Consider the following 230,686-nt stretch of genomic DNA (forward strand, 5'->3'; position numbering starts at 1 on the left):
CGACGAGGTAGATAGGCTGGGGGTGGAAGTGCAGCAATGCATGGAGCTGACCAGTACTAATCGGTCGAGGGCTTATCCAATAGCAAGTTGTAATTTGCGTGTTTCGTTTCGAATCTAGTTTTCAGAGAACGATCTCTGAAGCATATTCCCTGATAGCTCAGTTGGTAGAGCACTCGACTGTTAATCGAGTTGTCACAGGTTCGAGCCCTGTTCGGGGAGCCATATGGAGAGGTGTCCGAGCTGGCCGAAGGAGCACGATTGGAAATCGTGTAGGCGTCACAAGCGTCTCGAGGGTTCGAATCCCTCTCTCTCCGCCATAATATTAAGGCCCGTTGGTCAAGGGGTTAAGACACCTCCCTTTCACGGAGGTAACAGGGGTTCGAATCCCCTACGGGTCATAATAACTTCAAAAAAAGAAGTTGATTTTTACAACAAGATTATGGTATGATCATAAATGTGTTGTTCGGAGGCTTAGCTCAGCTGGGAGAGCATCTGCCTTACAAGCAGAGGGTCGGGGGTTCGATCCCCTCAGCCTCCACCATATAAACTTTATAACGACGCGGGGTGGAGCAGCCCGGTAGCTCGTCGGGCTCATAACCCGAAGGCCGCAGGTTCAAATCCTGCCCCCGCAATTATACTTTCCTTTGAGAAAGTGATCTGGAACCGTGGTGTAGTTGGCCTAACATGCCTGCCTGTCACGCAGGAGATCGCGGGTTCGAATCCCGTCGGTTCCGCCATTTAATCTTTACATGAGGCAAACTGTTCACTACATCTGCTGTATGGCACTGATGCCCTATATAAAGTGTAAGGAATTAAGATTAGACTTTATTATGGCTCGGTAGCTCAGTCGGTAGAGCAGAGGACTGAAAATCCTCGTGTCGGCGGTTCGATTCCGTCCCGAGCCACCATTTTTAAAATAATTTAATAAGCCGGTGTAGCTCAACTGGTAGAGCAACTGACTTGTAATCAGTAGGTTGGGGGTTCAAGTCCTCTCGCCGGCACCATGTAATCCTGGAGGATTAGCGAAGTGGCCAAACGCATCAGACTGTAAATCTGCTCCCGTACGGGTTCGGTGGTTCGAATCCATCATCCTCCACCAGTTTTTAGGGGCATAGTTTAAAGGTAGAACAACGGTCTCCAAAACCGTTGGTGTGGGTTCAATTCCTGCTGCCCCTGCCAATTAACTTTTTAGAAATTAACCTTTTATGGCGGTCGTGGCGAAGTGGTTAACGCACCGGTTTGTGGATCCGGCATTCGGGGGTTCAATTCCCCTCGATCGCCCCTTTGTTTTTTCATTTTTTATTGGGGATTAGCCAAGCGGTAAGGCAACGGACTTTGACTCCGTCATGCATAGGTTCAAATCCTATATCCCCAGCCATTATGCGGACGTGGCTCAGCGGTAGAGCATCGCCTTGCCAAGGCGAGGGTCGCGGGTTCGATTCCCGTCGTCCGCTCCAAAATATGGCGCCATAGCCAAGTGGTAAGGCACAGCTCTGCAAAAGCTTTATCCCCAGTTCGAATCTGGGTGGCGCCTCCAGCATATGCCGGCGTGGCGGAATGGCAGACGCGCTCGACTCAAAATCGAGTGGGAAACCGTGGAGGTTCGAGTCCTCTCGCCGGTATATTGAATAGCCCTACATGTTGCTTATGCAATGTGTAGGGTTATTTTTATTTTATATAAATTGATTTATGTGCAGTAAGAAAATCTAGAGTAAGAGAAGTTAGACGTTAATAAAGATTGACGTATGATTATATTCAGTATATTGTAGATAATTAAAGTCTTTAATATAGAGGAGTGAAGCAGAGTGACTAATGGAAAAAATCTATCGGATACCGATCTGTTATTTGATCTTTCTGTATGGGAAGAGGCATGGAAGAATCGTCCGAGAAGTTCAAAATATAAGAAGAAAAGCGCATCATTCAATACAGAAGAGGTATTTGAGCGGTGGGCCAGAGATTATCATGCACAGTCGTTCACCGAAGAAGGAAAGCAGCGTTCTGAACGCATTATGGGCTGGATTGAAAACCAGGGTGTGGAATTCGCAGGGTTATCCATTTTGGACATTGGAGCCGCTTCAGGCATATTTACCATTCCTTTTGCAGAAAAGGGGGCAAGTGTGACCGCAGTTGAGCCTTCTGAGTTGCTTGTTTCCCTTATGAAAGAGACGATACCTTCAGCTCTGGAATCCAAAATTGAAATCGTAAACGAACGATATGAGGAAATCTCTATTCAGGATAAAGGCTGGGAGAAGAAATATGATTTTGCATTTGCATCCATGTGTCCGGCGATGTCGGATTGGGAAACGATTGAGCAGGCGATCAAATGTGCCCGGAAGTATGTGTATATAAGTACTATGGCGGGACAGAAGGAACACACACTAATGGATGAACTTAAGGATGTACTGGGGGTAACTTCTTCATACAAGGCCGGTGATATGGGGTATATCCAACAGTTGCTGTATTTGAAGGGGTATTCTTATACGATGATCATTACGAGAGAAGTTAACTCATTTGAAGTACCGGTGGAAGAGATTATCGAGCAGCTGCCAGAATGGCTTAATACGTATGAGTTACCATCGGATGAAGATTCCCTCAGATTGGCTGAGGATTACATTAACGATACGTACAAGGATAGTACGGTGACCTTCTCACGTGGAGGAAGATTTGGTAAGATTCTAATTCAACTTGAACAGCCCAATATGAAAACAGTTCGCACTAAGGATAAGCGATAAATCGCATAAGATTGGCAAGTGTACTAATAATCAGGAATTGAGACGGACAATGTAGTTAACCTCTAAGATGAAACTAGGAAGCATCATACTGCAAAACAAGAAGATACACGTGTCAAACATATGAAGTTAAGATTGCAGAAGTAAAGTTGTAATTGAAGGGAGCAGGTTATGTGCTCCCTCTTTTTTGAAGCCACTAATTCATCAACCGCTTTGAACCAGACCCTCGTTTATTTAGAGATGTTCGAGACAACGAAACAAAACACAGACCTAGTTTTCAGAGAATGATCTCTGAAGCATATTCCCTGATATTTCAGTTGGTAGAGCACTCCACGGTTAATCGAGTTGTCACAGGTCCGAGCCCTAGCCCTGTTCGGGGGGCCATATGGAGAGGTATCCGAGCTGGCCGAAGGAGTGCGACCTACAGTCGTGCTCCTTGTCTAATTTCTGTTCGACACTTCTGCTTTCTGCTTACGCTCCCGATACTGGCCGGGGGTGATTCCTTCCCATTTACGGAATGATCGGATAAAGTTTTGCGGATTGTTGTACCGAAGTCGTGCTGCGATATCTTTAACGGTTAGATCACTTTCATCCAGCCATTTTTTAGCGATGTTAAATCGGTACTTGGTCAGATATTCACTAAATGCACAGCCTGTCTCTTTGCGGAAAACACTACTTAAGTAGTTGGCATTGTAGTGAAGCTTCAAGGCGCATTCCTCAAGCGTCAGATCCTTATCATAATCTTGATGAATCATGGCAATCATCTTCTCAGATATATGCTGATACTGGGCATATTGTCTCGCTTTAAAAACCTGAATGACGGGCAAGATGACTTGATGGTTAAACCACTCCTCAACTTCAGCAGCGTACTGCAAACCATGAAGTTCATGAAACATCGAGCCACGACCTTGGGAGATCTGTCCGAGTCGTATGCCGGATTCCTGAGTCATTTGCAAAATATGCGTGAGTAGCCTCGTAAGAGCCACCTCATACTCCTCCGGTGTAACCTCCATACCAAAGATCACTTCAAGCAGTTGTTTCAGAAGAGCAGAGGCCTGGACTTCGTCCGCACTTTGAATAGCTTGGATCAACGAATATTCCAATGATTCCGGGTAGGTCATGGACCAAGTGGGAGCGTAATGATCTATGTTCTCATATTGAAAAATAATGCCTGTTCCCAGTTTCATCCGATGCCTCAATGCTTCCATGGCTTCTGTATAAGCTTGAGGGATGTGATATAGAGAGCTGTGTGGCTGGCTGAATCCTATACTGACTTGAAGAGTTAGAATCTTATCCATCTGTTGTTGTAACTGGTCTGTTAATACATATAGCTGCTGTGAAAAAATAAACTGATCCTGTTCCACGGTGCCAATCACCGTGACTACTGTATGTTCCAGCACAATGGGAAGCAATTGTTGGTTATGCACAACGGTTTCCTCCAATATATTTTGAATAGCGAATAATAAGAGGTCACGATCACTAGCTCTATATTTTGTATGATTAACAAGATCGGCCTGTAGTGTAATAACAGCAATTTGTTGCCATTCCCGAACCTGATGTGTGTAGCCATATTCATTCAGGGTGTCATGAAGAGTATGAACAGGGATCTTACCCTGGAACAGATTCATCATAAAATGATTGCGAATCTGCAATAGATGCACATTAAGTGTGTTCTCTAATTGGGAGCGAGAGGCAGATAATTGTGAGACCCCTGCTCTGATCTGTTCGAACTCATCAGAAAATGGTGGTGATTGCTGAGCTAATGTGTTTCCTTCTTTGGACAGATGGTTGTCACCAAGTTGGGTTAAAAGTTTACGAATCGGGACATGCATTCGCTTGGAGCCGAGCCAGGCGAGTAATAATGAAAGTAGAAGTAAGAAGATACTGATATACAAGGTGTGCAATCCGATATCGATATATTCTTGTGTCAGAATATTGGTAGGTGAGATTAGCACATAAGTCCATCCCTTTAAGGTAGAAGGGCTATACGTCAGGGAATAATGTGTATCGGCGATCTTAACTTCCCGTTTTTCAAAGCCTGTTGAAAATGTGATGGGTGATATTTTGGTTATGTTGGCTTCCGTATCCCGATCCTGTAATCCAATGGCAGACAACGGTTGTCCAATGTATACAGGATCGGGATGCACCAAGATACGTTGTTCCCGATTCAAAATGATCAGTCCTGCGGCAGCATTGCCTAAGGAGGATTCTCCTAGTGTATTTTGCAAAGAGCATGCAGGGATTCCTGCAATCAGGGCAGCATCGGAAGACGTATTCAGATTCGGAATAGATCTCGCAAGGGCAATATGATAGATACAGCCGGTACCTGGTGAACGCTCATCATTACTGAACACCGATGAAGGGGAGAGTTGCCATCCAGAGGTTAGCGTATCCGATATCAATTCCTTCATGGGAAGACCCAGTGGAAAATCCGTATTACGATATAATCCGGCATGATCAATAAGCCAATTCTGAGATTGATTCACCAGGGTAATATCTAACAAAGGTTCCCATGACCTCATATTCTGAAATTCGCTCTGCAGCTTGTCGGCAAGTAAAGGTCCTTTCCCTTCTAGTGAAGAAGAAGCAGACAGGGAACGGAGGGTTACTGGAGAGCGAACGGCCTGATCAAGCATATAACTGACTGTAGCGAGTTTGTGCTCTACGTTGGATTGCATTTGTTCCAGCAGCTGTCTGTTGGCCTGCGTACGATGCAGCTCAGTTTGGTTTGATGAATAGATAAATGCGGCAATTCCCGTTAACAAAATGGGCAGGGTGCTTAACAGGATTCCGAAGATGATCATTTTATGGAGATAGCTGATTGGTCGCACAGTCTCAGTTCCACCCCTGACATTAGAAATAGTAACACTTTCTATTTTAGTAAACGCTTACATATAGAACAATCTAAATTTTGTTTATTTGGATAAATAAGTAATTTCACAAGAAGGTATAGAAGTAGAGATAAGGGATTGCTGATAGATGATTTTGCCGAAAAGGCTAGAGTAACGGCTTGGAATGACTATCCAATACGTAATCATGAGAAACGAAATTGCAGTGTGAACGTAAATAGAGACATGGACATCATTCTCTCTACAGGTCGATATCGGCTAAAGGGTAGCCTGAGTACGGGTAATAGAAGGTATCTGGAGTGCTATTAAGCTTAGGTGGAACGTTGGTCTTGTATAGGGACAGTCAAAGGTCCAACTAGATCCCCGACCTGAGTCTAGGATGAAAAACCGTCCACGGTCTGTTTTGAAAAGTCGCGGAATCCCCTAGAATAAGGACATAAGGTTAAACAAGAAACACGGAAACAAAAAACAAGAAACAAACGAACAAATGACTCAACACATTAAAAGGAACGAATGGAAAGGGCGGTGAACAACAATTATGAGATTGAATAAGGGAAATGGCTGGGCGATTGTATTGATTGCGCTGGGTGCACTACTCCTCTTCGGAAAGTTAACTCCACTTCTTGGACACTTAATGGGTTATCTGATTCCGGTCCTGATGATTGCACTGGGATACTACGGAGTTAAACGAGGGAATGTGATGCTTGGCTGGATTGTTCTCATCATCGGTATCATCTCACTGATGGGTAAACTGGCATGGTTGATCGGACCGATCATCGCGATCGGGCTAATCATCTTTGGTATCTCAATGCTAAGCAATAACCGCAGTCGTCGTGGTCGGTACTAAGTTTTCACGATTATGAAAAGGAGGGACAGAACATAATGAGTGTATTTCGTCGAATGCGGGATATTACCGTAGCTAATCTGAACGAACATTTGGAGCAAAGTCAGGACCCAGTCAAACTGATTGATCAGTTCCTGGTCTCGACCCGCCAAGACATCGGTGAAGCCGAGAAACTTCGTCATCAATATGCAAGCCATACCAGACAAATGAAACAACAAGCCGATCAGGCAGCAGGTATGGTGAACAAACGGGAAGAACAGGCTTCCATGGCTCTGAAAGCAGGGGAAGAACATCTCGCTAAGCTGGCCTTGCAGGAGAAAATCCTCCACGAGGAAAAAATGGAACAGTACAATGAATTGTATGCACAAAGTTATGCGGCATTACAGGAGTTGGATGAACAGATCGACCAGCTGAAGGTTGAATATCAGAATGTATACAGCAAACGCCAATATTACTACGCTCGTATGCAGACGATTCAGTTACAGCAACGTATGAACCAGAGAGGCAATCACAACGGTCAGAATGTACCCCGTATGTTTAACCGACTGGATGATCAAGTCTCTGATCTCGAATATGAAGCACAAAGTCTCCGCGATATCCGGCGGATGAATCAAGATGGTTCAGGAGTGACTGGCAGCATGTCATCCTCTACGCTGGATAAGGAACTGGAACGCTTAAGACAGAAATTGAACAATGACAGAAAGGAGTAGTCACAATGAATAAATTATACCGCTCGGCGCGTAATCGAAGGCTAACAGGTTTGATCGGCGGCATTTCTGAAAATCTCGGATTGAGTACTACGCTGCTACGTATCATTTTCTTCATCAGTATTTTCGCTACGGGAGGTACATCATTGTTGATCTACTTCATCGCTGCGTTGGTGGTACCAAAGGAATCCAATCACGTTGATCCATATGCTTATGATTCCAACGTAAGAGGATACAAGTAAACGAAAGGAGCAAGCACATGAGCAAATTATACCGCTCAACGCGTGACCGGATGTTAACCGGCTTGTGCGGCGGAATTTCCGAAACCATCGGAATGGATTCCACCCTGCTGCGTATCATCTTTGTTATCAGTATCTTCGTAACTGGCGGCACGTCGTTATTAATATACTTTATTGCAGCACTGGTGGTACCAAAAGAACCGTATCCGCCTTATGATCCATATGGCTACGGTCCGGGCCAAGGCCCTGGTCCTGGCAGAGGATACGACAACTATGATCATCAGCCACCAAGAGGTCCTTTTCAAAATAATCACAACCAGCAAGGTCCTGGTAACTTCGGTCCCGGCCCTGGATTCAACGGCAGACCTCAATCTGGTCCCCGTTCTTATGACAACAACGCCTACGGAGCAGGAGCACCGCAAGAAAGTGAACTTGATTCCATGATGAAAGATATCGAGAAAAAAGCACTGAAAAAAGAAGTTGAAGAGCTTCGCCAAAAATTATCTCGTTACGAGAAGGGAGAAAAGTAAAATGGGAGTATTTAAACGGATTAAGGATATGACGAAAGCATCGGTAAATGATATGTTGGATAAAGTAGAGGACCCGATTGTAATGTTGAACCAGTACTTGCGTGATATGGAGGCTGAGATTCATGAGGCAGAGGTAACTGTTGCCAAACAAATGGCAAATGAGCGCCGCATGAAACAACGTTTGGATGAAGCGGAGCGTACTTCGGTACAACGTGAGTCCCAAGCAGAAGCTGCTCTGTCTAACGGTCAGGAAGAAGTGGCACGCAAATTGTTGGAAGAGAAAATCTACTTTGATCAAAAAATTACGGAGTACAGCGAACTGCATGCACAGTCCGAAGCACAAGCAAAAGATCTGTTGCAACAGTTGCATGATATGAAAGATGAGTTCTACAAAATGCGTAACAAACGTAATGAACTTGTATCCCGTGCACAAATGGCAAAAGCCAAAAAACAAATGTCTTCCATCAACAGCTTGCATTCGATCGAAAGTGGCGGCGCATCACTTGGATTCCACCGCATGGAAGAGAAAATCATGCAGCTGGAAGCTGAAGCTGACGTAGCTCGTGCACCTTATCGCAACACATCATCCACGTACACGAATCCTGTAGATGTGGAAAAACAGTTCAAAGTGGATCAGCAATTACAAGCCCTCAAAAACAAAATGGGCAATGGTTCCAAGAATGAAGCGAACGGAACTTCAAAAGAATAACTGTTCGCTTAGTGGACAATATGATATTCTATAAATCGTGTATAATGTACGGTTGGTAGAGCAAAAGTTAAGCCATACAGGACTTCATTGCCTGGTATGGCTTTTCCGTTGAATAAAGAGAGATTAACTTACAGAGGAGGTGCGGCGGGGATGAATCAAAAGAGTAAATGGCTTGCAGTTGTCATTATGATTATTGGCACAATGATGTTATTGAATGACAATATTAACTTCCTGACCGCTGCCGCACTGATTCTGTTAACGGTTGGAATGCTTCAAGTCCGCAATGGGGATACCCGCAAAGGTCATCGGTATCTTGGCATTGGTGCGGCACTGTTATTGCTGGATAATTTAATGATTGTATTTTTGATTGTACTGGCTTCTTTAGCTTACTTTTATTCGAAAAACAAAAAGATTCATCTGGACGAAGGTGTTATGAAGAAACAGAATTTCATGGCTCGGTACTACTGGGATCAATCATCATGGACGTTACGTAGTATGAGTCTGTGGCATGCCATAGGTGAGGTTAATGCCGATCTATCTCTTTCAATTCCGGAGGAGAAACAAACAATGGTGCTGCTGCAAGGAGTTATGGGTAATGTTCGCCTTACACTACCAGAAGATTATGGTGTGGAGATTGAAGCATCGGTTCTTTTCGGCCGGATTAATCTTCTTGGAGAACAAGATAGCGGCATGATGAACAAATTAGTATGGAGAACGCCTGGATATGAATCCAGTGAACATAAAGCAAAATTTGTCATTTCTTATATTGTTGGCGACCTAAACATCAGTAATCCGTAGTAAAATAGATGAAGAGAAGGAGGAGACCCCGATGAAGACAAAACGACATACCGACATGGTAACCCGAAGTATGGGTGAAGGGATCCTCCTGGTTTTCATTGTGCTCGCAGTTATTTTGTATGTATTGTATACATATGGTTATCTTGCTCCGTTTACAGGCTGGCGTCATCTGATTCAATCGGGTCTGGCCTTATTGCTGCTTCTGATTGGGATTGGTGCGGTCTTTGGGTTCTATCAGAGTTACCGGGTTAAACGCCGGATTGAACTGCTGCGGGAAACACTTCTACTGTGGGAGAAGGGCTCTCTATCACGCACTGTACCTGATCTGGGCGATGATGATGTGGGCCGTTTAAGTGAGCAACTCGGACGAATCGGCAAAAAGTGGGAAGATCAGATATCTTCGCTCCAGCGATTGTCTACTCATAATGCACAGCTTGCTGAACAAGCCAGAATTACGGCTATTGTGGAAGAGCGGCAACGTTTGGCACGGGAACTGCATGATGCGGTATCGCAGCAATTGTTCGCGATATCCATGACAGCAACGGCCGTTGGACGGAAGATGGAGAAGGATTTTGAACGTGCTCAGCGGCAGGTGGCTCTGATTGAGGAAATGGCTTCGGTAGCCCAGTCCGAGATGCGTGCGTTACTGTTACATCTGCGGCCAGTCTATCTGGAGGGGAAACATCTTGAACAAGGTCTGCGTGATCTGGTGATGGAACTGAAAACGAAAGTACCCATGGACATTGTGTTCGAAATGGACGAGGACATTGATCTGATCAAAGGTATCGAGAATCATCTGTTTCGAATCGTTCAGGAGGCTATGTCCAATACGTTACGGCATGCAAAAGCGGAAAAAATGGAGATACGGATCCAGCGCCGTACCGATGCGATCAGGGTATTGATTCGTGATGATGGGCAAGGCTTCGATCTGGATGAGAATAAACAAGCTTCCTACGGTCTGGCTAACATGCGTGAACGTGTTACGGAGATTGGCGGGGCCATACAATTTGTAACAGCGCCTGGTAAGGGAACGCGGATTGAGATTACGATACCTGTGATGAACGATGAAAGCGAGGAAGAACATGTCAATGGAACCGGAAGTCGAAACGGAGACGGAAACGTCGATCAAAGTATTGCTCGTGGATGATCATGAGATGGTACGTATTGGTCTTGCAGCAGTACTGGATACCGAAGATGGAATTGAAGTTGTTGGTGAAGCAGGTAGTGGAGAGGAAGGCATTCGGCTCGCACAGGAATATAAGCCTGATGTTGTTCTGATGGACCTGGTTATGGAAGGCATGGATGGCATTGAGGCTACTCGTCAGGTACTTAAAATGTATCCAGAGTGCAAAGTCATTGTATTGACCAGTTACCTGGATGATGAAAAAATGTATCCTGTCATTGAAGCAGGCGCATTCAGTTATCTGTTGAAAACATCAAGAGCCAATGAAGTGGCAGATGCGATTCGCGCAGCCGCTCGCGGGCAATCCGTTCTGGAGTCACAGGTGGCTTCGAAAATGATGAATCGCTTCCGGCAGCCACAGGCAGCAGCTCCTTTGCATGATGAATTAACGGACCGGGAAATGGATGTGCTCCGGTTGCTCGCCAAAGGTAAATCGAATCAGGACATCGCTGATGATCTAATCATCGGCATTAAGACGGTCAAATTCCATGTTACAAACTTACTGGCAAAATTGGGCGTAGACGACCGTACACAGGCCGCGATCTATGCTTATAAAAATGGACTTGCAGAGTAATAACAAGAACTATATGCAATAACATAATTAAGCCAAAGAACCGTGCATTAATGTGCGGGAAGTAATAGATAAGTGATGATTATATAAATTGAACTAAAGATTTATACAAAACGGAAAGGACAGAAGGAACCTGAAGAAGCGAAGCTAAAAGCTTTCTGAAAGAAAGCTACTTCGGAAGCATAAACTTCGCCTTTATCCCCGGATTTACCCTTTATAAAAAGAATCAAAAAAATCTGGGGATAACAGCGATCGGAAGGTTGTTCTGTCAGCGGAGTGGCGAGTGTAAATATTGTGTAGTTCAATTTATATAGAAATTTATAAATGAAAGCTCCGATCTGCCATGCATGTGGCGGGTGGGGCTTTTTTGTTGTGTGCAGAAGAAGTATAGCTAATGTGGGAAAGGGGCATGCTGTTGATAGATTCATAGAATGAAAGAAAGAAGCGGGGGATTCAAATGTTAAATCGTTGGATGACAGCAGGTATCTTGGCAATAGCTATCATAATTCTTATTGGTGTGACACAGGTATACGCAGAGAAGAACGAATCCAAAGCTGCCCAACTGGAACAGTTAATCTATACTGCTGACAGCGTGATTGATAATGTGGATCGTCTGGTGATTAAATGGCAAGGAGAAGGCAAGGGAAATGCACAAGCGCAGGCCTTATTACTGGCTAGTCACTTAGGGCTTGAACCACCGATGCAGGTACGTCAGACGGGCCACAATGTGTACCGTAGTGAGCTAGTTGTAGGTACAGCTAATGGTGGCGTAGGCATGTTGGTCAATGTCGTCGAGACAGGAGATAACGGTTACTACGCCATCGTACAACTTTCAGGGGATACACAAACGGATCGGAAGGCATTAATAACATTACATGAAGAGGTCGAACAACTGCTTGTAGACTCAGGGATGAAGGCAACCTGGAATATGTCTGTGCAAGGTACAGTAGTTACTGCTACGGAACATGATGCGAGTCAGCAACTGGAACTGATCGAAGAACAGCTGTCCACAAAGGTGGATATCGCCTCCGTCGAACGTTATACAGATGCAGGTACTGCAAGTGTCTCTTATAAGGCGGCTGAGCTGCCCCTATCTATCAAGAGTGGCTCGCATATGTTGAATATGCAACTCGCAGTTCACCAGGTTGGTGATGAGCTCGATAATCGAATTACAGTGGGGTTTCCGGTGATTACGATTGAATACTAAGGGATGGATTTTTCATGAATTGGGACCCAATATTGAGAATCTTTATCAGAAAAATGAGTTTGAAATAGTGCATCCATTCAGTTGATATGCTAAAATGGCATCACATCCAAGAAGGAACTTGCTGGTAATTGACAGTTGTATGTCGTGCATATATAACACCATTACATAGCTCGGGGAGAGCGTGAAGGTTATCTTCCCGGAAGAAAGAGGAGCCCATGGTTGAAAAACAATTGCAAGATGAAGTACAGACACCAGGCGCAGTATTTTTCATTTTTGGAGCAACGGGTGATTTGGCCCGCCGGAAGCTGTTTCCGGCTATCTACAGTCTTTACCGTGAAGGCAAGCTTGCCGAAGACTTTGCGGTTATTGGCGTAGCACGTCGTCCGAGGTCCCCAGACCAATTCCGGGAAGACATCTATGAATCCATTAAAGAGTTTTGCCGTTATCCAGCGGGGGAACCTGATGAGTGGAACGCTTTTGTCGAGCATTTTGAATACAAAGCACTGGATATCAATAATGTGGAAGGATTCAAAGAGCTGCGTGCGCAGACGGAGCATCTGGAATCAAAGTTTAACACGCCGGGGAATCGACTGTTCTATCTGGCACTGGCACCTGAGCTGTTTGGCAGTGTCTCGTACAGTTTGCGGGACGGTGGTATGTTGGAAAGTCAGGGATGGAACCGTTTGGTGATCGAAAAACCATTTGGTTATGATCTGCAATCGGCCGAACATCTGAATGAGCAGATTCGTGAGGTATTCCGTGAAGAGGAAATCTATCGGATTGATCATTATCTGGGCAAGGAAATGGTGCAAAATATCGAAGTGATCCGCTTCGGAAATGCCTTTTTTGAACCGCTCTGGAATAACAAACATATTGCCAACGTTCAGATTACGCTTGGTGAGACGGTAGGCGTGGAAGAACGTGGCGGTTATTATGATCACTCCGGTGCACTGCGTGATATGGGGCAGAACCATATGCTTCAGATGCTGACGATGATTGCGATGGAACCGCCGAGTCGCCTATTCCCGGAGGACATTCGGGATGAGAAGGTGAAGGTACTGCGTTCATTGCGAGCCTTTACTTCGGATGAGGAAGTGAGCAACAACGTTGTGCGGGGGCAGTATGCCGAAGGGGAGTACCGTGGCAAGCAGCTTCCGGGGTATCGCCAGGAAGACAAGGTTGATCCCCAGTCGAATACGGAGACATATTTTGCCGCACGTGTATTCGTGGATAATTTCCGCTGGGCAGGTGTACCATTCTACATTCGGACAGGCAAGCGTCTTCCGGTGAAAACGACTGAGATCGTAGTTGAGTTCAAGTCGATGCCAAACAACGTGTACCTTGGGAAAAAGTATAAATTGGAACCGAATCTGCTGGTCATTCGGGTGAATCCGATGGAAGGCATATATATCAAAATCAATGCCAAGAAACCAGGCTCGGATTCCGAGATTCAGCCACTCGCAATGGATTTCTGTCAGAGCTGCATGATTGGAATTAACTCGCCTGAAGCGTATGAACGTCTGCTGCATGATGCAGCAGAAGGGGATTCTACGTACTTCACCCGTTGGGATGAAGTGGCAACAGCCTGGTCTTTTGTGGATCGGATCGCAGTAGCCTGGGGGCAGAATCAAGGAGAGCTTCATACGTATCCTGCTGGAACTTGGGGACCAGAAGCGACAGATAAGCTGCTGGAGCAGGACGGATTCCACTGGTGGCCGGTGAATGGTCAGGACGAGGACAGCGTGATCTGGCAAGTGAATGGTTAGAGTAAGGGCATTAACAACAGTATTAACAATATACACAACATGACTGAGCCTGGGGAAATCGCAAATTTTGCGGTGTACCCAGGCTTTTTAGTGGGGGAAAAGGTAGGTATCCATCATAAGGAAATAAGTAATTTAAATTAAGTTGTTGACAAAAAGTAAGTATGTAACTTATACTCAACACATGAGTTAAAGAGTTACGCAAATGACAAACTTCATTCGGGCAAACGTTTCGGATAAGTTATCATTCATGAGATAAAATGTAAACCAGTTGAAGGGGTTTGCGTCACAGAGAATCATGAAGAAAAAATGTGCATAATATCTTTAATCTAAGAATACTATTTTGTATATATCGAATGGAGGAAAAAGAAAATGATGTTGGATGTAGGGTTGTTGTTGATTCGTTTGGTGATTGGATTGTCGTTCATGGCGCACGGAGCTCAAAAGCTGTTTGGTTGGTTCGGAGGTTACGGGATCAAGGGTACAGGCGGCTGGTTTGAGTCGATGGGCATGAAGCCCGGTGCATTGGTGGCGCTGCTGGCTGGACTCGCGGAATTCGGCGGCGGATTGCTGCTGGCTCTGGGTCTGCTCACACCGGTAGGTGGCATTCTGATTGCATTGACGATGGTTATTGCAATTGTGAAAGTCCATGGAGCGAACGGATACTGGTCCACACAGAACGGATTCGAATATAATCTCGCGATTCTGGTGATTGGTGTAGCGCTGGCATTGACAGGTGGTGGACAATACGCGCTGGATGCATTGATTTTCTAAAACCGATAAATAATAATGAATGAGGAGTGCCTGGATGCCATGGAAATGGCTGAAGGGTGCTTTTTTTTGCAAGGGAAAAGAGAAGAATCTGCGGTAGTAATCGGTTATTTTCGGTACAGATTATGGTACAATAGGAGAGTTGGGTTAAGAAGCAGATCACGGTATACATGAAAGCACAGATTTAAGGAGGATGAACTCCATTGTAAATGTGTAAAATTAATCTAGTGTGTAAATACCTAGTACGTAAAAACTGATGTACAATCAACCGGCCTCGCCGGATTGCATAAAGATTGAATGATGGACCGGCCATGCCGGATTAACGTGAATGAACGGACGAAAGGGATTAAACCTATGAGCAAAGCTGCAAATGATATTCTTCAACAGGAAGTGGACAAACGCCGGACGTTTGCCATTATCTCTCACCCGGATGCGGGTAAAACTACATTAACCGAGAAACTGTTGCTGTTCGGGGGCGCGATTCGCCTTGCGGGAACGGTAAAAGCTCGGAAAGCAAGCAAACACGCAACAAGTGACTGGATGGAAATTGAGAAACAACGGGGGATCTCGGTTACCTCTTCCGTAATGCAATTTGACTATCTGGATCATCGCGTCAACATTCTGGATACACCGGGTCACCAGGATTTCAGTGAAGATACGTATCGTACACTGACGGCTGCCGATAGCGCGGTAATGTTGATTGACGTGGCAAAAGGTGTCGAGGCACAAACGATCAAGTTGTTCCAGGTATGTGCGAAGCGTGGCATTCCAATCTTTACATTTATCAACAAACTCGACCGTGAGGGTAAAAGCCCATTTGACCTGATGGAAGAACTTGAAAATGTACTGGGTATTCGTTCGGTTCCGATGAACTGGCCTATTGGTACAGGTCGCGAGCTGTGCGGTGTCTATGACCGGATGAAAAATCAGGTGGAATTGTTCCAAGGGGACGATCACTCAACGATTAAAGTACAAAAGGTAGATGGCTACAAAGATCCGATTATCCGTGAGATGGCAGGGGAATATCTGCATGATCAATTGTGTCAGGATCTGGAGTTGCTGGATATTGCGGGCGACCAATTCGACATGGAGAGAGTTCAACGCGGCGAATTGACACCTATTTTCTTCGGTAGTGCGATCAACAATTTCGGCGTACAGACTTTCCTGGAGAACTTCCTGGAACTGGCACCGAAGCCTGAACCACGTCGCAGTACGGCAGGAGAGATTCAGCCAACGAATGAGAAATTCAGCGGTTATGTGTTCAAGATTCAGGCAAACATGAACCCGGCACACCGGGATCGTATTGCGTTCCTGCGTATTGTGTCAGGCAAGTTCCAACGTGGAATGAGTGTGAAGCATACTCGTGTGGGTAAAGATATCAAGCTGTCACAGCCACAGCAATTCCTGGCACAAGACCGGGATATTGTAGAAGAGGCGTATGCCGGCGATATTATCGGTTTATTCGATCCGGGTATTTTCCGGATTGGCGATTCACTGAGCCAAGGCAGCGAAGTTATTTTTGAGGAATTGCCAACGTTCTCTCCAGAGATTTTCGCCAAAGTTACTGTGAAAAATGCATTGAAACATAAACAGTACCAAAAAGGAATTGATCAGTTGACGGAGGAAGGAACCATTCAGGTGTTCCAGACGGCAAGTTTCGACGAGACAATCCTCGGCGTAATTGGTCAACTACAGTTCGAGGTATTTGAATACCGGATGAAAGGCGAGTATGGGGTAGACGTACTGTTACAACGCATGCCTTATCAGTTCGCTCGCTGGATCGTGGACGAGAATCTGGACCCAAGCAAATTCCGGATTAACTCTACGCTTGTCAAAGATAAAAAAGGGAATTATGTGGTGCTCTTCGAAAATGAGTATGCAATGAGAACGGCTATGGATAAAAATCCTACAGCTCAATTCCTGGAGACTGCGCCTTAAGTGAAGACAGAAGTATTTCGTGGGAGTTGTTAAAAAGTTAGTTAGACTTGACAAGTTCATGTGATGAGATAGAGCTTGTTAAAAATAAGATCCCTCCGCCAATTGGCGGAGGGATCTATTGCTATACACCTTACCTGGAGGCGGGTATGATCCAGCCGAATAAGGGAAAGCTTTCTTTTGCAGACAGAACAAACGTAATGATGGTTACCTTACCCTCCACTGCTTCGATTAGCTAAGCGGTTGGACGGGAATGGTGTGCAGATGCTCTTGCGCGATTTGAATCAGTTCTTCCTGCTTGGCAGGTTCTGTGTTCTTCCAGATCATCTCGAAAATGGCGCCAAGTCCAGGTAATGCAGCTTCTGGTCCATCTACTGAACCTTCAATCATCTCCCGGAGCTGATCATCACTCTTGTCATGAACTTTATGAACAATCGCTTCACGCAGGCTTAATGTAATGGGCATCGCAATTCCCTCCTCGTATATTCGGCTGCTCTAATACTGTTCCCTGGGAAGCGCGAGCGCATTCAAGTTTATCGGGCTTTGTGGTATACTACGAAGGATTATTTACGTTAGCATGGGTATCCGTAATGATGCGTCATGCTGAAGTGCAGCGGGAGGTTAAGACCCTAATGGCCAAGAAACAGTATGCCGTAATTGGCATGGGACGGTTCGGATCAAGTGTTGCCAATGCACTGAGTGGCATGGGATTCGACGTGCTGGCAATTGATGCGGACGAGCAACGGACTCAGGAAATGTCCAATGTGGTGACCCATGCGGTATCGGCAGATTCAACAGATGAAGAAGCGCTGCGTGCGCTGGGCATACGGAATTTCGACGTTGTCGTTGTGGCGATTGGTGAAGATATTCAGGCGAGTATTCTGACAACCCTGATATTGAAAGATATGGGTGTACCGGTGCTGATCGTAAAAGCCCAAAATGAGCTTCATGGTAAGGTATTGCAGAAGATTGGGGCAGATAAAGTCATCTATCCTGAGCGGGATATGGGACTACGCGTAGCCCATCATCTGACCTCGCCTAATATACTGGATTACATCGAGTTATCTGAGGATTACAGCATTTTGGAGATGAGAGCCTCCGAGCAAATGATCGGTAAAAACCTGATGGAATTAAACATCCGTGCACGTTTTGGTTGTAACGTGATGGCGATTCGCAGTGGGAATTCGATGAACATCTCGCCGTACGCGGAGGACCGGATCGAAGCTGGAGATGTGCTGATCATTGTGGGTCACAAGGATCATTTGACGAAAATGGAGCTTGCGTATCCGAAGTGATGGATGCAGATGGGAAGGATGGAAAGATGGATATTGTATCACCGCAAAATACACGTGTAAAAGAATGGGCGCAGTTGCTGGAGAAAAAACATCGTACCCGTCAACATAAATATATCATTGAGGGCATTCATCTTGTACAGGAGGCACTACGTGCCAGAGCAGATCTGGAGTGCATCGTGTACGATGGAGAGCAAGGCGTACCTAGCGAACTCGCCGGGCTTGAGAATCCGCTACAGCGTGTGGAGTGGGTTAGTGTATCTCCAGCGGTTATCGCCAAATGTACGGATACGATGACACCGCAGCCTGTATTCGCGATTGTGCGTAAAGGCAGTGAGCCACTGGAAAGCCTAATTACCGGAGCGCGCGGGCTTGTTGTGGTGCTGGACGGAGTGCAAGACCCAGGTAATGTGGGGACAATCATCCGTAGTGCGGACGCAGCGGGAGCAGCGGGTGTGGTACTTGGCGCGGGCTGTGCTGATGTGTATAACCCAAAGACGATTCGCTCGACGATGGGGTCATTGTTTCATTTGCCCATTGTGGAGGGCCAGTTGGAATCCTTGCTTCCCGAAGCGAAGGCTGCGGGCGTGAAGCTGGTTAGTACTTCTTTGCAGTCAGAGCATTCATGTTATAGTTATGATTTTACGCAGTCGGTATGGCTTGTCATTGGTAACGAAGGCAAAGGCATCTCGGGTGCTACGGCACGTTTGGTAGATGATGCGATTACGATCCCGATGCAGGGACAGGCAGAGTCGCTCAACGCGGCGATGGCGGCAACGATTTTGCTGTTTGAGGCGATGAGACAGCGGATGTTTAACTAACTAATAATTTTCCTTTCCAATTTAAAATTAACTGTCCTTAACTAAAATTAACTTTCCCCAAACCACCAAAGGCTGGAACATGGTTGCCGCTTTTCCCAACCATTTGTCCAGTCTTTTTGTCTTTCTCTTTGAAGCACCACAGCAGGGATTTTCCATTCAAATCCCGAATAGGTGATATAGTTTGTATTTCTTAAGCTGATGGGCAGGTGTATAAATTGGAAATGAATAATGGAAAAGGAAAAACTCACCTTAGGGAATTTATGACTTGGGCTGGGGAAAAGGGCTGGGACATAATGACTAAATCCGGTTCGCAGCTACATTTAAACAACGGCATTACTTCAAGATATAAAGGACTTCCAGATGAATATTTGGAATTTCTAAATGTAGTTGAAAAATGCGTTGCACCGGATGAGCAAACCTGGTTTATTTGTGATGCTGAGTTCAACAATAGCACGGAGACCGCATTCCAATGGAATGAATTTGAAATGCTTAGTTTGGAGGCAGCAGAGGGTGATTCTATTTGGCAGTCAGAGATAACGGCTTGGTGGGATTATCACTTGCCGATCGTAATGTCTGTGGAGGATGGATATTCCTTCTATGCCATTGACTTAACAACCGACAGTGGAGCTATTGTCCGTGGATGTGAGCCTGAATTTGAAGAGGTTGAAAAGGTATCCGATTCGTTTGGAGAATTTCTGGCATGGATGATGTTGAATTCAGATTAGCGTAGCTAGGAAAGGTTGATGCTTAGTGATGGAAGGAAAATAGGTGAAGTCATCACTTTCGTAAACGAGGCCGGGGTAAGGCGTGTTTCCCTAATGCTGATTGCCCTTGTAATAATGTATTTGGACCTTGGTGAAATCTCAATTTGTATTATAGAAAAGATGTGTTTATCTTATGAAACGATATAAGAATTCTTAATTTATGATATAAAAATGGTTTATATAGCGTGATCTTAGTCTTATTTAAGTGTGTTCCAAGCATAGTCTCTATATATAAAATAATTATTTACTGTTCGTTCTAGAAATGATATGCTAACAGCAAGTTAGATCTAACTACTTTTTTTTACACATTAAAGAATGATCATTCTCAAAACTAAAATTACACTAATCTAAAGAATATAAGGGAGAGAATATGATGAAATACACAGTAATTACAGGAGCAAGTTCAGGAATTGGATATGAAACAGCATTGGCATTTGCAGCACGGGGTAAAAACTTGATCTTGGTAGCTAGAAGATTGGATAAGTTGGAAGACCTTAAATCGACTATTCAGGGTATCGATCCTAAAGTAAATGTTATCGTTCACACAAGCGACCTGTCTGTTACCGCAGAGGCGTACGAACTGTATAACGATTTGAAAGAATATGAGATTGAGACTTGGATTAACAATGCCGGGCTTGGAGAAGGCTCGTTCATTGCTGATCAGAATTTGGATAAAGTGGAGACCATGCTGCGTGTTAACATCGAATCTTTGACCATTCTATCTACACTGTATGTGCGAGATTATGCGAATGTGGAAGGCACTCAATTGATCAACGTCTCATCCGCACTCGGATATGCTATTGCTGTAGGCAGTGTTGCTTATTCTGCATCGAAATACTACGTTAGTGCCTTCACAGAAGGTCTTGCCAAAGAACTGGAACTGAAAGGTGCAAAACTTAAAGCGAAGGTGCTTGCACCAGCGATCACTGAAACAGAATTTGTGCAAAAATCAATAGATGCTGAAGGATTTGATTACAAAGCAAACATGTCTAAGTACCACACTGCTAAAGAAATGGCAGGCTTCATGATCGATCTGTATGATCACAATGAAGTGGTTGTAGGAATTGTAGACCAGAACTATGAGTTCCAACTGACAGGTGCGATCTACCCGGTGATTTCAGAATTGAATTAATAGAATAGAATCTAGAGGATTCATCTACAAAATCTCAAATAAGAAGAGGAGTACAACCCATTGGAAAAGATATGGAGTAAAACAAAGATTGGCAACATGGAATTGCCTCATCGACTAGCGATGGCACCTATGACACGCAGTCGAGCACAAGAAGAAGGTACACCTGGAGAGTTGGCGGCACTTTATTATGCTCAGCGCGCAACGATGGGACTTCTGATTACGGAAGGAACGCAACCTTCCGATGATGGACAGGGATACTTGTGGTCACCTGGCATCTACACCGATAAGCATATTGATGGATGGAAAAAGGTAACGGATGCGGTGCATGAAGCTGGCGGATATGTATACATCCAATTAATGCATGCGGGTCGCATGTCACATCCGGACAATACCCCGCATCATCGTCAACCGGTTGCTCCATCAGCAATCGCACCGGGTGTAGAAATGTTTACGGCTACAGGGATGCAGGATATCCCCGTTCCCCGGGAATTGAGTCAGGAGGATATTCAAACGACCATTGCCGATTTCCGAAAAGCAGCAGCGGCAGCGATCGAAGCAGGGGCGGATGGCGTCGAGATTCATGGGGCCAACGGATACTTGATCAATCAATTCTTGGGAGAAAATTCAAATACACGGACAGATGAGTATGGCGGGTCAATTGAAAATCGTGCTCGCTTTGCGATTGAAGTAACCAAAGCCATCGTGGAGGAAATAGGCGCAGAACGAACAGGCTTCCGTATCTCACCAGGGACACCGCTGGGTGGAATTCAAGATGGCGAACAAGGTCCTGAACTCTATCGCTATCTTGTAGAAGAAGTGGCTCAATTGGATTTGGCTTACCTTCATGTTATGCATCTTGGAGATGAACAACTGCTCCAAGACATTCGTTCGATCTGGCAAAATCCATTGTTGGTCAATCGGGCTGGAAGAACGTTGGATGATCTCGGTGTGGATTTAGATCGTGGTCTCGCTGAGGTAGTACCTGTAGGTGTATGGTCCTTAGCTAATCCAGATTTGGTGGAACGACTTCAACAAGGTGCGCCACTCAATGAAGCAGATCCGACAACCTTCTTTGGATTGGGAAGTAAAGGCTACACGGATTATCCTACGTTGGGAGAATTAAAGTCGCAAGAGGGGCTACACTAGCACAAACCATGGAGCATGGCGTACAACTGAACATTGCGCGCCATGTTCCTAGTCTATAAGCAAAGGAAGAGGATAAATGATGAGAGCGGCTCAAATAAAGAAATACTCCAAAAAAATCCAAGTGGAAGTCAATAATATTGAGATACCTCAAATTCAGAGCCATGAGGTTCTTGTCAAAGTGAAAGCTGCGGGTGTAAATCCGCTGGATATCTTGAATATGAATGGTAGTGTTCGGATGATTGCCGACTATAAGTTACCTCTAACTTTAGGGAATGAACTATCGGGTGTCATTGAAGCCGTCGGTGATGATGTTTTGAAATTTAAAGTGGGTGATAAGGTTTATACCAGGTTGCCACTAAATAAAATTGGTGCTTTTGCTGAATATGCGGCTGTACATGAGGATGCTTTATCCATGATGCCTGAAAATCTGTCTTTTATCGAAGCTGCTGCAGTACCCCTTACTGCCTTGACCGCGTATCAAGCATTGCATGATGTGCTCCGAGCGGAACCGAATAAAAAGTTGTTTATACCTGGCGGAACCGGGGGATTCGGTGCGATGGCTATCCCAATTGCCAAGTCTATGGGATTAACGGTGATTACAAGTGGCAGTGAACGGGGCAGAGCACGTAGTTTATCTATTGGAGCAGATCAATTCATTAATTATAAGACTGAGCGTTATGCTGATATCCTGTCCGATATCGATTATGTGATCGACACTTTGGGTGCGGACGAAATGAAAGCTGAACTGAGTATTTTGAAACCACAGGGGAAATTAGTCTCTTTGAAGGCAGGACCCAATTATCGCTTTGCAGTGGACAGTCAATTCCCGTTGTGGAAAAGAGCATTGTTTGGTCTCGTAGGTGCACGCCTGGATTCTTTAGCGCGTAAGAATCAAAATGTATATCGTTTTTTATTCGTGCACTCCAGTGGAGTTCAATTGCAAGAGATTACAGCTTTTATAGAAAAAGAAGACATTAAACCTTCGATCGATTCTACGTATACGTTTGATGACATTGAAAAGGCATTGATCAAAGTATCCACGGGTCACTCTCAGGGCAAAGTCATTGTTACCTTTTAAAGGCTCGTTAAGATCATGCTCATGCTATTTAATGTTCGTTTTCTGAACAGGAGGGAAACCAATGGCGAGAAGCAAAGAGTTCGAAGAGTCTGTTGTACTGGATAAAGCGATGAGACTTTTTTGGGAACAAGGTTATGAGAAGACGTCTATGACGGATCTGGTTAATCATATGGGAATTCATCGTAAAAGCTTGTATGACACATTTGGCGACAAACATACCTTGTTTCTAAAGTCAGTAGATCTGTATGATCACAAAATCAGCTCCGCTCTTGCAGCAGGCGTAAAGCGTTCTAAAACGGCAACGGAAGCACTTCAGTTTATATTTCTTTCTTTAATTCATGGAGAGGAATCTCCAGCATCAGGCTGCTTCATTGTTAATTCGACGGTAGAATTGGCGGCACGTGATAAAGACATGAACCACCGATCAACGGAGATGTTTGCAAATACGGAGAAACTAATCAAGGACATTATGGTGTGGGGACAGCAAGAAGGTGAATTCACAACGGAGTACAACGCCGAGGTATTGGCGGAATATCTGCATAACGTAAGCATTGGGTTAAGGGGGATGGCCAAGACTTCGATGACCAAGGAAAAACTGCTTCGTATAGCGATGCTATCCATGGATCTCATACTAAGGTAGTCTATTTTTTTTACTATTATAGAATGTTCATTCTAATTTATGTTCCAGATGAAACATATTTTATAGAAAAGAGAGGCAGGTCACGATATGAGAAAGACAGTTCTAATCACAGGGGTATCGGGTGGGATCGGTAAAGAGTTAGCTGATCGGTTTGCCAAAGGTGGACATCATATTGTGCTGGTAGCACGAAGCGAGGGTAAAATACAGGATCTAGCTCAGGAGTATCAGAAAAAGTATGGTATTCAGGCAACGGTTATTGTCAAAGATGTAGCGGCACCTGGGGTACCACAGGAGATTTATCATGAGCTGAAGGAAAAGGGCATTGTTGTTGACTATCTTGTCAACAATGCAGGTTTCGGTCTGTTCGGGACGTTTATGGAAACGGATCTGGAACAAGAAGTTAATATGATTGACGTAAATATCAAGGCTTTAACCGTCATGACAAAGCTATTCTTGCCGGATATGATCCAACGTGGGCACGGCGGTGTGATGAATGTGGCCTCGTTGGTAGGTTTTTTCCCTGGACCGATGATGTCGGTATATTATGCAACAAAGGCATACGTGCTATCGTTCACTGAGGCTTTGGAGAATGAAGTAAGCGGAACTGGCGTTACGGTAACGGCACTGTGCCCAGGCCTGACATCCACTGGATTTGTTGAACGTTCGGGTATGGGTGTCTCGAAGATGCTGCAAGGCCCAATCATGGAAGCGGGACAGGTGGCCGAGGAAGGGTATCAAGGCTTCTTGCGTGGCAAGACTTTAATTATGCCTGGTGCTCGAAATCGATTCATCGCGTTTATGCCGCGGTTGTTGCCGCGTAAGATGATGACCCGCATGATTAGATCCTCACAGGACAAGACAGGACATTAAACATTTATAGAGGATAAATCAAGTCTTCCTCAAGTCGATCGTTACACGTTGTCCTTCATCTTGTCTTTTACGACAAACATATACAAAAACAGGAGGGAAGCTGAAGGGCACAAATTGAATTTTCTCCATCTCAAATAACTCAGCTAATTGTTTCCTCATATGAAGGGAGTACTGGTATAAAACTAACGTGCCTCCAGGTCGGAGCGCTGTATGGATCTGTGACAGGATGTTTTGTCTCATTTCTCTGGAAAAATTAAAAAAGGGCAGTCCGCAAACGATGCTATCCAACTGATGCACATGTTCTTGGTTGATCCTTTTTAAAAGATAGGATGCATTGGAATGGAACATGAATTCAGGATATGTTTTCTTCAGATTACTTCTCATTTTGGTGTCTCTTTCAAATAAAAACACGGTTGCCGATTTCGGTAATTGTGATCTTATGAGCCGGGTGATGGCCCCTGTTCCTGGCCCCAGCTCAGCAATGGTTCTTACCTCATCCCATCGTACAGACTGGACAATTTTCTTAGCCAAATATTTGGAGCTGGGGAGGACACTGCCTACTCGTTTGGGGTTTCTCAGAAATCCTTGCAGGAAAAGAAGTGGTTCGGATGTTTTCATCGCGGTATCCTCCATTATCAATGCTATTGATGTTTCACTGGATGTTAGAAGGCAAGCTTAGTTGGAATATAAATACGTTACGCGTATGTTTTAGTGTTAAAGTCCCCTGATGTAAATCCGCAATGTTTCTCGCAATAGAAAGTCCCAGACCAGATCCTGATTGAATACCTTCGCTATTCCTCGAATAATCCACCTTATAAAAGCGATCAAACAGTCTGTTTTTTTGTTCTATCGTTAGTGGTATGCCTTTATTCTCTACTTCAATGGTAACGTGATTATGCTGCACACTCATTCGAACATGAATCGTGCCCGGTTTAAAGGAATACTTGAGTGCATTCATGAGGAGATTGTCGATGGCTCTAGCGATCTTATCACTATCCAGGGAAACCATGATTGGAGCATTACCGAGTGTTTTTTCAATACGAATCCCATGCTCCTGAGCTAAAGGTTCGAATTCAAACAACAATTGGTCCAATAGCTGACAGAGGTCAACATTTTTTAAATCCAATTGGGTGTTCACTTCGTTAAGACGCGTATATTCAAATAAATCATCGAGTAACTTCTTCAAATGCGTTGCTTTGTTATAGGTATTTTGGATGAAACGATCATACTCTGCTTTGTCTTGAAATGATTCTGATTTGAGAAGCTCAATATAGCCAATTATGCTGGTAAGCGGTGTACGCAGATCATGTGAGATGCCAGTGATCATGTCCATCTTGGATTGCTCTAATTCACGTTCTTTAGCAATCTGTTGCTTTAACTGTTCTGTCATGTGATTGATGTTGGAAGCAACGCGTCCAAGTTCATCTTGTCGATTAACGGGCACCCTATAATTCAGATTTCCTTCAGATATGATTTGAAGCCCTTGCTCTAATGTAATGAGATCTCTCACAATTTTTCGTGTGGAAAACAAAAAAATTAACGTGAAAATTACGATGAAGATTGGTGTTAGAACGTAAGGGAAAATGTAAAGAAGCGAAGGCCAATTAAATCTTTCACTAATTTTTGCGGCACCTATGATTAACATATTATTGACACCCACAGAGCCAACAAACGAAATCAATAAACTGATCAACATTTGATATAGGATGTTAATCTGTATCTTTTTTTTAAACTGTGGTAATCGTTTAATCAATTTTATATCCCACTCCCCATACCGTTTTAATGTACTGAGGTTCCCGCGGATTTACTTCCAATTTCTCTCGCAGATTACGAATGTGGACCATCACCGTATTATCCGAATACCCGTAAGGTTCTTTCCATACGGTTTCGTAAATTTTCTCGGAACTAAATACTTGTCCAGGATGGCTGGCAAGCAGCACCAGAATGGAAAACTCTAATGGTGTAAGCGAAATGTCATTATCTTTGAGCTTCACAGAATGTTTACTCGTATCAATGACAAGGTCCTTGATCAAGATAAGTGAATTGGATTCTGGTTTCCCGATCAGGGTTTGACGTCGTAACTGAGCTTTAACGCGAGCCAGCAATTCTAGCGGATTAAACGGTTTGACCATGTAATCGTCAGCCCCGGTAGTCAGGCCCGTAATTTTATCAATGTCTTCTTCCTTGGCGGATAACATAATGATGGGAGTGGTTGATACTTCTCTTATTTTGAAGCAGGCTTTGATTCCGTTCATGATGGGCATCATGACATCCAGTATTACGAGTTGGACCGATGTTGTTTTGATAATATTTAATGCTTCTTCACCATTGGCTGCTTCAATGACCTGATATCCTTCGTTACGTAAATAGACATGAATGACATCCCGGATATCGGGTTCATCATCAACAACGAGAACGGTATTCATAATTCAACACTCCTTAAAAATTAGGATAACATCAGTGTATACGATAGCTTAAGATGTTTAAATTGTTTCCTTTTTGCGACAGACATAAACGAACGCAGGCGGGATATTCAAAGGCACGAATTCTATTTTTTCGATGATAAAGTGTTCGGATAATGTTTTTTTCATTTGAAGTGAATATTGAAAGGCGATGAATAACCCTCCAGGTTTGAGTGCCTTATGGATCTGGTCTACCAACGTATTTCTTAATTCAGGCTCAAAGTTGAAAAACGGCAACCCGCTAAAAATGTAATCCAGTTGCTTAACGCCCTCTTGATTCATGGATTCTACCAATCGAGCGGCGTCTGGATAACAGGAGAACTCCGGGTATGCCGTCTGAAGATTATTTCTCATCGTTTCGTTCATCTCAAACAATAGGACTTTGGTGGAATCCTGTACTTGTTGATGAATATAACGAGTGATCGGACCTGTACCCGATCCAAGCTCGGCGACTGCTTTTGCCTCTAGCCAAGAGGCTTGCTTCACCATTTTGCTGGCGAGAAACCGGGAGCTGGGTATGATACTGCCAACATGTTTAGGGCTTTGCAGAAAACTTTTCAAAAATAAAACAGGTTCATTGGAATTCATAGGGGTTCCTCCATAATGTGATGGTATGTTATTCAAACCAGTTAGAAATGTAATAAACGAAGCGTAGATAGTATGGGGCCGCCGAAGTAAATTCCCGCTGTAAAATACGTTATGGTCCATAACAATGCACTGGAATAGGAGATAAGAGCAAATTTTCTATACTGCACGCCGCTCAGTCCAATGACCAAGGGGAGAACATATCTCACGATTGGAATGAACAAACCGATACACATCGCCCAATTGCCACTCTTATTCAGAATCAATTCAGCCTTGATGAAGTGTTTATGATGTTGAAATCTGTGTTTTATCTTGGGGCCAAATAACTTCCCAGCAAAATAAGCAAAGGTAATGGCCGTTAATAGTCCTGATAAAATACAGAAGTATGTGATCCATGAATTGATAACTCCTGTGTGACTCAAAATGGCACCGCTGATAATCGTGATTTCATTTGGAATTGGAATCCCGAAAGGCCCTAATGAGAAGGCAAAATAAAAAATCAGATAACCATACTGATGAAGTAGCTCTAAGATCGTATTACTGATCATTGTTTTGCCTCCTCTCTTGTTGATATTGCAATCATAATGAAAAGAACTAAGGAATTAATGAGCATAAATCTGAAGAAAATCTAAAGAATACATAAGCAAAGCCAAACAACTACGTGCAAGAGAAAAAAGCCTTGCCAACGTACTGGCAAGACTTGAATAGGTGGATATACTCAGGAGCGGTGATCAATTGGCACAGTCATAACCATAATGTTGTTCGCGTGATTCAATGTTAACGTGCCACCTTGCAGCTTAATCATATTTCTGGCGATATGAAGGTCCATTGCAGTTCTGGCGTAGATCTCTGATGCAGTGCGGGATGAGCTATGCAGTTGTGTGCGATCCATAGGTATGCCGTATTCATCAAGTATCATGGGAAGAGAGTCGGGCATGCTGAATTAGATCATTCATTCGTTTTCGAAGTTGAGAGGCATCTGTATATGTTTCTTGTACAATCCGGCTATATTCTTCCTGATTGGGAACTGATTTGCTTTTTAACAACTCTACGTTTCGAATGATCCCTTCCAGGGGGGTGTAAAGTTCATTCGATATACCTTCGATCCATTCCTTTTTGACGGTCTCGTACTCATGTTCCTCGATCATCTGCTTTTGTAATTGCTCCACCATGGAATGAAGTTGAGACGAAAATGTTCTTAATTCAACATGTTGCAGTGGAGGCACTCGATAGCTCAAGTCTCCTCCCGAGATGATGCGTATGGCGTGGTCCAAAATGGCAATTTCCTTAACGATGCGATGAGTCAGAATGAAAAAAGATATCACATAAAACGTAGTAAATAGGATAAGAACAAGGTATGCCAGATGCAGTTGCAATAGATACAGCTCGGCTAGATGATGAACTGCGGCAAGCGGTAGCAAGCATATGAAGGTCATGAGAAAGGCAATCAGAAGACTGAAAACAGAACTGATAAGGATATGGAAACGAATACTATGTTTGCGATAAAACGAGGGGAAATCTGTCAATGTTCATCTCACTCCAATCGAGTCGATTTAACACGGGATGAGAGAGCATGCAGGGTTGTTCCAGCCAAGCGGAAACAAAGTTCTCCCACTAGTATCCCACCTGCAATATCTACAACGACATGTTGTTTCACCAGTACGGTAGACATCATAATAAGAATGGAAAGGGTGGAAGTCATCGCCCATATCGCTCGTCCAAATACACGTGTTCCTCTAAGGATCAGATAACTGGTTAGCACATGAATACTCGGAAAACAGTTGTAGGGTTGATCGTTAGAGTAGATGTAATCAACCATCGTGAAGAGAAATCCTTTCTCCCCCTGGATGTTAGGGCGCTCAATCGCTGTCTGGAACAGAGCGAAGAAGAGGTACGAGATCACCAGACCACTGCATAGTGCAATGAGCGTTTGAAAATAGGTTTGCTTGTCCTTAAAAGCAAGTGCTATTAATGCACCTGTAATGAATGGGTACCATAATACATAAGGAATGATAAAGGCCGGGACAAAAGGGATCATGGAATCCAGGGGCGTTGCAAGACTGTAGACATGATTTCCAGCCCGATTTAGCACTCCGTAGAAGATATTTAAGATTGGAACGGCTGCAAGCCAAAGCAGGGAAAGCCAGGCTGATTTAGTAGATGACGAATTGGAAAGCTTCAAATGCTCAACTCCTATACGGATTTATCAATGTACCCATAGTAGAGGTAAACTCTGAAGAACTTGAGAGGGATTTTCTAAAGAATTTCTGAATATCAGGTAAAGTTTGTCTCGAAATAGAGTGGTATGAACAGATGGCATAAAGAAGAGCCGAGACATCATAATGACGACTCAGCTCTTGGGTAGGAGGTAGAACCAGTTGAATTTTATACCAGCAACAAAAAACAAAACAATCCATCCCCATAGAAACAACAAACGTAGAGGTCGTGGAATCAGGAGATATTCTGAGTACAATTTGCTGAAAAATTTCATTACAGTTGTGACCACCCCTGCTAAGTTACTCCCTTACATTCGCTTTCGAAAGAAAAAGAAATAAGCCGATATAATAACCGAAATTCCAATAAGTCTATATGTTGTGACGTAGATATCAGAGTTAGTTCTGCCCATTACAAAAACGACGATCACAACAAATACGATTAAAAGACCAAAAGTGATCTTATAACTCAGACGAGAAACCTCCTCCAGTTATATCAAAATTAGGTATATTATATCATGTTATACGCCAGAGGATTTTCTTTGTAACAGATTTAACCAAACCATTACTCATTCAGGACAACGAGATACTAACCGAATAAGATCAAGCGTAAGCAGGGGAAGTGCCATGCCTGAAGGATATGCTAAGTACCTTGCATGCCACTCCGGCGAGTATTTTTCCTTGTATCGGCGTAATCCTTCGAATCCGTACCAGTACCCACCGTACCGGAAGACCAGACGGGCTAGTTTTTCTTCACGATGAGAGTTTTGATTCTCACCAACGCTGGAGAGCGGAGACATGCCGAGATTAAAGTAAGAATACCCCTGTTCTTTGGCCCATTCAATCAATCGTACAAATAGCACATCCATCGTACCGTTCGGTGTATCATTCAGATGGCGCATCAGATCAATGGAGATGACTTGATGATGACTATAGGATGGGGCCAACGTTGCAAATGCTAGTATACGGCCTTGCGCATTACGAAGCAGTGTTAAGGGGGAGCGCTGAATATAGGCTTCGCTGAACCATCCCAATGAATACGTTTTTTCCTTACGATCGCCGAGCCACTCGTCCGAAATTTGACGCAATTCAGATAGTAATTCTGAAGAATATGGCGGGGATAATACTTCAAAGATCTGTCCTTCGCGATCTGATTTATTTAAGGCTGTGCGTAAGTTTTGATTACTTTTCCCACGTAGAGTAAATGTATCTAGAGGTACCAAAGCTTCTTCGCCTAATTTGAAAAATTTGTAGCCATTCTCATGATAAATCGACAGGTATTCAGGTGTAGCCTGATAAAAAACGACGGTCAATGCATAATTATTCGCATAACTCTGAAATTCTTGAATCGCAGCACCAACAAGGTTTTTATTGCCGATTGGATCACCAAGTACAATGAGTTTCTGACGTACTTGAGCGTAGGGAATCAGAACCTGATCATTTTGGGCCCAGTAAAAATGTTTGTCACCCAGATAGAGGAGATGAGTTAATAGATTACCGTCTTCTGTGGCAATGAATTGAGTGAGTTTATCCATATCTTCTTCATCAGGGCCCACTTCTGTATAGCGAGACGGACGCAATGTAAAGACAAAAGCCATCACAATCAAAGCACCCATTAATCCACTAAGCGCTGTTAACATATAGTCGTGAGGATGTGACACCCATTGTTGCGGACGCATGGGCAGGTGTTGCAGAATAGCCGGATGCAGCTGTGAACCTATAATGTAATACGACAACGATGAGATTAGAGCAAGAAACGTCCAGATCCAGATGCTTCGTGCAGATATACGAATACTCTCACGATTAAATCGTGTAGGGGATATCCACAGAATGAACGCCACGGTTAATAATATAAGTGCTTCTTCGTAATCAAATCCTTTGGCAAATGTGAAAATAGCTCCTGCTAACAACAATGCTCCAGTCCACAAGTAAGCTCGGCGAATACGCATGGATATCCCCCAGGATATGACGATAAGCATGATACCGATAGTTACTGACAATTGTTCAGATAAGCGCATCATGGATAAAGATAACAGATGTTCCATGAAGCGTAACCGATCTATAAGGCCTGGAGAAACCGCGGAGATGAGTAGAAGGACCCCGCTAGCGAATACTAGCTTGCCAAGTATCCACGCACCCAGATCACTAAGCAAACTGAAACGTGAAGGCCAATTCCAGCATCTGACCCATATATTACGTGAAGCATTGAAACAGTTCTTCGTAATATCCTGCCATTGCTGTCGACTTGGACGCATCTCAAGCCCGGCCAATACCAGACCGATGAGCCAAGGAATGACAAAGTAAAACATGCGGAATAACAACAAAATCATTAGTGCACGTGAAGGCTCAACACCTAAAGTTTGCAGACCAAGCAAGGCGATCAGATCAAAAGCGCCAATGCCGCCTGGAGCCATACTAATGATCCCGGCAATAGCTGCCACAACGTATACCCCAAATACCGGAGCGAACGGTAAGGGATGCAGATCAGAAAAAGCAAACAACCAAAATAATGTTCCTGCACAAGCCCATTCGAGAACAGAGGAACCCAGAGAAGCGATAATGACGGTCCATGGTAATCTGCCATTTCCCTTGTTAAACCATTTGGCGAATAGGGAAGAACGTTGCATGAGTAAGAAAAACGGTAAGTATAATGCAACTCCCCATACGCCTAGCCGAAGCCAAGGATGCTGTTCAAATAGAAGTTCTACAGGCAAAATACCGATTAGTGCAAGACCGCCAAGCAAGGATAGACCAACCAATAAAATAGGCGATAAAAAAAGTATGGCAGCACCCATCGTTTTCATGGGAATCCCGCTTTTCTTATAAAGAAACGCACGTAATCCTACACCAGTAAGACCTGCGAACCCAACCATATTATTGAATGTATTAGCGATCCAGCCGTATCGATACGTGGTTATCCAATGAATATTGAGCTTAAACTGTTTGCGAATTAGAAAATCATACGTACTCATCACAGATACGGCTATAAACGAAGCAATGGTCAATTGAATGATGACATGAACGGGCTTCATATGTATTTCATGAATAATGCTAGCTATATTAATACGCTGAATCTCATGTCTTCCATATACATAGATGATGACGAGAATCGTTACAGGGATTAGAGCCCTAATGATTTTGGATTGATAACAAGCTTTTAGAAACTGAAATAACTTAAGGTTTTGAAGCAAATCTTTCATTGTGTCCTGGACTCCACCTTTATGTGAAAATAGAATTTTAACGTTATTGGGCATGGGTCACGGGTATTTTACGTGCTTCCTGCCGTACAGGAATCATATTGAAAAAAACTAAGGATTTCATAAGTATATTTCTAAAGAAAATCTGAAGAAATAAATCGAACGAAATAATGCTGGCATGCCAATATATAGTGTAAGGAAGAGGGGGATAGATAATGAGTGAGCAAGATGAGTACATAGAACTTATAACGTTAATACGGGCGGGGCATGAAGAAGCTTATGGAGAATTATATGAGAAAACAGTGACGAGGATATATCAAACTGTGCGATTTCTCATCAAGGACAAGTCTGATGCGGAGGATGTAGTACAGGAGATTTACATTCAGGCGTATCGATCATTGGCGCGATATGATGCGGAGCGTGCTTTTCGTCCCTGGTTGATGGGGGTGACGATGCGACAGGTTCAGAGTTATCGACGCAAAAGATTGATGCAGTTTCGGTTTAGCAAGCGGATCGAGAAATCTGACGTTGGTATGGAATATGATTTTTCCACTGATCTGGTCAACAAACTGGCAAATCGTCCTCTGCTGGAACAGGTGCACCGTTTGCCGTACAAGCTGCAGCAGTTGGTCACACTTCATTATTTGAATGAATACACGCAAGAGGAGATTGCTGGCATATTGGAGATTCCACTTGGAACCGTAAAATCGCGTATACATGCGGCGCTGGCGAAGTTGAGACAGAAAGAGAAGATGAATCCAAGATTGCGTGGAAAGGTGGAGGATCTGCATGAAACTCGATGAACAGTTGCGAACAGCCTACCAGGAAGAGACCAAAGACTGGTCCGTTCCTGCGAGAATTAAACATAAAATGATGGATGGTATTCGAAATGATTCACACATCAGAAGAAATCGAAAAAAATGGCTGGTCACTGGGCTATTAGTTGTTGTGCTCGTTATTCCCACCGGAGCCTACGCAGGATACACCTATCTCGCAGACGGAATATATGGTTCGCAGGAGAATATCTCTGCTATGGGGGGAACCGCTGAGGATTATATGAGGTTGGAAGCAAAGCTGCAGACGGCCAAGGCCCATTTCAGTGAAGAAGAATTTGTTCAATATATGGACTTGCTGAAGCAATTAGGGCAAATGGCCGTGAAGTATGCCGATTCTCAGGGCAATATGCATCCAGAGCAGTGGAGTACAGTGGAGCAGAAACGATATAACCTTCTTGTAGCTGAGCTGGAACCGTTTTTTGAGAAGCTGGAAGCTGTGAGTGCAGGGTCATCCCAAAAACTGATGGACGAGCAGCAATTTTGGACGGAACAGTTGGAACAGGCAGAAAAGACATTCACCAAAGAACAATATCGTGAGTTCAAGTCTGTCTATGAACAAATGAAAAAATACAAAGTTATGGTGATGGACAAGGATGGAAGTACCCATGAGGAACGCTTGTCAGCGGAACAAAAGGATGATTTAAGGCAGCTAGAGAGACGCCTAATTCCCTATTTGAAACGGTTGGAGCTCAATGTGCGTTGAATCGGGTGAACTGTGAAAGAGGAGCAGAAGCGGAGAAGTGAATTCTTTCGCTTCTTTCTTGTTGCTGTGATTCATTACTTCCTCCCCTGCACCTTCAGCCGATATTGATGTGGTGTAGAACCTGTGGTAGAACGGAATACTTTGCAAAAGTAAGAGGGGCTGGTCATACCGACACGGTGACCGATTTCGGGAACCGTGAGAGAGGACCGAGTGAGCAATACACAGGCATGACGAATGCGGGTAGCTTGAGCATAAGCAACGATGGTGGTGCCAGTCGCTTTTTTGAATACATGAGACAGATGATAGGGAGATAAATGAAGTGTATCTGCGATATGCTCCAAACGGAACGGCTCATGGTAATGCTGCTCAATCCATTGCATGATGGCTTCGGCATGAGGGCGAAGAACGTTAGCACTGGACGAGAGTACATCTTGGGAGCGGTGCTGCTGCCCGGCCTGCCACAGATAGCGAAGTTGTGCGAGCAGATCCAATAAAAAGAGGCGTGTATCCTCCTCTATTTCATAAGGAAGCAGACCTGGATACGTATCTGCATATTGTTCCATTCGTTGAACGAGTGGGGATGTGGCAACAAGTCGGATGGGCTGAATGGGGGATTGCTCTTCCAGCAGATCCTGTATGAAGTCGTGAGTAACGATAAATTGGGCCCAATATGCCTTCAGTAGATCAAGTTCAACCATGAGTACATTTCGAATGAAAGGCTGCTGTTTGGATACTTTAATCTGGATGTGATGCAATTGAAAAGGTCGAAAAATCATGAGCATACCGGGTTCAAGGGAGAAAGCCTGACCTTCGGTTATCAACTGCCCATATCCTTCGTGAATATAGGTTATCTCCAGCTGCGAATGAGCATGGAACACTTCGCGAGACGTGGTGTTGGATGTACGACGACAGACCAGATTAAATTGTTCTCCCAGAAAGATGGACATCATGAATGCCTCCCTTATCATGCGCAAGATAGTTTTATTTTAGCACAAGATGAACGCATAAAAGCGCTTTATTATTGTGTATTGTGAAGGGAATAAGGGAGGTATGCAATGATGTTAAAAGTGGCGATTATCGGAGCAGGTGCAATTAGTGGAGCACATATCTCAGCATATTTGGCGTTCCCTGAGCGATGTCAGATTGTTACTGTGGTCGATATCTACGTGGAAAAAGCACAGAAGCGAATTAATGAATATGGTCTGGAAGGTGCACAAGCTGTCACGGATTACACAGAGTTACTTGCCCAAAACATTGATCTGGTATCAGTCTGTACACCACCGTATACGCATGCTCCCATTGTGTGTGATTTCATGCAAGCAGGTGCACATGTGTTGGTCGAAAAACCGATGGCATCTTCCCTGGAGGAAGCGGATCTGATGTTGAGAGCAGCGCAAGCAAGTGGCAAGTTGCTGTCCGTAGTAGCACAGAATCGGTTTACGACACCAATGATGAAGCTAAAAGGTGTGCTGGACAGTAAAAGGATGGGCCCCATCGTCCATGTGCAGGTTGATTCGTTCTGGTGGCGGGGCCACAATTATTATGATCTGTGGTGGCGCGGGACATGGGAAAAAGAAGGCGGAGGCTGTACCCTTAATCATGCGGTGCATCATATTGATGCCATGCTCTGGATGATGGGACCTCCAGTGGAACTACAGGCGATGATGGCAAATACGGCACATGATAATGCCGAAGTTGAGGATATATCCATGGCGATGCTTCGCTTCCAGGAAGGGGCGCTTGGCATGATTACCAGTTCCGTCGTACATCACGGAGAGGAGCAACAGTTAATTTTTCAGGGCAAAGAAGCCCGGGTATCTGCACCTTGGAAAGTCGTTGCTTCTACCGCGCGGAATAACGGATTTCCGGAACCGAATCGAGAGTTGGAACACCAGATTCAGAAGCTCGCTGACGAATTACCGGATGTTACTCATGTCGGTCACGCTGGGCAAGTTGAGAATGTGTTAAATGCTATTGAGACAGTATCACCCCTTCTGGTGGATGGCCAAAGTGGTCGGAATACGCTTGAACTGATTGTGGGTATCTATAAGTCGGCAAGCACGGGAGAAAAGGTTGTTTTTCCAATAGGGGCGGAAGACGCGTTTTACACAAGAGAAGGAATTATGCAACATGCCGTACACTTTTATGAAAAAAAGACGACGGTGGACAACTTCGAGGATTCGAGTATTACACTCGGGATGAAGTTGGATTTTTAATGCAAATTTTTAGTATTTTTTAGACTATTTAATCATTTTTTTGTGATAAGAGCAATATGAAAAACTATAGAACAAGTGGGTGATATATCCAAGAAAACGCTGTTAGATCAATTGATCTGGCAGTTTTTCTGGTTGGCTACATACTTGGAAATTTTCTTGTTTTTCATTACCTCTCAATTTAATTGGAAATGAAAAAGGGAATTTCGGATCTGAACTAAACAATGTCTAGGACTGTTGTGAAAATAAAGGACTATATTCTTAGGTACAATTGGTCATAAATAACAAAAATATGTTGTAAAATTGCTGAAATGGGTCTATTATTTAATCTACTGTTACTTATTTATCCAAATGCTAGGTACTAAGAACCAAATTAGATAAGAATTTGATTATATTTAAAATGGGAAAAATGAATGAAAAATTGGAATTGTAAAATTCATGAAATTACATAAATTTCAAGAAAGTGGGTTAAAGGAACTACATGGGGGATTTTGGGAAGTTAACAATCGGTTCTATGTTGTCTATTAATATTGTTTTATTTATCATTGGATTTTTAATGTACAGGAAATGGCGAAACCCAACATACTTAAAGTTTTTGGGAGCTTTTTCTTTAATGTTATTCGCAAATGCGGGTATGGCTCTGATGCCTCATAAGCTCATGTCTGCATATATGTTTTTCATATCACTCTATGCAGCTGGAATGATAATTGCTCAAATCGGGATATTTCGACTTTACTACAACAAACGAACAGACAAACTTTATGTACATTTAGGCGGAACTGCGGTTACTTTGATTACTGCCGCAATGTCTTTGTTCTTACCCGTACAAATGAGTTCCTTTTTAGTGTTTCTCTCTGTAGTAGGTGTGACATTGTACACACTCATCAAGATTTTTCCGGATGTCGGGCTAAATCCACAGTATTTTATGGTAACGATCCTTTTTGCAATGCAGCTATTGTTGCATCTCTCGGGCGCATTTACAGGTTATGAACTATTGGCAGAACTTAGTTTGATTTTGAGTGTTTTTGCTAGCTTCATAGTGTTCACGATGATTTTTGAAAAGATTATTGGGGTTATGCAAGCTGCGACATACACATCAACACGGGATGAAGTAACAGGTTTGTTCACACAAAAACATTTTATTCATCAAGCTAATCAAGCTTTATCCAAAGGGAAGACAGTAGGGGTATTATACATAGAAATTCAGAATCCAACCCATATTTCGGAGGAAGAGTCCTTTAAGAGAGCGGGAAGAGCCGTGGGCAGGGCTTTGGAAGGTAGTGGATTTGCTGGACGTTACCAAAGTGATGTCATTGTAGCTCTTATAACAAGTTCTAATTTACCATTAGCAGAGCTGGCTAACTCCATAAGGATGAAAATTGATGTTGAAGCCTCAAGTACTGTACTGATTGGGTATATTGACACTAAGCCTGAATTTACACTGGATGATCATATCCGTGAGGCGAAAGAAGGCGCTATTCGAACGAAGCAAAGTGGGCTTAATAGAATCTTTGATCTAGACCAAAGTAAAATTTTAGCGGATTAATGGAGGCAAACATAGTGAATGCGGTTATCATTTCCAGTAAAGCTTCTACGCTAGTACATGAAGCCATAGGGAATACAGATGTTAGTTTTGAAAAAGTAGGTCGCTTTGAGAGTGGTCAGTTTATCGAATTTTGCGAAGCTGTAGCTAGAATTAACATCAATGCATTTATAACTGATCTAGACTGCACCGATTCAAATACTTTTCTACGTGGAATTAGTCAATATCGAACAGTGCGTTCAAATACTCGAATTATTGTCATTGCTCTTGATCGTTATGAGGATGACGGAGTCGTTCATGAATTGGCAGATATGGGGATCAACGTTGTTACAACCTCGCCAGGAACGAAGCCCAAGTCCATTATTCCAGCACTGCGCAATTTATTGCCAAATCAAGGTGAGGTAACTGGGAATGGACAAGAGGATTGGGAATCCAATGATTCTGATCTTGAAAAGATAAAGGATCGGATTTATCGCTATACAGCGAAATTAACCTCTGCAGGCAGTTTTGACTCATCAGATGTCATGGATTTGGAACTTCCAGATGTGCCGATTCAAGAAAGAATCATTCTAAAAGATCGAATCATCGGAACGATTTTAGTCGGAGTTATGGGTGTTGAATCTAAAGTCGGTTCAACTCATCAAAGTATATTAATTGCAAACTATTTAAAACGTAAAGGCTACTCAGTAGGTTTAGTAGAGGCAAATAGTTCAAGTGACTTTACAAGTATTGAGAACGCATATGAAGGAACACAGGATTTCAAAAGCAATAACATTCACTTCACTATAGAGGGCGTGGAGTATTACAAGAATAATAACAAATTGGATATTAACCATCTGATTACAGCAGGACATGACTACTTAATTTTAGATATCGGGAGCTTTGAAGAGAGTGACTGGAGTAAAGAGTTCTACAGAGCGAGTGTAAACATTGTGCTGGGTGCGGGTAGCGAGTGGCGACAAGGGAAAATTAGAAGATTTAGAGATTTACATAAAAAAATGGATCAGTCTAATTGGGTTTATTGTGTACCATTTGTTGAAAATCTCAGTATCCAAGATATTCGAAAAGATCTTCCAGGGAATCTCGTATATCGAATTCCACCACATGCTGATCCCTATAAACACCAAGGAGATACAGACTCGGTATTAAACAAGTTGATGAAAAGCTACATGGGGGACTCTAAGAAGATATCTTCAAAAGCATTATTGTATGGTGTCCTTGGACTGTGCATCGTTATTATTATTGTTTTGATTATATTATTGGTCGTGAATAATTAAGTTTAATCATTTTGGATTGAGAGGAGTTCGTTATGTCTAAGATTCGTTTTAGGCAGAAGCAGTTGCTTCTGTCCGCTTCCATTGGGGGGGCGATCATTTTATTTGTTTGTGTTATCGCTGGCTATTTTATTATTGACTATATTCAAGGAAGATATGTTGAGCGAACACTTCAGATTGAGCAACAACTTCAAGATGCACAGAAGAAGTTGAATGAAGATAAGATGAAAGTGATCGTACTGAATGATGATCATAAGGCCGGAGATTTAATTACAGAAGATGACGTGAGTTCTCTAGTTGTACCGGTTAGTACGGTACCCCAAAATACAGTAGAGCAAGCAGAGATTGTAGGGAAAAGGATTAAGATTGATGTTCAGAAAAACTCTATTATCACCACACCAATGTTGTTTGAAGATGGAATAACACCGAATGACCTTAGAAACCAAGAGTTTAGTCTAGTACAGCTTCCTTTAAAGTTGAAAAAAGATGAATTTGTAGATGTTCGGATTCGTTTTGCAACAGGTCAGGATTACATAGTACTTTCTAAGAAAAGAGTAGAAGATTTAAATAATGGGACGATATGGTACAAAATGACTGAAAAAGAAATTTTGACGATGTCAAGTGCTATTGTAGATGCTTACATCAATGATGCCTCTATCTATGCATTAAGTTATGTTGATCCTTACATGCAGGATGGTGCAATCATCAACTATCCATCTAATCCTAAAGTATTGGATCTCATTGAATCTAATCCTAATATTATTGGATTGGCAACAACGGCTCTCGAACGACAAGTAAGAGCAAAATTAGAACAAGATCTTCAGTCCATGAGTGATGAAGATAGACAAAAGTATATCAGTGGACGTAATACGACGGAGATGAACTCAAGGGAGTACATTACTGAGACAGAAGGACAAGGGAGCGGAACAACATCCCAGCAAGATAATTCTCTGATGAATGAAAATTCAGAGGATATGAATCAGCAAAGTAATACTGGAAATACACCAAATTCAACTTCAGACTCAGGTAGTATTTTCAATGATAGCAATACACGTGAACCTGCACAGTAAATAAGGAGACCAAGATGAAACAAATACTTGTTATGGGCCACTATGATAAAACGGATTTTATGATGTACCTTGGTAAATTGTTGTCAATGGATCATCGGGTTCTGATTGTAGACGCAACGCAAAATAAGGATTATGAGTTCGTATTCCCTAAAATTGATCATTCTCTCACGATGAACACTCATGATCAATTTGATGTTATGGAAGATGTCCATTCATATGAGGACCTGATGCATAATCTGGAAGAACAGAAATATGATTTTGTACTCATAGATTGTAATGACGAGGCTTCGTTGGTTGATTGGCCAGAAGTGGATTTTGTTTATGTTGTGACTTCCTATGAGAATCCTGTTATTCAGAAAAACGTTAACCTTATTCGCGCGTACTTCCAGGGAGAAAAGTTATCTTCTGTTAACCTTCCGGTAACGAAAATTATTTATGAGGTTAGTAATCATCTGGACGAAAAATATATGGATAGTCTGCTGGACGAACTACCTTTATTGTGGAAAGAAAGTCTTGTTTATTATCCTGATGAACGTGATCAGACACTGAAGATTATTAATCAATATAAAAATACAGTCATGGTCAAACGTATGTCCAGTTCATACAAAATAGTCATTAAACAGGCGGTAGAGTTCATCCTTGGGTTGGAAACGTCAAAAGTTAACGCATTATGGAAACGGGCCGAAAGGAGTAATTAACATGGGTAAAATTGCATTATGGGGTATGCAGCATGGATTAGGCGTAACCAGTGCAACCGCTGCTTTGGCTGCATTTATCGGGTTGGAGTATGATGTGAGAACTTTAGTATCTCAGCCGCAGCGGACGGACGGGGATATGGAGCGTTTTTTCAATAAAACAATTAATCAATATAATCGGCAATTTTTTGCCATTGGTGGATTGGGGCTCGACTCATTAGAGCGTGTTGCGAAGAGCAGTAAGCTTGAACGCAATAGTGTTAAAAATTATACACTAATGGTAGAGCGGAATCGTTTGGACCTTCTTTGGGGAAGTGAACGTCTTAATCGACCACAACAGGGTTCGATCGAAGCTGTGAATATGGTATTTCGTATGGCGGCAGAATACTATGGCATTTCACTTTTGGATGCTAGAAGTGGGCAGGATAACGAGGTCTCTAACAGCCTGATCAGGGATGCAGATTTGGTGGTTATCTGTGTGAATCAAAATATAAGTGTACTAGAAAAATATTTTGACAATCAAAGGAAGCATTGGCCAGAGGTACTTGAAGAAAAGCCACATCTGCTTCTTATGACGCAGTATGATCCTATGTCAAAATATAAGATCAAAAATATAGCCAACAAGTACAAGCTCAAAGCTCCTATATTGACAATTCCCTATAATACAAGCTTCAAAGATCATTTAAATGATGGTGACATTAAAGGTTTCTTTGCTAGAAATCGATTTGTCGGCAGCAGTCATGAAAATCATTACTTCATACAGGAAGTTGGCCGTGCTGCAAAAACAATACTGCATGAGATTGGTATTAACACCAAACTGAAGCGAATTGAAAGAGGGAATTAAGATGGGACTGAATTTCACCATTAATTTCCTCGCAATTGTTTTGATCGTAGCTGTTTTAATTGCGTATTTATTCTTGAAGCTGAACAGAAAACCTGGTCAGGTTGGAACACGTCAGAAAAATGAAAATGAAGAACGGTTCCAATTTGATTATCTTCTTGAATACGTTAAAACCATGATTAATGAGTACGTAAACAGTAACTTGTTGGATATGGGAATGACAAGCGAGGAATACAATCGTCGTCTGGGAGTTGTAGCTGAGCTAAGAAGTGCCATGAAAAATGCGACTTCAGGTGACATACAAGAGAAGATTTATCTTAAGCAATTTATATCTGATCTTTTAGAACGTAATTATGGTTTTAACGATGATAATATCGATAGAATCATTCCTTTTGAGGATGAAGATCAATTAACACAACAAGATAAATTTGATATTTTGCTTCATTTATATAAAAAGAAGCACGGATTTCAAGGTCTATCCAAGTTAATCGATAAGTATCAATTGGATCAACCAAAAAAAGTTATTGAAGATGGAACGGTAGATTCATATGTAATTACGGGTGATGAGATTGACTCCATTTTTGTCAAAGAAGCACGTGGTGGTTTGGAGTTTGATGATAAGTTAGCTATCGTTGTGCAGCGTGTATACCAGCATTATAAAGGGTTTGGCGTTATTGACGAAATTCGTGATATGTCCATTGATGGCGTATCTGGTGGGGTATCAGGTGTTCCTACCAATATGCAGATTGTGGAAGATGAGATTTCATTACTGCAAGGAATGAAGCAATATAAGTATCCGGGGTACCAGAGCGTATGGATTTTCTTTCGAGGTAAATCTATACATTTATCGTTTTTAAGTTTTGAAACTGACCTAGAATTGAAAAGGGTATGTCAGAACATCTATAAGTATGACAATCCAGGTCAACTAACGGAGACGAACGGTTTTAAAGTCAATGAAATGAAAGATGGATCCAGGGTCGTGGTTGTTCGACCGCCGTTTGCAGAGAGTTGGGCATTTTTTGTTAGGAAGTTTGATCTACCTAATATGAAATTGGATCATCTGATCTCATCCAAAGATGCCGTAAATGCTGAATTAGCTAGAGATATGATTAAGTACCTGATGAAAGGTGCGCAGGTTACTGCATTTACTGGACCTCAGGGTTCAGGAAAGACATCTTTGGTCATGGCCTCAGTTAAATACATATACGCTACGTTAACTTTGAGGATTCAAGAGATGACATTTGAGCTGCATCTAAGAAGACTATATCCACAACGTAACTCACTAGCATTGCGAGAAACCGAGAACATTGCTGGACAAGCTGGACTAGACCTTCAGAAGAAAACGGATGGTTCCGTAAACATTCTGGGGGAGGTCGCTACGGACCCCGTGGCAGCTTGGATGATTCAGATGTCGCAGGTAGCAAGTCTGTTTACGATCTTTACACATCATGCGACCTCTGCACGTGAATTGGTATGGTCTTTGCGGAACTCATTGCTCAAAACCGGTGTGTTTCAGAATGAACGTATCGCAGAAGAACAGGTAGCAAATGCGGTGCAATGGGATGTTCACATGCGTAAGGAAATGAACGGTAAACGTTACATTGAGCGAATAACTGAGATCACACCTGTTCGATTTGAATCGGATACGTTGGAGCATGAAGAAGTGTTATCTAAAGATGATTCTATTGAGAGCAAGTTGGACGCTTTGGTCAATCTTCAAAGAGAAGTGTACAGAAGAAATAGCGGAAGAGTATGGAATGCACGAAATATCATTGAATACCGTAATGGTGAATACGTTGCTGTGTCTCCAATCTCTCCTGAAAAAATTGAAAAAATGTTGTTAAACATGAACGAGGAAGATCGTGAGAACTTCGGACAGTTTCTGAATGCACACTGGGGGCAGGCTCAATGAATAAGTGGATATGGATTTTTGCCATTGCGGGCGGTGCCCTGCTTATTTCGGGCGGAATACTTCTTTATCTTATTCTCAAAGATCGCAAGCGGAAGAAGAATCGTGAGAATGTATGGCCTTCTTCTAAAAATGTAACAGGAAAAACACCACGACAATTGTTGGTGTTTTACCAGAAATCATATCATCAACTGATCAAGGTTCCGATCGTCAAGTCACAGATTCTGAAGATTCGTAAACGTCTGACTGCGATCAACACCTACGATGAGTATTCATTGCGTAAAGAAACGATGCGAATTACCTATTTGACGCTAGGATCTATCATTATTGGTCTTATTGTACTGGCAATAATCAGTAAAAGTTGGATGGCATTATTCTTTGGAGCGTTAGCAGCTATCGTTATAAACGAATTGTGCATTGATATTTTTGTGAACCGGGTTGAAGATCGTCTGTTAAAACAGTTCTCGAACGTTCTGGAGGATGATCGTCATCATTATCAGGAAGTGAGGATGGTTGATGAGGCCTTGTACCAGGCTGCACAATCGTCACCACATGACATCAAGCTCCAGACAGAGAGGATTCACGAAGTATTAACATCCAAGGATCCTGCTCGAGAGCTGGAAAAATACTATGCGGTTGCGCCTAACCGTTATTTGAAAGTTTTTTCCGGAGTGTCACATTTGATTATGGAGTACGGTGACCGCAACGTTCAAAAGGGCTCCATGTATCTGAATGCCATTAATAAATTTGTGCAAGAGATCAGATATGACCTGATGAGAAGACAAAAATTACGTTACAAATTAGGCGGATTGACCTTACTTGCACTTATTCCAATCCTGCTGTCGTTTCCGTTGCAGCGTTGGGCGGAAAACTATTTTCCAATTACGACAGAGTTCTATGACAGCAGAATTGGTTTTTTAGTTCGAATGTTCATATACGCTTCAGCTGTAATCTGTTACTTGCTAATTCGTAAATTATCGGAGAATGATGAAGCCAAATATGTAGCTAAAGGTCCGCGAAAAGAGTGGGAAAAGAAAGCATATTCTTGGTCTTGGGTCAAGTGGATCGTGGATCGATTGGTCCCGTCACCAAATACGAGGAAGCATCATCGAACCAACATGCTCCTCAAAGAGGCAAACTCTCATCTAACATTGGAATGGTTGTATATCCACCGAATCGTTATCTCTGTCTCCGCGTTTATTGGTGTAATTGTGTTCTCTGTGTTTTTACATTACAACAGCGTACACCATATATTCAGCAAACCGACGTCAGAAGCAACGAACATTCTTGGATATATGAATGCTGATGAATTGGAGCGTGCTAATCAGGTAACGACAATGGACAACCAAATTATCGAAGATCTTCGGACGAATAAAGATTTGACGCGAGAACAGGTTGTTCAGTCCATAGAAACTCATTCAAATGAGCCATTAACAGATGTGGCTATGAATAATACTGTCAATCGGATTATCGGTAAAGTAACTGTTGTGAACAACGAGTATCTAAAATGGTGGGAACTCCTTATCGCTATAGGCTTTGGAGTTACAGGGTATTACATCACCATATGGATTTTACAATTTCAGCGTCGGTTACGCGCATTGGAAATGCAAAATGAAGTGGACCAATTCCATGTGTTAATCTCGATTCTGTGTGAATTTGAACGGATCTCTGTGGAGACCGTACTTGAGTGGATGGAAAGATACAGTATCATTTTCAGACCAGCGCTACAAAAATGTCTGCTCAATTATGATAGTGGTGCAGAGGAAGCCTTGAAAATGCTGAAATCGGATGCGCCGTTCGATTCGTTTGGTAGAATCGTGAAGCGTCTAATGCAAGCGGTAGATAAGCTTTCGTTACGTGAAGCGTTTGACGATCTGGAGATGGAACAAGAGTACTATGCTGAGCAGAAGAAGGAACGCCTTGAGCGTTTGATTCGAAAGAAAACATCGTATGGCAAGTTATTTGGCTGGACACCAGGTGCACTGCTGATTGCACTATATCTGGTCTTCCCATTCCTTTACATGTCATTCAAACAACTAAGTGATATATCAACACAATTACAAACCATTTAAGAGGGGATTGATTTTTTCATGGAAGAAAATACAGGCGTCGGAATACGGGTCGCAGCTGGGATATTCCTCACCATCATGTTGATTACAATTGTAGTTATTATTACGATTTCATCGCAAGATGCGGCAAAACAGGGACAGACAAAGATGGCTGCAATCACGACGCAGTTGTCGGATACGGAGTATCAGACGTATAGCAATACCACTTTGTCAGGTAGTCAGGTGCTGAATGCAGTGAGGCAATATATGAATCAGGAACAATTTGGCGTTCAGGTTATCACGGGCAAACAAAGAAATACTGCTGGGACTTTTTACGGCGATGTATTTAACGGCATTGGAGAGATAACTCCCGATAGTGGTACTTTGATCCTTACTGAAGCTGAGAAGCAATCTGCTGATGAATATATTAATCCAAGTGGGAAGTTCAGATCTTCTATTGTGAGAGATAAAAATAACATGATTAGAGGCATCATTTTTAGACAGGAATAGTTTTCATCTGAAATAAGCAAAGAGAGGATTGAATAAGTTGGAAGAGAATACAGGCGTCGGTATTCGAGTAGCGGCGGGCATATTCCTAACAATTATGTTGATTACGATTGTAGTTATTATTACGATTTCATCGCAGGATGCAGCAAAACAGGGACAGACCAAGATGGCCGCGATTACAACACAACTGTCGGATACGGAGTATCAGACGTATAGCAATACTACGTTGTCAGGGAGTCAGGTGTTGAATGCGATACGGCAATATATGAATCAGGAACAGTTTGGTATCCAGGTTATTACGGGGAAACAGAGAGCTGCAGGTGACACCGTAGGTAACTATTATGGTAATATTTTTGGAGTTGAAAATGGAATAGTAAGTACTATGAATAATGATCAAGATAAAAAGACAAGTTTAGTGAATGCCGAGAATCAGGCGAGTGCCCAATATATTAATCCAAGTGGAAAATTTATATCTAGTATAGTGAGAGATGGCAATAACATGATTAGAGCTATTAAATTTGTGCAACAAAATTAGTTAGTTCTGACTTAAGTCGAAGGAGGTCTCCAATGAGCGAAACGATGGAAAAGTTCATACTGGTCGTGGCTGAAATTAGCATTCTGATCGTTGCTTGCATGTTCGCTCTTGGAGGCATTCAGTCTCAGGATGCAGCAGTTAACATTACGCATAAATCTGCAGTAAATGAAGAGCGAAGGTTGTTCACAAGTCTTGAAATTACGGAGCAAGTTACATACACGGGTGCAGAGGTTCTTCAAAGCATAAGACAAATGAAAACCTTGGACGCCAATATTCGTGTAGTTAATAAATACTTCTATAGTTCAGATGATATTGAAAGTATTGATGTATCAGGAGTCGATCTCAATCGAACCTATGTTGTTTCATATATTCGAGACAGTCAAGGCAAAGTACAAACCATTGTTTTTACATAAAGGGTGAGCTAGTGTGGAAAACTCTTTCTCCAAAATATTAGGCATTTTCATTGCCATCGTGTTGTTATTCTTGTATCCGTTGTTCCAACAGGCTCAAAGACAGGATGACTTGTCTCAGATTGTTATTCACTCAGCTGTGACTACATTCGTGGATTCCGCTAGAACCAAGGGGTATATCACTCCTGAGATGTATCTAGAGTTTAACCAAAAGCTCGGAGCTACGGGGAATCAGTATGACATCCAGATGGAACATTTACACAAGAAATATAATCCGGAATATACCGATCCGGCTAATCCGGCTACATTCCGTGATAGTTTCACGACCTACTTCGATGGTCATTATAATCAGGAAATTATGCAGAGGTTGTTTCCCAATAGCCCAGCATCTGATCTAAATCGTAGATATGTCATGGCGGTAGGTGACTTCTTCACCGTGAAAGTGAAAAATGTTAATCGCACCATGGCTACAATCCTTAGTGATGTTTTTACTGGAGGCATCACGGATGGCAACGTTAAGGTCTATGTTCCTTACGGGGGAATGGTAATCAATGAAGATTACTAATCTGGCAATATTGTTTATCTGTATCTTTGTCCCTTTTTATCTAGTCATGGATTTTCGAACAGGAGACCAAAAAACCGCTCAGGCCTTATCTGATCAATATTCAGCTTCACTGCATACTGCAGTTCAGGATGCTTCTCAGATGTTAAATATGAATGTACTCCAAGAATATGAGGCGGGTTATCAGTCGAGAAAATTCTTCTTTGCGAATAAAGAGAGAGCGCTGGACACTTTCTTTCGCACACTCTATTTGAATTTTGATGTTGTCAATGACCCTGTTAGACAGGGAGCTCTTGCCGGATATATTCCAGCAGTTGCCGTCATTGATTACGATGGCTATGACTTGTACGCAGTGGATGAGTACAGGGATGCCAATGGCGAGAGGGTATTCAAGCATATGTGGAGACCGAAGAAACCATATTCTTACTCGGACGACAGAGGTAACAGTATTAATTTCACGTTGGACAGTTATGTATATGCGTATGATTCTTACGCAAAGGCTTGGGTTGAAGGGTTCCGTGAAGATTTGGAGGGCACAACCAACATTCCTTTATTAGACAATGCAGCCAATTTTGAAGCGATGCGAAAAAGTGTCATCGTGAAAAGTATTCAACAGGATCTGGCTTATTATATAAACAAACATAATGAGTACGCGACTCGGTACGGAGTCCATTATACCTTTAGCCTTCCACAAATTTCACAGGAAGAATGGATCAACTCCATCGATGACATTGGAATTATGGCATTTATCCAAGGGATTCCGATAGGGGACCAATTCTATAACAACTATGCTCTTGGTGGAGGCCGACTGGTCAAGAAAACAGAGATTAAAGGCGCTGTCGATCTGACAACCGGTATTAAATATTATTACCCTAGTACATGTTCTTATGGTTATCGGGAAGATGAGACCTTCTCAAGTGAAAGAGATGCAGCAGCAGCAGGTTATTATCCAAAGGGTTGCATGAATCGCTAAAAAAATACGTTGAAGAGGAGGCAGACGGAGCATGTCCCATTTTTTCTATAAGAGATCGCCTAGGATTATTAAGGAAACATCGGGAGAGGAAGTGGAAATTTTCTCCCCGCCCTCACTTCCTCAACCACCACAATTGAACATTATCTCGATTATGGTTCCCATCATGGTTACAGTTGCAGGTGGGGCGGCAATGATGACTTTTTACCAAAGTCGGGGGAATGGGCAATTTGTAACCGTACAGATGATTTCCCTCTGTATGATGGTTGTTTCATATTTTGTACCTGTACTGGTTCATTTCCAGAGTAAAGCGAAGCATCGCAAGAAAATTAAAGATCGTGAACGTTTATACGACAATCACATTAATGAGAACAGGGAAACGCTGCAGAACTGGAAGAACGAATTGATTTTGAACTGGCACCAAACCCATTTGGATCCACAATTTTGTATCAATATGGTCAAGGAGCGAAGCTCTTCGGTATGGGAGCGAATTCCGCAGGATTTTGACTTCTTGAAAGTCCGCGTCGGCATTGGAACCGTGCCAAGTAACTTCGATATTACGATACCTAAGCAAAATGGAGTCGAGAAGGATCCGATGCTTGAAAAAGCGAGAGAAATGACGGAGAAATTCACTACAATTACGAATGCACCCGCCCTGTTAGACTTGAGTAAATATCGCATTATCGGACTTGTTGGCGACGAAGAAGAACTAAATATGTTCTGTCGTACTGTTGTGACCCAACTTGCGGCACATCATGCACCTGACGAGCTTAAAATGGCCGTATTTATGAATAAGATACAACGAGAAAATTGGGACTGGATGAGGTGGATTCCGCATGTGTGGAACGACACCCGTTCGGGCAGATATCTGTTCGAAGAACGTGGATATCAACCTCAATTGATGGAGCAATTATTTACGATGTTACAGCGTCGCCAATGGTTGAACAAGGGGGAGAAAGCACTTCCGTTTTACGTGTGTTTCCTGCCGTTCATTGAGATGCTGGAGCATGAGCCTATTCTTCCTTTGATGATGAAGAGCTCAGAGGTCATTGGTGTCTGCAGCATCGTACTTGCACCGAGCAAAGACGTTCTTCCGAAGGAATGTGAACTTGTTATTGATTTGCATTCTGCTGAAGGGGTCATGCGTTCAACGAATGTAACAGGGGGGGCCGCTGGCGATGCTACCTATGCCAAGCCTAAGGATGAGATTCCATTTGTACAACCCTTCAAATCAGATCAGATGACACTGGAACAAGCAGATCAATTTGCACGTCAGATTGCTCCGTATCGGATCAAGCGGAATTCTGCGGATGAGATTGTAAATGTACTGACGTTGTTTGAATTATTTGGAATACAGAATATCGAACAGTTTCATGTGGAAAACAATTGGCAGAAGTCACGTTATCCCAATACCCTTCCTTTCCCTGTGGGTGTTAGAGGGGGGAAAAAGCCGGTTCTGCTGAACCTTCATGACAAGATCGAGCGTAAAGGACATGGTCCTCACGGACTTATGGCAGGAACAACCGGTTCAGGTAAAAGTGAAGTTATTCAATCCATTATTGCATCGCTTGCGGTTGAATATCATCCCCATGATATGGCGTTTATGCTGATTGACTATAAAGGTGGGGGCATGTCCAACACGTTCCAGGAATTGCCTCACGTTATTGCCACAGTAACGAACCTTGAAGAAGAAGGGTTAATCGAACGGTCTAAGGTTTCCCTTAAAGCCGAGCTTAAACGAAGACAGCGGTTATTCATTGCTGCTGGTAATGTACAGCATATTGACGAATATTATCTTACAGAGTGGAAAGATCGGGATCCTCTCCCGCATCTATTCATTGTCATCGATGAGTTTGCACAACTGAAAAAAGACCAACCTGAGTTCATGAGTGAATTGGTTTCTATCGCGGCGATTGGTCGGACATTGGGTGTGCATCTGCTCTTGGCAACCCAGAAACCAGGCGGCGTTGTAGATGATAAAATCTGGAGTAACTCCCGTTATAAAGTTTGCCTTCGGGTTCAGGACGAAAGTGATAGTCGTGAGATGATCCGAATTCCGGATGCTGCTCATATTACAAACCCGGGTCGTGGTTTTCTACAGGTCGGTAGTAATGAAGTATTCGAATCCGTTCAATTCGCATGGAGCGGTGCTCCGTATCGACCAGATCAAAGTATTACGCAATCTGACCGCAATATGTATGCTTATGAATTAGATGGTCGCAAGACCAAGTTAAGAGACCAGCTCGAGTTGCTTCAGGAAACAAAACCTGCTGAAGAAAAGAAGCTCAGTAAAAAACAATTAAACGTTCTTATTGAGCATATCGCGATGAAAGCAGAACGCGAAGGTATTCAGCGTCTACCAGGTCCTTGGCTGGAGCCGCTGCCTAATCATCTGACCTTGGAAGATCTGGCTGTTAGTTCAAGTGAACCAGGTAAAATTTTGAATCCGCAGGTTGGACTTATTGATGATGTAGTGAACCAAAGACAATTTCCACTTCGGATTGATCTGGAGTCAGGACACTGGCTAATATATGGTATGCCAGGTACGGGGAAAACAACATTTATCCAGACCTTGCTCTATTCACTGGCAATGGAGACCACACCTGATGATGTGAATATCTATGCGCTCGATTTCGGAAGAATGCTGAAGGATTATACTCTATTGCCTCATGTAGCAGATGTCATTCAGGATGATCAGGAAGAGAAGATGAACCGATTGTTCAATTATCTGGAAGAGACCATTAGTAAGCGTAAAACGCTGTTCGCTGAAACAGGAGTAAAATCCAGATTGTCTTACTGTTCCGAGACTGGAAATACGCTGCCAGCCATACTTGTTATTATTGATAGCTATGTTAGTTTCCGAGGACAGTTCGAGAAGCTCCATGAGAAGCTGGATCCTCTGTTACGCGAAGGTCCAGGACTTGGTATTTACTTTGTGGCAACGATTAACCGAATTGCGGACATGCTGGAACGTATTCGCAGTAATTTCCCGAATGCGGTCTCCTATATGCTTGCAGATGCAGCGGACTATAACTATGCCGTAGGAAGGTTAACCAAGGCACCAACACAGATGCCGGAAGGTAGAGCTTTTGTGAAGGGCATGATTCCGCCTTATGAGTTCCAGACCGCATTGTCTATCCATGCAGTGAATGAGTCTTCACGCGCAAAGCTATTGCGTGAACAGTTCGCAGCAATCGATGCTTCCTGTATGACGCCTAAACCAGAGTCCATTCGAGTGTTGCCTGAAGTTATCGGTATTCCGGAAGTTATGAGTGATATAAGTCTGGCATCCAGTCCTGTATTACCTGTTCATATGGACATCGATAGCTTGAACATGCTGGGTTGGGATATGGAAGCTGATGGTCCCTATTTCATGGTTGCCGGAAGAATGGAATCAGGAAAAACGTCTTTGCTCGTGACAATAGGATTGATGTCGGCAATGAAATATTCGCCGGGTCATCTTGAATTCTATCTATGCGACTTTAGGCGCACGCCTCAAGGATTGGGAGCTCTGAAAGATCTACATCATACGGTGGCATTTGCAACCAATGAAGCGACCATGGAAGAAATGATGGAAGCTTTGCGTACCAAACTGGAAGAGAGAGTTGCTGATCCGGATGAATTTGCTCCGAAGATGATGCTGATCATGGATGATGTTGATTTCCTAGCTAAGCGTATCTCCAGAACGATCACAGGTCATTTGGAATACATCACCCGAAACGGACGGGAGCACGGTGTCTATATTGTCGTTTCTGGACAAGCCAATGCCATTAACCGTAATTATGACGACTGGCTAAAAGAGATCAAATCCGGTCAAATTGGTTGGTTACTTGGCACGTCGGAGTCCACAGATACCGAGCTGTTTAACATAAAAGTACCTTATGTGTCAGGTAGCCGAGTGTTGCCAGATGGAGAAGGCTTTTATGTTAAACGTAAATTCGTAAATGTTAAAGCGGTACATGCATTTGCCAATGGTGTTGCTCACATTGAAGAACAAGTAGCAGCAAGAAACGCAAGCTCGATTTTTGTCGTAAATTAAGGATTAAAAGGAAAAAAGACTCACAAATGAGTCTTTTTTCCCAAAAAATGTTTGGCAATTGTATAGTTCATTGTATACAATAGTAATTGGGTAAAATTTATAAAATTGGTATAAAGGGGAATATAAAAATGGCAAAAATTAGAATTACACCTGAAGAGATGGATCAAGCATCTAACAAGTTTAAAGACGCTCACCAACAAAGTTCACAGCTCAATCAGCAGTTAAATTCTTTAATGCAAACTCTGCATGGAGAATGGGAAGGTATGCAGTCCCAAGGATTTTATCAACAATATGATCAGCACAAGAAAACAATGGAGTCGTATATTGAAATGCTAGATATAGTGTCCAAAAATTTACATACGATTGCAGGAAACTTTAGACGTGCAGATGAAGCAAAATAGTTACATAAGAAGCCAGGTGAACTTACCTGGCTTTTTCTATATCCTGAGTATGAAAAGGTGAGGTTATTCCTATGAGTTATTCAGTACATGCGACGGGAAGCACCCCCGCTCTACTAATCTATTTAATTGATATAAGCGGCTCCATGACGCTTGAGCTTGAAGGACAACGGAGGATGGATATCGTCAATGAGGGACTTCAGACGATTATTCGCCAGATCGTCTACCGATCAACGAAAGGATCAAAAGTGTCTCCTCGTTATCGAATCGCGATTCTTGCCTACAGTGATGAAGTATACGATCTACTAGATGGTGTTAAATCTATTGATCGTATTGCTAATCGTGGAAGTCTGCCACCGCTATACCCGAAACGATTCACAGACACGGCGAAGGCATTCAAACAAGCGGAGAAGATTATTCAGTCTGAGCTTCGTAACATGGAGCACTGTCCTGCCCCTCTGATCTGTCATATGACTGATGGCATTTACACAGGGGAAGATCCTGAACCGATTGTTGAACGGATCAAAACCATGTCTGTCCCTGATGGACAAGTGCTGGTCGAGAACATTTTTATTACAGAGGATGCTTCCACTAGCCGGATTCGGGATACACGCGCTTGGAAAGGTATGATGCCGGATTCTTTCGTGGTGGACCCATATTCGGAAAAATTAAAACGAATGTCTTCGGTTGTACCCGAAAGCTATCGCGAAATGATGATGGAATCCGGATATTCGATTCAGAAGGGTGCACTTATGATGTTGCCTGGTACAAGTAAAGACCTAATTTCACTAGGGCTGCAGATGTCTGCTTCCACACCGATGTAACCGTAAGGAGGAGAACACATGGATCGAACATTATTGACTTTAATTATTGATGCTACTGGTAAAAAGACAGATATAGAGCTACCTAATACGATACCTCTGCATGAATTACTTGAACCCATGCTCAAAGGATTAAATGAAGGTATGGCCCTTACGTTTCAAGCATCCAACTATCGCTACTATCTTAGCAGTGATGGAAGCGAGTGGAATAGCATGGACCTTCAGCAGTCTCTGGAGGATGTAAAAGCAATGGATGGAAGCTATCTGCGCATTGAGCAGGTGAACTCCTTCTCAACAATATAATTTCGAATCATTTTTTGTGCAAAGGGGAGCAAGAATCGTGTTTCCACCTGATATAAATACAGAACTACGAATTAGAAACCAAGTTTACAGACTGGTCCAGCACCCTCAATTCGAAGGCATGCCTTATGGTCAGGAGGGCAGAGAAGGCACAGTATACAAGCTTATTAACAGCTCGGGAGAAAACAGTGCCTTGAAGGTGTTCCGCCCAGCCTTCCGACAGCCCTCTGTCATGAAGTTAACAGAGCTCATGGCAGACCTCACAGTCCACTCGGGACTGAGCGTATGGTCACGAACGATATTGAATCCGATAGAAGATATGGAGTTGCTCGGACATTATCCTGAGTTACTTTACGGTGCACATATGCCATGGATTGATGGTGTGACATGGAGTGAATTAATGTTTGGCCGAGAAGCATTACCTCGGGAACAATCAATGAAACTGGCAATGGTTTTGGTATCTACCATGGCTGTATTGGAGCAAGCTGGCATAGCCCATGCCGACTTGTCAGCTTCTAATCTGCTGATCGTCAACCCTAATCAAGAGGCGGAGGACATGTCTGTTGAATTAGTTGATGTGGAAGGAATATACGCCAAGCAATTGGAGGAACCCGATAATCTGCCAGAGGGTGCAACGGGATATACGGCAACTTTCCTTAGAGAGTATGGGGACTGGAGTCCTCTTGCGGATCGATTTGCTGGTGGAATCCTGCTTGCCGAGATGCTGGCTTGGTCGAGTACAGACATATGTAAGCAAGCGTGGGGAGATAGTTATTTTGATCCACAAGAAATCCAGCAACATAGTGAGCGCTATGTACTTCTTCAAGCGACGCTTGAGCAGCAGTATGGCCCTGAAGTAGCAGCGTTGCTAGACCGGTTGTGGAACGCAGAGCAACTACAGCAATGCCCAACCTTTGGAGAGTGGCAGATTGCACTGGCTTCAGCGAAGCAATTCGTGCAGCAAGAGGTGATTTCAACATCTGAAATGGAAATAGAGTTGGAGCAATCAGCAGAGGAATCTATTCATTTGCCTAGTGAGTATGCTGTTAACGCTTTGAGTCACGCCCAAGAGAATCAATTGTCTCGAGCTCGTCAATTGGAACGTCAGGGGAATCTGACATCGGCCTTCTGGGAATATGGCAAGCTGATTGAGCAATTTAACGATCGTTCGCCATTTCATGTTGAAATCTCTATTGCCATGGAGCAGGTGCAAGAAGGCATAGATCAGACTGTTTTTAACCCTGAACCTAAGCAGACCCTGGTAAAAAAAGGCTGGAATCAACTGATCCAACAGAATAAACAGTCTACCTATGACCGTATGTGGATCTATGTTATAGGTGGTTCAGTTGGTGCACTGATTTTTGCACTAATTATTTATGTTATTGGTCTATTTAAATAGTGATTGAAGGAGTGCTTTATCTTGGAAAATGAATTAACGGAAGAGTGGTCATTTCAACTCTCTCCTGAAGAGTTTTTCTTCTTGACTCAGTTGGTAGGTGTCCGTCATATAGCTAACTTTAATGATCCTTATCGCGGGTATCTGGCTAAGGAATTGGAAGCGGAATATAAGTTGATCGAAAAGACATTTGTGGAGAAAGGGTATCTGGTTCCGAAGCAAGAGGGGGCTGGCTATGATATGAATGAAATGCTCGGCTATTGCATTGCTGCATGCGGCACTGCCGATGTGATGCATGTGAGTAAGAAGATTGAAGGCACTGGGAAATACACAGGTCACTACTATTTCACTCCTCGAATCGTTGTTGAACAAACAGCAGATGAATTAGGAGGCATTGTCCTTGTGCCTGTAGCAGATGCCCAGTTAACGTTAGAAGCTATGAAAGGGTTCTTTCCACTGACACTTCGATATAAGAGTGCGGCCCAAAAGGCGGTCATCAAAGACTGCACGTGGGATCAATGGAATCGACTTACCGAAGTAGACCAGCGTAATAGACTGGTTCAAGCAGGACATACGGAAGAACAGGCAGAGCTTGCGTTAGACATCTTCAGTAATGGGGAGCGCTCAGGCTCCATGATGTTTATGAAGAGGCATGGACTTATGTGGCATCAGGAGGATTATCACTATGCGCAATGGGAAGACAAGCTGTATCTGGCGGTTGAATTGACGGAGGGGACGCTTCAGTTCCAGCCATACAAGCCGGAGATATTGAAAAAAGCGTTATTACGATTTGCGGATCAAATCGAAAAACTGGATGGGAAAGGGGTCAAATAAATGGCAGACCTTATCAAAATTGAACCTGAACGTATTAAGGAGATTGCTACCCGATTTCTGGCCAGCAGTCAGGAAAGTATTGCTTTGTCCAGAGAACTGAAGTCATTGATCGATGGAATTACGGGGGAATGGGAGGGGAAATCTCAAGAGCGTTTCTACTCCTCTTACAAAGATGCACATGCTCAACTGGAGAGTGTATCTACTGTGCTAAAGGATGTAGGGGACGAGCTTAAAGCCATTTCGGAGAGATTCAGTAAGGCAGATTCATTAAAGTAAAGTAAGGAGATGTACATATGCCAATTCGGCCTGACGTCGGTAAACTGCAGAGCATTGCCTCCAAATTACGCAGCAACAGCAATAAGCTTGAGAATGAACGCTCCAGTATCAATAGTAATGTCCAGTCCATGATCTGGAAGGGTAGAGTATATCAACACTTTATGGATGATTTCAGGGATATAACTCAGCGGATGAGAACAACTGCGAATGATATGGAACAATTCGCACGCCGATTGGAAGCCTTAGCCAATCAGTTCAGGCAAGAGGACCTTGAAGAAGAGCGCAGAGAGAGAGAACGCCAGGAACGTGAGCGTCAGGAGCGCGAAAGACAACGAGCAGCAGCCGCTGCAGCCACTGCTGCTGCGAAGAAGAAATAAGGGGGAAGCAATGTGAAATTGGAAGTCAGCCTATCTGACCTGAAGCGGACCTCAAAAAGTCTAAACGGAGCCGCGGATAAGATGGGGGATCTGCGTGCGGACCTGAATCGGTCGATGAACAGCCTCAGCTACAAAACCCTCAGCCAAGGCGGGGTACAAAGTACGTTCACCCACCTGATGCGGGAACTGGACGGCTTGCAGAGCAAGCTGGAACTGCTGTCGGAGTTGACCCGGCGTAAACGAGAAGAATATGAACAAGCGGACAGGGACGGCAAAAAATTCAACTGGGGCAAGCTGGCTAGTTTCCTCACCTTTGCACTGGGGACGGTGCTGGATTTTACGCCCGTAGTCGGCAATGTGAAAGGTATTATTGAGGCTATAACTGGCCGGGATCTGGTCACGGGAGAGAAATTGGCTTGGTATGAGCGGGGACTCTCCGTTCTGGGGCCGCTGGGGAAGGGTCTAAACAAAGCTACTTCCCTTCTCAAATTTGCGGATGAAGCCACAGATGCAGCGAAAACCGTAGGTCGTAACGCGGGGGAAGTGTTCGATGCCGTGCCAACCGGCCCTAACAAGACGGGGGTACCCGGGAACTCAACTCGTGAAGCCGGGGAGGACATTGCAGGGGCGGCGCCGAAGTCGACCAAGGCAGGCGAAGCCCCCGCAGGCTCCAGGGATACAGGTGACGCGCCGATGACCAGTAACAAACCAACGGGCAAAGCAGACGATGCGCCAAGCGATGCCGGGTCCACACGCCACGATACGGGACTCACCGATGCCGAGAAAGCAGCGGCTGCAGCAGGAACGGCGGCAGGAACGGGCTCTGCAGCGGCCGCTTCGATGATAAAGAAGACACCCGGAGGTAACGCTCCGAAAGGGGCAGAGGTACCAGGGGCGCCCAAGTCGAAGGATATCGATTCTTCGCCGCATCAACCATCTACGGGGCGAACCACCGAAACGCAGAATCCTCAGAAATCACATGCAGAAAGTAAAGTGGAGGACCCGATTCACGCAGCGACCGGTCATCAATTTATGAATCACAGTTTGCTGACGCTGCACGGAGCAGCCGACTGGCCCTTTACCCTAATCTACCATTCGGGACTGTTGCAACGGGGAGAGCTAGGCCCGGCTTGGACACATCAATATGGTCTGCGGTTGGACATCACTCCAAAGGATTCTCAGACCGAAGTCGAAGCTAGTGATGCATTCCAACCCCTCGTGGATGTCTGCTGGACACCGGGACGGAAAAACCGATTTACACACCAAGGGGACGGCCTTTATCGCAGTGATGACCTGGATGTGAACCATGACGAGCTGATCTACACCGAGCAGGGTTGGCTCTATACAGCCCGTAGTCCGCGCGAAATGTACCAATTCGATCTCAATGGCGTACTACTTCGCCACACCAACAAGGACGGACTGTCACTTGATCTGGTCCATGATGAAGAAGGAAAACTCCAGCAGTTGCAGGACCGGGTCACGGGACGTGTGCTGACACTGGACTACACCGCGGAAGGAAACCTTGCCGCGGTCAGGGATGCCTTGCGTGAAGCGACATTTGGCTATGATAGCGCAGGATTTCTGGTGCGTCTAACCGAACCGGACGGTACAATCACAGAAATGACCCATGACGGCGAAGGGCGTCTGATGTCGCTGAGCGAAGCCGGCGTTGTTCAGTTTACCAATACCTACGATGAGAAAAACCGAATCATTGCGCAAACCGACCCATCCGGTGCAGCAGGGCGGATGGCATATGATACCGAGAGCCATCCGGGTCAGACGTGGACTACCGTGACCAATCGGCTGGGTCAGACACGCACCCTCGTGCACGATGACGCCTTGCAGCTCCTCGAAGTGCATGCCGAAGATGGCGGTATAACTCGATACACCTACACGCCGCAGGGACAGATGGAAAGTGTCACCAACCCACTGGGCGAAACAACAACGTATGTCTACGATGAAGAGGGACATCTGATCCGAGAAATCGACCCACTGGGTCATGAAACGGAATATCACTATACTGCGCACCACCAAGTTGCGCGTGAAACGGATGCCGAAGGTGGCGTGACTAGCTACCAGTACGATGAACAACAACGACTGACCGAAGTGACCCGTCCAGATGGCAGTACAGCCAAGTGGGCCTACACTGAAATGGGACAAACGGCTACGTACCAGGACTTTACAGGAGCCATCTGGACCTATGCCTACAGCGAGACAGGCGAGCTGCAACATACGCTGGATCCGGAAGGCCGACGTTTACAGATTGGCTGGGATGAAGCAGGCCGACTGGTCGAACTGAAGGATGCCGCAGGAAGTGTGAGTCGCCGGAGCTACGATGGCGCAGATCGCCTGACATCTATCACCGACCCGCTAGGCCTCATGTGGCAGACCGTGTATGATGCCAGTGGGCAGCGCATTCGGGAGACCCGTCCGTCTGGGGCCTCCATGCAGTATACGTATACGCCGAACGGTGAAGTGGCGAGCATCACCGATGCGCTCGGTCACACCCTGCAGTATACCTATGATGCCGAAAACCGCCTGATCGCCGAAATGAATGCGCTCGGTGAAGCCACGCAGTTATCCTATGACGCCGCAGGTCGATTGCAGACCGTGACCGATGCGTTAGGACACGTCACGAAGTATCACTATGATGGCGTAGGTCGCTTGGTCTCCGTCGTCGATGGCGAAGAGCGGACCGTACAACAGTTGACCTATGATGCGGCTGGTCGTCCCGTGGCATGGCAGAATGGACTCGGCCACATGACGCGGTTGCGGTTCAATGCCCTCCATCAACGCGTCGAAGATACCGACGCGGATGGTCATACCCGCCATTATCGCTACGATGCCGCGCACCGCCTGACCGAAGTCATTCAAGGCGAAGGCGCAGATGAAGTGACCTATCGCCAGACCTGGGATGGGGAAGATCGGAATACGAGCTATACCGATGCCAGTGGAAACGAGACCCGTCTAACGTATGACCGCAGTGGCCGCTTGCTGCAGGAAACGAATGCGGCAGGTGCACGGACGGCGTATACGTATGATAATCGCGGCTGGCTAAGTGCCAAGCTGGATGCCAAGGGACAGGAAACCCGGTACGCGTATGATGCTGCGGGCCGCCTGATCCGTGCCACGGATGAAGCAGGAGAAATCGTGCTGACCTATACGCCGGATGGACAGGTGACCCGTGTGCTGGAAGCCGAGCAGCATGAGGAACGAACCTACGATGCGGCAGGACGCTTGCTCACGCGAACCGATGGATTTGGACATTTGCTGCAATATGCGTATGATGCGGTAGGCCGGATGACGGCGCTGACCTATCCGGATGGCAAAGTGGTGCAGTATCGCTACCAGGCCACAGGTGAGCTGGTTGAAGTGAAGGACTGGAACGGTCGCCTGACCCGGTATCGCTATGATGCGAGCGGGAAGCTCATCGACACCCGGCGCCCGAACGGCAGCCAGGAGCAGCGGGAATACGATGCGGCAGGCCAACTGACTCGCCTGACGGATATGAGCGGACAAGGCATTCGTTTACAGCAATTCAAGTACGCATACAGCCCAAGCGGCTTGCTGCTGAAGGAAGAAAACAAACAGTACACGTATGATACCTTGAAGCGCCTACGCAGTGGCGCCGAGCCAGGACGTGTTGTACACTACACGTATGACCCATCCGGGAACCTGACAACCGAACAAGTAGGGACATCTGAAACGGAATTCACGAGCATTTCGCCAACGCAGCATCTGCACTATACCTGGGATAACCGGCTTCAGCGGGTGGGGGACTATCCCGTCGAGATCGATGCCAACGGTAATCTGCTGTATGCAACGGATGGTCACACCGCTTCCGCTTACGAATACGATGCTCGAAATCGTCTGGTGAAGGCAGGCAAGCTGAAGTATCGGTACAACCCGCAAGGGGACCGAATTGAACTCGCGCAGCGAGGGCAAGTGACCCGCTATGTCATCGACGATGCACATGAACTGAGCCGGGTGCTGATGGAGATGGACGGCGAGGGGAATGTGAAGGCACGGTACGTGTATGGACTCGGATTGATTGGAAGAGAAGATGCCGATGGAACCTATTTCAGTTACCATTATGACCTGCGAGGCAGTACGACGTTGCTGACGGATGAACGTAACCAGGTGACGGATCGCTATACGTACGGACTATATGGGGAACTGGAGCAGCATGAAGGATTAACCCAGCAACCATTTGCGTATAATGGTCGAGATGGGGTCATGACCGATGCCAACGGATTTTATTACATGCGTGCGCGCTACTATGATCCGAAGCTGAAACGGTTCCTGAACCGAGATGTGATCCGTGGAGAGATTCAGGATGGACAGACCTTTAACCGGTATGCGTATGTGAACGGGAACCCGGTGAGTTATATTGACCCGTTGGGGTTGTATAAGAAGGAATCAAATACTGAGGGGACGGGTAAAGCCATAATTAATGATGGAAAAGTATCCGTCGATGCTATTAAGGCTAATCCTAGTACTTTTAGCGGCAAGTCTGTAGATGAAGTTGCACAGATGCTAAGAGACCAAGGTTATGAGGTAACAGTGCAAGCTTCCACCAAATCTCGCTCCGGTGCACAGATAATTAAAATTAATAATCCTGGTGAGGGTAAGAATATTACTCAGCTACAAGTTTCTCCGGGAGGCGGCAGACATGGAGATAGTCCGTATGTAAAAATAAGTACAAGCGACCAAGGTATTATTAAGATTGTTGATGGAGCAGAAAGTTTTTATAAAACCGACGGAAAAGAGACGGCAACAATTATCTTCACAGGGAGGGAATGACGATGGTTGAGTTAAATGCTCCTATCCTTCCATGGAAAGGGATAGGGGGGCTGAGACTCTACAGTCACATTAGTGAGTATGTCCCATTACTTGCTCAGCAAAATGTAAAGGAAAAACTTTTAGGTAAATTTTTGATACGATATGAAATAGATGATTCAATCGACCTATGGTTCAATGTAATTAATGGTAAGTTATTTAAGATAACAGCACTTAGTAATTATACGGGGACACTATTCGAAAAAATAAAAATCGGTATGCATATCGATGATGTCTTGGAGATAGAGCCTAGTTTTGTCTATGATGAATTCGAAGAAGTTTACTGTAGCAATAAAGGTATTTACATCGAGACAGACCCAACTACCGATACGGTATTGTGGATATCTGTTTATGTAAAAGAAGTCGATAATGAAGATTTTGAAACCGGTAACTGGTAATAGAAACTTGGCCGCATCAGCTTATGCTGTTGCGGTTGTTTTATTTCGAGGGGGCTACCCAGTGCCGAATGAACCCATCATTCAACCAATAACACATATAACCCATGTAATACCCGAATGAAGATTTCGCCATTTTGTTTGTACGTACGAAATGCTTGAATTTTATACCCTAAATAACGCTATTCCTTTTACATCGAACAGGTCGATTATGGTCAGATACCACCATGATTGACCTGTTTTTGTTATCTTCGTTTTCTTGCGGATTTTTCAAAATGTATGCGCTTAGTTGAACAGATACCCCGATGGATATAGTGTCGAGAGCATCGCAACTAATTTTCAGGATAATCCGACCACTATATTGTCAGGACATAACTGAACAAACGGGAAGGTCATGTGTGAAAGGCTAGCCACCGATTCCCTCATTCCTATAATACAAGCGACAAATCCGTCAAAAGTTTTGTCGGGTGGGGGAACGCATGAATAACGTACAACTTTCCGTCGATAAAATCGCTGTTGAATATCATGGAGTGACAGTCAATTTCTATAATCAACTGGCACTTTCATTTCGAGATTGGTTTGATATTAAGCCTGCTATACGTCACAAAGGCTATGTATACCATTGGAATCTAGCCCTTGGTGATGCGTACCTGTATTTGCGATATCAACCTTGGTGGCAGAAGAAGTCAAGAAAGTATAGCCTTCAAATTGAAACCCATCCTGACCACTTAGTAAAGTTTCAACGATTGCTTGATGCTCTGTATAGCCACACGCAGAAGGTTTCTTTCTCTCGATGTGAGTTGGCATACGATATTCCATATCCGATGAGTAATGTATTCATTGCATCCAATACAGGGCGGAATATGCACGTCTATGAGGGAACTCGTTACTATGGTCGAAAATTCGAAAGCAAAGACCATGCGTTTTGCCGTAACTATGATAAAAAGGCGGAACGGAAGTCGAAGGGGATTGAGACAGTGGGGGAACGGACAAGGGTTGAACTGGTTTATAGACATGATGAGAAAATACCCTTGGAGAACATCATCCAACATCCTCCAAAGTTTAATGACTACTACACTTGTAGCGTTATTACTGGCTATCAAGCAGTTCGGGCGGAGAAACGAGCCATGTTACTAGCTTTATAGCATGGCTTAATGACCCCCGATGAACTAAGCAAGCATCATCGAGCGTCCATTAAAGAATTGATGTCATTGCAAAATCCTGTTGACTTTGATGTTCTTGCAGTAAAACACTGGGCGGATTTAATGACGATTCCATGTGCTCTCATTTGCGGCAAGGTTAGTCATCTTCCTGTACTAGAAGCTCGCTCAGGCTAATGTTTAATGTCTTGCAGATAATATCGAATGTACTTAGATGAACTCTGTCAACATCACTGGAGCACAGATGGCTTATGGTATTTGGTCGAAGTCCTGTTAACCTTGCCAATTCACGCTGAGACATATTACGTTCAGCTAGAATCTCTTTGAGTTTGACGATAACGGGCAATATGACACCAACTTCCGAACTGAGATAATTACCCCTATTATACGATTTCTTATCACCTTATGGAAACGATTGATTGTAACGCTTAGTAGGTATATAATAACATTGTATCTACTAAGCGTTACAATAATTCAGATTTCTGTAACGGTGGGGGGAATCAGCATGAATGTCATCGGTTACGTTCGGGTGTCTACGAGTGGACAAGCCAAGGATGGCTACAGTTTAGCGTACCAACAGGATGAAATCCGCTCCTATTGTCAGGAGCAAGGATGGAATCTGATGAACATATACAGTGATGAGGGTATCAGTGGGGCTAGGGTCAACGAAGAGGCTCTTGAAGTGGACAGAATTGGCTTTCAGAGCATGTTAGCCGCGTTATCTAGCCAATTCATTGATACAGTTGTTGGCCTCAATACAAGCCGTTTATGGCGGTCTGACATTGTGAAAGTGTTGGTACATCGGGAGTTTAAGAAGCATGGGGTGGACGTTCGGAGCATCGAACAGCCGACCTACAGCATTTACAAGAAAGACCCGAACGACTTCTTGATTAACGGCTTAATGGAACTGCTTGACCAGTATCAACGGCTCGAAATCGCTCTTAAGCTAGGCAGGGGGCGGTACAAGAAAGCGGAGCAGGGTGGCTATGCCGGAGGGAGAGCTAGCTTCGGCTACAAGGCAAAGAAAGGTCAGAAGTACATCCAAGTGGACGAGAAGCAAGCCATAACCGTCCGCAGAGTATTTCAGCTAAAGGAAGAACATCCGGCATGGTCATTGACCCATATTGCCGAAGCCATGAATGAGGAAGGCTTTACAACTGGGCAAGGCAGACTATTTACCAAAGTCCAAATCAAGAGAATCTTGGACAAACGCGATTTTTATAGCGGTACATACCGCTATGGAAATATAGTAGCTGATGGCTTACATGAAGCCATACTGTGACAAGTATTGAGTGGAGAGGCTTGCGTCCCGTTGCGAACCGAAAGTTTAACGCTTGAACTGAGGTTGCCCCCATTCTTTACCCATCACGACAACTAACAATCCGTACACAGGGGTGATTTCTTTTATGCACTACAAAATGCGTCATGTCTACGTTGGTTTAGACCTGCATAAAGCCCATCATACAGCAGTTATCATCAACTGTTGGCATGAGCGGCCAGGCGAAATCCAAATTGAGAATAAGCCATCTGCCTTTGACGAGTTGATGAAGTTGGTCAAGAAGCATACGCCAAAAGGAATGACCCCTGTCTATGGATTGGAAGATACGGGCGGCAACGGCAGAGCCTTAGCCGTTTACCTTGTCGAGAAGAAACAAATCGTCAAGGAAGTCAATTCCGCTCTGTCCTACAATGAACGCATGAATAATGCAACGACCCAAAAGAGCGACAGTTGGGATGCGTTTTGCATTGCGAAGGTTCTGTTTGCAAGGCTCGATGACCTGCCGGATGCGAATCCGCAGGACATTTACTGGACTATCGGGCAACTGGTGGCAAGAAGGAACTCTATCGTCAAACATGCCGCTTCGCTCAAGAACCAACTTCATCAGCAGTTAAGCTATCACTATCCGTCATACAAGAAGTTCTTCTGTGACATTGACGGGAAGACGGCTCTAGCCTTTTGGGAGAAGTACCCTGCGCCGTATCACTTGGAAATGGTGGGGGCGGAGGAACTAGCGGCATACCTCCGCAAAGCTAGCCATAACACCTGTTCTACCCGTAAAGCAGAGGAAATCTTGGAACTTGTCAAGATAGACGGGGAGACGAAGCGGAACTACCAAGCGTCAAGAGACTTCCTAGTCGTGAACATGGTACAGGATATGAAGCGGAGCAGAGAACTGATTAAGCAGACGGAAGAACAGCTTCGTCAGGTGCTAGCCAAGACGGACTACAAGTTAGATTCGATGGACGGTATCAGCACCGTAACAGCGGCAGAACTGAGTGCTGAAATCGGAGACATCCGCCGCTTCTCCAACGCTGATAAGTTAGCCCGTTTCGCCGGAATCGCTCCTGTCCGCTTTAGTTCGGGCGGCAAAGGAAAAGACCAAGCAAGCGGACAAGGTAATCGGGTACTAAATGCCATCTTCTATAACCTAGCCGTTCAGCAAATCCAAGTCGCTAAAGGCGACAATAAGAAACAACGGAATCCCAAGTTCAACGAGTATTACCAACGCAAGCTAACTGAGGGTAAGACGAAGAAGCAAGCCCTGATATGTGTCATGAGAAGGCTCGTAAACATCATCTACAGCATGATGAAGAACAAGACGGAATACAGGGCGGCGGTAACTCTAACAGAGCGTAAAGCAAGCTGATATAATGGTGGTAATTGGAAGAACCAGTTGCCACCTTCTTTATTCCCCAGTTTAAGATTACAACTTAGGGGACGGGTAAACCTAAATGGTGGCATCCTAAATATGTGGATAACTTGACTGATTCTCAAATACTTCTAGGAGTTAAACAATCACCAAAAGGATTGTCAACCCTTGGGAATTCTTCTCGTACAGAAGCAATGAATGCTGGTAAATCATGGGCAGGGCAGGGTGCTAAAGATATTATCGATAAAACAACGGGTGAAATTATTGGTTACTCAAGTGCAGATGGAATGAGGGCATTTAGAATTCAGTTTAAGCCAAAAGAAAATATGGTAAGGGTAAATTTCCAAGAAAATGTCATGATTAGGACAGAACGTAATTATAACGACTACAATAAGACGTGGGCACCAAAACAAATTAGAAATGTCCATATCGATATTTTGGATTAACGGGGGGGGGGGGATTAAATGCTTGTTATAAAAGCCTTAACAAGGATATATGAAAATTGGGGGGATGATATAGATGATTTTTATATTACTTATCATATAGATATCGGTCCTAAGGAGATAGAAGGAGCATCAGATTTATTTTCATTTGAATTAATTAGTCCGAAAAGATTATACAAGATGGTAGATCATGGTGATGTTATTATAGGACATGGTCATATGATAACAAGTGACTTTAATGAAAATAAACTTGAAAAAACATTAAGCCGTATTATTAATAAATGTGAAAATGATGATATTAATAAGGCATACAATGATCTCTCTAAATATTTTCGTTGGGAGATGGATGAATAGTTAACCATCAGCATGCTCTGCAAGATAATTTGTGTAAACTACTAAGTAACAACACGCGTGATTAAGGAGGAAATATTAATTGATAAAGTTGGATATTTCCAAAGAAAAATTTGAGCTTTATGATTTTACGGAGTCAGTAATTCAATTTGTGAGTCCCTTAAAAAGTTCAGATAACTTGTCTTTGCATGTTTGGGGCATAATCATACCTTTAAAAATGTTTAGTATAGAACAGTATGGGCTAAGTAAGAACCAGTTTTCGTTCAATGACAACATATATATATATGGTTTTTCAACTATTCAATTCGAAGGAGTGGAAGCTATTGATATTGAAGTAGAGCTTCTTACAGAGACTAAGCCCCATGAATATATTTACCGGAATGACCGATCTAAATGCAAAATTCATAAAAAATGGAATATAAGTGATCGCTGTGAAGGGTACAATTATGAGATTTTTTCGACTATTGATTGGCCTTTTGGCAGTAGCTCTTTGGCTATTGTTGCTGGAGGGAAAGTCACCATAGAAATCGAACCTGATTATTGTGTTCCATTAAATCAATATACTAAACACCTCGAAATATAGTTTAAGCTATTAGAGTGAAAGTAATGAAATCTTTTGTTTTACTGCCTTAGAAGCTATGCAAACCTTTGTAATAAAAGTCTGAGGTAGTCCTAGTCGCAATGGGAAGTTTTTATAAATATAAAAGTATCAAAATTAAATAATAGAATCAAAACTAAGAAACCTTTGAATGGTGTTTATAAGCCATTCAAAGGTTTCTTACATTATGATGATGAGAGAGGAAAGTATATAAAAGCTTTGGGTATTCAAGTAAATAGGGGAGAGCGAGCAGGACTCCTGAAATGGTGAAGCTGAATGTATTCATAAAAAGATAATGTACTCCCACGGAGATATATCAAAAATGCTAGACAGCTGGGAAGCATTATATGTGGATTCAGGGGGATTTATACAAGGGAGAATAAGTCTTAATACCTATGAATAGGCATCGCGTCATGGTAAAATATTCATGGAACTGGAATGGGATATATTCCTTAGTAAACTATTTTATTTAAGTAAGTCCTATATATTTGATAATAGCAAAATAGTAGATTCAAGAAAAAAGATACATAGGCATAAAGGTTCCACAGAAAACAATAAAAATGGAGCGTGAACGATTTGAAAAAAGTAACACAACTCATATTAAGCGGTGCATTGGTAATTGGAATATTTCCTTTCACCGGAAACACCAGTCAAGCAGCAGTTACCTCATTTAAAGATGTGCCTACGAGCCATTGGGCGAAAGCATCGATCGATGCAGCGGTAGCAAAAGGTTATTTCAAAGGATATAGTGATGGCACGTTTAAGCCCGGAGCAACAGTGACGCGCGCAGAATTTGCAGCATTGCTAGCCCGAGTGGCTAAAGGGACGCCGGATACGGAGCAAACTAATGTGTTTAAGGATTTGACCGGGCATTGGAGTGAGGCAGAAGTTAATCGGGCGGTATCCTTTGGTTTTCTGAAGTCTTCCGATTATCCGAATGGGTTTAAGCCAGGCACGGCTTTGACACGAGAGGAAATGGCGAAGTGGCTCAGCTCAGGATGAGGATTACAAACAAGCGTTGAAGGATACAGAAAATACGTTGGTGCCTGTGGCAGAATATTACAAGGGCGGGTTAAAGAAAGCAACATATCCCTATGTGTCGGTGGTATTGGGAACTGGATTGATGGGCGGATACCCAGATGGTACGTTTGGTCCGGGGAAAACAACCACACGAGCAGAGGCGGCGGTTATTTTGTCGCGTTATGAACAGGTACAAGAAAGTAAGGCAACTTCGTATAGAGATCTGAATGAAATGCGCGAGGTAGGTCTGACAGGAACAAATCTAACGTCTGCAACACCATACATATATCTAAAATCCGAAGAGGGTATTAGTTCGAGTTTTGATCGTATAGTGGGCAAGACAGTAAAACTTCGTAACAATTTAGGTACAATGACCCCGCATCGGATGATTGTTGCTGATGCACAATCCAAGACAAGTATTAACAATCTTTATGGTAGGATGTTTATTGATAAAGATTATAGATATCCCATTAAAGAAGGATATTATGAGGTTTTCATTGAAGTGACCGTAACCCCTAGTAGTAATAATTTAAAAAATTTAACATTTTACCAGGAGGTTGCTAACGTATTTACAACGGTAAACAACTTCAATAGTGGAACAGTGGATAAATACGGGATAAATAATCTTCCCGTTGAGGACTATGTAAGCTCTGGATTTTTTAAAGAAAAAGTGGATCGAAAGTTTTGGATGAGATTTGGATTGGCCAGAACTTCTGACGGATCCTCATCAGACAGTTGGAAAACTTTTTTCATTGATAATAATACAAAAGCGTCATTTAGTCTTCCACTAAGATGAAAGTTACGAGAAGAAAGAAATTAATTACACCTTTAATCCTTGCTATTGGACTTGTGATGGTTCTCATTGTTACAGGCGTTGATCATGCTAGTGCAGCAAGTTTCCGAATTGTATCCTAGTTCGGGCGGCATACACAATGTTGAAAAAGAAGCAGGAGCTTGGGGTAGTGATAGCAAATATGCTGAAATGCTAGAAAGATTCTTAAATAAGTAAAGGGTGATAGATGTGTCCATAAAAGAAGCGATGAATCAATATTTTTTATTAAGGAAGTCCCTCGCTGAAGGAGGATTAGATTTTTTATTTAAAACACCATTTGATGAAGACGTAGAATCTCTTATTTATTATGGAAAAGTTGACGAGAATGATTATATCTCTTGGAGACCTGTCGAAAAAAAAGAAATTTATGATTTTAGCTCACTAGAAGAAAAATTAGGCATTAGAATGCATGTATCTGTCATTGAGTATTTTAATTCGTATTGGTTTGCAGATTTAGATGGTTTTATTACTGACCATTATATAAAACTAGAGTCTGTGCAGCAAACAACAGATATAGAATCTTACTTCAACTTACTTGTGGGATACAAGCACAACCACGATAACAAACTTGAGCACATTCCTATAGGGATAGAGGGTAACGGGCTTATTGTTGTGGTTGATAATCAGAATGGGTTAGTCAAACTTGAGGATTTCGAACGAAAATCATTTGAAGTAATTTCAGAGGGCATTAAGCAATTAATTGTAACTCTACGATTACAAAAATAAATATTCAAATATCATTGTTTGCTCTTAATTAAGTTATCTCGTTACATCTTGCAGGTTGATCATAGTTAAATTCCACTATGATTAATCTGTTTTTTTGTCATCTGATTTTCAAATAATACCACATTCCAACATCTGAATCAGTCAGGAACAGCTGGAGTATGACGAGGTAGCCAATTATTTAACCTGACGGATACGAGCTTACTGGGAATTCGTTTACAGAAGTTCAAGTAGAAGTATAGTCTATCGGAAACCTGACTACGAGTAGGCCAAGACGAAGGGGCAGATGAAGTGACCTATCGCTAGATATGGGATAGGGAGTACGGGAGTACGAGCTAAATCGGTGCTAGTGGAGATGAGCCCCATCTATTGTATGACCGAAGTAAGATTTGAAAACTTAAATGAAAATTCTGTTTTAATTTTAGCGTTTATTAGAACCTACTTAGGGTTAGTAATGATTTATTTGATTCAATAGACCTATATTTTTTGAGTCCACAGTGGTAAAATATTCATATAAATGGCATTTTTGATTGGATCTTAGGTTATAGATGTCCTAGGCATAGGATAACATTTTGAAACTACTGAAGGTCTTAAAGAAAAACGAATATAAACGGAATCAAACAGCAGACTTAAAAAATGTACATAAGTATGAAGAGATCAAGGGAGAAAAAATAAAAATGGAGCGTGAAAGATTTGAAAAAAGTAACACAACTCATATTAAGCGGTGCATTGGTAATTGGAATATTTCCTTTCACCGGAAACACCAGTCAAGCAGCAGTTACCTCATTTAAAGATGTGCCTACGAGCCATTGGGCGAAAGCATCGATCGATGCAGCGGTAGCAAAAGGTTATTTCAAAGGATATAGTGATGGCACGTTTAAGCCTGGAGCAACAGTGACGCGCGCAGAATTTGCAGCATTGCTGGCCCGAGTGGCTAAAGGGACGTCGGAAACGGAGCAAGCTAATGTGTTTAAGGATTTGACCGGGCATTGGAGTGAGGTAGAAGTGAATCGTGCGTTATCCCTTGGTTTTCTGAATTCTTCGGATTATCCGAATGGGTTTAAGCCAGGCACGGCTTTGACACGAGAGGAAATGGCGAAGTGGCTTAGTTCAGGGCTTGCAGCGCAAAATGAAGATTACAAGCAAGCGTTAAAGGATACAGAGAAAACGCTGGTGCCTGTGGCAGAATATTACAAGGGCGGGTTGAAGAAAGCAGCATATCCTTACGTCTCGATCGTATTAGGAACTGGGTTGATGAGTGGGTACCCCGATGGAACGTTTGGTCCAGGAAAAACAACGACACGAGCAGAGGCGGCTGTGATCTTATCCCGTTACGATCAAGTGCAAGAAAGTAAGGCCGATTCTTACAGAGATTTGAATGAAATGCGTGAGGTAGGTCTGACGGGAAGCAATCTGACTACAGCTACACCATACGAGTATTTCACAAGAGAGGATGGGACCGCAGAAAGCTTTGATCGTGTAATTGGAAAAAAAGTAAATCTACGCAATAATCTAGGAACTATAACTGCCCATCGCATGATTGTGGCTGATGCACAAACCAAGACTACGATTCGAAACTTATATGGAAAATTATTTATTGATAAGGATTATCGATACCCCTTACGTGATAGTTATTATGAAGCTTTTATGGAAGTAACGGTGACTCCAAATGGAAACAATTTAAGAAATCTAGCATTTATTCAAGCAGTGGGAGATATTTTTACAACAGTCGGGAATTTTAGCAGCGGGACTAAAGAAAAATATGGAATCAACAATTTGCCAGTAGAGGAGTATGTTGATTCAGGATTTTTTAAAAAAGGAGTTCCTCGCACGTTTTGGATGAAGTTCTATCTTAGAAGATCAGCAGGCACGTCTGTGAGCCAATCCATGTTGGCATTTGTAGTTGATAAACAAACTAGTACTTTCTTCAGAATTCCATGAACAATGTAATTAGAGGATTAAAGAGAGGCTTATTGTTTTTTTTCTTAATTAGTCCATTACTTATTACAGCTACAACGGAAAACACTGTAATTGCAGCTGATGATGTAGCCAAGATATTAAAAAAAATTGTTGTCAGTCCAGATCTGGAAGATCGGAAAGATTTGGAAGACTTTGCTGCACCTGTAGCTCTTCCTGAGGGACCAACGGGTTATCAAAAAGTGGTTAGAATCTTTGAAGGGGTCAAAACAGCTAATCCAGGGGTGTACTGGTACCAGATTGATAGTCTCAAGTGGATTGCAGAAACGTCTTTTGGAAATATTCCAGCGAACTATGTTGAGGACGGAGACAAGTATGCACCTGTGAAAACATCAGTTCGAGATCAAATTCAGATGGCAAATAATCCGGTGTATGTGCCTGATAAGTATATAGATCAAACTAAAGCTCAAGTGGCTTCGGATGTTGCCATCCCTAGCCCACATATTGTGAAAGTAGAGACAACGGAAGTACAAGGCTGGAACTCCCTTATTACCAATCTCGAACTGGATTCTACAAAGAAAATAGTAACCTTAACTTCGGATACAGGAAAAAAAGATTCGGATTTATATGTACAGGAATACACAAAAGAGTATGGGAAAAATCCCAGTGGAAAAATCAAGTACAGTACCTTATATTTAACGCCTTTAAATATAACATGGCGAAGTAAGTGGACGGAGCAGAAAAAAATTCGACTTACAGGTACTCAGCGATTAAAAAAAGATGAAGAAGCCAATCTCAAAGGTGAAGTGGCTACGATGAGTCATGGAGCTAAGCAATTTGGCAACTGGGTAGATATCTCCACTCGTTCGGGTGTGGAATGGAAATCAGATCAGGAAGGTATCGTTGAAGTGAACCCAAGTGGAAAGATTAAAGGCGTAAGCCCGGGAACCGCTACAATTTCTGTACGTTGGAAAAGCGACGATTCATATAAATACGATCTTATAGCTTACTTAAAAGTCACGGTGGGTGATGGGACAGCCCCACCAGGGGGAGTCGCAGGCTGTACATATACCATCAATCCACCGAATGAAGTAGCCTCACCACAAACTGCATTTATGGACCCGGGGGCTCAGGGACATATTCTGGCGGATGACCCAACCAACGGCATTCATTTTGATGCGACGCGCGGGATCCCGACCTCGGAGCACCTGTATGCCAATACGTGGGCGATGAACTATTTGTTCCAGCATACCTTTGGCAAGCAACAAGGCACGATTACCTATGATTGCACTGCCGACATTACATATGTTCGCACCTGGAAGGTGGAGCAGCCTGACCTGCCGGGACCGAATGGGACGTCCATCCCGCAGGAAGATACCGAGGATTCGGATGAAGTCCCGGTCCAGTACAGGTTCAGCTTTGAACGAAACTATAGCTATTGGAAAATTAATAACGTCGAACTTTATTCCATAGAGCAGGCCGAGATGGAGAACTATGCTCTCCCTGAAGGAAGTCGGATTATACTCAGGCCACAGGGGTATACACCGCCGGATTTGGAGATGGAGCACGACGAAGACGTGGAGATCCATGTCATGCCGAAGGAAACAGGAGAAATTAGCTATGTTCCCGAGGTACTAGCGACTGAGGGGTACGTGCCTTTAGACGTACCTGATGATACAGAGTTACTGAAAGGGATGGCCGAAGACCAAACGGGTCCACCCGATGTGAAGAACGATGCGCTGGACTTTACCTGGGAGGGTTCGACGACAAACGTCATGGATGGCAGCACCGTCGTTGAAAACGGACCGGATCCGACGCAAATCCCGGCACCAACGAAGATCGGCTCGTATAAAAATACCGGGGAGCAGGTGCTGTATGAAGATCAGCTGTTGATTCCCCGGACACTCTTGAATAAAGCGGATACGGAGTCCACAGGGGAAATCCAATATGCCCTCCATCCAACCACCTTGGGAGGCAGTGGAGGAAAAACGTTCTCTGTCGATCCAATCAACACCGTCACCGTCCATACACCAGTGGTGAACTACTCGCTCGTTTCGGATGATCAGCCCCATAACCAGAAAACGGTGCCGAACATGAGTCGGTCCGCGCTCATTTTGGAGCGACCATTCACGGTTCGCATCCCGACCAGCGGACAACATCTGGATGCGGGGTCCTATCCGGGATATGGGGATCGGAATTACGCCAAGTATTATCGGATTAAACAAGTCCAGTTTCCTTTTGACGTGTACAGTGCCGACCGAACGCAATTTTATCCGCGAAACACGTGGATCGATATCCAAGTACCTGTACTGGATACCACCTTCTATCTGCCCGTGTGGGTGGATGAAGGAGACTACCAGGTGGAATTCCGGAATATCGCTGAAAATGCCCCATCGCATTTCAGTACTGAGCAGGAGATTGACGCCCAGCCCGATGCCAACACAGATCTGTATTACCACGCCGCTTCGGACGAAGTATCTGTGGAGGTCATTGGGAGACTATACGACTTTGAGATTACCGATATCGCGGACTATAATTGGGAGCTGGTCTTCCGCCGTTTCAAAAATAGCCTTGCGCCGACCTGGATCAGTTACTGGACCGGCACGCAGGATATCGATGGAGACAAGCGGGGCAACAAACCCCAGTTTACCGTCCCGATTCGCCCGGGCAGTCACCCACTGCAAGGGTACCAGAATGTGGCGGTGAAAACGGGATATCACTTCAAGTTTGATTTTAAAACAAAAGGCAACATGTTTGGCCCGCGAGATGGTATTCGTCTCACACCAACCTTTGATTTTGTGAGTAAGGATGGAAGTACGCGTGTGCCCGTGGATCTGTATTACTCTACCAACCAACGGAACTTTATTCGCATCGGTTCGACAGAAGACCAAGTGAAGCGGTTCGTGATTCTGAATGATCGGCTACGTCAAGTTCCATCCGAACAACTACGAGATACAGCGACATACAAATACAACCGATATGGTGAAATCCATCCGGGGATGATGAGTGAACGAGCGTATCAAGAGTACTATCGAGACAAGTTCACGAAAATGAAAACTCCGGTAGGTGGATATAGCCTGCTCTTGATGCCAGAGCAATTGCGAACGTTTATCGGTCCGAAAACGAATATTCCAACGACCGCCAGTGCAGATGTACTGCGTGCGAATGCAGCCATTCAACAATGGTACGGGGAATACAGTCTACCTGCCGAGCCCTATGTGGTGCAAGCGGGAACAAACTTGGCTGAGTATGGACGTACGCATGGCGGATTGGATGCTAAATCGCCAATCTTCCTGAAGGATGGGTATATCGTGGTGAACTTCAACTTCGAGTCCATTCGAGAGGGAAATCTCGCGGCACCACATCTGCAATATATCCATGCCCCACTGATGAATCAATGGTTGCTGGAAGGATTCCAGCGTGAGGTAGAGGATAGCTACGGAAACAGCTTTACGTTGCGGGACGGAGACGTAGTCTTTTACCATGCGGATCGCTCCAGCCGCGATGATTTCAGCGCGCAGGTACCGCATTAAGAAATAAATGTAAGTATTACAATCAGTTACTGGATAGAAGAAATCCTTTTACTAGAGGATTTCTTCTGTTTTACAACTACATTGATAAAGTGAGGGATGGTTGTGTCCCGGATAATAAAGATAATTACATTTACCATAATGATCGTTGGAGTAATAGGAGGATGTTCTGGAGTGGACAAAAAGGATCAAGAAATTATAGAGCGTTCGGAGACCATTGCCATTGATTATCTAAAAGAAACTTATGATTTAGACGTGACCATCACAAGGAGGCAAATGCAGCCTAAGATGGCAATGTCACGTGTATCAATATATGGTTATATAACGGGAAACGAAGATCAAACGTTCATAATATCGATTAACTATGAAACTGGTTTGAAAGAGATGTTTGCGTATAGTCCTGAATTTAAGAAAGCATTATTAGTAAAAGGATATAATCTTTGATATTACAGTTAAATGTGAGATAGGGAGATTAAATGAGTAAGGATGATCTAAACAATAGAAATATAACCGATCAGGTTTATCAACGAATGTCCGATGCAGCTTATAACGATTTTGAGAAAGGAATTGAAATTGAAGGTTTAACGGGCTGGGAAGTACTAGACCAAAAACACAATTCATCTGGCATGGATGCAGTGACCTTTTATAATCCTGATACAAAACAAGCGGTCGTTGCTTTCCGAGGAACGGAAGGTTCCAGTACCTTGGATAGAAAAGCTCCTGATTTAAAAGCGGATGTTCTAAATATTGGTTTTCCTGAAATTGGAGCAACGATCAATAGAGCATTTGACGATCTCCGATTTCCATTGGAAAAGGAAATTTCTAAAGGAATAGAAGACTCGTTAGGTCTATCTCAAGTTGAGGATTGGCTAGGAGAAACTCAAAAAAATATCAGCAAGGGGCTGCGTTTTGAAAATCAACTATATGAGGCTGAAGATTATGTGAAGGAGATGCAGAGCAAATATCCCGATGCAGACTTTACACTTACGGGACATTCATTAGGCGGGGCAAATGCACAATATGTAGCGGTGTATACAGGACTGGATGCAGTCACGTTTAGTGCACCTACCGTCGTGGCATCGTTAACACCAGAAATGCGTAGGAAAGCAGAAGAAGGTGCTTTCGATCGTCAGGTAACCAACTTCATTCATCCTGGGGATTTCATTGCAAGTGGTATGCTGGGAGGATATGAGAGGCACGTGGGTTCAACTCTCGTAATTGATAAAAATTATGACGACTTTAATGCTAGTTACGGTGCTGTGGACAAAATAAAGGATACACTGGGAGGGCCTTCATATCACGATATGAAGCATTACAGCTTCGATGACGATGGGTATATCGATAATACCTTGTATGATGAAATTACGGGAGAACGAGTGAGTTTCTCTCCGCGAAAACCTTCGGATCATAACATCCTGGATCATACACGTGAAGCTTGGGATACCCTATCCAAAGGTTTCAAGTCTGTGGTTAATGTTGTAGGTGGTTACTCGGCAGGAACCATCGAGTTAACGCCAGAAGAATTGAAGGAGATTGCAGGGAAATGGAGTCGCCAAGCACAGGATATGAGCCGTACCTTTGAGCGAATCCAACGGAACTTTTTTGAGTACACTGAGAGCAGTCATAGTCAGCGGCTTGTGCCGATTGTATGGGATCTTCAGATGAGTATTAAGCAGTTAGATGAATGGCATCTGGAACATACATCAGATCTTGTGGATTATATTCAGAACAAGGCCGATTTGTTTATCCAGGCCGATAGTGGTGTGGGAATTTAGTAGTTCTAAAGTTTGTTTATTTATAGCATATGTGACAGCAAGAATTTACATATTGATGAAATTAATTATTCTTATTGAAATGAGGACAACACAGATGAAAAAGAAAGTAATCGTCATGAGTACGATAATAGCCCTTTTAGCAGCGACAGTTCAGGTTCATGCGGAACCATCAATTTCCTTGGATGGTAGTTTAAATAGCAAGCCAATGAATTCAATTACAGATCGTGACGCAGGACAAAAAATATCATTCAAGGATATTCAAGGGCATTGGGCAGTATCCAGTATTCAGGCGGCGCTGGATAAAGGGATTGTTACTGGTTATCCCAATGGCATGTTTTATCCGGAAAATAAAGTAACGCGTGCAGAGTTTCTAAAGCTCATAGTTAGTTCACTGGGCCATGAGGCAGAGCCTACAAAGTCCAATATGCAGTGGTATGATGCATATGTCACATCTGCCAAAGTCAATAAATTGTATGTTGAATCCGATTTTCTATCCTCAGATTGGTCTGAACCCATGACGCGCATGGAAATGGTACACGTGGCGGCACGGGCCATTGGGAAGATTGGTACAGATGATTATGATTTTCTATATCTTGCTGTAAAAAATGGGTTACTTTCGGGTAAGGGAAACGGAAAGCTTGATCCCCAGGGTACAACCACTCGTGCTCAAGCGTTAACCGTTGTAGACCGAATTGGTAAAGTGCGGAGTGGACAGACACTGAAAGTAGATACAGTAGCTTTAAAGAATGCAGAGAGAGCCAAGAATGCGGAGCGGGATCCGTGGGGACGGCTTATTCGAACCACCAATTTGCCTAAAAATGCAAAAGACTTCCCTTATATTTTGGAAGAATATCCGAATGAAATGTATGAGATGAAGCCCAGTATTATTGTAGATACGACTTCTGCCCAACTAGCCAAGATCGATAGAAACTTTAACAATAAGGCTCTAATGGATCAATGGAAACAAACAACGGAGAATTACTATAACTTAATGCTTAACGTAGACTACAGAACAATTGATGAAGAATGGGCCAATACATTATTTACATATCACAATCAGGCTTTCAGGGTGGTACTTGCGGATATGAGACGATATGTGAAGTGGGTTAAGGAAAACAAAATCATCATGACAGGGTCTTTGGTAGCAGAACCTTCTATGGTGACTGATGCGGATAAGCTAGCTGGTTATTTTATTCGAACTAAGTTTAGTTTTGAGATCAAATCTTACATTAAATACGAAAACATCATATTTGATGAACGTTTCATAGATGCTGATACCTTTAAAAAAGGAAAAAAATATGCAGGATATGTAGATATTCCGTTATCTACGAATTCAAATACGTATGATTTGAAGGTCAGTGGCATGGCTACATTATTTAGTGACAACTCTATAGTACGTGAAGTGAAATGAAGAAGCTTCTCAAGAGATTCGTCTTATGTTTTTTGATGGTTTCATTAATAATAGAATTACTGGTTGTGTTCAGTATCAAACCTGTAGCATATGCTGCAGATGATATTCAATTTGAGCCGTTAGGTTCAATTAAATTTAGTACAACCTCAACAGGAGCAACCACATCGATTCGGTATAAAACGGTCGGATTCACAATAGCTCGTAATGCAAGATGCACCTCAACCAATTGTGCCCCTCAACAAGGGGGGCCGCATGGTGTAGTCAGAATTACTCAGGTAGGAGAAGTACATAACACCAATGGAACGGTTACTACATATTTCAATATTCCTGTTAATCAAGTGAATGATGCTTTAGAAGCTGCTGGACTCGAGAAGATAACCAATGGTGGACAGATTTGGTTAAGCTCTATATTTCATGTTATTAACGGATCCAGACCTAATACGGATTTCGTGACTCTTCAGAGTATAAAGAATGCTGAAAGTTGGGCTGACCCAAGTAAGTTCAGACAGTACTATGATATTCCTGTAAAAGTGAATGGATACTATCCAGTTACCAAGATATATCGAACTAGTGAAGGGATAGAGATGTATTCTGCAAAAGTAGAGAGCGACATTGAAGATGTAGATAAAAATTGGCCAGTAGGTAAACCAGTAGATACAGTAATGTTAGATAAAACTTATCCGTTTCAAGGTGACACCTATAAGCTAGTGAAGTCGTATGTTCAGTCTAAACGGAAGTTAAATGAACAGAATTTTGTACAAACGGGTGATCCAGAGAGAAATGCAAAGTTATCAGAAAGAAATTTTACAAATTATCTTGGAGGTACGAATGTAGTAGGTGTATATCGTAAAGTAACGACAGTTATTCCTGATGATCCTATCCCAGACGGGAGGGCAGCCTGCAAACCTACCATCAATCCACCGAATGAAGTGGCTGCACCGCAAACAGCATTTATGGATCCAGGTGCCCAAGGGCATATTCTGGCGGATGATCCAACGAACGGCATTCATTTTGATGCCACGCGCGGGATCCCGACTTCGGAGCACTTGTATGCCAATACGTGGGCGATGAATTATCTGTTCCAGCATACCTTTGGCAAACAGCAAGGTACCATAACCTATGATTGTACCGCGGAACTTACATATGCCCGGACCTGGAAAGTGAAGCAGCCTAACCTGCCAGGGCCGAATGGTACGTCTATCCCGCAGGAAGATACTGAGGATTCGGATACGGTCGATGTGACGTACAGGTTCAGCTTTGACCGAAACTATAGCTATTGGAAAATCAATAACGTCGAACTGTATTCGATCGAGCAGGCTAAAATGGAAAACTATGCTCTCCCGGATGGAAGTCAAATTACACTCTGGCCTCAGGGATATACACCGCCGGAGCTAGAGATGGAACATGACGAAGATGTGGAGATTCATGTCATGCCGCAGGAAACGGGTGAGATCAGCTACGTTCCCGAGGTGTTGGCGAGTTCTGGGTATACACCCTTACCCGTTCCGAATGATGAGGGATTATTAAAAGGCATGGCCGAGGGTCAAACGGGTCCACCCGATGTGAAAAATGATGCATTGGACTTTACCTGGGAGGGTTCGACGACCAACGTCATGGATGGTAGCACGGTCGTTGAAAATGGACCAGACCCGACGCAGATCCCAGCACCAACGAAGATTGGCTCGTATAAAAACACCGGGGAGCAGGTGCTGTATGAAGATCAGCTGTTGATTCCCCGGACACTTTTGAATAAAGCGGATACGGATTCCACGGGGGAAATTCAGTATGCGCTCTATCCCACTACCTTGGGAGGTAGTGGAGGAAAAACCTTTCCAGTCGATCCGATTAACCCCGTCACCGTCCATACCCCAGTCGTGAACTACTCGCTCGTTTCGGATGATCAGCCCCATAACCAGAAAACGGTGCCGAACATGAACCGGTCTGCGCTCATTTTGGAGCGACCATTCACGGTTCGCATCCCGACCAGCGGACAACATCTGGATGCGGGGTCCTATCCGGGATATGGGGATCGGAATTACGCCAAGTATTATCGGATTAAACAAGTCCGGTTTCCTTTTGACGTGTACAGTGCCGACCGAACGCAATTTTATCCGCGAAACACGTGGATCGACATCCAAGTACCTGTACTGGATACGACCTTCTATCTGCCGGTGTGGGTGGATGAAGGAGACTACCAGGTGGAATTCCGGAATATTGCTGAAAATGCCCCGTCGCATTTCAGTACCGAGCCGGAGATTGATGCCCAGCCCGATGCCAACACAGACCTGTACTATCACGCCGCTTCGGACGAAGTCTCGGTGGAGGTCATTGGGCGACTATATGACTTTGAGATTACCGATATCGCCGACTATAACTGGGAACTGGTCTTCCGCCGTTTCAAAAATAGCCTTGCGCCGACCTGGATCAGTTACTGGACCGGCACGCAGGATATCGATGGGGACAAGCGGGGCAACAAACCGCAGTTTACCGTCCCAATTCGCCCGGGCAGTCACCCCCTGCAAGGGTACCAGAATGTGGCGGTGAAAACGGGATACCACTTCAAGTTTGACTTTAAAACGAAAGGCAACATGTTCGGCCCACGAGACGGCATTCGTCTCACGCCAACCTTTGATTTTGTAAGTAAGGATGGAAGCGAACGTGTGCCCGTGGATATGTATTACTCCACCAACCAGCGTAACTTTATTCGTATCGGTTCGACAGAAGATCAAGTGAAGCGGTTCGTGATTTTGAACGATCGGCTTCGTCAAGTTCCGTCCGAACAACTGCGAGATACAGCGACGTACAAATACAACCGATATGGTGAAATCCATCCAGGGATGATGAGTGAACGAGCATATCAAGAGTACTATCGAGACAAGTTTACGAAAATGAAAACTCCGGTAGGTGGATATAGCCTGCTCTTGATGCCAGAACAGTTGCGGACATTTATCGGTCCGAAAACGAATATTCCAACGACCGCCAGTGCAGATGTACTTCGTGCGAATGCAGCCATTCAACAATGGTACGGGGAATACAGTTTGCCTGCCGAGCCCTATGTGGTGCAAGCGGGAACAAACTTGGCTGAGTATGGACGTACGCACGGCGGATTGGATGCTAAATCGCCGATCTTCCTGAAGGATGGGTATATCGTGGTGAACTTCAACTTCGAGTCCATTCGGGAGGGAAATCTGGCGGCACCGCATCTGCAGTATATCCATGCCCCGCTAATGAACCAATGGTTGCTAGAAGGATTCCAGCGTGAGGTAGAGGATAGCTACGAAAACAGCTTTACATTGCGGGATGGAGACGTAGTCTTTTACCATGCGGATCGCTCCAGCCGCGATGATTTCAGTGCGCAGGTACCGCATTAAAGAAAACGCAAGTTTGTTTTATTGATTAGATCCTGATAGAAGAAATCCTTTTACCGAGGATTTCTTCTATCTATTTACAAATAGATCCATAAAGTGAGGGATGGATGTGTCCCGGATGATAAAAATAATTACATTTACCATAATGATAGTTTTCATTTTAGGAGGGTGTTTAAGAGTGGATACAAAAGATAAAGATCAAGAAATTATAGATCGTTCGGAGGCCATTGCTATTCAGTATTTGAAAGAAACATATGATTTGGATGTGATAATTACAGAAAAGAAAATTTTGCCTAAAATGGCGATGAGTTGGGTTACCGTATCTGGACATGTAACAGATCATGAGAATTTTATCTTCAGCGTGTCAGTTGATTACGAGTCGAATGAAAAGGAATCTTTCAGTTTTAATACAGAATTAGAAGAGCTTTTAGTTAGTGAGGGCTATGACCCATATATTAGAGATAGAGGTGGAAATAGTGGGAAATAGGGACATTAGTGATCTAACCTATAAAAAAATGTCGAGCGAAGCATACAATGATTTTAAGACTAACAAAATAGATAGTCTCCCAGGCTGGGAAATAATAGACCAAAAACATAATTCATCTGGCATGGATGTAGTGACCTTTTACAAACCTGATACTAAACAAGCTGTCATTGCTTTCCGAGGAACGGAAGGCTCCAGCACTTGGGATAGAAAAGCTCCTGATCTAAAAGCGGATGTTCTAAATATAGGTCTTCCTGAAATTGGAGCAACGATCAATAGAGCTTTTGACGATCTCCGATTTCCATTGGAAAAGGAAATTTCTAAAGGAATAGAAGACTCGCTAGGTCTTTCTCAACTTGAGGATTGGCTAGGGGACACTCAAAAAAACATCAGCAAGGGGCTGCGTTTTGAAAATCAGCTATATGAGGCTGAAGATTATGTGAAGGAGATGCAGAGTAAGTATCCAGACGCGGACTTCACACTCACAGGACATTCTTTGGGTGGAGCCAAACGCAATATGCAGCTGTGTATACTGGGATAGATGCAGTAACATTTAGTGCGCCTACCGTCGTCGCATCATTGACGCCAGAAATGCGCAGAAAAGCGGAAGAGGGAGGTTTTGACCGGCAAGTGATCAACTTTATTCATCCGGGAGATTTCATTGCAAGTGGTATGCTTGGAGGATATGAGCGGCATGTAGGTTCGACCTTAGTGATTGATTTCAATTATGACGATTTCAACGCAAGTTATGGCCTCAATGCCCATGAAAAATATAACGATACACTGGGAGGGCCTTCATATCACGATATGAAGCATTACAGCTTCGATGACGATGGGTATATCGATAATACCTTGTATGATGAAATTACGGGAGAACGAGTGAGTTTCTCTCCGCGAAAACCTTCGGATCATAACATCCTGGATCATACACGTGAAGCTTGGGATACCCTATCCAAAGGTTTCAAGTCTGTGGTTAATGTTGTAGGTGGTTACTCGGCAGGAACCATCGAGTTAACGCCAGAAGAACTGAAGGAGATTGCAGGGAAATGGAGTCGCCAAGCACAGGATATGAGCCGTACCTTCGAGCGAATCCAACGGAACTTTTTTGAGTACACCGAGAGCAGTCATAGTCAGCGGCTTGTGCCGATTGTATGGGATCTTCAGATGAGTATTAAGCAGTTAGATGAATGGCATCTGGAACATACATCAGATCTTGTAGATTATATTCAGAACAAGGCGGATTTGTTTATCCAGGCCGATAGTGGAACAGTAGCTTAACGAGCATTGGTAGAAAGGCAGGAAGATGTAATGAGTGGAAGCAGTATAGCCATGGACTTGGATCAGTTATTACAGGCAGAACAAGAGTTGGATCTTATCCTTAGCGAATTGAGAGAAAACGAGAGAGAAGCACGAGTATTGTATGGGAAGCTGAACACCTGGAAGGGACAATCAGCAGACAAACTTCGAATCAAGGTGGAAGTGTTCTTTTATCAGCTGGATACTCGGACACAGTTACTCCTTAAACAAAAACAGGAAATGTTAGATGCGATCAAGAGAATAAAGGATGCGGATGGAAGCTATTGATTGTATAATGAGATTTTATTTTTATTTTACATAAAAATTTGTTTTAATTTTGAAATAATGATCTAATCCAAAATAATAAGTAATTATTATGACTATCTAAAAATGCCACTTCACGTAATAGTGAGGTGGCATTTTTTGTGCTACGTTTGTTACGTCTACAACCCCGAAAAATCAATAGACCCGGTCCCTTCATCCAATTATCTTCGAGAACGCTTCAAGAAAATAATCTCCATAGTCATGGATTAGATCAATAAAAAGAAGAAGCAGATGATACGCTTTCGCAATTAGCGGATTCACGTCATTTGAGACACTTGGAGAAGATGATGTGGTGGATTGAAAATCAATTCGATTATGTGATCAGATTGGACCAAATGGCGGCAGATGTTCACCTGTCCAAATCGTATGCTTACTGTATTTTTCATCAAGAGACAGGTAGCAGCATTACGGAACACGTCAAAGCTCGAAGGTTGAAGCAGGACTATCACTCCTTGAGATAACATCACTTTGGTGGAAGAGGAGGGGCAGGCGTACCGGGTTTCCAAATGGACCGTATTTCATCCAGTTTTTTCCCAAAACTGCCTAAAAGAACCCGCTGTAGTATCGGCAACAATTTGAACGAAGCAGTAAGCATTAATTTGGTTTGCAAAATAATAGCGTTATTACGTCTCTATACACAATTAGTATTTACCGTTTGAAGTAAATAAATCCCGGATGCGGATTGCACTAGCCAGTTGCTAAATGCGATACTCCACCTCCGGGATTGTACATCGGTAACCTTCAAGCCAAATAAACATTAAGGATTCTTCAAGCTGTTACAGCCACTTATCAGCCCAACGTTCCACGGCGCTTAGCGCTCTCCCCAGTTCCGTGCCTTTTCGTGACAACATATATTCAGTCCGAACTGGACGTTCCGTGACCACATGGCGAACCACAAGTCCTTCTTCCTCCAATTCCTTCATTCGCTCATTTAACACACGTTTGCTCAAGTCAGGGATATAAGCGTGAATCTCACTGAAGCGTTTGGGTTCCTCCATCAACGCATGGATAATGAGGGCTACCCATTTTCGGCCAATGATCTGATAAGATTGTTCCACTTTTGTACATATTTGCTTGGCATTCTCATCATCGCTCATAATTGTACTCCTTTGATTTAATATTGCTTGTAATATCATTAGTATACTTATTGTAACCTACTTGTCCACAAGCCATATGTGTAAAATGTCACATACCAATTGTTCTTAATGTTACCACATAAAGCGTTATCATCAAATAAAAACCCTATAAACACTGGAGTTCACAGGTTCGACACGATTATTGACGAATTGTGACGACAGGTGTAATATGGGTAACGTTAATTCAAATGGTTACAATTTATAACCTAAACACAGGTTGTGGAGAGAAGGAATGTTCCATGGTTGAATTCAAGTGCGTTATATAAACGGAGGCAAGGCGGGGAACACACCCACTTATTCCGTCTTTTGTCATGCTTGGATTTGAACATTTTGCAACATCATATACTATACTGCACAGATCACAGGAGGCACTCCAATGGATGCAATGACATTTGTCCTGTTCGGGGCAACAGGCGATTTAGCCAAACGCAAGATTTACCCTGCATTATATAACTTGTACATGGATCAGAAAATGCCGAAATCTTTCTCCGTTATCGGATTGGGACGACGTGAATTGTCGGATACGGACTTCCAGGCGAATGTTGAAAAGTCACTGCATGAATTCTCACGTCAGACGCCGGAAGAAGCATCTCAGGTTCGTGATTTCATTGGAGCTTTCCGTTATTGTTCTTTAAATAATACGAAGCTTGAAGATTACACCAAACTGTTGGAACTGGTTCAACAGCGTGAACAAGAGCTTAACATTCCTGAAAACCGCATGTTCTACATGTCGGTGGCACCGGAATTCTTTGAGCCAATCGCACTGAACATTCAAGAAAGTGGCCTGGGTAACACCAAAGGCTGGAAGAAACTGATTATCGAAAAACCATTCGGACACGACCTGCAATCAGCTCGTGATTTGAACGAAAAACTGAGCAATACCTTTGCGGAAGAAGAAATCTATCGCATTGACCATTTCCTCGGTAAACCGATGGTTCAAAATATTGAGACGCTCACCTATGCAAATCCAGTGATTCAGGCGTTGTGGTCTAACCGTTATATTGCCAATGTACAGATTACGGCAAGTGAGACGGTGGGTGTTGAAGAACGTGCCGCGTATTACGACCAAAGTGGTGCTCTTCGTGACATGTTCCAAAACCATATGCTTCAGTTGCTGATGATGATTGGTTTGCATTTGCCAAAACGTTGCACACCGGAAGAAATTCAATTCAAAAAGCAAAAAATTGCTGAAGCACTTCGTCCGTTGACAAAAGAAAATATCGCTTCTGAAGTTGTTCGTGCGCAATATGCAGCAGGTGAGCTGCAAGGTTCCTCGGTTGTTGGATATTTGGACGAGCCTGGCATTCCAGCCGGATCCCAGAACGAGACCTATGTTGCCGCAAGACTTTGGATCGATGATCCATTCTGGAGCGAGGTTCCATTTTATATCCGTACAGGTAAACGCCTGACTGAGAAATCCACCAGAATCGTTGTTGAGTTCAAGGCACCACTGAAGACCGGTCATGAAGCCGAAAATACAACGGAACCTAACCTGCTGACGATTGAAATTGGTCCGGGAGAAAGCATCTCGCTTCAATTAAATGCGAAGAATCCATTGAACCATGGTGAAGTGGAACCAATGCATATGACCTTCAACTCAGGTAAACGTAACATCCCTGAAGCTTACGAGAATCTGATCTTTGATGCGATGCGTGGAGATTCCACCTTCTTTGCACACTGGAACGAAGTGGAGCTGGCATGGCAATGGGTGCAACCGATTCAGGAAGCATTCGAAGCAGGCAGCGTGCCACTGGATACGTACAGCGCAGGTTCGCATGGACCAGAGTCAGCAGATCGTCTGACAGCAGCAGACGGTTACCGTTGGTGGTAAGTGAAACAAAAGAGTGAGCATAAGAGAACACAAATAGTAAAAACAACTTTACAATCCGTTCTGCTCACAAATAATCATTTGCACAAATCCAAACAAACCTTTTCAAGTCAACAGGATATAGAACGAAATGTTTTATTCCCCTAGAGCTTGTACTCAGGAGCAAGTTGGATCGAGTGTGCAAAATGCTGATATATACAGTATCTATTGTGAATTATACCGTTCCAATTTTGCATAAGCCCTTCCGGTTATGTGGCCGGAAGGCCGTGAAAATTTTTGAATATAGATTAGCTGTTCAGTTTTAAAATGGGTTGGCTTGAACGCTGAGAATGTAGTGTAGGGGACGAAATCGATTCTGTAGAAGCAAAGCTAAAAGCTTTCTGGAAGAAAGCTACTTCGTAAGCATACACTTCGCCTTTATCCCCGGATTTTCTCCTATTATAGGAGATTCAAAAAATCTGGGGATAACAGCGATCAAAAGAACGATTCGTGACCGGAACGGTTACTTCGCCAAACGTTAAGCACTTATTTTTAATTTTGAACGCAAATGAAATTTAAACATTGTTCATAACAGGAGGATTTTGAAATGAAACTTGGACTTGTCGGATTAGGAAAAATGGGATTGAACCTGGGTAGAAATCTGATTGATCACAAACACGAAGTGGTTGCTTTTGACCTGAACGCTGAAGCAGTTAATGAAATGAAAGAATACGGCGCTGAAGGCGTATCTTCTTACGCAGAGATGGTGGCTTCGCTCGAATCCCCACGCGTATTGTGGATCATGGTTCCCCACAATGTAGTAGACGCTGTATTGGCTGAAGTTAGCCCATTGTTGTCCAAAGGCGACATCATTATTGAAGCGGGTAACTCCCACTACAAAGAATCCATTCGTCGTTACGAAGAGATGAAACCTAAAGGCATTCATTACATGGATGCAGGTACATCTGGCGGTATGGAAGGCGCACGTAATGGAGCATGTTATATGATCGGTGGAGACCCGGAAGCTTGGGCAATTGTTGAACCGGCATTCAAAGATACTTCCGTGGAGAATGGCTACCTGTATGCTGGTAAAGCGGGCAGCGGTCACTTCCTCAAAATGGTTCACAATGGTATCGAGTACGGTATGATGGCATCCATCGGTGAAGGTTTTGACGTATTGGAGAAAAGTGGATTTGATTTCGACTTCGAACAAGTGGCTCGCGTATGGAACAACGGTTCCGTTATCCGCTCTTGGTTGATGGAGCTGACAGAACGTGCCTTCTCCAAAGATGCAAACCTCGATGAAATTAAAGGCGTAATGCATTCTTCCGGTGAAGGACGCTGGACGGTAGAAACGGCATTTGACCTTCAAACCGCTACACCGGTTATCGCTTTGTCCTTGTTGATGCGTTACCGTTCCCTGGAAACAGACACATTCACAGGTAAAGTGGTAGCAGCATTGCGTAATGAATTTGGCGGTCACGCTGTAGAGAAAAATTAATTTTATATATAACTGTTAACATATGATGAACATCGGGTAATGACTTATATCGTGTTTACGAATTCATCAAGTGGAGGGAACATATCATGAAATTTTTCTTGGATACAGGGAATGTGGAAGAAATCAAACGGATCGAACGTCTGGGTCTGGTGGATGGAGTCACGACTAACCCGTCTTTGATTGCCAAAGAAGGTCGCGTATTTAAAGAAGTCATTCAGGAGATCTGTGGCGTTGTTAAAGGCCCGGTCAGTGCTGAAGTCATCGGTCTCAAAGCCGAGGATATGTTGAAGGAAGCTTATGAAATTGCAGAATGGGCACCGAATGTAGTCATTAAATTGCCGATGACCGAAGATGGGTTGTACGCTTGTCATGAGTTGACGCAAAAAGGGATTAAAACCAATGTCACGCTGATTTTCTCCGCAGCACAGGGCCTGATGGCGGCGAAAGCCGGTGCAACCTACATCAGTCCATTCGTTGGTCGCTTGGACGATATTGCGGTGGATGGTATGAAATTGATTCGTGATCTGCGTCTTATTCTGGACATGTATGATCTGCCTTCCGAGATTATCGCAGCAAGCATTCGCAATATCAAACATGTAGAGGATGCAGCCCTTTCCGGTGCGCATATTGCCACCATCCCAGGTTCGCTTCTGCCAACACTTTGGAAACACCCACTGACGGACAGCGGGATTGAACGTTTCCTGAAAGACTGGGAATCTGTTCCAAAATAAAAGGAAAGACATTACCTGAATCTTTGGGTGGTCTGAACATAAAGCCTTTCGCCTTGCAGAGTAATCTGCGGGCGAAAGGCTTTTTTATCTCGATTTTATGTAGTTTCCGATTTCCGGTTAGGTTAGCCAAAGAGGAGTACTTGTCCCTTTCATGTTGTTGTACTTTCTGTCCAGTGTCCACGTACTGTCCTTCTTTTTCGGGACAACGGTGCATAAGGTTAACATATAGCCTATAGCTCATCCCGCAGGGGAGGGACACTTCGATGATGAGAAGAAAATGGCGAAGCCGGAGACGCCGTAAGCCGCCAAGCGGCAAACGCAAAATGTGGTTGATCATTTTATTGGTCACCGCGTTTTGTTTGATGCAGGGCTTTGCTTATGTGGATAAAAAGATGAAGCCCCCCATCATGCACTTGGCCAAGATCAGAGTGAAGCAGATTGCGACTGAAGCGATCAACAAGGCGATTACAGCACAGGTTGCCGATGGCAAAACCAACGAAGGACTGATTGACTGGAAGACGGATACCGCCGGGAAAGTGTCCGGTTTCATGCTGAACTACAATGAGCATATGCGAATCACCGCAAGTACGATGAATATTGTGCAATCCACGTTGCAGAATGTACACATGTTAAAAGAAAAAATCCCGCTGGGGCAGGCGCTGGGCAGTCCGGTGTTGGCTTCATTTGGCCCGAGTATACCGGTTCGTATTGAGCCCCAAGGCGCTGTCAAAGTGGATCTGAACACCCGTCAACAGAATGCGGGCATTAACATGATTTTGGTGGAAGTGTACATTCACATCATTGCTGAGGTCGCGGTCGTGGTGCCCTTCGACATGGAGCCCGAAACGGTCGATACGGAAATCCCGATTTCCTACCTTCTGGTTGTCGGGGATGTGCCAATGTATTATTACGATAATCAGGGCAAGCCAGTGGGCAGTAACGGCAGTAATGCCCCAGCTATTGCGCTGCCATCAGGTCATACGGGTGTATCAAGCGGTAATGGAGTAACTACGAATCCCCCTAGCCAGAACCAGCAACAGACGCCTTCAGACCCTTTGCAAGGGAATGAACTTGAAATTGAGCCGGATGATCTGCCTGATGTGAATGGGGGATTGCAGCTCAATAAGGACGGGCACCCATGATACACACAAATTTGAATTGCAAAGCAAAGAAAGGGGCCTCAATTAAAGAGGTCCCTTTTTCGCTTTGCTGATCGTGCATATCCTCGTCTCACTTGCTTTTCTTGCTCTTTTGTTTGCGTTCATCCTGTTCCCAATGTTTCAGCTGTGGATAAGGATCGAACGACCATTCGTGCAGTCCGCTGTCGCGATAGATTCCATAGTGCAGATGTGGAGGGAATTTGCCCTGTGTCCCAGGTTTCCCGTAACCCGAACTTCCAACCCAACCTACGACCTGACCGGGGATCACAACTTCACCGATGCGTGCACTTTTGTCAAAACCCGAGAGGTGGGCGTAGTAATGATAATGATTGTTCAAATCCCGAATTCCGATGCGCCAGCCGCCAAACGGGTTCCAGCCTTTAATTTCCACGACCCCATAACAGGTGCTACGCACCGGCAGGCCATGCGGAGCGAAGATATCCGTTCCCTCATGAATGCGATAACCGCCCCAGCTTCTTTTTGTCCCCCAGGTACTGCGATAGGAGTAGTTGGTTCCGAGCGGGACCGGAAAGGCATGTCCGAATAGATCCAGATTGTCAAAATGCTCATATAACTTCGCGAATTGTTGTATCCGTTGCACAGCACGGGAGTTGTGATAATATTCCCACAAGGCAATGTTGAAGTCCTCTTGTTTGTTCCCGTAACCTTGAATAACAGAAGCCATGCTGTACATCACATCCTGATCATTGTTGGCATCCGCTATACCGTCTCCTGAACCATCCCGTCCATATCCTTTGAAAAAAAGAATGGATTCCGGATGTTGATCCGTCTCATCGGGATTTAGCCATCCTCTCCAGGCCGGAGGGGTCATGAAAATACCCGTAAGCCGCTCCGGATGCTTACGATCCTTTGGGTGTGCACGAGTAATCGTTCGTTCATACTGATCAATAGCAGCAAGCCTGTACCAGGGAATCTGGGTCATCTGACCGATGGTTTCATATAAATGGCGACGTGCAGCGAAAATTTCTGCGGGTTTTAACTCGGTAGCCTGTGGTTTGGGAGCGGCCTGGGTGGGTTCACTGTAAACTTCAACAGGCAAGAATGGGAGAAGCAGAGTACCTGCAAGTAATGTTTTGATCCAAAAGCGGTACGTGTGCCTGAAGGTCAAGCGTTGTTGCACTGGGAAGCAGCCCCTTTCCATTAGAATGATACAAGGTACCCGATGAACCAAGCTAAAGGTTAGCGTTCTTCAAAAGTTCTCATTTTATCCATGTAAGCTCTTGGGGCGAATCCAATTATACAAATTGTCCATATCGGGCATGAATGCACAAGATGTGACAAATGGGGGTTTTTCCAGCGCTTTCATGGTATAATATGTTCCGAGCAACAGCCTAACTTCAGTAGAAAGAAGGTTTATGCATTGGCTAAACGTGTTAAAGAACCGAAGCCGGATTGGATTCGGATCAAATTGACAACCGGCGATAACTATCAGGAAATGAAAACGATGATGCGTTCCAAAACGCTGCATACGGTATGTGAGGAAGCACGGTGTCCGAATATTTATGAATGCTGGGCCAATCGAACGGCCACTTTTATGATTTTGGGCGATATTTGCACAAGGGCATGCCGTTTTTGCGCGGTGAATACAGGCTTGCCAACGGAGCTTGATTTGCAGGAACCAGAACGTGTGGCGGAAGCAGCAGAGCAGATGAATCTGCAACACTGCGTAATTACAAGTGTAGCCCGTGATGACTTGAAGGATGGTGGAGCTACGATCTTTGCAGAGACGGTAAAGGCCGTACGGCGGCGGTTACCATTGTGCAGCGTTGAAGTACTTATTCCAGACTTTCTGGGCGAGCGGGAATCTTTGCAGATTGTAATGGATGCCAAACCGGACATTTTGAATCACAATATTGAGACGGTTGAGCGGTTGTCAGACAAAGTGCGTGCCAAGGCGAAATATAAACGTTCACTGGAATTGCTTGCTCGTGCCAAAGAAATGCAACCTAACATCCCTACGAAATCAAGCATTATGCTTGGTGTAGGTGAGGAATATAATGAAATTTTATCAACAATGGATGATCTTCGTGCGGTGAACTGTGATATTATGACGATTGGTCAATATTTACAGCCATCGGAGAAACATCTGTATGTTGAAAAGTATTATCCGCCAGAGGAGTTCGCTGCATTGAAACAGGAAGGATTAAAACGTGGGTTCAGCCACGTCGAATCCGGCCCGATGGTACGCAGCTCCTACCATGCGCATGAACAGGTGAAATCGGCTACCAAACATGCTGAACAGGCGGCAACACACGCGTGATGGAGGATACCGGATTGGAAGAAGAAAAAAACACAGAACAGATTCAGGACCAACTTCAGGAACAGATCCAGGAGCCGGCTCAGGAATCGGTTGTTGAGTCAGTTGAAGAAAAGCCCAAAGAACCGGTCATTGTACAGATCGGCGGCAAAAATTATGAAATCGTCCAGAACCACAAAGAAGGCTGGAATCCAGAGGTTTTCCGTGATCGTTACAGTGAAGTGCTGGAGCGTTATGATTATATAATCGGAGACTGGGGTTATAGCCAGTTAAGGTTAAAAGGTTTTTACCGTGATAACCATCCAAAAGCGACAAAGGATTCCACAATCGCCAGTATGGTGGATTATATCAATGAATATTGTAACTTTGGCTGTGCGTACTTTGTGCTTCAGAAGAGCAAAGATCAACCTCAAGCCAAAGCAAAAAGCGGTTCCTGAGAAGGACCGCTTTTTTGGTGTGTTTATTTTAGTCAAGAAATGCCGTGCGAACCCGGTTCCAGAATGGATAAGGGCGGAAACGTGCGAAACTGACCTTGTGACTGGATACCTGACAACGGACGGAGATCAGATCCTCCACCATCACATTTACATGATCAATCGTCATCAATAACCGCTGATCCTTACGGGAGAAAATATCACAATGATGATGCTTGGGCAAAATAACCGGTGAACCAAGTGTCCGATAGACCCGGTTATTAATCGATGCAATCTCCGCAATCTGAATCGCCTCAATGGTTGGATGAACCATGGCCCCGCCAAGGGCCTTGTTGTATGCCGTGCTGCCTGATGGCGTGGATACACAGATGCCATCCCCACGGAACATCTCAAATGTCACATCGTTAATATCGACCTGGGCCACGACGGTACCGTCTACACCTTTTAACGTAAATTCATTAAGGGCGATGTAAGAGGAGTTCCCTGACTTTTTCCGAATCTCAAGCTCCAAGAGTGGGTATTGTACAATCCGTGGTTTGAGACGCTCCGGATCTCCCTTGCCACTCATCAGCCTGACTAACTCGCGTAATTCTTCCTTCTTCCAATCGGCGTAAAAGCCGAGATGGCCTGTATGAACCCCAACAAAAGCAATATCTGGAATACGGTCGATGAAATTGTGAAATGCCTGTAGCATCGTACCATCGCCCCCGATGGAGATCACAATCTCCGGCGATTCTGCATCCAGCTTGAACCCTTCTTCCTTCGCCAGCGCATGAAACTGCTGACTGAGATCAATCGATAACTGGTCTCCGCGGTCTTGAACATAGTATCTCAAGATGAAAGCTCCTTTGTGGTCATTATACTACCGATGATAATCAATTCCGCGGAAGAACACAACGTTTGGGCGCATATTCAGTTAAATATAGATGAATCGTTCACTTATTTTTGGTATGTCGTCTAGGCTTGAGAATGGAACTTAATATCGCAAGGAATAACAACAACACGATGAGGCTTACAAAAACAATCATTCCGGATAAGAAAATCAGTCCCCAGTCCGGTGTATACGTTGATAACGATGGGATGAAACCGGGCTCCATGAGAACGGGTGAAGAGGAACGCCCCATCAGGGGTGTCCACAACAGCAGGACCAGCATAGGTGCGATTAGCGCATGGATTGCTCTGGCAAATAGAAATGGACCGTATCTCATGGGTGTGTTGCTAAGAACACTCATAATCTGTGCATGGACGGATAATCCACCCCAAGAGAGAACAAAGGCTGCTGCTGCTACTTTATAGACAAGTGGGATGGATGCCCCGGCACTCCCAGCCTCTTTGTTCCCCAGCGTTACTTCAAACAGCCCACCGACCAAGCTAGGAGATAAGGATGGAGGCAGTCCGCTATGTCGTAACAATTGCTCGGTTATCCCGTATAATCCGCCAAGCCAACCGGTCTGGACAAGTAGCTCCATCATGACCGAGAAGAATACAACCAGCCCTCCTACGATAATAATAAGGCGAAGGGATGAGGAGACTGCCTGGCGCAGCAGTTCACCGAATGCCCGTCCGTCAGCTTTTCTTGCTTCATGCATCGCATAGATGGCCCGAATCAGTCTGTTTCTAGGTATCCCCTCCGATGGAGATCCAGAAGAGATGTCTGGCTGTGAGCCTTTTGCTGTACCCCCGTGAAAACGCATGAGCATACCCACCAGAAAAGCTGCAGCGTAATGGCTCGCAACTAATACTGGAGCAATGGCGACATTATGGAAGAACCCAACCGATACCGCTCCAATCATGAAGATCGGATCGGATGATGTAGTGAAGGCAACGAGCCGTTCTCCTTCTTCACGGGTAACCAGTTTTTGTTCCCATAACTGAGCGGTCAGTTTCGCCCCTGTAGGATAACCGGATGCACAGCTCACGGCAAATACAAAACCACCGCTTCCGGGAACACGAAACAATGGACGCATCAGTGGATTCAGCAAGGTACCTAGAAAATGAACAATGCCAAAGCCGAGCAACAGCTCGGACAGCACCAAAAAAGGAAAAAGGGAGGGAAACAATACGTCCCACCAGATGGACAGTCCACGTACACCTGCATGCCAGGTTTCCGCTGGATACAAGACCATTAACACACAAAGGATCAGGAGAGCGAGTGTGACCAGGACATGGGTGAGTCGTTGTGAAGCAGCCATGAATTCTTCTCCTTTATTTTTGGAATGGTCGGTGTGCGGAAGTCTGTGATGTTATTGCCATAAATATATGAAAAAAAGTGGACAAACAGTACAAAATTATACGTAGAAAGCGCTTGCAAAAGTGGCTGTGTTTTTGAGTGATGTGTGCTAAAATGAGAAAAACGCCTGAACGTCACCTAATTGTCTCCAAGGTGGAATTCAATTCGGATGGAGTGATGATCATGAGTCTTGTCACCGGAATCCTGGTCTGTGCTTTTGTATATGTGATACGTGCCTCGCTGGTACGCTCTGAGGAAGAGGACTGGCGGAGTTATTAATGAAATATCTAGTGCGCCAACCCAAGCGGTTGGCGCTTTTTTTGTGTTACGTTTTGAATAAGGTCCTATATACAGATGGCAGGTTACATGTCCTGATGATTTCATGTTATATAGGACTTTTTGGTTTTTTTTGATAGAATGGAGATAAAGGCTTTTGTGGCCTGGATATTGTTACTGTTTTCACAATGTTCACGGAACGTGTAATATATGGCAAAATTCGACATCAGAAAGGGGAATCAGACGAATGAATCCCAGTTTGAGTATTTATGACAATCTTGGCGGTGAGAAAGGTGTTCGCGCATTAGTCGAGGCTTTCTATCCGATCGTTCAGCAGAATGAGCAGCTGGCTCCGCTTTTCCCGGAAGATATTCAGCCGGTCATCGACAAGCAGTATATGTTTTTGTCTCAATTTTTTGGAGGACCAGGGCTGTTTTCCGAGGCGTTTGGACATCCAATGATGCGTGCCCGTCATATGCACTTTGAAGTGACTGTTGAACGGGCTGAGGCGTGGCTTGCATGTATGGATCAAGCCTTAACACAGATTGGTGTGGAGGAGCCCCTGCATTCGTTTATCCTGCAGCGTTTATCCGGGCCTGCACATCATTTTGTGAATACACCGTAGATCCGAATATGATTACAAGCGTACGGGAGAGGGATGGAAGAGATTGGAATTAGAGCCGCTGTATAAGGTGAAAGTGACCTGCCATTATTGCGAAACCGAGTATGAAACTTCACGGGTAAGACCGAGTTTGAAAAGGCCCTACCGGACGGATTCGGATTTTTGTGCTTACTACAAGCTGGAGAATCCAGATTTTTATGTGGTTCGCATCTGTCCGCAGTGCGGGTTTGCCACGACGGAGAACGCAACGGAGCATTTAAATGATGCTCAGCGCAAGGCTTTTAAGGAACAGATCGGTAACCGCTGGGTTAAACGTGATTATAGCGGAGCGCGAACACTGGAACAGGCGTTGGCAACGTACAAGCTTGCCTTGCTGTGCGCACAGGTTATCCGGGAGAAAGATCGTGTCGTTGCTGGTCTGTTGCATCATATAGCTTGGTTGTATCGTTATATGGAGGACCATACACAGGAACATCGTTTTCTTGAATTTAGCCTGGAAGCCTATGTGAAGGTGTTCGAACGTGAAGGAACGGGTGGCAATGAAGCCAAACTGTTGTATTTGCTCGGGGAATTGAACCGCAGGGTAGGGCGGTTTAATGAAGCAGTGCAATGGTTCAGCAAGGTCATTCATGACAAGCGGATCACAGATGCGGCCATGATTCGTGCTTCAAGGGAACAGTGGGCCGTGCTGCGTGAGCAGATGATTTCAAGTAAGTTGGAACTCCCTGAAGAGATGCTGGAAACAGACAAAGAGGCTGCGAAGCGCAGCCCCCTCTAGGTTGATCTTACATTAGTTACGGACAGGACGGCTGGATAACAAATAGTCACTGTCGTTGTCGATCACGGTCATGCTTGTATTACAGCAGGGAAAGACCAGTAATTTCTTTTTGCCTTCGCGAATGAGCACAAGCTCTTTGGGTTTGAGGGGGAGCAGCACGTTGCTTGCGTGACAGTAGGGACATTGCTGTACATAGATGTCTCCCATCACAATATCGTAAGGCCAGCTGTTCTCAAACGGAATCATTCTTGTTCGCCTTCTGGTTCGGAAAGTTTGGAGGCTTCTTGTTTGGCGAGTTCCGCAATCTTCTGCATCAGGATATGTTGGGGCATGTGCATCAGGTGCTCCAAAGGTACGCCCAGGGATTCTGCTAATTTGACGGCTGTATCAGCCGATACTTGTAAAGGTTTCATACGTTTACCTCCTGAAGGTTGCTATAAGTATTTCTCTAGTATAGAGATATGGCTCACAGAAAACCAGTTTTTAATTCAATCCTAACCATCCAATTTATAGAGAGAGGTGCCTTATTAAATGAAAACGCCATTACACCCCGTATGAGATCTGGAGTCCATTTTTAGTGGAGGTTCTTCCTCCGAAACATTTGCTACGTATCTGATTGAACTGGAAGAGGATGTACGTAAACTGCAACATCTGTTGAACGAAACAGATGCACCGACTTCATTAGAAGAGACGGCTGCATTTGATCCGATTTTGGAACTGCTGCAAAGCTGTTATATCCGCATATCGGAAGGATCTGCGTTTGTATCCTGCCTCTCATCGCAAAACCAGAAGGACAAAAAGGCAACGCAGCTTCAAGGCGCCATCAGTTCCCTTGGTGCGATGCTGAACGGCAGCAAATCGAAGTTTGATAATACACTCAGTCAGACATCGGATTCGGTGTGGGACGCTTGGATTGCTCGGGAAGATATCCAGCCGCTGGCATTTGTACTGAACGAGAGTCGCACGTTGGCTCGTGAGAAGATGTCGCCTGAACTGGAAGGCCTTGCATTGGATCTGGGTGTAGATGGTTACCATGGTTGGGGCAAATTCTATAACACGATTGTCAGCAAGGTGAACATTCCATTTGAGCAAGATGGGGAAACGGTGATGCTCTCCGCAGGACAGGCTGCCAACAAGCTGAGCGATAGTGATCGGAATGTACGCGAGACGGTATTCGCAAACTGGGAGCAAGCTTGGACTGATGTCGAAGATTTCTGTGCTGACACGCTGAATCACCTCGCGGGATTCCGTCTGAAGTTATATGAGAAACGTGGCTGGGATGATATCCTCAAAGAACCTCTGGCCATCAACCGGATGTCACGTCAGACACTGGATACGATGTGGGATGTGATTAACGGTGCCAAACCTGCGCTTGTTCAATATCTGGAGCGCAAGGCAGAACTGCTGGGGGTAGTCAAGCTCAGCTGGAGCGACGTAGATGCACCTGTAGGTAAATCGAGTGGCAAAATCACTTACGATGATGCAGCCATCAATATTGTTGAACAGTTTGCCAAGTTCAGTCCTAAACTTTCCTCGTTTGCAGAGATGGCTTTTGAGAAACGCTGGATCGAAGCAGAAGACCGTCCTGGCAAGCGTCCAGGTGGATTCTGTACGTCTTTGCCTCTTAGCAAAGCAACCCGGATTTTCATGACCTTCTCCGGGACACCATCTAATGTGTCGACTCTTGCGCATGAACTTGGTCATGGATATCATCAACACATTATGGAAGAGTTGCCTGCATTGAATCAACGTTATGCGATGAATGTGGCTGAGACAGCATCCACGTTTGCTGAACTGATTGTAGCAGATGCCCTGGTGCAGGCGGCAACAGATGAGCAAGAGAAGCTGGCTTTGCTGGAAGACAAGATACAGCGAAGTGTGGCTTTCTTTATGAACATCCATGCCCGGTTCCTGTTTGAGAATCGTTTCTATGAACAACGCAAAAAGGGTCTGGTCAACGCGGATGAATTATCCAAATTAATGGTGGAGGCGCAGCAGGAAGCGTTCTGCGGTGTACTTGCATCAGATCATCCTCATTTCTGGGCATCCAAGCTGCATTTCTATCTGACAGGTGTGCCATTCTATAACTTCCCATACACGTTTGGTTATATGTTCAGTGCGGGAATCTATGCAAGAGCGCAGCAGGAAGGTACAGCATTTGCAGATAAATACGATGATTTGTTGCGGGATACTGGGCGTATGACGGTCGAAGAACTTGCTCAGAAACATCTGGGTACGGACCTGACACAACCGGAATTCTGGCAAAATGCTGCGGACTTGGTTATTGCCGATATTGAGCAGTTTCTGCAGATGACAGCAACCAAAAAATAGGTTGAATAGAATAGGTTGAATATATATGAAAAGGCTGCAATTCCGTGTTAACAGACACAGGATTGCAGCCTTTTTTTGTACAGAATCCTCACTTTTGATTCTCAAAGATTTTGTCGTAATTAAGTGAAAAAGCTCAGTTTAAGGGAGTAGAATGGCAATTAATTGTGCAAATCATAGTTAGAAATACCCAACTTTGCCGTTGTTTGTTGAATCAGCACATATGATGTCATATAATGAGTCGTAAGTCCTTGATGTATAGGACTATAAGCATATAAGGAGAGTGTTAATATGAAAATTGATGAGCTTTCATTAGCGAGGCAGTTGGATCTGGTGTTCAAAGAACTTGATAATGAGTTATCTGGGTTAGATTCAGGAGTAGTTTTTGTGCAAATACGAAACAACGTAATTGGGAAATTCGGTATTCGACATAATCCGATAGCTGGACGAGATGGGCAGATGGATGTGGAGGAAGGGGGGCTAAACGAAACCCAGAGAACTTCTTTCCGGGCAATGGCACTCGAGACGTTGAAATTCAAACGCAATTGGACACATGGCGAAATATCGTACGACTTCACAGTAAGACAAGGTATGATTTTGGTAGATGCAACAATGGAGTCTAATTACAATATGGCGAGCCTGATGATTCGTTACCCTAGAACCAATACATACAAGGATTCAGATATGGAGTCGACCTCATAAATTAGTTGCACAAGAGAAAGCGGCACTTCCGAAGAAGGCCGCTTTTACTTTTGGATTCTGCTTAGGCTCAAGCAATAATTACGAGCTTACGAACGACCCGATAATTGCTGCTCAGCGATTTGCACCAGACGTTTAGTAATGTATCCACCCAGAGAACCTGTCTCACGGGAAGTATAGTTACCGTAGTAACCATCTTGTGGAATAGTTACACCCAGCTCTTGAGCAGCTTCCATTTTCAATTGTTGCAATGCTGCTGTTGCTTGGGGAACGACCAGGTTGTTGGAGCGGCTACCGCTACCTTGGTTTTGACTTCCGTACATATGTGTCACCTCCTTATGGGTTGGTGATGTTAGTATGGTTAGAGAATAAGGAAATATACATGATATGGCGTAAGGGAAAATATGGATAACTATCAGTGCACAGGACACATAAAAAAGCCGACCCAATGCGGGTCGACAAGTTGTATTTGGATATCAAAATATATGGTGATTTGCGTAAAAGCAAAATAGAGGATGATCAGCTCGCTTAGTCTGTAGGAGGTATAACCTCAATACGTGTAAATAACTCAACAGGCTGTTCTGGTTCCAAGCGAATCAACCCGGTTTGTTCATCCGATAAAGCCAAATTAGGTGCATCCGGGAGCCAAGTGTACGGTTCAATGCACAAGAACTGATCGGATTCACCTTTGGTAAAAAGAACCCAATGTTTGAAAAATGCTTCATCTGCTGAATATTTCAATGTATATCCATCTTGCCTGCGTAAGTAAGCCGTAGCCGGTTCACCTTCGGTAGCTTTCAACAGGGTATCCCAGTTACGTCCCTGCATATTGATGCCTTCGTTAAGAGCAGACCATTCACCCAGAGATTCCAGTTCACCTGTCGGTAGTTGTTCTTCATTCTGTCCGTATATTCCGGAAACAGGCAGTTGCAGTGTCCAGTCGGCAGGTTTGCCGTCTAACAAAAACCATGTATGATATCCCATCCCAAAAGGAGCAGGCATTGAGCTCAGATTGGTGACTCGCAGACGCTGGCTAAATACAGCGTTATGCAGACTGAACGTCATCTCAAGTTTCAGGGGAATCGGGAATTGAGCCATCCAATGCTCTTCATTTTCGGTCAGTAATTCAGTCGTAATTGCACAGCCGTCTTCATCTTCCTCAATGTCACTGACACACCAGGATTGGGTACGGTGGAGACCGTGAATATGGTTGTCATTCGCCGTGTTCTGATCAAACTGGTAACGAACGCCTTCATATTCGAATTGTCCACGATGAATGCGCCCTGGTGGAATCAGGAGAGGAACGCCAAAATGGTACGGCTTCTGCAGATAAAAGGCAAGATCGTCTTCATCCGGACGGCGGACGACATCTCTGTCCTGCACTAAATCGCGAATAGAAATAATATTATTTCCAAGACGCGGCAGCAGGGTGATTTCCAATTCACGGCTATGTAGGATATACGTGTCGTAACCATTCCATTGGCCTTTGGTCACTTGTTTCATATCGATGCTCCTTTTCCCACTTGAAATCTGTCTGCAAGCAGTTGTGATGAAGCTACTGCTGCAGGCGTGTCGTTGTGTACATGCCAGCGATTTCCTGCGCTATTTCGTGTGAAGCAGGCAACAGGATAAGCAATTCCATCATAACAGATTTTGATGTCTCGGGTAAAAAAGTTCAACTCATTTTGACATTCACGCCTGTGCGCATTAAGATGGAACTCTAAAAGCATTTATTAGAATTGAATGACATGAAATCGATGACAGGGATAAGTAGGCCAAGAGAATCCTCTTCAGAAAGCCGGTGGTTGATGCGAACCGGTGTGAGCTCTTTACCGAATGGACCCTTGAGTGTAGGTTTGAACAGGTTAAGCCAGAGATGGGCTTGCCCCACTAGAGTCTGCCGTATAATCCACGTTACGGAACAATGAAGGCATTTCTTCGGCTTGACTTGATTCAGGGTCAGGAGCAATCGAAGAAAAGCGAATAAGGGTGGCACCACGGTCTCACGTCCCTTGCGGATGTGGGGCCTTTTTGCGTTCGCAGAGAATGGCAGGAGTTTTTTTTATATACAATCAGGGAGGCGTTATGTGTAATGAAAACAGTACTTTCAGGTATTCAGCCAAGCGGTAAGCTCACATTGGGCAACTATATTGGTGCAATCAAAAATTTTGTAAAACTCCAGCATGACTATCAATGTCATTTCATGGTGGTTGATCTGCATGCTATCACCGTGGCTCAGGAGCCAGCCGCATTGCGTGAACAGTCTGAAGCGGTAGCCGCACTGTTTATTGCAGCAGGTATTGATCCGTCGAAATCTAACGTATTTCTGCAATCCCATGTACCGCAGCACGCGGAATTGGGCTGGTTGATGACAACGCTGACCTCCATGGGTGAGCTTGAACGCATGACTCAGTTTAAGGATAAATCATCCGGTAAAGATTCCGTTGGTGCCGGACTGTTTGTGTATCCATCATTAATGGCGGCTGATATTTTGTTATACAATGCTGACCTTGTACCCGTAGGTGAGGACCAGAAGCAGCATCTGGAACTGACACGTGATCTGGCAGGACGTTTTAACCACCGTTATGGGGAGTACTTCACCATCCCAGATCCGTATATTCCGCAGGTGGGTGCTCGGGTAATGTCACTTGATGATGCCTCTTCGAAGATGAGCAAAAGTAACCCTAATGCTGGCAGCTATATTGCCCTGCTGGATCCGCCGGATGTGATTCGCAAAAAAATCAGCCGTGCCACTACAGATTCGGGACGTGAAGTTGTATATGATCCGGCAAACAAACCGGAAGTTAGCAATCTGATGAGTATCTATGCTGAATGTGCAGGTATGACGCTTAAGGAAGTAGCTGAGCGTTATGAAGGCAAGATGTACGGTCCGTTCAAAAAGGAACTGGCTGAAGTGGTTGTATCTGTGATTGAACCGCTCCAACAACGATATAATGAGATTCGTGAGTCTGGCGAATTGGCGGATGTTCTGGATACGTCAGCCCGCCGTGCAGAAGAAGTTGCTGCTCAAACGTTGGATGCAGTGAAAGAACGTATGGGATTTGTTCCGAGACGTAAACAGTAGTCCTGAACAAAGATCTTCATTTCACGCAATGAATAGTTAACATGAATAAAGAGGAGCCCTATCGAAGGACTCCTCTTTATTTGTGCGTTCATTATTGAACTATCAAATGACCTAATCAAGAAGTGGGCTCTGAAGCAGCCGAGCGAACTTCCTGACGTTCTTTTTTGGCGCGAATTACAAATCCCCAGCCAATGTTGGCAATGGACAGGACAAACAGTAGTGCAGCAAACCAACCGGAGTAAGAGATCATAATTGCTGAAACCGTTAACAAGATAATCGAAGAAAATGCGAACCATAAAGACAAGCCTTTACTCATTGGGAAAAACCTCCATCTACAAATTTAGTAAAACTCCGTATAACCTGTAGCCTACGAGCCATAATAATCTTGCAAGCTTGCAATTACATTACAGACACAGATTGAAGGGAGATTATAAATATGGCTCAAGGATCTCGTTCTAACAACTTGGTGGTACCTCAGGCAAATTCAGCACTGCAACAATTGAAAATCGAGGCTGCACAGGAACTGGGTGTAACTATCCCACAAGACGGTTACTATGGTAACTACACTTCCCGTGAAACAGGATCTTTGGGTGGATATATCACCAAACGTCTGGTACAAATCGCTGAGCAGTCTCTGGCTGGGTCTGGCAAATAATTTATTTTAACCAACAGCAACAAAACAGGATAAACAGAAAGCCCGGAGCGGAAACGCTCCGGGCTTTCTCGCGTATCAGTTCCTATGTCTGATTGTGCCTTGCCATGCTCACTTCGTCAAGGGCGTGCAGATAAAAGTTTTTTATCCATTTTCTCATCGCTTAACCAGCCTACATAAGTATCAATCGTTTCAAAATTCCGATCCATCACAATCACAGCGACAAATGGATATTGTTTCCGGTGTCGATAACGTACATCCGCCCAGCGGACCTTGTAACCGGCAGGCAGTTCTTCAACCTCTGCCACCGCATAGGAGGTGAAATAGAGGAAGGCACTGACTTCCGGTGATTTGCGTGAAGCAGCAACGGCCGCATGAGTAGAAGACGAGGCGTGCAGACTCCATACCAGATTAGAACCATCCATTTTACCGATCACATAACTGCCGTCCTCAACTCGTTTAACCACATGCCAGCGGTTCCAGGATATCGTTGGAATGACGATGTATCTTGCCTGCTCTGGGCTGTTGTCGAGACGTCTGACTTTTCTGACCGCTTGTGCACGAGCAATCGTTCGCCATATATAATATAAACCGGTCAAACTATACAACGTAACGAAGAGTGGAGCAGGGGCGATCAGATCAAAGGCCCATAACAGGATAGCTATGACATGTGTAGTGAATAGAAACGGATCAAAAATATGAATGATGTTCCAGGCAATCCAGCGTTCCGTAAAAGGCCGGGCGGCTTGGGTTCCATAGGTGTTGAACAGATCAGTGAATACGTGAACGCCTACGGCCACAGCGGTCCAGGTGGCAACGTGTCCAATAGGAACACCAGGGAATATCAGTGCAATGACGCCGGTGATGAGCAAAACCCATAACAGGAGAAATGGCAGAGAGTGTGACAAACCCCGATGATTCCGAATGTAAAGCGAATTGCTTTTGAGACGTAACGCAGTATCAATGTCAGGGGCCTGGGAACCGGCGATCGTGCCAACCATTACCGCAGCTGCAAGCATGGGACTCGCCGCGACGACAGGATCGACATAAGCCAGACCGGCTAGACCAATCCCCATGACAAAATGTGTAGAGGTATCCATAAACGTCTCCTTTGTGTGGTGTATCGTTCTAAGACTTCTAAGGCAATTACTTCTCTATCTAGGTGATACCCATATATAGTGTATAATATCCGTTTGTCAGGATGCAAAACATCCCTAATTTCAAAGTTATGACAATTTCCTGTGACATACCCAATAAATGTACGTATTTTGTCAAACTATTTTGGCAGTTCCTATGATAAACTTTATATCGGATACAGTGAGAAAAATCGGCAGAGAACGTACGATACTATTCGAATGATATACAACGCTAAAATAATTTATGGGCATTGTTCCTTTAAACCGTTACAATAATATAGAATCTCATAAAAAGTAGGTTTCTTTGAATACATATGTCACAGTAGATGGATGAAACGAAACAAACGTGATTTTGGGTACACATATGTATGCGTATTCATAAGAGAAGATACAGAAGGGACGAGGAAGATGCTGAAAAAGTACAAATGGACATGGATGCTGCTCGGGCTCGCACTGATAATGGCTGTGTATCTGATGTGGGGCACTGTATTTGCCAGTAAGGAAAAATTACCCGAAATCCGGGAAATCCAATCCTTTTCCATGGAAAATGTAGATGGCAGTACGGTATCACTGGAGGATACCCAAGGGAAAGTCCGTTTGTTCTACTTTTATTTCACCAGTTGTCCGGATGTCTGCCCGATTACGACGTTTACGTTATCCCAGGTGCAGGATCTGTTGAAAGAAGACGACACCTTCGGTAAAGATGTCTCGTTTGTATCCATTTCATTCGACCCCAAAGTCGACACAAGAGAGAAGATTAAGACGTTCGCGGACCGCTTCCATGCGGATTATTCGGGATGGTACTTCTTGCGAGGGGATATGGACAAAACAAAACAGTTCGCCAGAGATTCATTTCAAATCCTGATCGATGGGGAGAGTAAGGACGATTTTGCCCATATGAACATGATCGGGCTGGTGGATGAGAACAACCAGCTGCGCAAGGTATATAACGCATTTAATACAGAGGACGTTGTGCCAGCTGTCATTGCTGAGGATATTCGCAATCTGATTAAGGAATAATCATCTGATACTCATATTGTAAAGGCTGCCTTTAGGTTGGATATCAACCCAAAGGCAGCCCTTTGGTATTTCATTTTAATAGGAAGGATGTTCAGGGTATTGGATGTACGTCTCTAACCCGGCTTTCTCCAGCTGGGCAATGATATACTCATCAGGTGTTCCTTCCACACCCGCATATCCTCGTCGTGTATACATCTGTACTGCATCCGGGAAAGCATCCCGAAGCACACCTCTTATTTTTTTGCCGGAACTGTCATTATCCATAAATAAAAAGACTTCATCGTAACCGACTTGCTTGCGCAGGGTCTCCAACTTGAGGGAATTAAGTGTTCCAAACGTACATAGAATGTTGATTTCGGGTCCAACCAGACGTTTCAGTTTGCTTCGGTCATTCTTACCTTCCACAATGACATGAATAGGCATGATATTCACCTCTTGTTCGAGAGCTTATGTCGACATTCCCCGGGAAATGTTGCAGCGAAAATCGACTGATTATATAAAATGGACTCCTTTCTTTACACGATTTCTAACTGGATAGAACAACCCATCAAGACAATTCTCTGAAATCTTATTTTATGTGCATCATTAGGTCAGTAATAGCTTGCAGTGGCCGTTCCGGTTACGGATCGTTCTTCCGATCGCTGTTGTCCCCATATATTTCTGATTTACTTTTATAAAGTTAATATTTGGAGACAAAGGCGAACGCTACCGCTTCTTCAAAATCGATTCCGTCCCCTTCACTACTTTTGGCTAATTGTTCAACCTTAATGATCTTCAATAAGATAAAACCTTCGGCGATTGTTAAAGATAGATTTCCCAGTTAGCTTTTATCAACGTGTAAAACATCAGTCCATTTTATATAGTTTAGCTGTAAATGGGGGAATGATGCAAAGCTAATGAAAATACTGGCCTAATTGCTGTGATAACAGTAAGGACACAGTGACTGATCGAAATTTAATTCAATATACTTTTCGGGTCGGACAGGGATGCTTCGCGTCTGGATGTATAGTATGGAAGCAGTAGCATACCAATCATTAACAAAAGAAACGCGATGAAATAGGGTGATAACCCGACACGAAGCTGTCCGGCTGTGATGGGGCCGATGAAAGAGCCGATGGAGGTGGCAATGGATTGCAGCGAGAAAATGCGGCCCAACTTGCTGCCTCCGCTCAGACGGATAAATAGGGTTGCCATAGCTGGAAAGATAATGCCTTTGGACATCCCGAGTACAAATAATACGGTGGTCAACGGAACTTGCGGAATGGCTGCCATCACAAAAAAACACAAGGACATTAACAGCACGCCCGCAACCAGACGCAGCTTGGGGGAATACCGGTTGAGAAATAACATACTGAGTGTGAAGAGTGCCCCAATACTGATAACAGAGAACAGCAGTCCGGTAGACATGATGGACGATTGTCCTCCTCCCCGCAGGGGTAATTCGAAGAAGAGAATACCTTGGGCACAGGCAATCACCAGAGGCAAGGCAAAGTATCGCCAGGACACTGGCAGGAAAGCACTTGTGGCATCTGCTGGTGAAACGTCAGCTTTGGCAGGTTCAGTTACTCTCTCCTGCTGCTTGATGATGCCGCGGGGCATCGTCATGAAAGCAATGACACCTGTGAGAATAAGCAGATAGCCCAAGCCTGAGAATGTAGCAGAGAATCCCATGGAACCCACAATGATCGCACCCGCTGCTGGCGATATCACAGAGGCGAGGGTATGTACTACCCCGTGACCCGACATATACTTCCCCTGTTTCACCGGATCGCTGGATAACTGTGCAAGCAGGGCGAGACATGCAGGAGACAGGAAGGCAAGCACAAAACCGCTAATGGAACGCAGCGCCAGCAGTTGCCACGGTGTCTGGACATAGGCTTGTAAGAGCAGGATGAATCCTGCACCGAGCAGACTGAATACAATGTAGCGGCGACTCCCATGTTTATCGATTTGTGTTCCAGCAATCAGATTGCCAGGAAGATGCGTTAAGGAATAGATGCCCATCATCCAGCCAATGAAAGTAGGGGCGGCTCCCAGCGAGATGGCAAAAGGAGTCAGAATGGGATACTGGGCATGCAAATCAAATACGGCAAGGAACAAAAACAGGTATAGCCAGATGGCCGTTTTCACATAAGCCCCTCCTTGTTAAGCGATGCATGTTCCAATTACAGGTCTTGAACGTGTTCCCGTTCGCCAGCAGAACCTCATGGTACTACTTGTACGCCCGGCGGGACGAACTTAGACCGTTTATTTTTAAGGGAGAGGGCTTAGCTGACAGCAGCTTCGGAAATCATGTATAATATTCGGGAGTGTTACGAATGAATCCTAATACGGAAGGTGTAGTCATGAACATAGAAGTAATCAAAGAGTTTCTGATGCAGAACTGGCTGGTGATCGTGGTTGCATTGATCATATTGTTCTTTGTTCTGAATGTGGTCAAAACCGTATTGAAATGGGCGATTGCTATCATCATTATTGCGGCTCTACTGATATACAGCGGCATCTCCATTGATCAGATCAAACAGACAGTGACAGACGTACAATCCAGCACGATGGACACATTGAAGAAGGAAGCAACCAGCATGATGCTGAAGGAGGCTTCCAAAGCGAAATACGTCAAAGGACAGGATGGAGCGTTCACCATCACAAGTCCCAATGTGGAGATTAAGGGCATAACTCAATCGGATAAAGTTGATGTGACCTTCCGCGGAATTTCACTTGGCGAATGGAAACTCGACAATGAAACTATACGTACGTTTGTCGAACAGGCACAGGAGAACAAAACAGCACCAGCATCGTAGTAAAGGGGGAATCGGTACGTGCTGCAGAATTGGCTGGACAGCCTGAAGGAATTGAATGGCATCACGATTATGCTGTTGCTGATTGTGGCTGCTTCATTATTGCAGGGTTGGTCCAGAGGGGCTTCGCGTTCAGCAGGCAGACTCTTTGGATTCCTGATGGATGGCATTATGGCGGTCATCGGTATTCTGTTGTCGATCGGTTTAACGTTGTGGCTTGCGCCATATGTACAGCAGTGGCTGTCTGAGTATGCTTCAGCCATGCCTAACCGTGAGTTGAACCGATGGGAACAGATGTATTATACGTTGGTTACGGCAATTGCAGATTTTCCGCTGATGCGGTTCGCTGTATTATTTGTACTTAGCTATGGACTCATCCGACTGATTCTCGGGTTTCTCTCTTCATTTATTTTTAGCAGCAGGCAGAGGTCAGCCGAGGAAAGTGCGCCAAAAGGTATGTTTAGTCGGTTGACGGGTGCATTTATTGGGACGATCATAGGCTCCGTCCGCGGAATGATTGTCATCGCAGTTTTGTTCATGATTGTCAGTCTTTACCCTGGGAGCATGTTCAGCCGATATGTGGAAGCATCTCCGATCTATATGCAAGGGGCCAAATCGGTTATCGAACCGTTGTCCGGCACGTTTATCAAGGACAAGCTACCCGTCTTTACGCAGGCTGTGCAGAAGGAACTGGGCGGCATCCTGCAACGCAAATATGAAGTCATCGACCACAATATTCCGACGGATATTGAATCTGCAGCGAGTGAGATTGTCAAAGGCCAATCGACAGATGAAGCCAAAGCAAGAGCGCTATACGACTGGGTAGGTTCACGTATTCAGTATGACTATGGTAAAGTGGATGACTATGAGCAAAAGGGCATATGGCATGAACAAAATCCACAGAATACATTTGATACACGCAAAGGCGTATGTATTGATTATGCCCGTCTCTATGCCGTGATGGCCCGTTCACAAGGACTTGAAGTCAAAGTTGTTACAGGACTTGGTTATAACGGCCAGGGAGGGTACGGTCCGCATGCGTGGAATGAGGTGTATTTGAGTGATTCCGAGAGCTGGGTTCCGCTTGACCCGACATGGGCGATCAGTGGAGACTGGTTTAATCCTCCGAATTTTGCCGACACCCATCTAAAGGATCAATCAGCTTAACATTACAACGGACATGGGTCCGGAATATGACGACGTTGCCAGGTTATCATGCCGCGAAGAATCAGTTTGAGCGGTATGCATCAAGTCATGAAAGAGGTAGGATGGATGAAAAAGCATTCCAATGAGAAGGATGAACTTACAGACAAACGGCGCTTTAGTTACCGAATGAACGTATTTTTCTTCGCTTCCTTTGTTATTTTTAGCGTTATTATTGTACGCTTGGCCTTTTTGCAATTCGTGGAAGGGCCTGAACTCAGTCAGGAAGAAGCAAGTAACATTACCAAGGATGTACCGCTTCCTCCTGTGCGAGGCACGATCTATGATTCCACAGGTGAGGTGAAATTGGCTTACTCCAAGCCCATTCAGTCTCTCTACCTGACACTGTATAAAAACTATGGGGATGTTGATGGGAAACCGAGTCCTAACATAGGGGAAGTGCAGGATATTGCAACCCGGTTGCATGATGTGTTTGAACAGTACAAGCTGAAGGATTCAGAGTCACTTACGGTGGAGAAAATAATTGAAGAGATGGACTTGAACTCCCGTAAAGCGAACGGTTTTATGCCGCGTCTGATCAAGAGTGATCTGTCCGAGGAAGAGGTAGCTTATTTCCTGCAACATAAGGACGAGTTCAAAGGTATTCAGATCGTCGAGGAGAGTGTACGATTCTACGATCCGGATACGGTAGCGGTTCAGACCATCGGTTATCTGAAGAAGTTCAGAAGCTCGAAGTCCTTGAATAAATACAAAGAGGTGGACGAGGCCAATAAAACGCAAACGGATCCGGGCCTGGTGTATACGGAGAATGAATTTGTAGGCTTTGATGGGCTGGAACTGCAATATCAGGATGCTCTCCGCGGCAAAAGCGGATATACATCCGTTGATGTCGATTTGCGTAATTTGCCTGAAGGTGTAGCAGGTTCTACCCCGCCGCAGAAAGGGTACGACCTGATTTCCAGCATTAACAAGAACGTTCAGGTGAAAACAGAACAGGCCATTCTGGATCAGTTGAGTTGGCTTCATCGGAATCAGGTTTCCGGTCGATTACATCCGAATGCCAAGACCGGATTTGCAGTTGCAATGGAAGTGGATACCGGGAAAATCGTATCTGCTGCCAGTATGCCAGATTATGATACCAACATCTGGAGAACAGGTAGTATCACAAATGATCAGTATGATGATATTAAATATGTGTATCAAAATGGTACGATTCGTTCATTCCCTCCGGATGACTCTAAAAAGCGAGCTGAATCGATCGTGCTACTCGGCTCCACCATCAAACCGCTTAGTGTCTTGATCGGTTTGAAAGAAGGTTTCTTCACTACCAATACGGTTTATTCGGATAGAGGTTCAACGACCTTTGGTGGGGACAACCGCAGAGTGCAGAACTCATCAGGGCATGTGTATGGTGCAATGTATCCTCGTGATGCGATTCGTCATTCCTCGAACGTATTCATGATTGATGAGATTGGGAAGAAGATGTACTCAAAATACGGTGCGACCGGAATTGACAAATGGGATGAATACATGAAGCAGTTCGGCCTTGGGGTATCAACAGGGGTTGATCTGCCGAATGAATTCCTGGGTATACGGGATTACATGAACGACACGGAAAGTTCGCTGACTCGTCTCGTGTATGGTTCCTTTGGACAGCAGGGAAAATACACAACCATGCAGTTAGCACAGTACACGACAATGCTGGCGAACAAAGGAAAGCGGATGGAGCCACAACTGGTTAGAGAGTTCCGGGATTCGGAAGGCAACGTGGTCGAGAAAGTAAAACCGAAGGTACTCAGCACGGTGGAGTTTAACGATGCCTACTGGAATGAAGTACAACGAGGCATGGCAACCGAGGTATCTGCATTTAGCGGATTCCCTTATGACTTTGCTAGAAAAACAGGAACATCTACACAGGTAGTAGGCGGTAAACTGGTGGATAACGGTGTATTTATCGCCTATGCACCACGTAATAATCCAAAGCTTGCTGTCGCTGTGGTTATCCCCGAAGGGGGCTTTGGATCGAGCAGTGCGGCTCCGGTTGCACGTGCGATCTTCGATGCCTATGACGAGGAATTCGGTCTCGACGGTGTACCGAAGAAAGACCAAAATAAAGATTCAGATTCGGAATCAGGCACACAGTAATGTGAGGCATTGGTTACAGAGGGGACCCTTCGTGGGTCCTCTTTTTTGTTTTTGCGTGGAGAATGGATCGTAAGAGTGAACTAATTAGTTGCATTAATATGTAACCATATGAGCTGTACCACGTTTATATAAGGGAAGGGTAAACGCGATCCGGAGAACGGGATAACGTTGATATGTCAGTGTTTACATTGGAATCGGTAGATTGGGTAGTGTAACGGTTCTGTTTACGAAAATGTAACCAAATATTGAAAGACGTGACAGCTAACCTTTGGTAGACTTGTATGAGAAAGGATTAAATATCGGATTGAACACGTTCACAAGACGGATTAAATATTTTATTTTTATAAAGGAACGGGAGAGGCTTAAAACATGTTTAACCGATTGAGGAAGAAACCCATGACTGAGGAAGATACACCCGTCAACAAGCCTTCCACCGCAAGGCTGAATCTGTTTTTTTTCGCGGCATTTGTCATATTCAGTATCCTTATTTTCAGATTAGCCTTTGTGCAGTTTGTGGAGGGTCCTGAACTGACGTATATGGAAACGAGTCGTAATACCAAAGACATTCCACTCGCACCTGTTCGTGGTCCCATCTATGATGCGACAGGGGAAGTCGCGCTCGCTTATTCCGAACCTGTACAGTCCCTCTATGTGTTGTTGTATGAGGATTATCGGAATGATGAACGTAGACAGGAAGCAGAGGAACTGGCTCATGATCTGGCGGCTGTGTTTAAGCAGTTTAATCCAGGGGACAAAGAGCAGCCGGATGCGGAAGAGATTATCACACGATTGGATCTCAAATCTCAGAAGGCACATGGGTATACCCCTCGCTTAGTGAAGTCGGATCTAAACACGAAAGAAATTGCTTATTTTATGGAGAAGAAGGCGGAGTATCCAGGTGCCATGGTACTGGAAGAAAACATACGAAAATATGATCCGGATGGTGTTGCCGTCCAGGTGATTGGGTATACAAGAGAGTTCAAAGGTCAACAGGAAAACTTGAAAAAATATATAGAAATAAGCAAGGCGGAGGCAACAGAACGTGATCCTGGACTGCGCTATACCCAACAAGAAAAGGTTGGAGTTGATGGTCTGGAATTTCAATATCAGGAAGAGCTCCGTGGACGTAGCGGTTACCAATCCATAGATATTAATTCACGTAATTTGCCAGAGGGCACGATGAAACAAACTCCACCGGAAAAAGGCTACAGTCTGGTCTCCACCATTAACAAGGAAATTCAGATGGCTGCACAAGAGGCGATAACGGACGAATTGCGAAGACTTCCCAAGGCAATTACCGGATACGCAGTAGCCATGGAAGTGGATACGGGGAATGTGGTGGCTATGGCAAGTATGCCAGATTATGATCCGAACGATTGGGATTATGACAAAATCAAATATGTATTCCGGAATGGAACCACCGAGTCGTTCCCACCGAATGATGCCAAGCCTAGTCGCGCGGAATCCGTTGTACTCCTTGGATCAGTAATCAAGCCGCTAAGTGTGCTGATTGGATTGAAAGAGGGATTATTTACAGCAGGACAGACCTATCATGATCAGGGATATGCGGTTTTGGGGAAAGACGGCCGACAAGTGAAGAACTCGCATTCTGCTTATAATGGTTCTATTACGGCGAGAAGAGCGATTGAGAAATCCTCCAATGCCTTCATGATTGATATGGTGGGGAAACGTTTGTTAAGTAAATATGGCTCAGAGAAAGGCATCGATGTCTGGCACAAACACATGCAGGAATTTGGCTTGGGTGTGTCAACTGGTGTAGATCTGCCTAATGAATTTCTGGGTAGGCTAGAATATACTAATAAAGACGAATCAGCTCTAACACGTTTGGCATTTGCCTCATTTGGGCAGCAAGCCAAGTACACCACCATGCAACTCGCCCAATACACGACCATGCTTGCCAATAAGGGCAAGCGGATGGAACCACATCTGGTGAAGGAAATCCGTGACGCGGACGGCAATGTGGTGAAAGAGATCAAACCTAAAGTGCTCAATGAAGTTGATTTTGCCGATGCGCACTGGAATGAAGTGCACAAAGGAATGGTTACCAAAGTAAGTTCATTTGACGGTTTCCCTTACGATTATGCTCGGAAAACAGGAACATCAGAGCAGGGGACCGGACCGAACAAAAAAGAGAATGGTGTATTTATTGCCTTTGCACCACGAGATAATCCGAAGCTTGCTGTCGCTGTTGTTGTACCGGAAGGTGGGTTCGGGTCAGTCAGTGCTTCGCCAATAGCACGGAAAATTTTCGATGCATATGATGAAGTATATGGTCTCGATGGAACGCCAAAAGGGAAGAAAGACGAAGGAAAAGACAACGAGTGATGTAAAAGAAACGCGGCAGATGTAGCTCTTTTACATCACATCTAACAGGTTAATGAAGTGAACAACATATGAATTTGGACAGGCAGGGGAAATAATCCCTTGCCTTTTTTTTTGGCTTCGGATAAAATTTGCACAAGGGAAACATTATTAGTCTTGATTAAAACTTAATACCTTGTACAACAAAATTAGATGTAGACAAGTATTTTAGGAGAGGGAAAGGGGTCGGTCGAATTGTTAATGGTGAAAATGAGGAGTATTCAGAGGGGGGTCATTACGCTAGCGGCTCTGGTTCTGGTGGTTGTACTTACGGCATGTTCCAGTGATGCAGAGACGAGCAGTGGTGGCAAGCTACAAGTAACCGCTACAACGGGAATGATCGCTGACGTAGCACGTGAGGTGGGCGGGGCATATGTTGATGTTACCGGGCTAATGGGCCCGGGAGTTGATCCCCACTTGTACAAGGCATCCCAAGGTGATATTCGCAAGCTGGAACAAGCAAAAGTCATTTTCTATAATGGACTGCATCTTGAAGGCAAAATGACAGACATTTTGGAGAAAATGTCCTCAAGCAAGCTGGTTACTGCTGTTACAGAGACTATTCCAGTCGAGGAGTTACACTCAGGCAAAGATACAGGCGGCACCGAATATGATCCACACGTTTGGTTTAACGTCAGCCACTGGATGCATGCGGCAGAAGCCGTACGCGATACGCTCGTGGAGGCGGACCCGGACCATGCTGAAGAGTACAAGGCTCAGGCAGAGACGTATCTGGCGAAGCTCGAAGCACTGGATGCCGAGGTGCGTGAGAAGATTCTGGAGATTCCGGAAGCAAGCCGGGTATTGGTTACGGCGCATGATGCATTTGGATATTTCGGTCAGGCTTATGGCATGAAAGTGATGGGGCTTCAGGGCATCAGTACAGCAGCCGAATATGGTGCAAAAGATGTTAGCGAACTGCGGGATTATCTCGTAGATAACCATATCAAAGCAGTATTTGTTGAATCGAGTGTACCTGCAAAAGCGATGGAAGCCATCATTGCCGGAGCAGCTCAAAAAGGACATACGGTCAACATTGGTGGAGAACTGTTCTCGGATGCCATGGGGGCTGAGGGGACGGAAGAAGGCACATACATCGGTATGATTCGCCACAATGTTGAGACGATTGTAGAAGCACTGAAATAATGAATCACAAGAAGAGAGGAGTTACAGGATTATGGAAGATACAACTTTATTGAAACAAACTCCTACGAAACTGAACAATAGTCACTTGCAGGGAACGCAGCCAACATCGGCTCCTCTTAGTGTGAGGGATCTGGCTGTTGCGTATCACAAAAAGCCGGTGCTTAGCAGCGTATCCTTCGACATCCCTGAAGGACAACTCATCGGAATACTCGGACCGAATGGTGCAGGGAAATCGACCCTGATCAAAGCCGTTCTGGGACTGGTACCGAAGATGCATGGAGAGGTACGGATCTTCGGACAATCGTACAGGGAACAACGTCGCCGCATCGGTTATGTGCCCCAACGGGAATCGGTGGACTGGGATTTCCCTACGCATGCGCTTGATGTGGTGATGATGGGACGGTATGGTCATCTGGGCTGGTTCCGTCGTCCGGGGAAAAAGGAGCGGGACCTGGCGGCACACTGCCTGGAGCAAGTCGGCATGGGCGATTACATGTACCGCCAGATCAGTCAGCTGTCCGGTGGACAGCAGCAACGTGTCTTTCTGGCGCGGGCACTCGTGCAAGACGCAGATCTGTATTTCATGGATGAGCCGTTTGCAGGTGTGGATGCCACCACAGAGAAAGCGATCATTTCGCTTTTGGAACAGTTGAAGAAACAAGGCAAGACCGTACTGGTTGTTCACCATGATCTGGCGACAGTCGAGGAATACTTCGACCATGTTCTGCTGCTCAATGGACGACTGGTGGCAGGTGGACCGACAAGTGAAGTATTTGTACCGGATACACTGCAAGAGACGTACGGAGGCCGGATTGCGATGATCGGAAGCCGGACGGAGAAAGGCCAGGTGTAGTGCATGTGGAACTGGATCGTTGCCATCTTATCTGACCCCAATACACGTTGGATATTGCTTGGCTGTCTGTTGTTAGGATTCAGTAGCGGGATTATTGGCTCCTTCACCTTTCTTCGTAAACAGAGCCTGATGGGGGACACCCTTGCTCATGCTGCTCTGCCTGGGATCTGTATTGCATTTATGTTGACGGAAACGAAGTCGGTCGGATTATTCCTGTTCGGTGCTCTGGTGGCTGGCATTGTCGCTACCTTCGGAATCTCGTGGATTACGCGCTACTCCCGAATCAAGCAGGATGCGGCGATGGGAATTGTGCTGACCGTATTTTTCGGGGTTGGTGTAGTGATGCTGACGCGCATCCAGCATGGGGCGAGCGGAAGTCAAAGCGGACTCGATAAATATTTGTTTGGGCAGGCGGCATCCATGGTCATGACGGATGTGTATGTCATGGGTGGCGTATGTCTCGTATTACTGATTGCCTGTCTTGCCTGGTTCAAGGAATTCAAACTGGTGAGTTTTGACCCGGGATTTGCACGTGGTATGGGACTGCCGGTTGCTATGTTAGAGCAGCTCATTTTGCTCTTAACGGTGATCGCGGTAGTTGCCGGAATTCAGGCCGTTGGTGTGGTGCTTGTTGCGGCGTTGCTGGTAACTCCAGCAGCAGCGGCACGTTGCTGGACCGACTCACTTGCACTGATGGTGGTATTGGCAGGCATATTTGGTGCATTGAGTGGTGCAACAGGCACGATCTTCAGTACGCTTGTACCTAATCTGCCGACAGGACCTGTAACCGTTCTTGCGGCTACGGTGTTGTTTGCCGGTTCAGCCTTGCTGGCTCCGCGTCGTGGATTATTAGCTCGACGGTTGCGCAGTATTCAGGCAAAATCGGCGTATATGCGTGAAGAGCGGGCTACACTTCAGACTCTCGCCACACAGCGAAATCAGCAGGAACGGGGGGGAATGTAATGGCAACGTTTTGGATTATCTTAACGGCCGTATTGGTTTCTTCTGCCTGCGCCATCCTCGGTTGTTTTCTGATTCTGCGGCGAATGGCTCTGGTCGGTGATGCGATCAGCCATGCGGTTCTCCCCGGTATTGCGATTGCTTTCCTGTGGAGTGGTTCCAGAGATTCGTTATGGATGCTACTTGGTGCAACGGTGTTTGGACTACTGACGGTGTTCTTCATACAGAGTTTGCAGGCGGGTGGACTGTCGTCTGATGCCTCGATCGGAATTGTGTTTACTGCACTCTTCGCAGTAGGTGTCATTCTGATTAGTCTGAACGCCCAGCATATTGATCTGGATCTGGACTGTGTTTTGTTCGGTGAGATCGCTTATGTACAGTGGGATACACTAACCCTTGGAGGTACGGATGTCGGGCCGAGGGCAGTCTGGATGCTGGGTATTACTTTGCTAGTCATCCTTGTCGTCATTGGGCTGTTCTACAAACAGTTTAAGCTATGTGCCTTTGATCCGGCGCTGGCTGCGGCCTGCGGCATTCCAGTAGTGCTGTTCCACTATCTGCTCATGGGACTCGTTTCCATGACGTCCGTAGCTTCATTTGAAAGTGTTGGTTCGATTCTCGTTGTGGGCATGCTGATTGTACCTGCGGCAACGGCTTACCTGCTCACAGATCGTCTGGGCAAAATGATTCTGTATGCCGTCCTGATCGGAGCAGCATCCTCGGTTGGAGGTTACATCATGGCTTACGCTCTGGATGCTTCCATCGCGGGCTGCATGGTAGCTGTTGCTGGAATTTTGTTTGTTCTTGCACTGCTGCTGTCACCGAAACATGGCATCGTATTCCGTTACGCTCGTCGCAAATTCGCGGCAAGGTAATGGAAGTTTAAGTGAATAACAGATGAATAAACAAAATTACAAGAAGCCGTCTGCATCGCAGGCGGTTTTTTGCGTGTCTGGTCGTATTACTTTTACAAGGGCAACCGGATATAAGATATGCAATATAAAATGATAATGTAGCGTCATCCAGCCGATTACGGGTTATTTTGTTGCATACAGATGATCTGTGGTAAAATGTCGTTAGCTGTGACGTCCGGAGCGTCCGTTGTTACGGGTGCCGGGCGATCTTGTTGTGAAAGAATGTTTAAAATAGATAAAGAGAACCTTTAAGTTGAACTGGAGAACCATTGTGGAACGGAGAGGGCAGAAAGGACCTAGAGAAGGGAAATTTGTTTATGAATTTCCTTCTTGATGTTAGGTGTTATGAGCTCTAAATACAAAGGTGATGTAGTGAAGGGGACGGAATCGAGAATCGATCTGAAGAAGCGATAGCGTTCGCCTTTGTCTCCGAATTTCTAACCTTTAAGAAGAGAGAATCTAGAAAATTCGGAGACAACAGCGATCGGAAGACGATCCGTACACGTAACGATTACCTCGTATAATCTCAATACACTAAAGAAAAAGGTAATTCTAAAACAAATATACTACGACTCGAAAGGTTTTCTGCCCGCGTAGTGCCTGAATGGATATCCATGAGTTCAATTTGGAGAGAGACAACCTAGGAGGAACTACTGTATGAGTGAACTGAAATACAAATTGCTTGCATTGGATATGGATGGAACATTACTTAACGATAATCATGAAATTACACAGGAGACCGCCAAGTGGATTCAAATTGCCATTCGTCGGGGTGTACATGTGTGCCTTTCTACGGGAAGAGCGGTATTCCACGCCATGCCTTATGCGGTCCAGCTTGGACTGGAAACACCGATGGTTACCGTTAACGGCAGTGAGGTCTGGAAAGCACCGCATGATCTGCATATGCGTCATCTGATGGACCCGGCATTGATTCGCAAAATGCAGGAGATTGGTGAGAAATATAACAGCTGGTACTGGGCATACTCCGTGGAAGAACTGTTTAATCGTGACCGCTGGACGGACAATATTGAAGGTCTGGAATGGTTGAAATTCGGCTTCAATACCGAAGTGGATGAAGTGCGTCACCAGATCATGATGGAACTGCAACAAATGGGCGGTCTGCAAATGACCAACTCCTCACCCGTTAATATTGAGATCAACCCTGCTGGGGTATCCAAAGCAAGTGGTGTAGCCGAAGTCTGCAAGCTGCTGGGCATTGAGATGTCAGAAGTTGTTGCTGTCGGAGACAGTTTGAATGATCTGGCTGTCATTGAGGCGGTAGGTCTTGGTGTAGCGATGGGCAATGCGCAGGAGCAGGTAAAGGAAGCGGCTGATCTGATCGTAGCGAGTAACAATGAAGACGGCATCGTCGAAGTGATCCGTGAACATATTTTGAAGGGGGAGTAACCTTTGCTCGCAACCGTTGCCTGGATTTTAATTGTACTGCTGTTTGCAGTGGGGATGGCTGGAACGGTATATCCCATACTGCCTGGTGCTGTAGCGATTTTTTTTGCGTTTCTGGTCTACGGCTGGTTCTTCAGCTTTGATCCGTTTGGTGTGTGGTTCTGGATCATTCAGATTCTGATTGTTGTTGTGTTGTTTGTGGCTGATTATGTCGTCAGCGCATGGGGTGTGAAGAAGTTCGGTGGCTCCAAGTTATCGACCACGTTGAGTACCATTGGTGTTATCATTGGGCCATTTGTCATTCCGGCATTTGGACTGGTGCTGGGACCATTTATCGGTGCTTTTATCGGGGAACTGATCGGAGGGTCTTCACCTTCCAAAGCGTCGAAAGTTGGATTTGGTTCCGTTGTGGGGCTATTTACGAGTACTGTGATGAAAATTATTTTGCAAATCGTCATGATTGTTCTCTTTATTATCTGGGTGGTAAGATTCGCCTAAACGTTCAGGATTAGCTTCAACGGGATGCACGTCCGGTGTGGAGGAAAGAAGGGGAATTCGTTTGTCTAAGAAAGAAACATTCATTAGGGGTACGCTCATTCTGGCGGCCGCTGCGCTGATCGCAAGAGTACTCGGATTGGTTCAACGGGTGCCGCTGGAGCATATCCTCGGCGATATCGGTAACGCATCGTTTACGATCTCCAATACGGTATATTTAATGCTGTTAACTGTAGCAACGGCGGGCATACCGAGTACACTTAGTAAAATGGTATCGGAACGTTATGCGCTCGGACGCGCGAGTGAAGCCCAACAGATCTACCGTGCAGCCCTGATCTTTGCCGCTGTGGCCGGTGTAGTCATGTCTGCTTTGTTGTGGTTCGCGGCACCTTATTATGCCACGTATGTCTCCAAAGTACCGGAGTCAGTCAGCGCCATTCGCGCCTTGGCTCCAGCGTTGTTGCTCTTCCCGGCCATTGCGATGATGCGTGGATATTTCCAGGGACGCGGCAACATGACAGCAGGCGGTATTTCACAGATCGTGGAACAGTTCGCCCGTGTAGGTACAGCCATTATCGTGGCTTATGTCATGCTGCAATGGAATTATGATGACCAAACGATTGCTGCGGGTGCTTCATTTGGTGGAGTATTAGGAAGTGTGGGTGCCTTCGGTGTCATGCTGTACTTCACCTTGAAGCTGCGTCGTAGCGACCGTGCGGCCCAATTGAATTACGAGCGTGCAGAGCAGTTACCAATGCGAGGTATCTACAGTGATATCTTCAAGCTGTCTATACCAATTGTGTTGTCCTCACTTGCGGTTCCAGCCATTAACTTTATCGATTCATCCCTTGTGGTACCACTGCTTAGTGGCCAGATCGGACTCGAAGAAGCGACTGGTGTACTTGCGATCCTGGGTGCGAAAGCCCAAAGTATTGCGGGTATTCCTCCGATTCTGGCTATCGCTTTGAGTCAATCATTGGTGCCTGTCATATCGGCAGCATTTGCCCGCAAGGATGAAGCGCATCTGAAAAGTCAGGTTACACTTGCGTTGCGCATTTCGATTCTGACAGGTATGCCGATTGTCATTGCACTTTGTGCGGCAGCGTATTCGGTCAACGGATTGCTGTTTACCAATCTGGATGGAACGCCGATCATTGCCTTGTTAACATTCGGTACCATTTTCCAGATTACGATGATGACCACCAACTCTATTTTACTAGGGGTAGGGAAACCGCGGATTACGATGATCAGTGTCGCAGCAGGTGTTGTGATCAAACTGATCGCAAGTCTGATTCTGGCGCCGATCTTCGGCATTTACGGCATCATTATTGCAACGGCCCTCTGCTTCTTGGTCATCACGTACTTGAATCTGCGGGTCCTTCGTAAAATCGTTGATTTCTCCATCATGGGAGATCGTTGGAAAGGATTTATCATTACAGTCTTGCTTGCAGCAGGTGTAGGATTTGCAACGAACTGGATTGGCAATACGATCTTTGGACTGTTCCTGCCAGCGCGTGTATCCTTCTTGCTTACCTGCCTTGTGGTTGGTGTGCTTGTTGTGGTGGTGTATCTGGTTCTCATGGTTGTGCTGCGTGTACTGCGCAAGGACGAACTGGGCAGTTACCCCCGTATTCTGCAAAAAATTCTTCGTCCACTCATGCGTCTTCAACGTGGAGCTGGGCAAAGAGGTTAAAAATGCAAGGAGCATCATTCAAGCTCCAATATTTTGTGAAAATAGGATACAAGCTCTGTCTGCTGTTAAGCGGACAGGGCTTTTTATATAGTTAAGGAGTGCTGAGCGACTGAACTCGACATTAGCCCCGCAAGCGAGGATTAGCGGTACATCGGGGTATCCACATCACCCATCTTTGCCTGCTCTATATGATCTTCAGCTTTAGTGTGTGATGGCTTTAGCATCATGAGCCAGTGCTGTTTTCAGCATGCCATACCGGTGTTCGTGACTCATCTCAAAGAGCCATGGCCGACGCGGTGCGGTGAGATAACCGAGACAATCCCGTGTCTGAAGCCAGTCCTGTCTGGTGATCGGTTCATAAGGCGTGTCTCCCCATACAGAGAGCAGTTCCGGACTATACAATCGTTGCCCTTCGGGTAGCCATTCTTCATCCAGGAGCTCCTGAGCATAAAGTGTATGTTCACCCGCCTCGTCTTCACGATTAGTAAACAGCCCAGGCCAATATTCAGCGCGCGACCCACGATGGGGAACCGAACGTGCAAACTCTAACACTTGTGAGTGTACTTGCTCGATGCCAAACAATAGTGCATATAGGCCTTTGCCAAACATGATTCGCTCATCCAACTTGCCAAAATGTTCAATGACACGTCCTGCGAGTCCTGCTCCCCGTCCAAGAGGAAAGACGATATGATTCAGACCGGCCAGATTATGCAGATGGAATGCGAGTTTGGATAGTACTTCTTTTTGAAAATAAGGATGCTGCACCACCCGGCTCTCGATATAGTTCTGCTCATTAATAATTAATGCCACACTTAGCAGTGAACTGCATCGTTCCAGCCAAAAGCGTTCCCAAAACGGCGTCATAAACGCCGATACGTGAAAGTGCGACAAGAGATGGAAACAGCTTCGTCCGATCCGGCGACTGTTCATATACAGCAGTAGCTGGGGATATGCATCCTGGAAAATGAGTGCATTGCACCGCTCCAGCAGCCGATACATATGCTCGCGATCGCTTTGATTCTGTAGATTATGCATTAAGTCACTCTGAAGATCTGTCATGTGATATCCGCCGTTGCGAGAGACCATATGAGCCAGCAGTGCCCAATGCAGTTCGGGATATTGCTCATAACATGCCAGATAGGCTGCCGTGCGGGTGATATTACTCCGATTATGCTCCTGGGTCAGTGTCTTAATCTCTTCCAGAATGATGCAATCTTCTTCGCAGACGAGTGCGCTTTGAACCTGGTCCGTGCGTGCAAAAGACTTGCCGTTGGCAGGTAACAAACGCTCCACCTCAGACTGTAAGGCAGCTGCCGTATCTGTATCCCACTCGATGTCACGCAAAGGGTGACGAAGCTGTGCAGAAGCTTGCCACGCAGCCTGTTTGCCACGCCAGATTTCCCGGGCAGCACCCGGAATGGAACGGACCATCTGCAGGAGGGACCCGTGATGTTGTTCGCTGGAAGAATCGGTTCTGGTGGAAGTCATGATGTGACATCCTTTCATGATGTTCTGGGTTTAAATTCACAGACCATGTGGTTTATTCTAAGTATGCGCTGATTATTTGACTTCCACTCGCCAATTTGCTTCACTTAGGGTAAGACAAGGTACAGAAAGGGAGATGACCGAATGGAACAGATTACTTCCAAACCGGCTTTTGATGTAGCCATCCAATCCCCACGTTTGACGATTGCCGTATTCAAGGCAGACTGGTGTGGTGACTGCAAATACATCGATCCGTTTATGCCTGAGGTTGAAGAGAAATATGCACGTGAACTGACCTTGATTGAGGTCGACGTGGATCAGGTTGGAACCGTTAGTGAAGAGCAGAATATTCTTGGCATTCCGAGCTTTGTGGCGTATACAGATGGCCGCGAACTCGTACGGTATGTGAACAAGCTGCGCAAGTCGAGAGAAGAGATTGAGCAGTTCTTGGATCGCGCAGTTGAGGTGTACAACACGATCCATAAATAATGTTATATAAGTTCAAATGATGAATATCACACAGGCACTACGATGCCAGAATAACCTTCCGATCGCTGTTATCCCCAGATTTCTTTGATCCCTTTTATAAAGGGGAGAAATCCGGGGATAAAGGCGAACGCTCCGCTTCTTCTGGTTATTTCTGTCCTCTCCGTTATTGTGTAAATATTTCATTGAACTTATATAAAAGTATGACAGGTTCATGTTGTAAAAGGGTATAATAAAAAGAACGCCATTTCTCTTGAAATAGGGAAATGGCGTTTGTGTGTTAAGGATTCAGTTTAAGACACAATTCAACTGGCATATCCCTCAATTACATAACTTCAATGACCTGTCGGTCATTATTTCACCAGACGTTAACATTTTGTCACAAAGCGCGACGTCAATGAACATTTTATCCGTTATAATGAATTTAGTTGTGAAATAAGTGTCAAAGTACCGAAACAAGCGGAGAATATTCTTCGCCATCTTAAACCAACAGCGGGTGAGAAAAAATTGAAACACTTAACTTTGTTTAAATGGTTAACCGTATTAACCTGTCTTGTCATGTTTCTGGCCACTTTTGGTGGAGGTATCGTAACCAAAACGGAATCGGGCCTTGGCTGCGGAACAGAATGGCCTTTATGTAACGGAAAACTCGTTCCCGCACATACTGTGGCTTCACTCATTGAATATTCCCATCGCGCTGTAAGTGCACTGGCTGGACTGTTGTCCATTGCCTCGTTTGTCGCTTTTCTGCGGTTTGGCAAGTCACGTCGTGACCTGCAATTGTTTTCTTTCTTAACTCTGGTATTTGTTATCGTCCAGGGAATCATGGGGGCTTTTGCCGTTGTCTTCTCTCAATCTTCAGCAGTCATGGCACTGCATTTTGGCTTTGCACTGATTGCTTTTGCCAGTTCTCTAATGATGGCGCTGGGCATAAGGCAAGAGGCCAAAGATGGCGGATTGGAGCGCCTGAATAAATATCCTCGGGTTAGCAAAAAATTCAGGAATCTGGTCTGGTTCTCCACCATTTACACATATCTCGTGGTATACACGGGTGCATTTGTAAGTCACACGGATTCTGCCGGCGGATGCTCCGGATTTCCGCTCTGTAACGGTCAGATTATTCCTGAGCTTTCGGGTGGGGTAGCGGTTGCGTTTGCTCACCGTGCAGCTGCTGCGTCGCTCGTGATTGTTATCGCCATTCTGGGTCATTTCGCATATCGGAATCATCCGGATAACAAGGAAATGCGGACCCTTGGCGTGATATCCGTTGTTCTCATTCTGATGCAAGTAGTCATCGGTATCTCCATGATGTTTACGATGAGCCGTCCGGAAGTATACATGTTCGTAGCTCTCGCGCATATGCTGGATATCGCCATATTGTTCGGGGTCTTAACGTATATGAGTTTCCTGGTGTACAAGCTGCATCGCCCGGTTAATCGGTTCTAAATTCCTTCAGTCCACCATCCAGTGATGTACATCATTGGACAGGTGGACTTTGTTTGATGTCAGAGGGATCAGGGCAACCTATGGCAAGCAGTAATTACACGGAATGGATGATGTGTTACGTTTACGGTGATGAATTCTTGTTGATTTGGAAAAGAGGAGGTTAGATATGCTGCGAACGTTGTTGGGGGAAAAGCCACGTATAAACGAAGGTAAATTGAAGGCAGCGATGGACGCAATGGCGCATACGCTTGAGCTATTTCAACGACAAATGCATGTGGACCATGATCCCACGCATGACTATCGGAAACTGTATGTGTGGACTCAGGGACTCATCTCCTCACTGGATGAACTGGAGCAAAGCTGTTTCGCTGCTGCTCATTTTCGCAAAAAGGTCGTTGCAGGTTCAACGGATGATATGACGCCGACTGAAAAAGCCGAGTATGCTCGGTATGTGTATTTCTACAAAGATGGCTTTATCCGCTGCTTTGCCATTCTGGATAAAGTGGGCACGGTATTGAATGAAATATTCCAGTTGAATACTTCAAATACCAAAGCGCATTTTTCTTATTTTACTGTGTTAAGGCAGTTCGATTATGCGAGGGAGCATCATGATCTTGCGTTGCAATTAATACAGATCAAGGACTCTTATCGTGAACCGATGAGCAAGCTGCGCAAACGACGTAATATGGAAATTCACTACATGAACTCCGAAATGCACGATGACCTGTGGCAGTTACACCAGACCTTGCAAGGTAAAGTGAAATTGGAGGATCTGAATCAGCATGTGCAGGAAATGCGTCAGGGCGTCGATATGGTCTGTGAAACGTTAACGGCCTCTTATAGTTATATCAACAAAATATGGAAAAGAAATAATTCCCTTTGACAAATCGGAATACTTGGAATATACTGAGTTTCAATCGAAAGTTACACGGATATAACTGATATTTCGGAAGTTACGTTCACATTATAAAGCATAAACTACATGAACTTATAAAATCCTACAACAACATATTTCTTATCGAGAGCGGCGGAGGGACAGGCCCGATGAAGCCCGGCAACCGATTTGTAACGACATGATACATGTATCATTCGTTATAGATGTTAGGTGCTAATTCCTACAAAATGGTGCAAGACACGATTTTGGCAGATGAGAAGGTATATTCTTTCACGTGAAGAGCCCTCTTTGTATCTGCAAAGGGCTCTTTTTTTGTACTTTAAGGGGAGTTTTCCTTTAGATCGGGTAAAGATACATGTAGGTGGTTGGAAAGGGGCAAGTGCGATTGATTGAATTAAAAGGTTTAACGAAAACGTACGGCAAAGGGGCAAAATCTACAACAGCGTTATCCGAGCTGAATTTGAGCATCCAAAAGGGTGAAATTTACGGAGTGATTGGCCATTCCGGAGCGGGCAAAAGCACATTGATTCGCTGTATTAATTTGCTGGAACGGCCTACGGAGGGTGAAGTATGGGTTGATGGGATCAACCTGACTGAACTGAGCAAAACCGAATTGCAGCAACAGAGACGCAAAATCGGGATGATTTTTCAACACTTTAATCTGTTATCTTCGGCAACGGTATATGACAATGTAGCTTTTCCGCTAAAACTTGTGAATACACCCAAGGAAGCCATTGATCGCAAAGTGAAGGAAATGCTCGCACTGGTTGGTTTGGAGCACCATAGCAGCAAATATCCGGCCCAATTATCGGGTGGACAGAAACAACGTGTAGGGATTGCGAGAGCACTTGCAAGTGATCCAAATGTACTTCTCTGTGATGAGGCTACTTCGGCACTTGATCCGCAGACGACAAATTCAATCCTGAAGTTATTGCTCGACATTAATGAAAAGTACAACCTTACGATTGTGCTGATTACACATGAGATGCATGTCATTCAGAACATCTGTGACAAGGTGGCTGTCATTCATCAAGGTGGCATTGTGGAACAAGGGCCTGTAACAGACGTGTTCCTGAAGCCGCAGCATGCGATTACGCGGGACTTCATGATGCGTGACCATGAAGCTGGACTTGCTCTGGAAGAGACCGCTCTGGCAAATGCAGGCGTTGAATTGCAGGCAGGTGCTGCTTCCAAACTTGTGAAGATATCTTTTCTGGGTAACAAAACGTATGAAGCGATTTTGTCCAGGACGGTACGTAAGACGGGTGTGGATTTTGCCATCCTGCAAGGTACAATCTCTACGATTAAACAGGTTCCTTATGGGCAGCTGACCGTTCGGTTCGAGGGTGATTCAAATGCGATTGATCGGACGATATCAGAATTAACCGCTGAGGGACTTGATGTGGAGGTGCTTCGTTAGATGGATTTTTCAACAGTTCGCTGGGAAGAGGTTGGTAAGGCCTCTATTGAGACACTGCAAATTTTGGGTGTATCAGGCTTGTTCACCGTTATCTTAGGTTTACCGCTCGGAGTTCTGCTGTTCATGACAGCCCGATCTGCTTCGATTAAGTCACGGGCAGTGTACACTATACTATCCCTGATTGTGAATATTTTGCGCTCAGTCCCATTTATCATATTGATTGTTGCTCTTATTCCATTCACTCGTTCACTCGTCGGTACAGCTACAGGAGTGTTAGGTGTTATACCACCTTTAGTTATTTCAGCAGCTCCTTACTTTGCTCGATTGGTGGAGACGACGTTGCGAGAAGTTGATCGGGGTGTCATTGAAGCGGCACAGTCGATGGGTGCATCGACCGGACAGATTGTAAGACGGGTATTACTGCCTGAAGCGTTACCTGGTCTGCTTGCTGGGATAACCATTACCATTGTTACGCTTGTCTCCTATACGGCGATGGCGGGCATGGTTGGTGGTGGAGGTCTGGGAACACTGGCAATCAACTATGGATACTTCCGTTATCAAAATGAAATCATGATTATATCAGTAGTATCGATGATCATTCTTGTGCAAATTCTCCAGATGGCTGGAGATCGCTTGGTTACATTTTTCACCAGGAAATAACACATAGATAACATGATGGATATGCAATAATGCGGATGCCACATGACAAAAATGATTAGAGAAGGGGTTTTACACATGAAAAAATGGTCTTTTGCTCTACTTAGTCTTATGTTGATTGCGGTTCTCGCAGCTTGCGGAAACAACAAGGACGCCGATAGCGGCGCAGACAATTCAGCAGGTGCACCACGCACGGTTGAATTGAAAGTTGGAGCTTCACCTACACCACATGCAGAGATTCTGGAAAGCATCAAGCCTGAACTGGAAGCACAAGGTATTCGTCTGCAAGTCGTTACGTTCAATGACTATGTACAACCTAACCAGCAACTTGCTGATAAAAAATTGGATGCAAACTTCTTCCAGCATCAGCCTTATCTGGACACTGAGAATAAAGAACGTGGATTCAACCTCGTTTCTGTAACACCTGTTCATGTTGAACCTTTTGGCGGATACTCCAAGAAGATTAAGTCTTTGGATGAATTGGCAGACGGCGCAAAAGTAGCGATTCCAAATGACCCATCCAATGGTGGACGTGCACTGTTGTTGCTCGCGAAGGAAGGCGTTATTACGCTGAAAGACAATACAAATATTACATCTACGATTCAAGATATCACAGCCAATCCGAAGAACCTGGATATTATTGAGCTGGATGCAGCCATGATGCCTCGTCAATTGGATGAAGCAGATCTGGTATTCATCAACGCTAACTATGCGCTTGAAGCGAACCTGAATCCGGCTAATGATGCTTTGCTGATCGAAGATCTGCAAGGTAACCCATACGCAAACATCCTCGTTTCCCGTGAGGACAACAAGGATGCAGATGCAATTCAAAAACTGGCTGCTGCTTTGCACTCCGAAGAAGTGAAAACATTCATCAAAGAACGTTATAAAGGTGCAGTTGAACCTGCAACTGAATAATTCACGATATGTATGATATGATGTGAAGCTATTAAGAAATAAGCCGTATATCTCTTCTGAAGAGATATACGGCTTATTTTATGTTTCCTAAGTCTGTGCTGATGTGGGGATCAATAAGGGAAGGGTTAGGGCTTATCTTGTTTCTCCGCGTTGGATGGATGCCCAGATTGGCGGTAATAGGATAATTCATTTTGATCAGCATACTGCTGTTCATCCGCTTCTTGCAGGTACGTCCTCTCGGAGGGAGAGAGTTTCTCTTCTTCTCCGTGTGAGCTTTTGATTTTGTATCTGATCCAACCGATCAGCCCAAGGACGACAACGAGGATCAAAGCCCATCCTTTTTTGAGCAAAAGAAGAGCACTGAATTTCTGGGAAGCCGTGTATCCGATCCCGCCCATCAGAAGACTGTTGAGCCCTATGGTGGATGTTTTGTCAGTCGAAGCATTGTACTCCTCGTAGGTGTATCCTGCATTGATGCTAAGTCGATTAAGGACAGTTTCCTCGAATGCCTGGCGGCTCTGTTGAAAGTTAGCCGTATCTGTAACCAGAATGGCTGTGATATACCCTTCGCGTGTCAGGAGTTTTACATTGTAATTGACCATGGCTTGCTGATCAGCATTCTTAAAACCAAGGGAGTAAACCAACTGATGTTTGGTACTGTCATATGCCGGTTCGATTTCCCACCCCGTTATGTACGTTCTATATTCAGGATCAAGTTCTCTGTTATCTTCTTCTGTGCCTCGGATATAACTGCTTAACAGTTCTTCGGCACTCAAATTTTGATCGTCATCATGGATATGACCTGTCTTCACGTACTCAAACACAACATACCACGAGCCGAATTCGCTATTGCTGGTTAGGCTACCGATTTCATTCCCGTTAGGCTTCCCATCACTGTTAAGTATCGAGCGTTGGGTATTGGGCTTATCCAGATAGGAATGGCTTTCAGGGACTTCCAGGGTGGCCTTACCGTCCAAAGAGACAGATGCTGGTCCAGTAATCCAATCGTACTCATCAGGTGTTTGTTTTCAATCAAGATATATTTGGAATTAAAGGTGGATAATCCCTTGTGGATAAGCGAGTTGTAGGAGGACGATAAATCTTTTATACTGGATAGTGACTGCTCTTTGAAGAGGGGGATGAACGTGAAGGGAAAGATTGCCCTCATAACGGGAAGTGCCAAAGGTCTCGGTAAAATGACAGCCCTCAGTCTGGCAGATCAAGGGTGTCATATTGCCCTCAACTATGTACACAGCAGAACAGAAGCTGAGGCTTTAAAGGCTCAGATTATAGCCAAGGGTGTGCGGTGCATTGCCATCCAGGCTGATATATCCAAGGTGGAAGATATCTCTTCATTGGTTGAGCAGGTGGAAGGCAACCTGGGCAGCATTGATATTTTGGTGAATAACGCAGGTCCATTTGTCCGTGAACGACGATTATTTGCGGAATATTCTGAAGCTGAGGTCCAGATGCTTGTGCAGGGAAATCTGTTGGGACCGATGTTACTGGATCAGCGTGTATTGCCAGAGATGAGACGCAAGCAATGGGGACGCATTATCCATTTTGGCTTCAGTCATGCTGGAGAAGCGAGATCTTGGCCTCATCGCGCCGTATATGCGGCTGCCAAGGTGGGTCTGGTATCTTTTACAAAGACACTTGCCGTTGAAGAAGCCCCGTATGGAATTACGGTTAACATGGTATGTCCAGGTGACATTCGTGGTGCGAACAAAGAGAAAACGATTGATGAAATGGCAGGCATCACCGACGAGGAAACGCCAAGAGGGCGCCCAGGCAGCGGTGAAGATATTGCACGAGTGATCACTTATCTGTGTCTGGATCATTCCGATTTTATAACAGGTAACATTATGGATGTATCTGGAGGACTTGATCCGATTCGTCCAACCATACAGCGCGAGGATACTTAAAAGGTGAATTGAAGGATTGTACGTGGAAACGGGTCAAGGTGACTGTGAACATGGACTCTCTGCATATGCACACAAAAAAAGAGCCCTCCGCTTCATGCGAAGCGAAAGGCTCTTGAGGTTTATTTCGTGAAGGATTGATTAGAATACTTGTACGACTTCTTGTACACCCTCAACTTCTTCGAGAAGGGCACGTTCAATCCCGGCTTTTAAGGTAATGGTGGAGCTTGGGCAACTGCCGCAGGCACCGACCAGTTTCAGCTTAATAATGCCGTCTTCCACGTCGACCAGTTCCACGTCACCGCCATCGCGTTGCAGAAACGGACGAAGTTTGTCAAGCACATCAATTACTTCATCATACATGGTGCTTTGTGCGTTTTCGCTCATTTTTTTCAACTCCTTTCCCCTATATTATATTACAAATGGCCACAAATTAAAATGGTCAAACAAAGCAGGTGAACCTATATGAGACCGATTATTGAATTTTGTGCCAATAATATGCATTTTGGCACAGATGAAGTCATGGATCAACTGGAAGAAAATCCAGACTATGACGTGATTGAATACGGCTGCCTCACCAACTGCGGCCAATGTTCTATGACTCCATTTGCACTGGTGAATGGTGAAGTTGTCATCACGGACAAAGTGGAAGATCTATATAACGCCATTCTGGCCAAAATTGCCGAAGCCGATGTCTGGGACGAGCTGGATCTCGACTAACCGAGATGACGCTTGGACATCCAGAGCACACCACTTTTCAAAATACGAGGTACACGTCCCATCATGGACGTTTTGCCCATCAGCCCAAACCCAGACTTCTTGCCGAGTGCACCCAGTGTGCCACGAAGCTTGAGTGGATGTGGATTGGGCTTTTCGCCTTTCCAGAGGGCATGCTGAATATGGGCGATCTGCTCACCCTGAACTTCCGCAGCTTGACCGCTAGGTGCATAAGGTACACTGGCACAGTCACCAACGACATACACATCAGTATATTCCGGGATTTGGTAGTATTCATTCAGGACGACACGTCCTTGAGGGTCTTTGGTTACGTCCAGATCCTGTACCACTTTTACGGGCTGAATGCCTGCAGTCCATACGACAGCATCCGTTAGAATCTGTTCATCCCGGTTATAGATAGCATTAGGTTCAACACGTGAAATGGCGATATGCCCGCGTGTCTCTACCTGATGTTCGTTGAACCATTCATGCACATACACGGATAGACGTTGCGGGAAAGCGGATAATACACGTTCACCACGATCCAAAATGCTAATGTTCAGATCCGGTCTGCTCTCACGAAGTTCGGCTGCGATCTCGACACCACTTAATCCGCCGCCTACGATATGCACATTGCCATAGGCTTTGACTTCATTAAGGCGCAGGTAGGTCTCGCGTGTTTTGCTAAAGCTCTGAATGGTACAGCTGTAGTCTTCGGCGCCTGGTGTGTTGTGGAAACGGTCTGTACAACCAAGTCCAATGACAAGTTTGTCGTACACGAGCGGGTCTTGGCCTTCAAATTCAATCTGACGCTGTTCCAGGTCAATCGAAGTAACTTCTCCATAACGGTAAGTGACTTTATCGCTCACTGGAAATTGGATACGCAGGTCATAATCAGATACGGTTCCTGCTGCGAGTGCGTAATATTCTGTCTTTAATCCCTGAAAGGGGCTGCGGTCCACCAAAATAATTTGTGTATCGGATGGAATTTTACCCTCCAGAAGTTCCTTGATGATGGTGAGGCCGCCATAACCGCCTCCAAGAATGACGAAATTTTTCATGACTCGGCTTCCTTTCTGCATCAGTCCCACTGAAATGGGGCTGTAAACTGTGGAGCAGCTATGCAATAACATAGCTGCTCCTTTTGTTATGATTTGAATAATTGAAAAGTAGACATTGAAAATTGAAGATATTATTCAGCAGTTTGCACCACTCGAATTCAAACGTCTCCCTATAATGAAAGCTGCGTTCTGGAGTGGTGCTGGTGCAATATTGGTTGTGGATGGAGGTATATCCTATTCGTACACTTGAATTTCATTGTAGAACGTATCACGTTCTACCGGAATACGTCCTGCACCTTTAATGAGCCATATGAGCTCTTTACGTGTAAGGCCTTCAGGTGTGAGTGCACCTGCCGCATGACTAATCCGTTCGCGAACGATTGTGCCGTGTGCATCCGAAGCACCGAATCCAAGGGCAACTTGAGCCAGCTGTGGACCGATGTTAATGAAGTATGCTTTGATATGATCGATGTTATCCAGCATCAGACGGCTGATCGCAATTGTTTTGAGATCCTCATAAGCCGAGTTACGACGCATAATGCTCGCGTTTTTACTTTTTGGCTGCATGGAAAGCGGGATAAAGACCATGAATCCGTTGGTCTCGTCTTGCAATTCACGGATCTGCACCATATGGTTGACGCGGTCCTCATAGGATTCAATCGATCCATACAGCATCGTTGTATGGGTACGCATGCCCAGGTTATGAGCAGTACGGTGCACCTCAAGATAACGATCTACGTTTGCTTTGTCTACACGCATTTTTTTGCGATATTCATCCGACAGAATCTCAGCGCCGCCACCAGTCAATGTTTTCAGACCTGCTTTTTGCAGCTCCTGCAGAACTTCCTTGATACTGAGTCCGCTGATGCGAGTGAAGAAATCGATCTCGGCTGCCGTATAGGCTTTCAGCGTAACATCCGGATATTTCTCGTTTAAAGCACGCAGGGAATCGACATAATACTGAAAAGGAACATGGTTATTATGTCCGCCTACAATATGGAACTCACGCACACCCGGATGAATATGCTGTTCTACATAATCGATCATTTCCTGACCGGATAATGTATAGGAGCCTTCTTCACCCTGATCTTTACGGAAATTACAAAAAGCGCAGTGGGCTTCGCATACGTTCGTAAAATAAAGACTCATGTTTTCGATAAAATATACTTTCTTACCATTTTTCCGCAAGTTGGCCTCATTGGCCAGCTGGCCCAAAGTCAGCAGATCATCTGTTTCATACAGATATACGCCGTCTTCTACGTTCAGCCTTACGCCGTTCTGCACTTTCTCAACGATTTCAGCCATTCTTTTGTCTGTGAACGGTGTTACCAATGTAGACATACTGTTTCCTCCTGTTCTTAACCGGATTTGAGTTGTGTGTAGGATCTGTATACAGAACTACATAGCAAAGATGCGGTCAACTGCCGCCTTCTTATATGGACTAACTCTTATTTACCCGGTGCAGCGTGTGCTGCGTACGTAAAGCTAATTTTTTCATTAAAGTGAGTCTTGTGACTCTATATGCATTGGGGACTGCGGACAGTCTCGAAATGTGAAAAAAATTACAACTCTATATATGATCGTCACCTGAATAAGTCATGACAAAATATCGACATTTCAGTGCGACCACCTATTCATTATAAACCTCGTGTCGCGGGGGTTCAATACACTGGGAAGAAAAAGGAGTAGAGGGGGAACGCGGAAAGAGGCAAACATGACTTGAGACCCTTGACGGGGTGGAGTATAATTTAAAGAAGAGTTAATGAAAAGGAGAGTGACCTGGCATGATTAACATCAGCGAAACGGCTGCTGACAGATTGAAAGAGATGCTTGCACAGCAAGAGACACCTGGTATGTTCCTGCGTCTTGGCGTAGCACCGGGCGGTTGTACCGGATTTTCGTACGCCATGGGCTTTGACGATAAAGAGTCCGATGAGGACCTGTATATGGATATTCAGAGCATGAAGATTGTAGTCGAGAAGGAAAACCTGAAATATCTGGATGGACTTGAAATTGATTTTGAAGAATCCGGTATGACGGGTGGGTTCACCATCCATAATCCGAACGCGGTAGCCACTTGTGGCTGTGGATCTTCTTTCCGTACGAAGGAAGACGCGGGTGTGCCGGATAAGGATTGTTAAGAAACTTAGTTGTACAGCGGTTTCCCAATCTTGTTTTAAATAAGCAGTATGCAATCCCTTTAATAGATTAGCCTCTGAATTGTATCCGTTTTGCACGGGCATGATATCAGGGGCTTTTTTGCGTGTACTGATTGTGCATGGTTGACAAACTTAGTTGTAACAACTATAGTTACAATATAAAGTTCAAACATAAACAATATCGATAATTACAAAGGAGAGATCATAATGAACATTGCAATCATTGGTGCAACAGGCAAAGCAGGAAGTGTAATTTTGAAAGAAGCGGCAGACAGAGGGCATAAAGTAACGGCAATCGTTCGTAATGCATCCAAATTGGAAGATAAAAGCCTGAATACGCTGGAGAAAGATGTATTCGATCTTACAGCTGAAGATCTAAAAGCGTTCGATGTGGTTGTAAATGCATTTGGTGCTCCAGCGGGTAAAGAAAACCTGCATGTGGAAGTAGGACAAGCGTTGATCAACATCCTGAAAGAGGCGCCAAACACTCGCCTAATCGTTGTAGGCGGAGCAGGAAGCCTGTTCACAGACGAGTCCAAAACATTGCGTGTCTTTGAATCCCCAGGATTCCCGGATGCTTACAAAGCAACTGCAACGAACCAAGGCCAAAACTTGCAGGATCTGCAAGCATCTTCAGGTATTCAATGGACATTCCTGAGCCCGGCCGGATTCTTTAATCCAGAAGGTGTACGCACCGGCAAATATCAAGCGGGCAACGACGTTATTCTCGTGAATAGCGAAGGCAACAGCTACATCAGCTATGCAGACTATGCGATTGCTTTGGTTGATGAGATCGAGAATCCACAATACAAAAACGAGCGCTTTACCGTTGTTGGCGAAGTGAAGTAACACTTTTAAATGATAATATGGAACATACAAACGGACGCTGATCTCCACAGATCGGTGTCCGTTTTTTTATGTTATCGAAGAGGGATGTTCCGCAATACCGTTAGACAGTTTAGAGGATTATCGTTCAACTTCCAACTACTCTTTGAATCTATGTTATATTATTCTAAAGATGGGAAGTAAATGTGATTATGTGAAAACCATCTTCTCTTCATTGGAATTTCTGCGAGTTCAAAAGTACAAGGGAGTGAACAGTTGTGAAGATGTATTCCAAAGGAGTTATACTATTGATCTTTGCGGTTTTTATGATTAGTGTATCGAGTGGTTCAGGGTTATCCCAATATACAAACGTTAAAAATGCGCTGAATCAATTTCACATCACTTCTCTTTATCCTAAAAATAAGAATGGACAGACATATGGTTCTGCCGCATATGCGACTTCTCCAGAAACGGAACCTGATTTAATCTTGGCTACGGGTGTGGATGGTACAGAAGGATATCTGCTGAGAAAAGACATGGAAGGCGAGCTACCAAAGACACCTGAAGAAGCTATTGCAATGCAGAACAGCAGATCACCAGAAGGTCATGATATTCCACTGTATGACAAAGATGGTGAAACCGTAATCGGTGTGTTTCGTGTTGGAGGAGAGTGAAACGTTACTGAAATGAACACCATTCGGCAGTTGATCAAAAGGGTCGGCTGCTTTTTGATTTTAAGATTTATTTAGTTTGCTAAAGGATGTGACAGTAATATGAAATACTTCATTGGAATTACCCCTCCGGATAATTATAAAGAAAAGATTGTGGCATTTCGTGATCGTTGGTCAAGTAATCGTCTTAATGATGTAGTCGAGCCTCATATCACTGTAAAAGCACAGGGTGGTCTTACCGTTGATCTTCATTGGTTAGAAAGTGTGAGACAGACATGCTCTTTAATGCCAAGTTTTCAATTATCGTTATCAGAACCGGGATCGTTTGGAAGTGATGTTACATTTCTTAGTGTTGAAACGAGCAATGTCATCGAGTTACATCGAAATTTGGTGAAAGCGATTTCTCCATCACAAGAACTTTTAGACCTTTACTTTGAAATGGATAAGTATCATCCTCATTTAACCTTGGGGCAAACCTATTGGGGTTTGAACGAGATTGAAATTGAAGAAATGAAACTCTTAACAATTAAGGAATTGGCTCCTTTTCCAACCTTTGATGTCAATTATGTACGCGTATATAAAGAAGTTGAACTAAATAAATACGTACCATTTGAAGACATTCAATTGGGAACTGAAAAAGAGAAGTGATTCAAATAACAGGACAATAAAACAAGGAAACTCCTGATCAAAGGAATTGGCTGTTTCCTTGTTTATGTAATGGCAGATTAACGCAACCAGTTAATGAACAAATCGTCAAAATGATGAATATACTTCTGCACATTGGAGGGGACTTGGTGTATTTTAAACCTAACGTATTGTAATGGGGCTAGTTTTTTTTATCATTGCTGGGTGCAATAACGAGGTCACGATGATGGGTACAGATGAACTCACGATCACAGGTGATCAAAAGACTGCCACAGAATATGTTAAGGCAAAAGGTTATAAAATTTCTTCGTACGATGGTCAAGTTCAGAAATACACTCTAAACAAAGACAAACTACTCTACGGGATAACGGAAACGATACCATATAGACAGACCTGGGGGGTTCAAAAAGTAGAACCCGAACAGTATTTCGGGATGGAAATATCGGTATATAGCTTTACAGTAACAAACCATCCTCTGGGAACGTTTAACGATAGTAAATCCAAAGTTTCAATATTACTTTGTGAAGGCAAAGTTATAGGGGGGACATCCTTCCCAAATGCAGCAATGGATGGGGCACCATATTCGTTGGATGGAAAAACATTGGAAGAAGTAACGGGAAAAAGTTTTCAAAAATGGAGTGAAGAATGGGAAAGGAAATACGGCACTTAAAAAGTCAAAGCTAACGAAAATGATATTTACAACATATATCTTTCCGACGGATACGAAACTTAATTGTGCACAAATAGTTGCGATACGAAAACCTAACGAAACTATACTTTTGTTGAGAGGAGGGATGAGATGGATTGGCTTATGAGGATGAATCGGGCATTGGATTATATTGAAATGAACTTAGTCGGGGAGATCGAATTGAAGGAAATTGCTCAATGTGCTTATTGTTCTTCACATCAGTTTCAGAGAATGTTCTCGTTCATTACCAATGTTTCACTTGCGGAATATATACGAAGAAGACGGCTGACTCTCGCTGCAATTGAATTGCAGAATAGTGATAGGAGAGTTGTTGATATTGCCATAAAGTATGGGTATGAATCACCGGTATCATTCGCAAGAGCTTTTCAATCATTGCATGGTGTTAATCCAGCGATGGCTCGGGAAGAAGGGACTGCCCTCAAAGCCTATCCTCGGCTTTCCTTCCTTATTTCAATTAAAGGGGAAGAGCCTATGAACTATCGTATCGAAACAAAAGAAGGCTTCGAAATATTTGGAATTGAGAAAGTGTTTCAATTAAACGGGGTAGAGACACCAGCAGAATTATGGAAGCAAAGCCACGAAAATGGCGAGGTTGAAAGACTTGCTGCAAATGCCGGTGATCTACCGAACTCTTTGAATTCGAATTATCATAAAGTGCATACTGTGTGTAGCTACAAAAAAACTGGGGAAGATACTTTCCCATACATGTTGGGTGTATTTAAAGGTGAAACAAGTAAACCTGATGGTTACACAAGTATAACGATACCAGCACACACGTGGGCGATCTTTTCATCGGATCCCTTTACATGGGATAAATTCGATGAAACCATTGAAACCCTATATAGACGATTCTTTTCTGAATGGCTTCCTACTACAGGATATGAACAGGTCGACGGAATGGAATTTGAAATTACTGGAGTTAAAGATGGACTGAATTTTGTTGAGTTATGGTTTGCTGTAAGACAAATATCTTAGTTTTATTTCTTCTAGATTAGTCTTGAATAATAACTTAATAAAGACAAATGGAGCAAACAATTGTGTCCGATTGGTTGCTTCTTTGTTCATTCACCTAACGGCCAGGGAAAATGCAACATTTTTCCTGTTAAACAGGTCAATAAAGATGTACCAATTAACATTATGAGAAGAAGGTGGAAAAACTGAAGCTTCGTATAATCACGTTAATTTTTTTTATATCTAGCGTGTTCTTTATCTCAAATGCACAAGATGTTAACGCTTTGTCATGTGTTGAATCGGGAAGCCCCCAAGAACAGTTAGAAATATATGATGGAGCTGTTTATGGTGAAGTAAAGCAAGTAAAGGTCGACTTGAAGCAAGAGGGATTTACGGGGACCAAAGAGAAAATTAGATATATTTTAGTGGAAGTTGAGAGGAGTTGGAATACTGAAGTTGACTCTCAACTAATTATCGCAACTAACTTCACTTGGGGATTTGATTTCAAGGAAGGTAACAAATACTTAATATACTTTAGCGAAGTGGATGGCGAATTAAGTAGCAGTCCGTGCAGTTTGACCATCGAAATTAATCATTTGAACCAAGCAACTGAGCTACTCGGGGAAGGATATCCACCAAAACAACAAGTGAACGTAGAACACAAAATGTGGTTTATGTTTGAGCAAGATATTGATTTGTTTATCGTAGGTGTAGTCGTATTTGCGGCGATCTTTATCCTCTTTATGAGAGTAAGAAAGAAAAAGCGCAAAGTATAATTTGATTGCGCTAAACGGGATTTTTGCTCAAAGAAAAAGTCATTTGAACTAGGCATGGATTCCTGTATGACCTATTACCCCCTTTACTTAAACGAGGATCGAGGCGTATAATCCGTTGAGATATCAGAGCAATAAGAGGGGATACAGTTATGAATAATGGATTAATCAACGCGATCATTGCGTATATCATGTGGGGGGTTCTCCCGCTGTATTGGAAGTTGTTTGAAAATGTACCGGCAGGCGAGATTTTATCGCACCGGGTTGTCTGGTCATTTGTCTTTATGGGGATTTTCGTTGCCGTCCAACGTCGTTGGGGTGACATGAAGCGCATTCTGACCAGTCGTTCGACCCTGCTGTCCCTTACCGCGAGTGGGCTGCTAATTGCTATTAATTGGCTTATCTTCATCTGGGCAGTTAACAATGGTCATGTTGTTGAGACAAGTCTGGGCTATTATTTGAACCCGTTACTGAATGTGCTGCTCGCGGTTGTCTTCCTTCATGAAAAGCCAAACCGTGGGCAATGGCTCGCGATTGCCATCGCTGGTGTCGCGGTGCTTATCATCGCTATCGACTACGGACGTTTCCCATGGGTTGCGATCTCGCTGGCCGTGTCATTTGGCTTGTACGGTCTGGCGAAGAAGAAGATTAAGCAAGATGCTTCTGTGGGCTTATTTTCGGAGACAGCTGTAGTTCTTCCCATCGCACTCGGCTACTGGATCTACTTGGCCATCGTGGGTAAAGCTACGGCATGGACTCTGCCTGCACCGATGTTCTTCGAACTGTTGCTTTCCGGTGTGGTGACGGCGCTGCCGCTGTTATTCTTTGCACGGGCGGCTGCTCGAATGTCGTTGTCCACACTAGGCTTCGTACAGTATATTGGGCCGACAATCATGCTGATCTTGAGTGTGTTTGTGTTCAAGGAAACGGTCTCGCCAGTTCTGCTTGTTGGTTTCGCACTCATCTGGACAGCGCTCATCGTATACGCTACCGCATCGATACGTGCTACGAGACTCGCTAAGGTAAGCTGAACAGAGGTATCTGGTATCGCCATAATTGCCCTTTCTGCCCATGAGGTGGAGAGGGCAATTTTTGTTTGTGGGGGAGTGATAGGTCGATAAAAACTAAAAAGGAAGGCTGATCAACGTTATGGTAAAATACAGGAGTAGTAATCAAAAATAGTAACCAAAAAGAGTAATAGAAAAACGAGGAGGCGACAGATATATGATGGTTAATAACCGTTACCGCAAACGTGATCCATTCTTTGTAAAGAAGGCTGTAGTTCAGATACTATTTCAGTTTGCAGTTTCAGCGATAATCGGTAGTATATATGGTTTCATGATGGTCAACGAGACGATAGGTGGATATATTAATAAACTATTACCGAGCACGGATGGTCCGGATCTTCATTTATATCTGCCCGTTGTGATAACGGTGTTCATCTACTCGTGTTTAATTCAGAAGAGACAACGGATTTTACTTGAAAAAATCTCATTTAGTTTTCTCCATATTTTGGTTGCCCTGCTAGGCTGTATTTCTTCAGTTGTTGTGTTATTGGTGATCTAATCCAAATCCCTACGTATCCACACCTTCAGCCCCATCAACTGCATCGATGATACCGACAGCGAGTGTTGTTACCGCAGCAGCAGCTAAAAGATTTTTGGCACCAAGCTTCACTCTGTCCTTATCTTCCTCTTTCATGCCCACAACAACATCTTTACCGCTGTTATATACGTACTTTGCTGATATCGCTACACCTTTTGCAGTATTGGTTACAGCACCTCCAATATCGGCAAGCCCCGCGTCTATGGCGGTATCATCTTTTCGAATTGCACCACTGGCAAGATCATATGTCCCGCTAGCCAGTTGTCCAACGGTTTTGCCTGTATTAATTGTGGCTTTCTCTACGCCGTTCCCGATTTCTTTGATAAAGGGGCTTCCCGCGATTTCACCAACAACCCTCACGCTGCCGCCCAACACTTTTCCGGTAACTTCCCCAGCTAACTGACCGAACCCTTTTAAAAAACTCATCCATATTCCCCCGCTCTTAAAATAAGCTAACTGATGTTCTGCATTATTTTATTTTATTATATTCATATGTAAGCGAAAAAACCATTCTGCATTCAGCCTAGCTCATAAGAACGATCTGCCCTGGAACAGAAACTGGCAGCGCCCCCAACGAACCAAATTGGAACCCTCAGCCGTATAACTTCAACGTGAAAAAAGGCGCTAATCCCACCGGGAACAGCGCCTCAAGCCCTTGTTTTACCTTGTTACCTAATCCATTTGACTACCCACGGTTTTAGAAGTGTCTCAAGGGGCAGCAACGTAGTGGAGGGGGCGGAATCGATTCTGAAGAAGCGAAGCGGTCGCCTTTATCCCCGGATTTTCCCCTTAACAGGGGAAAATCCGGGGATAACAGCGATCATAAGAACGATCCGCCTCCGGAACGCCCACCACGCTGCCCCCTCAACGCACTTCATCGCCAAAAGGCGCTAATCCCCCGGGAACAGCGCCTCAAGCTCTTGTTTACCTTACTACTTCATCCATTTGACTACCCACGGTTTTAGAAGTGTCTCAAGGAGCAGCAACGTAGTGGAGGGGGCGGAATCGATTCTGAAGAAGCGGAGCGGTCGCCTTTATCCCCGGATTTTCCCCTTAACAGGGAAATTCATAAAAATCTGGGGATAACAGCGATCATAAGAACGATCCGCCACCGGTACGCCACCACGCTGCCTCCCCAAAGCCCACACTTCTAACCTCTCCGTGTATTAGTCAATAAATCCTTCCATGACAACAGTTGGCATCATATTCGACTGCCAAGCGCCCTTACCATATCCACTGTTGTATCCTGGTGTAGCCTGAGGCTCCCAGTAGAATACACCTTTACCTTTGCCATTTGGCAGATTGCGGATTTGGTTTTTCATCGCGGCAACAAAACTTTTTCCAGCTGCAGCCTGGTTATTGTCCATGCCAATTTCGGAGATGATGATCTCTTTGCCATAACGGTTGATCATATCCTTGGCGTTGTTTACCGTATTTGTAACAGCGGTGTTCCAGCCGGAAGCTGAAGGATAGAGGGACATGGCAATCATGTCAAAGTTAGCTCCGTTATTAATCAGACCACCAATATTCCATACATAGAGGGCGTTATCATCTCCACCTGCCAGATGCACAATGGTTTTGGTGCCGCTGCTCAGGGACTTCACTGCGTTATGGCCTGTGTTCACCAGCCACGCATAGTTTTTCATGTTGGTGGATGCTTTGCCATCTTCCCATAACATACCGTTGCTTGTTTCATTACCGATCTGTACCCAGTCAGGGGTAACGCCTTTGCTTTGCATCGCCGTCATAACTTCACGAGTGTGGTTCCATACCGCATCCATGAGCTGTTGGAACGTATAGTTTTTCCAGGCAGCAGGTTTAGTTTGCTGACCAGGGTCTGCCCAGGAATCGCTGTAGTGCAGGGTAAGCATCACACTCATGCCAGCATTCTTGGCACGTTGTGCGAGTGTAGCCGCACGATCCTTATTCATGTAACCGTTCCCATAATCATTCGAAGGATTAACGAATACCCGAATGCGAACGGAGTTGATTTGATAGTCTTTTTTCAAAATATCAATGATGTCGCGCTGTACCCCGTTTTTATCTTTCCATTTGTAGCCTTGGGCTTCCATTCCGGGAACCCAACTGATATCGGCTCCTTTGGCGAAACTTGGTGCTGCGCTGGCATGCTGACCTGCGGGCAACATGATAGAGGTGAATAACAAAACAAAAGCCAACATGATGGATGTCTTGAAACCCCTTACATTTTTGAACATTACAAGATGCCTCCTCGGATTTAGGTTGAGTTGCATCCTAATTATAGCCATCCTGGTTTGCTCTACTAAAGGGTCCATTTCCAATATTTTGGGTGTTTTCTCAACCTCTCTACAGAAAAAGAGAAAACAAAAAGCCGTCCGAAGACGGCTTTTCTACCCGTGGCGCTTTTTGAAACATTGATCCGTATCCCGCGCCTCCACCAGACTCTTTTAATTTGAGCTAGTGGATCGGGTAAGGGACACGTTCAACATGACATTAGAAATGTTGACGCACCTCCTTTCCTTGTGGCAAGAGTATACAACACCTTGTTTCGGAAAGCTAGTCTTTTTTCGTATTTAAGCAAAATTATTTTTCAGTCTGGAACATCGTGATATCTCGTGCATAATGGCTCTTTGTTCCGTCATTGTTTCGAATGCGCACACTGTCTTCACTGATCCGCTCCACAATGCCACAACCGACCTCGCAATAGACACCAGCCGGGTCTTCCTGCCATGCGCTTACCATACATTGGGATAGTGCAGCCGTGAAAAACTCTATATTTTTTTGTAACGTTCTAGGTTTGTTGGATTTCATTATATACTCCTTTAGTCAACTATATTTGGAATGAGAACAAGCAACCGGACCAAATCACACTGTACTTCACTTTACTCTGTCTATTGACCTTTGTAAAGGGATGGAAAAAGTTGCGGCCATGAGGTATCATTTACATAAATTTTACGTAGCGTTTACACTGCGCTGACGCTTGATGTTGATTACGAATAGTACAATTATATGAGAACTTTAAACAAGAATAGATATGCAACACATTCGGAGGCCATACATGCATAGAGACGTCAAAACAGGCAACTACGTTAATCGTGATTTGAGTTGGGTTGAATTTAATCGGCGCGTACTTCAGGAGGCCCAGGATCCAACAACGCCTCTGCTGGAGCGCATGAGATTTCTCGGCATTGTCGCTAATAATCTGGACGAGTTCGTCAGTGTAAGGGTGGCGGAGACAAAAGAGAAGATCAAGGCCGGATTCACGCAAAAAGATTTTACAGGGTATACGCCTGCAGGGTTGTACCGCAGATTGATTAAACGAACCGGGACCATGGTCGCCGAGCAGTATAAAACGTATCATGAACTCATTCGTTTACTCGCCAAGAAAGGCGTGAACATTCAGGAATATACAGATCTTAATGTGACACAGCAGCGCGCAATGGACCAGTACTTTCATGAAATTATTTTTCCGGTACTCACACCGATGGCGATTGACCAGAGTCGTCCGTTCCCGCTGGTACACAACAAGTCTGTCTATCTGTCCGTGATGTTACAGAAGGAAGGGGAGCAAGAGGGTGAGCCATTTATGGCTATTGTTCAGGTACCTTCCAATCTGCCGCGGGTAGTTCAGGCTCCTATTCGGGCGAATAGCAAAAAGAAAACATTCATACTGATTGAAGACCTTATCAAACATCATATCCATACGCTCTTCAGCGGATATATCTCGCTTGCTGCACAGGAATTCCGAGTGACCCGTAATGCGGATCTCTTCATTAATGAAGAAGAAGCGGAAGATCTGCTTGAGGCTATTGAAAAAGAATTGCGACGCAGACGCCGCGGGGCTCCTGTGCGACTGGAAGTCTGCAAGGATTTTCGTCCGGACGCTTTGCTTGAATTGCAGGATGAATTCGATATTCAGGACCCAGTGTATGAAATTGATGGACCGCTTGATCTGAGTTTTCTGGCGGGATTCGTGGACAGTCTGGAAAGTTTCTCACATCTGAAATACAGTCCGGTGAAGCCAGTCTACCCACTTGAGTTTCTGCCAAGAGAAAGTCATTTTGAGCTGCTGCGCAAACGCGATGTACTGGTGCATCATCCATACGAATCGTTTGAACCGGTCACTGATTTTATATTGGAGGCTTCAGAAGATCCAAGAGTTCTGGCCATCAAGATGACTTTATATCGGGTCAATGGCGATTCACGCCTTATTCCGGCACTTGCACTTGCCGCTGAGAGTGGTAAGCAGGTCACGGTTGTGGTGGAACTGAAAGCCCGGTTTGATGAAGAGCGCAACATTGCTTGGGCCCGTAAGCTGGAGAAGGCCGGTTGTCACGTGGTTTATGGACTGGTTGGACTCAAGACCCATGCCAAAATTATTCTTGTCGTACGCAGGGAACAGCAGGGTTTAAGACGTTATGTCCATGTAGGAACCGGTAATTATAATGAGAGTACAGCCAAAGTGTATACGGACGTGGGACTGTTCACCTCTAATCCGATTATTGGGGAAGATGCATCCGAATTGTTCAATGAGATTACTGGATACTCCGGTCCGAAAGCATTGCAGGCGTTCCGCGTAGCTCCGGATGGTATGAAGGATGAACTGTTTGCACTGATTCGTAGAGAAACGGAACACGCGCTGAAAGGCAAACCTTCCAGAATCATTGCCAAGATCAACTCCTTATCCCATCAGGAAATGATTGATGAATTGTACGAGGCTTCTCAAGCCGGCGTGCAGATCGATCTGATTGTGCGTGGTGTATGTTGTCTGCGTCCGGGGGTAGAGGGGCTCAGTGAGAATATTCGGGTCATTAGCATTGTGGATCGTTTTCTGGAGCATTCACGGTTGTTTTATTTTGAAAATAGCGGTAACCCGGATGTATTCATCTCCAGTGCAGACTGGATGACACGTAACCTGAATCGAAGAATTGAACTGATGTGTCCCGTATTTGATCCAGAGCTGAAGAAGATGCTGGTCGATATTCTTAATCTGTCCCTTATGGATAATGTCAAAGCCAGAGAGCTTATGCCTGGTGGCAATTATGTATTTGTAAAAAATGAAAAGCCCCCGCTGAGAAGTCAGACGGAGGCGATGGGTATTATCCCTTGGAAGCCTGCTGAATGGAGTGCGTTAACGTAACTCCCCAGGCTTCCTGCAGATCCTTGACGGCCTCTTCCAGGCCATCAAGTTCCAGTAACGGCTCGGCTGTACAGGTGAATTGCACCTGCAGCGAGTCGTTTTCTTTTGTTGCTTCAATCGCAGCGATGCTCTCGGATCGATTGATGGCTTCCGCTACGCGCAGCAGAGAGCCTATACGATGAGCATGTCGCTCATCCGAGTTTTTCAGAATGTCCCGGTGCTTATTCAGCAGCTGGGGCGTTCTTTTTTTGGGATGATAATCGGCTGCACTGGCACTGAGAATGGTCTCCCGGTGAGAAAGTCCATAGATGCTTGCATTCATGATCCAATAGGCCGAGTGCTGCGTATAACGGAAATAGTTAATCTGCTTACCTGCCATGTGCAGCATGGAGGACGCATACAGGATTCGAGCATCCGCGTGATCAGGAGGGGTACCTTGTAATGCCGTATACAGGGTAACCGTATCCTGATGAATCCGTTGCAGACGTTTCTCTGGAATAGGCGGACCAAAATGGATAAAGTTGCGGATACTGTCCTTCAGCGCGTCCGGAACGACCGGCTGACCTCCAGCCATGTAATCTCGCAATAACCCGTCTCGTAGACCCGCACCACTAACCACATAACGATCTCCCTGTATTAACTGGAAGACGGTTCGCAGGATCAGTACGCCGGGCACAATGATGTCTGCGCGATCTTTGGCGAGCCCGGGTACCTTTTTGCGCTGTGCCGAGGTGAGATGTGGCAAGGAGCGAGCGATGTTCTCCATCGCTTCCTCACTGATCTCATAATGATGGCTGACAGGCAGAGAATACTGGGTACGCTTCTGTTCCACTTTGGCGAGTGTACGCATCGTGCCGCCAAGTCCGATGAGTGGCAGACCAGTATGCTCACGAATCCAATCCTGTCCACGGAGAGCCTCAATGACTTCGTTGCACAATGCATTTGCATTCTCCTCGGTCCACTGATCTTCACCCCCATAACGGGCATGTGAATTCACTGCACCAATAGGGAGGGAGATGCTATGTAACCTCTTCCGATCCCGAAAGACCGTGATCTCTGTGCTGCCGCCTCCAATATCCACGACGTAACCGTCTGCCAGATCAATGGATTGAGTGACACCAAGGAACCCATAATAGGCCTCCCGATCTCCCGATACACATTCAATGGTAAGCCCCGTCTCTGTCTCCAGCCATTCAATAATCTCCAGGACATTGCTTGCATTACGAATGGCTGCGGTAGCTGCTGCGCGAATCAGTTTGGTCTGATACGCTTCACAGGTCGCTTTGAATTGACTCAAGATAGTGATGGCTTTATCCAGAGAATGGCGCAGAATGGTTCCATCCGGCTCAACAACGCTGCTTAGACGAGCGGCGTATTTGTCTTCATGAATGATGCGATAGGCTTCGTCCTGGTCCAGTTCATAGATAACTAGACGAATGGAGTTCGAGCCGATATCAATAATTCCTAAGGTTTCATTAGTATGTGTCATAAGCATCTCCTTCTACAGAGGTTCAACTACCCGAAGTGAAGAAGGGCAGCCATGGCTTCCGGTGAACCCGGCGGTGTGGCAGAGAAGGGCGTAGTTAGCATAACAACAATGATAAAGACGATGAAACAGGCAAATATAAGACAACTCACGGCAAAGCCGCGATTACGCTTTTGCATAAACAGTCGAATACCTGTGACAAAGAGAAGTACCGTAACAGCTACGAGAACGATCGACATTGCAAAATAGGCTACGCCATAAAGTGATTTGAAAAATGCTTCCATTTGTTCTGAACGCTCCTTAGATCCTCATATTTAAGCCCTTCCAAGCCATTCCTTAGTAGCATACGACAGATTGACTTGTTTGAAAAGCAAACCGGGCGCTTGTTCCCGTTTCCGCCATCTCCCCTGGGACAGGTTACATGGAAAAGGGGCCCTTGCCGCGGACAAACATCCAAGAAAGCAAGGCTTCTGTTGAGTATGTATAAGGAAGGACTATTGTTTCAAGGAAGGAGATCAACCCATGTCGAGACAACTTGCAAGCAAATGGCGGAAGACAGCGGCACTGATGAAATACCCGGTAGCGGCTGTCCATATCCCACAGACCAAGGCATTCAACTCGGGTAATCTGCTGCACATGCTCAGTCGTTATGGAATGGTGTATGTCAAACCTATTGTCGGTGGTGGAGGTTACGGTGTCATCCGGGTATCGGCGAGCGGTGGGGCCTATCGATACACCCATATGAAAACGACCCGTTCTTTCGCCAGTTTCAGCCAGATGTATCGCTCTCTGGTGCGTGTAAAGGCTAGACGCAGGTACTTGATCCAGCAAGGCATTCATCTGGCAACGATTCAAGGGAGACCTGTTGATTACAGAGTCAAAGTTGTCAAAACCGCACGAGGCTGGGTATTCCGTTCCTTAGTAGGACGACTCGCTCGTCCCGGACTCTGTGTGACGAATCTGAGCAAGGGTGGCACCATGTTATCAGGAAGGCGAGCTCTTGGATTATCCCTGCCCCATATATCCGGTCGGCACAAACGTCGGGAGATGCGGTCACTTACACTGACATGTACGTACATTATGGAAAGTCAGTTCCCTGGGGTAGGTCAGCTTGGATTTGATTATGGACTGGACTATTCAGGCAAGATCTGGATTTTGGAAGTAAATACCAGACCTCAATAGAAAATGAATGGGAAAGCTCAAGAAAATTCAAGAAAAACCGATAATATATAAAAGAAAACGGTATGAAAACCGTTTGAAATTTTACATTACCGGGTAATTTACTCGCAACAAGTCTTGAAACTATGAATTTATTCCAAAAAAAATACGCTGATAAACGTTCTGACAGTAGTACAAACTCCCTGTGCATAAATATTGTCCACACTATACACGTTGATTACTCTACATTTTTTCCAATTATCAACAAACTATGCACAGGATTTCCACATATCGTTGTGGATAACAAGAACGCTTGTTCTCTATATGAATCTCTGATATGATAGTTTTGAGGAAAAAAAAGGAAAGGTTGTGGCGGGAAATGGCTATGTTATCCGATGAGATGTTGTTGGATTCCTACCATAAAGCGATTGAGTTGAATCTCGAACGAGATTTCATCGCACTGCTGTTGGCAGAAATCCATAAGCGCAAACTGGGTACCGACGTATCTGCCATTCTTCACTAGAGATCCTCATTGCAGGCAATGTTACAGGTTTCCGGACAAGTCCCATAGTGAGACTGGCCATGGCGTGCTCGTCTGACAATGGTGACAGTACATCACATGATTGCAAACGTTTTCGACTTCGTCTGCCGTGTCAGAGGAAGTTTGGAATACGTAGGGGCTGTATGGTCCGGTGTAATCATCCAATTTGCCGCATTCTAACAGTCCCTGAAGGCAGTGGGGGCAAGCCTGCTCCGGTACAACCAGACCGTTACACAGCGGGCATATATAAGACAAGGGTATCCCTCCTGATATGGATTCACTCAGGAGTAAGATACCCTTTTTTGTATCAATATATGTTATTTCAGCAAAACTAGCGTTTCATGTTACTGCTGTGTCCTGGGGACAATTTGGCATCCGGATCGAAGTATACCTTCGCATTGTTGACGGCTGTTGGAGCTTCGCCGAATCCGACAGCGATCAGCTTCAGTTTACCCGGATATGTTGTGATATCTCCGGCAGCGAAGATTCCTGGAATGGATGTTTCCATGCGGGAATCAACAACGATGGAGTTGCTGTCAATTTCGATACCCCACTCGGCAATTGGTCCGAGAGAAGAGACAAATCCGAAGTTAACGATCACGTCATCTACTTCGATTTCCTGAGTTTCTTTGGTTTTCACATGGGAAAGGGTTACCTTGGTAATCGTGTCATCCCCATGAAGTTCCGTGATTTCAGTCGGTGTAACGACATTCACCTTGGAATTCATGAGGTTTTCGACACTGTGCTCATGTGCACGGAACTTGTCCCGGCGATGGATCAGCGTTACTTGCTCAGCGATAGGCTCCAGCATGAGTGCCCAGTCTACCGCGGAGTCACCGCCGCCACTGATCAGTACTTTTTTGCCAGCGAAGGCATTCAGATCACTGATGAAGTAGTGCAGGTTGCTCTTCTCGAACTTGGCAGCACCTTCAAGCTCCAGGCGACGTGGTTCGAATGCACCTACACCAGCTGTAATAATGACGGCTTTGGCATGATATTCATTCTCATCCGTCTTCACGACGAAATGTTGCTCATCCTTTTTCTCCACCGATACAACCTTTTCTTCAAGGCGGATGTTCGGGTTAAAATGATTCATTTGCTCAACCAGGTTATTCACCAGTTCCTGAGCTGTTACTTTCGGGAATCCGGCTACATCATAGATGTATTTCTCCGGGTAAAGAGCGGCAAGTTGTCCGCCAAGCTGTGGCATACTTTCAACCAGTGTAACGGATGCCTGACGCATCCCACCATAAAACGCGGCGAACAGACCCGCAGGGCCTCCACCGATAATAAGTAAATCAGTCATATCATGACTGGAATTTTGTGCAGTCAAGAATCAACAACACCTTTCATATTTTAATAGGTAGTTAACAGAAAGAATGTGCAGGCTACGTATCATAACCAGCATGGGTGCTGAACTGTCTTTCCTATTATAAACGGTGTATTCAGGGTTGCAAAGTTAGCGGCGTCACGAAACTGGGAACAATTGATGAAGATCAGATGAGAATAGGATGAAATTGGAAATGAAAGGTTATGAAAAATAACAAAAAAAACCTTGATCTTTACTAGAAATACAGATATCCTTGACCTGTACTATGTGTTTTTTTGTCTAATTTAGAGTCAATATGTAATATGAAGACAGATCCCGTGTTTTGTAGAATCTTGTGGTTAATTTCACAACTTGAAACGATAACTTGCGTGCAAACGTATCAATTTCATAAACCTTTAGTTGCTTCAATCAAGTCTAGATATAGATCAAAACGGTTCGATATGTCGATATCTAGTTTCATAAAATCCATTTTTAGTGAGTTATGAAATTGATGCAAACGTTTAAATAAATTCGCGAAGTTAACATTTGTCGTCATAATGGGCAAGACCTCATCAATATTTGTAAGTATGTGCATTTTGCATCTCACCCAAGATCGGGCTGATGCAAGTGAAACCGGAAGGGGTATAGACATGAGCAGTATTCCCAAAATCGTCATCCTCGGCGCGGGCTATGGCGGGATTCTGACAGCCCAGCGGCTGCAGAAGGAATTGAACTATAACGAGGCCGACGTCACATTGGTGAATCGGCATGATTATCATTATATTACTACACATCTACATATGCCGGCTGCCGGCACGGATACCATTGAGCATGCAAGAGTGCCCATTTCCAAACTGATTGATGAGTTCAAGATTGATCTGGTCAAGTCTTCCGTGAAGGAGATTCGTCTGCAGGATCGAAAGATTATTCTGGAGGATGGCACGTTATCCTATGATTATCTGATTATTGGACTAGGCGGTGAGCCTGAGACCTTCGGGATTCCGGGGATGCTCGATCACGCGATGACAATCCGCAGCATTAACTCGGTCAGATTGATTCGAGAACACATCGAATATCAATTTGCGATGTACAAAAACGATAACAAACGAAATCGTATTCGGTTTGTCGTAGGTGGAGCGGGTTTCAGTGGTGTTGAATTCGTAGCTGAACTTGCAGATCGTATTCCACAGCTATGCAAGGAGTTCGACGTGAATCCGAAACATGTGCACATCTATAATGTAGAGGCAGCGCCTTCGGCCTTGCCTGGATTTGACCCGGAATTGGTAGAACATGCGATGAATGTGCTCAAGAAAAAGGGCGTTACTTTCAAAATTGGTGTTCCAATCAAGCAATGTCTCCCGGACGGGGTTATTGTGGGTGAGGGTGAAAAGCTCGATGCGGCTACAGTCGTATGGACCGGCGGTATTCGTGGTAACTCACTGCTTGAACAGGCAGGTCTTGAAGTGATGCGAGGACGTGTGAAAGTAGATGACTACTTGCGTGCTCCGGGGCATGAGCATGTTTATGTCATTGGTGATAATTCACTTGTCTTCAACGCGGAAGGGCGGCCTTATCCGCCAACAGCCCAGATTGCGATGCAGCAGGGTGTGAACTGCGCCAAGAACGTCGTGGCATCCATTCGCAAGAAACAGCCACAACCTTTTGTATTTACGAGCAAAGGCACGGTTGCATCACTGGGTAAAGGTGAAGCTATTGCCGTTGTGGGCGGCAAGAAATACAAGGGCTGGAAAGCGGCTCAGCTGAAGAAGCTGGTTGATCTGCGTTATCTGTTCATCATTGGTGGTATTCCGTTAGTCCTGAAGAAAGGGCGGTTTTTTGGATGAGACATTGCAGTGTTCAGGTCCGGGGACTATTAACGCGTGAGGAGCTGGATCGATACAACGCCCTGATGCAGGTCGGTGGTTATCTGGAGGAACAGGATCAATATGATCTGGCCTACATCGTACAGAAAGAAGTGGATATTCTCATTATGCCTGCGATTGAGCGGCTTAAAGAGAAGGGTCGTGACCGTGATCGGGCCACAGCCGAATTCCTCGAATCGCTGAAAGCGGTAGATGATGAGGACGAGGATTAAGAATTAACAGAGGCTTATAAAATAGAGTGAACAACTGCAAAATGGATCATCATCCGACTTGGTTGTCCACACGTACATGAATGAGAAAAAGCACCGCAGACAGTATCCTTTACAGGAGATGTCGCGGTGCTTTATTGTGCTTTGTGCTATTTTTACAGCTTAAGCATGTCTTCTAAAGTACCTTCGTTCAACAGACTTCCCACATAGAACGAACCGAATTCACCATAACGGGCGCTAACTTCATCGAAACGCATCTCATAGACGAGTTTTTTGAACTGAAGTGCGTCATCCGCAAATAGCGTAACGCCCCATTCCCAATCGTCGAAACCGACGGAGCCGGTAATAATCTGTTTTACTTTACCCGCATAGCTGCGGCCAATCATGCCGTGACTGCGCATCATGGTGCGACGCTCGTCCATGGACAGCATGTACCAGTTGTCATTCAGCTCACGTTTTTTGTTCATTGGATAGAAGCAGATGTATTGGCGTTGCGGCAGAACTGGTTTCAGACGGGCGATAATCTCCGGATTCTGCATCGGGTCTTCGCCTTCTTTGCCAAGATAGTTGCTCAGTTCCACTACACTGACGTAAGAATAAGATTTGGTCGTGTATTGGGCAAACATCGTTTTGTTAAACGCGTTCTCAACGGCCTTCAGATCTTCCAGCGTTTCACGCAGATGCATCATGCAAAGGTCAGCCTTCTGTCCCACTACGGTATAAACGACCGTGCTTCCCTGGGATGAATTCTCGACTTCTTTCCATTCCTTCCAGAATTCTTCCAGCTCGTCCAGTGCTACAGCACGTTCCTCATCATCTGCTGCTTTCCAGGCGGCCCAGTTAATCGAGCGAAAATCATGCAGGGCATACCAGCCCTCCAGTGTTGATGCGGCTTCGTTCATTGGTTGTGTTCCTCCTGCAAGGTATATTTCCAAATCCCTATAAGAGGTTGTTCAAAAAGTCCGCTTTTGATTACGAATCATGCCTGGTGGCATCATCAGCGTCGAATATGGCATTCAGCCGAAATGTCCGCTGCTCACGTAGCTCTATCTACGCTCCGCTGCTCCATTTCTAACTTCATTCCATCTTCTCGGTACTGAAAACCAGTCTTTTTGAACACGCACTATAAGGGACGGGTGATTGCTTTATCGTTTACATTGTATCCCAACATGAAGCAGAAGGGCAAATGAACAGAGTATAATTATAGGGAAATTTGTCCAGAAAGTTCGTTGCTTCGCCACATTTTTTGCGGTACACTAACTACTATCCAGAAGTGAAACCTGAATGTGTGAAAGAAGAGGTGAATGTCGCCCGATGCAATTTATACCTGTGTTGGTATTGATGGTATTATTTTTCGTTATGATGTTTGGTATCGGTTTCATTCTGAACATGTTGATGAAGACCACCTGGTTTCCTTCCTATCTGTTCATCATTGTAATTCTGCCTATCGTCGTATACTCTCTATGGGATCATTCGTCATCTCTGATGTCACATCTGGGTTCTTTCCAGCTTGTAGACTATATGACGGGCATCGCTGGACTGGCTGGTGCGATAATCAGTGGCTGGACGATCCAGAAGTTGCGTTTGGGTGGGTACAGAATGTTTTAGATTGTTGGAAAGAGGTAACACATGCCACTGTAAACGCGTGAAAGTCTTGTCTTTGTCGTAAACGCTTACGATTACAAAGGGAAGGCTTTTTTGCTATTCATTTATATCAGAAGGATTATTGTACACTTGTACTTCATATACATCTGGAGAACATTCTCTTTAGATATTCCCTTGTATTCTGTGGCTACAGCTTTTATAGTATTCTAGCGGCTCTCGACATTTTTATTTAGAAATTTACTGAATTCGGCGAAAACGTGAATGATGTCGACCTAGGACGAAACGGAGCGAGAACAGGCCATCTTTTTACCTGTTTTTGAGCATTTGAGGATCAGACATTTATGATAGAATAGATAAACATACTTTTGGGGAGAAGGAGATCAGGCTATGCGCATGAAGAATCTGCACCATTATACTGAACATCATCGCTACTGCGTATACAGGGAGTTTGGACTTAGCGCCCTGGATGACCGTATGCTTACAGGAGCATATCAGCCCATGGTAGGTGCTTTTGCGGTTGGCTTGTATCGGCTGTTGTTTCAGCATCTTCCCGGTGAACAGGTCGGTTATTCGCCGCTTGAACAGCAACGGAGGCTGTTCATGACGCTTGGCTTGGAGCCAAGTGAGAAAGGGCGCAAATATTTGTTAGAGCAGACATCCAAGCTTGAGGCAGTGGGGCTACTTCAGACTTCACGGCTATATATACCGGAAAATGATGATTACATCTACGAATATGAGCTGCAACCGCCGCTCTCTCCGGTAGAATTTTTCCGGACACAGCATTTGACACTGTTGCTTCGTGACAAGATTGGCAAATTCGCTGTCCTTTCCCTGCGTTCCGGTTTCTCGGCAGTGGAAAATGGGGACGCACCTTATCCGGCAGCCAATAAAGAGAATATTTCCGTACCCTTTTACGATATATTTGAATTGAATACCCATGTGATTGATTACGAGTTGGAGCAAGCATTGTCGGAAGTATCGACTACGGCTCAGCGGACAGGCACGAACGATGCAGCGGAAGAAAACAGTTTGAACTATGCCGACATTATTTTGCGTTTCCCGCGGGAGTCCGTCAATCGCCGCCATGTAGAGCAATTGCGGTTCGATCATGAACAACTGGGCATTGTAAATTATGTAGTAAACAAGTTTAATCTCAGTGTGCAGGATGTATGCCGACTGCTGGACGAAGATGATATCTTCAGTCCACAGGGCCAGCTGATTCTGGATGATCTTCAGCATAAGGCGAGCATGCAGTTCAGACAGACGAAGAAGCGGCATGAGCAACAGACTGTACAGGCAGCCAAGGTCGTGGCACTGAGACAGCATATGGAGGAGCCAGAGCGGAAAGAAGACTCCGGTGAACCACCTGTTGAGCATGGGGTACAGATGGAATATTACGTCGAAGTACCTCCACAATTTATGACCAAGTGTGATATTCATCAATACAATATGATGTTGCGTAATGAGCCGTATACGCGTCTGTTGCAGACGTTCTTCCCAGGAGCAGTACCGGACAATCTGATCGATATATTTGAGAAAATTGATCTGAGCTACAAGTTGCCTGGTGAAGTCATCAATGTATTGATTCATTATTTGATGGCATTGCTTGTATCCGGCGGCGAGCAGCGGATTAACCGTAACTTTGTTGAGGCCATTGCCTCCAACATGCTGCTTAAACAGGTAAACTCATATGAGAAAGCTGTGCAATATATTCGTGATCAGGCCAAGGTCAAAGGAAAACAGGCTGCTGGTGCAGCTGGAACCCGTACCCGTACATACGGCAAAGGAACCAAAGCCAAGCCCGAAATTCCGATTGTACAAGACATAAGCACCGATGGGGATGCCGTATCTGAGGAAGAGTTCGAAGAGATGATGCGATTTGCACAGCAGATGCAGGCGAGTAAGCAAAAAGGAACTTCTTAAATATTTATTATATAGCAAAAAGGCGAGTCCCCCAATTAATGGAGACTCGCCTTTTTGCTATATAAGTTGAATTGAAGAAACGTATTTTTCGTCCAATCATTTCCATACGTTCAGGAGGGGGCCGTGTTAAATAGCGATGTCCTAATCACTTCGTTGGACAGGACAGACAAAGTTTTGTGTAAAAATGGCCACCGTCCGGGAACGACTATTCTTCGTATACATTTCCGAACCGACTTACTTGACCGGCCCCATCCAGGTTGAAATCGTCTTCTGCTGGTGCGGCAACGGCGGTTTCAACTTCCCGTTATCGATCAAATGCTTCAAAATATAAGCGACAAGCCGGCCTCCGCCGGTGTTGCCTCTCACCATGTAAGCAAGCTGCGGCTCCAAATGCTTCGGCTGATTTTGCAGGAACAGCTTGAGCATTTTATCGTAGAGCTTGCCAACAGCAGGCGCATACAGAGCGGACAAATCCGGCATTGCCTTGTTCAACCGATCCAACGTTTGCGGAGAGTCGATCCAGACCGCATTGAACTTGTACCCCTCCTCCGTCTTGCGGATGTACCCCTTCTCCAGCAGGAACGAATATTGCTCGCTGTTCTCTTCGTTGTCGGGCAGTTCTCCTTGTTGGAACGCATGACAAATCTCGACATTCCGGTATTCCAGGGAACGCCAATCCACCTGGCGGTCGCTCCAGTACGTATTGAATTGCCACAAGTATAAGGGGCTGTCTTCGACGTAGCGGAGCGACGGACCGAAAGTGACGTAACTACTCAAATCAAAACCCGGATCGGCATTGCTGCTCGTGTTCAACCCCGCATAGGCAATATACTGACCTCCGTCCTTTCGCATTGGTGCGACCGCATCGAAGTTATCGCCCGCCGGCATGCTCCGCCAAGATTGCTCCTCGACGTTCTTGGGCAGCAAGGTCCAGAGCAGGAAGTTATAGTCGCCGTCCGGAACGTACACTCCGCTATCCTCGACTTGCCGGCGAACTTCCATTAACGCGTCGAAATGAACATCGGCCACTTCGGCGGCGCAATCTTGCCAGAATTGATGACCAGCTACGGCTAACTCGAAGAGGTCCCAGACGATGGTATTGCTTTGATATTTGCCGGGAGAGGTTTGGATGAGAAAATTGTAATCGGCCAGGTGCCGGACTTCGCCTTCCAGCAAAGACGGCGGCATTCCGAGCTCCTCCGCGATTTGATGTACGGTACGCGCCTTATGATAAGCCGCGTAAACGATATTTTGCGCCAAGGCGCGTCCAAGAAAATCGTTGGTTTCGCCCAGGCTGCCGGCCGAACCGGAATGGCCCATTTCCCCCATGCTGACCGGATTGACACTTAAAGTTCCTGTTGCACGCATACGTTTCATCCCTTTCCGTAACTTCTTTTTGGCCTCGCTCAAATGCCACTTCACCGTGTTGACAGGAATATTCAGAGCAATCGCGATATCGCCGATTTTAAGCTCGTCGTAGTAATGCATGACCACGATCCGGCGATGGATGTCGGACAGAAACGCGACTTCTCGGCGCAGCTCGCGGTAAGCTTCGGTTACCAGTAACCGGTCAAGCGGCTCCCGAGAAGGGGCGGCCGACAGTTCGGACATGCCGTTGATTTCGATCGCTTGGGGAGCGTGCGCACGCTTTTTCAACCAATTCACCCAAGTGTATCGGGCAACCGTCCAGACGTAAGCGTCAAGGCTTCTAATGTCCCGCACCCCAGAGAAGGATTTTAACAACTGCAGCATAATCTCCTGAGCCAGATCCTCCGCCTCGGCCCGCTGCTTGACCCGGTTTAACGCAAAACCGAAAACCGGTTTGACATAGCTCCGAATCGCTTCCGCCGCTTCTTTTCCGTTTTTACCAATTGAATCCATCTTTTGCCTCCATAGTTGCATCTGTAATTCCTGACAATTATATAGTGTGCCAGGCGAAATAAAGGTTGGGATTATTTTTAAAAAAATTTGGACGTCCTAACGGATCGCTCATACATGTATAATTACAAACATCATGAATAGATCATTTGAATGGTTAAAAAGACGTTATGAACTTTTTGTTAAGTATATTGGAAAAGAATTAAACAAGTTGAAGATTACTTTAGATGTAAAGGTCTCACTTTTAGTATATAAACATACTTTTTTCTGTTCAACTATGGGAGGATACAAACTAGGAGCACGAGCCGAAGTTCTTCTTCGGGTACTTGGGGTACTCCTTCGTTCCGTAGTATTGCTAACAGTCATCATTTTCTTGATGGCAATCGAGCCTGTTTGTGCAAAGCCAAACGATGAACCGTTGAAAAGGTTAGTACTTACTTTGTTAGCTCCAAAAATACAGGAACAGATTAACCATTACTACAAAAATAAATTAACTGTATCACCTAAATTTACTCCTTTTTTGGATGGAACTAATGTAGACGTTAAATATCATTCTTCACATATTGATGTTCAGGTTAAAACAATCCCGTACGTAGGACCTCATTTGGATGTTGGACTCGACTCGATGAGGTTTAGTATATATAACTCCGGATCAGTAGTGGTTCTTGACTATCAGCACATTAGGGATTATGACTTGCCTCCTAACTGGCAAGAAATTATTAAAACTCGTTAAACTAACGGGAAACGTCAGCTTAATAAAACTTAATAAAACTTAATAAAACTTAAGAAGGAATCAAAGTGATCAGCTGCTGTTTTCAACTACCGGACTGATAATAGAATCGTTACAGAAATGCTGACGACCCTTTTTGTGTACCTTTGTGGATGCTATAGAACAGAAAATTATGTTAAATTAATATAGCTTTATTTATATATTTATTTAAATAAGAGGGGTTTTAGTTATGAATAAAAGCACTTTGTTCGTAGGATTGTCGGCATTATCCTTGGTAGCAGCTGTCACAGTTGTATCTGCAGCACCAACAAATAATGTAGTGGACTCATCTACTGCATCTACACAAGGAGAAGGAATGATTACTCCAATGGCAGTTGATAATGAGGTTGTGAATTCACAGATTTCCGGAAGTGGCTACACGAAGAATTTTAATATCCCTGCAAATTATGAATGGGTTAAAGTTTGGGTTCAAAATACATCTAAGGAGACCTTAACTGTCCGAGTTACTCAAAGTACTCTATCTGGTACTCAAAAAATGTCATTCTCTGTAGCTCCTGGTGCATCTTGGACTGATTATGGAACAAAACCATGGGCAACTGGAACTCACTGGGTTAGCATTAGCACTAAAAACGGCGGTAACATGTCAGGATTGCTCTCTGTTAAACTCGCAAATACGAAGGAAGAGCTTTAATACGGAATAAAATAACTGAAATCGGTATTTGCCTGCGTCAGATGTTGTTTTCAACTAGCAGGCTGACAAAAAAAAGGATCGTTGCAGATATGCTAACGATCCTTTTCTGTATACCTTTGCGGACATTAAAATAAGGTCTTTCCAAAAGTTGTCGAGGGACAAGAACTTGTACCGATTGTCGGAATGGACAAAAAGATGGTCCGTTTATCAATTAGATGTAGATATATACATGTAGATTAAACCTCTGTAAGTACCAAGATAAATAAAAGTACTTACATCTTAAATGCTCGAGAAGGGGAAAGCAGAGTTGATTAGGTACTAAAAATAGGGCATTATAAATAATCAAAAAACTTATCTGCTACAACTCGGCTGTGTGGGGAGGGCGATAGTAAACTCGCAAAGAACATATGTTGATCTTGATAGAGTGGTATAATGATTTAAATGCGAGAAAACCATCGTAACTAGTAGGAGGAAGAGTCAATGGATAATCAACAGATTCTTATCCGAAATAACGTAAAAGTAACGGGCTGTGGTTCTAAGGCTCTTATATTTGCCCATGGGTTCGGCTGTGACCAGAACATGTGGCGCTTAGTAGTACCGAGTTTTGAAGAGAAATATAAGGTGGTGTTGTTTGACTTTGTAGGTTCGGGCAAGTCTGATATTCAAGCGTATGATCCTTTTAGCTATCAGGATTTAAACGGCTATGCCCAGGATGTCTTGGATATTTGTTCCGCATTGGAATTGGAGAGTGCTATTTTAGTGGGTCACTCCGTCGGAGCAACTATTAGTATGTTAGCTTCCATTCAAAGACCGGAATACTTTGATCGGCTAGTTCTTATCGGGCCTTCTGCATGCTATTTAAACGATTTCCCGGATTATATCGGTGGATTTGAACGGGAAGATTTGATTGCTTTATTTGACATGATGGATCGAAATTTTCAAGGTTGGGCAAGTTACCTGGCTCCTGTTATCATGGGAAATACAGACCGACCGGAATTATCCGAAGAGCTGAAGCTTAGTTTTTGCACGATTGATCCTAAGGTGGCACGTCCATTTGCGGAAGCAACTTTCCTATCTGATTACCGTAAGGAAATTAGTAAAGTAGGGGTTCCATCCTTGATTTTGCAATGCTCCGAAGATTTGATCGTTCCGCTGGAAGCTGGAGCCTATGTCCATGAGCAGTTGAAGGGGAGCGAGTTCCGACTGATGGATGCAACCGGACATTGTCCACACTTAAGCCATCCAGATGAAACCATAAGACTCATCAGCGATTATTTTACTTCAATGGATTCAATACAGGAAAGAGAGCAACACACATAATATGGACGAACGGTTAGATCATGCTACCTGCAGTTATCTGTCGCTAGATGGAAATCGGACGATTAGTATGGTGAACGATACCTTTTGTAGCTTGTTAGAATATCAGAAACAGGGGATAATCGGTATCAGCTTTGAGTCACTGCTAACGAAGCCAAGCAAGGTTTTCTTTCAGATTTATTTTTTGCCTCTCATTAATCTTAATCATCACGTTAATGAGATGTATTTAATAATGAAAACAGGTAGTGGCAGAACACTCCCCGTACTCATAAATGCTGAAGTCCGAAAGCGTGGAGACCAATCGGTTTACGATTGTTTCTTAATTCCCATATTGCTTAGAAAAGATTACGAGCAGCAGATTGATCAAGCTGAGGTGGCCTATCAGAAGGCGAAATATGAACTACAACGAATTGAGCAGGAACTTAAAAGGGAATGAATTACATCTTTTTCTAATCTCAAAATCTAGCCCGTTTTATTTTCCTCCACTCTCTAAGAAAAGAACCTAACATAAGTAATATGATCAGTTAATATGTTAGTGACAAGAAAATAATCAACATTTTTTAAGTCACGATTTTAGCGGCTTTTTTATGTAATAGGAACAAGTTTTTGTCCCGATTACCGAAATGGACAAGAACTTGTTCCTGTTACCGATTACGCTTATATCTAATTGATGGTATCCTCCCCGTTAATTCATTAAACTAACGGGAAACGTTAGCTTAATGCTCAAAGAATCAACTGGGGTTACAACTAACGGATAACAATAGGGATCGTTGCAAAAATGCTAATGATCCTTATTGGTATACCTTTAGGGTGGTATGTACTCCAGAAAATACGGACAAAAAAAGCCCAAAAGGGCTACTTCCATAATTGTCATAATAAACTTTTCCTAGCACTCTCGTTGGTAAAAAAAATTATTTCCTTTAACTTTCCCTTGTAGGAGTATGAGTAGCAACTTTCCATTTACCTTCTTCATAGATTAATTTTATTTTTGCAGAGAGCGCCCCCTCGTTGGCACGATACTTACTGACCTCTATGGCAATGTTATTATCTGATTGCTTCTCCTGTTTTTCAATTTTCAGTAAAATCCCTTTAAGCGTGTTTTCAGACTGTTCAGACAGTCCTTCTTCAATCAATTCTTCATAGGTTAGGTTATAAATTTTTACGTTATATTTGCTGTGAAGGTAATCCTCAATGCTTTTCTTATCAGAATCCTTTAATGGAATTCCTTTATCAAAATCTAATGAGATATACTCCATGTTTTCATTAAGTACTGTATCTGTTGAAATTAACTCCTCCAACGCCATACGATAAGGTTCACCTAGTTCATTCTGCTGACTAGAGCCAGTAACACCACCTGCGCAAGCTGATAGTAAAAATAACGCTACAACACTGAGAATAAAATACATTGTCTTTACTTTTATGACAATCCCCTCCTTGATACTCGTTTCCTAAATAAACGTAATGATAACCAGAAATGTTGGATTTCAGTTTAAAAAGCAGCCCAATTTGATCTGCCTAATTAAGCTAGCAAGTAGGTAAATGGCAAGGACCGTCCGTTGGCAGAACTGTAATATCAGGAGAATTTATGAGTTTAATAGAGGATAATGATTACTTATTATTCCAGATATATGCTACTCTCTTTTTATTCCATAGTTTTCTTAACGGAGAAATGGAAATTTAAATGTTGGGGGTAATTGCTTGCTTCTATCCGAACGATTACCAATTGCAGCAAGTATGTACCCTGAGGAACCAGCGTTAATGCGCTATGGGCAAACGATGAGTTATGGGGAGCTTTACGGTCTAGTTGAAAGACTCAGTCATGCCCTGTATGTTGAAGGACTCCGAGCCGGTGATCGCTTTGCCCTTTTAGGTGATCCAGATCCCCAGCTCGTTGTTGCGTTTTATGCAGCAGTTGGGATCGGCGCTATACCGCTCGTGCCGTCTCCTTTGCTAACAGTGCCTGAACTCGCTGCGATATTTCAGGATGCAGAACCACATATGGTTATTCATGATGACCAACATGCTAAAGTAGCTATTGCCACGGTAAAGCTTCTTGGGTATTGTCCAAAACTGTTCACGACAGACGAAGAAGGGACGAAGAGCAGTTCGCTCGCTGCTCTTTTAAAGCAGGAACCTGCGTTATCTCCAAAAGACCATTCCAAACGAAGTGTAGACGATACGGCATTCCTGATATATACGGGTGGGACAACTGGTCGGCCAAAAGGGGTCATGCATTCGCATCGTGGTATGGCTGCTTGGAATCAACTTACGCCTTCTGCAGGCTTCGGTCATGATCTCAAGCGTCGTGTGTTAGTGCTCAACTTATCCCATCTGGTAGGTCAGTTCCAGCTGTGGGCGACCATGGCTGCCGGAGGCTGTCTTGTATTTCTAGACGAATACCCAGCGGATGTACACCGCATTATGGAAGCTGTTGAACGTGATCAGATTACACAACTCAGCACAGTAGGCCAACTGCTTCGTGATCTTACCCGCGAGGCATCCGTAGGAGGTAGAAACTTGAAGAGCCTATCGCTTATTGGCTGCGGAGGGTCCATTATTTCCCCGGATACACTACAGGAGGTCGTATCGCAATTTCCTGAAGTTATCATTGTGAACAACTACTCACAAGCGGAATGTGGAATGTCCATAAGCCGCCTTTTTCCTGCTCAGCATATGGGCGATCCTCATCGCCTTCGATCCGTAGGTCGTCCTGCTGACTTGGCTGCCCAAGGTGAGCAGGCCTTCGAAGTTCGGATATTAGATACGGACGGAAGTGAGACAGTTACGGGCGAGGCTGGAGAAATCGTTGTTCGAGGTGCACAGACCATGCTGGGGTATTGGCGCCAGTTGGAGGCTACTGCCGAGACCATGCCCGATGGCTGGATTCGAACTGGGGATGTCGGTTGTCTGGATGTCGGAGGTTACCTTTATGTGTTTGATCGCTTGAAGGATATGGTTATTGTGGGCGGTTTCAATGTGTTCTGTGCCGAAGTGGAGCATGTTATGGTGAGGCATGAGTCGGTAAGCGAGGCGGCCGTAATCGGACATCCTCTTCCTAACGAAGGCGAGGAACTTGTCGCTTTCATCGTGTTACGGGACGGTGAAAGTATGGATCTGACGCGGGTGCGGGCGTTCTGTGAGCCACACCTTGCTCCGTACAAATGGCCGACTCAACTGTTCATTGTGGATACTTTGCCCAGAACAGCCGTGGATAAAATAGACAAAAAGCAGTTGCGCAAGCATCTATCCTCAATTTCATCCGAAGGACTGTGCTAACGGGAATGCTGTTTAATAGCTGTTGGGCAGAATATTTATTGTTAGATCAACAAGAACAGCCCTTCAACTTCCTTTTGGAAGTGAAGGGCTGTACGTTTTTATATCAACTGGTATGCAGGCGGGCGCGAAAATACCTTGTAGTGTTACCTCAAAATCGTAGTAGCCTGATTGCCCGCATAATCCTCAATAACCAGCTTCAATGAGCTATTGTTGGACGCTGGTGTGAAGGTCAGTTCACTGAGCTTTGTTCTTCCTCGAATGATATACGGGAATTTCTGCGAAACGTAAGTGACTCCGAACTCGCGTGCCACCCCATTTTCATATACATAGATCTTGTACAAGTCCTCCAGATCCGGGAGGGCCAATGTGTACTTTCCATCTTTTACCGTGACCTTTTCCTTAGCGTATGGTGTAATCTGAAGATCTGCGAGCTGTCCGGTATGGGTAACCGGGTTCTGCCCGCCAATGGCGATGTTCAGCACGTAATGTTCACCGTTGGTAGGAAGTCCGGTCAGGACGGCAGATTGTTTTCCTTTTTTGACTTGAAGCGACTTGGTGAAAGGTTCTTTTGTGTATTCAGTTTCTAGCGTGAGTTGAATAGACTCATTGCCTTTACCTTTGTCTTTATTTTTATCCTTGTCCTTATCCGTATTCTTATCTTTGTCTTTGCCCGAGTCTTTCACTTTCTTCGGGTTTTTCCAGCTTACAATAGCATCGCCATTCTTTTTGAATTTCACATCAATATTCTGAACGGCTGTATTCAGATCGTATGGCAAGACGTTTGATTCACTTTCGGTACCGTCTGCACCAACAGCACGTATAGACAGTTCACCAGACGGCTGTTTTAGCGATTTGATATAAAAAGTGGAATCATACACGCCGCCTACATAGGCGCCATTTTCATATAAATTGTATTGTTTGACCTCTGAATAGTCTTTCATGTCCCATGCGACAACCAGTTCATCGGTGTTGGTCAGTGCTTTGACAATATGGAATCCGGTCGGTGCATCCGGTACAGTCGCTGAACCGTCGGACATACGGATCTCGCCAATATTCATCTGATAATTCTCGATAGACTCGCCATTCGGGTCGAAGGATAATCCCATAGCGGCAATGGTTTTTCCATGATAGGCGCTCAAATCCAGCGAAGTTGTCTTCCAGCCTTCCGTATGCTGGCCTGACTGAGGCACTTCCACATTGACCACGTTGGATGGATCATCTTCGAAGATCAACCCAACATGCAGGGAAGAAGTGTCACTAGTGGACGGTTTATTATACGTCAGCTCCAGTTTCGATTTTCCGTTGACGGACAGGTCGGTTTTGTACAGGCGCAGGAAGTTCTCCGCGTTCAGTGTACCGTTCACCACGAGAGAGCTGCCGCCATTAAACGCGCCAATGGAGTCATAGTTGTACCTTGCACCTTTCTCGTAAGATGGACCGTAGTCAAAATCAACATTGAGCTTGTCACCTTTACTATCCATCCACCATTGCCAAGTGACAGGGATATCCTGAATGTTGATATTCGACCATTCTTTATCGTTCGAGACAGCGCCGTCTTCATAATATTTCAGGCCGTGGCCCGTATTGAAGCTGGTTGCAAAATTGGAGCCATTGATAACGGATCGCTCGGTAAGATAAGCTGCAATTCCATCCCAATTTGCACCGGATGCATACACATCCGACAGATCGGCAGAAGCATTACGACGTGCATCTGTCGGGTCTTGATTTGGACCAGACCACCAGGCACGATCGCGTACAAAGGTCATCCACTGGTACTCATCCTCAGCTCTGTGATTGGTGCTGCCATCGCCCATCTCTTCATCCAGAGCGTTGTGGGTGAAGTCGGCACCCAGTGTCGCAATGCTATTCATCGGTTGACCGTTCTCATCCAGGTTATGGCGCAGATCATAGGATTGCTTCCAGCGGCCGAATTTGTCATGTCCACCTTCGACACCAGCAAATACGGTTTCCAATGGATCCAGTCCCAAGCTAAGGGCATGGTCACGGGAATCGCGGAGCATCTTGTGGTTCCATACATAGTTCAGGAAGATGGAATCCGAGACTCTGCCGAGAACGGAATCCTGCACAAAGGGGCTATTAAGCCCATTGAATTGGTTCTGGTATTGAATTTTGCCTGTTGTATTGATGGTGGAATCATACCACTGAACGTACAGGCCTTTATCTCTTAGATATTTCATGAATTTCTTGTAGGAAGCGATATCCTCAGGGGCTACACCCCGGGCAACCTCTTCCTGATTGAAGAAATATCCATCGTAGTTGTAGTATTCTGCCATCTCGGCCAGTTTCTCGGCCACAGGGAAATTACCGTTTTCATCCTGGATCAGCATTTGTTTGTACGTCTGCGGTCCACGGTCATTGTCCGAGAAAAAGATGTTGGCAATGGACTTAACGCCGTTCTTGTGGGCTGCATTGGTGTAGGCCGGATTCGGAATGTTCAAAATGCCAAACTCGAAATATTTCTCCGTCCATTCCTTACTCGGGTCATACAGCTCCTCCGGTACTCCGGCAGAAGCCATGCCATGCCAATAGCTGTAGTAGTCTGTATATTGCCAATAATTGAAGAGGTACTGGCTGAATTCATTGGTATAAGGTGTGCTATCGAAGAATGCATTGCCGTAATCACCACTCATTGTGAACAGTTGTGTGTCCGGGCTAAGCTCAGGATAAGCCTGTGTGGCAGCGAACGCTTCATTACGGGGCTGCAAGGGAACATGGGCACGGAGGAGATCACCATGGATATCACTTTCCGGTGTCCAGTTCAGAATCTGTGCTGAGGTGTATCCATGTTGATAGGGCTGATTCACCCCTTTGGCGCTTTCACCTGTGTAAGGGAGCGTATCTCCTGCATAAACGGATGATACAACAACTTGTCCAAGCAGAGCCGTAGTCAGGATCATGGCCGTTACCTTGGGAATGAGGGCTTTTCGTTTGAGTTTGCGTGTCATGCTGTTCCTCCTTCAAGTGGAATGAATGTAAGGTATTCTTTTACACAAAGCTAAACTTATGGTTAACGATAGTGGATGAAAGCGTTTTTAAATAGGGTGAAATTAAAGAAACACAGATATAAACTAAAGAAAAGTTGCAGGTGACAAGTTAATGTCAGAAGCCTGATGGTATAATTCAAGTCAGGAAAACAGCATCGGAGGGAACAGGCGACTTGAAAATTGTTAGCGTTTACAATAATTTCTTCAAAAATAATATGTTTATGAAAATGCTCCTGATTTTCTCGATGATATCGATTGTCACGATCATTACGTTATCTTATATCATCTTCCTGTCGGTGTCCGACTCCACGATTCGCCGGGAACTGGCGATCCAGAAAGCGGCGATGGAACATGTGGATCGATACATTCATCAGCAGTATGAATCGGTGCAAAACATGGTGAGGGACATGCATCAGAATGAGGCGCTGTCCGCCAACATTACTTATCTGATGAATCATTCGTACGCTGAATATGTTCAGCACATGACCAATGGATATTACGCTAATCAGGATGACTATTCGGCCGATGTATTGAAACATTTTCAAAATATTATGGATCGCAATTCGCAGATTAATCAACTCATGTTGTATAGCGCTGAGCAGCAGGATCTGTCTACCTTTAATCAACACAAGCAGTTCCGCAAGCTGGACGCCAATGTAGCTCATTCCTATATTCCGGACGTGATGGCGATGGAAACGCCCAATATCAGTGCACCCAACTACTGGATACGCAAAGAGATTAATCAATGGGACCCTGCGCTCTACTCCATCCGCGTACCGATTAACAATACACAGACTCTTCGGAATCTGGGCCAATTTCTTGTCTTCTTTGACTCAGAAGGAATCGGTAATGCGCTGGACAACTACGAGAGTAATCTCAAGGGAGAAATCGTGGTGTTATCGGCGAAAGGTACAGTGTTATTTGACTCCAACAATCATTATTACGGGAAGAAGTATCCCTACGTGAATGTAGCCGATTCCCTGTTTGATCAGACGGATATGGATTCAATGAAAAAGGAGCAGAACATGTACGTGAACAAGTTTGTCTCCGCGGATCAGGGTTATGTGGTCATTGGCACCGTTCCGGTAGAAGAGATGGCTGAAACCTATGCGGGTATTCGCAATACCATCATCTCGATCAGTATCGTATGTATTCTGTTTGCCGTGCTGGTTCCGGCGTTTTTCATTATTAACTTTGCCAAACGAACCCGCCGAATCATTCGATTCACTCAGAAAGTAAAATACGGCAATCTGACGGCTCGCATCGACGATCCGCGAGATGATGAACTGGGGCAGATCTCACATAGCTTCAACGATATGCTGGACGAGCTGAATCTGTACATTGAACGGGTCTACAAAGCCGAGATCAAACAGAAGGAGACCGAACTGGTCGCGTTACAGGCGCGTATCAACCCTCATTTTCTCTACAATACGCTTGAAGTGATTCGGATGAGGGCCATATCCCAGGGGGCGAGAGATGTCGGCGAGATGATCTATAGCCTATCTGTATTGTTCAAGAGCCTGGTACAGCAAAAGAAAAATTATACGCTGAAGGATGAGATGGAAGCTTGCCGTTTGTATCTGGAGTTATTCCGAATCCGCTACAAGGATATTTTCATATATACGATCCAGATCGATGCTGCTTATTATCAACACCCTGTAGTCAAACTTTCGCTGCAGCCTATCATTGAGAATTATGTCGTGCATGGCATTCAGACGGAACGTTCGGATAACCGCTTATCCATCTTTGTAGAAGAGACGGATGATGTGGTGCAGGTGGAAGTCAGAGATAATGGCAAAGGCATTGATCCTGCACGCCTGACGGAAATCCTTGAAGAACTGGAACGTCCTGAAGAGTCCGGTCAGATGTTCGGGCTGCGCAGTGTTCATAGTCGATTGCGCTTCCTGTATGGGCCAGAGTTCGGTATCACCATAGAGAGCACCCTCGGAGAAGGAACACGGATCAGGGTGCGTTATCCACATACAGAAGGGACAGGTGTGTAGTATGTACAAGGTGTTTATTGTGGACGATGAGCCATTCATCATTGAAGGCTTATACGATATTGTGGATTGGTCTTCATTTGGTATGGAAATTGTGAGCCATGCAGGTAATGGGCAGGCGGCTTTACACGCGCTCTCTTCTCAGCCTGTGGACATTCTGATTACGGATATATCCATGCCACTCATGAATGGTCTAGACCTGATTCGGGAAGCAAGGCGAGTGCAACCTGAGATTAAGGTCATTATCCTGAGTGGTTTCAATGAGTTCGAATATTTGAAGGAAGGCATGCAGCTGGGGATCGAAAACTATCTACTCAAACCGATTAATGTGGAGGAACTGGAATCCACGCTGAGCAACACAGCGTGCAAGCTGGATCATATGGTGTCACCTCAAGCCGATGATGCTTATGGTATTCAGATTCTGAAAGATAACATCCTTCATCGATGGCTTACCGGACAGATTGCAGCTACTGAATTTGAGGAACGCGCCCAGTTTATGAACCTTTCGCTGGATGCACCTGATGTTGCCGTGGCCATTCTGCGTGACAAAGGGCAAGCTTCTGGTATGTTCGAACGTGTAGAGGAGATGCTTAGAGACAGACGCCATCTGAACGTATTTCATGATATTGATGGAGACATCGTCATTATTGCGAATATTCAGGGTACGAGTGACGAGGAACAGAAGTTGATGGATGGTCTGCAGGCATTATCTGATGAGATAACCGTAACCCATCCGGCGGCACGCATTGGAGCAGGCAGATTGATGAAAGGGCTATACCATGCGCCGACCAGTTATGCCGAGGCCAAAAAGGCACTCCAGTATGTGATGATTTATCCTGATCTTAAAGTCATCGACCATGCCATACTGGAAAGATGCGGAAGTTCCACGGCGACCTTTTTCATTGATTGGAGGGAATACGCCAAACTCATTCTGTCCCGCAATACAGAACAACTTGCCGACAGGATTCGCATGGATTTTGAACAGCATCGCGATGGGCTTACACCTGGGGAGTTACAGAATACCGCACTGGAAGTTGTGATTCGCTTCAAAATGGAACTGGAGAGCATCAAACACTCGGATGAGTCTGCCATATACCAACAAGGGCTTCAACTTGTACTGGACAGTGGCACTTTTGATGAACTCGTGCGGGCGCTTCAGCAGGTTGGGTCGCAGACGATCCAATCCCTATTGCAGGATCTGAAGAATCCAATTGTGAACCAGGTGCTTCAGCATATCGACAAACACTATGCAGAAGAGCTTTCCCTGAAGCTGCTGGGTGCCCACTATCATCTGCATCCGGTGTATTTGGGACAATTGTTCCATAAGGAAACCGGAGAGACGTTTGCCGAATATATCAACAAATACCGGATTGAACGTGCGAAGGAGCAATTGCGTAATTCCAATCTGAAGGTACATGAGATCGCCCGAAATGTAGGGTACTGGGAGACAGGGTATTTCTATAAACAGTTCCGCAAATATGTGGGAATTTCACCGACTGATTACAAGGTGTTTGGTTAATTCGGTGACGGGTAGATCCAACTGTGCGGACGGAGATCAAAGAGACATATCGGGAACAGGAATGGCATGGATGAAAATCATGGCATACGTTACCCGGCATGTCTCTTTCATGTAAGCGATTTATTGAAATAGGTACCAAATAGTTACCCAAGGACGATTTCTCTTTAATTTGTACCTCGAAAACTTAAGTTTATCTTCTTTTTGTAAATGCTTTCATTCGATAAGGTTAAAGCAGTTAGTAAGTAGAGCCTAAAGGAACACGAAAAGGGAGGATCAAAGAAATGAGTAAACAAAGAAAACGCTTCTCACTCGTTCTTGCATTGTTAATGGCCGTTACACTTGTTCTTAGTGCCTGTGGAGGAAGCAAAGATGCTTCGGAATCCGAAGGAGCTGGTGATGACGCGGTAGAGTTGATCTGGTATACCATCGGTACCCCTCAGAAAGACGTCAACAAAGTGATGGAAGAAGTGAGCAAGTATACCAAAGAGAAAATTAATGCCACGGTAACGATGAAGATGGTTGACTGGGGTGACTACCCGCAGAAGATGCAGGTTAACGTAGCATCCGGTGAGCCAATGGACATTCTGTTCACCTCTTCTGGTGGATTCGATTATGTACAAAATGCCAGAAAAGGTGCATTCCTTGAACTGGATGACTTGCTTGCTAAATACGGTCAGGATATCACCAAGACCATTGATCCTGCATTCCTCAGCGGTTCGAAGGTAGACGGACACAATTACGGAATTCCAGCCAACAAAGAACTGCCTCAACAAGAGGTATGGCGTTTTAACCAAATGCTGGTTGATAAATACAAGCTGGACATCTCTGGCGTTCGTACGTTAGACAGTCTGGAGCCTTTACTGAAAACGATCAAGGAAAACGAGACGAGTGTAACACCTTTTGCCATGGATAAGAACTATGTTCCTTACGTGCCGTATGACTATGTCATTCAGAATCTGCCAATGGCAATCAAGCTGGATACAACAGACTATAAGCTCGTGAACATATTGGAAACACCTGAAATGAAAGAAGCACTTACTACGATGCACAAATACTACAAGGCTGGTTATGTATCGGCAGAAGCGGCAACAACAGGTTCCACCAATGATCTGACGACATCAGGCAACTGGTTCCTGGATCGTGCACAGACACAGCCGCTCGCGGATAATCAATGGTCTGCAAGTTACGGTTATCAAGTCGTTTCAACACCTGCAAGTGAAGCAATTATAACAAATACATCTGTACAAGGCTCTATTATGGCGATCTCGGCCAACTCGGAATATCCAGAGAAAGCGATGGAGTTCCTGAACCTGCTGAATACAGATCCTGTGCTGCGTAATATGGTGGATTCCGGTATCGAGGGCACACACTACAAAAAAGTGGATGACACGCATATGGAAAATCTGCCTGAATCGAAAAACTACGATATGCCTTCATACTCCCTTGGGAACAATATGCTGCTCTATCTGAACAGCAATGACCCGGATAACAAATGGGATGAGTTCAAGAAGTTTAACGCTGAAGGTATCAATTCCCCGATCCTCAGCTTTAACTTTGATGCAAGCAATGTATCGTCCGAACTGACGGCGGTACAGAACGTGAAAGAGCAATATTGGGCAGCACTGATGACAGGTACACTGGACCCGGGAGCCAATCTGGATCAAGTGATTGAGAAGTTCAATCAAGCCGGACTGGAGAAAGTAATGGCTGAAGCCCAAAGCCAGCTGGATGCCTGGAGAGCGGAAAACAAGTAACAGTACATCGTAAGGATCGGGCGGCTGCTTATCGCGTCCGGTCCTTTTTTATTCAAGCCTGAAGGAGGATATCCACAATGACTACATTTTTGAAAAACCTGATTAGAAACCGAGTCATGTTGTTCATGGTGCTGCCAGGCGCCATCTGGTTCTTCTTCTTCTCCTACTTGCCACTCGTGGGCACCGTGGCTGCTTTCAAGCAATATCGGTTCAGTCGTGAAGGATTCTGGGCAAGTTTGATAAAGAGCGAATGGGTTGGCTGGGATAATTTCAAATTCCTGTTCAGCACAAGTGATGCATGGCTGATAACGCGTAACACCCTTTTTTATAACATCGCCATTATTTTCCTGGGGCTGGTATTCTCTGTGGCATTGGCCATCCTGCTCTCGGAACTGGTTAATAAACGACTCGCCAAACTATATCAAACGGGCATGTTCCTGCCGTATTTTCTATCCTGGGTTATCGTTGGTTACTTCGCATTCAGCTTCTTGAGCATGGACCGCGGGATGTTGAATCAGATTATCGGCTGGTTTGGGATGGAACCAATTCAGTGGTACTCTGAGGCGAAATATTGGCCGTATATTCTGGTATTCGTAGCGTTATGGAAAACCATCGGGTATAGCAGCGTTGTCTATCTGGCTTCCATACTGGGGATTGATAAATCACTGTATGAAGCAGCCATGATTGATGGAGCAAGCAAATGGCAGCAGATTCGCAATATTACGATTCCGTTGCTATCGCCCATCATCACGATTATGACCTTGCTGGCCGTAGGGCGCATTTTCTATGCCGACTTTGGACTGTTCTATCAGGTACCAAGGGATTCGGGTACGCTTTATTCTGTGACAAATGTTATTGATACGTATGTATATCGTGGTTTGAAAACTAGTGGTGAGATTGGCATGAGTACGGCTGCCGGATTGTATCAATCCGTCGTGGGCTTTGTGCTTGTTATTATCTCCAACTATGTTGTTCGCAAAGTAGATAAAGACAGCAGCCTATTCTAGGACAAGGGAAAGGAGTGAACCACAATGGCTCAAGCTCAACTCGTTAAAAAACGCGACTTCCACCACGTATCCAGCGGCTGGAACGTGATTATGAACATCATTGCCGGTCTATTCGCTCTGATCTGTGTATTTCCTTTTGTATTTGTAGTCATCATCTCGTTTACGGACGAGAAAGCACTGGCACGTGATGGGTATCGTCTGATTCCGGCAGAATGGAGTCTCGCGGCATATCAGTTTGTCTGGCAGAGTGGGGACACGCTGCTGCGGGCGTATGGAGTTACCATTCTGGTGACGGTACTTGGTACTATTATCAGTCTGATTCTCATGTCGCTGTATGCGTATGCGGTTTCCCGCAAGAGCTTCAGATATCGGAGATTTTTCTCCATCTTTGCAATTCTTACCATGCTGTTCAACGGCGGGATGATTCCAACCTATATGGTCGTATCCCAGCTGCTTGGGTTGAAAGATACGTTATGGGCACTGATTCTGCCGCTGGCGATGAATGCCTTCTATATTATGATCCTGCGTACATTCTACTCCACCAGTGTACCGGATGCAGTCATTGAATCGGCGAAGATTGATGGCGCCGGTGAGTTCTATACCTTTATGAAAATCGTGGTTCCACTCTCCTTGCCGGGACTTGCAACCATCGGGTTGTTCAGTACACTCGGTTACTGGAATGATTGGTTCAATGCGCTGTTATACATCGATAATCCGAATCTGGTACCACTGCAATCTATGTTAATGCGGATTGAATCGAGTATACAATTTATCCAGCAGAACTCTGCTAACAGTTCAATGAGTCTGGCAGCCATGCAGTCCATTCCGCAGGATACGTCCCGAATGGCGATGGTTGTGCTTGCTACGTTGCCGATTATATTCGCTTATCCTTTCTTCCAGCGTTATTTCGTACAGGGTCTGACGGTGGGCGCGGTCAAAGAATAACCGGATCACGTTATAGGATTGGAGAGATGCAGATTGATGACTTACAAGGATCAAAGCAAATCCGTAGAGGAACGGGTACAACACCTGCTTAGCCTGATGACTACGGAAGAAAAGGTAGGCCAACTCACTCAGCCATTTGGCTGGCAGACATATACGAATGATCAAGGGAACATCACGTTAAATGATTCCTTTAAACAGCAAGTGGAAAATGGGGGCATCGGCTCCCTCTATGGTGCACTTCGCGCAGATCCGTGGACTGGCGTTACGCTGGAAAATGGACTATCCGCCAGAGAAGGCGCTGAGGCGGTCAATCTAATTCAACGTTATGCAATAGAACATTCCAGACTGGGGATTCCCATTCTGATCGGGGAAGAGTGCTCGCATGGGCATATGGCCATTGACGGAACAGTCTATCCTGTCCCCCTTTTACTGGGGAGCACCTGGAATGTGGATCTGTATCAGGAGATGTGCCGGGCAGTAGCACGGGAGACACGTGCTCAAGGTGGTGCGGTCACCTATTCTCCGGTACTAGATGTTGTGCGTGATCCGCGCTGGGGACGTACGGAGGAATGTTTCGGTGAAGATCCGTTTCTCATTGGAGAGTTGGCAGTTGCTTCCGTAGAAGGGCTTCAGGGTGAAAGTCTTGACCGTGGAGATACAGTAGCGGCAACGCTGAAACATTTTGTTGGTTATGGCAGCTCGGAAGGTGGACGTAATGCAGGGCCTGTACATATGGGCTGGCGCGAACTGCTGGAAGTGGATCTGTATCCATTCCGCAAAGCGGTAGAAGCAGGTGCTGCGTCGATCATGCCGGCATATAACGAAATTGACGGCACGCCTTGCACCGTGAATACGGAATTGCTGGAAGATGTATTGCGTAAGGATTGGGGCTTTGACGGTCTGGTCATTACGGATTGTGGCGCGATCAATATGCTGGCAAGTGGGCATGATGTCGCGGCAGATGGAATGGAAGCTTCCGTACAGGCGATTGAGGCAGGCATCGATATGGAAATGTCCGGTGAGATGTTTGGGCAATATCTGGTGCAGGCGGTGGCAGAAGGCAAGCTTGATGTGAAGATTCTGGATCAGGCTGTCTCTCGTGTGCTGGCATTGAAGTTCAGACTGGGTTTATTCGAACAGCCTTATGTGGATGCCGATCAGGCAGCAGAAGTCATTGGCAGTGAAGCGCATGTTCAGCTGGCACGCCAGTTGGCTGCGGAAGGGGTTGTGTTGCTCAAAAATGAGGCTGACACGTTACCTCTATCGATAGCCAATGTGGGCCGGATTGCCGTCATTGGCCCAAATGCGGACCAGGCTTACAATCAACTCGGCGATTACACGTCGCCACAACCGAAATCCAAAGTAGCTACCGTGCTGGATGGGATTCGGATTAAGCTGGCTAACCGTGTTCTTGAGCACACGAACGAGGTCGCTGATCGTCATGGGATGCATGAAAAGGATGACCGTCCGGCTGGATATGGGGATAATCATGCTGCGAAGAATTTGGCAAGTGATCTAGAGCGTGATTCATCCGAGGTACTTTATGCACCAGGCTGCCGGATCAAAGGTGATTCGAAAGAAGGATTTGAGCGTGCAATCGAAGTTGCCAGCCAGGCGGATACGGTCATTATGGTGGTTGGCGGTTCCAGTGCGCGTGACTTTGGAGAAGGAACGATTGATCTGAAAACGGGCGCTTCCAATGTATCGGATAACTCATGGAATGATATGGAGTGTGGCGAAGGGATCGACCGTATGACGTTGGGTCTTGCCGGAGTACAGTTGGAACTCATTCAGGAGATTCACAAGCTCGGCAAGAAGCTTGTCGTTGTTTACATTAATGGTCGTCCCATCACTGAACCTTGGGTAGATGAACATGCCGATGCGATTCTGGAGGCGTGGTATCCGGGTCAAGAGGGCGGGCATGCCATTGCAGATATTTTATTCGGTGATGTGAATCCGTCAGGCAAATTGACGATCTCCATTCCGAAGCATGTCGGACAATTACCGATCTATTATAACGGCAAACGTTCCCGAGGCAAGCGTTACCTCGAAGAGGATCTGGAGCCTCGTTATCCGTTCGGATACGGACTTAGCTATACCACATTTGAGTACAGTGAACCGAAGTTGAGTGACGCGTCCATGACAGTTAGTGATTCAGTTACAGTATCGGTGAATGTGACCAACACTGGCCGTTATGCAGGTGCAGAGGTTGTACAGATGTATATATCCGACGTGGTTAGCTCGCTGACTCGTCCGGCCAAAGAACTGAAGGGGTTTGCAAAAGTGAACTTGGAGCCTGGAGAGACACAGACCGTGGAATTCCGCATCGGAGCGGAGCAGTTACAGTATATTGGTCGTGATTTGAAGCCTGTCGTTGAACCGGGACAATTCCATATTCATATCGGCAGCAGCGTTAACGATACGCAAATGGCCGAACTGACCGTAAGGGAGGCGTAAGACGTTGGAACGTATCAGACGATTTATTCGCGAGTTGTCCGAACATCAGTGGCTGGAGCAATTACAGCTGCACAGCTGGGACATTACCCGCGCTTATTACAATGTGCCCGGACAGTATGAGGATCAGGGTGATTACCCGGAAGGGCAAGATTTTGAGCGTTTCCCGAGCAAACAGGGAACGACTTATTTCTTCAGAACACGTTTGGAGATTCCTGCTACATGGCAGCAAGCACCTTATGGGCTTGTATTTGAGACAGGCGGAGAAGGCTTGCTTCGGGTAAATGGGCACTCTTATCAGGGCCTTGACCGCAATCACACCTACGTCACCCTTGATCCGTACAAAGTTGGAATCAATCCGGAACTGGAGATCGAGATGTTTGATCCAGTACCTGAACCCGTGGACCCTTTGAATCAACAGGCGGTTATTCAGCCGCCAATCACATCGATTACGAGCCTGTTGGTAAGACCAAATGAAGCAGTTCGCAGTCTGATGTATACCGTCATTATTGTGCGTGATTCGGCTGTGTTGCTACCGGAAAGTGACTTTCGGCGGGTTCGCCTGTTAGAACTGGTGTATCGTGCGATGGATCAATTTGTAGGCATGTCAGTAGAAGAGATTGAGCATGGAGAGGGTATTCGTCAGATTGAGAATAATCTGAAGCATCATGTGCGTGAGATTGGTGGCAACGCGGAAGGTCTGGAGCATATGGTGGGACAGTCCCATATTGATATTGCCTGGCTGTGGCCTGTACGCGAGACGGTACGCAAAACGAGTCGTACCTTCTCCACCGTAGATGCACTCATGAATGAATATCCGGACTATGTCTATTCCCAGAGCCAACCCTTACTATATGCGTTTCTGAAGGAGCATGATCCCGAGCTGTACGCGCGGGTGAAGCAGCGGATTATAGAAGGTCGCTGGGAACTGGTTGGCGGCATGTGGGTTGAGCCGGATCTGAACATCCCGAGTGGGGAGTCCCTGATTCGCCAGATGTTATATGGTCAGCGTTTCTATATGGAGGAGTTTGGCAAGACATCACAGATTGAATGGCTGCCGGATACGTTCGGGTATTGTGCCTCCCTGCCGCAGATTTTGAAGCATGGCAATGTGGAGTATTTCATGACAACAAAGCTCGGATGGAATGACACAAATGTGTTTCCGTACGATCTCTTCCACTGGGTGGGCATTGACGGTACACCCATTCTGTCTTACCTCAATCATGGTGTTAACGAGCACACGCTGCCGAAGGACATTCATGATCACTGGCAGTCTTACCGTGAGAAAGCCGCGCATCCGGAGCACATGCTTCTGTACGGACACGGAGATGGCGGTGGTGGCGTAACACGCGAGATGCTGGAGTATGTGGATCGCTCAGACCTGATGGTAGGACAGCCCGCCAGTCGATATAGTACAGCTGGAGCTTTCTTTGCCGGAGTTGAAAAGGAGCAGTCTGTACTTCCGAAGTGGCATGGCGATCTGTATCTGGAGTTACATCGGGGAACCTACACGACACATGCGCGCAATAAGCGCAACAATCGGAAAGCTGAAGTTCTATATCGTGAAGCTGAATTGTGGAATACACTCGCTCTGCCAGATATGGAGGCGAATACCGAAGCTGAAGTACGTTCAGCACTGCATGACGGCTGGAAATTAATTTTGCTGAATCAATTCCATGATATTATTCCGGGATCAGCGATTACGGAGTCCTACGTCACTTCGAATGAGGAATATGTACAGGTATTTGAATTGGGCAGAACCGGACTGGATCAAGGTATTGCAGCATTGACAACGGGTATCAACACAGAGGGACCGGAAGGTTCATTAGCCTATGTTGTATTCAACAGCCTGGGCTGGAAACGCAGTGCAGTCGTTCAACTTCCTGTGCAGGATGGATTGGATCGCTACGGCATTGATGAAGAAGGCCAGCGCCTGCGAATGGATCGGGAGGATGGCAGCATGTCTATTCTCGTTACGGACATTCCGGCGTTTGGATATAAGACGATTTGGCTGGTACCGGAAAATACAAGGGAAACAAATGTAGGGAAAATGACAAACCTTGCCGCGCGGCCAACCTTTAATGATACATGGGATACCGCCTTTTATCATGTGCAGTTCAATGAACGTGGGGAGATCAGCCGTCTGTGGGATAAAACCGCGGAGCGTGAGATGCTGAAGCCGGGTGAACGTGGCAATCAACTCCACTTCTTCCACGATCGTCCAACGCTCTGGGATGCATGGGATATCGACAGTCGTTATGAGGAACAGATTGCTGGCGAAGTGGAACTGTTGGAGAAAAAGCTGGTGCTGGCGGGTACAACAAAGGATGTCCTGCGCTTCCGCTGGAAGCTTCATCAATCGGTGATCACACAAGATATCGTCTTTTATCATGATTCACGACGTATCGACTTCCAGACACAGGTGAACTGGAACGAAAATCACAAACTTCTGAAAGTTGGTTTCCCGATTGATGTGGTGACCTCCAAGGCAACATTCGAGATTCCATTTGGCGCACTGGAACGCCCAACACATCGCAACACAAGCTGGGAACAAGCGCAGTATGAAGTCTGTGGACATCGCTTCGCGGATGTATCCGAATATGGATACGGTGTGAGCCTGCTCAATGATTGCAAATATGGATACGACGTGCAGGGAAGCACCATCCGTTTGTCCTTACTTCGTGCGCCCAAATGGCCTGATCGCACAGCCGATCTGGGAGAACATGAATTCACGTATTCCCTTTATCCACATGACGGAGACTGGCGAACTGCACACACCGTACGTCAGGCTGCCGAGTTGAATCATGAGGTGACGGTACAGCAAGTGAAACAAGTGCAACAAAAGGGTCAGATACAACAAGAGCAGCAGATAGAGCAGGTACAGCCAAGCACAGGGACTGGAGTCGATCCACTTGCAGATGAAACTGCGGCACCTGTACGTCCAGCAACAGGCTCCTGGATTAACTTTAATAGTAACCATGTCATTCTGGATACCGTCAAAATGGCAGAGGATGGCCACGGAACAGTCCTTCGTTTCTACGAATCATCAGGCAAACGCGAAAACATCACATTGCAATGGCCACATGCCTTTGAGCAAGCCTTTCACTCCAACGCACTGGAAGAACCGGTTCAACCACTGGCCCATACCAATGGCCAGATTACACTATCTTTTAAACCTTACCAAATACAAACCGTGTTACTGCGGTAAACCTTTTTGAAATATTTTTGAGCTGTACATGTTCAACTAAACATTTACACGATAACGGAGAGGACAGAAAGAATTCGAAGAAGCGAAGCGTTCGCCTTTATCCCCAGATTTTCCCCTTTAGAAAAGGGAATCAAAAAAATCTGGGGATAACAGCGATCAGAAGGTTATTCTGTCATCGTAGTGGCTAGTGTGAATGTTCTCAGCTTGATCTTTTATAGCTACACCATTCAATTTGTTTAAGGAGTTGCACTCATCCATGGAACAGTTCAGATTACCCAAAATACCCATGCCACCTGTTGCTTTGCCACAATCCATTCAGGCCGTGCTCGAAGAAGCAGAACAGAAGCTGGCTCACCGACCGAAACTGCTTCAATTATTCAAAAACTGCTTCCCCAACACCATCGAAACAACAACCAAGTTGATGGAGGACGGTACGACTTTTGTGATCACGGGAGATATTCCGGCTTCCTGGCTGCGTGATTCCGTGGAGCAGGTTGTACATTACATTCCGTTTGCAAAAGAAGACGAGAACCTGCAACGCATTATTGGCGGGCTGATCAAACGTCATATCCAGTATGTTCACATTGATCCGTATGCCAATGCCTTCAATGAGACGGCCAACGACTGGCACTGGAACACCACGGACGAAACCGAGATGTCACCTTGGGTGTGGGAACGCAAATTTGAGATTGACTCATTATGTTTTGTTGTACGTTTGGCGTATTTATATTGGAAGGAAACCGAACTGACTGACATTTTCGATTCAAGCTTCAAAGCAGCGATGCGTAAAATTGTGGACCTATTCAAAGTCGAACAGCATCACATGGAACAATCTCCATATCGCTTCACTCGCAATAACGGTATCCCAACAGATTCCCTGCGCAATCACGGAAAAGGTATGCCAGTCAACTACACGGGGATGATCTGGTCCGGTTTCCGTTCCAGTGATGATGCATGTGATTTCCACTACAATATCCCTGGCAACATGTTCGCGGTTGTAGCTCTGCGCCAAATGCAGGAGTTTGCCGAGTGGGTGTTCCGGGATATGGAACTTTTGCAGGAATTGAAGGATCTGGAGCAGGACGTAGATCACGGCATTCAGTTGTATGGTATTTATCGTCATCCCGAATTTGGACCGATCTATGCGTACGAGACGGACGGTTATGGCAACCACTGTCTCATGGACGATGCGGGTACACCGGGACTTATGTCCATCCCATATCTGGGTTACGTCACAGCGGATAATCCGATCTACCAGAATACGCGCCGTTTTGCCCTGAGCAAAGAGAACCCGTTCTATTATGAGGGCAAGGTTGCCAAAGGGATCGGAAGTCCGCACACCCCACCAGATTACATCTGGCATATGGGATTGTCCATGCAAGGACTGACTGCGCAGTCTGCCGAGGAGAAACTGGAGATTATTCGCATGCTCGAAGCGACAGATGCAGATACAGGTTATATGCATGAAGGCTTCCACGCAGATGATCCAACGATTTTTACTCGAAAATGGTTTGCATGGTCCAACAGCCTGTTCTCCCAGTTGGTCTATAAATCCATGAAGGATGGCCTGTTATGAGTATCCAACCTAATGATAAAAAGCTGATTATCTTCGCTGACTCTACGTTTCCATTGGATGGTACTTTTCTAACTGAGCAGGCTCTGAATACATGGAAAGCAGTCGAAGAGATCACCGTTGTAAACGCCGAAGAACTTGCAGAGGCTTTGAAAGCTACAGCAGGTGAAGGATGTCTGGTCAATCTGCATGCACCCTATTTTCCCAAATCCGCTTGGACGGAGATTGTAGCTTATCTGCATCAGGGAGGGAGCCTGATTAGTGTTGGGGGTGCGCCCTTCAAACGTCCGGTTCGATATGAAAATGGGGCATGGGTTGTTGAGTCAGAGCAGACCGCATATCACCAGGAACTCTATATCCATGAGGCATTGAACGTATCTGCTACCAACGTGCAATCGTACACTTCTTCGCAGCAGATACCACTCCTTGCTGGCAAAGAGGGACTATTCGAGGTTGCAGATACATGGAATCTGGTTCCACATACAACCAAAACAAGTGATCTGCCTCACCAGATGGGTTCATCAGGACCGATGAGTACGCAGATTTACCCATTACTTCGTGGCATGAGTAAGGACGGGCGCAGTGTCGCCGCTCCTGTCGTTCTGTGGGAAAACTCCCGCGGGACTTTCGTTGGTTCACGCTGGATGTTTGTACATCTGCCGCTGACCACCTCATTCTGGACGCAGGATGGCGCTGACGAGATTGTGAAGTGGGCACAATTCTGTGCGCAAGGTGTAACTGAGTTATCCCTGAAAACGAATTATGCTTCGTATGAACCAGATGAGCGGGCTGTACTCACACTTCAAGGCCAGATTTTACAGCGTGCAGGCAAAAGGCGTACAGCGTCTGAGCTGTGGACATTCGACATAACAGTGGAGCATGAAGATCGCACAAGTGGCACGACGGAGAAGGTATGGAGCCATCGACTGGAGATGGAACTTTCCGGTGAGCAGCGGTTTGAACGCATACTTCTCCCGGTTTCCATTGAAAGTGGGCTGTATCGGATCGTATGCCGCGCGCAGGCACCTGACGGGGAAGTTCGGACCTTACGTCAAGGTTTCTGGGGACAGGATGCTGCACTGCTGGCAGAAGGGGAACTGATTACCCGCAGCAGGGACTATTTTGTAAAAGACGGACGTCCTCTGCCTGTTGTGGGCATGACCTACATGACCTCCGACGTGGCACGGAAATTTCTGTTTTTGCCGAACGCAGATGTTTGGGATCGAGATATGGCTCAGATGGCGAAAGCAGGAATCAACTGGATTCGGACCGGAATCTGGACCGCCTATCGCAACATGATGCAGGTGGACGGACATATGGCAGAGGATGTGCTTCGTGCCATTGATGCATTTATTTTAACGGCGAAGCGTCACGGCTTACAGGTCACATTCACCTTCTTCTCCTTTACACCGGAGACATGGGAAGGCACGAATCCGTATTTGGACCCGCAGAGTGTCGAGGCTCAGAAACGTTTTATCCGCAGCATCGTCAGTCGTCACACGCATACAACCCATGTGGACTGGGATCTGATTAATGAGCCATCGATGTTTGATCCGGTGCGCATCTTCTCGGCTGGCCCACGCTCGGCAAGAGATTCATATGAACAGCAGGCTTATATGGCTTGGCTTCAGCAGCGGCATGAGACGATTGAAGCGTTGCAGGAGGCATGGAACATGTCACCGAAGCAGCTTCCGAATTTTGCAGCCGCGGTCATCCCTGAGCCAGAAGAGATTAATTTTGATGTACAGGACATGCACAAGGCCAAAAAGGGAACACGCTGGCTCGATTACTGTCTCTTCTCTATGGAGATGCACAATGTATGGGCTAGAGAGCTTGTAAGTACAATCAAGGATCTGGTACCGGATCATCTGGTTACCGTGGGACAGGACGAAGCCCTTGGTGCACAGCGCCCTTCTCCGTTCTTCTATGAACGTGAAGTGGATTATACAACGGTGCATTCCTGGTGGTTAAACGATGATCTGATCTGGGACGGTATTTTCGCCAAAACGCCACATAAGCCAAATCTCATTCAGGAGACGGGCATCATGTATGTGGAAACTCCAGATGGACGAGCCAAACGTACAGAAGAAGAGCTTCGTGGCATTCTCGAACGCAAGTACGCCTATGCTTTCTCGACAGGCGGCGCAGGAGCGGTGCAATGGATATGGAACACCAACTTTTATATGGATAATGCCAATGAGTCTCATATCGGAGCCTTGCGTGCAGATGGTACGGAGAAACCAGAGGCAGATGTGTCTTATGATTTTGGCCGATTCATGCATGGCATTCGTGATCTCTTTGAAGACCGCGAGCTGGAGGATATTGCAGTCGTGTTCCCGTATTCCAATGACTTCTCCAACCGTGCCCTGGCCTATGATGCCACAACAAAGCTTACTCGCGTAATGTCTTATGATCTGAAATTGCCATTCCGTGCGTTATCCGAATATCATCTGGAAGCGTTGGAGCAACAGCCACCGAAACTGATTATCGTACCGAGTCCGCACAACATGGGCAGCGATGCACTTCATCAATTGCTCACGTTTGCGGAGAAGGAAGGCACGAGTCTGCTCATCACTGGACCACTGGGGCTGGATGCATACTGGAAGGCAACTGACCGGGCAGATCATATCGTAGGCAAACGCAGTCTGGGTAACGTGCAGCGAGAGGAATTGCTGAGTATTAATGGCGTGAATCACCGGGTGACCTATGGACGGCGTCGTATCGCTGAGGTGGCAAAGGAGACGTTGCTTCACAGGGATAATGGTACAGCAGATGAAGTACACGTTCTGCCTTTGGGCAAAGGGAAATTAATCTGGACTCCACTGCCGCTCGAGTTAAATGGACGGGACGAGCCACTTGCTGAATTGTATCGTTATGCGACTGAAATTTCGGGCATCGAACAGGAGTTGGAATGGATATCTGGCGGAGATATAGCAGGGATCTATGGTCGGAAGCTGAGTTTTCCAAAAGGAAATCTGTATGTATTTGTATCAGAGTTTGCCTTGAACCATGAAGTTCATGTGAGAGATCAACGTACAGGTGTATCGCATGCGTTCCAACTGGAGAAAAATCGTTCGGTGCTGTTTGCCACGGATGCTTCCGGAAAGCTGACTGCGGTGTATCGCCCTGATGAGGTTGAGATTGTACAACAAGATGACAGAGGTGGGATCACACGATGACCAAGAAAAAGAGAGCACATATTATTTCGCATACCCACTGGGATCGGGAATGGTACTTACCGTATGAGAAGCATCATATGCGTCTTATTCAGCTCGTCGATTCACTGTTGGATCAGCTTGATGAGGGATCGGACTACAAAAGCTTTTATTTGGATGGACAAACGATTATCATCGAAGATTATCTTCAGGTTCGCCCGGAGCAGAAGGAAAGACTGGAGAAGCATATCCGCAATGGGCGGATTGTGATTGGGCCATGGTACATTTTGCAGGATGCGTTTCTGACGAGTGGAGAAGCTAATGTGCGCAACATGCAGGTTGGACATAAAGACGCCAAGCGTTACGGCACACCTTCGAAAATTGGTTATTTTCCCGATACATTCGGATTGGTCGGACAGACCCCGCAGCTGATGCAGCAATCGGGCATTGATAATGTGTTTTTTGGTCGTGGTGTGAAGCCTACGGGATTTAACAATACGGTATCGGATGCCGGATATGAATCAAGCTTCTCGGAGCTGATGTGGGAAGGACCAGACGGATCAAAAGTGCTCGGCGTATTGTTTGCCAACTGGTACTCCAACGGAAATGAAGTTCCAGTAGACGAGGAATCGGCCCGCAAGTTCTGGGAAACCAAGCTTGCAGACGCTGAGAAATATGCATCAACGAATGAGTTGTTGTACATGAACGGATGTGATCACCAACCGATTCAGCGAGATCTGCCAGAAGCGATTCGCATGGCTGAACATTTATATCCCGATATCGAGTTTGTTCACTCGAATTTTCCAGAATATCTGGAAGCTTTGAGAGCATCGTCTGAACATGAACTGTCCACGGTCAAAGGCGAATTGCGCAGCCAGCGTACCGATGGCTGGGGAACTCTGGTGAACACCGCCTCGGCTCGTGTGTATTTGAAACAGATGAACCAGCTGGGCCAGACTATGCTGGAAAAAGTGGCTGAACCCCTGGCATCCTACGCCTATCTGCTTGGACATGCCTATCCACATGATCAACTGACGTATGCGTGGAAAACGCTGATGCAAAATCACCCACATGACAGCATCTGTGGATGCAGTGTGGATGAGGTGCATCGCGAGATGGTGACACGGTTTGATAAGAGCCGTCATGTAGCAGAGGCTTTAATTGAAGAGAGCACCAGCCAGATTGCTACAGCTGTTGATACCTCCATCTTTGAGCGTTACGGCGAAAATGCCCGGCCTGTTGTGGTGTTTAATACAACGGGTTGGGAACGCAGCGGTGTAGTTCAGATGGAGCTGGACGCGGCTCGGTTGTATTTCCGGGATGGACATACATTGGAAGAGATGGCGACGCAGATGAAAGCCGTTGACCTGTCAGATCGCATACTGGTAGATGAAGATGGTAATCACATTCCATGTACGGTGGAGGATCTGGGTCTACAATTTGGCTATGATCTGCCAGATGATCGCTTCCGTCAGCCGTATAGCTGTCGGCGCGTTCGTATTCGTTTTGAAACAGAGAATGTAGCGGCATTTGGCCTGAAAACCTATGCATTGGTCAACTTTGCGGATGATGCTAAGAGTGGTACTCCGTCGAAAACGACTACGCTGTTGCGTGGTGAACGTGGCATGGAAAATCAACATTTGATCGTCACGATTGCAGACAATGGTTCATTCACAATCACAGACAAACGAACAGGCCGGACTTATAAGGACCTTGGCGTGTACGAAAATGTGGGTGATATCGGTAATGAATACATGTTCAAGCAGCCAGAGAACGAAGTGGCGCGGACAACACAAGCGCTTCAGGCCGAGATTCGGGTCCTTGAGGATACATCATACTTGGCCTCGTTCGAAGTGATTCATCAGTGGGAAATACCGGAGTCAGCGGATGAGATGCTGGATCAGGAACAACGGGAGCTGATTTATTATCCATACCGTAAAGCCCAGCGTTCAACTAAAATGATTCCGCTCCAGATCCGCACGGTTGTATCGCTTAGTCGTAGTGGAAAAGGTGTGCAAATAGAAACAACCTTCAACAATCAGGCGAAGGATCACCGGGTACGTGCTCTTTTCCCAACGGATCTCGTATCTGCTGTTCATCATGTGGATTCCATGTTCGAAATTGCAACGCGTGATAACAAGCCTGCACCGGAGTGGCAAAATCCAAGCAATACACAGCATCAACAGAGTTTTGTAGATGTGAGTGAAAAAGAGGCGGGATTGGTCGTAGCCAATCTGGGTCTAAATGAATATGAAGTCCTTCAGGATGGTCGCAACACGATCGCAGTTACGCTGCTTCGTGCTGTGGGCGAACTTGGAGACTGGGGTTTGTTCCCGACACCGGAAGCACAATGCCTTGGTGAACATACATTTCAGATCGAGATTATTCCCCACGATGGCAATGGTGCAGCGTCAGGTGCATATATCGAGGCCTATCAGTTCCAGGTTCCTTGGACGCTGGCACAAACCGAAGTACACACGGGTTATCTGACACCTAACAACACACCGTTTGCATGGCAAGGAGACGGCTTGGCTTTTTCTTCACTCAAGGTGAATGAAGATTCCGGCGATGTCATGTTACGCTGGTTCAATATGACCACCGACTCTGCTACGTTGAAGTTTGCAACATCACAAGCGAATCCGCAGCCATTCGAAACGGCATACAAAAGCAACATCCTGGAGGAAGAGGGCGAAATACTTCATCTCAACAGCATAGAAGAGGCATCAACATTATCATTTGCCACCAAGGAATGGAACATACAGACAGGTTCATGCGAGATCGTTACTGTCGGCATGCGCCGCTGATCAAAGTTGTTTAAAGAGTCGAAAAACAGACTTTTGAACACACTCTAAAAGGTACAGACTGCAGGTGTGCTCTAAACTAGGCATTACGTACGGTGGCGGAAGGGTTACGCTATTTGCCAGATCTATGAGTTGAGTTATTGGTTGTTTTTCTATAGAATGAACAGTAGAATTGCAAATGATCGAAAGTCCCTATGCCATCAAGATGGTCAGGGGTACACTTCATTGTTCATTCTATATTGAAACATTAAGGGGGCTTGAAGCCATGGAATCCTTGGGAGGACTGCTTCAGCAGCTGAACCCTGCCTTTCGTGAGCAATCGCGGCGGATTGCGGCGGAATTGATGGAAAATCCGTACGTACGCGAATTCCGCGCAGGTCATCCTGAACTGCAAGATGCACAGCTCATGACTGATCTGAGCAAGCTGTTTCAGTACGCCAAAGACTCTAAGAACTGTGCGAATTGTCCGGGACTCGACAACTGTCCTAACGATTTTCAGGGCCACTTTTGCAAACTGGAAGTAGAACATTTTAACGGTAAACCCGAAATCATAGATATAAAAGCACCTTGTTCCAAACATATCGCCCGGCAAAATGAACATATCATTAAGCAACGCATTCGCAGTTTCTATGTGGACGAGCGTGCGCTCAGTGCCGGATACAACGATGTAGAGATTATGGGTAAGGATCGGATGCGTGCTCCAGCTGTGAATCAGGTGCTTCGGTATATTAGCGAGACCAAGGAGAACGGACTGTCTCCACAAGGACTTTTTCTGGAAGGAACATTCGGGACAGGCAAGACGTTTCTGATGTGTTATCTGCTGCATGAACTGGCGGTTGCAGGCCACACGGGTGTCATTATCTATATGCCTGACTTTGTGGAGGATCTGAAATCCATGATCAGTGAAGGAAACAAGCTGAAGGAAATGACGGATATTTTGAAAAGTTGTGATCTGCTCATCTTTGATGATATCGGGGCAGAGAATCTGAATCCTTGGGTACGAGATCATGTGATGGGGTCCATTCTGAACTATCGGATGAATCGCAAACCAACGTTCTATACGTCCAATTATAGTCTGGATGGGCTGGAGAAACATCTTAGCTTTACCAACCGGGACGGCGAGGAAATGAATAAAGGCCAGCGTCTCATGGACCGGATTCGTCCATTCGTGGATGTCATCTCCGTTCGGGGTGAGAATCAGCGCGGTAAACGTTGAACCGATCTAATTGAACGAAACGGTTCTGGACAAGGTTAATCTTCAAATTATCGGTGGAGCTTACGATTTAGAAGCTGAGCTGATTGCAATCAAAAGCTAAAGTAGTCCCAAAAAAAGCCTGGCTTTCGCATTGTCGCGAAAACCGGGCTTTTCTGGTCCTGCGTGAGATCTGTGAGTGTCCTATTCGGTGAGGAATTTGAAGATAACCATACCGAAAAAGATCACTGTCATCAGGCCAGCCATGCCGGCAACACCCGCGATCAGATCAAATAGATCGTTGCGAGGTTCCTCGTTCACATGTTCACGCGGGTCGTTGATCCGCACATTTGCATCCATGTTATTGCCTCCTTATGGGGAAACAGCTTGCCCGTATGGGGGCTGAAACCCGGAGTAATTTTAGTATACTTGGAAAAGAAAGCGTTTGTAAAGATTTTGAAGTTGGTATGCCACATCCTGTAATTGTGAAGATTTGATGTTGGGAAGATGAACATTGCAGCGTTCAATTCACAAGTTTGACGTACCTGTGTTATACTGGAAGTGTCGTTCACGACGTTACAGGTTAAAATAAACCGTAAGTATATATAAGGAGGACAATTTCATGGCTATTGTTAACGTATCCGATCAATCCTTCAACGCTGAAGTAGAAGGCGAAGGAACGGTTCTTGTTGATTTCTGGGCGCCTTGGTGTGGTCCTTGTAAAATGCTCGCTCCAATCCTGGAAGAGCTGTCCACAGAAGTTGGCGATGCAGTGAAAATTGCTAAAGTTAACGTGGATGAAAATCCGGAATCTGCTTCCCGCTTTGGCGTAATGAGCATTCCAACTTTGATCTTCTTCAAAGACGGTCAACCGGTAGATAAAGTGGTTGGTCTGAACTCGAAAGATGCGCTCAAAGGAATTATCGCAAAACACCAATAATTTACAGGCTTACACATACGCCTCCGGTTTACATGCCGGGGGCGTTTTGCGTCGAATACCTTTATATAGGACAATATAAAGTATACTATTTATATAAAATGAAACTGGAAATTTACATGTTTAACGAAGAAGACAGAAATGAACTGTAGAAGCGTAGCCGTTGCAATTTTTATCCGAGTTTCACCTTTAATATGTATTAGACTAATTACTCACACAATAGCCGAGAGAACAGAAAAAACCTGAAAAAGCAAAGCGCTCGCCTTTATCACCGGATTTTCCCCTTAAAAAGGGGAATCAAAAAAATCTGGGGATAAGAGCGATTGGAAGGTTGTTCTGTTATCGTAGTGTTCGTGTGAATTACAGCGATCGAAAGGTCATTCTGTAATCGGAGTAACTCATGTAAGGTGAGGATTTCAGCTTTTTCGGGAAGGAGGATTCACCGAATTATGGATCAATTCATGAATGTTTTGCAGGATCAGGAGAAGGCATTGGAGCAGATTCGTCACAAGCTCGCTTTGCTGCCAGACATGTCTGGATGTTACCTGATGAAGAACAGTGAAGGCACCATTATCTACGTAGGTAAAGCTAAAGTGCTGAAGAACCGCGTACGCTCTTATTTTATCGGCAGTCATAACGGAAAGACCCAGCGGCTGGTCTCCGAAATCCGTGATTTCGAATATATCGTGACGGGCAGTAACATGGAAGCACTCATTCTGGAGTGTAACCTGATCAAGAAACATATGCCGCGGTACAACGTGTTGCTTAAGGATGACAAGACTTTCCCATATCTTAAAATTACAAATGAAAAGCACCCCCGGCTGGAAGTAACCCGGCGTGTGCTGAAAGATAAAGCCAAATACTTCGGACCTTATCCGAACTCGTATGCGGCACACCAAACGAAAAAACTGCTCGACCGCATGTATCCACTGCGCAAATGTGGTGTAATGCCCAAAGAAGTGTGCCTGTATTATCATATGGGACAGTGTCTTGCCCCTTGTGTGAAGGAAGTGGAGAAGGAGCAGTACGACCAGATTTCCCAAGAGATTGGTTCATTTCTGAGCGGTGGTCACGAAGAGATCAAGAAGGATTTGCAGCGTAAGATGCAAGAGGCTGCGGAGGATCTTTATTTTGAACGTGCCAAGGAACTGCGCGACCAGGTAATCGCCATCGATGCGATGATGGAAAAACAGAAAATTACGATGGCCGATGCCAGAGACCGTGATGTATTTGGTTTTGCCATTGATAAAGGCTGGATGTGTGTCCAGATTCTATATATGCGTCAGGGTAAAATGATTGAACGTCACGTATCAACCTTCCCGTTTTACGGGGAGGCGTACAGTGATTTCATGTCCTATGTAACACAGTATTACAGCGATAATCCGGCATTGCCACAAGAGATTTTGCTGCCGGAAATGCCCAAGGATATGTCAACCGGAGACGACAGTACAGATACGTTATCTGATGCAGACGGAACAGCATCTGCCGCAGTTACGGTAGAATTCGAGCAGACGGGACAAGTGGAGCACAGTAACGCTTCCCAACCACTGGTTGCTGAGACTCGTGCAGCTTACGGAGGGTCCACTGAGGCAGAAGGTGAACAACCTGACAGTATGCAAGAGGATGCCCCAATAACGGATACAACTGATTCAACTGAAAAGCTTCCATCAGGACTGGAAGACCCAACTCAGGTTGCTGCTGCTTTACAGGAGTGGTTGGAGATTAAAGTGCTCATTCCGCAACGTGGATTGAAACGGCAGATGATCACGATGGCCGTGGACAACGCACGTGTGGCATTGGAAGAGAAGTTCCGTTTGATTGAGCGAAATGAAGAACGGACATCCAAAGCTGCCGAAGGACTGGGACGCTTTATTGGATTGGACCAGCTTCACCGTATTGAAGCGTTTGATAACTCGAACATTCAGGGTACGAACCCGGTATCTGCCATGATCGTATTTACCGATGGTAAACCGGATAAGAAGGAATATCGGAAGTACAAGGTCCGTTCGGTTGAAGGGCCGGATGATTATGAAACGATGAGAGAAGTCATCCGTCGCCGTTACGAGCGGGTATTAAAAGAAAACCTGACCCAGCCTGACCTGATTGTGGTCGATGGTGGTAAAGGACAGATCTCGGCTGCGGTCGATATTTTGGAAAATGAGCTGGGGCTGTTTATTCCGGTATGTGGTCTGGTGAAGGATGCGAAGCATAAGACTTCGCAGTTGATGATCGGTAATCCACCGGAAGTCATCTCCCTGCCACGGGATAGTCAGGAATTCTACCTGTTGCAGCGGATACAAGATGAGGTCCACCGTTTTGCGATCTCGTTCCACCGCGAGCAGCGGGGTAAATCGATGGTGACGTCCCGTTTGGATGCCATTCCGGGGATCGGAGAGAAGCGGCGTAAGCTGCTGTTGAAGCATTTTGGCTCTTTGCGCAAAATAAAAGAGGCCAGCGTCGAAGACTTCCGGCCTCTATCTATTGGTGACAAACTGGCAAATCAGATTATTGCAGCACTTCGGGATGAGGAGTCGTAACATACGGCTTCTCTTTTTGTTTTGGATTGAATTTGTAGACCACATATCCAACAATGGCCGGGAGTACAATCCAGAAGAGTCCAGCAGCCATATTGAGGGCATCGCCCATAAAGATCAGACTGAGTCCCATCAGTAAACTGTCGAAGATCACATGAGCGAATACAACGGCAATGAAGCCGTGACGCAGCATGATCAGACTGAACAGCAATCCAATCACCATCAGCTCAATGGGACGGGTGATTACTGGATAGATCGGATACAATGTGTGTCCAAGTGCCCAAATGATGGTTGGGATCAGACATGCGATAAACGTATTACGCACAATCTTCTGCATCATACGAATGCCGAACAGTCGATAGACGGCTTCTTCACCAATACCGGCCATCCAGGCCATAATCGGGAAGATCCATGCGTAGCTCATATTAAATGTAGATTGATCTGCTGACGTCGTTGACCATGTGCCAATGCTCCGCTCCAGAATGAAGAACAGGATGGATTGCACACCCAGTAGAATGAATGCCCACAGGTAACCAGCATACATACTGTGAAGTACATATTTTCCGTATCCCGGTTCTTTGGCACGAGGCCAAGGGTTCAGACCGATTTTACGCCACATGCCGTCACCGGCAACGAGGGATAGATAGATGGTTGCACTCATGACCAGTGTAATGCCTATCTGAAATAACATCAGGAACGCTAACATGAAGTTGGAGAATCCCTGTGCCTGGAGCAGAGGAATCATGTTCAGCGTGCCAATCACCGAAGCTGCGAAATACACCACCGAGAGAATGATCCCGCGTTTGAAAGACGTATGTGTTCGGGTCAGAATGCTATAGATGATTGCCAGCACGCCCAGAACAAGGGTCAGGAACGCATAGCCGCCATAGGTCATCCAGTTGGCTTGACGCGTCTGAGCTTTCACATAATCGGTATGGGATTCAGGGACCGAGAAGCCAGGATCGAACGATCGTACTGAACCCTCTTCAAACGTAAAGTTCAGTTCCAGCTTGGAGTCTCCAATGGCTTTTGCAGAATCTGTATACTTCAGTCCCGCTTCACCATCGCGAGTCTCCAGTTGAAGTGCCGGCACTTCATAACCGAATTCGGTCAGCACGCCAGCCGCAAGCTGTTGTTTCTCGTCCAAAGATATATTGCCTTCAGCAAGTACTTGCGATGTGGTCACTTTCCCAGTGCTTTGTTCTGTCTCAATGGCGGTATAGAGGGAAGAAGGAAGTTCTCGTTTGAAGCCGACCACTTTTCCTGTTTTCATATGTACGTCAACATTAAGATAACCGCCCTTGTCCTGATCAGGCAAACGAACGCGGAATACATCGTAAGGATAGCTTGTTTCCCATTTCTGGTTATAGGTATCAAGTTGTTTGGTTTTGGCCATATACCCGTAAATATCGGAATGTGTCTGGTAGGTTACCAGGGTTTTTGCATCATCATTTGGCAGTGTATAGTCATTCACAGAAGCTGCGAATGATCGTGCGGATTGCTTCGCCTGCTCCTTGGTTATGAAGGACGTGGACGGGATTTCTGTCGTTTGTGATGAGGTAGCAGGAAAGATCTGAAATACAAAAAATAGAATCAGGCCGATCGCCGCAAGCAACCCCAGACGCTTGAAGTTAGCCTTGAGTTGCAAAGGCTGCCCTAAGGGATTCATGTAATGGTGTTCCTCCTTAATCTAATATGGATATTAAAGTTAACATAGCACAGGCCAAGCACCGAATGCCAATGATGTAACGAAAACAGGTGTAAATCCTTGAAAATGAATGAAAAGGACCGAAAGAATCTGATCCATCCGTCGCCATATCTGAGTTCTTCCCTTTTTGGCTGAATTCGATCCGATTTACACAAAAAACGTTTTGTCTACAAACGTCGAAGCGCTTATAATTTTGAAGCAAATGTGCAATGATTCGCATGTCTTTCGCCCAACAAGGGAACGAATAGGATATATTCCAACTTCATTATATATGTCGTTTTAATCTGAATCATACTTGTTTAACGTTTGGCAACAGCATTTCAAATGAAGAAGGCTCCACGGGTGTGGAGTTATTTTCATTTTAGAAGAGGTGGAAGATACTCAAGTGAAATTGAATGTGCAATGGATGCGATTATCGCCACCCCGAATTCTTGTGTTAGGGTTTGCTGGCATCATATTGGTAGGCACACTGTTGTTAATGCTTCCGGCATCCAACCGTAACGGTGACAGTCTTGCGTTTATTGATGCGCTCTTTACAGCAACTTCGGCTGTTTGTGTCACGGGTTTGGTTGTGGTCGATACAGGGACTCATTTCTCGGTGCTGGGTCAGGTTGTGATCGCGATTCTGATTCAGATTGGCGGACTGGGCTTCATGACAATGTCCACATTGGTTGCCATCGCGTTCAAACGGCGGATTTCGCTTAGAGAACGGTTGATTCTACAGGAAGCGATGAATCAGAGCACGATGGAGGGCATCGTCCGGCTGATTCGGAAAGTTGTGATCTACTCACTCATTATCGAAGGCATATGTGGCACACTGTTTGCCATCCGCTGGTCGTTCGACATGCCAGTCGGACAGGCGATCTATTATGGCTATTGGCATGCGATCTCCATGTTCAACAATGCGGGCTTTGATATGTTTGGGGATTTCCGCAGTCTGACCGGTTATGTGTATGACCCGTTGGTTAATTTTACCGCAATGTTCCTGATTGTCTCTGGCGGTATCGGTTTTGTGGTGTTGTCAGACCTGGTGGATTACCGCAAAACGCGGAAGTTGTCTCTGCACTCCAAAGTTGTACTGTTAATGACTGGATTGTTGATTGTATTTGGTGCACTTGTCATTTTCGTATTTGAATTTAGCAATCCACGGACACTGGGTGGCCTGAACTGGGATGGCAAAATTCTCGGTTCATTCTTCCAGTCCGTTACGCCGCGAACAGCAGGAGCCAATACGGTAGATATTGCCGGACTCAGGCAGGCAACACAGTTCTTTATGATCATTCTGATGTTCATTGGTGCTTCGCCAGGTTCTACCGGAGGCGGGATCAAAACAACGACATTTATGATTATGGCGGGAGCGGTCATCGCCATGATGCGTGGACGTGAAGATATCGTGTTTTTCCGCTACCGGCTCGTACAGGAACGGATTTTCAAGGCGCTTACCATTACATTGCTGGCGCTTTTGTTCATCATAGCTGTAACGATGGCACTGAGTACCACAGAAGACGCCAGTTTTATGATGATCTTATTTGAAACAACATCAGCCTTTGGTACTGTCGGATTATCGCTAGGACTGACGCTGAAATTGACTACATTGGGCAAGCTCCTGATCTGTTTTACAATGTTTGCAGGAAGGCTTGGACCGATCACATTAGCGTATGCACTTGGGCAGAAAAAGGGTAAAGAGTTATACAGGTATCCGGAAGGCAAAATGATTATTGGATAAATCTATTTTTAGTGAGTTTTGAAATTGATTTGGATAAGGGGTTCGTGAAGAACAATGAAAACACAGCAGTTTGCCGTGATTGGGCTTGGGCGATTTGGCTCCAGTCTGGCACAGGAATTAATGGAACTCGGCTACGAGGTGCTCGGGATCGATAAAAATGAAGAAGTCGTCGAAGACATTAGTGAATTGGTCACCCATGCCGTTGTAGCCGATGCCACAGATGAGGAAGTGCTACGCTCCCTGGGTATTCGAAATTTTGACTGCTGTATCGTTGCTATCGGGGATGATATTCAGACGAGCATTCTCACCGCGATTCTCTTAAAAGAGCTGGGCGTCAAGACGGTTGTGGCAAAGGCCATATCCGTCCTTCACGGACGCGCATTGGATAAACTGGGGATTGATCGTGTCGTTTATCCTGAGCGGGATATGGGAATTCGGGTTGCCCACCAGCTGGTTACCCCGAACTTGCTGGATTACATTGAATTATCCAATGATTACAGTATTGTCGAGATGAAGGTTCCCGCCTGTCTGCACAACAAAACCCTTTCCACCCTGAATGCACGTGTACGTTTTGGTTGCAGCATTGTCGCGTTACAGAAGGAAGCCGGGGTCATTATTGCTCCGACAGCACTGGACTCGCTTCAAATGGGGGATATTATGGTCATTATTGGTAATAATGCAGATATCGACCGATTTGAAGAAGAGGTTATCAGCCAAGAGAGCTGATAATTATCATGAGTTAAATATGGAAGCCAGACGTTAGAGCCTGGCTGTTTCAGATCAAGGCAAAGGCGTCGTAGCCCTCCGTGAGGGCAATGGCGCCTTTGCTGTAAAGAGTGCAGCCGTCTCCTTGACCCATTGTCTGGAGGTCTCGCTGAGGTCCTCTTTTTCCCCATAGATCATACAAGTTGTTCTGCGGGTCTGCTGTAATTGAGGCAAATGAACAGAAACAAGATCATTGTCCGCAAGCAATTGTGGACGAAGATATGACTTGGGCAATAGAGCAGCAGCTTTGGCGGAAGGGAGAAGTCGGATGATCGCTTCGAAGGAATCAATCTCCATACGAATATCCGGCATCACGGCACAGCGCTGGAAGAGATCATCCGTTAATTTGCGATACCAGGTTCCTTTGGAGAACGTGATCATCGGCAGATCCTGCAAATGTTCCATCCCGGCTTCCTTACCGGACAAGGGGTGTGTAAGCGGCACAACCAGTTCCAGGTGATCGTCAAAGAGCGGCACACAGTTAAGCCCCACTTCGCTGATGGAGGAGGCGACAATGCCCACATCGGCTTTTTTGTCACGCACAAACGACACAATCTCATGTGTTTTACCCGTCAACAGTTTCAGTTCGGCATTTGGATGTTTCTCCATAAAGGCATTGACGAGAGGTGGTAACGTAGTTTGAAGCGTCGTCAGACTGGCTCCAAGTGTAATGGTGCTCTGTTCTTCGTCTTTATACTGGGCCAGCATGGTGAGGAACTTCTGTTGTTGCTGCTTCTGTTCTACAGCGTAGGTATAGGTGAACTGGCCCACACTGGTTAACTCCAGCCGTTTGCCACGGCGGTGGAACAGGGCAACTCCGAGTTCATCCTCCAATTTGGCGATTTTGCGTGAGAGTGCGGGTTGGGACAAGTTCAGTAACTTGGATGCACGGTTCAGGCTGGACTGCTCCACGACCGCTGCAAATGCATTTAACCCCTCAAACATGAACAATAACCTCTTTTCCATGAATGTGATTCTTGCCCTTGCTCAATCGTTTTCCATGTTGTATAGCCTGTAAACCCAATGTTTCACTGCTTATACCTATAGGTTATAACATTTAATAATTATATTGCAATTCCCTTATAAGAAAAAAAGGAGTAACATGAACCGTGACACAAGTTGTTCACACCTGGGGAAAACGGAACAATTTGTCGAACCTTTTCATGGAAAAGGATTCGTGTCATGATAAGTGAAATCATTTATGAAAACGTTGTATTTAGCGAAAGGGGATCGACATTTTATGAAAGGGTTTTACTCCAGAAAGCTGCACTCCTTGCTTGGCGTCATTCCGCTCAGTTTGTTTTTTGTTGAGCATTTGGTGACGAACTTCACGGCAGTTGAAGGCGGCAAAGAAGCTTTTTACGGTGCCGTTGCATTTCTGAACGGTTTGCCTCTTGTTATTGTGATTGAGGCGTTACTTATCTGGCTGCCGTTGTTCTATCACGGTGTTTATGGTCTCTACATTGCCTATCAGGCCAAGCCTAATGTGGGCCGTTATGGCAATGAGCGTAACTGGCGCTACACGTTGCAGAGGGTGAGCGGTATCATTACGTTTGTATTCGTCATCTGGCACGTATGGGAGACGCGAGTACAGATTGCGCTGGGTAATGTATCACATGAAGAGATAGGCGGCGTCATACATGATGCGGTGACGAATCCGATAACCTTTGCGATATATATGATCAGTGTGGTTGCGGCGTCATATCACTTTGCCAATGGTCTGTGGTCGTTCCTTGTTAGCTGGGGAATTACAGTTGGTCCGCGTGCGCAGCGTGTATCCTCCTACGTATGTATGAGCTTGTTCGCTATTATTTCCATCATGTTTATTGTTTCACTATTTGCTTTCCGGAGCATTGATTTCCAGACAGCTACTTCGATGATTGACGCAGTAAAAACAGTTCTAATTTAAGCATTTAGTGTATAAATGCTGACTTATAAGGGAGTGAACAGCAATGGCATCAACGAATGTAATTATTGTGGGCGGCGGTCTCGCGGGATTGATGGCGGCGATCAAATCGGCTGAAGCCGGAGTCCATGTTCATTTATTTTCACTGGTTCCTGTTAAACGATCCCACTCTGTATGCGCACAAGGCGGCATTAACGGAGCGGTAAATACCAAGGGTGAGGGTGACTCCCCATGGGTACACTTTGACGATACGGTATACGGCGGTGACTTCCTTGCGAACCAACCTCCTGTTAAAGCGATGTGTGAAGCAGCACCTGGCATCATTCACTTGATGGACCGTATGGGCGTAATGTTCAACCGGACACCGGAAGGTTTGCTTGATTTCCGTCGTTTCGGGGGAACGAAGCATCACCGTACGGCGTTTGCCGGAGCGACAACAGGACAACAATTGCTCTATGCATTAGACGAGCAGGTACGTCGCTGGGAAGCAGCTGGCCTGGTTACGAAATATGAGAACTGGGAGTTCCTGCAGGCGGTTTTGGATGATGAAGGCGTATGTCGTGGTATCGTGGCTCAGGATCTGAAAACGATGAAGGTACAGACCTTCCCGGCAGAAGCGGTTATTCTGGCGAGTGGTGGTCCGGGGATTATCTTCGGTAAAACGACCAACTCGGTCATCAACACAGGTACAGCGGCAAGTGCCGTGTATCAGCAAGGTGTAAATTACGCCAACGGGGAGTTCATTCAGATTCACCCAACAGCCATTCCAGGGGATGACAAGCTGCGTCTCATGTCTGAATCCGCGCGTGGTGAAGGTGGACGGATCTGGACGTACAAAGACGGCAAGCCGTGGTACTTCCTTGAGGAAAAATATCCGTCTTACGGTAACCTGGTTCCGCGTGATATCGCGACTCGTGAAATCTTCAGCGTCTGCGTAGATATGGGTCTGGGTGTGAACGGCGAGAACATGGTTTATCTCGACCTGTCGCACAAAGATCCGAAGGAACTGGATGTTAAACTTGGCGGAATCATTGAGATCTATGAGAAGTTCATGGGTGATGACCCGCGTAAAATCCCAATGAAAATCTTCCCGGCAGTCCATTATTCCATGGGCGGCATGTGGGTAGATTACAACCAAATGACTAACATTCCGGGGCTGTTCGCAGCTGGTGAATGTGAATATCAATACCATGGTGCGAATCGTCTGGGTGCCAACTCATTGGTATCCGCGATCTATGGTGGTATGGTGGCTGGACCAAAAGCGGCTGAATATATCAAAGGACTTAAAAAATCGTCTGCTGATATCCCATCTTCCGTATTTGAGAAACACACCAAACAACAAAGCGACAAGTACGAAGGCATCTTGAAAATGCAGGGCACGGAAAATGCCTATGTCATTCATAAAGAGCTTGGCGAGTGGATGACAGCCAACATGACGGTTGTACGTTACAACGACAAGCTTGAAGCCACGATTGGCAAGATCAAGGAATTGAAAGAGCGTTATGGCAAAATCAACATGTACGACAGCTCCGGTTGGAACAACCCAAGCGCAGCGTTCACTCGCCAACTGTGGAACATGATTGAACTGGCAGAAGCAATGACTCTCGGTGCTCTACTCCGTAACGAAAGCCGCGGCGCGCATTACAAACCGGATTTCACGGAACGTAATGACGAAGAGTTCCTGAAAACGACTATCGCAAGCTGGTCGAAGGAAGGCCCGAAAATCTCGTACGAGCCAGTAGACGTATCCCTGATCCCACCTCGTATCCGGGATTACTCCAAGGATTAAGTATCACGGACTTATTAATAAGGTTAAATATTAAGCACCTGAACGAAGAAGGCAGGAGAACTTTGGAGAAGCAAAGCTTCTTCAAAGTTACTGCCATCAAAGTGATGGAGTGAAGGTTCTCAGCGAAGGTACTCTGTGTGCACAAAGCAGCAGAGGAAGCCAAAATACCTGTTCATAAGCAAGCAATGCATTGGCAAAGCTTGCTTATCTAAAATTACCGCAATCCAGCATGAATGGAGTGCAGTTTCCAGCAAAGTGACCCTGCGTGCACGACGTAGCGGAGGAAGCGGAAATGCCCAGAAGAAGCGAAGCGCTCGCCTTTATCACCGGATTTTAACCCTGGAAAGGGTTGATCAAAAAAATCCGGGGATAACAGCGATCAGAGGGGCATTCCGCTGACGAAGCGTCTCCCGTGCACCAAACCAGTAACTTTGCGCATCAGCAACACCAATCATCGTCACCAGAGGAGGGGACTACGATATGGCGGAACAAGCTACAGCCAACAAAACCGTCAAGTTTATCATCACCCGTCAGGATAGCCCGGAGTCATCTTCGTACAACGAAGAATTTGAGCTTCCGTACCGTCCCAACATGAATGTGATCAGCGCCCTGATGGAGATTCAGCGGAACCCCGTCAATACAGATGGCAAATCCATTGCTCCCGTGTGCTGGGATTCCAACTGTCTCGAAGAAGTCTGCGGTGCCTGCTCCATGGTCATCAACGGCAAGCCTCGTCAAGCGTGTGCAGCCCTGATCGACAAGCTTGAACAGCCTGTACGCATCGAACCAATGAAGACATTCCCGGTAGTGCGTGACCTGGTCATCGACCGTAGCCGGATGTTTAGCGCCCTGAAACGCGTAAAAGCATGGATTCCGATCGATGGTACCTATGACCTCGGTCCAGGTCCACGGATGCCTGAGAAGAAGCGTCAGTGGGCATATGAGCTGTCCAAATGTATGACATGTGGTGTATGTCTGGAAGCATGTCCGAACGTCAATGAGAAAACAGACTTTATCGGTCCAGCAGCACTGTCCCAAGTGCGCCTGTTCAACGCTCACCCAACAGGGGAGATGAACGCTGACGATCGCCTGGAAGCGTTGATGGAAGACGGAGGCATCGAGGGCTGTGGTAACTCACAGAACTGTGTGCAATCCTGTCCAAAAGGCATTCCACTGACAACCTCCATTGCCGAAATGAACAAACAAACGACCAAGCATATGTTCAAACGCTGGTTGGGTGTATAATCTCGTCATAACATGTGCAGAAGTGTAATCTGCAACTTAGAAGAAGTCGTGATCCCGTGCAGCAACATGCCGGAGATCCCGGCTTCTTTTTGTAATGAAGCAGAGGAACGGGGCTACCCATGCAGAATATGATATACTAAGGGGATGGATTAAGAGCGTAGAAGGAGGGGGAGATATGGCAGAGACACCGCGTCAGGGCAGCAACAACTCGCCGTCCCAGCGCTCGCACAAAGCATCAGGTGCAGAAGAGTCTGTGTTTCCTGGGGAAGAAAAGGATCATGATCCCTCTCGCCGAAGTTTCTTATTGCGCATGGTTTTGATGACAGCGGGTGCCAGTTTGCTTACAGGAGGTTATGCCTGGCTATGGGAACCGCGTCGTCTGGAGATCAAGCAAGTGGCGCTGAAACTTCCGAAGTTTCCAAAGGCATTTGACGGATTGCGTGTAGTTCAGTTCAGCGATGCCCATCTTGGTTTTCATACCGGGGTGAAAGAGCTGAAGAAGCTGGCAGCAACGATTGAGGAGCAGCAACCGGACTTGATTTGTTTTACCGGAGACATAGTCGAGAGGGAAGCAGAGCCGATGCGTGAATGTATTCCGGTACTCGCCTCCATGCAAGCGAAGTATGGCAAATTTGCTGTTTTGGGGAATCATGATTATCGGGGCGGACAGCAGAATGAAGTGACAACCATGTTCCGTGAAGCTGGATTCACTTTGTTACGAAACGAACATGTGGTGATTGAACAAGGGGGCGAACGTCTGGCCATAGCTGGTCTGGATGACGCACTTACAGGCAGGCCTGATCCTGCCCAAGCCATCAAGGGTTTGGATCATGATGTGTGGAAATTGTTACTTATGCATGAACCGGATTATGCCGACATTGCCACTCCCTATGGTTTTGGATTACAACTTTCCGGCCATAGCCATGGTGGACAGGTACGTTTTCCCTGGATCGGGGCACTGACAACTCCGCGAGGTTCACACAAGTATGTTCAAGGATTGTATTACACGGATGTCCAGGGGGTATATTACACCACCCAGACACAGATGCCGGTGTATGTGAATCGTGGTTTTGGCATGACTCAACTGCCCATTCGTTTTCTATGCAGACCAGAATTAACGGTTTTTGAGCTTAAAGGATCAACCACATAAAAGAATATAAGATGAAAATAAAACATAAAGGATTGAACATGAATGGAGGTTATCCAGATGGAAAGAATTGCGATTGTATCCGACATTCATGGCAACATGACTGCCTGGGAAGCAGTGTTAAAAGATATCCGAAGTCGTGGCGTGGAGCGAATCTTTTGTCTTGGTGACCTCGTGGGCAAGGGGCCAGAACCGGTACAGGTTGTGGATCAGGTGAGAGCGACGTGCGAACTTGTTATCCGTGGCAATTGGGATGAACTGGTTGCGGTTAACCAAGACAACGAGAACTTTACGTGGCAAGCAGAGCGGCTGGGTGAGGAACGATTGGCGTACTTGGCGTGCCTACCCTTCAGTCATCAATTTCAACTGAGCGGTCGCACCATCCGTCTGGTCCATGCTTCACCTCAAAGTGTATACCATCGTGTACAGCCGTGGGACGCGATGGAAAAGAGGTTGGCAATGTTTGATCCTCCGGCTGATGAGCCTGAGCAAGGTGTTGCAGATGTTGTAGGTTATGGGGATGTGCATAACGCATACTTGCAGTATATGAACGGCAAGTTACTGTTTAATGCAGGCAGTGTTGGTAATCCATTCGATCTTCCCCAAGCTTCCTACTGTATTTTGGAGGGTGAAGACAGCAACGATAACAATACCCCGTTCAATGTTCAATTTTTGCGAGTGCCTTATGATATTGAGCGAGAAGTACAGGTTGCACAGTCGGCGAATGTTCCTGCATTTGATTTCTATATTCGTGAGATTCGTACTGGTATCTATCGCGGGCTGCAAGAGTAGTCAGTATCTGGGCCTTTTAGCGTGAGGAATTGAATGATGCAATATATTAATACTAAAATGCGAATACTAAAGTTCGTGGATCAGTTCAAATGGTATTACGCCGGATCATCATCAGAGCATGCTTGTCTTACCGGACTAGAGCCCGTTTAGGCAAAAGGAGCGATTGTCATGCTTACCAGAAAAATGCTGGTTCAAGGTCTGCCGGCTTTGTGGACAGAGCGTCTTGTCCTGCGATCATTACGTCAAAGTGATTACAGCACATTATCGGAACTCTTTTCCGATCCTCAAGTCATAAGATATGTGAACAGGGGAAGCCAGCCCACGCCAATCAGGGCGAGACGGTTATTGAACCAGATACGGAGCAGCAGCGCCAAGCTGGATTCGTTACATTATGGGATCTGCTGGAGAGGCAAGGAACAAGTGATTGGGATCACCTCATTCCAGCACTGGAATGATCAGAATGGTACCGCACAGATTGGTTACATCCTGAACAGGTCCTGTTGGGGCAGGGGTGTGGCTACCGAGGCGGTACAGCGGCTGCTGCAGTTTGGATTTGACGATCTTCATCTGGGGAGGGTGGAAGCACGTTGTTATGAGGCCAATGTATCTTCACAACGGGTGCTAAGCAAAATAGGGATGTCCTATGAGCGGAGTCTTCCCTCGTTCGGACTGCATGATGAGGATGAAGAGGGATCAGAATCCCTGATGGATGTTAAAGTGTACAGTATGTACCGGGAACAATACGTCAGACCGCTTCAGGAAAAAGACCTGCAAACCCTGGTATCTGACAAGCCGCAATGACATAGAGTAAGAGTAGTCAAACGTGAATGAATCGAACTTCAATCATTTGTTACACAATTGAAATATAGCTGCAATTGAACTCTAACAGACAGGGGGTAAACTTATCTCATGACCCCCTTTTTGATAATAGATAATGCTGTTGGGACCCGCGCGAGCGGGTTCATTTTTTTTGCCCATATAAGTTAACTGTGGAGTATTTACACTGGCCACTCCGATGACAGAATAACCTTCCGATCGCTGTTATCCCCAGATTTTTTTGATTCCCATATTTAGAAGGGAAAATCCGTTGATAGCGTATGCTTCCGATGCAGCTTTCTTTCAGAAAGCTTTTAGGAGAACACTTCGTTTCTTCTGGTTATTTCTGTCCTCTCCGTTATCGTGTAAATATGTAGTTTAACTTTATATAATATTTTTTTGTTTAGAATTAAACCCAAAACCCCCACTGCGCTTGTTAACGCTGTGGGGGTTTCTCTGTGGTTCTATTTATTTTACAGTGGTACAACCTGCATCTGTTTCTGCTTGAAGTATACCCAGTCGGTGAATCCGATCTCCTTGAGACGTGTACGAACGTCATCCAGCTCGTCTGCAACCCGCTGTGGTTTATGAGCGTCCGATCCAAATGTCACCTTCACTCCATAATGATGGGCGCGTTCCAGAATGGCATCCGAGGGATACCAGCCACCGCTGAGTTTGGTTTTGCCAGATGTGTTAATTTCGATCGCTACGTTGGATTCTGCAATGACCTGCAACGTTTCATCAATGGCCTGATCAGCGATAATTTCGGAGAAAGGTGGATAGTTTCCTTTCATCGCATCAATGTGTCCAAGAATCTGGAACATACCGCTGCGAGCCGATTGCCGGATCAATGAATAATAGCTCTCTTTCACTTCAACTTTGCGAGCATTGCTTAGTCCATTCCACCGGGTTTTGTTGAAGATACTCACATCCTCGGTATGATGAACTGAACCAATAATATAGTCAAAAGGATACTGTCCCAGTGTGGTACGGTACAATTCTGCATGAGCAGGGAAGTAGTCGGATTCAATGCCGAGCAGTACATCGATTTTACCAACGTACTCTTCTTTCAAAGCAAGGACTTCTTCCGCATAATGCTGCAACTCAGACTTGCCCATTGCGATCCGGGGAAATGCCTGCTCAAGCTCACTGCCAAAGTATGGCGTATGATCCGAGATACCGATGGCCTGAAGTCCTGCCTTAATACCTGCCTCTATATAATCGCGGATGTTGCCGTCTGCGTGACCACAACGAAAATGATGTGTATGAAGATCGAATTTCATATGGAATCCTTCCTTTCTCATGGCTCATTGTCATTCTGAACTGATGAATTGGGTTTCCGGCATGCCTTTGAGGTCACTTATGAATTGTTGCATTGCTGAGTTAAGGTATCGACTGGACTTATAGATGACACCAACAGGGTGACTGACCTCCAGCTCACTTAAGGGTATCATTCGCAATGTACCTTGACGCAACTCATGCGCAACAGATTGTTTAGAGATAACAGCTGCCCCGAGATCAATCTCGACCATCCGTTTCACTTCTTCGCTGCTCGACAACTCCATTACAATATTAGGTTCAATATTATGTTTCTTGAAGATCGTTTCTGTAAACCTTCGTCCTACTGTATCAGGGGACAGCAGAATCAATGGTGTACTCCGGAGCACATCCACTGCAGCATGTTTTTTCTTCGCCAGCGGATGGGAAGGAGATACGACGAGTTCAAATGTGTCATAGTACAGCACAGATGTATTCAGGTTGGGATTACGCTCCGTGAGATAACCGATACCAATATCAACCAGACCATTTTCGACCTGGGTATAGATCTGTGATGAAGGAAGGGATTGGATACTGGTTTTGATCAGCGGGAATTGATCTTGGAAATAGGATAACACCCTTGGCAAGATCTGAATAGCAATGGAAGTTGTTGTGCCTAACACGATACGTCCCTGAGGCGTTTCATCGAGATCGGACAATTTTTGTTTCAACTCATCAACGATGTCGAGCATCCGTTCAGCGTGGTCCAGGAATACCTGTCCACGGTCTGTCAGGGTAACGGGTTGGTTCCGATCCACAAGAACGGTGCTGAATTCGTCCTCCAGACTTTTGATCTGGGCCGAGACGGCAGGCTGGGTAAGGTTTAGAAGTTCTCCCGCTTTGCGGAAGCTCATCGTTTTGGAAATGGTAATTAGTGTCTCCAGTTGGCTTATGTTCATAGGTGACCTCCTTGCAGGAAAAGTATCTTCGATATGTAGATGTGATGCGATGTAATCCCGTAACTGGTTATTGTTCCGTTATCTTAAATTATAGGTGATTCAGTACAGCAGAGCAATGAAGGTAATGATCAGGATCAAAAGTAGTTCAAGAGACTGTGAAAAAAACGCGAATACAAGAATTTGATTTTTTTAACAGTTGTGAAAAAGCAGTAATAAAGTCCTAAATGCCTTTTGCCACGCACGATGATCGAAATGCTTTCTTCAAAAGAAGTGAAAAGCTCTATTTATTCGCTAGAATCAGCTATAAACATTTGCCCCACGGATGACGATAAATTATAGTACACATGATTTAACGAATTCTTAATGAATTCTTGTACGTGATAAAGTATAATAAATTTAATGAATATGGGACTTTTGGTGTGTGACCAATAACCCAGTGTGAGGGGGACATAGACAGTGAAAGCGGAAGTGATTAATCCTTTCCTGGAATCGGCACGGAACGTATTCGAACAGCTCATCCAGGTTTCGCCTTCCACCGGGAGTCTTGGCGTGAAGAATGTAGAGTACATTGCAGACCATGTCTGGATCGTGATCGGAATGACCGGACAACTTAGCGGAAACATTGTATTTGGAATCAATGAACAAGTTGCATTGAAAATTGTATCTGCGATGATGGGTGGTTTTGTCATTACAGAAATGGATGAAATGAGCAAAAGTGCGATTTCGGAACTGGGTAATATGATCAGTGGTAATGCCAGCACCATCCTGTCTAATCAGGGTGTTGTGGTCGATATTACACCTCCACAAGTGATGAAGTCTGAACATCTGACTGCATTTAGTGCAACGAAAGCACTGAGCATTCCTTTGCTGATGGACGGCATTGGTGAGATGGATATTCAGGTCATGATCTCGTAGAATAGAGCCATACGCCTCAAGAGGCAATATGTGTTCAATACGGGAGGACATCGGGTATGCTGAAAGATCAGGTAGTGTTTATTACAGGTGCATCGAGTGGTATCGGTGCGCTGTGTGCGCAGATGCTGATAGAAGAAGGAGCCATCCCGATTCTGGCTGCCCGTTCACGGGACAAGTTGGAAGAGATTGGTGCCTCGCTGAAAGGGCCGCATGAATTACTCACGCTTGATGTTACGGATAGTGAGCAAGTTCAGGCAGCTGTGGATGCGATATTGCATAAATACGGACGAATCGACATTTTGCTGAACAATGCAGGTTACGGGAAATTCGCAGCGATGACAGAGATGTCTGTACAGGAATTCGATGAGATGATGGACGTTAATTACATGGGCATTGTCCGCTGCACCAAAGCAGTGCTTCCACAAATGCTGGAACGTGGCAAAGGTCAGATTGTGAACGTGGCCTCCATGGCTGGCAAAATCGGTACGGCCAAATCCGCTTCCTATACAGCTACGAAACACGCTGTACTCGGATTTAGTAATGCGCTGCGTCAAGAGCTTCGCAAGACTGGCGTCATGGTGACAACGATTAATCCAGGTCCGATTGATACACCATTTTTCCACCGGGCGGACCCATCTGGCAATTATGTGAATAATGTACGCTGGATGATGTTGAAACCGGAAGACGTTGCGGGTCATATGATTCGGGCGATGAAAAAGCGCAAGGAAGAAGTGAATCTGCCAAGACTTGCTTCTGCTGGCATATGGTTGTACCAGCTATTTCCTCGTCTTGCAGATCGATTGTCGCACGGTGTAATGAATCAGAAGTAAATGTGATACGAGGCATCATATACGGAATGAAAGAAAGGCTCCGCCGAGGGGCTTTTCTTTTTTTTGGCGTGTATACATACAATTCTGGAATAAGATTTGGTACACAGGCTTTTTTCGCATATAATGAAAGGTAATGTGATGACAGGCTTCGGTAATATACAAGCAACTTATATGTTCAACTAAACTTTTACACAATAACGGAGAGGACAGAAATAACCTGAAGAAGCGAAGCGTGCACCTTTATCCCCGGATTTTTCCTTTTGAAAAAAAGGAATCAAAAAAATCTGGGGATAACAGTGATCGGAAGGTTGTTCTGTCCTCGTAGTGTCAGTGTAATTACTCATTAGTTGAACTTATATAACATCAAAATGAATAAATTAAAAGGATGGACATACATGACGAATCAAACATTTGCTTCAATTGGCGTGGAACAGGATCTGGAGGCCGTTTTGGCGAAACACGGCATTAACGAACCTTCACCTGTACAGGCTCAGACGATCCCGGTTATTTTGGAAGGCCGAGATGTCGTATCCAAATCCCAGACGGGAACAGGAAAAACGCTGGCATATCTGCTACCACTGCTACAATCCATCAAAATGGATATCAAAGGCACGCAGAAACTCATTATTGCACCTACGCAAGAGCTGGCGATGCAGATTGTACGTGAAGCGCAGCGTTATGCGGAAGAACGTAAGATCGGCGTATTAGGTCTGATTGGAGGCGCAGCGGCTAAACGTCAGATCGAGAAGCTGCGTGAGCATCCACAATTGGTAGTGGGTACACCGGGACGACTGAAGGAATTGATTACACTCAAAAAACTGAAAATGCACAACGTCTCTACGATTGTTATCGATGAAGCGGACCAAGTGTTCCAACTTGGCGGCGTAAGTGACGTGAACTTTGTACTCAAGAGCGCATTGCGGGACCGTCAACTGATCTTCCTATCAGCAACCATTGATGAGCATACGGCTGGACTCGCAAAGCGTGAGATGAAAGAGCCTGTTCAGATCGGAATTGAACCGGATCGAGCTACGGCTGCGGGCCTTGAGCATTATTATTTTGTAGAAGAAAACCGCAACAAAATTGACATGCTGCGTCGTCTGGTTAGACAGTACAATCCGGATCGGGCAATCGTATTTGTGAATGCAACCGAAGATATTGGTGAAGTTGAAGCAAAAATGAATCATCTGGGCTTGTCCGCTGCTGCGCTGTATGGAGATGCTGACAAAGTGACCCGCAGTAACGTATTGTCTGCCTTCCGTAATGGCAAACTTCAGTTGCTGATTGCCAGCGAAGTGGCTGCCAGAGGACTGGATATCGAAGGCTTGCCAATGGTCATTAACTATGACCCTGCCTTTGATTCGGAGCACTATGTTCACCGTGCAGGTCGTACAGGCCGGATGGGACGCTCGGGTATCGTTTTGTCCATTGTGGATGAAACACAGATCTTTATTATGCGTAAATTCGCACGCGAACTCGGAATCGAACTGTCAGAACGTGTACTCTTTGGCGGTAAAGTACTGGAGGCTGACCCGCGTCCCGACACGCGGCCTGAGGGACATTCCTTCTCCAGAAAACCAGGACAATCCAGAGATCGCAAACCAGGTCAGGGCAATCGTAATGGGGGAACCCGAGCTACAATCTCCAATTCGCGTCCAGCAGGTAGCAAACCAACGGGTAATACAGGCCGCGCGGAGCGCGACCAGGATCGCAAAAACAAAGGAGCACCCAAGTGGAGTAAAGACAAAGCGCCACGCTCCGAAGAATAGAATCTGACGAAAGGGGTGCAGGGATAGATGGAAAACGTTCAATCGCCTGTTCTGCAAATCAGCGGGTTAAGCGGAGGTTATAGTGCCAAACGGCCGGTCCTTCACGGCATTGATCTGGAAGTTGGACGTGGAGAGATGGTCGGACTAATCGGCTTAAACGGTGCTGGCAAAAGCACAACCATGAAACACATCCTCGGCTTGATGACACCTCAACAGGGCGAAGTGCGAGTGATGGGCAAGAAGCGGGACGAGGATGCGCAGATCTACCAATCGGCTATGGCATTTGTACCGGAATCACCCGAACTGTATGATGAGATGACGGTGATGGAGCACCTGGAGTTTACGGCAAGAGCGTACAATGTGTCGGAGGCTGATTTCAAACAACGTACGGAGAAACTGCTGGAACTGTTCCGTATGAATGAGAAAAGTACAAGTCTGTCGACTCACCTGTCCAAGGGGATGAGACAAAAGGTCATGATTATGTGTGCTTTTGTGGCAGGACCACCACTGTACATCATTGATGAGCCTTTCCTGGGGCTGGACCCGCTGGGTATTCGCTCTTTGCTTGATTTTATGCTGGAGATGAAAGCTTCGGGATCATCCATCCTGCTCAGTTCACACATTCTGTCCACGATTGAAAATTACTGTGACCGTTTTATCGTTCTGCACCGTGGGCAGGTTATTGCTCAAGGGACGCTGAATGAACTGCGCTCCCAATTCGGGGAATCGGATGCCACGCTGGAGCACATGTTCTATTCCCTCGTACAAGGCAGGGATTGAGCATGGATCTCAAGCTGCTATGGAAGCAAAGACGCACAGGATTCTGGAACGGAATTCTTCCTTATCTGGGTTATGTGATCCAGAGCGGTGTAGCTATGGTCTTTTTATTTCTCGTCATTGCGTTCTCCGCCTGGTATACATCGTTTGTTCAGAACATTCCGGCGGAATTTCCGATTCGCTGGATTGCATTGCTGCTGCTGGCACCACTAGTGCTGTTTAGCAGTTATCGTACATATCTGCTTCCGGCAGATATTGTGTTCCTGCGACCACAGGAATACCGGATGCAGGAATATTTGAAGAACAGCTTTGCCCGAGGCATCATCTATAAAAGTCTGGGCTTGCTACTTGTGTTTGTTACACTGTGGCCGCTCTATGTCAGAGCAGATCTGGATGCACGGCCATTTGGCTGGTTCATCGTGTTCCTGCTGCTGTGGAAAGGGTTGTCCAGTTATGGAGCATGGCAAGAGCTAAGAATGGTTCAGGTCGGGGCAGCAAGAGGATATCGTCTCTTGCGATGGGCTCTGGCAGTGCTGGCGATTGCAGCTTGGCTGTGGCAGCCACCGCAGCGCAGTGTCTGGTTCCTGCTGTTGCTGGCTGTTGTCTACATCGTCGCCCTGCGTATACCGGTGAAACATCGGGTAGCGTGGGAACGACTGATTCAGGTGGAGCAGGGGCAGGCTGGCAGAGTCATGCGGACGCTTGGCTGGTTCGTGGATGTACCTTCATCCGGACAGAAAGTAAGTTCGCGTCGCTGGCTTAGCAAATGGGGGAGCGGTCTTCCTTGGAATGCAGGGAAAGCTTACCGTTACTTGATAACCAAAACGTTTATTCGAACCGAAGTGTTTTCAATCGTGTTACGCTTAATTGTACTGGGCATGTTACTATCCTGGTGGACAGCAGGCAGCTACTTTGGTGTCGGTGTGTATCTGTTTTTCCTGTTGCTTGCAGGTGTTCAGTTAGGTGCGATGCGTCGCAGTCATAGTGAATCGTTCTGGATTATGATCTATCCAATCTCGGGAGAAAGTCGTCGTTCTCAGGTGTTAGGATTCATATTCCATCTGCACGCACTGGCTGCGTTGCTCATGTGGCTGCCTATGCTGGCTGCCGGAGCAAGCGGACTGACTGTCACCGGAGTAGCACTTATTTTGGGTATACTGGTGATTGTGATCATGCGGCGTTCGCAAGGTAACAAGTGGTTGAAGGAAGAAGAGGACGAGTAAACGATCGGACACCTGACCAACTCGGATTATTACATTGGGTTCATCAGTGAGAGGTACAAAAGATAACAAAAGAAGGGTATTCCGGGCTGTGTCCCGGTATACCCTTCTTTGTGCTGTAATGGAATCATGTAGTTAGATCACTTGGTTCTCTCGCAAGTGTGTATTGGTACTAACAGAGGAACGATTTAGTGATGATCACGAGCAAGATGAACAGAACGAGAATAGCACCTGTGTTTGTAAATCCTCCGCCGTAACCGCCGCATCCATAACCGCCTCTTGTATCTTCAACTCCAGACATGGTCATTCCCCTTTCAAGTGGTTGTTTGGCACGCCCTTGCGTACATCGTATATTATGTGCCGGGGGGTTAGGCTGATTGGGCCGATGCCCGGTAAAGCGAGAAATTAAAGCTTTTGGGCACCTGTCCGGGGGAGTGGAGTAGTATCATGCGAGTTGCAAAACACAAAAGAACCCTTTGTATATCCAGAGACATGAAACGTCGCCGTTATACAAAGGGTTCTTATATCATTCAGGGTATAGGTCTGTGTTAACTAAGTCGTCCGCAGATCCTGAACTCCACGATAGATGGTTTCATACAGATCTTCCAACCCGGATTCTTCAATACAGGAGAAGGCGATTCGAAGATCCGATTCACCCAGCGCGATTGTACCCACACCGTATTTGTGCAGTAAATGGCTTCGAAGTTCTTCAGCGCCAACTTCTTTCAGCTTCAGGCACATGAAGTAACCGGAGTTGAACGGATAATAGTCCCATGCATCTCCATACTTGCCGCTATCAAGAATGGCTTTTACCTTATTGGCGCGGCCTTTCATAATCTCGAACTTCTCCTGTTTCTGTGCTTCAAACTCCGGTGCTTTGAGCGCATCCAGTACAAAAGTCTGGGAAGGATGCGGGCCACTGGAGATCGTTGCCCGGATAATACCAAGTGTTTTTTGTTCCAATGCATGCAGAACGGCTGCATCTTCATGGGCATACGTAATGAATCCAACGCGGAAGCCCCATACAAACTCCTCCTTGGTTGCACCATCCACTTTTACGGTCAACACACGTGGATGAATGTTGGCAAGTTTGCCAAACAGGGATTCATGAATGGAATCTTCGAAGAACAGCCCGAAGTACGCATCATCTGTTACAGCAACCACGTTAACGCCGGCTTCAGCTGCCTGAAGAATCGTGTTCACAATGGCATCTGCTTCTTCCGCTCCAGGCGTATAACCTGTAGGGTTATTCGGGAAGTTGAGCAGAACGATCGCTTTACCTTTGTCCTTTTGATCAAGCAAAGCCTGAAGCAGACCCTCACTGTTGAAGTTCAACTGATCATCGAACAGGGGATAATGAACCAACTGGCCATGACGACGAATTCCGAAGGTCAGCTCGTAATTTTCCCAGTTTTTATCCGGATATATGACAGCGTCCCCTTCATCGGCGAACAGGTCGGCTACGATACTTAGTCCATGGGTTAATGCATTGGTTACAATCGGATTGCCAAACGTTTTGCCTTCCAGGGAAGGCGTTTCCTTCAGCATCTTGTCTCTCCAGACGGTCCGCAATTCAGGTTTGCCTGCAGGTGGAGCGTAAGGATACAGATCCTTTGGCTGGAATGCAGACAGCTTCTCCTGAATAACCTGAAGATGCATAGGCACACCACCCTCCAGGGCGATACCAATCGTGGCATTATGGGTCTTGGCCAAGCTTGCTGCTTCAGCAGATTGACTCAAGATCCCTTCTTTAGGAAAATAAATTTCTTTGCCAAGCTGTGACAGCATGGAGTAGACGTGACTGCTGCCTGTCTGAATACTTTCGTTCAACTGTTCAGCCAGTGGATTCATTCTTTTCATCCTTCCAAGTCTTTGTGATTCAACTGCCTAACATTATATCACCTTGACATGCCCCCGTCACGGAAATTACGCAATATGACAGTTATATCGCTTTACCGCGTTGTTGCAGAGGGTTTTCGGGTGGGTTATCGTTGAATTCAACCTTGGAGTAATCCTCAAGAAATGAAACTTATTGTTGATGAAATGGACAGTATTTCCGCATCATTTCAGCAGTTTCGGCATCTCTTCCTTCATTGCGCTGTTCCAACTGACCATTGATATGATCGAATCGTTCACTGGAAAGGTTCTGACCAAATTTAAACTTGGCGCTGATCCGTTCAGGAATAATTCGGACTACGGCTACAGCTTTGAGGTTTCCTGTGTAACGCGAGTCAGTAGCGTCAATGGGTACATATCCGCCTTGCGGCTGGAGTTTTTCCATAAATCGTTGCAGTACCTTACCTTTGATGTCCAGATCTTTAACCGGTTCAGCCTGACCAAAGGCCATGACACTTTTGAAGAAAGAAGTTGCCGGACAAGCCAGCTCAGGATCACTGAAATAGGATGGAATCAGGGAGAACTCTTCAGCCACCGTGAAACTGACCGACGAATCCTGTTTGATCTGTTTCATCTTCTCGCCAGCCAGACTGCCGTGAAAATAAAAGCAACCGTCCATATATACGAAATTCAGCGGTGTAACCCGTGGTTGTCCGTCCGGACTGACCGTTCCCAGAAACCCGAAGGAGCACTGATCCAGAAATGTGGTAATTTCCTGTTCTTCATCTACTGTGAATTCTTTCCGTCTCATGTGTATTCCCCCATCATTGAAATGTATAATAGAACGCCATATCTTATGGATAACCATAGTTCATACATTGACAATGAAATAGATCCAATTTACATTCACTTTAGTAGGCCAATTAGTCGGGGATCACAGATGAAGACAAATGAAGAGAGGTGCATGATGGAATTGTGGCTGCCGATGGATACCTATGAACTTCAGCATCGATACAAGTATGAGGCACTGTACCATGCGTTACGTGATGCCATTCTTGCAGGCACGTTGGTGGGAGGCACGCGGCTTCCTTCCACCCGTGAGTTGGCAAAGCAATATGAGATGTCACGTGGTTCGGTAGCTCAGGTATACGACATGCTGCTTGCGGATGGTTATGTCCATGCACATCGGGGAAGAGGTACATTTGTAACCGAAACATTATCCACTCAGGAAAATGAGAAACAGGAAGCCGTTCTCAAGCTGTCTGCCTGGGGCGAACGAGTACAGATGTTGAGTACGCAACATGAAGTCCTGCGGACTCAAATGTCTTCTCTGAAGCCGTCCGTCATTAATTTTCAAATGCAGCGCATGCCTGCGGAACATTTCCCGTTAGGGGAGTGGAAGAGTGCACTCGCTGCGGTTCATCGCAGTGGTTGGCGAGAATCGAGCGGTGTAGCCGGTGATCCGGAGCTGCGTGAGGCCATCGCCTCCCATCTCAGATGGACACGTGGTATTCAGGCTGAACCCTCTCAGATTGTATTGTTCAGTGGTTCAATGCAAGGCATCACCTTGCTATCTCAACTGCTGATTACGGAGAATACAGCAGTGGTATTAGAGAATCCGGGGTATCCGGGCATCGCTCATGCCGTCAAGTCCTGTGGTGGGCATATCATCCCGGCAGAGCTGGATGCCGCAGGCATTATTCCTCAGCCTTGGGAGGCACAGACGTTATTTGTCACCCCTACCCGGCAGTTTCCAACAGGGGCCGTGCTGGGATTGGACAGAAGACGTGCCTTGCTTGCTTGGGCCTCAAAGCGGAATGCGGTCATCATTGAAGATGATTATGACAGTGAATTCCGATGGGGCGGAAGACCAATTGAACCCCTCAAAGTGCTTGATCGTGAACAGCGTGTCGTCTACGTCGGTTCATTCTCACAAACGATGGTGGCTTCTTTCCGACTTGGCTATGCCGTACTGCCGCCTGGCCTGGTAGAACCTCTGCTTGCCGCCAAGGCGTTGTATGAACCGGTACCTCCGGCGCTGTTAGAGCAGCGCGCACTGGCAAAATTTATGACCAGAGGAGGTTACCTGAGACACTTACGGCGGTTAACCCGGTTATATGGGGAACGGCATGATTTTTTTGTCAGAGAGATGGAACTACAGTGGCCGGAAGCATTCACGATGCAACTTGGTGATGCAGGACTGCATATCTACGCTACCTGGAATGGCGATGTTGACAGTTATCAGCGATTTAAAAAGCTTGCTCAGGAGGATGGCATATTGTTCCGTGATGCAGAGCGATATCGGCTGACTTCAGGTCATCCGGCGGCCTGTTTTGCTTTTGCACATCTGGAGAAAGAAGAGATGACAGAGGGAATCCGGCGTATGCGGCTAGCCTGGGAGAAGTGCACATTTTCGTTTCGGTGAATTCCGCTGTATAATGGGATAAGACATTTCGCTCCTGTAGGAGCAGAGATTATATATGAGCAAGTTGTATTTAATCATGCAAGATACTGAAATACATATGGCCTGGATTGAAGAAGTGAGATTCAGATCAGAATGATGCCATATGCAGAGAGATTAACTATCAAGGGGGAGTGGCGACATGCTGCAGGCATCGCCGTCATCATTTGTTATTTTGCCCGCTGTCGCCAAAATTGTCTGTGAACCGGGCTGGAAGTGGCAGAAACGGGAAAAACCGATGCAAAACTATGATTTATTTTATGTATGGAGTGGTGAAGGAACGCTTGTACTGAATGACCAGTCGTATGAAGTTGGCAAGGGGAGTTGTTTTTTGTTCAGGCCAGGAGATCATCCTACTGCAACACATAATAAGCAAAAACCGTTGGTACTTACGTATATTCACTTTGATGTGGACGTGCCTGTTGCTGACGTTCCCCAGTCCTATCGCGAGGTACAGGAAACGGTGGAGTTTGAGCACTTGCTGGCACGTTATGTAAGACTGTTCTTATCGGATGTGTACGGACGTGATGAAGAGAGCCGATTGATTCTGAAACAATTGATGATTCATTTGCTGCGCGCCGATACGGAAGAACCTGTGGAGAAAAAGGTGAGCAACCAGTTGTCCGATGTCATCCAGGAGGTCGCCAATTATGTGCGTCAGCATCCCGGGATTACGCATCGGGTGGAAGATCTGGCTGCGCGGGCTGGCTTATCGCCCCGATACTTCTCGATCAAGTTCAAGGAACTGGTGGGATCATCGGTGCAATCTTATATTATCCGCATGCGTATTGAACGGGCGGAACATCTGCTGGTGCATACCGGCATGAATGTGACCGAAGTGGCGGATGCTCTGGGCTACCGGGATATTTTCTTCTTCAGTCGTCAGTTCAAGCAGTATACCGGCAAAAGCCCGTCCGAGATTCGTTAAAATTCTGATGAGAAAAACAGGAAACCGTTTCAAGTCTGGAACGCAAGGGTAATGATCTAGCATTCCAGATGACCAAAAGGGGGAACTTGTGATGAACGGAAAACGTCGGGTCCGCAACCGGGGATGCTCTACGAAGGGATGCAATATTTTCCGGAACCGTCTGCGTCGCTTCAAACCGGCAGAGGACTTGCAAGATGTGTGGTTTTGAGGAGAACTCAGCAGACCAATAACGACGGAGCGAAGCTTCGTATTGCATGTATACATGGATAAATATGAAGGCATAAAGAGGATGGCGCAATACCTGGTTACAGGTGTTGCGCCATCCTCTTTATTTGCGTATGGACTCATTAGTTCTTCGGTTTCAAACGACCAAGCAATGCGCCCATTTTGACCGAATCGCCTGGCTGTAAGCCCGGGTTTGGTTCGAATGTGCCACTCTGCGTCAGCAGAACAACGGTGGAACCGAATTCAAAATAGGCCAGATCATCGCCTTGTGCCCAAGTACTTGTGTCCGTATCAGCATATTGTATGCTACTCACGTTCATCGCACCTACTTTGACAACCGCCACTTCACCGTAATCGTGTGCGATATACGTAATGAGCCGTTCGTTTCGACTAAGCACGGATCTCATATGGGTTAGGCCAAAGTCATTCACGGGATAAACTTTGCCTTTGATGTGTTCGCTCTCTATTTTGCGGCCGCTGACAGGTGCATGAATGCGGTGATAGTCGCGAGGGCTGAGATAGAGGACGAACCCGTACCCGTGCTTGTACTTCTCCAGATGGGGAGAATGGTTTAATAATTCAGCAAGTGTATAATTTTGTCCCTTAACATTCAGGAGTGTCCCTGCAGATATTGGACCGGCTGCCGTAATCTTGGCATCTACCGGGCTGATCAGTGCATGCTCTGAAAGTTCCAACGGGCGCATGCCCGGCTTTAATTTGCGGGTAAAGAAATCGTTCAGTGAACGGTATTCCTTCCAGTCTTTCTCGGCCTCCTGAACAGGGATGTCGTAGGTCCGGACAAAATAAGGGATAAATGCCTTACTTCCCCGGCTTTTGGAGAAGGCTCCCACGGTCCGGGAGATCCATTTGCGCGAAGAAAGCTCGGTCATTAATCGCAACAGCGTTTTTGCCATGAATATCCCCCTTAGGGTTAATGCGAACTTCAAGGCCGGCAAGACCGGCCGTTCTGCATAATATTGACACAGAATGCACACGAAATCAATATAGTCTCCTATCGTATGTCTGCGGTTGTCTCGGAATCCTCGAATTCTGTTCCAGCAGCAGACGCCCATAAGCCATCGGTTTGCTGTACGTTGCCTTCCAGTGTTCCGACATTCCCGCCTTGCGAAAACCGTAACGCTGATCCCGTCCATTGCATTCAATAAAATAGATCTGGCCGCTGCGCGTTATTCCGAGATCAAGGCCCAGATCAGCCAGATGTGGCAGACTTGCCGCCAGGTTCTGGGCAATTCGAAGTGCAACGAGTCCGATTCTGTATTCCAGTCGAGCCAGGTCGAAGCCAGATTCCCCTAATCCAAGGGCCTCTGCGAGCTTCATGACTTTACCGCCCTGGGCGATATTGCTGACAAACGTATGGGCAGGAGCCGCTTTGGCAAACATGCCTGTTATTCCCCAAAGACCATCGCCACCACGTTGTACAGATACCCGCAAATCTACCGGCCTGCCCTCATAACGTACCAGTGGGATACGCTCTTCAATGAGGTAGGCATGGCGAAAGATCCGCCTTAGGGTGGAGGAAGGAAGCTGTCCTTTGCTCAATCGGAAGGTAGCCCACCCTTTGCGTGCAGCCTTTGTCTCACAGGTTAGTTTCCACTGTCCATCTCGCTCAAAGACTCGCATAATACCATGACCGATGCTGCCGCTGCATGGTTTGATGACGAGGTCATCATATTGTTCCATCATATAGGCCAGAGACTCTGGCGTAGCTTTCACTGCACGGGGCAGGTGTTCTCGCAAGTCGAGGTCCTGATGAAGCATGTCATGAATGTGATCTTTACGGTACCGGTTGCGGACGTTGAATACCTGGATACCCTGCAACATCAGCTTGGTGATCTGATGCTGTTCCGTCCGGCGAAGCTGGAGTGATCGGTTATGAATGACGGAGGGCAGTGGCATGCGCACGCGAACATATCTGCCTTCTTTTTTTACATAGGCAAGACATGTTTTTCGATCCGAATCAATATCTTCCAGCCGCAAAAAGCAGGGTGTTAATCCATAACTGGCCGCTGCCTGTTCATAATTCGCGAGTGATTCCTGACCGGTCCTTCCGGCCGGTATCCCCCGGTACATGCGTGAATCGAACATAATGCCGATCGTTTCTTGGAGCATGACCGTTCCTCCTTCGATGTTATCGCGACCATGGAGCGTCCATTCATGGAATGCCGGCCTGTCACCGCATGGCTCAGACATCGCGATAACGCAGACCGGTGTGTAAGATGCATCGCCAAGCACTAGTGCTTGCTCAGGGCGTGTCTAAAACTCTGAAGGAAGCAGGTTTTGCCGAATTTTCGTTCCAAGCAAGGAAGTTTTCCGCGGGCGTGCCGGGGCACGTCAAGGGAAAGTGACACAGCAGGGGGCAAAAAGAAGGTGAAAGATGCACTTCAGCGAGTTTTCAGACACGACCTAGATATAATATCCTATGACATGACTGGGACGGGGGCGTGGACAGCCGCCTTTCCTCTGCTCCCTGACACGCCTATTTCCACGAAGATCATCGAACCTTCCTGTCTTGACGCCCGTACATTCGTGCTCTGGAATCCGCAAAAGTCATAAATGAAGTGGCAGATGCCCAGATGGAAGCATATGATGCCGGAGACGAACGTTAGAGGAAGGAGCAAGCTGCATGAGTAAAAATGGCAAAAAGAAGGTTCCGACGCCGAAACTGCGGCATGTGAGCCCGAAATACAAGGAATTGGAACTGACTGATCGCCGGGCAGACAAGATGAACTCAGGTTTCACTGTGAATAGGGAAGAACGCTTGAATACAAATAAAAGGGATTCGAGAGCTGTTCAGGAGTCGGAAGAATTCCTATTCGACTCAATGGAGCTACCTGCTTCAACGAACGAGCTGGAAGAGCTAGAGATCGAAGCCGAAATCAAGCCGGAACCCGTAGAGTCTGATAGCAAGGAAATCGAGACAGAAGATAGCTCGGATAAGCAGATTCAGGTTAGCAGCGTGGCTCCGCTTGTTCTGGAAGAAGAGGTGGTTATCATCAAACAAGAAACAACAAGCAAGGACCGGCTGCAGATCCTGAACCAGAACCAGATGCCGGGTCATACCGGACATTACATCTACACGGACGACTTGAGTGAATTTGCTGTTACGGAGAGCAAGTTGGCTCCTTTCTCTGTAGATGCCTCCAAGCTGAAACCGGATGCGGTCGGCAGTGAAGCATTGCAGGATTATGCGGTGACCAGCATTCACATTGCAGACGGGGCCATTGTTTCAGCGAAACTTGCGGAAGCGTCTGTATCTGAGGAGCACCTGATTGACGGTTCTGTGTCTGGTCACAAAATACGAAATGCTTCTATTGCAGGCGAGAAAATCAGAGATGGCAGTATTACTTCTCAGAAGCTTGGCAACCAGGCCATCGATTCGGCTAAAATTGCCGACGGTTCCATCAGCACAAGACATCTCAGCCGCATGCTGGTAACGGAAGAATTAATCAAGAATCATGCCGTAACTGGAGACAAGATCGCGATTAGCGGCGTGGATACAAGGCATCTCACGGGAGGAGCTGTGAATACCTCCAAACTGGCTGACGATGCAGTGACTACAACCAAAATTCGTGAAGCTGCTGTCACAGGCAGCAAAATCGAAGAACACTCCATCGAGTCTCACCATATTCAGGCAGGTGCTGTTAAACAGACACATCTGGCAGAAGGGTCTGTCGGTCGTTCACAACTATTAAATGGCAGTATTGGAAGTGACCAGATAGAGGATGGATCCATACAAACAAGACATTTAGCTGAGGGTTCATTAAGTGGAAGACATCTATTGGACGGTTCAATCGGTTCAAGTCAGATTCGAGCTCATTCCGTTGGCAAGGAGCAGATTGGCAATGGAGAAGTGGGCAGTGAGCATTTGACAGAAGGTGCAGTAACCAGTAGCAAACTGGCAGACCAGTCTGTTGGAACAGCAAAATTGCTAGAGCAGTCCATTACGGCATCCAAGATCTCTGATCAGAGCGTCATATCTTCCAAAATTGCGGATGAAGCCGTACAGGGTAAACATCTTGCTAGAGGGTCCATTCGTGCGGAACACATTGTGAATCGGGGAATTACGCCGGTACATGTGGACAATTCCGCAATTCACTCTATTCACATTGCAAGTGGAAGCATCGAGGCAGCTCATCTATCTGCCGGAAGTGTGTCCGGAGACGCTCTTGCAGACGACGTGGTGTGTGAGCGGCATCTTGCAGAGTCGGCCGTGGGTACGTATGAATTGCAGGATGCTGCCGTTACAGACGTTAAACTTGCGGATGGAAGTGTGACAACAGAAAAGCTTGGAACGGCATCGGTGAGTAGCAGAGCGCTTGCCCCGGGAAGTGTTATATCCTCGCATCTTGCGAGTGGTGGAGTCACAGGGACACATCTGGCTCCAGGCAGCGTGGGTTCCGAGGCCCTGAGACCTTATGCAGTGAAATCGGAACACTTGACAGAACATGCCGTAGGTGTACCTCATCTTCAGCCGGGTAGTGTTGAAACGGATGCGATTGCACGGGCCGCGGTCACAACAGACAAATTGGCTATTGATAGTGTAACTTCAGCCCAGCTGGCTGGCGGGTCCATTTTTCCGCCTCATCTAACAGATCATGCGGTTACTTCCCCCAAGCTTTCACCAGAGAGTGTTGCAACAGATAAACTGGCGGATTTTGCTGTCACATCAGCTAAACTGGCAGACGGCAGCGTGACTTCTTCCAAGATTATGGCAGAGAGCATTAACGCCAAACATATTCCATCAGGAACCATTCGCGGATATCACCTGAAGCAGCATTCCGTTTCCCTGGAACATTTGTCGGAAGAAATACGCTCGCCCGAGTTATTCGCTGATGGCAGTATTACCGGCAACAAACTTCGGCATGGCTCCATAAGTGCGGACCATTTGACAGCAGACTCGGTATCCGGAGCAGAACTGCAACAGGCTGCTGTAGGTAGCGAGCACTTGCAGCCATCCGTTGTACAATCCGTGCATCTGGCTGAAGGCAGCGTGAAATCTGACCATTTGGGAACTCAAGTAGTGAGCTCACAGCATCTGAAGGCAGACATCATTCATGAGGAGCATATTGCTGAACAGGTGGTCACATCGCATCACTTGGCACCCGGATCTGTCGAAACAGACCATCTGGCACCTTTATCCATTACAGCGGCTCACCTTCAGCCAGGTTTGATCAGTGGTTTGCATCTTCAGGCAGAGTCGACAAGTGCTGTTCACCTGCAGCAAGGAGCTGTGCATTCCCGTCATATTCAAGATGGTGAAATTCTTCCTCATCATATCCATGAACGCAGCATCGGAACATCTCATCTGGAAGAAGAAGCGGTAAGTACGATTATTTTGCAGGATGAATCTGTAACACGCTCCAAGCTAGCAACGGGTAGTGTGGATGGCAGCAAATTAGCTGCAGGAACCGTATCGGCTACTCACCTTGCCAATGAAAGTGTGCAAACCCGTCATATCCAAGAAGGCGCAATCCTTGCTGATCATATTCAAGAGTGCAGTATTGGCTCAGTTCATCTGGATGAGGACTCCGTAAGTGCGGTTCATTTGCAAAATGGATCTGTAACGAGTGACAAACTGGCGAATGGCAGTATCAACGGCAGCAAATTGCTCGAAGGTGCGGTGTCGGGGCTCCATATCGCATCCGAAAGTGTGCAATCCGGGCATATCCAGGCTGGGGCTATTCATGCTGACCATATTCAGGAGCGGAGCATCGGCACAACCCATCTGGAGGAGGAAGCCGTAAGTGCGATTCACCTGCAAAATGGGTCTGTCATCAGTACCAAACTGGCCGACGGTAGTGTAACCGGCAGTAAGTTGATCGAAGATGCGGTGTCAGGAATCCATATCGCGTCTGAAAGTGTGCAATCCCGCCATATCCAGGCAGGAGTAATCCTTGCTGACCATATTCAGGAGCACAGCATCGGCATGCTTCACTTGGAACAGGAAGCAGTAAGTGCCATTCATCTGCAAAATGGATCTGTAACAAGTACCAAGTTGGCCGACGGCAGTGTAACCGGCAGCAAGTTGCTTGAAGGAGCAGTATCAGATATCCACATTGCAGACGATAGTGTGCAATCCAGGAAGATTCAGGCAGGAGCCATACATGCTGATCATATTCAAGAGCGGAGCATCGGCACAGCACATTTGGAAGAGGAGTCGGTAAGTGCCATTCATTTGCAAAATGGATCTGTAACGAGTGCCAAACTGGCGGATGGCAGTATAACTGGCAGCAAGTTACTCGAAGGTACGGTATCCGGGATTCATATCGCATCGGAAAGTGTGCAATCCGGGCATATTCAGGCAGGAGCCATTCATGCTGACCATATTCAGGAGCGAAGCATAGGCACAAGCCATCTGGAAGAGGAAGCCGTAAGTGCGGTTCATCTGCAAAATGGGTCCGTCACAAGTGCCAAATTGGCTGACAGTAGCATTAGCGGCAGCAAATTGCTCGAAGATACTGTATTGGGGAGCCATATCGCATCGGAAAGTGTGCAAACTCGCCATATCCAGGCAGGAGCGATCCTTGCTGATCATATTCAGGAGCATAGCATTGGTACGTCCCATCTGGAGGAGGAAGCCATAAGTGCGGTTCATCTGCAAGATGGGTCTGTAACGAGTGCTAAACTGGCCGATGGCAGTGTGAGTAGCGACAAACTGCTTGAAGATGCGGTGTCGGATGTCCATATTGCCAATGGAAGTGTGCAATCCCGTCATATCCAAGAGAAAGCCATACATGCTGACCATATTCAAGAGCGAAGCATTGGGATCTCCCACCTCAAAGCGGAATCGGTAAGTGCGATTCACCTGCACAATGGTTCCATAACAAGTGCCAAAATGGCTGACGGCAGTGTAAACAGCAGCAAGTTGATTGAAGGAGCGGTAACGGCTGTCCACATGGCAGACAAAAGTGTGCAATCTCGGCATATTCAGGATGGAACGATCCTTGCTGATCATATTCAAGAACGCAGTATTCGCACAACTCATCTGGAAGAGGAAGCCGTAAGCGGGGTTCATCTGCAAAATGGGTCCGTCACCAGTGCCAAATTGGCCGATGGCAGCGTGAACGGCAGCAAACTGAGTGAGCAGAGTATAACTTCAAGTCATCTGAACGCGGGAATTGTGGGTACCGAGCATTTAAGTGAAGAGATCTGGAATGCCATTCGTCAGGTTAGTGGAGAAACGCTGGAGCAGCTGGCTGAGATCAAAAGGCAGGAAGCCTTGCTGGAGGTCCAGCAATTAATGCAGTCGGTTGGACTAGAGAATGAATCCATCTTCGGAATGGATTGGAGTACGGAGACAACAAATCCTCAAACGGATGGGCTGGAGCTGCAGGAGCAACTTGAACTGCAAAACCCACATGATCAGCAAGAGTCACAAGCTGGCGTTGAATTATATGTAGAACAATCGATTGAACAACCTACAGAACTTGCACCAGATGTTACATCTCTGACGCCTGGTGGCTCAGTAGAAGAGGCACCAGAACCTGTTGTTCAATTGCAGTACACACCGAACCCTCAATCAATTACACAGGAGCATCTGTGTGATGATGCCGTGGGCAGCAACCAGTTGCAATCGGGTGCAGTTCAGGCCAAACATCTGGCCTTCCAGCCCGTTCGCAGCGTAAGCAAACAACCGGTTGTACAACAATTCGGGATGGAAGCTTTTGTACTGCCAGAGAGTGAAGTATGCACAGAGGTAACCGTTGTTTTTGAAGAATCATTTGCTTCAGAACATTATGTGATTGTGGGCATGAGCAATGATCGGGGATTCCAGATTTCCCTGCTCTCGCAGAGTGAGGATGAAGCGGTACTTGAAGTGTCACGTACAGCAGATTGCAAGCATACGTACGGGTTGTTGTCATGGATTGCTGCGGGACCTTCGCAAGGATAGTGCAGGTAGTATCCGTAATATATAAATGACAAAAGCGGTGTCCAGAGTTGTCCGGGACACCGCTTTTGGTTGATCTAAGCTTAATCCGTTCGGACGGTGAGGGGTGTCTGAACGTTTCCTTATCATTAGGATGAGTACATTATAAGTTCAACGACATTAATTAAAATAAGATTTTACAGGCCTACAGCTTGATATGCTTTAGTAATAGCAGTAGCTTCAGCCGAAGTTGCTCCGTACAGATCTTTGGCAGCTTGAATGGTAGCTGTTTTGGCAGCGGCAAATTTGGACGTTGGTGTCAGGTAATTCACCAGTGTGCTGTAGAAAATCTGGATCGCTTTATCCCGGCCGATTCCGGTAACAGTCACACCATTATGTGTTCCGCCTTGAGCAGCAAGGTAGTAAGCTTTGTTGATGATACCACTGTTGGTATGGACACCGCCGTTGTCCTGTGTGCCTGTGTAGCGATCGCTGTATTTGTCAGGTTGACCATACAACGTAGGATTGGAGAGGGAGCGTAGCGCATCTCCTGGAATGTTAGGTGTGTAGATATCATCACCGAGCAGCCAGTTTTTGCTTTGGATCGTATTACCGAAAATATCGGCAAAGGCTTCATTGAGTGCACCTGGTTCATTGCGATATTCCAGATTGGCTGTATATTCAATAACACCATGCGTCAATTCATGACCCACAACATCCAGATCACCAGACAGGGATCGGAACGTCGTTCCGTCTCCGTCACCAAAGACAATCTGTGTCCCGTTCCAGAAGGCGTTATTGTAATTGGAGCCGTAGTGAACGGTCGATCTGATCAACAATCCGTTACCATTAATACCGTTACGGTTGAATTTGTTTTTGTAGAAATCATACGTAGCAGCTGCATGGGCGTGGGCATCTACACCTGCACGATCGGTCCATACATTATCCGAATCTGTGAGCAAGGTACCAGGCAGTGAGGAGCCATTGTTCGCCGTGTACGTTTGGATGCCATTGCCGCGAGTGGTGTCTTTCAGTTGGAAGGTGCTGCCGGATTGGGTGGTTGTCAGGGTTTTGGTATCTCCAAGCACGCCTGTACCTGTTCCAGTGGCAAAGTTAATGAGGTCAAACTGGGATACGATACTGCCATCCACTGCGTTAATGAAATATTTGGTCCGTAGAGGGGCAGGTTCCAGTACGTTTACTTCCGTAATGTAAACCAGATACGTCTGACCATCTTCTTCATGATGATAGATGTTCAATTCAGCTTGAGGTGTGATTTCCGCGGCACCAAGCTCTCCAATCCGGGAAGTTGCTTCTTCGGTTGCAATACGGATCGCGTCTTCTCCGCTGATCTCGGCTACACCATCATTCGGAATGGACTGCTCTTCAATCGGTGGAAGATCGCCAAGGGCGGAACTCACGGCTCCGGTTTTGTCCAGGTGCACCGTCTGTTCTGCACCATAAACCGGAATACCTTTAATATACTGTTTCAGGCGGAAGTGTCTTACGCCAGATGTATCTGTGTTTCTTTTGACAATTTTGAGTTGGGATTTTACATCGGAATTCAGGAATTGTTCCTGCTGTCCAAGGTAATTAAAGATGGTGTCATCTGTTCCACTGTTCAATGGAATACCCTCCTCAGAGGCATAAGGGGCCTGAAGTGGAATGGATTGATCAGACAATGGAGCTGCAGTAGCAGAGGATACGGAAGCGAGCAAAAGAGCTCCTCCAAGAATTGTTGGCATAACTTTGGCGAATTTCATAGTAAACTCTCCCATTCTTAAATTATTTTTTTGTTGGAAAATGTTCATGCCTATCTCGGTTGGATTTCCGTCTGCAACTTGGGCAGCGCGGAGCGTGGGGCTGAACCTGAAGCGTGGAATGAGACAAGAAACGATTGGAACAAAATCGGCTTGGCCTTAGCTCGGGAAGTGTTAAGCACGACACCAAACGAAAGGATAACCGTTTATTCAGTTCAGCCCGAAGGTTTAATCGTCTATTGTGTTCCTCTTTCAGAAAGCCGGGGGTTGTCCAATTGCGCAGGTAGAAGATACGTTTACGGAAAACTGGGGTGTTCAATCCGGGTTTGCGTAAATGACGAAGGCAGTGTGTTCTGAACGGCATCACTCCTCTCAAGAGTAAAATGTATCTGCTTAACAGGTTCTGTGAATGAGGTCATTATCTAATCAACCTAAGGTCAATAAATTGATTTACAAAGATAAATGGGAACTTATGTTCACAACAAGGTTATTTTTGTAAATAAAACTGCTTGGAACGTATATTATCACAGTGTAAAACTTTGGAAAAGATGCAATTTTAGCTTTTTGCTAAAATTGTGTCTGAAGTAGGGGAGAGGTAGCGTTTTTCACATAATTTGACGTATTTTGTCTAAAATCAAGGCCTGTACCCTCGTGTTCACAGGGAGAACCTGCTTACTGCAAGGACAAACGCCGTTTCCACTGCTCCACGAATACATAGAATAACGTGTACTCCCTTGGCATGCCGATGATCGAATGCGGGAGGTGAAACTGTTGCGCAAAACCCGTACCACAGCACGTTATGCAACCCGATCCAATGTGACACGAAGAAAAAAAGTGCTGAAGAAACGAAGATGGAAGTCTGGACACAAAAAGGGTACAAAGGCCTATACGTTCGTTATTCCGTCCAGACAGCTGATGTCACAGGCTAAGGATGGAGTAGAGAATGGAGCGGAAAATGGCATGAGTGATGCTCCTTCACACAGGGATGTTTCTCAGGGACCGGTGCTCTCGGTCATTATCCCTGCTATGAATGAGGAGAAAACGATTGGTGCAGTTGTACGTGAAGCGCTGCGGATATGCCGTGATGCTGAAGTGCTTGTCATTGTAAATGGTTCAACAGACGGTACGGCTAACGCAGCCAAACGGGCTGGAGCACGAGTGCTCACGTATGCAGAAGCGCTGGGGCATGATGGAGGACGAAAAGTAGGCGCAGCGGAGGCACGCGGTCAGGTATTGCTTTTTACTGATGCAGATATCGCAATTCCCGCAGAGCACCTTGCGCCTTACGTGAAGGCTGTGCTGAAGGGAACGGATGTGGCGCTTAACGACTACCATGGGCCGGTCACTCATCATCCCGTTCATCCGGTAGTGGAGGCCAAACACATGTTGAACAGCATACTCGCAAGATCCGATCTCCGGGGGGCATCCATGACAGCTATTCCACATGCAATAAGCCGAAAAGGACTTGAGGTCATGGGGATATCCTCACTGGAAGTTCCGCCACTCGCACAAGCCAAGGCAGTGATTGGCGGACTTCGGGTACGCGCTGTTCATCACGTACCTGTTGGTAGAATGAATGCAGTACGAATCAAGAAGCGAAGCGGACCTGATCCGCTCAGTCAAGTGGTACTGAATGATCATATGGCAGCGATCAAGTGGATTACGGATACGCTCGGTCCCCGCGGAGGTTATACCGATCTGCAACGTGTTCGCAACCTGGCGAGGTAAGCATGTCGCATCGGATGATGCAGCATGCTGGAGGTGAGGATATGAAGGAACGTTCAGGGATTGCCCGCCGCAGGCGGACAACTAATAGACGAACGACAGCAGGACGAACAGTAATGAACAAGCGTCATCGGAACAGGAAGCATTTAAATATTCAAAAAACAAGAAGAAGCCGATCAAAGTCTGGCCAAGTAAATCTGCACTTGATGTGGAAAGCGGGGCAAGTTGCAGGAAGCGAGGCAAAGGCGAACAACACAGTATCAGAAGAACATGCACGTCTCATATGGAATGCACACGCGGCGAACGTTGCGGAGCTAAGCAACTTCGAGTTAGCCCTGAACGCAGGTAAGGCATTTATGCAGGGTTATGCGCATGCCTCGGGACATTCATTCCAGATCGTACCGCTACCTCTTCGTCATTCGGCTGCTGCCATTGTCTGTGCCTGTAATGAGGAACACACACTGGGGCAGGTGTTATTGCAACTAAAGCGGTTGCCTCTGACGGATATTATTGTGGTACTGAATGGAACGACAGATGACAGTTTGAAACAGGTGTTAACGCAGCCGGGACTTACAGTAGTCTATGAACCGGATCGGGCAGGACATGATGTGGGCCGGGCACTTGGAGCCAAGATGACGGATGCGGAGACGGTTCTCTTCGTGGATGGAGATATGGTCGTCTCGGCTGAACAGCTTGCACCCTATCTGTACGCGGTTGATCGGGGACAGGATGTGGCGTTGAATAATCTGACGTCTTTGCTTCCTGCGTTTGCAGGGCAGGATGAGGTAAGCCGGATCAAAGCATATCTGAACCGTACATTAGGCAGGGCAGATCTCGGTTCCAATTCCATGACAGCCGTGCCTCATGCATTGTCTCGTCGTATGATTCAGACCGTGAAGCCAGCATCACTGGCCGTTCCACCTAAAGCACAAAGTCTAGCTATTCAGCATGGAATGAACGTCTCGGCACCAAGTCAGGTGGATGTTATTCGTTCCAATCGGTTGCGTCCTGGTAACACGGGAAGTGGGAATGATGTCGCCAGATTGATCATCGGAGATCATCTGGAGGCACTGGCTACATTGCTGGATACAGGTTGGAATCCAGCTCAGGCACATACGCTCTCCCGTGCAGAAGTGGCTTACAGGAGGAACG

Annotated in this window: 202 protein-coding genes, 16 tRNA genes, 1 rRNA gene, 1 riboswitch and 1 other annotated feature (1 of these 221 cut by a window edge); of the genes, 168 read left to right on the forward strand and 51 right to left on the reverse strand. The window is 45.5% G+C overall.

Annotation, left to right across the window (positions count from 1 at the left end; all coding sequences use genetic code 11):
- From J2Z28_RS13430 to J2Z28_RS13515, 18 genes are all read left to right on the forward strand, one after another.
- A 23S ribosomal RNA gene (locus J2Z28_RS13430) occupies positions 1-80 on the forward strand; the annotation flags it as partial.
- Positions 81-146: 66 nt separating this feature from the next.
- Positions 147-222, forward strand: a tRNA-Asn gene (locus tag J2Z28_RS13435).
- A 3-nt stretch (positions 223-225) separates the two neighbouring features.
- Positions 226-317: transfer RNA gene (locus J2Z28_RS13440), tRNA-Ser, on the forward strand.
- Between the two features lie 9 nt (positions 318-326).
- Positions 327-398: transfer RNA gene (locus tag J2Z28_RS13445), tRNA-Glu, on the forward strand.
- Positions 399-465: 67 nt separating this feature from the next.
- Positions 466-541, forward strand: a tRNA-Val gene (locus J2Z28_RS13450).
- A gap of 17 nt (positions 542-558) precedes the next feature.
- Positions 559-632 (forward strand) — tRNA-Met (locus J2Z28_RS13455).
- Positions 633-659: 27 nt separating this feature from the next.
- Positions 660-737 (forward strand) — tRNA-Asp (locus tag J2Z28_RS13460).
- Between the two features lie 95 nt (positions 738-832).
- A tRNA-Phe gene (locus tag J2Z28_RS13465) sits at positions 833-908 on the forward strand.
- 20 nt (positions 909-928) lie between these two features.
- Positions 929-1,004, forward strand: a tRNA-Thr gene (locus J2Z28_RS13470).
- A 9-nt stretch (positions 1,005-1,013) separates the two neighbouring features.
- Positions 1,014-1,099 (forward strand) — tRNA-Tyr (locus J2Z28_RS13475).
- A gap of 6 nt (positions 1,100-1,105) precedes the next feature.
- Positions 1,106-1,179, forward strand: a tRNA-Trp gene (locus tag J2Z28_RS13480).
- A 29-nt stretch (positions 1,180-1,208) separates the two neighbouring features.
- A tRNA-His gene (locus J2Z28_RS13485) sits at positions 1,209-1,281 on the forward strand.
- A 22-nt stretch (positions 1,282-1,303) separates the two neighbouring features.
- Positions 1,304-1,378: transfer RNA gene (locus J2Z28_RS13490), tRNA-Gln, on the forward strand.
- 4 nt (positions 1,379-1,382) lie between these two features.
- Positions 1,383-1,457: transfer RNA gene (locus tag J2Z28_RS13495), tRNA-Gly, on the forward strand.
- Between the two features lie 6 nt (positions 1,458-1,463).
- Positions 1,464-1,537 (forward strand) — tRNA-Cys (locus J2Z28_RS13500).
- A 6-nt stretch (positions 1,538-1,543) separates the two neighbouring features.
- Positions 1,544-1,622 (forward strand) — tRNA-Leu (locus J2Z28_RS13505).
- Positions 1,623-1,805: 183 nt separating this feature from the next.
- A complete protein-coding gene (locus J2Z28_RS13510) occupies positions 1,806-2,732 on the forward strand; it encodes a class I SAM-dependent methyltransferase (RefSeq protein WP_211082895.1) in 927 nt (308 codons plus the stop codon).
- A gap of 299 nt (positions 2,733-3,031) precedes the next feature.
- Positions 3,032-3,113: transfer RNA gene (locus J2Z28_RS13515), tRNA-Asn, on the forward strand.
- A gap of 56 nt (positions 3,114-3,169) precedes the next feature.
- On the opposite strand, the gene J2Z28_RS31675 is transcribed toward J2Z28_RS13515, so the two are convergent.
- A complete protein-coding gene (locus tag J2Z28_RS31675) occupies positions 3,170-5,560 on the reverse strand; it encodes a helix-turn-helix domain-containing protein (protein WP_211082896.1) in 2,391 nt (796 codons plus the stop codon).
- Between the two features lie 556 nt (positions 5,561-6,116).
- On the opposite strand from J2Z28_RS31675, the gene J2Z28_RS13525 reads away from it, so the two are divergent.
- From J2Z28_RS13525 to J2Z28_RS13580, 12 genes are all read left to right on the forward strand, one after another.
- Positions 6,117-6,425 carry a LiaF transmembrane domain-containing protein gene (locus tag J2Z28_RS13525; protein WP_017692311.1) on the forward strand — a complete coding sequence of 103 codons (309 nt, stop codon included), beginning with the start codon at positions 6,117-6,119 and terminating at the stop codon, positions 6,423-6,425.
- 35 nt (positions 6,426-6,460) lie between these two features.
- Positions 6,461-7,132, forward strand: a complete 672-nt coding sequence (locus J2Z28_RS13530) for a PspA/IM30 family protein (RefSeq protein ID WP_017692312.1) — start codon at positions 6,461-6,463, stop codon at positions 7,130-7,132.
- Between the two features lie 5 nt (positions 7,133-7,137).
- The gene (locus J2Z28_RS13535; RefSeq protein WP_036673255.1) at positions 7,138-7,371 is read left to right on the forward strand and encodes a PspC domain-containing protein; all 234 of its coding nucleotides are present in this window, start codon (positions 7,138-7,140) and stop codon (positions 7,369-7,371) included.
- 17 nt (positions 7,372-7,388) lie between these two features.
- A complete protein-coding gene (locus tag J2Z28_RS13540; RefSeq protein WP_017692314.1) occupies positions 7,389-7,898 on the forward strand; it encodes a PspC domain-containing protein in 510 nt (169 codons plus the stop codon).
- A 1-nt stretch (position 7,899) separates the two neighbouring features.
- A complete protein-coding gene (locus J2Z28_RS13545; RefSeq protein ID WP_017692315.1) occupies positions 7,900-8,607 on the forward strand; it encodes a PspA/IM30 family protein in 708 nt (235 codons plus the stop codon).
- A gap of 150 nt (positions 8,608-8,757) precedes the next feature.
- Positions 8,758-9,405, forward strand: coding sequence for a cell wall-active antibiotics response protein LiaF (gene liaF, locus J2Z28_RS13550; RefSeq protein WP_211082897.1), 648 nt, complete (start codon positions 8,758-8,760; stop codon positions 9,403-9,405).
- Between the two features lie 31 nt (positions 9,406-9,436).
- Positions 9,437-10,552 (forward strand): sensor histidine kinase, encoded by a 1,116-nt coding sequence (locus J2Z28_RS13555; protein ID WP_211082898.1) that lies wholly within the window; start codon positions 9,437-9,439, stop codon positions 10,550-10,552.
- Positions 10,494-11,162: a response regulator transcription factor gene (locus J2Z28_RS13560; protein WP_091020933.1), complete on the forward strand. Its 669-nt coding sequence runs from the start codon at positions 10,494-10,496 to the stop codon at positions 11,160-11,162. The genes J2Z28_RS13555 and J2Z28_RS13560 overlap by 59 nt, the downstream gene beginning before the upstream one ends.
- Before the next feature lie 454 nt (positions 11,163-11,616).
- Entirely contained in the window at positions 11,617-12,366 is a 750-nt protein-coding gene (locus J2Z28_RS13565; RefSeq protein WP_211082899.1) for a YwmB family TATA-box binding protein, read from the forward strand.
- Positions 12,367-12,581: 215 nt separating this feature from the next.
- Positions 12,582-14,132 carry a glucose-6-phosphate dehydrogenase gene (gene zwf, locus J2Z28_RS13570; protein WP_211082900.1) on the forward strand — a complete coding sequence of 517 codons (1,551 nt, stop codon included), beginning with the start codon at positions 12,582-12,584 and terminating at the stop codon, positions 14,130-14,132.
- A 372-nt stretch (positions 14,133-14,504) separates the two neighbouring features.
- On the forward strand, positions 14,505-14,903 hold the full coding sequence (locus J2Z28_RS13575) for a DoxX family protein (protein WP_024634146.1): 399 nt from the start codon (positions 14,505-14,507) through the stop codon (positions 14,901-14,903).
- Between the two features lie 351 nt (positions 14,904-15,254).
- The gene (locus tag J2Z28_RS13580) at positions 15,255-16,838 is read left to right on the forward strand and encodes a peptide chain release factor 3 (protein WP_211082901.1); all 1,584 of its coding nucleotides are present in this window, start codon (positions 15,255-15,257) and stop codon (positions 16,836-16,838) included.
- Positions 16,839-17,066: 228 nt separating this feature from the next.
- On the opposite strand, the gene sspI is transcribed toward J2Z28_RS13580, so the two are convergent.
- The gene (sspI, locus tag J2Z28_RS13585) at positions 17,067-17,300 is read right to left on the reverse strand and encodes a small acid-soluble spore protein SspI (protein WP_017692323.1); all 234 of its coding nucleotides are present in this window, start codon (positions 17,298-17,300) and stop codon (positions 17,067-17,069) included.
- A gap of 128 nt (positions 17,301-17,428) precedes the next feature.
- Here sspI and J2Z28_RS13590 point away from each other — a divergent pair, with 128 nt between their 5' ends.
- From J2Z28_RS13590 to J2Z28_RS13625, 8 genes are all read left to right on the forward strand, one after another.
- On the forward strand, positions 17,429-18,130 hold the full coding sequence (locus J2Z28_RS13590; RefSeq protein WP_076211287.1) for a potassium channel family protein: 702 nt from the start codon (positions 17,429-17,431) through the stop codon (positions 18,128-18,130).
- 26 nt (positions 18,131-18,156) lie between these two features.
- On the forward strand, positions 18,157-18,948 hold the full coding sequence (locus J2Z28_RS13595; RefSeq protein WP_211082902.1) for a TrmH family RNA methyltransferase: 792 nt from the start codon (positions 18,157-18,159) through the stop codon (positions 18,946-18,948).
- 221 nt (positions 18,949-19,169) lie between these two features.
- Positions 19,170-19,673: an SMI1/KNR4 family protein gene (locus tag J2Z28_RS13600; RefSeq protein WP_017692326.1), complete on the forward strand. Its 504-nt coding sequence runs from the start codon at positions 19,170-19,172 to the stop codon at positions 19,671-19,673.
- A 412-nt stretch (positions 19,674-20,085) separates the two neighbouring features.
- On the forward strand, positions 20,086-20,844 hold the full coding sequence (locus tag J2Z28_RS13605) for an SDR family NAD(P)-dependent oxidoreductase (protein WP_211082903.1): 759 nt from the start codon (positions 20,086-20,088) through the stop codon (positions 20,842-20,844).
- Between the two features lie 60 nt (positions 20,845-20,904).
- Positions 20,905-21,990: an alkene reductase gene (locus J2Z28_RS13610; RefSeq protein ID WP_211082904.1), complete on the forward strand. Its 1,086-nt coding sequence runs from the start codon at positions 20,905-20,907 to the stop codon at positions 21,988-21,990.
- 79 nt (positions 21,991-22,069) lie between these two features.
- Complete coding sequence (locus tag J2Z28_RS13615; protein ID WP_211083018.1) at positions 22,070-23,068, forward strand: NADP-dependent oxidoreductase; 999 nt, start codon at positions 22,070-22,072, stop codon at positions 23,066-23,068.
- A gap of 61 nt (positions 23,069-23,129) precedes the next feature.
- Entirely contained in the window at positions 23,130-23,708 is a 579-nt protein-coding gene (locus J2Z28_RS13620; protein WP_100529793.1) for a TetR/AcrR family transcriptional regulator, read from the forward strand.
- 87 nt (positions 23,709-23,795) lie between these two features.
- On the forward strand, positions 23,796-24,578 hold the full coding sequence (locus tag J2Z28_RS13625) for an SDR family NAD(P)-dependent oxidoreductase (protein ID WP_211082905.1): 783 nt from the start codon (positions 23,796-23,798) through the stop codon (positions 24,576-24,578).
- Between the two features lie 18 nt (positions 24,579-24,596).
- Here J2Z28_RS13625 and J2Z28_RS13630 read toward each other — a convergent pair whose 3' ends face one another.
- The 8 genes from J2Z28_RS13630 to mprF form a co-directional block, all read right to left on the reverse strand.
- On the reverse strand, positions 24,597-25,211 hold the full coding sequence (locus J2Z28_RS13630) for a class I SAM-dependent methyltransferase (protein ID WP_342357500.1): 615 nt from the start codon (positions 25,209-25,211) through the stop codon (positions 24,597-24,599).
- 19 nt (positions 25,212-25,230) lie between these two features.
- Complete coding sequence (locus tag J2Z28_RS13635) at positions 25,231-26,274, reverse strand: sensor histidine kinase (protein ID WP_211083019.1); 1,044 nt, start codon at positions 26,272-26,274, stop codon at positions 25,231-25,233.
- A 49-nt stretch (positions 26,275-26,323) separates the two neighbouring features.
- Complete coding sequence (locus J2Z28_RS13640) at positions 26,324-27,004, reverse strand: response regulator transcription factor (protein WP_211082907.1); 681 nt, start codon at positions 27,002-27,004, stop codon at positions 26,324-26,326.
- A gap of 57 nt (positions 27,005-27,061) precedes the next feature.
- Positions 27,062-27,628: a class I SAM-dependent methyltransferase gene (locus J2Z28_RS13645; protein WP_211082908.1), complete on the reverse strand. Its 567-nt coding sequence runs from the start codon at positions 27,626-27,628 to the stop codon at positions 27,062-27,064.
- Positions 27,629-27,669: 41 nt separating this feature from the next.
- Positions 27,670-28,173, reverse strand: a complete 504-nt coding sequence (locus J2Z28_RS13650) for a DedA family protein (RefSeq protein WP_211082909.1) — start codon at positions 28,171-28,173, stop codon at positions 27,670-27,672.
- A 360-nt stretch (positions 28,174-28,533) separates the two neighbouring features.
- Positions 28,534-29,151: a HAMP domain-containing histidine kinase gene (locus tag J2Z28_RS13655; protein WP_211082910.1), complete on the reverse strand. Its 618-nt coding sequence runs from the start codon at positions 29,149-29,151 to the stop codon at positions 28,534-28,536.
- Positions 29,152-29,159: 8 nt separating this feature from the next.
- A complete protein-coding gene (locus J2Z28_RS13660; protein ID WP_211082911.1) occupies positions 29,160-29,807 on the reverse strand; it encodes a phosphatase PAP2 family protein in 648 nt (215 codons plus the stop codon).
- 600 nt (positions 29,808-30,407) lie between these two features.
- A complete protein-coding gene (gene mprF / locus J2Z28_RS13665) occupies positions 30,408-33,038 on the reverse strand; it encodes a bifunctional lysylphosphatidylglycerol flippase/synthetase MprF (RefSeq protein ID WP_211082912.1) in 2,631 nt (876 codons plus the stop codon).
- A gap of 212 nt (positions 33,039-33,250) precedes the next feature.
- Between mprF and J2Z28_RS13670 the strand changes: the two genes are divergently transcribed.
- A complete protein-coding gene (locus tag J2Z28_RS13670) occupies positions 33,251-33,838 on the forward strand; it encodes a sigma-70 family RNA polymerase sigma factor (protein WP_211082913.1) in 588 nt (195 codons plus the stop codon).
- Positions 33,825-34,574: a DUF3600 domain-containing protein gene (locus tag J2Z28_RS13675; RefSeq protein WP_211082914.1), complete on the forward strand. Its 750-nt coding sequence runs from the start codon at positions 33,825-33,827 to the stop codon at positions 34,572-34,574. The genes J2Z28_RS13670 and J2Z28_RS13675 overlap by 14 nt, the downstream gene beginning before the upstream one ends.
- Before the next feature lie 74 nt (positions 34,575-34,648).
- Here J2Z28_RS13675 and J2Z28_RS13680 read toward each other — a convergent pair whose 3' ends face one another.
- Positions 34,649-35,524: an AraC family transcriptional regulator gene (locus J2Z28_RS13680; RefSeq protein ID WP_211082915.1), complete on the reverse strand. Its 876-nt coding sequence runs from the start codon at positions 35,522-35,524 to the stop codon at positions 34,649-34,651.
- A 108-nt stretch (positions 35,525-35,632) separates the two neighbouring features.
- Between J2Z28_RS13680 and J2Z28_RS13685 the strand changes: the two genes are divergently transcribed.
- The 24 genes from J2Z28_RS13685 to J2Z28_RS13800 all read left to right on the forward strand — a co-directional run bounded on the left by J2Z28_RS13685 (position 35,633) and on the right by J2Z28_RS13800 (position 63,971).
- Positions 35,633-36,790: a Gfo/Idh/MocA family protein gene (locus J2Z28_RS13685; RefSeq protein ID WP_211083020.1), complete on the forward strand. Its 1,158-nt coding sequence runs from the start codon at positions 35,633-35,635 to the stop codon at positions 36,788-36,790.
- A gap of 478 nt (positions 36,791-37,268) precedes the next feature.
- Entirely contained in the window at positions 37,269-38,333 is a 1,065-nt protein-coding gene (locus tag J2Z28_RS13690; RefSeq protein WP_211082916.1) for a nucleotidyl cyclase domain-containing protein, read from the forward strand.
- 14 nt (positions 38,334-38,347) lie between these two features.
- On the forward strand, positions 38,348-39,607 hold the full coding sequence (locus J2Z28_RS13695; RefSeq protein WP_211082917.1) for a hypothetical protein: 1,260 nt from the start codon (positions 38,348-38,350) through the stop codon (positions 39,605-39,607).
- A 32-nt stretch (positions 39,608-39,639) separates the two neighbouring features.
- Complete coding sequence (locus tag J2Z28_RS13700) at positions 39,640-40,674, forward strand: SAF domain-containing protein (protein ID WP_211082918.1); 1,035 nt, start codon at positions 39,640-39,642, stop codon at positions 40,672-40,674.
- Positions 40,675-40,688: 14 nt separating this feature from the next.
- Positions 40,689-41,372, forward strand: coding sequence for a hypothetical protein (locus tag J2Z28_RS13705; protein WP_211082919.1), 684 nt, complete (start codon positions 40,689-40,691; stop codon positions 41,370-41,372).
- Between the two features lies 1 nt (position 41,373).
- Complete coding sequence (locus tag J2Z28_RS13710) at positions 41,374-42,213, forward strand: hypothetical protein (protein WP_017692338.1); 840 nt, start codon at positions 41,374-41,376, stop codon at positions 42,211-42,213.
- A 1-nt stretch (position 42,214) separates the two neighbouring features.
- The gene (locus J2Z28_RS13715) at positions 42,215-44,122 is read left to right on the forward strand and encodes a P-loop NTPase family protein (protein ID WP_017692339.1); all 1,908 of its coding nucleotides are present in this window, start codon (positions 42,215-42,217) and stop codon (positions 44,120-44,122) included.
- Positions 44,119-46,191, forward strand: a complete 2,073-nt coding sequence (locus tag J2Z28_RS13720) for a hypothetical protein (RefSeq protein WP_150364189.1) — start codon at positions 44,119-44,121, stop codon at positions 46,189-46,191. The genes J2Z28_RS13715 and J2Z28_RS13720 overlap by 4 nt, the downstream gene beginning before the upstream one ends.
- Before the next feature lie 18 nt (positions 46,192-46,209).
- A complete protein-coding gene (locus tag J2Z28_RS13725) occupies positions 46,210-46,677 on the forward strand; it encodes an ABC transporter permease (protein WP_211082920.1) in 468 nt (155 codons plus the stop codon).
- A 37-nt stretch (positions 46,678-46,714) separates the two neighbouring features.
- Positions 46,715-47,209, forward strand: coding sequence for an ABC transporter permease (locus J2Z28_RS13730; protein ID WP_211082921.1), 495 nt, complete (start codon positions 46,715-46,717; stop codon positions 47,207-47,209).
- A gap of 32 nt (positions 47,210-47,241) precedes the next feature.
- Entirely contained in the window at positions 47,242-47,622 is a 381-nt protein-coding gene (locus J2Z28_RS13735) for a hypothetical protein (protein WP_211082922.1), read from the forward strand.
- A 13-nt stretch (positions 47,623-47,635) separates the two neighbouring features.
- Entirely contained in the window at positions 47,636-48,184 is a 549-nt protein-coding gene (locus J2Z28_RS13740) for a hypothetical protein (RefSeq protein WP_145153661.1), read from the forward strand.
- The gene (locus J2Z28_RS13745) at positions 48,171-49,154 is read left to right on the forward strand and encodes a hypothetical protein (protein ID WP_017692345.1); all 984 of its coding nucleotides are present in this window, start codon (positions 48,171-48,173) and stop codon (positions 49,152-49,154) included. Before J2Z28_RS13740 ends, J2Z28_RS13745 begins: the two co-directional genes overlap by 14 nt.
- A 31-nt stretch (positions 49,155-49,185) precedes the next feature.
- Positions 49,186-53,190 carry a type VII secretion protein EssC gene (gene essC, locus J2Z28_RS13750; protein ID WP_211082923.1) on the forward strand — a complete coding sequence of 1,335 codons (4,005 nt, stop codon included), beginning with the start codon at positions 49,186-49,188 and terminating at the stop codon, positions 53,188-53,190.
- Positions 53,191-53,318: 128 nt separating this feature from the next.
- Positions 53,319-53,591, forward strand: a complete 273-nt coding sequence (locus J2Z28_RS13755) for a WXG100 family type VII secretion target (protein ID WP_211082924.1) — start codon at positions 53,319-53,321, stop codon at positions 53,589-53,591.
- A gap of 71 nt (positions 53,592-53,662) precedes the next feature.
- Entirely contained in the window at positions 53,663-54,412 is a 750-nt protein-coding gene (locus J2Z28_RS13760) for a vWA domain-containing protein (protein WP_145153652.1), read from the forward strand.
- An 18-nt stretch (positions 54,413-54,430) separates the two neighbouring features.
- Positions 54,431-54,712: an EsaB/YukD family protein gene (locus J2Z28_RS13765; RefSeq protein WP_076210973.1), complete on the forward strand. Its 282-nt coding sequence runs from the start codon at positions 54,431-54,433 to the stop codon at positions 54,710-54,712.
- A 37-nt stretch (positions 54,713-54,749) separates the two neighbouring features.
- Positions 54,750-56,108: a serine/threonine-protein kinase gene (locus J2Z28_RS13770; RefSeq protein ID WP_211082925.1), complete on the forward strand. Its 1,359-nt coding sequence runs from the start codon at positions 54,750-54,752 to the stop codon at positions 56,106-56,108.
- A gap of 21 nt (positions 56,109-56,129) precedes the next feature.
- A complete protein-coding gene (locus tag J2Z28_RS13775) occupies positions 56,130-56,939 on the forward strand; it encodes a hypothetical protein (RefSeq protein ID WP_211082926.1) in 810 nt (269 codons plus the stop codon).
- A complete protein-coding gene (locus tag J2Z28_RS13780; protein ID WP_211082927.1) occupies positions 56,940-57,215 on the forward strand; it encodes a WXG100 family type VII secretion target in 276 nt (91 codons plus the stop codon). It begins immediately after the preceding gene.
- Between the two features lie 17 nt (positions 57,216-57,232).
- On the forward strand, positions 57,233-57,592 hold the full coding sequence (locus tag J2Z28_RS13785) for a WXG100 family type VII secretion target (RefSeq protein WP_211082928.1): 360 nt from the start codon (positions 57,233-57,235) through the stop codon (positions 57,590-57,592).
- Positions 57,593-57,604: 12 nt separating this feature from the next.
- Positions 57,605-62,395 carry an RHS repeat-associated core domain-containing protein gene (locus tag J2Z28_RS13790; RefSeq protein WP_211082929.1) on the forward strand — a complete coding sequence of 1,597 codons (4,791 nt, stop codon included), beginning with the start codon at positions 57,605-57,607 and terminating at the stop codon, positions 62,393-62,395.
- 2 nt (positions 62,396-62,397) lie between these two features.
- Positions 62,398-62,829, forward strand: a complete 432-nt coding sequence (locus J2Z28_RS13795) for a hypothetical protein (protein ID WP_211082930.1) — start codon at positions 62,398-62,400, stop codon at positions 62,827-62,829.
- A gap of 476 nt (positions 62,830-63,305) precedes the next feature.
- The gene (locus tag J2Z28_RS13800; protein WP_211082931.1) at positions 63,306-63,971 is read left to right on the forward strand and encodes a replication initiation factor family protein; all 666 of its coding nucleotides are present in this window, start codon (positions 63,306-63,308) and stop codon (positions 63,969-63,971) included.
- Positions 63,972-64,125: 154 nt separating this feature from the next.
- Here J2Z28_RS13800 and J2Z28_RS13805 read toward each other — a convergent pair whose 3' ends face one another.
- On the reverse strand, positions 64,126-64,332 hold the full coding sequence (locus tag J2Z28_RS13805; protein ID WP_211082932.1) for a helix-turn-helix domain-containing protein: 207 nt from the start codon (positions 64,330-64,332) through the stop codon (positions 64,126-64,128).
- Between the two features lie 159 nt (positions 64,333-64,491).
- On the opposite strand from J2Z28_RS13805, the gene J2Z28_RS13810 reads away from it, so the two are divergent.
- The 19 genes from J2Z28_RS13810 to J2Z28_RS13895 all read left to right on the forward strand — a co-directional run bounded on the left by J2Z28_RS13810 (position 64,492) and on the right by J2Z28_RS13895 (position 85,170).
- On the forward strand, positions 64,492-65,268 hold the full coding sequence (locus J2Z28_RS13810) for a recombinase family protein (RefSeq protein WP_211082933.1): 777 nt from the start codon (positions 64,492-64,494) through the stop codon (positions 65,266-65,268).
- 124 nt (positions 65,269-65,392) lie between these two features.
- Positions 65,393-66,634: an IS110 family RNA-guided transposase gene (locus J2Z28_RS13815; RefSeq protein ID WP_211082934.1), complete on the forward strand. Its 1,242-nt coding sequence runs from the start codon at positions 65,393-65,395 to the stop codon at positions 66,632-66,634.
- Positions 66,635-66,738: 104 nt separating this feature from the next.
- A complete protein-coding gene (locus tag J2Z28_RS13820; protein ID WP_211082935.1) occupies positions 66,739-67,083 on the forward strand; it encodes a hypothetical protein in 345 nt (114 codons plus the stop codon).
- 18 nt (positions 67,084-67,101) lie between these two features.
- Positions 67,102-67,434, forward strand: a complete 333-nt coding sequence (locus J2Z28_RS13825; RefSeq protein WP_211082936.1) for an Imm8 family immunity protein — start codon at positions 67,102-67,104, stop codon at positions 67,432-67,434.
- Between the two features lie 79 nt (positions 67,435-67,513).
- Positions 67,514-68,014 carry a hypothetical protein gene (locus J2Z28_RS13830; RefSeq protein WP_211082937.1) on the forward strand — a complete coding sequence of 167 codons (501 nt, stop codon included), beginning with the start codon at positions 67,514-67,516 and terminating at the stop codon, positions 68,012-68,014.
- Positions 68,015-68,605: 591 nt separating this feature from the next.
- Positions 68,606-69,031, forward strand: coding sequence for an S-layer homology domain-containing protein (locus J2Z28_RS13835; RefSeq protein ID WP_211082938.1), 426 nt, complete (start codon positions 68,606-68,608; stop codon positions 69,029-69,031).
- 16 nt (positions 69,032-69,047) lie between these two features.
- Positions 69,048-69,845: an S-layer homology domain-containing protein gene (locus J2Z28_RS13840; RefSeq protein WP_211082939.1), complete on the forward strand. Its 798-nt coding sequence runs from the start codon at positions 69,048-69,050 to the stop codon at positions 69,843-69,845.
- A 243-nt stretch (positions 69,846-70,088) separates the two neighbouring features.
- A complete protein-coding gene (locus J2Z28_RS13845; protein ID WP_211083021.1) occupies positions 70,089-70,607 on the forward strand; it encodes a SecY-interacting protein Syd in 519 nt (172 codons plus the stop codon).
- Positions 70,608-71,297: 690 nt separating this feature from the next.
- The gene (locus tag J2Z28_RS13850) at positions 71,298-72,545 is read left to right on the forward strand and encodes an S-layer homology domain-containing protein (RefSeq protein ID WP_211082940.1); all 1,248 of its coding nucleotides are present in this window, start codon (positions 71,298-71,300) and stop codon (positions 72,543-72,545) included.
- A 260-nt stretch (positions 72,546-72,805) separates the two neighbouring features.
- Positions 72,806-76,054: a DUF5704 domain-containing protein gene (locus J2Z28_RS13855; protein ID WP_211083022.1), complete on the forward strand. Its 3,249-nt coding sequence runs from the start codon at positions 72,806-72,808 to the stop codon at positions 76,052-76,054.
- A gap of 171 nt (positions 76,055-76,225) precedes the next feature.
- A complete protein-coding gene (locus tag J2Z28_RS13860; protein WP_017692361.1) occupies positions 76,226-76,495 on the forward strand; it encodes a hypothetical protein in 270 nt (89 codons plus the stop codon).
- Positions 76,496-76,527: 32 nt separating this feature from the next.
- The gene (locus J2Z28_RS13865; RefSeq protein WP_211082941.1) at positions 76,528-77,826 is read left to right on the forward strand and encodes a Tle-like phospholipase domain-containing protein; all 1,299 of its coding nucleotides are present in this window, start codon (positions 76,528-76,530) and stop codon (positions 77,824-77,826) included.
- Positions 77,827-77,920: 94 nt separating this feature from the next.
- Positions 77,921-79,237 (forward strand): S-layer homology domain-containing protein, encoded by a 1,317-nt coding sequence (locus tag J2Z28_RS13870; RefSeq protein WP_211082942.1) that lies wholly within the window; start codon positions 77,921-77,923, stop codon positions 79,235-79,237.
- Positions 79,238-79,302: 65 nt separating this feature from the next.
- Complete coding sequence (locus J2Z28_RS13875; RefSeq protein ID WP_211082943.1) at positions 79,303-82,608, forward strand: DUF5704 domain-containing protein; 3,306 nt, start codon at positions 79,303-79,305, stop codon at positions 82,606-82,608.
- Positions 82,609-82,783: 175 nt separating this feature from the next.
- Positions 82,784-83,092, forward strand: coding sequence for a hypothetical protein (locus J2Z28_RS13880; RefSeq protein ID WP_342357501.1), 309 nt, complete (start codon positions 82,784-82,786; stop codon positions 83,090-83,092).
- Entirely contained in the window at positions 83,082-83,630 is a 549-nt protein-coding gene (locus J2Z28_RS31200; protein ID WP_342357502.1) for a lipase family protein, read from the forward strand. Before J2Z28_RS13880 ends, J2Z28_RS31200 begins: the two co-directional genes overlap by 11 nt.
- A gap of 89 nt (positions 83,631-83,719) precedes the next feature.
- Complete coding sequence (locus tag J2Z28_RS31205) at positions 83,720-84,367, forward strand: hypothetical protein (protein ID WP_244988284.1); 648 nt, start codon at positions 83,720-83,722, stop codon at positions 84,365-84,367.
- A gap of 30 nt (positions 84,368-84,397) precedes the next feature.
- On the forward strand, positions 84,398-84,673 hold the full coding sequence (locus J2Z28_RS13890; RefSeq protein WP_017692363.1) for a hypothetical protein: 276 nt from the start codon (positions 84,398-84,400) through the stop codon (positions 84,671-84,673).
- Positions 84,674-84,993: 320 nt separating this feature from the next.
- Positions 84,994-85,170, forward strand: coding sequence for a helix-turn-helix transcriptional regulator (locus J2Z28_RS13895; protein WP_211082944.1), 177 nt, complete (start codon positions 84,994-84,996; stop codon positions 85,168-85,170).
- Between the two features lie 315 nt (positions 85,171-85,485).
- On the opposite strand, the gene J2Z28_RS13900 is transcribed toward J2Z28_RS13895, so the two are convergent.
- Entirely contained in the window at positions 85,486-85,806 is a 321-nt protein-coding gene (locus tag J2Z28_RS13900) for a winged helix-turn-helix transcriptional regulator (protein ID WP_036605715.1), read from the reverse strand.
- Positions 85,807-86,221: 415 nt separating this feature from the next.
- On the opposite strand from J2Z28_RS13900, the gene zwf (J2Z28_RS13905) reads away from it, so the two are divergent.
- The 4 genes from zwf (J2Z28_RS13905) to yunB all read left to right on the forward strand — a co-directional run bounded on the left by zwf (J2Z28_RS13905) (position 86,222) and on the right by yunB (position 91,026).
- The gene (zwf, locus tag J2Z28_RS13905; RefSeq protein ID WP_211082945.1) at positions 86,222-87,676 is read left to right on the forward strand and encodes a glucose-6-phosphate dehydrogenase; all 1,455 of its coding nucleotides are present in this window, start codon (positions 86,222-86,224) and stop codon (positions 87,674-87,676) included.
- Positions 87,677-88,259: 583 nt separating this feature from the next.
- A complete protein-coding gene (gene gnd / locus J2Z28_RS13910; RefSeq protein WP_017692367.1) occupies positions 88,260-89,153 on the forward strand; it encodes a phosphogluconate dehydrogenase (NAD(+)-dependent, decarboxylating) in 894 nt (297 codons plus the stop codon).
- Between the two features lie 86 nt (positions 89,154-89,239).
- The gene (fsa, locus tag J2Z28_RS13915) at positions 89,240-89,884 is read left to right on the forward strand and encodes a fructose-6-phosphate aldolase (RefSeq protein ID WP_036605718.1); all 645 of its coding nucleotides are present in this window, start codon (positions 89,240-89,242) and stop codon (positions 89,882-89,884) included.
- A 263-nt stretch (positions 89,885-90,147) separates the two neighbouring features.
- Entirely contained in the window at positions 90,148-91,026 is an 879-nt protein-coding gene (gene yunB, locus J2Z28_RS13920) for a sporulation protein YunB (RefSeq protein WP_211082946.1), read from the forward strand.
- Between the two features lie 88 nt (positions 91,027-91,114).
- On the opposite strand, the gene J2Z28_RS13925 is transcribed toward yunB, so the two are convergent.
- Positions 91,115-92,185 (reverse strand): M23 family metallopeptidase, encoded by a 1,071-nt coding sequence (locus J2Z28_RS13925; RefSeq protein ID WP_342357503.1) that lies wholly within the window; start codon positions 92,183-92,185, stop codon positions 91,115-91,117.
- 240 nt (positions 92,186-92,425) lie between these two features.
- On the opposite strand from J2Z28_RS13925, the gene lipA reads away from it, so the two are divergent.
- Positions 92,426-93,325, forward strand: a complete 900-nt coding sequence (lipA, locus tag J2Z28_RS13930; RefSeq protein WP_211082947.1) for a lipoyl synthase — start codon at positions 92,426-92,428, stop codon at positions 93,323-93,325.
- Between the two features lie 14 nt (positions 93,326-93,339).
- Complete coding sequence (locus J2Z28_RS13935) at positions 93,340-93,759, forward strand: YutD family protein (protein WP_244988285.1); 420 nt, start codon at positions 93,340-93,342, stop codon at positions 93,757-93,759.
- A 28-nt stretch (positions 93,760-93,787) separates the two neighbouring features.
- On the opposite strand, the gene J2Z28_RS13940 is transcribed toward J2Z28_RS13935, so the two are convergent.
- Together J2Z28_RS13940 and ylbJ are read right to left on the reverse strand one after the other, a co-directional pair.
- Complete coding sequence (locus J2Z28_RS13940) at positions 93,788-94,591, reverse strand: NAD kinase (protein ID WP_036673293.1); 804 nt, start codon at positions 94,589-94,591, stop codon at positions 93,788-93,790.
- Between the two features lie 100 nt (positions 94,592-94,691).
- Positions 94,692-95,948, reverse strand: a complete 1,257-nt coding sequence (gene ylbJ / locus J2Z28_RS13945; protein WP_211082948.1) for a sporulation integral membrane protein YlbJ — start codon at positions 95,946-95,948, stop codon at positions 94,692-94,694.
- 152 nt (positions 95,949-96,100) lie between these two features.
- Between ylbJ and J2Z28_RS13950 the strand changes: the two genes are divergently transcribed.
- From J2Z28_RS13950 to J2Z28_RS13960, 3 genes are all read left to right on the forward strand, one after another.
- A complete protein-coding gene (locus J2Z28_RS13950) occupies positions 96,101-96,265 on the forward strand; it encodes a hypothetical protein (protein ID WP_155984997.1) in 165 nt (54 codons plus the stop codon).
- Between the two features lie 244 nt (positions 96,266-96,509).
- Positions 96,510-96,887, forward strand: coding sequence for a globin domain-containing protein (locus J2Z28_RS13955; protein WP_036605723.1), 378 nt, complete (start codon positions 96,510-96,512; stop codon positions 96,885-96,887).
- Positions 96,888-96,930: 43 nt separating this feature from the next.
- On the forward strand, positions 96,931-97,662 hold the full coding sequence (locus tag J2Z28_RS13960) for a DUF2225 domain-containing protein (RefSeq protein WP_211082949.1): 732 nt from the start codon (positions 96,931-96,933) through the stop codon (positions 97,660-97,662).
- A gap of 12 nt (positions 97,663-97,674) precedes the next feature.
- Here J2Z28_RS13960 and J2Z28_RS13965 read toward each other — a convergent pair whose 3' ends face one another.
- Together J2Z28_RS13965 and J2Z28_RS13970 are read right to left on the reverse strand one after the other, a co-directional pair.
- On the reverse strand, positions 97,675-97,908 hold the full coding sequence (locus J2Z28_RS13965) for a hypothetical protein (RefSeq protein ID WP_017692378.1): 234 nt from the start codon (positions 97,906-97,908) through the stop codon (positions 97,675-97,677).
- A complete protein-coding gene (locus tag J2Z28_RS13970; protein ID WP_211082950.1) occupies positions 97,905-98,075 on the reverse strand; it encodes a YycC family protein in 171 nt (56 codons plus the stop codon). Before J2Z28_RS13970 ends, J2Z28_RS13965 begins: the two co-directional genes overlap by 4 nt.
- 148 nt (positions 98,076-98,223) lie before the next feature.
- Here J2Z28_RS13970 and J2Z28_RS13975 point away from each other — a divergent pair, with 148 nt between their 5' ends.
- Both J2Z28_RS13975 and J2Z28_RS13980 read left to right on the forward strand, forming a co-directional pair.
- A complete protein-coding gene (locus J2Z28_RS13975; protein ID WP_244988299.1) occupies positions 98,224-99,993 on the forward strand; it encodes a M3 family oligoendopeptidase in 1,770 nt (589 codons plus the stop codon).
- Between the two features lie 288 nt (positions 99,994-100,281).
- A complete protein-coding gene (locus J2Z28_RS13980; RefSeq protein ID WP_017692381.1) occupies positions 100,282-100,692 on the forward strand; it encodes a hypothetical protein in 411 nt (136 codons plus the stop codon).
- Positions 100,693-100,778: 86 nt separating this feature from the next.
- Here J2Z28_RS13980 and J2Z28_RS13985 read toward each other — a convergent pair whose 3' ends face one another.
- Positions 100,779-101,012, reverse strand: a complete 234-nt coding sequence (locus tag J2Z28_RS13985) for an alpha/beta-type small acid-soluble spore protein (protein WP_111269531.1) — start codon at positions 101,010-101,012, stop codon at positions 100,779-100,781.
- A gap of 205 nt (positions 101,013-101,217) precedes the next feature.
- Positions 101,218-102,192: an aldose 1-epimerase gene (locus J2Z28_RS13990; RefSeq protein WP_211082951.1), complete on the reverse strand. Its 975-nt coding sequence runs from the start codon at positions 102,190-102,192 to the stop codon at positions 101,218-101,220.
- A 245-nt stretch (positions 102,193-102,437) separates the two neighbouring features.
- Positions 102,438-102,705: a binding site (T-box leader), on the forward strand.
- 76 nt (positions 102,706-102,781) lie between these two features.
- Between J2Z28_RS13990 and trpS the strand changes: the two genes are divergently transcribed.
- On the forward strand, positions 102,782-103,774 hold the full coding sequence (gene trpS / locus J2Z28_RS13995) for a tryptophan--tRNA ligase (RefSeq protein WP_036605729.1): 993 nt from the start codon (positions 102,782-102,784) through the stop codon (positions 103,772-103,774).
- 115 nt (positions 103,775-103,889) lie between these two features.
- On the opposite strand, the gene J2Z28_RS14000 is transcribed toward trpS, so the two are convergent.
- Positions 103,890-104,090, reverse strand: a complete 201-nt coding sequence (locus tag J2Z28_RS14000) for a hypothetical protein (protein ID WP_017692385.1) — start codon at positions 104,088-104,090, stop codon at positions 103,890-103,892.
- Positions 104,091-104,210: 120 nt separating this feature from the next.
- On the opposite strand from J2Z28_RS14000, the gene J2Z28_RS14005 reads away from it, so the two are divergent.
- Complete coding sequence (locus J2Z28_RS14005; protein WP_017692386.1) at positions 104,211-104,429, forward strand: alpha/beta-type small acid-soluble spore protein; 219 nt, start codon at positions 104,211-104,213, stop codon at positions 104,427-104,429.
- Positions 104,430-104,545: 116 nt separating this feature from the next.
- Here J2Z28_RS14005 and J2Z28_RS14010 read toward each other — a convergent pair whose 3' ends face one another.
- A complete protein-coding gene (locus tag J2Z28_RS14010) occupies positions 104,546-105,526 on the reverse strand; it encodes a metal-dependent hydrolase (RefSeq protein WP_211082952.1) in 981 nt (326 codons plus the stop codon).
- 444 nt (positions 105,527-105,970) lie between these two features.
- On the opposite strand from J2Z28_RS14010, the gene J2Z28_RS14015 reads away from it, so the two are divergent.
- On the forward strand, positions 105,971-106,582 hold the full coding sequence (locus J2Z28_RS14015) for an SCO family protein (protein ID WP_017692388.1): 612 nt from the start codon (positions 105,971-105,973) through the stop codon (positions 106,580-106,582).
- A gap of 75 nt (positions 106,583-106,657) precedes the next feature.
- On the opposite strand, the gene J2Z28_RS14020 is transcribed toward J2Z28_RS14015, so the two are convergent.
- Together J2Z28_RS14020 and J2Z28_RS14025 are read right to left on the reverse strand one after the other, a co-directional pair.
- Positions 106,658-107,005: a toprim domain-containing protein gene (locus tag J2Z28_RS14020; protein WP_036605733.1), complete on the reverse strand. Its 348-nt coding sequence runs from the start codon at positions 107,003-107,005 to the stop codon at positions 106,658-106,660.
- A 531-nt stretch (positions 107,006-107,536) separates the two neighbouring features.
- On the reverse strand, positions 107,537-108,712 hold the full coding sequence (locus J2Z28_RS14025; RefSeq protein ID WP_211082953.1) for an MFS transporter: 1,176 nt from the start codon (positions 108,710-108,712) through the stop codon (positions 107,537-107,539).
- A gap of 188 nt (positions 108,713-108,900) precedes the next feature.
- Between J2Z28_RS14025 and J2Z28_RS14030 the strand changes: the two genes are divergently transcribed.
- The 11 genes from J2Z28_RS14030 (at position 108,901) to J2Z28_RS14080 (ending at position 122,536) form a co-directional block, all read left to right on the forward strand.
- A complete protein-coding gene (locus J2Z28_RS14030) occupies positions 108,901-109,383 on the forward strand; it encodes an ATPase (protein ID WP_211082954.1) in 483 nt (160 codons plus the stop codon).
- An 18-nt stretch (positions 109,384-109,401) separates the two neighbouring features.
- Positions 109,402-110,547: a transglutaminase domain-containing protein gene (locus J2Z28_RS14035; RefSeq protein WP_211082955.1), complete on the forward strand. Its 1,146-nt coding sequence runs from the start codon at positions 109,402-109,404 to the stop codon at positions 110,545-110,547.
- Positions 110,548-110,652: 105 nt separating this feature from the next.
- The gene (locus J2Z28_RS14040; protein WP_211082956.1) at positions 110,653-112,689 is read left to right on the forward strand and encodes a peptidoglycan D,D-transpeptidase FtsI family protein; all 2,037 of its coding nucleotides are present in this window, start codon (positions 110,653-110,655) and stop codon (positions 112,687-112,689) included.
- A 396-nt stretch (positions 112,690-113,085) separates the two neighbouring features.
- The gene (locus tag J2Z28_RS14045) at positions 113,086-115,035 is read left to right on the forward strand and encodes a peptidoglycan D,D-transpeptidase FtsI family protein (protein ID WP_211082957.1); all 1,950 of its coding nucleotides are present in this window, start codon (positions 113,086-113,088) and stop codon (positions 115,033-115,035) included.
- Between the two features lie 237 nt (positions 115,036-115,272).
- Positions 115,273-116,217, forward strand: a complete 945-nt coding sequence (locus tag J2Z28_RS14050; protein ID WP_280530825.1) for a metal ABC transporter solute-binding protein, Zn/Mn family — start codon at positions 115,273-115,275, stop codon at positions 116,215-116,217.
- Positions 116,218-116,248: 31 nt separating this feature from the next.
- Entirely contained in the window at positions 116,249-117,070 is an 822-nt protein-coding gene (locus J2Z28_RS14055) for a metal ABC transporter ATP-binding protein (protein WP_235193917.1), read from the forward strand.
- Between the two features lie 3 nt (positions 117,071-117,073).
- Positions 117,074-118,033 (forward strand): metal ABC transporter permease, encoded by a 960-nt coding sequence (locus J2Z28_RS14060; RefSeq protein ID WP_211082958.1) that lies wholly within the window; start codon positions 117,074-117,076, stop codon positions 118,031-118,033.
- Positions 118,033-118,905: a metal ABC transporter permease gene (locus J2Z28_RS14065; RefSeq protein ID WP_047841304.1), complete on the forward strand. Its 873-nt coding sequence runs from the start codon at positions 118,033-118,035 to the stop codon at positions 118,903-118,905. Before J2Z28_RS14060 ends, J2Z28_RS14065 begins: the two co-directional genes overlap by 1 nt.
- A gap of 696 nt (positions 118,906-119,601) precedes the next feature.
- Positions 119,602-120,351, forward strand: a complete 750-nt coding sequence (locus J2Z28_RS14070) for a Cof-type HAD-IIB family hydrolase (RefSeq protein WP_047841303.1) — start codon at positions 119,602-119,604, stop codon at positions 120,349-120,351.
- A gap of 54 nt (positions 120,352-120,405) precedes the next feature.
- Entirely contained in the window at positions 120,406-120,846 is a 441-nt protein-coding gene (locus tag J2Z28_RS14075) for a DUF456 domain-containing protein (protein ID WP_047841365.1), read from the forward strand.
- A gap of 61 nt (positions 120,847-120,907) precedes the next feature.
- Complete coding sequence (locus J2Z28_RS14080; RefSeq protein WP_074096383.1) at positions 120,908-122,536, forward strand: putative polysaccharide biosynthesis protein; 1,629 nt, start codon at positions 120,908-120,910, stop codon at positions 122,534-122,536.
- Between the two features lie 201 nt (positions 122,537-122,737).
- On the opposite strand, the gene J2Z28_RS14085 is transcribed toward J2Z28_RS14080, so the two are convergent.
- Positions 122,738-124,024 (reverse strand): DUF2515 family protein, encoded by a 1,287-nt coding sequence (locus tag J2Z28_RS14085; protein ID WP_211082959.1) that lies wholly within the window; start codon positions 124,022-124,024, stop codon positions 122,738-122,740.
- Between the two features lie 141 nt (positions 124,025-124,165).
- Between J2Z28_RS14085 and J2Z28_RS14090 the strand changes: the two genes are divergently transcribed.
- The 6 genes from J2Z28_RS14090 (at position 124,166) to J2Z28_RS14115 (ending at position 129,843) form a co-directional block, all read left to right on the forward strand.
- Positions 124,166-124,510, forward strand: a complete 345-nt coding sequence (locus tag J2Z28_RS14090) for a thioredoxin family protein (protein WP_017692403.1) — start codon at positions 124,166-124,168, stop codon at positions 124,508-124,510.
- 555 nt (positions 124,511-125,065) lie between these two features.
- Positions 125,066-125,953 (forward strand): COX15/CtaA family protein, encoded by an 888-nt coding sequence (locus tag J2Z28_RS14095; RefSeq protein ID WP_244988302.1) that lies wholly within the window; start codon positions 125,066-125,068, stop codon positions 125,951-125,953.
- 166 nt (positions 125,954-126,119) lie between these two features.
- Complete coding sequence (locus J2Z28_RS14100) at positions 126,120-126,836, forward strand: Cthe_2314 family HEPN domain-containing protein (RefSeq protein ID WP_017692405.1); 717 nt, start codon at positions 126,120-126,122, stop codon at positions 126,834-126,836.
- Between the two features lie 129 nt (positions 126,837-126,965).
- A riboswitch (SAM riboswitch) is annotated at positions 126,966-127,107 on the forward strand.
- 126 nt (positions 127,108-127,233) lie between these two features.
- On the forward strand, positions 127,234-128,268 hold the full coding sequence (locus tag J2Z28_RS14105) for a methionine ABC transporter ATP-binding protein (RefSeq protein WP_036673323.1): 1,035 nt from the start codon (positions 127,234-127,236) through the stop codon (positions 128,266-128,268).
- The gene (locus J2Z28_RS14110; RefSeq protein WP_211082961.1) at positions 128,269-128,928 is read left to right on the forward strand and encodes a methionine ABC transporter permease; all 660 of its coding nucleotides are present in this window, start codon (positions 128,269-128,271) and stop codon (positions 128,926-128,928) included.
- 75 nt (positions 128,929-129,003) lie between these two features.
- Positions 129,004-129,843 (forward strand): MetQ/NlpA family ABC transporter substrate-binding protein, encoded by an 840-nt coding sequence (locus J2Z28_RS14115; protein WP_211082962.1) that lies wholly within the window; start codon positions 129,004-129,006, stop codon positions 129,841-129,843.
- Between the two features lie 125 nt (positions 129,844-129,968).
- Here the strand turns inward: J2Z28_RS14115 and J2Z28_RS14120 are convergent, their stop codons facing one another.
- Positions 129,969-130,844 carry a DUF2167 domain-containing protein gene (locus J2Z28_RS14120; protein WP_342357505.1) on the reverse strand — a complete coding sequence of 292 codons (876 nt, stop codon included), beginning with the start codon at positions 130,842-130,844 and terminating at the stop codon, positions 129,969-129,971.
- 144 nt (positions 130,845-130,988) lie between these two features.
- Between J2Z28_RS14120 and J2Z28_RS14125 the strand changes: the two genes are divergently transcribed.
- Positions 130,989-131,768, forward strand: coding sequence for an SDR family oxidoreductase (locus J2Z28_RS14125; protein ID WP_036673331.1), 780 nt, complete (start codon positions 130,989-130,991; stop codon positions 131,766-131,768).
- A gap of 138 nt (positions 131,769-131,906) precedes the next feature.
- Here J2Z28_RS14125 and J2Z28_RS14130 read toward each other — a convergent pair whose 3' ends face one another.
- The gene (locus J2Z28_RS14130) at positions 131,907-132,152 is read right to left on the reverse strand and encodes a NifU family protein (protein WP_017692412.1); all 246 of its coding nucleotides are present in this window, start codon (positions 132,150-132,152) and stop codon (positions 131,907-131,909) included.
- A 78-nt stretch (positions 132,153-132,230) separates the two neighbouring features.
- Between J2Z28_RS14130 and J2Z28_RS14135 the strand changes: the two genes are divergently transcribed.
- The gene (locus tag J2Z28_RS14135) at positions 132,231-132,485 is read left to right on the forward strand and encodes a YuzB family protein (protein ID WP_036605750.1); all 255 of its coding nucleotides are present in this window, start codon (positions 132,231-132,233) and stop codon (positions 132,483-132,485) included.
- On the opposite strand, the gene J2Z28_RS14140 is transcribed toward J2Z28_RS14135, so the two are convergent.
- Entirely contained in the window at positions 132,482-133,543 is a 1,062-nt protein-coding gene (locus tag J2Z28_RS14140; RefSeq protein WP_036605751.1) for an NAD(P)/FAD-dependent oxidoreductase, read from the reverse strand. The two genes, J2Z28_RS14135 and J2Z28_RS14140, sit on opposite strands and share 4 nt — an antisense overlap.
- Positions 133,544-133,777: 234 nt before the next feature.
- Positions 133,778-134,884 (reverse strand): aminofutalosine synthase MqnE, encoded by a 1,107-nt coding sequence (gene mqnE / locus J2Z28_RS14145; RefSeq protein ID WP_047841294.1) that lies wholly within the window; start codon positions 134,882-134,884, stop codon positions 133,778-133,780.
- 443 nt (positions 134,885-135,327) lie between these two features.
- Here mqnE and J2Z28_RS14150 point away from each other — a divergent pair, with 443 nt between their 5' ends.
- The 9 genes from J2Z28_RS14150 (at position 135,328) to J2Z28_RS14190 (ending at position 141,842) form a co-directional block, all read left to right on the forward strand.
- Positions 135,328-135,684: a HesB/IscA family protein gene (locus J2Z28_RS14150; RefSeq protein ID WP_017692416.1), complete on the forward strand. Its 357-nt coding sequence runs from the start codon at positions 135,328-135,330 to the stop codon at positions 135,682-135,684.
- Positions 135,685-135,909: 225 nt separating this feature from the next.
- On the forward strand, positions 135,910-136,551 hold the full coding sequence (locus J2Z28_RS14155) for an NAD(P)-dependent oxidoreductase (protein ID WP_211082964.1): 642 nt from the start codon (positions 135,910-135,912) through the stop codon (positions 136,549-136,551).
- Positions 136,552-136,835: 284 nt separating this feature from the next.
- Positions 136,836-137,201 carry a hypothetical protein gene (locus J2Z28_RS14160; protein ID WP_211082965.1) on the forward strand — a complete coding sequence of 122 codons (366 nt, stop codon included), beginning with the start codon at positions 136,836-136,838 and terminating at the stop codon, positions 137,199-137,201.
- A gap of 99 nt (positions 137,202-137,300) precedes the next feature.
- On the forward strand, positions 137,301-137,846 hold the full coding sequence (locus J2Z28_RS14165; RefSeq protein WP_211082966.1) for a 2'-5' RNA ligase family protein: 546 nt from the start codon (positions 137,301-137,303) through the stop codon (positions 137,844-137,846).
- A gap of 220 nt (positions 137,847-138,066) precedes the next feature.
- Positions 138,067-138,513, forward strand: a complete 447-nt coding sequence (locus J2Z28_RS14170) for a hypothetical protein (RefSeq protein WP_244988287.1) — start codon at positions 138,067-138,069, stop codon at positions 138,511-138,513.
- 129 nt (positions 138,514-138,642) lie between these two features.
- Positions 138,643-139,527, forward strand: coding sequence for an AraC family transcriptional regulator (locus J2Z28_RS14175; protein ID WP_211082967.1), 885 nt, complete (start codon positions 138,643-138,645; stop codon positions 139,525-139,527).
- 173 nt (positions 139,528-139,700) lie between these two features.
- Positions 139,701-140,279 carry a hypothetical protein gene (locus tag J2Z28_RS14180; RefSeq protein ID WP_211082968.1) on the forward strand — a complete coding sequence of 193 codons (579 nt, stop codon included), beginning with the start codon at positions 139,701-139,703 and terminating at the stop codon, positions 140,277-140,279.
- Between the two features lie 149 nt (positions 140,280-140,428).
- The gene (rarD, locus tag J2Z28_RS14185; RefSeq protein WP_211082969.1) at positions 140,429-141,307 is read left to right on the forward strand and encodes an EamA family transporter RarD; all 879 of its coding nucleotides are present in this window, start codon (positions 140,429-140,431) and stop codon (positions 141,305-141,307) included.
- A gap of 193 nt (positions 141,308-141,500) precedes the next feature.
- On the forward strand, positions 141,501-141,842 hold the full coding sequence (locus tag J2Z28_RS14190) for a hypothetical protein (RefSeq protein WP_211082970.1): 342 nt from the start codon (positions 141,501-141,503) through the stop codon (positions 141,840-141,842).
- A 9-nt stretch (positions 141,843-141,851) separates the two neighbouring features.
- Here J2Z28_RS14190 and J2Z28_RS14195 read toward each other — a convergent pair whose 3' ends face one another.
- The 3 genes from J2Z28_RS14195 to J2Z28_RS14205 all read right to left on the reverse strand — a co-directional run bounded on the left by J2Z28_RS14195 (position 141,852) and on the right by J2Z28_RS14205 (position 144,671).
- Positions 141,852-142,307: a hypothetical protein gene (locus J2Z28_RS14195; RefSeq protein ID WP_076328986.1), complete on the reverse strand. Its 456-nt coding sequence runs from the start codon at positions 142,305-142,307 to the stop codon at positions 141,852-141,854.
- A 740-nt stretch (positions 142,308-143,047) separates the two neighbouring features.
- The gene (locus tag J2Z28_RS14200) at positions 143,048-144,097 is read right to left on the reverse strand and encodes a glycoside hydrolase family 53 protein (RefSeq protein WP_211082971.1); all 1,050 of its coding nucleotides are present in this window, start codon (positions 144,095-144,097) and stop codon (positions 143,048-143,050) included.
- A 346-nt stretch (positions 144,098-144,443) separates the two neighbouring features.
- Positions 144,444-144,671, reverse strand: coding sequence for a hypothetical protein (locus J2Z28_RS14205; protein ID WP_017692425.1), 228 nt, complete (start codon positions 144,669-144,671; stop codon positions 144,444-144,446).
- A gap of 247 nt (positions 144,672-144,918) precedes the next feature.
- Between J2Z28_RS14205 and ppk1 the strand changes: the two genes are divergently transcribed.
- Positions 144,919-147,000, forward strand: coding sequence for a polyphosphate kinase 1 (gene ppk1 / locus J2Z28_RS14210; protein ID WP_211082972.1), 2,082 nt, complete (start codon positions 144,919-144,921; stop codon positions 146,998-147,000).
- On the opposite strand, the gene J2Z28_RS14215 is transcribed toward ppk1, so the two are convergent.
- Both J2Z28_RS14215 and J2Z28_RS14220 read right to left on the reverse strand, forming a co-directional pair.
- A complete protein-coding gene (locus J2Z28_RS14215) occupies positions 146,960-148,489 on the reverse strand; it encodes a Ppx/GppA phosphatase family protein (RefSeq protein ID WP_211082973.1) in 1,530 nt (509 codons plus the stop codon). The genes ppk1 and J2Z28_RS14215 overlap by 41 nt on opposite strands.
- A 26-nt stretch (positions 148,490-148,515) precedes the next feature.
- Positions 148,516-148,770, reverse strand: a complete 255-nt coding sequence (locus tag J2Z28_RS14220; RefSeq protein WP_017692428.1) for a hypothetical protein — start codon at positions 148,768-148,770, stop codon at positions 148,516-148,518.
- Between the two features lie 238 nt (positions 148,771-149,008).
- Here J2Z28_RS14220 and J2Z28_RS14225 point away from each other — a divergent pair, with 238 nt between their 5' ends.
- Together J2Z28_RS14225 and sda are read left to right on the forward strand one after the other, a co-directional pair.
- Positions 149,009-149,668, forward strand: coding sequence for a YheC/YheD family protein (locus J2Z28_RS14225; protein ID WP_211082974.1), 660 nt, complete (start codon positions 149,009-149,011; stop codon positions 149,666-149,668).
- Positions 149,669-150,023: 355 nt separating this feature from the next.
- Entirely contained in the window at positions 150,024-150,167 is a 144-nt protein-coding gene (gene sda, locus J2Z28_RS14230) for a sporulation histidine kinase inhibitor Sda (protein ID WP_017692430.1), read from the forward strand.
- A 21-nt stretch (positions 150,168-150,188) separates the two neighbouring features.
- On the opposite strand, the gene J2Z28_RS14235 is transcribed toward sda, so the two are convergent.
- On the reverse strand, positions 150,189-150,440 hold the full coding sequence (locus J2Z28_RS14235) for a hypothetical protein (protein WP_076319806.1): 252 nt from the start codon (positions 150,438-150,440) through the stop codon (positions 150,189-150,191).
- 76 nt (positions 150,441-150,516) lie between these two features.
- Positions 150,517-151,491, reverse strand: a complete 975-nt coding sequence (locus J2Z28_RS14240; protein ID WP_207765610.1) for an NAD(P)/FAD-dependent oxidoreductase — start codon at positions 151,489-151,491, stop codon at positions 150,517-150,519.
- A 653-nt stretch (positions 151,492-152,144) separates the two neighbouring features.
- Between J2Z28_RS14240 and J2Z28_RS14245 the strand changes: the two genes are divergently transcribed.
- Together J2Z28_RS14245 and J2Z28_RS14250 are read left to right on the forward strand one after the other, a co-directional pair.
- Positions 152,145-153,338, forward strand: a complete 1,194-nt coding sequence (locus J2Z28_RS14245) for an NAD(P)/FAD-dependent oxidoreductase (protein WP_036605766.1) — start codon at positions 152,145-152,147, stop codon at positions 153,336-153,338.
- Positions 153,335-153,589 carry a hypothetical protein gene (locus tag J2Z28_RS14250; protein ID WP_036605767.1) on the forward strand — a complete coding sequence of 85 codons (255 nt, stop codon included), beginning with the start codon at positions 153,335-153,337 and terminating at the stop codon, positions 153,587-153,589. The genes J2Z28_RS14245 and J2Z28_RS14250 overlap by 4 nt, the downstream gene beginning before the upstream one ends.
- A 152-nt stretch (positions 153,590-153,741) precedes the next feature.
- Here the strand turns inward: J2Z28_RS14250 and hemQ are convergent, their stop codons facing one another.
- A complete protein-coding gene (gene hemQ / locus J2Z28_RS14255; protein ID WP_211082975.1) occupies positions 153,742-154,488 on the reverse strand; it encodes a hydrogen peroxide-dependent heme synthase in 747 nt (248 codons plus the stop codon).
- Between the two features lie 412 nt (positions 154,489-154,900).
- Here hemQ and J2Z28_RS14260 point away from each other — a divergent pair, with 412 nt between their 5' ends.
- Both J2Z28_RS14260 and J2Z28_RS14265 read left to right on the forward strand, forming a co-directional pair.
- Positions 154,901-155,194, forward strand: coding sequence for a YuiB family protein (locus J2Z28_RS14260; RefSeq protein ID WP_036605769.1), 294 nt, complete (start codon positions 154,901-154,903; stop codon positions 155,192-155,194).
- A gap of 384 nt (positions 155,195-155,578) precedes the next feature.
- Entirely contained in the window at positions 155,579-157,114 is a 1,536-nt protein-coding gene (locus tag J2Z28_RS14265) for a replication initiation and membrane attachment family protein (protein ID WP_211082976.1), read from the forward strand.
- A gap of 234 nt (positions 157,115-157,348) precedes the next feature.
- Here J2Z28_RS14265 and J2Z28_RS14270 read toward each other — a convergent pair whose 3' ends face one another.
- Positions 157,349-158,995, reverse strand: a complete 1,647-nt coding sequence (locus J2Z28_RS14270; protein WP_211082977.1) for an RNA polymerase sigma factor — start codon at positions 158,993-158,995, stop codon at positions 157,349-157,351.
- A gap of 133 nt (positions 158,996-159,128) precedes the next feature.
- Between J2Z28_RS14270 and J2Z28_RS14275 the strand changes: the two genes are divergently transcribed.
- The 4 genes from J2Z28_RS14275 (at position 159,129) to J2Z28_RS31805 (ending at position 162,166) form a co-directional block, all read left to right on the forward strand.
- The gene (locus J2Z28_RS14275) at positions 159,129-159,725 is read left to right on the forward strand and encodes a DUF3888 domain-containing protein (RefSeq protein ID WP_244988288.1); all 597 of its coding nucleotides are present in this window, start codon (positions 159,129-159,131) and stop codon (positions 159,723-159,725) included.
- A gap of 226 nt (positions 159,726-159,951) precedes the next feature.
- Complete coding sequence (locus tag J2Z28_RS14280; RefSeq protein ID WP_211082978.1) at positions 159,952-160,413, forward strand: hypothetical protein; 462 nt, start codon at positions 159,952-159,954, stop codon at positions 160,411-160,413.
- A gap of 480 nt (positions 160,414-160,893) precedes the next feature.
- Positions 160,894-161,733, forward strand: a complete 840-nt coding sequence (locus J2Z28_RS14285; RefSeq protein ID WP_211082979.1) for an alpha/beta fold hydrolase — start codon at positions 160,894-160,896, stop codon at positions 161,731-161,733.
- A gap of 1 nt (position 161,734) precedes the next feature.
- Positions 161,735-162,166 (forward strand): PAS domain-containing protein, encoded by a 432-nt coding sequence (locus tag J2Z28_RS31805; protein ID WP_211082980.1) that lies wholly within the window; start codon positions 161,735-161,737, stop codon positions 162,164-162,166.
- Between the two features lie 484 nt (positions 162,167-162,650).
- On the opposite strand, the gene J2Z28_RS14295 is transcribed toward J2Z28_RS31805, so the two are convergent.
- Positions 162,651-163,136 carry a hypothetical protein gene (locus J2Z28_RS14295; protein WP_211082981.1) on the reverse strand — a complete coding sequence of 162 codons (486 nt, stop codon included), beginning with the start codon at positions 163,134-163,136 and terminating at the stop codon, positions 162,651-162,653.
- Positions 163,137-163,428: 292 nt separating this feature from the next.
- On the opposite strand from J2Z28_RS14295, the gene J2Z28_RS14300 reads away from it, so the two are divergent.
- Complete coding sequence (locus J2Z28_RS14300; protein WP_211082982.1) at positions 163,429-165,006, forward strand: class I adenylate-forming enzyme family protein; 1,578 nt, start codon at positions 163,429-163,431, stop codon at positions 165,004-165,006.
- 143 nt (positions 165,007-165,149) lie between these two features.
- Here the strand turns inward: J2Z28_RS14300 and J2Z28_RS14305 are convergent, their stop codons facing one another.
- Positions 165,150-167,972 (reverse strand): endo-beta-N-acetylglucosaminidase, encoded by a 2,823-nt coding sequence (locus J2Z28_RS14305; protein ID WP_211082983.1) that lies wholly within the window; start codon positions 167,970-167,972, stop codon positions 165,150-165,152.
- A 212-nt stretch (positions 167,973-168,184) separates the two neighbouring features.
- Between J2Z28_RS14305 and J2Z28_RS14310 the strand changes: the two genes are divergently transcribed.
- From J2Z28_RS14310 to dnaI, 11 genes are all read left to right on the forward strand, one after another.
- A complete protein-coding gene (locus tag J2Z28_RS14310) occupies positions 168,185-170,014 on the forward strand; it encodes a sensor histidine kinase (protein ID WP_415841461.1) in 1,830 nt (609 codons plus the stop codon).
- A gap of 1 nt (position 170,015) precedes the next feature.
- Positions 170,016-171,530, forward strand: coding sequence for a response regulator transcription factor (locus J2Z28_RS14315; RefSeq protein WP_211082984.1), 1,515 nt, complete (start codon positions 170,016-170,018; stop codon positions 171,528-171,530).
- Between the two features lie 281 nt (positions 171,531-171,811).
- On the forward strand, positions 171,812-173,284 hold the full coding sequence (locus J2Z28_RS14320) for an ABC transporter substrate-binding protein (RefSeq protein ID WP_017692440.1): 1,473 nt from the start codon (positions 171,812-171,814) through the stop codon (positions 173,282-173,284).
- A 77-nt stretch (positions 173,285-173,361) separates the two neighbouring features.
- Positions 173,362-174,291, forward strand: a complete 930-nt coding sequence (locus J2Z28_RS14325) for an ABC transporter permease (protein ID WP_017692441.1) — start codon at positions 173,362-173,364, stop codon at positions 174,289-174,291.
- 24 nt (positions 174,292-174,315) lie between these two features.
- Positions 174,316-175,236, forward strand: a complete 921-nt coding sequence (locus tag J2Z28_RS14330) for a carbohydrate ABC transporter permease (protein WP_017692442.1) — start codon at positions 174,316-174,318, stop codon at positions 175,234-175,236.
- Positions 175,237-175,272: 36 nt separating this feature from the next.
- Entirely contained in the window at positions 175,273-177,693 is a 2,421-nt protein-coding gene (locus tag J2Z28_RS14335; protein WP_211083029.1) for a glycoside hydrolase family 3 N-terminal domain-containing protein, read from the forward strand.
- 4 nt (positions 177,694-177,697) lie between these two features.
- Positions 177,698-180,898 (forward strand): alpha-mannosidase, encoded by a 3,201-nt coding sequence (locus tag J2Z28_RS14340; protein ID WP_211082985.1) that lies wholly within the window; start codon positions 177,698-177,700, stop codon positions 180,896-180,898.
- Positions 180,899-181,154: 256 nt separating this feature from the next.
- The gene (locus J2Z28_RS14345) at positions 181,155-182,474 is read left to right on the forward strand and encodes a glycoside hydrolase family 125 protein (RefSeq protein ID WP_211082986.1); all 1,320 of its coding nucleotides are present in this window, start codon (positions 181,155-181,157) and stop codon (positions 182,472-182,474) included.
- Complete coding sequence (locus J2Z28_RS14350) at positions 182,471-185,650, forward strand: beta-galactosidase (RefSeq protein WP_211082987.1); 3,180 nt, start codon at positions 182,471-182,473, stop codon at positions 185,648-185,650. The genes J2Z28_RS14345 and J2Z28_RS14350 overlap by 4 nt, the downstream gene beginning before the upstream one ends.
- Complete coding sequence (locus tag J2Z28_RS14355) at positions 185,647-188,430, forward strand: alpha-mannosidase (protein ID WP_211082988.1); 2,784 nt, start codon at positions 185,647-185,649, stop codon at positions 188,428-188,430. Before J2Z28_RS14350 ends, J2Z28_RS14355 begins: the two co-directional genes overlap by 4 nt.
- 262 nt (positions 188,431-188,692) lie before the next feature.
- Complete coding sequence (gene dnaI / locus J2Z28_RS14360) at positions 188,693-189,643, forward strand: primosomal protein DnaI (protein ID WP_017692448.1); 951 nt, start codon at positions 188,693-188,695, stop codon at positions 189,641-189,643.
- Between the two features lie 180 nt (positions 189,644-189,823).
- Here the strand turns inward: dnaI and J2Z28_RS14365 are convergent, their stop codons facing one another.
- Positions 189,824-189,979: a YqzM family protein gene (locus tag J2Z28_RS14365; protein ID WP_143781130.1), complete on the reverse strand. Its 156-nt coding sequence runs from the start codon at positions 189,977-189,979 to the stop codon at positions 189,824-189,826.
- Positions 189,980-190,241: 262 nt separating this feature from the next.
- Between J2Z28_RS14365 and trxA the strand changes: the two genes are divergently transcribed.
- Positions 190,242-190,559 carry a thioredoxin gene (trxA, locus tag J2Z28_RS14370; RefSeq protein ID WP_017692451.1) on the forward strand — a complete coding sequence of 106 codons (318 nt, stop codon included), beginning with the start codon at positions 190,242-190,244 and terminating at the stop codon, positions 190,557-190,559.
- A 446-nt stretch (positions 190,560-191,005) separates the two neighbouring features.
- The gene (gene uvrC, locus J2Z28_RS14375) at positions 191,006-193,093 is read left to right on the forward strand and encodes an excinuclease ABC subunit UvrC (protein WP_211082989.1); all 2,088 of its coding nucleotides are present in this window, start codon (positions 191,006-191,008) and stop codon (positions 193,091-193,093) included.
- On the opposite strand, the gene J2Z28_RS14380 is transcribed toward uvrC, so the two are convergent.
- Positions 193,062-194,759 carry a CPBP family intramembrane glutamic endopeptidase gene (locus J2Z28_RS14380; RefSeq protein ID WP_211082990.1) on the reverse strand — a complete coding sequence of 566 codons (1,698 nt, stop codon included), beginning with the start codon at positions 194,757-194,759 and terminating at the stop codon, positions 193,062-193,064. The genes uvrC and J2Z28_RS14380 overlap by 32 nt on opposite strands.
- A 445-nt stretch (positions 194,760-195,204) precedes the next feature.
- Here J2Z28_RS14380 and J2Z28_RS14385 point away from each other — a divergent pair, with 445 nt between their 5' ends.
- On the forward strand, positions 195,205-196,524 hold the full coding sequence (locus tag J2Z28_RS14385; protein WP_244988304.1) for a TrkH family potassium uptake protein: 1,320 nt from the start codon (positions 195,205-195,207) through the stop codon (positions 196,522-196,524).
- Positions 196,525-196,578: 54 nt separating this feature from the next.
- On the forward strand, positions 196,579-197,250 hold the full coding sequence (locus J2Z28_RS14390) for a potassium channel family protein (protein WP_017692455.1): 672 nt from the start codon (positions 196,579-196,581) through the stop codon (positions 197,248-197,250).
- Between the two features lie 54 nt (positions 197,251-197,304).
- Here J2Z28_RS14390 and J2Z28_RS14395 read toward each other — a convergent pair whose 3' ends face one another.
- Positions 197,305-198,234, reverse strand: coding sequence for a LysR family transcriptional regulator (locus J2Z28_RS14395; RefSeq protein WP_211082992.1), 930 nt, complete (start codon positions 198,232-198,234; stop codon positions 197,305-197,307).
- A 295-nt stretch (positions 198,235-198,529) separates the two neighbouring features.
- Here J2Z28_RS14395 and J2Z28_RS14400 point away from each other — a divergent pair, with 295 nt between their 5' ends.
- From J2Z28_RS14400 to J2Z28_RS14425, 6 genes are all read left to right on the forward strand, one after another.
- The gene (locus J2Z28_RS14400; protein ID WP_211082993.1) at positions 198,530-199,198 is read left to right on the forward strand and encodes a succinate dehydrogenase cytochrome b558 subunit; all 669 of its coding nucleotides are present in this window, start codon (positions 198,530-198,532) and stop codon (positions 199,196-199,198) included.
- A 43-nt stretch (positions 199,199-199,241) separates the two neighbouring features.
- Positions 199,242-200,984, forward strand: coding sequence for a succinate dehydrogenase flavoprotein subunit (gene sdhA / locus J2Z28_RS14405; RefSeq protein ID WP_036605793.1), 1,743 nt, complete (start codon positions 199,242-199,244; stop codon positions 200,982-200,984).
- 480 nt (positions 200,985-201,464) lie between these two features.
- Positions 201,465-202,229, forward strand: a complete 765-nt coding sequence (gene sdhB, locus J2Z28_RS14410) for a succinate dehydrogenase iron-sulfur subunit (RefSeq protein ID WP_036605794.1) — start codon at positions 201,465-201,467, stop codon at positions 202,227-202,229.
- Positions 202,230-202,404: 175 nt separating this feature from the next.
- Positions 202,405-203,379, forward strand: coding sequence for a metallophosphoesterase (locus tag J2Z28_RS14415; RefSeq protein ID WP_076329008.1), 975 nt, complete (start codon positions 202,405-202,407; stop codon positions 203,377-203,379).
- Between the two features lie 57 nt (positions 203,380-203,436).
- Positions 203,437-204,168, forward strand: coding sequence for a metallophosphoesterase family protein (locus J2Z28_RS14420; RefSeq protein WP_211082994.1), 732 nt, complete (start codon positions 203,437-203,439; stop codon positions 204,166-204,168).
- 168 nt (positions 204,169-204,336) lie between these two features.
- Positions 204,337-204,969: a GNAT family N-acetyltransferase gene (locus tag J2Z28_RS14425; protein WP_211082995.1), complete on the forward strand. Its 633-nt coding sequence runs from the start codon at positions 204,337-204,339 to the stop codon at positions 204,967-204,969.
- A gap of 488 nt (positions 204,970-205,457) precedes the next feature.
- Here J2Z28_RS14425 and J2Z28_RS14430 read toward each other — a convergent pair whose 3' ends face one another.
- Both J2Z28_RS14430 and J2Z28_RS14435 read right to left on the reverse strand, forming a co-directional pair.
- Positions 205,458-206,267, reverse strand: a complete 810-nt coding sequence (locus J2Z28_RS14430) for a histidinol-phosphatase (RefSeq protein ID WP_211082996.1) — start codon at positions 206,265-206,267, stop codon at positions 205,458-205,460.
- Positions 206,268-206,297: 30 nt separating this feature from the next.
- Positions 206,298-207,200, reverse strand: coding sequence for a LysR family transcriptional regulator (locus J2Z28_RS14435; RefSeq protein ID WP_211082997.1), 903 nt, complete (start codon positions 207,198-207,200; stop codon positions 206,298-206,300).
- A gap of 456 nt (positions 207,201-207,656) precedes the next feature.
- Here J2Z28_RS14435 and J2Z28_RS14440 point away from each other — a divergent pair, with 456 nt between their 5' ends.
- The 5 genes from J2Z28_RS14440 (at position 207,657) to J2Z28_RS14460 (ending at position 212,714) form a co-directional block, all read left to right on the forward strand.
- A complete protein-coding gene (locus J2Z28_RS14440) occupies positions 207,657-208,115 on the forward strand; it encodes a chemotaxis protein CheX (protein WP_211082998.1) in 459 nt (152 codons plus the stop codon).
- Positions 208,116-208,171: 56 nt separating this feature from the next.
- A complete protein-coding gene (locus J2Z28_RS14445) occupies positions 208,172-208,945 on the forward strand; it encodes an SDR family NAD(P)-dependent oxidoreductase (protein WP_047841269.1) in 774 nt (257 codons plus the stop codon).
- 395 nt (positions 208,946-209,340) lie between these two features.
- Positions 209,341-210,714 carry a DEAD/DEAH box helicase gene (locus tag J2Z28_RS14450; protein ID WP_211082999.1) on the forward strand — a complete coding sequence of 458 codons (1,374 nt, stop codon included), beginning with the start codon at positions 209,341-209,343 and terminating at the stop codon, positions 210,712-210,714.
- A gap of 27 nt (positions 210,715-210,741) precedes the next feature.
- Complete coding sequence (locus J2Z28_RS14455) at positions 210,742-211,494, forward strand: ABC transporter ATP-binding protein (RefSeq protein ID WP_036605802.1); 753 nt, start codon at positions 210,742-210,744, stop codon at positions 211,492-211,494.
- Between the two features lie 2 nt (positions 211,495-211,496).
- Positions 211,497-212,714, forward strand: a complete 1,218-nt coding sequence (locus J2Z28_RS14460) for an ABC transporter permease (RefSeq protein ID WP_211083000.1) — start codon at positions 211,497-211,499, stop codon at positions 212,712-212,714.
- 169 nt (positions 212,715-212,883) lie between these two features.
- On the opposite strand, the gene J2Z28_RS14465 is transcribed toward J2Z28_RS14460, so the two are convergent.
- The 3 genes from J2Z28_RS14465 to J2Z28_RS14475 all read right to left on the reverse strand — a co-directional run bounded on the left by J2Z28_RS14465 (position 212,884) and on the right by J2Z28_RS14475 (position 215,358).
- Complete coding sequence (locus J2Z28_RS14465; protein ID WP_017692471.1) at positions 212,884-213,012, reverse strand: hypothetical protein; 129 nt, start codon at positions 213,010-213,012, stop codon at positions 212,884-212,886.
- A 251-nt stretch (positions 213,013-213,263) separates the two neighbouring features.
- A complete protein-coding gene (locus tag J2Z28_RS14470) occupies positions 213,264-214,562 on the reverse strand; it encodes an aminotransferase class I/II-fold pyridoxal phosphate-dependent enzyme (protein ID WP_036673403.1) in 1,299 nt (432 codons plus the stop codon).
- Between the two features lie 178 nt (positions 214,563-214,740).
- Positions 214,741-215,358, reverse strand: a complete 618-nt coding sequence (locus J2Z28_RS14475) for a pyridoxamine 5'-phosphate oxidase family protein (protein ID WP_211083001.1) — start codon at positions 215,356-215,358, stop codon at positions 214,741-214,743.
- A 129-nt stretch (positions 215,359-215,487) separates the two neighbouring features.
- On the opposite strand from J2Z28_RS14475, the gene pdxR reads away from it, so the two are divergent.
- Positions 215,488-216,972 carry a MocR-like pyridoxine biosynthesis transcription factor PdxR gene (gene pdxR / locus J2Z28_RS14480; RefSeq protein WP_342357504.1) on the forward strand — a complete coding sequence of 495 codons (1,485 nt, stop codon included), beginning with the start codon at positions 215,488-215,490 and terminating at the stop codon, positions 216,970-216,972.
- Between the two features lie 178 nt (positions 216,973-217,150).
- On the forward strand, positions 217,151-217,936 hold the full coding sequence (locus J2Z28_RS14485; protein ID WP_036605807.1) for an AraC family transcriptional regulator: 786 nt from the start codon (positions 217,151-217,153) through the stop codon (positions 217,934-217,936).
- A gap of 347 nt (positions 217,937-218,283) precedes the next feature.
- On the opposite strand, the gene asd is transcribed toward J2Z28_RS14485, so the two are convergent.
- A complete protein-coding gene (asd, locus tag J2Z28_RS14490) occupies positions 218,284-219,075 on the reverse strand; it encodes an archaetidylserine decarboxylase (RefSeq protein ID WP_047841263.1) in 792 nt (263 codons plus the stop codon).
- An 85-nt stretch (positions 219,076-219,160) separates the two neighbouring features.
- On the reverse strand, positions 219,161-220,291 hold the full coding sequence (locus J2Z28_RS14495) for a YheC/YheD family endospore coat-associated protein (protein WP_211083002.1): 1,131 nt from the start codon (positions 220,289-220,291) through the stop codon (positions 219,161-219,163).
- Between the two features lie 514 nt (positions 220,292-220,805).
- On the opposite strand from J2Z28_RS14495, the gene J2Z28_RS14500 reads away from it, so the two are divergent.
- Positions 220,806-226,073: a WIAG-tail domain gene (locus J2Z28_RS14500; protein ID WP_211083003.1), complete on the forward strand. Its 5,268-nt coding sequence runs from the start codon at positions 220,806-220,808 to the stop codon at positions 226,071-226,073.
- A 173-nt stretch (positions 226,074-226,246) separates the two neighbouring features.
- On the opposite strand, the gene J2Z28_RS14505 is transcribed toward J2Z28_RS14500, so the two are convergent.
- Positions 226,247-227,812 carry a M4 family metallopeptidase gene (locus J2Z28_RS14505; RefSeq protein WP_211083004.1) on the reverse strand — a complete coding sequence of 522 codons (1,566 nt, stop codon included), beginning with the start codon at positions 227,810-227,812 and terminating at the stop codon, positions 226,247-226,249.
- Between the two features lie 759 nt (positions 227,813-228,571).
- On the opposite strand from J2Z28_RS14505, the gene J2Z28_RS14510 reads away from it, so the two are divergent.
- Both J2Z28_RS14510 and J2Z28_RS14515 read left to right on the forward strand, forming a co-directional pair.
- Positions 228,572-229,537: a glycosyltransferase family 2 protein gene (locus J2Z28_RS14510; protein WP_342357506.1), complete on the forward strand. Its 966-nt coding sequence runs from the start codon at positions 228,572-228,574 to the stop codon at positions 229,535-229,537.
- Positions 229,538-229,578: 41 nt separating this feature from the next.
- Positions 229,579-230,686, forward strand: partial view of a glycosyltransferase family A protein gene (locus J2Z28_RS14515; protein ID WP_244988289.1) — the 5' portion only. Its footprint extends 8 nt past the window's final position; only the first 1,108 of its 1,116 coding nucleotides appear in the window; the start codon lies at positions 229,579-229,581; its stop codon lies off the right edge, out of view.

This window comes from Paenibacillus xylanexedens, from assembly GCF_017874615.1.
Lineage (GTDB): Bacteria > Bacillota > Bacilli > Paenibacillales > Paenibacillaceae > Paenibacillus > Paenibacillus xylanexedens.

Coding starts and splice junctions, on each gene's coding strand:
- J2Z28_RS13650 (WP_211082909.1), bottom strand. CDS start 28,173: ATGATCAGTAATACGATCTTAGAGCTACTTCATCAGTATGGTTATCTG.
- J2Z28_RS14455 (WP_036605802.1), top strand. CDS start 210,742: ATGGAAAACGTTCAATCGCCTGTTCTGCAAATCAGCGGGTTAAGCGGA.
- J2Z28_RS14005 (WP_017692386.1), top strand. CDS start 104,211: ATGGCTCAAGGATCTCGTTCTAACAACTTGGTGGTACCTCAGGCAAAT.
- J2Z28_RS13865 (WP_211082941.1), top strand. CDS start 76,528: ATGAGTAAGGATGATCTAAACAATAGAAATATAACCGATCAGGTTTAT.
- fsa (WP_036605718.1), top strand. CDS start 89,240: ATGAAATTTTTCTTGGATACAGGGAATGTGGAAGAAATCAAACGGATC.
- J2Z28_RS14315 (WP_211082984.1), top strand. CDS start 170,016: ATGTACAAGGTGTTTATTGTGGACGATGAGCCATTCATCATTGAAGGC.
- J2Z28_RS14245 (WP_036605766.1), top strand. CDS start 152,145: ATGAGCAGTATTCCCAAAATCGTCATCCTCGGCGCGGGCTATGGCGGG.
- J2Z28_RS14430 (WP_211082996.1), bottom strand. CDS start 206,267: ATGAAATTCGATCTTCATACACATCATTTTCGTTGTGGTCACGCAGAC.
- J2Z28_RS14165 (WP_211082966.1), top strand. CDS start 137,301: ATGAAATACTTCATTGGAATTACCCCTCCGGATAATTATAAAGAAAAG.
- J2Z28_RS13870 (WP_211082942.1), top strand. CDS start 77,921: ATGAAAAAGAAAGTAATCGTCATGAGTACGATAATAGCCCTTTTAGCA.
- J2Z28_RS14065 (WP_047841304.1), top strand. CDS start 118,033: ATGGCAACGTTTTGGATTATCTTAACGGCCGTATTGGTTTCTTCTGCC.
- J2Z28_RS14345 (WP_211082986.1), top strand. CDS start 181,155: ATGGAACAGTTCAGATTACCCAAAATACCCATGCCACCTGTTGCTTTG.
- J2Z28_RS13965 (WP_017692378.1), bottom strand. CDS start 97,908: ATGATTCCGTTTGAGAACAGCTGGCCTTACGATATTGTGATGGGAGAC.
- J2Z28_RS13760 (WP_145153652.1), top strand. CDS start 53,663: ATGAGTTATTCAGTACATGCGACGGGAAGCACCCCCGCTCTACTAATC.
- asd (WP_047841263.1), bottom strand. CDS start 219,075: ATGGCAAAAACGCTGTTGCGATTAATGACCGAGCTTTCTTCGCGCAAA.
- J2Z28_RS14425 (WP_211082995.1), top strand. CDS start 204,337: ATGCTTACCAGAAAAATGCTGGTTCAAGGTCTGCCGGCTTTGTGGACA.
- J2Z28_RS13525 (WP_017692311.1), top strand. CDS start 6,117: ATGAGATTGAATAAGGGAAATGGCTGGGCGATTGTATTGATTGCGCTG.
- sdhB (WP_036605794.1), top strand. CDS start 201,465: ATGGCGGAACAAGCTACAGCCAACAAAACCGTCAAGTTTATCATCACC.
- J2Z28_RS13530 (WP_017692312.1), top strand. CDS start 6,461: ATGAGTGTATTTCGTCGAATGCGGGATATTACCGTAGCTAATCTGAAC.
- zwf (WP_211082900.1), top strand. CDS start 12,582: ATGGTTGAAAAACAATTGCAAGATGAAGTACAGACACCAGGCGCAGTA.
- J2Z28_RS14260 (WP_036605769.1), top strand. CDS start 154,901: ATGCAATTTATACCTGTGTTGGTATTGATGGTATTATTTTTCGTTATG.
- J2Z28_RS14010 (WP_211082952.1), bottom strand. CDS start 105,526: ATGGATACCTCTACACATTTTGTCATGGGGATTGGTCTAGCCGGTCTG.
- J2Z28_RS14100 (WP_017692405.1), top strand. CDS start 126,120: ATGCTGCGAACGTTGTTGGGGGAAAAGCCACGTATAAACGAAGGTAAA.
- J2Z28_RS14195 (WP_076328986.1), bottom strand. CDS start 142,307: ATGAGTTTTTTAAAAGGGTTCGGTCAGTTAGCTGGGGAAGTTACCGGA.
- J2Z28_RS13720 (WP_150364189.1), top strand. CDS start 44,119: ATGAATAAGTGGATATGGATTTTTGCCATTGCGGGCGGTGCCCTGCTT.
- J2Z28_RS14130 (WP_017692412.1), bottom strand. CDS start 132,152: ATGAGCGAAAACGCACAAAGCACCATGTATGATGAAGTAATTGATGTG.
- J2Z28_RS13810 (WP_211082933.1), top strand. CDS start 64,492: ATGAATGTCATCGGTTACGTTCGGGTGTCTACGAGTGGACAAGCCAAG.
- J2Z28_RS13580 (WP_211082901.1), top strand. CDS start 15,255: ATGAGCAAAGCTGCAAATGATATTCTTCAACAGGAAGTGGACAAACGC.
- J2Z28_RS14205 (WP_017692425.1), bottom strand. CDS start 144,671: ATGAAATCCAACAAACCTAGAACGTTACAAAAAAATATAGAGTTTTTC.
- J2Z28_RS13680 (WP_211082915.1), bottom strand. CDS start 35,524: ATGATGTCCATCTTTCTGGGAGAACAATTTAATCTGGTCTGTCGTCGT.
- J2Z28_RS14215 (WP_211082973.1), bottom strand. CDS start 148,489: ATGACACATACTAATGAAACCTTAGGAATTATTGATATCGGCTCGAAC.
- J2Z28_RS13675 (WP_211082914.1), top strand. CDS start 33,825: ATGAAACTCGATGAACAGTTGCGAACAGCCTACCAGGAAGAGACCAAA.
- J2Z28_RS13710 (WP_017692338.1), top strand. CDS start 41,374: ATGGGTAAAATTGCATTATGGGGTATGCAGCATGGATTAGGCGTAACC.
- J2Z28_RS14270 (WP_211082977.1), bottom strand. CDS start 158,995: ATGGATTCAATTGGTAAAAACGGAAAAGAAGCGGCGGAAGCGATTCGG.
- J2Z28_RS31805 (WP_211082980.1), top strand. CDS start 161,735: ATGGACGAACGGTTAGATCATGCTACCTGCAGTTATCTGTCGCTAGAT.
- J2Z28_RS14190 (WP_211082970.1), top strand. CDS start 141,501: ATGATGGTTAATAACCGTTACCGCAAACGTGATCCATTCTTTGTAAAG.
- J2Z28_RS14110 (WP_211082961.1), top strand. CDS start 128,269: ATGGATTTTTCAACAGTTCGCTGGGAAGAGGTTGGTAAGGCCTCTATT.
- J2Z28_RS14470 (WP_036673403.1), bottom strand. CDS start 214,562: ATGAATCCACTGGCTGAACAGTTGAACGAAAGTATTCAGACAGGCAGC.
- J2Z28_RS14225 (WP_211082974.1), top strand. CDS start 149,009: ATGTCGAGACAACTTGCAAGCAAATGGCGGAAGACAGCGGCACTGATG.
- J2Z28_RS13560 (WP_091020933.1), top strand. CDS start 10,494: ATGGAACCGGAAGTCGAAACGGAGACGGAAACGTCGATCAAAGTATTG.
- J2Z28_RS14170 (WP_244988287.1), top strand. CDS start 138,067: ATGATGGGTACAGATGAACTCACGATCACAGGTGATCAAAAGACTGCC.
- J2Z28_RS14280 (WP_211082978.1), top strand. CDS start 159,952: ATGAATAAAAGCACTTTGTTCGTAGGATTGTCGGCATTATCCTTGGTA.
- J2Z28_RS13765 (WP_076210973.1), top strand. CDS start 54,431: ATGGATCGAACATTATTGACTTTAATTATTGATGCTACTGGTAAAAAG.
- J2Z28_RS13700 (WP_211082918.1), top strand. CDS start 39,640: ATGTCTAAGATTCGTTTTAGGCAGAAGCAGTTGCTTCTGTCCGCTTCC.
- J2Z28_RS14390 (WP_017692455.1), top strand. CDS start 196,579: ATGAAAACACAGCAGTTTGCCGTGATTGGGCTTGGGCGATTTGGCTCC.
- J2Z28_RS14015 (WP_017692388.1), top strand. CDS start 105,971: ATGCTGAAAAAGTACAAATGGACATGGATGCTGCTCGGGCTCGCACTG.
- J2Z28_RS13540 (WP_017692314.1), top strand. CDS start 7,389: ATGAGCAAATTATACCGCTCAACGCGTGACCGGATGTTAACCGGCTTG.
- J2Z28_RS13620 (WP_100529793.1), top strand. CDS start 23,130: ATGGCGAGAAGCAAAGAGTTCGAAGAGTCTGTTGTACTGGATAAAGCG.
- J2Z28_RS14265 (WP_211082976.1), top strand. CDS start 155,579: ATGCGCATGAAGAATCTGCACCATTATACTGAACATCATCGCTACTGC.
- J2Z28_RS13535 (WP_036673255.1), top strand. CDS start 7,138: ATGAATAAATTATACCGCTCGGCGCGTAATCGAAGGCTAACAGGTTTG.
- J2Z28_RS13795 (WP_211082930.1), top strand. CDS start 62,398: ATGGTTGAGTTAAATGCTCCTATCCTTCCATGGAAAGGGATAGGGGGG.
- uvrC (WP_211082989.1), top strand. CDS start 191,006: ATGGATCAATTCATGAATGTTTTGCAGGATCAGGAGAAGGCATTGGAG.
- J2Z28_RS13970 (WP_211082950.1), bottom strand. CDS start 98,075: ATGAAACCTTTACAAGTATCGGCTGATACAGCCGTCAAATTAGCAGAA.
- ppk1 (WP_211082972.1), top strand. CDS start 144,919: ATGCATAGAGACGTCAAAACAGGCAACTACGTTAATCGTGATTTGAGT.
- J2Z28_RS13780 (WP_211082927.1), top strand. CDS start 56,940: ATGGCAGACCTTATCAAAATTGAACCTGAACGTATTAAGGAGATTGCT.
- J2Z28_RS14385 (WP_244988304.1), top strand. CDS start 195,205: ATGCGATTATCGCCACCCCGAATTCTTGTGTTAGGGTTTGCTGGCATC.
- hemQ (WP_211082975.1), bottom strand. CDS start 154,488: ATGAACGAAGCCGCATCAACACTGGAGGGCTGGTATGCCCTGCATGAT.
- J2Z28_RS13590 (WP_076211287.1), top strand. CDS start 17,429: ATGCGTCATGCTGAAGTGCAGCGGGAGGTTAAGACCCTAATGGCCAAG.
- J2Z28_RS14030 (WP_211082954.1), top strand. CDS start 108,901: ATGAATCCTAATACGGAAGGTGTAGTCATGAACATAGAAGTAATCAAA.
- trxA (WP_017692451.1), top strand. CDS start 190,242: ATGGCTATTGTTAACGTATCCGATCAATCCTTCAACGCTGAAGTAGAA.
- yunB (WP_211082946.1), top strand. CDS start 90,148: ATGATGAGAAGAAAATGGCGAAGCCGGAGACGCCGTAAGCCGCCAAGC.
- J2Z28_RS14445 (WP_047841269.1), top strand. CDS start 208,172: ATGCTGAAAGATCAGGTAGTGTTTATTACAGGTGCATCGAGTGGTATC.
- J2Z28_RS13690 (WP_211082916.1), top strand. CDS start 37,269: ATGGGGGATTTTGGGAAGTTAACAATCGGTTCTATGTTGTCTATTAAT.
- J2Z28_RS14075 (WP_047841365.1), top strand. CDS start 120,406: ATGGCTGGAACGGTATATCCCATACTGCCTGGTGCTGTAGCGATTTTT.
- J2Z28_RS13645 (WP_211082908.1), bottom strand. CDS start 27,628: ATGAATTCCAATGAACCTGTTTTATTTTTGAAAAGTTTTCTGCAAAGC.
- J2Z28_RS13565 (WP_211082899.1), top strand. CDS start 11,617: ATGTTAAATCGTTGGATGACAGCAGGTATCTTGGCAATAGCTATCATA.
- J2Z28_RS13725 (WP_211082920.1), top strand. CDS start 46,210: ATGGAAGAAAATACAGGCGTCGGAATACGGGTCGCAGCTGGGATATTC.
- J2Z28_RS14040 (WP_211082956.1), top strand. CDS start 110,653: ATGAAAAAGCATTCCAATGAGAAGGATGAACTTACAGACAAACGGCGC.
- J2Z28_RS14220 (WP_017692428.1), bottom strand. CDS start 148,770: ATGGAAGCATTTTTCAAATCACTTTATGGCGTAGCCTATTTTGCAATG.
- J2Z28_RS13955 (WP_036605723.1), top strand. CDS start 96,510: ATGAATCCCAGTTTGAGTATTTATGACAATCTTGGCGGTGAGAAAGGT.
- J2Z28_RS13625 (WP_211082905.1), top strand. CDS start 23,796: ATGAGAAAGACAGTTCTAATCACAGGGGTATCGGGTGGGATCGGTAAA.
- J2Z28_RS14275 (WP_244988288.1), top strand. CDS start 159,129: ATGAATAGATCATTTGAATGGTTAAAAAGACGTTATGAACTTTTTGTT.
- dnaI (WP_017692448.1), top strand. CDS start 188,693: ATGGAATCCTTGGGAGGACTGCTTCAGCAGCTGAACCCTGCCTTTCGT.
- J2Z28_RS14050 (WP_280530825.1), top strand. CDS start 115,273: ATGGTGAAAATGAGGAGTATTCAGAGGGGGGTCATTACGCTAGCGGCT.
- rarD (WP_211082969.1), top strand. CDS start 140,429: ATGAATAATGGATTAATCAACGCGATCATTGCGTATATCATGTGGGGG.
- J2Z28_RS14435 (WP_211082997.1), bottom strand. CDS start 207,200: ATGAACATAAGCCAACTGGAGACACTAATTACCATTTCCAAAACGATG.
- J2Z28_RS13990 (WP_211082951.1), bottom strand. CDS start 102,192: ATGAAACAAGTGACCAAAGGCCAATGGAATGGTTACGACACGTATATC.
- J2Z28_RS14505 (WP_211083004.1), bottom strand. CDS start 227,812: ATGAAATTCGCCAAAGTTATGCCAACAATTCTTGGAGGAGCTCTTTTG.
- ylbJ (WP_211082948.1), bottom strand. CDS start 95,948: ATGGCTGCTTCACAACGACTCACCCATGTCCTGGTCACACTCGCTCTC.
- liaF (WP_211082897.1), top strand. CDS start 8,758: ATGAATCAAAAGAGTAAATGGCTTGCAGTTGTCATTATGATTATTGGC.
- sdhA (WP_036605793.1), top strand. CDS start 199,242: ATGGCATCAACGAATGTAATTATTGTGGGCGGCGGTCTCGCGGGATTG.
- J2Z28_RS14070 (WP_047841303.1), top strand. CDS start 119,602: ATGAGTGAACTGAAATACAAATTGCTTGCATTGGATATGGATGGAACA.
- mprF (WP_211082912.1), bottom strand. CDS start 33,038: ATGAAAGATTTGCTTCAAAACCTTAAGTTATTTCAGTTTCTAAAAGCT.
- J2Z28_RS14305 (WP_211082983.1), bottom strand. CDS start 167,972: ATGACACGCAAACTCAAACGAAAAGCCCTCATTCCCAAGGTAACGGCC.
- J2Z28_RS13950 (WP_155984997.1), top strand. CDS start 96,101: ATGAGAAAAACGCCTGAACGTCACCTAATTGTCTCCAAGGTGGAATTC.
- J2Z28_RS14020 (WP_036605733.1), bottom strand. CDS start 107,005: ATGCCTATTCATGTCATTGTGGAAGGTAAGAATGACCGAAGCAAACTG.
- J2Z28_RS13635 (WP_211083019.1), bottom strand. CDS start 26,274: ATGTTGATCAGTTTATTGATTTCGTTTGTTGGCTCTGTGGGTGTCAAT.
- J2Z28_RS13605 (WP_211082903.1), top strand. CDS start 20,086: ATGAAATACACAGTAATTACAGGAGCAAGTTCAGGAATTGGATATGAA.
- J2Z28_RS13600 (WP_017692326.1), top strand. CDS start 19,170: ATGAATAATGGAAAAGGAAAAACTCACCTTAGGGAATTTATGACTTGG.
- J2Z28_RS13980 (WP_017692381.1), top strand. CDS start 100,282: ATGAAAATTGATGAGCTTTCATTAGCGAGGCAGTTGGATCTGGTGTTC.
- J2Z28_RS14500 (WP_211083003.1), top strand. CDS start 220,806: ATGAGTAAAAATGGCAAAAAGAAGGTTCCGACGCCGAAACTGCGGCAT.
- J2Z28_RS14475 (WP_211083001.1), bottom strand. CDS start 215,358: ATGAGACGGAAAGAATTCACAGTAGATGAAGAACAGGAAATTACCACA.
- J2Z28_RS14155 (WP_211082964.1), top strand. CDS start 135,910: ATGAACATTGCAATCATTGGTGCAACAGGCAAAGCAGGAAGTGTAATT.
- J2Z28_RS13890 (WP_017692363.1), top strand. CDS start 84,398: ATGAGTGGAAGCAGTATAGCCATGGACTTGGATCAGTTATTACAGGCA.
- J2Z28_RS14295 (WP_211082981.1), bottom strand. CDS start 163,136: ATGTATTTTATTCTCAGTGTTGTAGCGTTATTTTTACTATCAGCTTGC.
- J2Z28_RS13670 (WP_211082913.1), top strand. CDS start 33,251: ATGAGTGAGCAAGATGAGTACATAGAACTTATAACGTTAATACGGGCG.
- J2Z28_RS14060 (WP_211082958.1), top strand. CDS start 117,074: ATGTGGAACTGGATCGTTGCCATCTTATCTGACCCCAATACACGTTGG.
- J2Z28_RS13705 (WP_211082919.1), top strand. CDS start 40,689: ATGAAACAAATACTTGTTATGGGCCACTATGATAAAACGGATTTTATG.
- zwf (WP_211082945.1), top strand. CDS start 86,222: ATGGATGCAATGACATTTGTCCTGTTCGGGGCAACAGGCGATTTAGCC.
- J2Z28_RS14250 (WP_036605767.1), top strand. CDS start 153,335: ATGAGACATTGCAGTGTTCAGGTCCGGGGACTATTAACGCGTGAGGAG.
- J2Z28_RS14365 (WP_143781130.1), bottom strand. CDS start 189,979: ATGGATGCAAATGTGCGGATCAACGACCCGCGTGAACATGTGAACGAG.
- J2Z28_RS14415 (WP_076329008.1), top strand. CDS start 202,405: ATGGCAGAGACACCGCGTCAGGGCAGCAACAACTCGCCGTCCCAGCGC.
- J2Z28_RS14090 (WP_017692403.1), top strand. CDS start 124,166: ATGGAACAGATTACTTCCAAACCGGCTTTTGATGTAGCCATCCAATCC.
- J2Z28_RS14240 (WP_207765610.1), bottom strand. CDS start 151,491: ATGACTGATTTACTTATTATCGGTGGAGGCCCTGCGGGTCTGTTCGCC.
- gnd (WP_017692367.1), top strand. CDS start 88,260: ATGAAACTTGGACTTGTCGGATTAGGAAAAATGGGATTGAACCTGGGT.
- J2Z28_RS14330 (WP_017692442.1), top strand. CDS start 174,316: ATGGCTCAAGCTCAACTCGTTAAAAAACGCGACTTCCACCACGTATCC.
- J2Z28_RS14460 (WP_211083000.1), top strand. CDS start 211,497: ATGGATCTCAAGCTGCTATGGAAGCAAAGACGCACAGGATTCTGGAAC.
- J2Z28_RS13575 (WP_024634146.1), top strand. CDS start 14,505: ATGTTGGATGTAGGGTTGTTGTTGATTCGTTTGGTGATTGGATTGTCG.
- J2Z28_RS14465 (WP_017692471.1), bottom strand. CDS start 213,012: ATGTCTGGAGTTGAAGATACAAGAGGCGGTTATGGATGCGGCGGTTAC.
- J2Z28_RS13900 (WP_036605715.1), bottom strand. CDS start 85,806: ATGAGCGATGATGAGAATGCCAAGCAAATATGTACAAAAGTGGAACAA.
- J2Z28_RS13615 (WP_211083018.1), top strand. CDS start 22,070: ATGAGAGCGGCTCAAATAAAGAAATACTCCAAAAAAATCCAAGTGGAA.
- essC (WP_211082923.1), top strand. CDS start 49,186: ATGTCCCATTTTTTCTATAAGAGATCGCCTAGGATTATTAAGGAAACA.
- sda (WP_017692430.1), top strand. CDS start 150,024: ATGGCTATGTTATCCGATGAGATGTTGTTGGATTCCTACCATAAAGCG.
- J2Z28_RS14085 (WP_211082959.1), bottom strand. CDS start 124,024: ATGACTTCCACCAGAACCGATTCTTCCAGCGAACAACATCACGGGTCC.
- J2Z28_RS14045 (WP_211082957.1), top strand. CDS start 113,086: ATGACTGAGGAAGATACACCCGTCAACAAGCCTTCCACCGCAAGGCTG.
- J2Z28_RS13555 (WP_211082898.1), top strand. CDS start 9,437: ATGAAGACAAAACGACATACCGACATGGTAACCCGAAGTATGGGTGAA.
- J2Z28_RS14135 (WP_036605750.1), top strand. CDS start 132,231: ATGAGACCGATTATTGAATTTTGTGCCAATAATATGCATTTTGGCACA.
- J2Z28_RS13815 (WP_211082934.1), top strand. CDS start 65,393: ATGCACTACAAAATGCGTCATGTCTACGTTGGTTTAGACCTGCATAAA.
- J2Z28_RS14140 (WP_036605751.1), bottom strand. CDS start 133,543: ATGAAAAATTTCGTCATTCTTGGAGGCGGTTATGGCGGCCTCACCATC.
- J2Z28_RS14355 (WP_211082988.1), top strand. CDS start 185,647: ATGACCAAGAAAAAGAGAGCACATATTATTTCGCATACCCACTGGGAT.
- J2Z28_RS13545 (WP_017692315.1), top strand. CDS start 7,900: ATGGGAGTATTTAAACGGATTAAGGATATGACGAAAGCATCGGTAAAT.
- J2Z28_RS14395 (WP_211082992.1), bottom strand. CDS start 198,234: ATGTTTGAGGGGTTAAATGCATTTGCAGCGGTCGTGGAGCAGTCCAGC.
- J2Z28_RS14325 (WP_017692441.1), top strand. CDS start 173,362: ATGACTACATTTTTGAAAAACCTGATTAGAAACCGAGTCATGTTGTTC.
- J2Z28_RS14200 (WP_211082971.1), bottom strand. CDS start 144,097: ATGTTCAAAAATGTAAGGGGTTTCAAGACATCCATCATGTTGGCTTTT.
- J2Z28_RS13985 (WP_111269531.1), bottom strand. CDS start 101,012: ATGTACGGAAGTCAAAACCAAGGTAGCGGTAGCCGCTCCAACAACCTG.
- mqnE (WP_047841294.1), bottom strand. CDS start 134,884: ATGTCTACATTGGTAACACCGTTCACAGACAAAAGAATGGCTGAAATC.
- J2Z28_RS14335 (WP_211083029.1), top strand. CDS start 175,273: ATGACTTACAAGGATCAAAGCAAATCCGTAGAGGAACGGGTACAACAC.
- J2Z28_RS14320 (WP_017692440.1), top strand. CDS start 171,812: ATGAGTAAACAAAGAAAACGCTTCTCACTCGTTCTTGCATTGTTAATG.
- J2Z28_RS14055 (WP_235193917.1), top strand. CDS start 116,249: ATGGAAGATACAACTTTATTGAAACAAACTCCTACGAAACTGAACAAT.
- J2Z28_RS13715 (WP_017692339.1), top strand. CDS start 42,215: ATGGGACTGAATTTCACCATTAATTTCCTCGCAATTGTTTTGATCGTA.
- J2Z28_RS14485 (WP_036605807.1), top strand. CDS start 217,151: ATGCTGCAGGCATCGCCGTCATCATTTGTTATTTTGCCCGCTGTCGCC.
- J2Z28_RS14400 (WP_211082993.1), top strand. CDS start 198,530: ATGAAAGGGTTTTACTCCAGAAAGCTGCACTCCTTGCTTGGCGTCATT.
- J2Z28_RS14450 (WP_211082999.1), top strand. CDS start 209,341: ATGACGAATCAAACATTTGCTTCAATTGGCGTGGAACAGGATCTGGAG.
- trpS (WP_036605729.1), top strand. CDS start 102,782: ATGAAAACAGTACTTTCAGGTATTCAGCCAAGCGGTAAGCTCACATTG.
- J2Z28_RS14150 (WP_017692416.1), top strand. CDS start 135,328: ATGATTAACATCAGCGAAACGGCTGCTGACAGATTGAAAGAGATGCTT.
- J2Z28_RS14115 (WP_211082962.1), top strand. CDS start 129,004: ATGAAAAAATGGTCTTTTGCTCTACTTAGTCTTATGTTGATTGCGGTT.
- J2Z28_RS13595 (WP_211082902.1), top strand. CDS start 18,157: ATGGATATTGTATCACCGCAAAATACACGTGTAAAAGAATGGGCGCAG.
- J2Z28_RS14380 (WP_211082990.1), bottom strand. CDS start 194,759: ATGAATCCCTTAGGGCAGCCTTTGCAACTCAAGGCTAACTTCAAGCGT.
- J2Z28_RS13845 (WP_211083021.1), top strand. CDS start 70,089: ATGAATCAATATTTTTTATTAAGGAAGTCCCTCGCTGAAGGAGGATTA.
- J2Z28_RS14420 (WP_211082994.1), top strand. CDS start 203,437: ATGGAAAGAATTGCGATTGTATCCGACATTCATGGCAACATGACTGCC.
- J2Z28_RS13800 (WP_211082931.1), top strand. CDS start 63,306: ATGAATAACGTACAACTTTCCGTCGATAAAATCGCTGTTGAATATCAT.
- J2Z28_RS13755 (WP_211082924.1), top strand. CDS start 53,319: ATGGCAAAAATTAGAATTACACCTGAAGAGATGGATCAAGCATCTAAC.
- pdxR (WP_342357504.1), top strand. CDS start 215,488: ATGAAGACAAATGAAGAGAGGTGCATGATGGAATTGTGGCTGCCGATG.
- sspI (WP_017692323.1), bottom strand. CDS start 17,300: ATGCCCATTACATTAAGCCTGCGTGAAGCGATTGTTCATAAAGTTCAT.
- J2Z28_RS14000 (WP_017692385.1), bottom strand. CDS start 104,090: ATGAGTAAAGGCTTGTCTTTATGGTTCGCATTTTCTTCGATTATCTTG.
- J2Z28_RS13785 (WP_211082928.1), top strand. CDS start 57,233: ATGCCAATTCGGCCTGACGTCGGTAAACTGCAGAGCATTGCCTCCAAA.
- J2Z28_RS13640 (WP_211082907.1), bottom strand. CDS start 27,004: ATGAATACCGTTCTCGTTGTTGATGATGAACCCGATATCCGGGATGTC.
- J2Z28_RS14095 (WP_244988302.1), top strand. CDS start 125,066: ATGTTTCTGGCCACTTTTGGTGGAGGTATCGTAACCAAAACGGAATCG.
- J2Z28_RS13685 (WP_211083020.1), top strand. CDS start 35,633: ATGTTAAAAGTGGCGATTATCGGAGCAGGTGCAATTAGTGGAGCACAT.
- J2Z28_RS14175 (WP_211082967.1), top strand. CDS start 138,643: ATGGATTGGCTTATGAGGATGAATCGGGCATTGGATTATATTGAAATG.
- J2Z28_RS13745 (WP_017692345.1), top strand. CDS start 48,171: ATGAAGATTACTAATCTGGCAATATTGTTTATCTGTATCTTTGTCCCT.
- J2Z28_RS13630 (WP_342357500.1), bottom strand. CDS start 25,211: ATGGAGGATACCGCGATGAAAACATCCGAACCACTTCTTTTCCTGCAA.
- J2Z28_RS14350 (WP_211082987.1), top strand. CDS start 182,471: ATGAGTATCCAACCTAATGATAAAAAGCTGATTATCTTCGCTGACTCT.
- J2Z28_RS13895 (WP_211082944.1), top strand. CDS start 84,994: ATGATGTGGTGGATTGAAAATCAATTCGATTATGTGATCAGATTGGAC.
- J2Z28_RS13825 (WP_211082936.1), top strand. CDS start 67,102: ATGCTTGTTATAAAAGCCTTAACAAGGATATATGAAAATTGGGGGGAT.
- J2Z28_RS13735 (WP_211082922.1), top strand. CDS start 47,242: ATGAGCGAAACGATGGAAAAGTTCATACTGGTCGTGGCTGAAATTAGC.
- J2Z28_RS14285 (WP_211082979.1), top strand. CDS start 160,894: ATGGATAATCAACAGATTCTTATCCGAAATAACGTAAAAGTAACGGGC.
- J2Z28_RS14495 (WP_211083002.1), bottom strand. CDS start 220,291: ATGCTCCAAGAAACGATCGGCATTATGTTCGATTCACGCATGTACCGG.